218 protein-coding genes, 4 tRNA genes and 1 pseudogene (2 of these 223 cut by a window edge) are annotated in these 226642 nt (G+C 59.9%); 143 read left to right on the top strand and 80 right to left on the bottom strand.

Annotation, left to right across the window (positions count from 1 at the left end; genetic code table 11):
- Window positions 1-280: the 3' end of a ligase-associated DNA damage response endonuclease PdeM gene (pdeM, locus tag JNB85_RS05340; protein ID WP_223216432.1), read on the top strand. The gene continues 458 nt to the left of window position 1, outside the view; only the last 280 of its 738 coding nucleotides appear in the window; its start codon lies off the left edge, out of view; it ends in the stop codon at window positions 278-280.
- Between the two features lie 30 nt (window positions 281-310).
- Here the strand turns inward: pdeM and JNB85_RS05335 are convergent, their stop codons facing one another.
- Together JNB85_RS05335 and JNB85_RS05330 are read right to left on the bottom strand one after the other, a co-directional pair.
- The gene (locus JNB85_RS05335) at window positions 311-892 is read right to left on the bottom strand and encodes a transglycosylase SLT domain-containing protein (protein ID WP_220333340.1); all 582 of its coding nucleotides are present in this window, start codon (window positions 890-892) and stop codon (window positions 311-313) included.
- A gap of 57 nt (window positions 893-949) precedes the next feature.
- The gene (locus JNB85_RS05330) at window positions 950-1891 is read right to left on the bottom strand and encodes an alpha/beta hydrolase family protein (RefSeq protein ID WP_220333339.1); all 942 of its coding nucleotides are present in this window, start codon (window positions 1889-1891) and stop codon (window positions 950-952) included.
- 86 nt (window positions 1892-1977) lie between these two features.
- On the opposite strand from JNB85_RS05330, the gene JNB85_RS05325 reads away from it, so the two are divergent.
- Window positions 1978-2583 (top strand): TetR/AcrR family transcriptional regulator, encoded by a 606-nt coding sequence (locus JNB85_RS05325; RefSeq protein ID WP_220333338.1) that lies wholly within the window; start codon window positions 1978-1980, stop codon window positions 2581-2583.
- Here JNB85_RS05325 and JNB85_RS05320 read toward each other — a convergent pair.
- The 8 genes from JNB85_RS05320 to JNB85_RS05285 all read right to left on the bottom strand — a co-directional run bounded on the left by JNB85_RS05320 (window position 2559) and on the right by JNB85_RS05285 (window position 11704).
- Window positions 2559-3119 carry a dihydrofolate reductase family protein gene (locus JNB85_RS05320; RefSeq protein ID WP_220333337.1) on the bottom strand — a complete coding sequence of 187 codons (561 nt, stop codon included), beginning with the start codon at window positions 3117-3119 and terminating at the stop codon, window positions 2559-2561. The genes JNB85_RS05325 and JNB85_RS05320 overlap by 25 nt on opposite strands.
- A 228-nt stretch (window positions 3120-3347) precedes the next feature.
- The gene (locus JNB85_RS05315) at window positions 3348-4151 is read right to left on the bottom strand and encodes a TIGR02186 family protein (RefSeq protein ID WP_220333336.1); all 804 of its coding nucleotides are present in this window, start codon (window positions 4149-4151) and stop codon (window positions 3348-3350) included.
- Entirely contained in the window at window positions 4151-5074 is a 924-nt protein-coding gene (locus tag JNB85_RS05310; RefSeq protein WP_220333335.1) for a sulfite exporter TauE/SafE family protein, read from the bottom strand. Before JNB85_RS05310 ends, JNB85_RS05315 begins: the two co-directional genes overlap by 1 nt.
- A 223-nt stretch (window positions 5075-5297) precedes the next feature.
- Complete coding sequence (locus JNB85_RS05305) at window positions 5298-9035, bottom strand: peptidoglycan-binding protein (protein ID WP_220333334.1); 3738 nt, start codon at window positions 9033-9035, stop codon at window positions 5298-5300.
- A 285-nt stretch (window positions 9036-9320) separates the two neighbouring features.
- Window positions 9321-9686 carry a VOC family protein gene (locus JNB85_RS05300; protein ID WP_220333333.1) on the bottom strand — a complete coding sequence of 122 codons (366 nt, stop codon included), beginning with the start codon at window positions 9684-9686 and terminating at the stop codon, window positions 9321-9323.
- A gap of 89 nt (window positions 9687-9775) precedes the next feature.
- Window positions 9776-10477, bottom strand: coding sequence for an SDR family NAD(P)-dependent oxidoreductase (locus JNB85_RS05295; RefSeq protein WP_220333332.1), 702 nt, complete (start codon window positions 10475-10477; stop codon window positions 9776-9778).
- 76 nt (window positions 10478-10553) lie between these two features.
- On the bottom strand, window positions 10554-11237 hold the full coding sequence (locus JNB85_RS05290) for a DNA-3-methyladenine glycosylase I (RefSeq protein ID WP_220333331.1): 684 nt from the start codon (window positions 11235-11237) through the stop codon (window positions 10554-10556).
- A 77-nt stretch (window positions 11238-11314) separates the two neighbouring features.
- Entirely contained in the window at window positions 11315-11704 is a 390-nt protein-coding gene (locus tag JNB85_RS05285) for a hypothetical protein (protein WP_220333330.1), read from the bottom strand.
- 204 nt (window positions 11705-11908) lie between these two features.
- Here JNB85_RS05285 and JNB85_RS05280 point away from each other — a divergent pair, with 204 nt between their 5' ends.
- The 5 genes from JNB85_RS05280 (at window position 11909) to JNB85_RS05260 (ending at window position 19239) form a co-directional block, all read left to right on the top strand.
- A complete protein-coding gene (locus tag JNB85_RS05280; protein WP_220333329.1) occupies window positions 11909-13699 on the top strand; it encodes an acyl-CoA dehydrogenase C-terminal domain-containing protein in 1791 nt (596 codons plus the stop codon).
- 140 nt (window positions 13700-13839) lie between these two features.
- Window positions 13840-15048, top strand: a complete 1209-nt coding sequence (locus tag JNB85_RS05275; protein WP_220333328.1) for an acetyl-CoA C-acetyltransferase — start codon at window positions 13840-13842, stop codon at window positions 15046-15048.
- A gap of 12 nt (window positions 15049-15060) precedes the next feature.
- Window positions 15061-17274, top strand: coding sequence for a 3-hydroxyacyl-CoA dehydrogenase NAD-binding domain-containing protein (locus tag JNB85_RS05270; protein WP_220333327.1), 2214 nt, complete (start codon window positions 15061-15063; stop codon window positions 17272-17274).
- 220 nt (window positions 17275-17494) lie between these two features.
- The gene (locus tag JNB85_RS05265; RefSeq protein ID WP_220333326.1) at window positions 17495-18040 is read left to right on the top strand and encodes a PAS domain-containing protein; all 546 of its coding nucleotides are present in this window, start codon (window positions 17495-17497) and stop codon (window positions 18038-18040) included.
- A 176-nt stretch (window positions 18041-18216) separates the two neighbouring features.
- Complete coding sequence (locus JNB85_RS05260; protein WP_220333325.1) at window positions 18217-19239, top strand: LLM class flavin-dependent oxidoreductase; 1023 nt, start codon at window positions 18217-18219, stop codon at window positions 19237-19239.
- 18 nt (window positions 19240-19257) lie between these two features.
- Here JNB85_RS05260 and JNB85_RS05255 read toward each other — a convergent pair whose 3' ends face one another.
- Window positions 19258-20445, bottom strand: a complete 1188-nt coding sequence (locus JNB85_RS05255; RefSeq protein ID WP_220333324.1) for an MFS transporter — start codon at window positions 20443-20445, stop codon at window positions 19258-19260.
- A 298-nt stretch (window positions 20446-20743) separates the two neighbouring features.
- On the opposite strand from JNB85_RS05255, the gene JNB85_RS05250 reads away from it, so the two are divergent.
- Complete coding sequence (locus JNB85_RS05250; RefSeq protein ID WP_220333323.1) at window positions 20744-21307, top strand: TetR/AcrR family transcriptional regulator; 564 nt, start codon at window positions 20744-20746, stop codon at window positions 21305-21307.
- 3 nt (window positions 21308-21310) lie between these two features.
- Here the strand turns inward: JNB85_RS05250 and JNB85_RS05245 are convergent, their stop codons facing one another.
- Entirely contained in the window at window positions 21311-24811 is a 3501-nt protein-coding gene (locus JNB85_RS05245) for a PAS domain-containing hybrid sensor histidine kinase/response regulator (protein ID WP_220333322.1), read from the bottom strand.
- A 219-nt stretch (window positions 24812-25030) separates the two neighbouring features.
- Between JNB85_RS05245 and mscL the strand changes: the two genes are divergently transcribed.
- Together mscL and JNB85_RS05235 are read left to right on the top strand one after the other, a co-directional pair.
- The gene (gene mscL / locus JNB85_RS05240) at window positions 25031-25468 is read left to right on the top strand and encodes a large conductance mechanosensitive channel protein MscL (protein WP_183748906.1); all 438 of its coding nucleotides are present in this window, start codon (window positions 25031-25033) and stop codon (window positions 25466-25468) included.
- 119 nt (window positions 25469-25587) lie between these two features.
- Window positions 25588-26754, top strand: a complete 1167-nt coding sequence (locus JNB85_RS05235) for a pyridoxal phosphate-dependent aminotransferase (RefSeq protein ID WP_220333321.1) — start codon at window positions 25588-25590, stop codon at window positions 26752-26754.
- On the opposite strand, the gene JNB85_RS05230 is transcribed toward JNB85_RS05235, so the two are convergent.
- Both JNB85_RS05230 and JNB85_RS05225 read right to left on the bottom strand, forming a co-directional pair.
- A complete protein-coding gene (locus tag JNB85_RS05230; protein WP_220333320.1) occupies window positions 26751-27431 on the bottom strand; it encodes a Type 1 glutamine amidotransferase-like domain-containing protein in 681 nt (226 codons plus the stop codon). The two genes, JNB85_RS05235 and JNB85_RS05230, sit on opposite strands and share 4 nt — an antisense overlap.
- Window positions 27432-27591: 160 nt before the next feature.
- A complete protein-coding gene (locus JNB85_RS05225; RefSeq protein WP_220333319.1) occupies window positions 27592-27789 on the bottom strand; it encodes a hypothetical protein in 198 nt (65 codons plus the stop codon).
- A 108-nt stretch (window positions 27790-27897) separates the two neighbouring features.
- Here JNB85_RS05225 and galE point away from each other — a divergent pair, with 108 nt between their 5' ends.
- The 3 genes from galE to JNB85_RS05210 all read left to right on the top strand — a co-directional run bounded on the left by galE (window position 27898) and on the right by JNB85_RS05210 (window position 32125).
- Window positions 27898-28932: a UDP-glucose 4-epimerase GalE gene (gene galE / locus JNB85_RS05220; protein WP_220333318.1), complete on the top strand. Its 1035-nt coding sequence runs from the start codon at window positions 27898-27900 to the stop codon at window positions 28930-28932.
- Between the two features lie 108 nt (window positions 28933-29040).
- Window positions 29041-30996: a putative bifunctional diguanylate cyclase/phosphodiesterase gene (locus JNB85_RS05215; RefSeq protein ID WP_220333317.1), complete on the top strand. Its 1956-nt coding sequence runs from the start codon at window positions 29041-29043 to the stop codon at window positions 30994-30996.
- A 67-nt stretch (window positions 30997-31063) separates the two neighbouring features.
- Window positions 31064-32125 (top strand): enoyl-CoA hydratase/isomerase family protein, encoded by a 1062-nt coding sequence (locus JNB85_RS05210; RefSeq protein ID WP_220333316.1) that lies wholly within the window; start codon window positions 31064-31066, stop codon window positions 32123-32125.
- Here the strand turns inward: JNB85_RS05210 and JNB85_RS05205 are convergent.
- Both JNB85_RS05205 and JNB85_RS05200 read right to left on the bottom strand, forming a co-directional pair.
- The gene (locus JNB85_RS05205) at window positions 32122-34182 is read right to left on the bottom strand and encodes an ATP-dependent helicase (RefSeq protein WP_220333315.1); all 2061 of its coding nucleotides are present in this window, start codon (window positions 34180-34182) and stop codon (window positions 32122-32124) included. The two genes, JNB85_RS05210 and JNB85_RS05205, sit on opposite strands and share 4 nt — an antisense overlap.
- A 171-nt stretch (window positions 34183-34353) precedes the next feature.
- Window positions 34354-34569, bottom strand: a complete 216-nt coding sequence (locus tag JNB85_RS05200) for a hypothetical protein (protein WP_220333314.1) — start codon at window positions 34567-34569, stop codon at window positions 34354-34356.
- A 14-nt stretch (window positions 34570-34583) separates the two neighbouring features.
- Here JNB85_RS05200 and JNB85_RS05195 point away from each other — a divergent pair, with 14 nt between their 5' ends.
- Window positions 34584-34847 (top strand): hypothetical protein, encoded by a 264-nt coding sequence (locus JNB85_RS05195; RefSeq protein WP_220333313.1) that lies wholly within the window; start codon window positions 34584-34586, stop codon window positions 34845-34847.
- A gap of 227 nt (window positions 34848-35074) precedes the next feature.
- Here the strand turns inward: JNB85_RS05195 and JNB85_RS05190 are convergent, their stop codons facing one another.
- A complete protein-coding gene (locus JNB85_RS05190; RefSeq protein WP_220333312.1) occupies window positions 35075-35317 on the bottom strand; it encodes a DUF982 domain-containing protein in 243 nt (80 codons plus the stop codon).
- A 149-nt stretch (window positions 35318-35466) separates the two neighbouring features.
- Window positions 35467-35541: transfer RNA gene (locus tag JNB85_RS05185), tRNA-Thr, on the bottom strand.
- 154 nt (window positions 35542-35695) lie between these two features.
- On the opposite strand from JNB85_RS05185, the gene JNB85_RS05180 reads away from it, so the two are divergent.
- From JNB85_RS05180 to JNB85_RS05135, 10 genes are all read left to right on the top strand, one after another.
- Window positions 35696-35905 carry a hypothetical protein gene (locus JNB85_RS05180; RefSeq protein WP_220333311.1) on the top strand — a complete coding sequence of 70 codons (210 nt, stop codon included), beginning with the start codon at window positions 35696-35698 and terminating at the stop codon, window positions 35903-35905.
- Window positions 35906-36020: 115 nt separating this feature from the next.
- Entirely contained in the window at window positions 36021-37313 is a 1293-nt protein-coding gene (murA, locus tag JNB85_RS05175) for a UDP-N-acetylglucosamine 1-carboxyvinyltransferase (RefSeq protein ID WP_220333310.1), read from the top strand.
- A 114-nt stretch (window positions 37314-37427) separates the two neighbouring features.
- On the top strand, window positions 37428-37865 hold the full coding sequence (locus tag JNB85_RS05170) for a DUF2948 family protein (RefSeq protein ID WP_220333309.1): 438 nt from the start codon (window positions 37428-37430) through the stop codon (window positions 37863-37865).
- Window positions 37866-37900: 35 nt separating this feature from the next.
- Window positions 37901-39199 (top strand): histidinol dehydrogenase, encoded by a 1299-nt coding sequence (hisD, locus tag JNB85_RS05165; RefSeq protein ID WP_220333308.1) that lies wholly within the window; start codon window positions 37901-37903, stop codon window positions 39197-39199.
- 4 nt (window positions 39200-39203) lie between these two features.
- Window positions 39204-39677 (top strand): UPF0262 family protein, encoded by a 474-nt coding sequence (locus tag JNB85_RS05160; RefSeq protein ID WP_220333307.1) that lies wholly within the window; start codon window positions 39204-39206, stop codon window positions 39675-39677.
- Complete coding sequence (locus tag JNB85_RS05155) at window positions 39674-40159, top strand: arsenate-mycothiol transferase ArsC (protein ID WP_220333306.1); 486 nt, start codon at window positions 39674-39676, stop codon at window positions 40157-40159. The genes JNB85_RS05160 and JNB85_RS05155 overlap by 4 nt, the downstream gene beginning before the upstream one ends.
- Window positions 40160-40278: 119 nt before the next feature.
- Window positions 40279-40497, top strand: a complete 219-nt coding sequence (gene infA / locus JNB85_RS05150; protein ID WP_003545338.1) for a translation initiation factor IF-1 — start codon at window positions 40279-40281, stop codon at window positions 40495-40497.
- A gap of 58 nt (window positions 40498-40555) precedes the next feature.
- On the top strand, window positions 40556-41176 hold the full coding sequence (locus JNB85_RS05145) for a Maf-like protein (RefSeq protein WP_183748923.1): 621 nt from the start codon (window positions 40556-40558) through the stop codon (window positions 41174-41176).
- Window positions 41177-41196: 20 nt separating this feature from the next.
- Window positions 41197-41409, top strand: coding sequence for a DNA gyrase inhibitor YacG (gene yacG / locus JNB85_RS05140; protein ID WP_220333305.1), 213 nt, complete (start codon window positions 41197-41199; stop codon window positions 41407-41409).
- 176 nt (window positions 41410-41585) lie between these two features.
- Window positions 41586-41661: transfer RNA gene (locus JNB85_RS05135), tRNA-Phe, on the top strand.
- Between the two features lie 94 nt (window positions 41662-41755).
- On the opposite strand, the gene JNB85_RS05130 is transcribed toward JNB85_RS05135, so the two are convergent.
- Window positions 41756-41989 carry a hypothetical protein gene (locus JNB85_RS05130; RefSeq protein WP_220333304.1) on the bottom strand — a complete coding sequence of 78 codons (234 nt, stop codon included), beginning with the start codon at window positions 41987-41989 and terminating at the stop codon, window positions 41756-41758.
- Window positions 41990-42183: 194 nt separating this feature from the next.
- On the opposite strand from JNB85_RS05130, the gene ku (JNB85_RS05125) reads away from it, so the two are divergent.
- Entirely contained in the window at window positions 42184-42990 is an 807-nt protein-coding gene (ku, locus tag JNB85_RS05125) for a non-homologous end joining protein Ku (protein ID WP_220333303.1), read from the top strand.
- 43 nt (window positions 42991-43033) lie between these two features.
- Here ku (JNB85_RS05125) and ligD read toward each other — a convergent pair whose 3' ends face one another.
- From ligD to JNB85_RS05105, 4 genes are read right to left on the bottom strand one after another with little or no spacing between them, the layout of a single operon-like run.
- Window positions 43034-45553, bottom strand: a complete 2520-nt coding sequence (gene ligD, locus JNB85_RS05120; protein ID WP_220333302.1) for a DNA ligase D — start codon at window positions 45551-45553, stop codon at window positions 43034-43036.
- Window positions 45554-45555: 2 nt separating this feature from the next.
- The gene (gene ku, locus JNB85_RS05115) at window positions 45556-46398 is read right to left on the bottom strand and encodes a non-homologous end joining protein Ku (RefSeq protein WP_220333301.1); all 843 of its coding nucleotides are present in this window, start codon (window positions 46396-46398) and stop codon (window positions 45556-45558) included.
- Window positions 46399-46410: 12 nt separating this feature from the next.
- Window positions 46411-46644, bottom strand: coding sequence for a DUF2188 domain-containing protein (locus JNB85_RS05110; RefSeq protein ID WP_220333300.1), 234 nt, complete (start codon window positions 46642-46644; stop codon window positions 46411-46413).
- 32 nt (window positions 46645-46676) lie between these two features.
- A complete protein-coding gene (locus JNB85_RS05105; RefSeq protein ID WP_183749150.1) occupies window positions 46677-46940 on the bottom strand; it encodes a hypothetical protein in 264 nt (87 codons plus the stop codon).
- Window positions 46941-47095: 155 nt separating this feature from the next.
- Between JNB85_RS05105 and JNB85_RS05100 the strand changes: the two genes are divergently transcribed.
- The 4 genes from JNB85_RS05100 to JNB85_RS05085 all read left to right on the top strand — a co-directional run bounded on the left by JNB85_RS05100 (window position 47096) and on the right by JNB85_RS05085 (window position 51844).
- Window positions 47096-47524, top strand: coding sequence for an OsmC family protein (locus JNB85_RS05100; RefSeq protein WP_220333299.1), 429 nt, complete (start codon window positions 47096-47098; stop codon window positions 47522-47524).
- A 95-nt stretch (window positions 47525-47619) separates the two neighbouring features.
- Window positions 47620-49071: an FAD/NAD(P)-binding protein gene (locus tag JNB85_RS05095; RefSeq protein WP_220333298.1), complete on the top strand. Its 1452-nt coding sequence runs from the start codon at window positions 47620-47622 to the stop codon at window positions 49069-49071.
- Between the two features lie 117 nt (window positions 49072-49188).
- A complete protein-coding gene (locus JNB85_RS05090; RefSeq protein WP_220333730.1) occupies window positions 49189-50082 on the top strand; it encodes a DMT family transporter in 894 nt (297 codons plus the stop codon).
- A 64-nt stretch (window positions 50083-50146) separates the two neighbouring features.
- On the top strand, window positions 50147-51844 hold the full coding sequence (locus tag JNB85_RS05085) for a hypothetical protein (RefSeq protein ID WP_220333297.1): 1698 nt from the start codon (window positions 50147-50149) through the stop codon (window positions 51842-51844).
- A gap of 1 nt (window position 51845) precedes the next feature.
- On the opposite strand, the gene JNB85_RS05080 is transcribed toward JNB85_RS05085, so the two are convergent.
- The 4 genes from JNB85_RS05080 to JNB85_RS05065 are packed head-to-tail and all read right to left on the bottom strand — an operon-like array spanning window position 51846 to window position 57607.
- Window positions 51846-53483 carry a VOC family protein gene (locus tag JNB85_RS05080; RefSeq protein WP_420852257.1) on the bottom strand — a complete coding sequence of 546 codons (1638 nt, stop codon included), beginning with the start codon at window positions 53481-53483 and terminating at the stop codon, window positions 51846-51848.
- Between the two features lie 25 nt (window positions 53484-53508).
- Window positions 53509-55104: a response regulator gene (locus JNB85_RS05075; protein ID WP_220333295.1), complete on the bottom strand. Its 1596-nt coding sequence runs from the start codon at window positions 55102-55104 to the stop codon at window positions 53509-53511.
- A gap of 3 nt (window positions 55105-55107) precedes the next feature.
- Complete coding sequence (locus tag JNB85_RS05070; protein ID WP_220333729.1) at window positions 55108-55533, bottom strand: response regulator; 426 nt, start codon at window positions 55531-55533, stop codon at window positions 55108-55110.
- Entirely contained in the window at window positions 55520-57607 is a 2088-nt protein-coding gene (locus JNB85_RS05065; protein WP_220333728.1) for a sensor histidine kinase, read from the bottom strand. Before JNB85_RS05065 ends, JNB85_RS05070 begins: the two co-directional genes overlap by 14 nt.
- 255 nt (window positions 57608-57862) lie before the next feature.
- Between JNB85_RS05065 and JNB85_RS05060 the strand changes: the two genes are divergently transcribed.
- The 3 genes from JNB85_RS05060 (at window position 57863) to JNB85_RS05050 (ending at window position 59860) form a co-directional block, all read left to right on the top strand.
- Window positions 57863-58234 (top strand): response regulator, encoded by a 372-nt coding sequence (locus tag JNB85_RS05060; RefSeq protein WP_220333294.1) that lies wholly within the window; start codon window positions 57863-57865, stop codon window positions 58232-58234.
- A gap of 453 nt (window positions 58235-58687) precedes the next feature.
- Window positions 58688-59392, top strand: a complete 705-nt coding sequence (locus JNB85_RS05055) for a helix-turn-helix domain-containing protein (RefSeq protein WP_220333293.1) — start codon at window positions 58688-58690, stop codon at window positions 59390-59392.
- Between the two features lie 30 nt (window positions 59393-59422).
- On the top strand, window positions 59423-59860 hold the full coding sequence (locus JNB85_RS05050) for a response regulator (protein ID WP_220333292.1): 438 nt from the start codon (window positions 59423-59425) through the stop codon (window positions 59858-59860).
- Between the two features lie 109 nt (window positions 59861-59969).
- Here JNB85_RS05050 and JNB85_RS05045 read toward each other — a convergent pair whose 3' ends face one another.
- The 4 genes from JNB85_RS05045 to ybaL form a co-directional block, all read right to left on the bottom strand.
- Window positions 59970-60686, bottom strand: a complete 717-nt coding sequence (locus JNB85_RS05045; protein WP_220333291.1) for a sensor histidine kinase — start codon at window positions 60684-60686, stop codon at window positions 59970-59972.
- Window positions 60687-60782: 96 nt separating this feature from the next.
- On the bottom strand, window positions 60783-63332 hold the full coding sequence (gene secD, locus JNB85_RS05040; protein ID WP_220333290.1) for a protein translocase subunit SecD: 2550 nt from the start codon (window positions 63330-63332) through the stop codon (window positions 60783-60785).
- A gap of 93 nt (window positions 63333-63425) precedes the next feature.
- Window positions 63426-63845, bottom strand: coding sequence for a hypothetical protein (locus JNB85_RS05035; protein ID WP_220333727.1), 420 nt, complete (start codon window positions 63843-63845; stop codon window positions 63426-63428).
- 16 nt (window positions 63846-63861) lie between these two features.
- Complete coding sequence (gene ybaL / locus JNB85_RS05030; protein ID WP_220333289.1) at window positions 63862-65685, bottom strand: YbaL family putative K(+) efflux transporter; 1824 nt, start codon at window positions 65683-65685, stop codon at window positions 63862-63864.
- 34 nt (window positions 65686-65719) lie between these two features.
- Between ybaL and JNB85_RS05025 the strand changes: the two genes are divergently transcribed.
- On the top strand, window positions 65720-66025 hold the full coding sequence (locus JNB85_RS05025) for a helix-turn-helix domain-containing protein (RefSeq protein WP_220333288.1): 306 nt from the start codon (window positions 65720-65722) through the stop codon (window positions 66023-66025).
- A gap of 6 nt (window positions 66026-66031) precedes the next feature.
- Here JNB85_RS05025 and JNB85_RS05020 read toward each other — a convergent pair whose 3' ends face one another.
- Window positions 66032-67456, bottom strand: a complete 1425-nt coding sequence (locus JNB85_RS05020; protein ID WP_220333287.1) for an ArnT family glycosyltransferase — start codon at window positions 67454-67456, stop codon at window positions 66032-66034.
- Window positions 67457-68104: 648 nt separating this feature from the next.
- On the opposite strand from JNB85_RS05020, the gene JNB85_RS05015 reads away from it, so the two are divergent.
- The 13 genes from JNB85_RS05015 (at window position 68105) to visR (ending at window position 80425) form a co-directional block, all read left to right on the top strand.
- Complete coding sequence (locus tag JNB85_RS05015) at window positions 68105-69733, top strand: globin-coupled sensor protein (RefSeq protein WP_220333286.1); 1629 nt, start codon at window positions 68105-68107, stop codon at window positions 69731-69733.
- 63 nt (window positions 69734-69796) lie between these two features.
- Window positions 69797-70093 (top strand): STAS domain-containing protein, encoded by a 297-nt coding sequence (locus JNB85_RS05010; RefSeq protein WP_220333285.1) that lies wholly within the window; start codon window positions 69797-69799, stop codon window positions 70091-70093.
- Window positions 70090-70455, top strand: a complete 366-nt coding sequence (gene cheY1 / locus JNB85_RS05005; protein ID WP_003570362.1) for a chemotaxis response regulator CheY1 — start codon at window positions 70090-70092, stop codon at window positions 70453-70455. Before JNB85_RS05010 ends, cheY1 begins: the two co-directional genes overlap by 4 nt.
- 18 nt (window positions 70456-70473) lie before the next feature.
- Complete coding sequence (locus tag JNB85_RS05000; protein ID WP_220333284.1) at window positions 70474-72768, top strand: chemotaxis protein CheA; 2295 nt, start codon at window positions 70474-70476, stop codon at window positions 72766-72768.
- Window positions 72769-72774: 6 nt separating this feature from the next.
- Window positions 72775-73242, top strand: a complete 468-nt coding sequence (locus JNB85_RS04995; protein WP_183748945.1) for a chemotaxis protein CheW — start codon at window positions 72775-72777, stop codon at window positions 73240-73242.
- Window positions 73239-74150, top strand: coding sequence for a protein-glutamate O-methyltransferase CheR (cheR, locus tag JNB85_RS04990; RefSeq protein WP_220333283.1), 912 nt, complete (start codon window positions 73239-73241; stop codon window positions 74148-74150). The genes JNB85_RS04995 and cheR overlap by 4 nt, the downstream gene beginning before the upstream one ends.
- Window positions 74147-75193: a protein-glutamate O-methylesterase CheB gene (gene cheB / locus JNB85_RS04985; RefSeq protein ID WP_220333282.1), complete on the top strand. Its 1047-nt coding sequence runs from the start codon at window positions 74147-74149 to the stop codon at window positions 75191-75193. Before cheR ends, cheB begins: the two co-directional genes overlap by 4 nt.
- Window positions 75193-75582, top strand: coding sequence for a response regulator (locus JNB85_RS04980; RefSeq protein ID WP_183748948.1), 390 nt, complete (start codon window positions 75193-75195; stop codon window positions 75580-75582). The genes cheB and JNB85_RS04980 overlap by 1 nt, the downstream gene beginning before the upstream one ends.
- Window positions 75579-76133, top strand: a complete 555-nt coding sequence (cheD, locus tag JNB85_RS04975) for a chemoreceptor glutamine deamidase CheD (protein ID WP_220333281.1) — start codon at window positions 75579-75581, stop codon at window positions 76131-76133. The genes JNB85_RS04980 and cheD overlap by 4 nt, the downstream gene beginning before the upstream one ends.
- A gap of 16 nt (window positions 76134-76149) precedes the next feature.
- Entirely contained in the window at window positions 76150-76539 is a 390-nt protein-coding gene (gene cheT, locus JNB85_RS04970) for a chemotaxis protein CheT (protein WP_220333280.1), read from the top strand.
- Between the two features lie 114 nt (window positions 76540-76653).
- Window positions 76654-78348 (top strand): flagellar basal-body MS-ring/collar protein FliF, encoded by a 1695-nt coding sequence (gene fliF, locus JNB85_RS04965; protein ID WP_220333279.1) that lies wholly within the window; start codon window positions 76654-76656, stop codon window positions 78346-78348.
- 584 nt (window positions 78349-78932) lie between these two features.
- Window positions 78933-79670, top strand: coding sequence for a transcriptional regulator VisN (gene visN / locus JNB85_RS04960; RefSeq protein WP_220333278.1), 738 nt, complete (start codon window positions 78933-78935; stop codon window positions 79668-79670).
- 8 nt (window positions 79671-79678) lie between these two features.
- Entirely contained in the window at window positions 79679-80425 is a 747-nt protein-coding gene (gene visR / locus JNB85_RS04955) for a transcriptional regulator VisR (RefSeq protein ID WP_220333277.1), read from the top strand.
- Between the two features lie 89 nt (window positions 80426-80514).
- Here the strand turns inward: visR and JNB85_RS04950 are convergent, their stop codons facing one another.
- The 6 genes from JNB85_RS04950 to motA all read right to left on the bottom strand — a co-directional run bounded on the left by JNB85_RS04950 (window position 80515) and on the right by motA (window position 85751).
- Window positions 80515-80955 (bottom strand): hypothetical protein, encoded by a 441-nt coding sequence (locus tag JNB85_RS04950; RefSeq protein WP_183748953.1) that lies wholly within the window; start codon window positions 80953-80955, stop codon window positions 80515-80517.
- 5 nt (window positions 80956-80960) lie between these two features.
- A complete protein-coding gene (gene flhB, locus JNB85_RS04945) occupies window positions 80961-82040 on the bottom strand; it encodes a flagellar biosynthesis protein FlhB (RefSeq protein ID WP_220333276.1) in 1080 nt (359 codons plus the stop codon).
- 131 nt (window positions 82041-82171) lie between these two features.
- Window positions 82172-83209, bottom strand: coding sequence for a flagellar motor switch protein FliG (gene fliG / locus JNB85_RS04940; RefSeq protein WP_220333275.1), 1038 nt, complete (start codon window positions 83207-83209; stop codon window positions 82172-82174).
- Window positions 83210-83237: 28 nt separating this feature from the next.
- Complete coding sequence (gene fliN / locus JNB85_RS04935) at window positions 83238-83864, bottom strand: flagellar motor switch protein FliN (protein WP_220333274.1); 627 nt, start codon at window positions 83862-83864, stop codon at window positions 83238-83240.
- A gap of 66 nt (window positions 83865-83930) precedes the next feature.
- On the bottom strand, window positions 83931-84878 hold the full coding sequence (locus JNB85_RS04930) for a FliM/FliN family flagellar motor switch protein (RefSeq protein WP_220333273.1): 948 nt from the start codon (window positions 84876-84878) through the stop codon (window positions 83931-83933).
- Window positions 84879-85751, bottom strand: a complete 873-nt coding sequence (gene motA, locus JNB85_RS04925) for a flagellar motor stator protein MotA (protein ID WP_112566777.1) — start codon at window positions 85749-85751, stop codon at window positions 84879-84881. It abuts the gene before it with no gap.
- A gap of 248 nt (window positions 85752-85999) precedes the next feature.
- On the opposite strand from motA, the gene flgF reads away from it, so the two are divergent.
- The 13 genes from flgF to fliP all read left to right on the top strand — a co-directional run bounded on the left by flgF (window position 86000) and on the right by fliP (window position 94943).
- Window positions 86000-86734, top strand: coding sequence for a flagellar basal-body rod protein FlgF (gene flgF, locus JNB85_RS04920; RefSeq protein ID WP_183748959.1), 735 nt, complete (start codon window positions 86000-86002; stop codon window positions 86732-86734).
- Window positions 86735-86749: 15 nt separating this feature from the next.
- A complete protein-coding gene (gene fliI / locus JNB85_RS04915; RefSeq protein WP_220333272.1) occupies window positions 86750-88150 on the top strand; it encodes a flagellar protein export ATPase FliI in 1401 nt (466 codons plus the stop codon).
- Window positions 88151-88152: 2 nt separating this feature from the next.
- Window positions 88153-88695 carry a flagellar protein gene (locus tag JNB85_RS04910; RefSeq protein ID WP_220333271.1) on the top strand — a complete coding sequence of 181 codons (543 nt, stop codon included), beginning with the start codon at window positions 88153-88155 and terminating at the stop codon, window positions 88693-88695.
- A 169-nt stretch (window positions 88696-88864) separates the two neighbouring features.
- The gene (gene flgB / locus JNB85_RS04905; protein ID WP_220333270.1) at window positions 88865-89257 is read left to right on the top strand and encodes a flagellar basal body rod protein FlgB; all 393 of its coding nucleotides are present in this window, start codon (window positions 88865-88867) and stop codon (window positions 89255-89257) included.
- Between the two features lie 4 nt (window positions 89258-89261).
- Complete coding sequence (gene flgC, locus JNB85_RS04900) at window positions 89262-89681, top strand: flagellar basal body rod protein FlgC (protein ID WP_183748962.1); 420 nt, start codon at window positions 89262-89264, stop codon at window positions 89679-89681.
- Complete coding sequence (fliE, locus tag JNB85_RS04895) at window positions 89681-90022, top strand: flagellar hook-basal body complex protein FliE (protein WP_220333269.1); 342 nt, start codon at window positions 89681-89683, stop codon at window positions 90020-90022. Before flgC ends, fliE begins: the two co-directional genes overlap by 1 nt.
- Window positions 90023-90041: 19 nt before the next feature.
- Window positions 90042-90830, top strand: a complete 789-nt coding sequence (flgG, locus tag JNB85_RS04890) for a flagellar basal-body rod protein FlgG (protein ID WP_183748964.1) — start codon at window positions 90042-90044, stop codon at window positions 90828-90830.
- 16 nt (window positions 90831-90846) lie between these two features.
- Window positions 90847-91329 carry a flagellar basal body P-ring formation chaperone FlgA gene (gene flgA, locus JNB85_RS04885; protein ID WP_220333268.1) on the top strand — a complete coding sequence of 161 codons (483 nt, stop codon included), beginning with the start codon at window positions 90847-90849 and terminating at the stop codon, window positions 91327-91329.
- Window positions 91326-92447, top strand: a complete 1122-nt coding sequence (locus tag JNB85_RS04880; protein WP_220333267.1) for a flagellar basal body P-ring protein FlgI — start codon at window positions 91326-91328, stop codon at window positions 92445-92447. The genes flgA and JNB85_RS04880 overlap by 4 nt, the downstream gene beginning before the upstream one ends.
- The gene (locus tag JNB85_RS04875; protein ID WP_220333266.1) at window positions 92444-92983 is read left to right on the top strand and encodes a MotE family protein; all 540 of its coding nucleotides are present in this window, start codon (window positions 92444-92446) and stop codon (window positions 92981-92983) included. The genes JNB85_RS04880 and JNB85_RS04875 overlap by 4 nt, the downstream gene beginning before the upstream one ends.
- A complete protein-coding gene (gene flgH, locus JNB85_RS04870) occupies window positions 92980-93693 on the top strand; it encodes a flagellar basal body L-ring protein FlgH (RefSeq protein ID WP_183728573.1) in 714 nt (237 codons plus the stop codon). The genes JNB85_RS04875 and flgH overlap by 4 nt, the downstream gene beginning before the upstream one ends.
- Window positions 93694-93705: 12 nt before the next feature.
- On the top strand, window positions 93706-94209 hold the full coding sequence (locus tag JNB85_RS04865; protein ID WP_220333265.1) for a flagellar basal body-associated FliL family protein: 504 nt from the start codon (window positions 93706-93708) through the stop codon (window positions 94207-94209).
- Window positions 94206-94943, top strand: a complete 738-nt coding sequence (fliP, locus tag JNB85_RS04860) for a flagellar type III secretion system pore protein FliP (protein ID WP_183748970.1) — start codon at window positions 94206-94208, stop codon at window positions 94941-94943. Before JNB85_RS04865 ends, fliP begins: the two co-directional genes overlap by 4 nt.
- A gap of 102 nt (window positions 94944-95045) precedes the next feature.
- Here fliP and JNB85_RS04855 read toward each other — a convergent pair whose 3' ends face one another.
- On the bottom strand, window positions 95046-96965 hold the full coding sequence (locus JNB85_RS04855; RefSeq protein ID WP_220333264.1) for an O-linked N-acetylglucosamine transferase, SPINDLY family protein: 1920 nt from the start codon (window positions 96963-96965) through the stop codon (window positions 95046-95048).
- A gap of 395 nt (window positions 96966-97360) precedes the next feature.
- Here JNB85_RS04855 and JNB85_RS04850 point away from each other — a divergent pair, with 395 nt between their 5' ends.
- The 26 genes from JNB85_RS04850 (at window position 97361) to folD (ending at window position 122695) form a co-directional block, all read left to right on the top strand.
- Window positions 97361-98266 carry a flagellin N-terminal helical domain-containing protein gene (locus JNB85_RS04850; RefSeq protein ID WP_220333263.1) on the top strand — a complete coding sequence of 302 codons (906 nt, stop codon included), beginning with the start codon at window positions 97361-97363 and terminating at the stop codon, window positions 98264-98266.
- Between the two features lie 280 nt (window positions 98267-98546).
- Window positions 98547-99455, top strand: a complete 909-nt coding sequence (locus tag JNB85_RS04845; protein WP_220333262.1) for a flagellin N-terminal helical domain-containing protein — start codon at window positions 98547-98549, stop codon at window positions 99453-99455.
- A gap of 253 nt (window positions 99456-99708) precedes the next feature.
- Entirely contained in the window at window positions 99709-100617 is a 909-nt protein-coding gene (locus JNB85_RS04840; RefSeq protein ID WP_220333261.1) for a flagellin N-terminal helical domain-containing protein, read from the top strand.
- Window positions 100618-100907: 290 nt separating this feature from the next.
- Entirely contained in the window at window positions 100908-101861 is a 954-nt protein-coding gene (locus tag JNB85_RS04835; protein ID WP_220333260.1) for a flagellin N-terminal helical domain-containing protein, read from the top strand.
- Window positions 101862-102050: 189 nt separating this feature from the next.
- Window positions 102051-102689 (top strand): hypothetical protein, encoded by a 639-nt coding sequence (locus JNB85_RS04830; RefSeq protein WP_220333259.1) that lies wholly within the window; start codon window positions 102051-102053, stop codon window positions 102687-102689.
- Window positions 102686-103954, top strand: coding sequence for a MotB family protein (locus JNB85_RS04825; RefSeq protein ID WP_220333258.1), 1269 nt, complete (start codon window positions 102686-102688; stop codon window positions 103952-103954). Before JNB85_RS04830 ends, JNB85_RS04825 begins: the two co-directional genes overlap by 4 nt.
- A 4-nt stretch (window positions 103955-103958) precedes the next feature.
- A complete protein-coding gene (motC, locus tag JNB85_RS04820; protein WP_220333257.1) occupies window positions 103959-105257 on the top strand; it encodes a chemotaxis protein MotC in 1299 nt (432 codons plus the stop codon).
- A gap of 4 nt (window positions 105258-105261) precedes the next feature.
- On the top strand, window positions 105262-106704 hold the full coding sequence (gene fliK / locus JNB85_RS04815) for a flagellar hook-length control protein FliK (RefSeq protein ID WP_220333726.1): 1443 nt from the start codon (window positions 105262-105264) through the stop codon (window positions 106702-106704).
- Window positions 106622-107209 (top strand): lytic transglycosylase domain-containing protein, encoded by a 588-nt coding sequence (locus JNB85_RS04810; protein ID WP_420852254.1) that lies wholly within the window; start codon window positions 106622-106624, stop codon window positions 107207-107209. Before fliK ends, JNB85_RS04810 begins: the two co-directional genes overlap by 83 nt.
- 280 nt (window positions 107210-107489) lie before the next feature.
- Window positions 107490-108161 (top strand): transcriptional activator Rem, encoded by a 672-nt coding sequence (rem, locus tag JNB85_RS04805; RefSeq protein ID WP_220333255.1) that lies wholly within the window; start codon window positions 107490-107492, stop codon window positions 108159-108161.
- Between the two features lie 127 nt (window positions 108162-108288).
- Window positions 108289-109590, top strand: coding sequence for a flagellar hook protein FlgE (locus tag JNB85_RS04800; RefSeq protein WP_220333254.1), 1302 nt, complete (start codon window positions 108289-108291; stop codon window positions 109588-109590).
- A gap of 19 nt (window positions 109591-109609) precedes the next feature.
- A complete protein-coding gene (gene flgK / locus JNB85_RS04795; RefSeq protein WP_220333253.1) occupies window positions 109610-111061 on the top strand; it encodes a flagellar hook-associated protein FlgK in 1452 nt (483 codons plus the stop codon).
- Between the two features lie 3 nt (window positions 111062-111064).
- On the top strand, window positions 111065-112117 hold the full coding sequence (locus JNB85_RS04790; protein WP_220333252.1) for a flagellar hook-associated family protein: 1053 nt from the start codon (window positions 111065-111067) through the stop codon (window positions 112115-112117).
- 36 nt (window positions 112118-112153) lie between these two features.
- Window positions 112154-112501, top strand: a complete 348-nt coding sequence (gene flaF, locus JNB85_RS04785) for a flagellar biosynthesis regulator FlaF (RefSeq protein ID WP_183748984.1) — start codon at window positions 112154-112156, stop codon at window positions 112499-112501.
- On the top strand, window positions 112498-112947 hold the full coding sequence (gene flbT, locus JNB85_RS04780) for a flagellar biosynthesis repressor FlbT (protein ID WP_112541506.1): 450 nt from the start codon (window positions 112498-112500) through the stop codon (window positions 112945-112947). Before flaF ends, flbT begins: the two co-directional genes overlap by 4 nt.
- The gene (gene flgD / locus JNB85_RS04775; protein WP_220333251.1) at window positions 112938-113396 is read left to right on the top strand and encodes a flagellar hook assembly protein FlgD; all 459 of its coding nucleotides are present in this window, start codon (window positions 112938-112940) and stop codon (window positions 113394-113396) included. The genes flbT and flgD overlap by 10 nt, the downstream gene beginning before the upstream one ends.
- Window positions 113397-113508: 112 nt before the next feature.
- Window positions 113509-113775, top strand: a complete 267-nt coding sequence (fliQ, locus tag JNB85_RS04770; protein WP_007825014.1) for a flagellar biosynthesis protein FliQ — start codon at window positions 113509-113511, stop codon at window positions 113773-113775.
- A 91-nt stretch (window positions 113776-113866) separates the two neighbouring features.
- Window positions 113867-115954 carry a flagellar biosynthesis protein FlhA gene (flhA, locus tag JNB85_RS04765; RefSeq protein WP_220333250.1) on the top strand — a complete coding sequence of 696 codons (2088 nt, stop codon included), beginning with the start codon at window positions 113867-113869 and terminating at the stop codon, window positions 115952-115954.
- Window positions 115951-116703 carry a flagellar biosynthetic protein FliR gene (fliR, locus tag JNB85_RS04760; RefSeq protein WP_220333249.1) on the top strand — a complete coding sequence of 251 codons (753 nt, stop codon included), beginning with the start codon at window positions 115951-115953 and terminating at the stop codon, window positions 116701-116703. The genes flhA and fliR overlap by 4 nt, the downstream gene beginning before the upstream one ends.
- A gap of 5 nt (window positions 116704-116708) precedes the next feature.
- A complete protein-coding gene (locus tag JNB85_RS04755) occupies window positions 116709-117119 on the top strand; it encodes a hypothetical protein (RefSeq protein ID WP_220333248.1) in 411 nt (136 codons plus the stop codon).
- Window positions 117120-117153: 34 nt separating this feature from the next.
- On the top strand, window positions 117154-117720 hold the full coding sequence (locus JNB85_RS04750) for a rod-binding protein (RefSeq protein WP_220333247.1): 567 nt from the start codon (window positions 117154-117156) through the stop codon (window positions 117718-117720).
- An 11-nt stretch (window positions 117721-117731) separates the two neighbouring features.
- Window positions 117732-118097, top strand: coding sequence for a hypothetical protein (locus tag JNB85_RS04745; RefSeq protein ID WP_183748990.1), 366 nt, complete (start codon window positions 117732-117734; stop codon window positions 118095-118097).
- Window positions 118097-118639 carry a hypothetical protein gene (locus JNB85_RS04740; RefSeq protein ID WP_220333246.1) on the top strand — a complete coding sequence of 181 codons (543 nt, stop codon included), beginning with the start codon at window positions 118097-118099 and terminating at the stop codon, window positions 118637-118639. The genes JNB85_RS04745 and JNB85_RS04740 overlap by 1 nt, the downstream gene beginning before the upstream one ends.
- 291 nt (window positions 118640-118930) lie before the next feature.
- Complete coding sequence (locus tag JNB85_RS04735; RefSeq protein ID WP_220333245.1) at window positions 118931-119779, top strand: WecB/TagA/CpsF family glycosyltransferase; 849 nt, start codon at window positions 118931-118933, stop codon at window positions 119777-119779.
- Between the two features lie 121 nt (window positions 119780-119900).
- Entirely contained in the window at window positions 119901-121679 is a 1779-nt protein-coding gene (locus JNB85_RS04730) for a GumC domain-containing protein (protein ID WP_220333244.1), read from the top strand.
- Between the two features lie 116 nt (window positions 121680-121795).
- The gene (folD, locus tag JNB85_RS04725; protein ID WP_220333243.1) at window positions 121796-122695 is read left to right on the top strand and encodes a bifunctional methylenetetrahydrofolate dehydrogenase/methenyltetrahydrofolate cyclohydrolase FolD; all 900 of its coding nucleotides are present in this window, start codon (window positions 121796-121798) and stop codon (window positions 122693-122695) included.
- On the opposite strand, the gene JNB85_RS04720 is transcribed toward folD, so the two are convergent.
- Window positions 122696-123721 (bottom strand): LacI family DNA-binding transcriptional regulator, encoded by a 1026-nt coding sequence (locus JNB85_RS04720; RefSeq protein ID WP_220333242.1) that lies wholly within the window; start codon window positions 123719-123721, stop codon window positions 122696-122698. It abuts the gene before it with no gap.
- 294 nt (window positions 123722-124015) lie between these two features.
- On the opposite strand from JNB85_RS04720, the gene JNB85_RS04715 reads away from it, so the two are divergent.
- The 6 genes from JNB85_RS04715 to JNB85_RS04690 all read left to right on the top strand — a co-directional run bounded on the left by JNB85_RS04715 (window position 124016) and on the right by JNB85_RS04690 (window position 131057).
- Window positions 124016-125377 (top strand): ABC transporter substrate-binding protein, encoded by a 1362-nt coding sequence (locus JNB85_RS04715; RefSeq protein WP_220333241.1) that lies wholly within the window; start codon window positions 124016-124018, stop codon window positions 125375-125377.
- A gap of 172 nt (window positions 125378-125549) precedes the next feature.
- A complete protein-coding gene (locus tag JNB85_RS04710) occupies window positions 125550-126563 on the top strand; it encodes a carbohydrate ABC transporter permease (RefSeq protein ID WP_220333240.1) in 1014 nt (337 codons plus the stop codon).
- Window position 126564: 1 nt separating this feature from the next.
- Window positions 126565-127728 carry a carbohydrate ABC transporter permease gene (locus JNB85_RS04705; RefSeq protein ID WP_220333239.1) on the top strand — a complete coding sequence of 388 codons (1164 nt, stop codon included), beginning with the start codon at window positions 126565-126567 and terminating at the stop codon, window positions 127726-127728.
- Window positions 127729-127764: 36 nt separating this feature from the next.
- A complete protein-coding gene (bglA, locus tag JNB85_RS04700) occupies window positions 127765-129417 on the top strand; it encodes a beta-galactosidase BglA (protein WP_220333238.1) in 1653 nt (550 codons plus the stop codon).
- A 20-nt stretch (window positions 129418-129437) separates the two neighbouring features.
- Window positions 129438-130529, top strand: a complete 1092-nt coding sequence (locus JNB85_RS04695) for an ABC transporter ATP-binding protein (protein ID WP_220333237.1) — start codon at window positions 129438-129440, stop codon at window positions 130527-130529.
- 114 nt (window positions 130530-130643) lie between these two features.
- Window positions 130644-131057, top strand: coding sequence for a hypothetical protein (locus JNB85_RS04690; protein ID WP_183728680.1), 414 nt, complete (start codon window positions 130644-130646; stop codon window positions 131055-131057).
- 74 nt (window positions 131058-131131) lie between these two features.
- Here the strand turns inward: JNB85_RS04690 and edd are convergent, their stop codons facing one another.
- The 5 genes from edd to JNB85_RS04665 all read right to left on the bottom strand — a co-directional run bounded on the left by edd (window position 131132) and on the right by JNB85_RS04665 (window position 138092).
- Window positions 131132-132958 carry a phosphogluconate dehydratase gene (gene edd / locus JNB85_RS04685; RefSeq protein ID WP_220333236.1) on the bottom strand — a complete coding sequence of 609 codons (1827 nt, stop codon included), beginning with the start codon at window positions 132956-132958 and terminating at the stop codon, window positions 131132-131134.
- A 64-nt stretch (window positions 132959-133022) separates the two neighbouring features.
- Window positions 133023-133721, bottom strand: a complete 699-nt coding sequence (gene pgl, locus JNB85_RS04680; protein ID WP_220333235.1) for a 6-phosphogluconolactonase — start codon at window positions 133719-133721, stop codon at window positions 133023-133025.
- An 18-nt stretch (window positions 133722-133739) separates the two neighbouring features.
- Window positions 133740-135215, bottom strand: a complete 1476-nt coding sequence (gene zwf / locus JNB85_RS04675) for a glucose-6-phosphate dehydrogenase (RefSeq protein WP_220333234.1) — start codon at window positions 135213-135215, stop codon at window positions 133740-133742.
- 135 nt (window positions 135216-135350) lie between these two features.
- The gene (locus JNB85_RS04670; RefSeq protein ID WP_220333233.1) at window positions 135351-136646 is read right to left on the bottom strand and encodes an NAD(P)/FAD-dependent oxidoreductase; all 1296 of its coding nucleotides are present in this window, start codon (window positions 136644-136646) and stop codon (window positions 135351-135353) included.
- Between the two features lie 9 nt (window positions 136647-136655).
- Entirely contained in the window at window positions 136656-138092 is a 1437-nt protein-coding gene (locus JNB85_RS04665) for a glutamine synthetase family protein (protein ID WP_220333232.1), read from the bottom strand.
- 89 nt (window positions 138093-138181) lie between these two features.
- Between JNB85_RS04665 and JNB85_RS04660 the strand changes: the two are divergent.
- The 4 genes and pseudogenes from JNB85_RS04660 (at window position 138182) to JNB85_RS04645 (ending at window position 144645) form a co-directional block, all read left to right on the top strand.
- A pseudogene (locus tag JNB85_RS04660) lies at window positions 138182-139403 on the top strand (BaiN/RdsA family NAD(P)/FAD-dependent oxidoreductase).
- 165 nt (window positions 139404-139568) lie between these two features.
- Complete coding sequence (locus JNB85_RS04655) at window positions 139569-139712, top strand: hypothetical protein (protein ID WP_220333230.1); 144 nt, start codon at window positions 139569-139571, stop codon at window positions 139710-139712.
- 307 nt (window positions 139713-140019) lie between these two features.
- Window positions 140020-142548, top strand: a complete 2529-nt coding sequence (locus tag JNB85_RS04650) for a methyl-accepting chemotaxis protein (RefSeq protein WP_220333229.1) — start codon at window positions 140020-140022, stop codon at window positions 142546-142548.
- A gap of 252 nt (window positions 142549-142800) precedes the next feature.
- Window positions 142801-144645, top strand: a complete 1845-nt coding sequence (locus JNB85_RS04645) for a methyl-accepting chemotaxis protein (RefSeq protein ID WP_220333228.1) — start codon at window positions 142801-142803, stop codon at window positions 144643-144645.
- On the opposite strand, the gene JNB85_RS04640 is transcribed toward JNB85_RS04645, so the two are convergent.
- The gene (locus tag JNB85_RS04640) at window positions 144618-144935 is read right to left on the bottom strand and encodes a hypothetical protein (protein ID WP_223216431.1); all 318 of its coding nucleotides are present in this window, start codon (window positions 144933-144935) and stop codon (window positions 144618-144620) included. The two genes, JNB85_RS04645 and JNB85_RS04640, sit on opposite strands and share 28 nt — an antisense overlap.
- Window positions 144936-144949: 14 nt before the next feature.
- Between JNB85_RS04640 and JNB85_RS04635 the strand changes: the two genes are divergently transcribed.
- Window positions 144950-145819 carry a LysR family transcriptional regulator gene (locus tag JNB85_RS04635; protein ID WP_220333227.1) on the top strand — a complete coding sequence of 290 codons (870 nt, stop codon included), beginning with the start codon at window positions 144950-144952 and terminating at the stop codon, window positions 145817-145819.
- A gap of 11 nt (window positions 145820-145830) precedes the next feature.
- On the opposite strand, the gene JNB85_RS04630 is transcribed toward JNB85_RS04635, so the two are convergent.
- The 3 genes from JNB85_RS04630 to aceA all read right to left on the bottom strand — a co-directional run bounded on the left by JNB85_RS04630 (window position 145831) and on the right by aceA (window position 148574).
- Window positions 145831-146931, bottom strand: coding sequence for a helix-turn-helix transcriptional regulator (locus tag JNB85_RS04630; RefSeq protein WP_220333226.1), 1101 nt, complete (start codon window positions 146929-146931; stop codon window positions 145831-145833).
- A gap of 103 nt (window positions 146932-147034) precedes the next feature.
- Window positions 147035-147271, bottom strand: coding sequence for an SMc00767 family acetate metabolism repressor (locus tag JNB85_RS04625; RefSeq protein ID WP_183749012.1), 237 nt, complete (start codon window positions 147269-147271; stop codon window positions 147035-147037).
- 13 nt (window positions 147272-147284) lie between these two features.
- A complete protein-coding gene (aceA, locus tag JNB85_RS04620) occupies window positions 147285-148574 on the bottom strand; it encodes an isocitrate lyase (protein WP_220333225.1) in 1290 nt (429 codons plus the stop codon).
- A 179-nt stretch (window positions 148575-148753) separates the two neighbouring features.
- On the opposite strand from aceA, the gene JNB85_RS04615 reads away from it, so the two are divergent.
- The 5 genes from JNB85_RS04615 to JNB85_RS04595 all read left to right on the top strand — a co-directional run bounded on the left by JNB85_RS04615 (window position 148754) and on the right by JNB85_RS04595 (window position 154342).
- Window positions 148754-150148, top strand: coding sequence for a helix-turn-helix domain-containing protein (locus JNB85_RS04615; protein WP_220333224.1), 1395 nt, complete (start codon window positions 148754-148756; stop codon window positions 150146-150148).
- A 127-nt stretch (window positions 150149-150275) separates the two neighbouring features.
- Window positions 150276-151373 (top strand): polyamine ABC transporter substrate-binding protein, encoded by a 1098-nt coding sequence (locus JNB85_RS04610; protein WP_220333223.1) that lies wholly within the window; start codon window positions 150276-150278, stop codon window positions 151371-151373.
- 88 nt (window positions 151374-151461) lie between these two features.
- Complete coding sequence (locus JNB85_RS04605) at window positions 151462-152604, top strand: ABC transporter ATP-binding protein (protein WP_220333222.1); 1143 nt, start codon at window positions 151462-151464, stop codon at window positions 152602-152604.
- 4 nt (window positions 152605-152608) lie between these two features.
- The gene (locus JNB85_RS04600) at window positions 152609-153520 is read left to right on the top strand and encodes an ABC transporter permease subunit (protein WP_220333221.1); all 912 of its coding nucleotides are present in this window, start codon (window positions 152609-152611) and stop codon (window positions 153518-153520) included.
- A gap of 3 nt (window positions 153521-153523) precedes the next feature.
- Window positions 153524-154342 carry an ABC transporter permease gene (locus JNB85_RS04595; protein WP_220333220.1) on the top strand — a complete coding sequence of 273 codons (819 nt, stop codon included), beginning with the start codon at window positions 153524-153526 and terminating at the stop codon, window positions 154340-154342.
- A gap of 68 nt (window positions 154343-154410) precedes the next feature.
- Here the strand turns inward: JNB85_RS04595 and JNB85_RS04590 are convergent, their stop codons facing one another.
- On the bottom strand, window positions 154411-156309 hold the full coding sequence (locus JNB85_RS04590; protein WP_220333219.1) for an AsmA family protein: 1899 nt from the start codon (window positions 156307-156309) through the stop codon (window positions 154411-154413).
- A 162-nt stretch (window positions 156310-156471) separates the two neighbouring features.
- Between JNB85_RS04590 and JNB85_RS04585 the strand changes: the two genes are divergently transcribed.
- Window positions 156472-158424, top strand: coding sequence for an acetoacetate--CoA ligase (locus JNB85_RS04585; RefSeq protein ID WP_220333218.1), 1953 nt, complete (start codon window positions 156472-156474; stop codon window positions 158422-158424).
- A gap of 273 nt (window positions 158425-158697) precedes the next feature.
- On the opposite strand, the gene JNB85_RS04580 is transcribed toward JNB85_RS04585, so the two are convergent.
- Window positions 158698-162414, bottom strand: a complete 3717-nt coding sequence (locus JNB85_RS04580) for an ATP-binding protein (RefSeq protein ID WP_220333217.1) — start codon at window positions 162412-162414, stop codon at window positions 158698-158700.
- A 214-nt stretch (window positions 162415-162628) separates the two neighbouring features.
- Between JNB85_RS04580 and JNB85_RS04575 the strand changes: the two genes are divergently transcribed.
- From JNB85_RS04575 to JNB85_RS04555, 5 genes are all read left to right on the top strand, one after another.
- Complete coding sequence (locus JNB85_RS04575; RefSeq protein WP_183749022.1) at window positions 162629-163078, top strand: phasin; 450 nt, start codon at window positions 162629-162631, stop codon at window positions 163076-163078.
- A 127-nt stretch (window positions 163079-163205) separates the two neighbouring features.
- Window positions 163206-163282 (top strand) — tRNA-His (locus JNB85_RS04570).
- Window positions 163283-163506: 224 nt separating this feature from the next.
- Window positions 163507-163746 (top strand): helix-turn-helix domain-containing protein, encoded by a 240-nt coding sequence (locus JNB85_RS04565; protein ID WP_183749023.1) that lies wholly within the window; start codon window positions 163507-163509, stop codon window positions 163744-163746.
- 110 nt (window positions 163747-163856) lie between these two features.
- Complete coding sequence (locus tag JNB85_RS04560) at window positions 163857-164294, top strand: DUF4174 domain-containing protein (protein ID WP_220333216.1); 438 nt, start codon at window positions 163857-163859, stop codon at window positions 164292-164294.
- Between the two features lie 30 nt (window positions 164295-164324).
- The gene (locus JNB85_RS04555) at window positions 164325-164495 is read left to right on the top strand and encodes a hypothetical protein (RefSeq protein ID WP_183749024.1); all 171 of its coding nucleotides are present in this window, start codon (window positions 164325-164327) and stop codon (window positions 164493-164495) included.
- Here the strand turns inward: JNB85_RS04555 and JNB85_RS04550 are convergent.
- Window positions 164492-165373: a LysR family transcriptional regulator gene (locus JNB85_RS04550; RefSeq protein ID WP_220333215.1), complete on the bottom strand. Its 882-nt coding sequence runs from the start codon at window positions 165371-165373 to the stop codon at window positions 164492-164494. The two genes, JNB85_RS04555 and JNB85_RS04550, sit on opposite strands and share 4 nt — an antisense overlap.
- Entirely contained in the window at window positions 165370-165507 is a 138-nt protein-coding gene (locus tag JNB85_RS04545) for a hypothetical protein (protein ID WP_220333214.1), read from the bottom strand. Before JNB85_RS04545 ends, JNB85_RS04550 begins: the two co-directional genes overlap by 4 nt.
- A 172-nt stretch (window positions 165508-165679) precedes the next feature.
- Between JNB85_RS04545 and JNB85_RS04540 the strand changes: the two genes are divergently transcribed.
- The 8 genes from JNB85_RS04540 to JNB85_RS04505 all read left to right on the top strand — a co-directional run bounded on the left by JNB85_RS04540 (window position 165680) and on the right by JNB85_RS04505 (window position 174032).
- Entirely contained in the window at window positions 165680-167176 is a 1497-nt protein-coding gene (locus JNB85_RS04540) for a CoA-acylating methylmalonate-semialdehyde dehydrogenase (protein WP_220333213.1), read from the top strand.
- A gap of 170 nt (window positions 167177-167346) precedes the next feature.
- Complete coding sequence (gene rirA, locus JNB85_RS04535) at window positions 167347-167826, top strand: iron-responsive transcriptional regulator RirA (protein WP_220333212.1); 480 nt, start codon at window positions 167347-167349, stop codon at window positions 167824-167826.
- A gap of 345 nt (window positions 167827-168171) precedes the next feature.
- Entirely contained in the window at window positions 168172-169767 is a 1596-nt protein-coding gene (locus JNB85_RS04530) for an ABC transporter substrate-binding protein (protein WP_220333211.1), read from the top strand.
- A gap of 86 nt (window positions 169768-169853) precedes the next feature.
- Window positions 169854-170858: an ABC transporter permease subunit gene (locus JNB85_RS04525; RefSeq protein ID WP_183749030.1), complete on the top strand. Its 1005-nt coding sequence runs from the start codon at window positions 169854-169856 to the stop codon at window positions 170856-170858.
- Window positions 170859-170867: 9 nt separating this feature from the next.
- A complete protein-coding gene (locus JNB85_RS04520) occupies window positions 170868-171758 on the top strand; it encodes an ABC transporter permease subunit (RefSeq protein WP_183749031.1) in 891 nt (296 codons plus the stop codon).
- 1 nt (window position 171759) lies between these two features.
- A complete protein-coding gene (locus tag JNB85_RS04515; protein WP_183749032.1) occupies window positions 171760-172611 on the top strand; it encodes an ABC transporter ATP-binding protein in 852 nt (283 codons plus the stop codon).
- The gene (locus JNB85_RS04510) at window positions 172611-173453 is read left to right on the top strand and encodes a dipeptide ABC transporter ATP-binding protein (protein ID WP_220333210.1); all 843 of its coding nucleotides are present in this window, start codon (window positions 172611-172613) and stop codon (window positions 173451-173453) included. The genes JNB85_RS04515 and JNB85_RS04510 overlap by 1 nt, the downstream gene beginning before the upstream one ends.
- Window positions 173454-173495: 42 nt before the next feature.
- Window positions 173496-174032: a gluconokinase gene (locus JNB85_RS04505; protein ID WP_220333209.1), complete on the top strand. Its 537-nt coding sequence runs from the start codon at window positions 173496-173498 to the stop codon at window positions 174030-174032.
- Here JNB85_RS04505 and JNB85_RS04500 read toward each other — a convergent pair.
- The 3 genes from JNB85_RS04500 to JNB85_RS04490 form a co-directional block, all read right to left on the bottom strand.
- Window positions 174022-175269 (bottom strand): NAD(P)/FAD-dependent oxidoreductase, encoded by a 1248-nt coding sequence (locus tag JNB85_RS04500; protein WP_220333208.1) that lies wholly within the window; start codon window positions 175267-175269, stop codon window positions 174022-174024. The genes JNB85_RS04505 and JNB85_RS04500 overlap by 11 nt on opposite strands.
- Before the next feature lie 76 nt (window positions 175270-175345).
- Complete coding sequence (locus JNB85_RS04495) at window positions 175346-175849, bottom strand: isoprenylcysteine carboxyl methyltransferase family protein (RefSeq protein ID WP_220333207.1); 504 nt, start codon at window positions 175847-175849, stop codon at window positions 175346-175348.
- The gene (locus tag JNB85_RS04490) at window positions 175846-176898 is read right to left on the bottom strand and encodes a type III polyketide synthase (protein ID WP_220333206.1); all 1053 of its coding nucleotides are present in this window, start codon (window positions 176896-176898) and stop codon (window positions 175846-175848) included. Before JNB85_RS04490 ends, JNB85_RS04495 begins: the two co-directional genes overlap by 4 nt.
- A gap of 173 nt (window positions 176899-177071) precedes the next feature.
- Here JNB85_RS04490 and JNB85_RS04485 point away from each other — a divergent pair, with 173 nt between their 5' ends.
- The 3 genes from JNB85_RS04485 (at window position 177072) to JNB85_RS04475 (ending at window position 179109) form a co-directional block, all read left to right on the top strand.
- Entirely contained in the window at window positions 177072-177608 is a 537-nt protein-coding gene (locus JNB85_RS04485; RefSeq protein ID WP_220333205.1) for a tetratricopeptide repeat protein, read from the top strand.
- Window positions 177609-177712: 104 nt separating this feature from the next.
- Window positions 177713-178318, top strand: a complete 606-nt coding sequence (locus tag JNB85_RS04480) for an RNA polymerase sigma factor (protein WP_220333204.1) — start codon at window positions 177713-177715, stop codon at window positions 178316-178318.
- Window positions 178315-179109, top strand: a complete 795-nt coding sequence (locus tag JNB85_RS04475; RefSeq protein WP_220333203.1) for an anti-sigma factor family protein — start codon at window positions 178315-178317, stop codon at window positions 179107-179109. Before JNB85_RS04480 ends, JNB85_RS04475 begins: the two co-directional genes overlap by 4 nt.
- A gap of 280 nt (window positions 179110-179389) precedes the next feature.
- Here the strand turns inward: JNB85_RS04475 and JNB85_RS04470 are convergent, their stop codons facing one another.
- From JNB85_RS04470 to JNB85_RS04460, 3 genes are all read right to left on the bottom strand, one after another.
- Window positions 179390-179872, bottom strand: a complete 483-nt coding sequence (locus tag JNB85_RS04470; RefSeq protein WP_220333202.1) for a hypothetical protein — start codon at window positions 179870-179872, stop codon at window positions 179390-179392.
- A gap of 196 nt (window positions 179873-180068) precedes the next feature.
- The gene (locus tag JNB85_RS04465) at window positions 180069-180626 is read right to left on the bottom strand and encodes a hypothetical protein (protein WP_220333201.1); all 558 of its coding nucleotides are present in this window, start codon (window positions 180624-180626) and stop codon (window positions 180069-180071) included.
- An 862-nt stretch (window positions 180627-181488) separates the two neighbouring features.
- A tRNA-Gln gene (locus JNB85_RS04460) sits at window positions 181489-181562 on the bottom strand.
- A 245-nt stretch (window positions 181563-181807) separates the two neighbouring features.
- On the opposite strand from JNB85_RS04460, the gene JNB85_RS04455 reads away from it, so the two are divergent.
- The 3 genes from JNB85_RS04455 to JNB85_RS04445 are packed head-to-tail and all read left to right on the top strand — an operon-like array spanning window position 181808 to window position 184525.
- Window positions 181808-183364, top strand: a complete 1557-nt coding sequence (locus JNB85_RS04455; protein ID WP_220333200.1) for a Ppx/GppA phosphatase family protein — start codon at window positions 181808-181810, stop codon at window positions 183362-183364.
- 2 nt (window positions 183365-183366) lie between these two features.
- Window positions 183367-184071: an RlmE family RNA methyltransferase gene (locus JNB85_RS04450; RefSeq protein ID WP_220333199.1), complete on the top strand. Its 705-nt coding sequence runs from the start codon at window positions 183367-183369 to the stop codon at window positions 184069-184071.
- Between the two features lie 55 nt (window positions 184072-184126).
- Entirely contained in the window at window positions 184127-184525 is a 399-nt protein-coding gene (locus JNB85_RS04445) for a VOC family protein (protein ID WP_220333198.1), read from the top strand.
- Here the strand turns inward: JNB85_RS04445 and JNB85_RS04440 are convergent.
- Window positions 184518-185936: a DHA2 family efflux MFS transporter permease subunit gene (locus tag JNB85_RS04440; protein WP_220333197.1), complete on the bottom strand. Its 1419-nt coding sequence runs from the start codon at window positions 185934-185936 to the stop codon at window positions 184518-184520. The two genes, JNB85_RS04445 and JNB85_RS04440, sit on opposite strands and share 8 nt — an antisense overlap.
- A 457-nt stretch (window positions 185937-186393) precedes the next feature.
- On the opposite strand from JNB85_RS04440, the gene guaB reads away from it, so the two are divergent.
- Together guaB and JNB85_RS04430 are read left to right on the top strand one after the other, a co-directional pair.
- On the top strand, window positions 186394-187878 hold the full coding sequence (gene guaB, locus JNB85_RS04435; protein WP_220333196.1) for an IMP dehydrogenase: 1485 nt from the start codon (window positions 186394-186396) through the stop codon (window positions 187876-187878).
- 2 nt (window positions 187879-187880) lie between these two features.
- Window positions 187881-188429, top strand: a complete 549-nt coding sequence (locus JNB85_RS04430) for a hypothetical protein (protein ID WP_220333195.1) — start codon at window positions 187881-187883, stop codon at window positions 188427-188429.
- Window positions 188430-188433: 4 nt separating this feature from the next.
- Here the strand turns inward: JNB85_RS04430 and JNB85_RS04425 are convergent, their stop codons facing one another.
- Window positions 188434-189348 (bottom strand): LysR family transcriptional regulator, encoded by a 915-nt coding sequence (locus tag JNB85_RS04425; protein ID WP_220333194.1) that lies wholly within the window; start codon window positions 189346-189348, stop codon window positions 188434-188436.
- A 100-nt stretch (window positions 189349-189448) separates the two neighbouring features.
- Here JNB85_RS04425 and JNB85_RS04420 point away from each other — a divergent pair, with 100 nt between their 5' ends.
- The 4 genes from JNB85_RS04420 (at window position 189449) to JNB85_RS04405 (ending at window position 192642) form a co-directional block, all read left to right on the top strand.
- A complete protein-coding gene (locus JNB85_RS04420) occupies window positions 189449-190204 on the top strand; it encodes an SDR family oxidoreductase (RefSeq protein ID WP_220333193.1) in 756 nt (251 codons plus the stop codon).
- Window positions 190205-190305: 101 nt separating this feature from the next.
- On the top strand, window positions 190306-190722 hold the full coding sequence (locus tag JNB85_RS04415) for an MAPEG family protein (RefSeq protein WP_220333192.1): 417 nt from the start codon (window positions 190306-190308) through the stop codon (window positions 190720-190722).
- 103 nt (window positions 190723-190825) lie between these two features.
- Window positions 190826-191701 carry a dienelactone hydrolase family protein gene (locus JNB85_RS04410; RefSeq protein ID WP_220333191.1) on the top strand — a complete coding sequence of 292 codons (876 nt, stop codon included), beginning with the start codon at window positions 190826-190828 and terminating at the stop codon, window positions 191699-191701.
- A 299-nt stretch (window positions 191702-192000) separates the two neighbouring features.
- Complete coding sequence (locus tag JNB85_RS04405; RefSeq protein WP_223216430.1) at window positions 192001-192642, top strand: TetR/AcrR family transcriptional regulator; 642 nt, start codon at window positions 192001-192003, stop codon at window positions 192640-192642.
- 17 nt (window positions 192643-192659) lie between these two features.
- On the opposite strand, the gene JNB85_RS04400 is transcribed toward JNB85_RS04405, so the two are convergent.
- On the bottom strand, window positions 192660-193619 hold the full coding sequence (locus tag JNB85_RS04400) for a LysR substrate-binding domain-containing protein (protein ID WP_220333189.1): 960 nt from the start codon (window positions 193617-193619) through the stop codon (window positions 192660-192662).
- 204 nt (window positions 193620-193823) lie between these two features.
- On the opposite strand from JNB85_RS04400, the gene JNB85_RS04395 reads away from it, so the two are divergent.
- Entirely contained in the window at window positions 193824-194123 is a 300-nt protein-coding gene (locus JNB85_RS04395; protein ID WP_220333188.1) for a DUF1127 domain-containing protein, read from the top strand.
- 86 nt (window positions 194124-194209) lie between these two features.
- Here JNB85_RS04395 and JNB85_RS04390 read toward each other — a convergent pair whose 3' ends face one another.
- The 5 genes from JNB85_RS04390 to JNB85_RS04370 form a co-directional block, all read right to left on the bottom strand.
- Entirely contained in the window at window positions 194210-195100 is an 891-nt protein-coding gene (locus tag JNB85_RS04390) for a DUF937 domain-containing protein (protein WP_220333187.1), read from the bottom strand.
- A gap of 94 nt (window positions 195101-195194) precedes the next feature.
- Window positions 195195-196568 carry a glutamate--cysteine ligase gene (locus JNB85_RS04385; RefSeq protein WP_220333186.1) on the bottom strand — a complete coding sequence of 458 codons (1374 nt, stop codon included), beginning with the start codon at window positions 196566-196568 and terminating at the stop codon, window positions 195195-195197.
- A 142-nt stretch (window positions 196569-196710) separates the two neighbouring features.
- Window positions 196711-197448: a 16S rRNA (uracil(1498)-N(3))-methyltransferase gene (locus JNB85_RS04380; RefSeq protein WP_220333185.1), complete on the bottom strand. Its 738-nt coding sequence runs from the start codon at window positions 197446-197448 to the stop codon at window positions 196711-196713.
- A 14-nt stretch (window positions 197449-197462) separates the two neighbouring features.
- Entirely contained in the window at window positions 197463-198959 is a 1497-nt protein-coding gene (locus tag JNB85_RS04375) for an inorganic phosphate transporter (RefSeq protein WP_220333184.1), read from the bottom strand.
- 62 nt (window positions 198960-199021) lie between these two features.
- Entirely contained in the window at window positions 199022-199534 is a 513-nt protein-coding gene (locus JNB85_RS04370; RefSeq protein WP_183822973.1) for an NUDIX hydrolase, read from the bottom strand.
- Between the two features lie 268 nt (window positions 199535-199802).
- On the opposite strand from JNB85_RS04370, the gene JNB85_RS04365 reads away from it, so the two are divergent.
- Both JNB85_RS04365 and JNB85_RS04360 read left to right on the top strand, forming a co-directional pair.
- A complete protein-coding gene (locus tag JNB85_RS04365; RefSeq protein ID WP_220333183.1) occupies window positions 199803-200681 on the top strand; it encodes a LysR substrate-binding domain-containing protein in 879 nt (292 codons plus the stop codon).
- Between the two features lie 88 nt (window positions 200682-200769).
- Window positions 200770-201927 (top strand): adenosylhomocysteinase, encoded by a 1158-nt coding sequence (locus tag JNB85_RS04360; protein WP_220333182.1) that lies wholly within the window; start codon window positions 200770-200772, stop codon window positions 201925-201927.
- A gap of 171 nt (window positions 201928-202098) precedes the next feature.
- Here the strand turns inward: JNB85_RS04360 and JNB85_RS04355 are convergent, their stop codons facing one another.
- A complete protein-coding gene (locus JNB85_RS04355; RefSeq protein WP_220333181.1) occupies window positions 202099-203085 on the bottom strand; it encodes a zinc-dependent alcohol dehydrogenase family protein in 987 nt (328 codons plus the stop codon).
- A gap of 103 nt (window positions 203086-203188) precedes the next feature.
- On the opposite strand from JNB85_RS04355, the gene JNB85_RS04350 reads away from it, so the two are divergent.
- Window positions 203189-204040: a LysR family transcriptional regulator gene (locus JNB85_RS04350; RefSeq protein WP_220333724.1), complete on the top strand. Its 852-nt coding sequence runs from the start codon at window positions 203189-203191 to the stop codon at window positions 204038-204040.
- 9 nt (window positions 204041-204049) lie between these two features.
- Here JNB85_RS04350 and JNB85_RS04345 read toward each other — a convergent pair whose 3' ends face one another.
- Window positions 204050-204946 (bottom strand): LysR family transcriptional regulator, encoded by an 897-nt coding sequence (locus JNB85_RS04345; protein ID WP_220333180.1) that lies wholly within the window; start codon window positions 204944-204946, stop codon window positions 204050-204052.
- 139 nt (window positions 204947-205085) lie between these two features.
- Here JNB85_RS04345 and JNB85_RS04340 point away from each other — a divergent pair, with 139 nt between their 5' ends.
- The 4 genes from JNB85_RS04340 to JNB85_RS04325 all read left to right on the top strand — a co-directional run bounded on the left by JNB85_RS04340 (window position 205086) and on the right by JNB85_RS04325 (window position 209746).
- Window positions 205086-206525 (top strand): FAD-linked oxidase C-terminal domain-containing protein, encoded by a 1440-nt coding sequence (locus JNB85_RS04340; protein ID WP_220333179.1) that lies wholly within the window; start codon window positions 205086-205088, stop codon window positions 206523-206525.
- Window positions 206522-207721 carry an FAD-binding protein gene (locus JNB85_RS04335; RefSeq protein ID WP_220333178.1) on the top strand — a complete coding sequence of 400 codons (1200 nt, stop codon included), beginning with the start codon at window positions 206522-206524 and terminating at the stop codon, window positions 207719-207721. The genes JNB85_RS04340 and JNB85_RS04335 overlap by 4 nt, the downstream gene beginning before the upstream one ends.
- Window positions 207722-207944: 223 nt before the next feature.
- On the top strand, window positions 207945-209255 hold the full coding sequence (gene glcF, locus JNB85_RS04330; protein WP_220333177.1) for a glycolate oxidase subunit GlcF: 1311 nt from the start codon (window positions 207945-207947) through the stop codon (window positions 209253-209255).
- Window positions 209256-209305: 50 nt separating this feature from the next.
- Window positions 209306-209746, top strand: a complete 441-nt coding sequence (locus tag JNB85_RS04325) for a hypothetical protein (RefSeq protein WP_220333176.1) — start codon at window positions 209306-209308, stop codon at window positions 209744-209746.
- Window positions 209747-209824: 78 nt separating this feature from the next.
- On the opposite strand, the gene JNB85_RS04320 is transcribed toward JNB85_RS04325, so the two are convergent.
- From JNB85_RS04320 to JNB85_RS04310, 3 genes are all read right to left on the bottom strand, one after another.
- Complete coding sequence (locus tag JNB85_RS04320) at window positions 209825-210505, bottom strand: outer membrane protein (protein WP_220333175.1); 681 nt, start codon at window positions 210503-210505, stop codon at window positions 209825-209827.
- A 120-nt stretch (window positions 210506-210625) separates the two neighbouring features.
- Complete coding sequence (locus JNB85_RS04315; RefSeq protein ID WP_220333174.1) at window positions 210626-211297, bottom strand: L,D-transpeptidase; 672 nt, start codon at window positions 211295-211297, stop codon at window positions 210626-210628.
- 136 nt (window positions 211298-211433) lie between these two features.
- Window positions 211434-212186: a L,D-transpeptidase gene (locus JNB85_RS04310; protein ID WP_220333173.1), complete on the bottom strand. Its 753-nt coding sequence runs from the start codon at window positions 212184-212186 to the stop codon at window positions 211434-211436.
- Between the two features lie 209 nt (window positions 212187-212395).
- On the opposite strand from JNB85_RS04310, the gene JNB85_RS04305 reads away from it, so the two are divergent.
- Together JNB85_RS04305 and JNB85_RS04300 are read left to right on the top strand one after the other, a co-directional pair.
- Window positions 212396-213025 (top strand): DNA-3-methyladenine glycosylase I, encoded by a 630-nt coding sequence (locus JNB85_RS04305; protein WP_220333172.1) that lies wholly within the window; start codon window positions 212396-212398, stop codon window positions 213023-213025.
- The gene (locus tag JNB85_RS04300; RefSeq protein ID WP_220333171.1) at window positions 213022-213507 is read left to right on the top strand and encodes a hypothetical protein; all 486 of its coding nucleotides are present in this window, start codon (window positions 213022-213024) and stop codon (window positions 213505-213507) included. The genes JNB85_RS04305 and JNB85_RS04300 overlap by 4 nt, the downstream gene beginning before the upstream one ends.
- Window positions 213508-213570: 63 nt before the next feature.
- Here the strand turns inward: JNB85_RS04300 and JNB85_RS04295 are convergent, their stop codons facing one another.
- On the bottom strand, window positions 213571-214275 hold the full coding sequence (locus JNB85_RS04295) for an HAD family hydrolase (RefSeq protein WP_220333170.1): 705 nt from the start codon (window positions 214273-214275) through the stop codon (window positions 213571-213573).
- Window positions 214276-214515: 240 nt separating this feature from the next.
- On the opposite strand from JNB85_RS04295, the gene JNB85_RS04290 reads away from it, so the two are divergent.
- Entirely contained in the window at window positions 214516-215565 is a 1050-nt protein-coding gene (locus JNB85_RS04290) for an aldo/keto reductase (protein WP_220333169.1), read from the top strand.
- 60 nt (window positions 215566-215625) lie between these two features.
- Here the strand turns inward: JNB85_RS04290 and copM are convergent, their stop codons facing one another.
- From copM to JNB85_RS04275, 3 genes are all read right to left on the bottom strand, one after another.
- Window positions 215626-215985, bottom strand: coding sequence for a CopM family metallochaperone (gene copM / locus JNB85_RS04285; RefSeq protein WP_220333168.1), 360 nt, complete (start codon window positions 215983-215985; stop codon window positions 215626-215628).
- Between the two features lie 70 nt (window positions 215986-216055).
- Entirely contained in the window at window positions 216056-216439 is a 384-nt protein-coding gene (locus JNB85_RS04280; protein WP_220333167.1) for a hypothetical protein, read from the bottom strand.
- Window positions 216440-216480: 41 nt separating this feature from the next.
- Window positions 216481-217239, bottom strand: a complete 759-nt coding sequence (locus JNB85_RS04275) for a hypothetical protein (protein WP_220333166.1) — start codon at window positions 217237-217239, stop codon at window positions 216481-216483.
- A 134-nt stretch (window positions 217240-217373) separates the two neighbouring features.
- Between JNB85_RS04275 and hisS the strand changes: the two genes are divergently transcribed.
- The 3 genes from hisS to hisG all read left to right on the top strand — a co-directional run bounded on the left by hisS (window position 217374) and on the right by hisG (window position 220885).
- The gene (gene hisS, locus JNB85_RS04270) at window positions 217374-218897 is read left to right on the top strand and encodes a histidine--tRNA ligase (protein ID WP_220333165.1); all 1524 of its coding nucleotides are present in this window, start codon (window positions 217374-217376) and stop codon (window positions 218895-218897) included.
- A gap of 174 nt (window positions 218898-219071) precedes the next feature.
- Window positions 219072-220193, top strand: coding sequence for an ATP phosphoribosyltransferase regulatory subunit (locus JNB85_RS04265; protein ID WP_220333164.1), 1122 nt, complete (start codon window positions 219072-219074; stop codon window positions 220191-220193).
- A complete protein-coding gene (gene hisG, locus JNB85_RS04260) occupies window positions 220190-220885 on the top strand; it encodes an ATP phosphoribosyltransferase (RefSeq protein WP_220333163.1) in 696 nt (231 codons plus the stop codon). Before JNB85_RS04265 ends, hisG begins: the two co-directional genes overlap by 4 nt.
- Before the next feature lie 71 nt (window positions 220886-220956).
- Here the strand turns inward: hisG and JNB85_RS04255 are convergent, their stop codons facing one another.
- The gene (locus JNB85_RS04255) at window positions 220957-221385 is read right to left on the bottom strand and encodes a DoxX family protein (protein ID WP_220333162.1); all 429 of its coding nucleotides are present in this window, start codon (window positions 221383-221385) and stop codon (window positions 220957-220959) included.
- Between the two features lie 204 nt (window positions 221386-221589).
- On the opposite strand from JNB85_RS04255, the gene JNB85_RS04250 reads away from it, so the two are divergent.
- Window positions 221590-222300 carry a glutathione binding-like protein gene (locus tag JNB85_RS04250; protein ID WP_220333161.1) on the top strand — a complete coding sequence of 237 codons (711 nt, stop codon included), beginning with the start codon at window positions 221590-221592 and terminating at the stop codon, window positions 222298-222300.
- Window positions 222301-222397: 97 nt separating this feature from the next.
- Here the strand turns inward: JNB85_RS04250 and JNB85_RS04245 are convergent, their stop codons facing one another.
- The 3 genes from JNB85_RS04245 to groES form a co-directional block, all read right to left on the bottom strand.
- Window positions 222398-222844 (bottom strand): hypothetical protein, encoded by a 447-nt coding sequence (locus JNB85_RS04245; RefSeq protein ID WP_220333160.1) that lies wholly within the window; start codon window positions 222842-222844, stop codon window positions 222398-222400.
- A 766-nt stretch (window positions 222845-223610) separates the two neighbouring features.
- On the bottom strand, window positions 223611-225248 hold the full coding sequence (gene groL, locus JNB85_RS04240) for a chaperonin GroEL (protein WP_220333159.1): 1638 nt from the start codon (window positions 225246-225248) through the stop codon (window positions 223611-223613).
- A 56-nt stretch (window positions 225249-225304) separates the two neighbouring features.
- Window positions 225305-225601, bottom strand: coding sequence for a co-chaperone GroES (gene groES / locus JNB85_RS04235; RefSeq protein ID WP_112571009.1), 297 nt, complete (start codon window positions 225599-225601; stop codon window positions 225305-225307).
- A 305-nt stretch (window positions 225602-225906) separates the two neighbouring features.
- Between groES and JNB85_RS04230 the strand changes: the two genes are divergently transcribed.
- Window positions 225907-226642 carry the 5' portion of a TIGR01459 family HAD-type hydrolase gene (locus JNB85_RS04230; protein WP_220333158.1) on the top strand. Its footprint extends 113 nt past the window's final position, so the window shows 736 of its 849 coding nt (coding positions 1-736); the start codon lies at window positions 225907-225909; its stop codon lies beyond the right edge, outside the window.

The following is a 226642-nucleotide window of genomic DNA, read 5'->3' as shown; positions in this document are numbered from 1 at the left end:
GATCTTCCGCCACGAGCCGCGCGAAGGCCTGCAACAGGGCGAGATCGCCGGTCACCTGCATCCTGCCGCCACCGTCCGCCGCCGCGAAAAATCCGTCCGCCGTCCCTGCTTTGCGACAGATGGCGCCCGCCTGCTGATGCCGGCTTTCGGTGTCATGAGCGGCGGGCTGGATCTCGGCCACAAGGCGATGAAAGGCCTCTTCGACAATGCCTTATTGATCGCCCATCTGCTCGGCCGCGACCGGATCTATTCGGTCCGCTACGGCAATTTGCGCGGCTGACGCATTCTCCTTTCCCGCGAAAGGAAGGGTTCAATTGCAGCCCTGCAACTGCTGCTGATAAGACCCGGCCATCCGGGCGAACTTCTGCGCCGTCTGCTGCAATTGTCCGTTGTTGCGCCAGTCGCCGCGCCTGTAGCCGGTCGGGCCGGAATAATAGGCGAGGTAGAGATTATAGGCGTCGTTGAGCGGAATTCCGGTCGCTTGGGCGTTGCTGTAGTGGTACCAGCCGATGAAATCGATCGCGTCGGCAAAATTTGTCCGTCGTGCGGCCCAGTTGCCGGTCTCCGACTGGTAGTGGTCCCAGGTTCCGTTCAGTGCCTGCGAATAGCCATAGGCGGTCGAAGGCCGCGTCCAGGGAATGAAGCCGAAAAGTTTCGTGCGCGGCGGGCGCGCATAGGGCTGGAAGCCGGATTCGACATACATCGTCGCCATCAGGATCGGCACCGGCACGCCGTATTTCTTCTCCGTGCGCTCCGCAGCCCCTTGCCAGCTGGTGAAGAGCCCGTCTTTCTGGTCGAAGACGGCGCAGATATTTCTCGTCTGGCGGGGCGCTGTCGCGCAACCTGCAAGCAGGGCCAGCCCGACGACCGCGAGCACGATACGAGTACGCATGATACAAACCTCTCGTTTCCGAGAGATTACTAACTCGTAAACGTTAAAGAGCGGTTTTTATGCGAATACGAGATGTTCCGGCAGTTTTTTATGAGGCCAGGGATTGATGCCGTCCCGCAGCCAGAGCAGCGTATCGAGCCAGAAGCCGGCGGCATGGCGCGCGTTGAAAAGACCGAAATGCCCGATCTTCGAAAATCCGAGATCGTGTGGCGCCAGCAGCACCTCTTCCACTCTGGCGTTGCGATAGTGGGAAAGCCCGCGGCCTATGGCCTGCACCGTGCCAATCTCGTCATCGGTCACGGTGAGGCTGAGGATCGGCGCATGGAAATTTTCGAAGGAACTTGAGCCATGTTTTTTTGCCGCAGACCGAGAACTGTCCCATCCCCGCTGAAATGCCCAGTCGAGCGCGACGCCCTTCGGCAGATCTTCGAGCCAGCCGAGACGCCGTCCGGGAAAATGGCCGGTAAGCAAGGTTATCGCCGGCATCAGAAGATGCCACTTCACGAACAGCCGCCTGCGATGATCAGGTGCGTAGTCCCGCCAGTTCCCATATTGTGCCCCGACCGCCAACATTCGGATAACCCGGTCGCCATGCGCCGAAAGGCCCGGCAGAAAGCCGCCGATACTATGCCCAACGACAAAGAGCTCTCGGCCCGGCCTATGGGCCTCCATGAAACGCAACGCTGCATCGAAATCCCGCTCGCCCCAGTCCCGCCAGCGATAGCCGCAGCCACGCAACCGTTTCGGTCGCGAGAGACCGATGCCGCGATAGTCATAAGTCAGCACGTCGAAGCCATGGTCCGCGAGAAAGCGCGCATAATAGTGATAATAGCGCGCCGCAACGCCGGTTGCCGGATTGATGATGACGTTGCCATTGCTGCGTTGGCCGGCCGCACCCCAGATGTGGCCGTGCAGCGCGACACCATCGAAGCACTCGACCACGACAGCTTCCGTCTCCTCGATAAGGTCACTCTCCCCGCGTTTGCCTGCAGCCGGCATCTGTCATCTCCTTCGTCCCTGACCCTGCAGGATATTAGGCGCCGGGCTGTGTTGATGACACTCACTAGTCGGTATACATTGCAGTCATGGTCAGATCCGCATCAGACACGCGGGAGCGCATCGTCGCAGCCGCCGCGAAACTCTTCTACAGCGAGGGCATCCGCGCCGTGAGTGTCGATGCCGTAGCGGAGAAGGCAGACGTCACCAAACGCACCCTCTATTATCATTTCGACAGCAAGGACGATCTGATAGCCGCCTATCTGGAAACCCGGGATCAGCCCAATCTCGCCGTCTACAGGCGCTGGTTTGCAGAAACGGACGGCGATCTTGCGGCGAAGGTAAAAGGCATTTTCGACAATCTCGCCCGTTCTGCCCGACATCCGAAATGGAACGGCTGCGGTTATCTCAGAACCTCCGCTGAGCTTGCCAATATGCCCGGCCATCCCGCCATCAAGGTTGGCGCCGCGCATAAGAAGAATGTCGAGCAATGGCTCGCTGCTCTCTTCGAGGAACAGCATCTTATCGAGGCGCCGAAGCTCGCCCGCCAGGTCGTTCTGCTGCTCGACGGCTCCTTTGCCGCCGTGCTCCTGCATCGCGATCCCAACTATATGGAAACAGCAGGCGAAGCGGCCGCAGCCTTGCTGGCTGCAGCCTGTAAAGACAATGATCAGATAGCTCTGACGGGCTCGTAGCGCAGGATCACGGCGCCGCTCTTCGTCACAGACGAGTCGAGCAGTTTCAGGGGCTGCTGTGCATCCGCAGGCTTGAAATGCGGATTACCGCCGCCGAGAATGACGGGCACCAGGCAGATGCGGATTTCATCCACCAACCCCGCCTTCAGAAGGGCATCGGCAAGCTCGGCGCTGCCGAAGATGAAGATCGTCTTGCCGTCCTCTTCCTTCAGCCGCTTCAGTTCGGACACTGGATCATTGACGACGCGCGTATTGTTCCAGTCCGCCTTTTCCATGGTCCGCGAGACAGCGATCTTGGTGATGCCGTTCATATAGGCCTTGATCTTGTTTTCGCCCTCGGCGGTCGGCCAGTAGGCAGCCATGCCCTCATAGGTCTTGCGACCGAAGACCAGCAGATCGCCTTCCTCGCCGAACTGCTCGGCATATTTTTCGAGCTCCGGCCCCCAGGCCAGATTATGGAAATCGATATCCCACGGTTTCGATCCCTCGAAATAGCCATCCAGCGTCATCAGATTCCAGACAACAAGCTTTCTCATTTCATCCTCCATTCGCCCGTGTCGGCATTAAAACCAGTTGTGTTTAGAAACTGGTTGAGCCTAACTCGACTGGTGGTGAAATGCAAGCGGTTTTGAGCGAAGTATCGCGGAGCGTCATCGCTCACCCGTCGTTGGCATCGGAGTGAGCTCCTGCCGCCGGGGATGACCCTACGCTCGGCTATTCGAAGGAAAGTTCCAGAGGTCCTCGGCTACGAAAAATCGATCCGATCAGTCCTTGCGGAAGATCAGGCTGGCGCCCCATCCCGTCAGGACGGCCAGCAGCACCGCAAAGCAGCCGTAGAAAATCGGCTCCTCATGCGCCGCATCGGTGATCGTCTGCTCGATGCCCGTCTTGATGACCCGCAACGGCTGCGATTTCTGCGTCACGAACTTCCCGCTCTTGAACAGGTAGGCGCGCACCGTATGCACGCCGTTCGGAATATTGGCCGGCAGCCGCAGGCTTGCCTTGAAGAGATTGGAGGAGACGAAGCGCACGCCGCTCGGATCGCGCTCGTATAGACCCCCGACCTGCTGCAGACGGCGAAAGGCGGTGCGGAATTCGTTGAGACTGTTGAAGTTGCCGGTAAAATCGATCGGCCGCAGCGGAATATGGTCGATGCCGATACCCTCTCCGGTCAGGTCGAGCGGCGTCGTGATGTCGTCGATCGAGCGCGAACTCGACATAGAATAGGAATGCGGTACCTCGGCGAAGGTCATTGACGAGGTATTGATCCAGATGCCGAAGACCCGCTCCTTCTTGCGCACCGTGGCGTCTTCGCGCGGGCCTTCCAGAACCACGATGACGTCATACTGGCCGATGGCAAGCAGCAGGTCGTCGGTATTCGTCACCGCGCCGAAAATCGTCAGGTCCGCACCGCGGAAATCGGAGGTAATGGCGATTTCGCTGGTGGAGGTACCGATTTCCAGCCCCTCGCGCTCGGCCCGCGTCGTTCCCTGTCCGGGCAGCAGCACCTGTGCCGCCGCAGCGACAGGCATGAGAAGGGTAAGGAGGAGCAGCACGAGCCGAAGCATCAGTTCCCCATTCCCATGACCACCGAATAGATGTCTTCCGGCGTCACGACCAGAGCGACCGCGAGGCGCAGGCCGACGGCAAGAACGAGAAGGCCGAGCAGGGCGCGCAGCTGCTCGCCGCGCAGCCGCTGGCCGACGCGCACCCCGTATTGCGCACCGATGACGCCGGCGAGCATCAGGAAGAAGGCGAGCACGATATCGACGGAATAGTTGGTCGCCGCCTGCACGATCGTCGTATAGGCGGTGACGAAGATGATCTGGAAGAGCGAGGTCCCGACGACCACGTTGGTCGGGATGCGCAGCAGGTAGATCATCGCCGGTACCATAATGAAGCCGCCGCCGACACCCATGACGGAGGTGAGGATGCCGATCGCAAAGCCGAGTGCCACGATCGGGATGACCGAGAGATAGATCTTCGATTTCTTGAACCGAACCTTGAGCGGCAGCTTGTGAACCCAGTGCTGATGGCCGGGCCGGCGTGGGGCAGGCGCTTCGTTACGGGCTGCACGGCGCATGGCGTTGACGCTTTCCCAGAGCATCAGCCCGCCGACCGTACCGAGGAAGACGACGTAAAGCAGGGAGATGAAGAGGTCGAGCTGACCGATGGAGCGCAGCAGCGAGAAAATCCAGATGCCGACCGTCGCACCCGAAAGACCGCCGACAAGCAACACCGTGCCGAGCTTCACATCCAGCGTGCCTCGCCGGAAATGCGTGATCGCTCCCGATATCGAGGAAGCTACGACCTGGTTGGCCCCCGTTGCGACGGCAACGACCGGAGGAATGTTGTAGAAGATCAGGAGGGGCGTTATCAGAAAGCCGCCGCCAACGCCGAACATGCCGGACAGGAATCCGACGGCAGCTCCCATGCCGAGAATGATGAAGATGTTCACCGACAATTCTGCGATGGGCAGATAGATTGTCACAGCCGACCCCGATTATCGCCGCTCCCGCCGGAGCTGCTCTCTCACGTCCCCATTCGAATGGCGCATCCTACTGTGAAAACGTTGCCAGAGGCTTTCGAAGGAAAAAGCCATGGTGAGCAGGATGCGAGTCCCGATATGTCCCGCATAATCCGGCTTTTTTCAGGTTTTGTGACAGTCGGCGCGAAAGTGCGCAAGCCCTGCGGCAGGGTACCGCCGGGTTGTCTTAGATGGCCTTGGCACCTGGTTTGTTACGCTCCAGAAGCGCCTTCACCGTGTCGTCATTGACCTTCCCGGTCGGCTCTTGGCCGATCGACTTCTGAAAGTTCTTAATGGCGCTTACCGTCTTTGTACCCATTTCCCCATCCGGCGGACCGGCGTCGAAGCCGTTATTGTTGAGGATCGCCTGAATGTTGCGGATCGCCTTCTTCATGTCGATGCTTGCCGTCTTTGGGGCAGCGCCACTTGCCCATGCGTCCGGGATCTCGATGCCGTTCGCCTTGTTGTCGAGCGGCTGCGGTTTCCAGAGATCAGCCTTGGCGCGGGCGCGCTCGAGCTGATCCGGCTTCATGGCTTTCGCCACTTCGTCGCGCTTCTGGGCGGCGTCCTTGTCGCCAGCTTTGGCGGCGATCGCAAACCACTTGTAGGACTCTTCCAGATCCGCCGGCACGCCGTTGCCGCGAGCGCAGAGGATGGCGAGGTTGAACTGGCTATCCATGATGCCGAGATCCGCAGCCTTCTGGAACCAGGAGGCCGCCGTCGTGTAATCCTGCTGGCCGAGTGCGCCCGAGGCGTAGAGTACGGCGAGATTGTGCATGGCGCCGGCATTGCCCTGGCCTGCGGCTCGTTCGTAGAGCGTCTTGGCCTTCTGCACGTCGCGGTCGACGCCGTTACCCTTCTCATACATGCTGCCGAGGCGGTACTGCGCAGGCGCAAAGCCCCTGTCGGCGGAAAGCTGATACCAGTTTGCCGCCTGCTTCTGATCGGCGACGGGGCCGTTGCGGCCTTCGGTATAACGCGCGCCGATTTCGAAGAGCGCCAACGCATCGCCGTTGCGCGCGGCATCGGCAAGCGGCTGCGGCTGGATCGTATCGGGAACGACGATCGAGGCGGCCGTGGGAGCGGCAGGCACCGCTGCCGGCGCCAAGGGCGCGCTTGGAACGACGCCGGACGCATCCTGTGCCGGTGCCGGGCTGAAATCCCCGGCACCTTCGCCGTCGAGCGGCGTGGTGTCGGCTAGGTGATCGTGCATTGTTGCCTGCGGCTCTCCCGGAGCGGCTGTCTCGGGAGCGGACTCCGTTGGCAATGCGGGCGGCTGAGCGGCCGTTTCCGGTGCCATTGTTTCCGGCGCAACCGGGGCTGGCGCTGCCATACTTGATTGCGGCGTTTCGGTCTCTCCAGTCAGAGCCGAGACTTCAGCCGGCGGCGGAGCCTTCTGACCTGTCGTCAGCGTACGGGCGAGCGGGAAGGCCATGATGGCAAGCAGCACGGCGCCGACCGCCAGCAGGATCGGCCGGCGGAAGCGTGAAAATGCGCCACCCTGGCCGGATTTTTCCGGCTTTGCCGCGCGGTTCGCCGGTTTTGCGTTACTGTCGATCTCCATGGCTGCGGCCTGCGCGGCGCGGCGCGCGGCGGCTATATAGTCCGCACGATCGTTTTCGGTGGCCGGCTTGCCGCGCTGGGCGTTCTGGCTGGCGCGCACGCGCTCCAGGATCTTCTTGACGTCCGGTGCGCCCGACCCCGGTTCCAAGAGCTCGTTTGCCGCTTCAGTAGGCACCACGTCGACGGGATCGATCGACGGAGCGGGATTGATGACCGTGCGTTCGACAGCGGCCTTCGCTTCCGTCTTGCGCGAAGGCATCAGCTTCCGGCCAAGGCCGGCAAGAAGGCTGCTTTTGGCGGCAAGAGCGGGTTTTGCCGATTGGCTTGCTTCGATGGCGATAGCGCTGGTGCCGTCGGCCAATGCCGGTTCAGGCTTACGGCTCGGCACCTCTTCGGTCATATCGCCCGTGCGCAGCACCGGCGAAGCCCTCGGCGCCTGGATCACCGGAGCTTTAGCCGACTCCCGGCCTGCGTCGACCAGTGCATAGGGATCGACGTCGAAATCGACGTCTGCAGCTGGCATCCGGGTGGCGGCTGGGCGCACCCGCTCTTCCATCGTGTCCAGCCTGTCGGCAATGTGCAGCAGCGTCTCGTGCAGGGCCTGGAAGGTCTTGTGGGTGCGCTCCTCGCTGTCGCGGCTCAGATCTTCGAGGTTCCGCAGATCTTCGGCGAGCGCGATGAGGGCCGACATGTCGCTCTCTGCGGGCGTAGCGCCCTGCGCTCCGCCGTTGCGCGAATAGGCATCGACCACGGCCTCTGCCGCTTGCCGCGCTGCCTCGATAATATATTCGTCGTTGGTTGCGATATAATCCTCGATTGCGCCCATGCGGCGGTCGAGATCTGCTGATACTTCGCGCGGCGCGTTCAGGAGCTCGGAGAGATTTGCAATCTGCTCCTCGAGGTTCTTCAGCGCGCGCATGTCGGTCGGCGCCGCCGCCGTACTTTCCTCCAGCCGCGCGGCGATGTCGCTGAGCCGCCCTTCGAGACGCTGAAAGGCCCTGTCGTCGATAACAGGCGCTGGGGCGGGGCGAACTTCCATTTCGTCGATGCGGCGTGCGAGATGGTCGAGCCGTTCGGCGAGCGCGTCATTGACCGAACCGTTTTCCAGCGCATCGATCTTGCGGGAAATGTCCGAGAGCGCGCCGGTCAGGTCCTGCGGCGGCGCCGTCTTCTGCGTACGCTCGAGCAGAAGGGAAAGGTGTTCCAGGCGCTCGTCGAGCCGTGAGGTCGCTTCGGTCTTGGCGAGGTCTTCCACGCGCGCCGTCAGCGCTTCCAGCCGGCCCGCCATATCGTCGGCGGGGTTGAGGCGGCTCATGGCGGCGCGGCCCATCAGTTCGATCTGGTCGCCAAGTGCGGAGAGGCGGTTTTCCAGCCGCTGCATCAGTGCCGGGTCGGTGCCGGTGGCAGCGCGTCCGCCGGCGGCGATCGCGCGGCTGATCTCATCGAGCCGCGTATCCATGGCGGCGAACTGTTCGGACATGATCCGATCGTGCGGCTGGATCAGATTGCCGAACTGCTCGACAGCGGAGGCGATGGTGATGAGCTTGTCTTCCAGCGCCTGCACGGCCGGGCTTTCGCCCATGCCGCCGAGATGCCGCTTGATGTCGTCAAGCCTGTAGGCAAGCGAGACCAGCTCTTCCTGCAGCCCGGCCGTGTCGAGCTCCGCCAGGCGGCTTTCTACACTGTCCCAACGCTGTTCCATGTGGCGCATCGAATCCTCGCGCGCCAGGCCGTCCATCAGCGAGCGCAGCTCTTCGAATTCGTTGCGCAGGCCGGTTGCTTCCGGTCCGGCCGAGCGGCTGGTGAGCTGCGCAATGCTCTGCGACAGACGCCCCATATCGGCGCGGATGTCGTCGGCGAAATGTCGGTCCTGCGCGCTCGCCTTGATCTCCCGCAGCTCCGTGCGCAGCGCATTCATCTCGCGCGTGACGCCTTCGGAAATGTCGCGCTTCAGGTCCTGCCGCAGGTTCACGAGCGCCTGGGCGATTTCGGTCATCGTGTCGCCGGAGGCGCGCAGACCAGGTGCCGACGGCTGCGGCGCCGGAGCGCGCTGCGCTGGCGCGAGAGCAGGTTCACGTGAAAGAGCCGGTGCAGCTTCGCGCGTATAGGTGCGCTCGCGGTCCTCTCTAGTGGCCTCGAGTGCGCGCTGGCGTTGCCGGATTTCCGCCAGCGGATCGGCTGCGCGGGGTGCGTAGGAACTGGCATAGGGATCGCGTTCGGGCTTCGGATCGCGGGGCCGCTGTTCGCGCCCGCTGCCCATCAGGCCCTCGATCCGCGCTTCCAGCCCCTCGATAGTGCGGTTTAACGCATCGAGCGAGGTCCTGTCGGAATGCCGGGAAGAATGTGATCGCGATCCGTTCATGTTCTTGCTCGCTTCGATTGCCCGGTCTGGGCTCGATCATTGCCTTTTCCGAAGCATACCGGAGCACACATCGGAGAGCGCCATCCATAAGGAAATAGTCAATTAGACTTTCCTCAGGCTGGATAGTCTTTCGGCGACATTCCTGAAACGCGAGACAAAGAAAAGGAATGCAGATCGCCAATGCTCACCGCGCACCTTTTACGAAACGTGGTAAAGAACTCGTTAACCCGGATGAGAATTTTTTAACTTTTGCCTTTTTCGAGCCCGTTCCAGGCGCCGAAACCTTTAGAGCGGCCGCTTGTACTGTAGCTCGATCTTCACGCCCTCCGGCCCGTAAATGAACACCTGTCCGAGATCGGTATCCGGAATGTCGCGATATTCGTACCGATAGCCGCCGGCTTTGATGCGAGCGAGCGCCGGTTCGAACTCGAAGAGGCTGAAGGCCACATGATTGAAGATGCCGGGCGGAAAATCGTGAGCCCGCTCCGTCAGGCTCAGATGGATCACCGGCTTGTCGTCGAGATAAAGCCAGTGACCGCGCGAGGGAAAGGGCGGCCGATAGCCCTCCTTCACGCCAAGAATGTTCTCGAAAAAAGCGATCATGGCAGGTGCATCGCGTGTATCGATCGTCACGTGGTCCAGACGCAGCATCGTTCCCTCCCAGGCTGTCGAAGCTGGTCCGATCCTACCGGTTTCGGCACGTTCGGCAAAGCATGTATGCTCTATCGAAACCGGCTGAATCAGAAGTTTTCCGTCCAAGGCCGCAACTCCACCTCCTGCGACCAGGCGCTGCGGTGCTGCAGCAGCACGTCGATATAGGATTGCGCGATCGCATCGGGTGAAAGCGTACCGTCGGGCTTGTCTTCCCTATCCGGCCTCGTGGCGGAGCGCACGGCGCCGTCGATAATGAAATGCGCAACATGGATGCCGAACGGCCCAAGCTCGCGTGCCGCACTCTGCGCCAGACCGCGGAGCGCGAATTTACCCATGGCAAAGGGCGCCGATTGCGCAAAGCCCTTGATGCTGGCCGTAGCCCCCGTCAGCAGGATCGCACCGCGCCTATGCGGGATCATCCGCCTTGCCGCCTGTTGTGTGACGAGGAAACCACCAAAGGCGCTGGTGGCGATCGCCTGCTGCACCTCTGCGGGATCGAGTTCGGCAATCGGCCCGCGCACCCGGCCGCTGGCATTATAGATGACGATATCGGGCTCGCCGATTTCGGCATCGACGCGCTCGAAGAGGGCAGAAACCGCCGCGGCCTGTGAAGCGTCGGTAGCAAAAGCCTTCGCCCCGGTTTCATTGAGCAGAGGCCCGAGCTTGCCGATATTGCGCGCCGCAAGGCTCACTTTGACGCCGCGCTCTGCAAGCTTGCGGGCAAGTGAGCCGCTGATGCCGGAACCGGCACCGACAATAAGCGCGCTGCGATAGGGAAACTCGACCATGATCTTCTCCTTCGGATGAACCTTCCGGAGAAGTAGTCAGTCGCAGCCTGTCAAAAAACCGCCGGCCGGAAATATTTCACTCCCGGGGCGCGTCGATCGAAAGCCCGCAGATGCGCGAGAGGTAGGCGAGCGGCAGCCCCGTTTCCTGAGCCCAGCGGTTGAACGTCTGCTGGATCAGCTGCTGATCCTTCTTGCCGGTGCCGGATGGCGAAAGCGGCACGCCCGCATCCCTCAGGCAGGCCAGCACATCCCTCGTCATGATGAAGCAGTCGCGGCCGATGCCGCGCAGGAAATATTGTCCCGTGCCGCCGCTCAGTCGGCTGCCGCGTTTGGTGAGCACCTCAAGCAGGCCGATATGGTCCTCGGGCGGCCAATCGGCGAAGAAGGCGCCGGCGCTGCCGGCCTCATTCGCAAGCTCCCGCACGAAGGCGGCATTGGCGCGTACCGACATGATCTTCGCGCCGTTCCTGACGATGCGGTCGTCGCTGGTCAGATCATGCCAGTATTCGTCGGGAGCTATATTGAGGGCGGCAGGGTCGAAGCCGTCGAACGCTTCTTCGAAGCCCGGCCATTTGTTGTCGATGACTTTGTGTACGAAGCCACTGTAGAAGATCCGCCGCGTCATCTGCGAAAGAATGCGATCGTCCGGCAGAGCGCGCAGCGCCTCATGGTCAGGCATGGCCGGCAGCATCGCATTCAGCGCATCGGCTCCGCCTTTTCTTTGCTCGGCGCGCCGGCGGATGATGTCGAAATCGCTCAAAGCTTGGCTCCCGAATGGACGTTGCTGGTGCAAGCCTATTCCGGGAGCCGTTGTGTCTCAAGCCGCCTGGTCGATGCTCAAGCGGCCACCGGTTCGCGCACGTCGTCGAGCAGGAAATGCACGATCAAATAATCGATCTTGTAATGCCGTCCGCTGTCGCTGACTTTCTCCTCGCTGCCGCCATCGGCTGGATGCCAGGGGTGATAGTGCGGGTTGGTGGCGATCAGCGTTACCGCTTTGCCCGCATAGGGGCCTTCCGCCGGCCGGAAGCGCATTTCGGCGAGCGGCCAGATGCGTTCATAGGTTTCCATAGGGATGCGCACCCTCAGAGCTTTGCGCGGAGCCGGCGGCTCATCATGCGCAACCAGTCTCTCGCCGTTGACCGGCTCGACTGTTATGGGCTCGATGGTCACTTCCTCGGCCGTATCGAAAACGGAATTGAACTCCGCGGGCCACGCTCTCTTCATGAACAGCTCCTCCCAGGCTTTTCTAAAGTCGCATAAGAAGTGTAGCGCGCTTAGCCGGAGAAGCAACGGACTATTCCGATGCTCTTCGCACCGGTTCATAAAATCGCACACAGGCAGAATTTGACGTTTACGCAAACGTCAATATTTTGTAAGAGAGTCTCGAGGCCGGAGTGATCCGGTTGCCGAATTGGAGGAATTCGAACGATGCCAGTCTACAAGGCCCCGGTGAACGACACGCTCTTCGTGCTGAACGACGTGCTGGGTCTCGAGCGCTATAACAATCTCCCGGGTTTTGCCGATGCCACGCCTGATATGGTGGAAGCCATCCTGGGCGAGGCGGCGAAGGTGGCCGAGGAGGTCCTGTTCCCCCTCAATTATTCCGGGGATCAGGAAGGCTGCCTGCGCCGCGACGATGGCACGGTCGCCACGCCGAAGGGTTTCAGAGAGGCCTATCAGGCCTATCGCGACGGCGGCTGGATCGGCCTTGCCGTGCCGGAGGAGTTCGGCGGCCAGGGCTTGCCCTACACGCTGCACGCTGCCGTTGGCGAATATACCTCGGCGGCCAACATGTCGCTGATGATGTATCCGGGTCTGACGCAGGGCGCTATCGCTGCGATCCTCGTCCACGGCACCGACGAGCAGAAGAGCACCTACCTGCCGAAGATGGTGGACGGCAGCTGGTCCGGCACCATGAACCTCACCGAGCCGCATTGCGGCACCGATCTCGGCATGCTGCGCACCAAGGCAGTGCCGCAGGCTGATGGCAGCTACAAGATATCAGGTCAGAAGATATTCATCTCCGCCGGCGAGCATGACCTGGCCGACAACATCATCCACTTGGTGCTGGCCCGCATCGAAGGCGCGCCAGAGGGCACCAAGGGCATCTCGCTCTTCATCGTTCCGAAATTCCTCGTCAAGGACGGCGCGCCGGGCGCCCGCAACACGGTCTCCTGCGGTGCCATCGAACACAAGATGGGCATCCACGGCAACGCCACCTGCGTCATGAACTACGACGAGGCGACCGGCTATCTGATCGGCGCGGAAAACCGCGGCCTCAATGCCATGTTCGTGATGATGAACGAGGCCCGCCTGATGGTCGGCCTGCAGGGCATTGCCATTTCCGAGATCGCCTATCAGAACGCCGCCAATTACGCCCGTGACCGCATCCAGGGCCGCTCGCTGTCCGGTGTGAAGGCGCCAGACAAGAAGGCCGATCCGATCATCGTCCATCCCGATATCCGCCGCTCGCTGATGACCATCCGCGCCTTCAACGAGGCCGGCCGCGCCTTCCTGCTCTGGACCGCGCTGAAATCCGATATCGCCCACCGCGCCAGCGATAGCAACGAGCGCCAGACCGCCGACGATATTCTCGGCCTCGTCACCCCGATCCTGAAGGGCGTGATGACCGACAAGGGTTTCGATCATGCCGTCATGGCCCAGCAGGTCTTCGGCGGTCACGGCTATATCGAAGAGCACGGCATGAGCCAGTATGTGCGCGATGCCCGCATCGCCATGATCTACGAAGGCGCAAACGGCATCCAGGCGCTTGATCTCGTCGGCCGCAAATTGGCACTGAATGGTGGTCGCGCCGCCATGGCGCTCTTCAAGGAGATCGGTGATTTCTGCGAGGAAAACCGCAATGACGAGCAGCTCAGCTTCTTCACCAAGCACCTGAAGAAGGGCTTGAACGATGTTCAGGGCGCGACCATGTGGTTCATGCAGAATGCCATGGCAAAACCCGACAATGCCGGTGCCGGCTCCACCGATTACATGCACCTCTTCGGCCTCGTCGTTCTCGGCTATATGTGGGCGCGCATGGCGAAAGCCGCCAACGAGCGCCTTGCAGCGGGCGACGCACGCGAGGATTATCTGAAGAACAAGCTGATCACCGCGAAATTCTTCATGGAGCGCATCATGCCCGAAACAGCATTGCGCAAGGCCCGCATCGAGACCGGCGCCGACACGATGATGGAACTGGCCGCCGAAGCGTTTTGAGCGGTCTCCCCTTCTCCCCACCGGGGAGAAGGTGGCCCGAAGGGCCGGATGAGGGGGGCCGCAGACGCAGGTTTTTCCACTTCGGCCTTGCTAACGAGCAAAATTCACCGGCGCGTCTGCGCCGCCAGGGAGATGAGACAATGACCGAGGTTTTCATTTACGATCACGTCCGCACGCCCCGCGGCCGCGGCAAGAAGGACGGCGCGCTCCACGAAGTGCCCTCCGTGCGCCTTGCGGCAAAGACGTTGGAGGCGATCCGCGACCGCAACGGTCTCAACACCGAAACGGTCGACGACATCATCATGGGCTGCGTCGATCCGGTTATGGATGCCGGCGCCGTCATCCCCAAGGCCGCCGCTTTCGAAGCCGGTTATTCGACCAGGGCGCCCGGCATGCAGATCTCCCGCTTCTGCGCCTCCGGCCTCGACGCGGTGAACTTCGGCGCCGGCAAGATCGCGCAGGGCGCCGACGATATCGTCATCGCCGGTGGCGTCGAAAGCATGTCCCGCGTCGGCCTCGGCATGTCCGGTGGCGCCTGGTTCATGGACCCCTCCGTCAACTTCCCGGCCTATTTCATGCCGCAGGGCGTGTCGGCCGATCTCATCGCCACCAAATACGGCTTCTCCCGCGACGACGTCGATGCCTATGCCGTCGAAAGCCAGAAGCGCGCAGCGAATGCCTGGAACAATGGCTGGTTCAAGAATTCCGTCATCCCGATCAAGGATCAGAACGGCCTGACCATCCTTGCTCATGACGAACACATGCGCCCCGGCACGGACATGCAGGCGCTCGCCTCCCTCAATCCTTCCTTCCAGATGCCCGGCGAAATGGGCGGCTTCGAAGCCGTCGCCATTCAGGCCCATCCGGAAATCGAGCGCGTCAATTATGTCCACCACGCCGGTAATTCCTCCGGGATCGTCGACGGCGCCGCGGCCGTCCTCCTCGGCTCCACGGCCGGCGGGGAGAGCATGGGCCTGAAGCCCCGTGCCCGCATCAAGGCCTTCGCCAATATCGGCTCCGACCCGGCCCTGATGCTGACCGGCCCCGTTGATGTCACCGAAAAGCTCTTGAAGCGCACGGGCATGACGCTTGCCGATATCGACCTCTTCGAATTGAACGAAGCCTTCGCCGCCGTGGTGCTACGCTACATGCAGGCTTTCGACATCGCGCACGACCGGATCAACGTCAATGGCGGTGCGATCGCCATGGGTCATCCACTCGGCGCCACCGGCGCCATGATCCTCGGCACCGTGCTGGACGAGCTGGAACGCCGCGACCTCAACACCGCACTGGTCACCCTCTGCATCGGGGCCGGCATGGGCACGGCAACCGTCATCGAACGCGTCTAAGGGAGAGAGACGATGAGCTACACCAACTTCACCGTCGAGACCGATGCGGATGGTATTGCCCTGGTCACCTGGGACATGCCCGGCAAGTCGATGAACGTCTTCACCGAAGAGGTGATGAACGAACTCGACGCCATCATCGATGCGACCGTCACCGACAGCGCCGTCAAGGGCGTGGTCATCACCTCGGGCAAGCCCTCCTTTTCCGGGGGCGCTGATCTGTCGATGATCAAGTCCATGTTCACGCTCTATCAGCAGGAGAAAGCCGCAGATCCTGACGGTGCGGCACAGAAACTCTTCGATCTGGTCGGCCGCATGACCGGCCTGTTCCGCAAGCTCGAAACCTGCGGCAAGCCCTGGGTCTCCGCCATCAACGGCACGTGCATGGGCGGTGCGCTGGAAATGTCGCTCGCCTGCCACGGCCGCGTCGCTTCCAATGCCAAGAGCGTCAAGATTGCCCTGCCGGAAGTCAAGGTCGGGATCTTCCCAGGCGCCGGCGGCACGCAGCGCATCTCGCGCCTGACCGATGCCCAGTCCGCCCTGCAGATGATGACGACGGGCCAGTCGCTGAACGCTTCGCGGGCCAAGGCCATGAACCTCGTCCATCAGGTGGTCGAGCCGGATCAGCTGATCCCGGCGGCCAAGCAGATGATCAAGGACGGACTGAAGCCTGTCGCCCCCTGGGACGAAAAAGGCTTCAAGGTGCCGGGCGGCGGCATCTGGACACCCGCTGCTGCGCAGCTTTGGCCGGCAGCTCCCGCCATCCTGCGCCGCGAAACATCAGGTAACTATCCCGGCGCGCTCGCCATCCTGAAATGCGTCTATGAAGGCCTGCAGGTTCCCTTCGACACCGCGCTGAAGATCGAGCAGCGCTATTTCACGCAGGTGCTGCAGACGACCGAAGCCTTCTCGATGATCCGCTCGCTCTTCATCTCCATGCAGGAACTCGGAAAAGGCGCCCGCCGCCCTGCCGGTGTGCCAAAGACCGAGCTGAAAAAGATTGGCGTCGTCGGCGCGGGCTTCATGGGCGCCTCGATCGCCTATGTCACGGCGGCTACCGGTTTCGAGGTCGTGCTGATCGACCGCGATATCGAGGCTGCTACGAAAGGCAGGGGCGTCGGCGAAGGCCTCGTCAAGGATTCCATCGGTAAGGGCCGTCTTACACAGGAGGAAGGTGCCGCCCTTCTCGCCCGTATCACCCCATCTGCAGATTATGCTGATCTCAAGGATGCCGATCTCGTCATCGAAGCGGTCTTCGAGGATCGCGCCGTCAAGAAGGCGGTCATTGAGCAAGTCGAAGCCGTCATCCCGGAAACGACCATCTTCGCCTCCAACACTTCGACCCTGCCGATTACGGGGCTTGCGGAAAATTCAAAGCGCCCGGATCAGTTTATCGGCGTGCATTTCTTTTCGCCGGTCGAAAAGATGATGCTGACGGAGGTCATCCTCGGCAAGAATACCGGTGAACGTGCGCTCGCCGTGGCCCTGGACTACGTCGCTGCGATCAAGAAAACACCGATCGTCGTCAACGATACCAGAGGCTTCTTCGTCAACCGCTGCGTCTTCCGCTATATCCACGAAGCCTACGACATGCTGATCGAAGGCGTGCCGGCGGCGATGATAGAAAATGCCGCCAAGATGGCCGGCATGCCGGTCGGCCCGCTGTCGCTGAACGATGAGGTGGCGATCGACCTTTCCCAGAAGATCCTCAAGGCAACGGTTGCCGATCTCGGCCCCAAGGCTGTCGACGAACGCCACCTTGCGCTCATCAATAAGCTGGTGGACGAGCTCGACCGCCGTGGCCGCAAGAACGGCAAGGGTTTCTATGAATATCCGGCCAAGCCCGCCAAGAAATTCCTCTGGCCGGAGCTGAAGACCCTCTATCCGCAGAAACCGGCCGACGAAATCGACGTCAACACCCTGAAACAGCGCTTCCTGGTCACGATCGCTCTCGAAGCCGCCCGCACCATGGAAGAGGGTATTGTCACCGACCCGCGCGAAGCCGATGTCGGCTCCATCCTCGGCTTCGGCTTTGCGCCCTATACCGGCGGTGCGCTGAGCTATGTCGACGGCATGGGCGTGAAGGCTTTCGTGGACCTCGCCGAAAAGCTGGCTTCCAGCTACGGCGATCATTTCAAGCCGACGCCGCTGCTGAAAGACATGGCGGCCAAGGGCGAGACCTTCTACGGCCGTTTTGATCCCTATCCGGCTGCCGACAAGGCTGCGTAATCGGTGAGGCGGCGCGGTTTCCCAAAGGCCATAGCCGCCGACTTGGCACTCCCCACATTTCCGGCTCGGAGGCGGGCAGATTGTCCATCGGCTCGCCGCAATGATCGGCCAAGAGGGCTGCTCGAATACTCATATATCCTAATTTCTTGGGATGGCGGCTTCAACCTCAGGATGAGATAGTGGGTGCGAATACATCCACAGCTCACTGATGGAGGCAGGCTTGGATACCACCACGAAGGACGAGATCTTGGTTGACAAGAGTCTCAGTGTACCGGATGCCGGTATTTTCAGCTGGGTCCTGGGTACCGATACCATCTACGCGGATGCCGCCGTCGCTGCCCTCCTTGGTTTTGAAGCTCGGCAGTTGGAAAGTGGCCAGCCGATTACCAGTTTCCTGGACAGGATCGACCCGAAAGACAAAGCGAAGATTGCGCGAGCGATCCATGAAGCGATCGTGACGGGTGGCGCCTATCAGCAGGATTATCGTGTTATCAGGCCTGATGGCACGAGCGTGGAAGTTGCCGCTTTCGGGCGGTGCTTTCGTGATGCCAGCGGAACACCCTCTCATTATGCGGGGATTATCTGCCCGAGAATCGATCGGCGCTCAGCGCAGGAAAACATGTTCTGGCATTGCTTTCAGGCCTACGAAATTGCGCGTAACGCGAAGCAATGGGAGATGGCAAAGGTCCTCGAAAAGGCATTGCACCAATGCTGCCAGGACGCCACAGGTTCCGGGATTACCAGCCACTTCCCCAGCATTCACTAATCGGTTCCTTTGAAGGTCCGGTGCAAGTTTCTTCGTCGATCTTGTCAAACATCTCGCTCAGCATCTTTATGCGATCCAGCTGAACGGGGCTCACAAATCTCTCGCGCAGCGCCTATATGCCTATCCGGAATCATGCCAAGAAGCATGAAGGTATATCTCAGTTCAAGCGATGGATTATGAAGAAGATCGGCTTTCTCTCGTTCGGGCACTGGACGCCCTCGCCGCAATCTCAGACGCGCTCCGCCGGCGATACGCTGTTGCAGTCGATCGACCTCGCGGTCGCCGCCGAGGAGCTCGGCGCGGATGGCGCCTATTTCCGCGTCCATCACTTCGCCCGCCAGCTTGCCTCGCCTTTCCCGCTGCTTGCCGCAGTCGGAGCGAGGACCAGCCGCATCGAGATCGGCACGGCAGTTATCGACATGCGTTATGAGAACCCGCTCTACATGGCGGAAGATGCCGGCTCGGCCGATCTGATCTCCCAGGGGCGCCTGCAGCTCGGCATAAGCCGCGGCTCGCCGGAGCAGGTCGTCGATGGCTGGCGCTATTTCGGCTATAATCCGCCTGATGGACAGAGCGATGCCGATATGGGCCGCCGCCACGCGGAGGTCTTCCTCGAAGTGCTCAAGGGCGAAGGTTTTGCCGAGCCCAATCCGCGGCCGATGTTTCCCAATCCGCCCGGCCTTTTGCGTCTTGAGCCGCATTCCGAAGGCCTGCGCGAGCGCATCTGGTGGGGCGCAGGCTCCAACGCCACGGCCGTCTGGGCCGCCAAGCTCGGCATGAACCTGCAGAGCTCGACGCTGAAGGATGACGAGACGGGCGAAGCCTTCCATATCCAGCAGGCCAAACAGATTCGAGCCTACCGAGAGGCCTGGAAAGAAGCCGGCCATCAGCGCGAGCCGCGCGTTTCCGTGAGCCGCAGCATCTTTGCGCTGGTCAACGATCGCGACCGGTCCTATTTCGGCTATGGCAATGAAGGGCAGGACAAGATCGGTTTCATCGACGAGAACACCAAGGCGATCTTCGGCCGCTCCTATGCTGCCGAGCCTGATGCGCTCATCGAAGAGTTGAAGAAGGATGAGGCGATCGCAGAGGCCGATACGCTGCTGCTCACCGTCCCCAACCAGCTTGGCGTGGAATACAATGCCCACGTCATCGAATCGATCCTCAAATATGTCGCTCCGGCACTTGGCTGGCGGTGATTACATCGGGCGGCGGCGTCATGCCGTCGCCGTTTCTCTTGTCATGCGAAGCACTGTCAACCCCGCAAGGCTGACAAGCACGATGGCAGTTGCGTAGATATCCGTCGTCGCGCCGTAACCGATCGATTTGACGAGGAAACCGGCAAGGATCGCAGGTAGGCTGAAGGCGAGATAGCTCTGGATGTAGAAGGCCGAAAGCAGGCCGGCCCGCTCTTCCGGCTTGGCGAGCGGCATGATCGTGCCGATCGAGCCGAGGAAATTGGTGCCGAAACCGGCGCCGGTGAAAAGCGTGCCGACGAGCAACAGCGGCACATTGGCAAGATGTACGCCGGTAACGACCGTGGCGATGCCAAGCGTCTGCGAGGCAACGCCGAAGACGAGGTTGCCCCTCGGGCTGCGGCTCTGGCGCAGGAAAACGGCGATTGCCCCCGACAGCATCAGCACCGCTACGACCGCGCCACCCGTGAGCGGCGCGCGGCTTCCGGTGATAGAGGCGACCAACGAAGGCACGAGCGACAGGTAGAAGCCGCCGAGCGTCCAGTTGGCGATATTGATTGGCGTCACCAGCGACAGCGGCTTCTTTACTTGCTGCGGAATGAAAATCGTCGGCTTCAGCGATCCGAAGACGCCGGGTCGCTTGCCGCCTGTCTCCCGCGTCAGCCACAGCGCAACGGCCTGTACCGCAAAGGCTGCAAGCAGCAGGGCGTAGACGAGGTGCAGCGGTTCCGGTCCGTACTGGACGAGCGCGCTGGTGCTGATGGCGCCGATCGCCATGCCGGAGAACGGCGCAATGGAATTGACGATCTGCCCTTTGACCCGATCGACGTCGATAAGTGCCGCACCGAGGGAGGCGCCGGCGATACCGGTGGCGATCCCCTGCACGATGCGCGCTGCGATCAGCCATTCCGGCCCGCTGGCGATCGAAAATAGCGCCATAGCGATGATTTCGAGCAGCAATGCGCCGAAAATGACAGGCCGCCGTCCGAGATGATCGGAGATGGACCCTGCAATCAACAGGGCTGCAAGCAGCGCGAAGGCATAGACAGCGAAGATGATGGTGATGAGGATCGGAGAAACGGCAAAGGCTTCCTGATAGATACGATAGAGCGGCGTTGGCGCAGCCGATGCGCCAAAGAGGATAGCGAGCGTCAGAGCATGAAAGCCCATGGGTGACGAATTCTTGATGGATTCAGGAGCGGCGACCATCTATAGTCCCTTAAGGCTAAATCGTTGCGTTAGCTCTATCTAGGGCAAGGTGACCGCTAAAGGCAAATAATTTGCGTTAATAGGTTGATGAAAGTTTCTGAACTGTTGGAGGCGCATGTCGCGCAAACCGTGCAGCCGGCTTTGCGACCACGATATGCTAAAAGGACTTGAAGGGCTCAAGCCCTTTTGAATCTACGCATCAGGCTTTCCGAAAATCGATTCCGATTTTCGGGCCGGTGCTGTAGGCGAATTCTAAAGATCGCTCTGCGCTTCGGAGGCGGAGAAAATTGGGTTCGAAATGGCAGTGAAAGAGAATATCCGTCCGGGCGGGAGAAGTGCGCGTGTCCAGGCTTCGGTGCATGCCGCAGTTCGCGAACTCCTGGCAGAGATGAGCCGTGCAGAGATCACCGTTCCGCTGATCGCGATGCGTGCAGGTGTGACCCCGTCTACCATTTACCGCCGCTGGGGTGACCTGCAGCAATTGCTGGCCGATGTCGCTGTCGAACGCCTGCGTCCCGATATGGAGCCGATCGATACCGGCAGCGGCGCCGGTGATCTGGAAGTGTGGGCCGAGCAATATGCTGAGGAAATGTCTTCAGGCCCCGGTCGTGAATATGTCCGGGATGTGCTCGCAGCCCAGACCGGCGACAACGCCACCAAATGCTGTAATTTCACCCGGCAGCAGATCGAGGCGATTGCTGTCCGGGCGAAGGAGAGGGGCGAGTTTTTCCCCGATATCGACGCGGTCATGGACAGCGTCGTGGCACCCATTATGTACCGCATTCTCTTCGGCGATGTTCCGACATCTGCCCGCGTGCGGGAGCTTGTCGGACACGTTTTCGGGCAGCGCAAAGCCCCATGATCTTCACTCGGCGGCAGCCCGCTTCAGGCTGGAAATCTGAGTGATGTAGGCGCGCAGTGCTGCCGGTCGCACCGGCTTATGCTGCACGGCGATGACGTTCCTTTCTGCCGCCGCCCGCACTTCCGGCGTCCTGTCGGCTGTGATGAGCAGCGCCGGAATCTCGATGCCGAAATGCTGCCTGAGATGCAGGATTGCTTCGACGCCGGTTCCATCGGCAAGATGATAGTCGGCGATGATAAGATCCGGCGGCTGACGCATCGAAAGCGCCTGGACGGCAGAGAGCGAATCCGCCGCCTGCGTGTCGCAGCCCCATCCGTCGATAAGGAGCCGCATGCCTTCGAGAATCTTCGGTTCGTTGTCGATGCACAGGATGCGCAACCCCTTCAGCGGCTGGGCCGTGCGGTCGACGGGAACGACGGCTGCCGCGGCTTCCACGTTCTTCGAAATATCGAGCGGCATGAGGATGCGGAATTCCGTGCCCTTGCCATGCGTTGAATGAAGTTCGACCTTGTGGCTCAGCACGCGGGCGATGCGGTCGACGATGGACAGCCCGAGGCCGAGGCCTGAGGCAGTCTTGGCACCTTCATCCAGCCGCGCGAATTCCTTGAACACTGTCCGGAATTTCGAAGGCGGAATGCCGATGCCCGAATCCATCACCTGGATCATCACCTGATTGCCACGTCGCCTCGCTCCGACCAGCACCGTGCCGCTGACGGTATATTTGATGGCGTTGGAAACGAGGTTCTGCACCAGACGGCGCAGCAGGTTCGGATCGGAGCGCACCCGCAGCGATGTCGGCATCACTTTGAACTTCAGCTTCTTCTCGCGGGCGATCGGCGCAAAATCGGTCTCGATGCGCTCCAGCAGGTCGGACAACGGCACGGATGCCAGCCGCGGGCGCATGGCGCCGGTATCGAGCCGGGAAATGTCGAGCACGGCGCCGAGAATGGATTCGACCGATTCCAGCGCGGAATCGATATTGCGCACGATCGGGCTGTTTTCCGATTGCGCCATGCGCTCGACGAGCGCCGAAGAATAGAGCCGGGCAGCATTGAGCGGCTGCAGAATGTCGTGGCCCGCGGCGGCAAAGAAGCGGGTCTTGCCGATATTGGCCTCGTCTGCCGCGGCCCGCGCCTCGGCGAGTTCCTTGTTGACGCGGGTCAGTTCCGCCGTGCGCTCGACGACACGCTGTTCCAGTGTCTCGTTTGCCTGTTTAAGAGCCTGGTCGGCGGCCACACGCTGGGTGATGTCGGTGAAGGTCGCGACGATGCCCTTGTCCGGCATCGCGTTGGAACGGACTTCGATGATGCGCTCGCCGCCGCCTAGCACCAGCGGGAAGGGCTTGTCCAGCGTCAGGAAATGCCGCACCGCTTGGCCTTGGTCGCCCGGCGCGATATCGCCGCGCTGGCTGAGGATACTGACGATTTCCGATAGCGGAAAACCGACCTGGCCAGCGTTTTCCGGCAGGTCCAGCAATTGCCGGAAGCGGCGGTTCCAGATCGTCAGCCGATTGGAACTGTCGAAAACGGCGATGCCCTGATCCATCTGCGAGAGTGCCGTCTGCAGCATGTCCTGATTATATTGTAGTGCTTCGCTTGCCTGATCGAGCAGCCAGGCCGTGTCAGAGGAAGCATCTTCGATTTTCTGCAGGATCAGAGAGAGCACGAGCCGCGCCGAGGAGGAGCCGATGGCGCTGCCGAGAAGCTGCTCGGTGAAATGAATGAGGGCCATGTCGGCCGGCTGGTCGTCTTCCAGCTTGCGCCCGGAGGTCTGCTCATAGGTTGCAAGCGAGCGCTGCATGCGCTCCTCGCCGAGATAGCGCGCAATCGCCGTCTTGAGATCGCCGACACTGATGCGTGTCTTCCAGCCGCGCGTGGCAAATTGCGAGCGCGAATGCCGTTTCACGAAGATGCCGGCCTGGATGCGTTCCAGCGGCTTGGCGTTGCGCGTCAGCGATCCGACGATGAAGGCGGCTGTATTGACGAGCAGGCTCATTGCCGTCGCGTTGACGAGAGGATCGGCATCCGGCCCCGCGAAAAGCGTTGTGCCGGGAAAGATGAAGCCGAGGAAATTGCTTGCCACATAGGAATAATCCGGCCCGCCGAGCGAGGGCAGGAACAGCAGGTAAACCCAGATGATGACGCCGGACGCGAGGCCGAGGATGGCGCCCCGCGCATTTGCCCTCCGCCAGATCATACCGCCGAAGAGGGCGGGAGCGATCTGCGCGATGGCGGCAAACGAGAGCAGGCCGATCGAGGCGAGGCCTGTCGTGCTGTCCGTCGAGCGATAATAGGCATAACCAAGCAGCAGCACGGCGAAGATGGCGCTGCGGCGGATATTGAGCAGGCTCTTGGCGAAGTCGTCGCGCTGGCTCGCAAGGCCCGCGAGCTTCCGGCGCAGGAAGAACGGCATGACGATGTCGTTCGACACCATAATGGAAAGCGCCACGGAATCGACGATCACCATGGCGGTCGCCGCCGAAAAGCCGCCGACGAAAGTGATCAGCGAGACAACCGGCATTTGCCCTGCAAGTGGCAGGGTAAGGACATAAAGATCGGCATTGCCGTTGCCGCCGAAGATAAGCAGCCCGCCGATCGCGACCGGCAGCACGAAGAGATTGATGGCGATCAGATAGAGCGGGAAGAGAATGCCCGCGAGCCGAAGCTGCTTTGCCGTGCGGTTTTCGACGACGGTGACATGGAATTGGCGCGGCAGCATGATGATCGCGAAGGCCGAAAGCAACGTCAGCGTGATCCATCGGCTGAGCGGTGTCTGATAGTCGAGTGCGGCGGTGACCAGGGCGTTCTCCGAGCCCCTATGCCAGAGATCGCTTGGCCCGTCGAACAGGAACCAGATGACGCAGACGCCTGCCGTCAGGAAGGCAACGAGCTTCACCATCGATTCCATCGAGACCGCGAGGATGAGCCCGTCCTGATGCTCCGTCGCGTCGGTATGGCGGGTGCCGAACATGATGGCAAAGCAGGCAAGCACCAGCGTGACGATCAGCGGCAGATCGAGGAAGTAGAGGTTGCCGCTGCCGATGCCATAGTCCGAGGGATTGACCATCGCCGTGACGGTCGCTGAAATCGATTTCAGCTGCAGCGCGATATAGGGAATGGTGCCGATGAGGCAGATCAGCGCCACGATGGTCGCAACAGTGGAATTCTTGCCGTAGCGCGCGGCGACGAAATCGGCGACCGATGTCAGTTTCTCGGCCTTGGCAAGTTCGATGATTCGTTTCAAGAGCGGCATGCCGAGTGTGAAGACGAGGATCGGTCCGATATAGATGCCGGCAAACTCCAGCCCATTATGGGCCGCAAGGCCGACGCCGCCGAAATAGGTCCAGGACGTACAATAGATCGCCAGGCTGAGCGCGTAGACCACAGGCCGGCCGCCTTCCGGCACGCCGAATTTCCGGCTCCGGCGGTCGCCATAGCTTGCTACTGCGAAAAGCAGCAGAAGATAACCCAAGGCAAACGCAAATATGATCCAGCCTGGAAGCATCGACCCTCCGTCGGCGAACAATCCGCCGTCCTCCCGGAACAGTTCGAGATTAGGGCAATTCAGCAAGTTTGAAAATTCCCGCGGTCTTCGTCTTAAGTTCTACGCCGAAGGGGACAGTGTTCGAATATTTCCAATTGCCGATTGATTAATTGAGATGAAGGTGTAGCTAATGAAAACAACGGCATGTCTTTGAAAATGCATCAAGGGGAGACAGATTGGATGCTCAACGAGTTCAAAGCTTTCATCGCCCGCGGCAATGTCATGGACCTCGCAGTCGGTGTGATCATCGGCGGCGCCTTCGGCGGCATCGTCAAGTCGCTGGTCGACGATATCATCATGCCGATCGTCGGCGCGATCTTTGGCGGTTTCGACTTTTCGAATTACTTCCTGGCGCTGTCTCCCAAGGTCACTGAAACGAGCCTTGCCGCCGCCCGTGCCCAGGGCGCCGTTTTCGCCTACGGCAATTTCATCACGGTCCTTATCAATTTCCTGATCCTCGCCTGGATCATTTTCCTGATGGTCAAGGGTGTGAACACACTGCGCGCGCAGGTCGAGCGCAAGGAAAAGACCGCACCGGAAGAAGTTCCGCCGCCACCGGCAGACGTCGCGCTGCTGACTGAGATCCGTGATCTTCTCGCCAAGCGCCCGGCCGTATGATCAGACGAGCCCGTCCGCTCCGGCCGGGCTCAATCATCACGAAAATCGATATGCCATCACGCATTGTCATGGGATTTGCGCCTTCAAATCCGCTATGAAGGCGTGAACTGGAGATATGCATGTCGATCATAAGCAGCCTCAGCCCGCGCGCCATCGCAGCGCCAGAAAGCGGGATCGTCGAAGTCGTCAATTATGCCCGTGGCCGTGAAGGCCTTTTGCCCCTCTGGGTCGGAGAAGGTGATCTTCCCACTCCCGATTTCATCAATCAGGCCGCCATGCAGGCGCTCGCGGCCGGCGAGACCTTTTACACCTGGCAGCGCGGTATACCCGAGCTGCGTCAGGCGCTGTCGGATTATTATGCCAGGCATTTCGGCATCCGCCTTCCGGTAGAACATTTCTATGTGACCGGTTCAGGCATGCAGGCGATCCAGATCGCCGTCCAGGCGCTGACTTCGCCCGGTGACGAGTTCGTCTACCTCACCCCGGCTTGGCCGAACATTGCCGCAGCCCTCGAAATCGCAGGTGCTCGATCGGTTGGCGTAGAGCTCCAGTTCGAAGGCGGTACCTGGACTGTCGACCTCAACCGTATCGAAGCGGCTATCAGGTCGAAGACCCGCGGTCTCTTCATCAACACGCCGTCGAACCCGACCGGCTGGACCGCGACGAAGAAGGATTTGGCCGATATCCTGGCGCTGGCGCGCAAGCATGATCTCTGGATCATGGCGGACGAGATCTACGCGCGTTATTTCTACGCCGACGGCCGCGCGCCCTCCTTCCTCGACGTCATGGAGCCGGGCGACAAAGTGATGTTCGTCAACTCCTTCTCCAAAAACTGGTCGATGACCGGCTGGCGTGTCGGCTGGATTGTTGCTCCGCCCGAAACCGGGCAGGTGCTGGAAAACCTCATCCAGTATTCCACCTCGGGCGTGGCGCAGTTCATGCAGAAGGGCGCAGTCGCTGCCCTCAACGAGGGTGACACCTTCGTGCAGTCCAACATCGACAAGGCAACCCGCTCCCGCGATATCCTCTGCAATGCACTGATCGCCACCAATCGCGTCGAAACGCTGAAGCCCGATGGCGCGCTTTATGCATTCCTCAAGATCGACGGCGTTACCGACAGCCGCAAGGCGGCGATCGGCATCGTCGACAAGACCGGCGTCGGCCTTGCCCCTGGCACGGCCTTCGGACCCGGAGGCGAGCTTTTTCTGCGCGCCTGCTTCCTGCGCGATCCGGCGCAGGTGGAAGTTGCGGCCGAACGGCTCTGCGACTACATCCTCAAGATTTAAGCTGAGCGACGCATCGCTTCCGGCAGCACCGGGAGCAGCGTCACATTCCGGGCTTCGACAATGATGACTTCGCCGTCTCTGAGTGGCTGAAAGGGCACCTCGGACTTCTCCAGGAAACTGACGGCCCTTTCAGCCGCTTCGGCCTCGTTATGGTCAGAGCGATAATGCGGAACGATGGAGAAATCGACGAGGCTGAGGCCATCCCAGATGACAACATCATCGTAGCCTGATGCGAGTTGCCGTGGATCATCCATGATATCGATGCCCTGGAGCGAGGGCGCCGCAACGACCGCCCCGGCGTTGAAGCCGCCATAGACGAGCGCATCCTCGCGCAGCAATTCCCCGATGATGCGATCGAAGCCGCTCTGCCGCATGGCCCGTCGCAGCAGAAAGGCATTGCCGCCAACCACCCAGACGAGGTCGATCTTGGCGAGTGCCTCCTTCAGCGTGTGCGGTTGCCCGAAATAGTCCCGCAGATCCAACTCTTCCGCCTCTATTCCCCAATCGGCAAGCTCTGCCTTGGGATCATAGATATTGGCCTCATAGGCGCGGCGCGCTTCGGCCGGAATGAAGTCCAACGCATTCTGGATGACGGCGGCGCGCCGTCCGCCTTTGAGAAGTTTCCTCAGCCGGAAGGCGCTGGCGCCGAGCCGGTAAGATGACAGGTAAAGCCTCATCGCCGCTGCTCCTTGTCTTGAAGGGGCAGATCGCTAGGGAACATTGAGAGAAGATCTTGTGCCACGAGAAGTCCTTTGCATCAGCCGGACGTCGGGGCAGAAACAGAAAACCCCGCGCGTGTCCGGCGGGGTTGGGTCGGGTGCAGTGAACAGTTTCAGGTCACAAGCCGACGCCCCCACCGCAAAGGGTGGTCGTCATGCCCATCGTCATGGCCTGGAACGCGAAATTGTTCATCTCGCTAATTTGCCCCGCCGCGTTCTTGATGTCAACGAACGCAGGGAGCGCGAGGCGTTTTCGTCCCAAAACCGGCTGGTCGATAAAATTGTAGCAAAGCCCGAAATGGGCTTCTAACCACATGTCAAAACATACCGGCGGCAAAGGCTTTCCGATGCCGTTTGATAATAAAATCGGAAAGGAAAAAGCCGTTCTGATGCTCCCGAAAAATATAAAACAGGGAATGCAGACATGGCGCTTCTGGTGACAGGTGGGGCTGGATATATCGGCAGCCACATGGTTTGGACGCTGCTGGACGTCGGTGAAGATGTCGTCGTGCTCGACAACCTCTCCACCGGCTTTCGTTGGGCCGTTGCGCCGGCCGCGCGCTTCTATCTCGGCGATGTCGCCGACCCGGAGGTGCTGAAGAAGATCTTCATCGAAAACGATATCGAGGCAATCATCCATTTCGCCGGCTCTGCCGTCGTTCCTGTGTCGGTTACCGATCCGCTTTCCTATTACGACAATAACTCGGGCAAAACGCGCGTGCTGCTGAGCGCGGCGATCAAGGCCGGCATCCGTAACTTCGTCTTCTCCTCGACGGCAGCCGTTTACGGCCAGCAGAAGAGCTCCGCTCCGGTGAAGGAAACGGCGCCGCTCAATCCGGAAAATCCTTATGGTCAGTCGAAGCTGATGACTGAAATGATGCTGCGCGATGCCGCCGCCGCCTATGATTTCGATTATGTAGCGCTGCGCTACTTCAATGTCGCCGGCGCCGATCCGCATCTGCGCGCCGGCCAGTCGACCTCAGGCGCGACCCATCTCATCAAGGTCGCCTGTGAGGCCGCCCTCGGAAAGCGCGACAGCATCGCCGTTTACGGCTTCGATTACCCGACCCATGACGGCACCGGCGTGCGCGATTACATCCATGTGAGCGATTTGACGGCGGCGCATTTGAAGGCGCTCCAGCATCTGCGCCAGGGTAGGGGGCCACTGGTCGCCAATTGCGGCTATGGCAACGGCTATTCCGTACTCGATGTCTTGAACATGGTCACCCGCCTGAATGGCCACTCCTTCAAGATCAATATGGCGCCGCGCCGGCCGGGCGACGCGGCAAGTGTCGTCGCCGATGCGACGCTTGCCCGCCGCGTGCTGGACTGGACGCCGAAACACGATTCGCTGGAAACCATTGTCCGCAACTCGCTCGATTGGGAGCTTTTCCTGATGAACAGGAGCGTCGACGATCTGCATAGCATTCATCGCGCGCTGGCTGCGGCTTCCTTCTGAACTGCAACCGGGCATTTACCATCCTCGCGCAGATGCGAGGGCCTGACCTCACTTAATAAGGAATAATCAAGCTTTCTCTGGCTCGCTTCAGCCAAGGGAAAAGGGATCATGAAGAACTTCATAGCCTCGTTGCGGCTGCAAAAAGATAATCCGAAGTTTCTGGTGGCACAGTTCAAAGCTTTGTCGTCACAGATTCCAATTCTCTACGTTCTTCTTGTCATCAATGCGCTGGCCGTGGCCATCACGCATATCAAGTCTGCGCCTCTTTGGCTTTCGCTCTACATTCCCGTCGGTCTCAGCATCGTTTGCGTCTTCCGCCTCTGCTGGTGGGAAATATCAGGCAAGGAAAATGTCACGCCGGAGCGTGCGCTGCGGCTGATGAAGGTGGCGCTGGTCGGCGCCGTTATCCTCACGATCGGCTTCGGCGGTTGGGCCATTGCGCTCTATCAATATGGCGATGCCTCACAGCAGGGCCAGATCGCCTATTTCCTTGTCGTAACCGGTATTTCCTGCGTCTTCTGCCTGATGCATCTGCCGCTCGCGGCGGCGATCACCACGGTCATCACCTTCACGGCCATGATCGTGACCTTCCTGTTTTCCGGTAATCCGGTTTTCGTCGCAACGGCAGTCAGCGGCTTGTTTCTCGTGCTGCCGTTCCTGCGCGTCATCAACAGTTACTTCCAGAATTTCACCCATTTGGTGCGGCTTACCGAGGAACTGAAGCAGAAGCAGGCCGAAGCAGAGGAGCTGAACCTCGTCAATAGCCGCAATGCGCTGCAGGACCAGTTGACGGGCCTTGCCAATCGCCGCAGCTTCTTCCTGTCGCTCGAAAAGATGCTGTCGAAGGCCCCTGCCTCGCCGCCTGTCATCGGTATCATAGATCTCGATGGCTTCAAGCCGGTCAACGACGTCTTCGGCCATGCGGCCGGCGACCTCGTATTGAAGGAGACGGCGCGCCGCTTCGTCTCATTGGTGGGCGATGAGGGCACCGTCTCGCGCCTTGGAGGCGATGAATTCGGCATCATCTTCCCCTCTGACATGACGTTCAGGGCCGTCTCTGACCTCGGCCTGGCGCTGTGTGCGGCCGTACGTGAACCTTTCGACATCTCAGACGGGTCGGTGCGCGTTTCCGGCTCCTGCGGCATCGTCTATCCTGATGCGGGTGAGTACACCGCCGAAGATCTCTACGAGAAAGCGGATTTCGCGCTCTATCAGATGAAGAGCAAGCGCACCGGCGGTGTCGAGTTCTTCTCACCTGAGCATGAAAAGATCCTGACGCAGCGCTATCTCATTGAGCTGGAGCTGCAGGCCGACGATTTCGCCAAGGAGCTGAAGCTGGAATATCAGCCGATTGTCGAATTGCGCAGCGGCCGTGTCGTCGGTTTTGAGGCGCTCGCGCGCTGGGACAGCGCGCGCTTCGGCCGTATCAGCCCGGATGCCTTCATTCCCGCTGCCGAACGCACCGCCGTGATCGGTCGCATGACCCGCATCCTCTTCGGCCAGGCGCTCGACGCCCTGAAGATCCTTCCGACATATCTGCGTGTCTCCTTCAACCTGTCGGCCCGCGATATCTGCGATCACGAAACCTCGATGGCATTGCTCGCCATGATCAACCGGTCCGGTGTCGATCCCAAACGCATCGAATTCGAGATCACCGAGACGGCGCTGCTGTCAGACTTCGACACAGCCGATCAGGTGATCGGCACTCTACGCGCCGCCGGTATCTCGATCGCGCTTGACGATTTCGGCACGGGCTATTCGAGCTTGAGCCATATCCACCGGCTGTCTTTCGACAAGCTGAAGATCGACAAGGCCTTCGTGATGAATTTCGACCGTGATGCGCGCTGTATGAGCATCACCCGCTCCGTCGCCAATCTCTGCCAGAACCTCGGTATCGCCTCCGTGGCCGAGGGTGTCGAGAGCGAGGATGTGGCTGAGGCGCTGAAAGGCATCGGCGTAAGATTGGCGCAGGGCTATTATTTCTCGCGACCGCTGCCGCTGGAACTGGCGATCGATTACGCGGTGCAGCGCGATGTCGCCGTTTCGCAGTCCCTCTCCGCCTGACTGATCGGCCAGCCACTGGAACCCCGACCCGACCCGGTTTATTCATGGGGCAGGAGCGAGGTGGATCATGGACAACAGCAATCAGAGCGAAGTCATTGTCGAGCGACGGGGCACGTCAGGCCTCATCCGGCTGAACCGCCCAAAGGCGCTGAACAGCCTGACGACCCCCATGGTGCGTGCGATTAGCGCCGCGCTTGATGAGTTCGCCGTCGATCAAACCGTGGCGAGCGTCGTCGTAATGGGCGAGGGCGAGCGCGGCTTCTGCGCCGGCGGGGATATTCGCGCCATTCACCTGAGCGGGCGTGCCGGCGATGGCCTCGCGGAAACCTTCTGGCGCGAGGAATTTCGCCTCAATCACCAAATCGCTACCTATTCGAAGCCCTATGTGGCGCTGATGGACGGCATTACCATGGGCGGCGGCGTGGGGCTTTCCGCCTACGGCCGCCATCGCATCGTCACCGAGCGCACCCGCCTTGCCATGCCGGAAACCGGTATCGGCTATTTTCCCGATATCGGCGCCACATGGCTGTTGCCTCGTGCGCCCGGCGAAAGCGGCACATGGATGGCTCTGACCGGGCTCGATATCAATGCCTCCGATGCAATCTATACCGGCCTTGCCGATGTCTATATGCCTTCCTCGCGCCTCGAAGAGGCCGTCCAGCGCTTGACGACCCTGCCTGCGGGAAGCTCGTCGGCGGATGTCGACGCAGTGCTGCGCGATCTCTCGGAGCAGCCGGGCGAGGGCAGATTGCAGGCCAATGCCACAATGATCGACCGTGCTTTTCACTTCAACCGCGTCGAGGACATCGCATCCGCACTGAGTGCGGAGGAGGGCGAATTCGCTGCCGAAACCCGCCGTGTGATGCTCACACGTTCGCCGACCAGTCTCAAGCTTGCCTTGCGGCTGCTGAGAGCCGGCCGCCAGAGTCGCACGCTTGCCGAATGCTTGGCCCGTGAGCTCGGGGCCTGCATGCACATCCTGCACGGTCCGGATTTTTACGAGGGTGTGCGTGCAGCCGTCATCGACAAGGACCGTAATCCGAAATGGTCGCCGCCGACGATCGCCCTGGTCAACGATGAAATGATCGGCCGCTTCTTCGAACCGGCCAAGCCGCCGCTCGCGCTTTAGCGCCACATGCCGCGCATGCGCGCACCGACATCGATGCGCACCTGCCGCGCCTGTTGAGCTGCCGCGGTATCGGACTTCACCTGCGGCCAGCCGCAGACCTCGAAGAATTGCAGGAGTGTCGCCGGAATGAAGCGGCTGCGTGATGCATAGACATGCCGGTCGCCCTGTGAATTCTGTCCATAGGTGAAGAAGCGCTGCGGTATGACGAGATCGAGGCTGTCCTTGGCACGGGTCATCGCCACATAGAGCAGCCGCCGTTCCTCCTCGATTTCCGCCGTCGTGCCGACGGCGAGATCGGAAGGGATGCAGCCGTCGATGACGTTCAGCATGAAGACCTTGGTCCATTCCTGCCCCTTGGCCGAATGAATGGTCGAAAGGATGAGATAATCCTCATCGAGCAGCGGCACGCCCGCCTGATCCGAGGTCGCATCGGGCGGATCGAGCGTAAGTTCTGTCAGAAAGCGTTCGCGAGAGGCATAGCCGCCGGCGATCTGCTCAAGCTGGATGAGATCGGCAAGCCGGGCGCTGGCGTCCTCATGCAGCCGTTCCAGATGCGGCTCATACCATTGCCGCACCAGTTCGATCTCGGCAGGCCAGCCGGCTTTGCCGGTCTTCAGTTCCTGCATGGTGGACACGAAGGAGGTCCAGTCGTCGCCCGAGCGCGGCGGTGCAGGCATGGCGGCGAGTGCCATCACCGGGCTTGGATCCTCGGCCATGTGGTCCAGCACCTTCTGCGCGGTGGAAGGTCCGATACCCGGCAGGATCTGCATCAGCCGGAAGCCCGCTACACGGTCGCGCGGATTCTGAGCAAAGCGCAATGCCGCAAGCATGTCCTTCACATGCGCGCTGTCGAGAAATTTCAGCCCGCCGAACTTTACGAAAGGAATGTTGCGGCGCGTCAGCTCCACTTCCAGCGGGCCGCTGTGATGCGAAGCGCGGAAGAGCACGGCCTGGCTCTTAAGCTTCACGCCCTCTTCGCGATTGTCGAGAACCTTGTCGGCCACATAACGGGCCTGATCGTTCTCGTCGCGCACCGTCACCAGCCGCGGACGCTCCGGCGATTCCCGTTCTGTCCAGAGGTTCTTGGTGAAACGCTCGGAGGCAAGATCGATCACCGCGTTGGCAGCAGCAAGGATCGGCTGCGTCGAGCGGTAGTTCCTGTCGAGCGTGACGATATTGGCGGCCGGGCTGAAAGAAGCCGGAAAATCGAGAATATTGCGCACTGTCGCCGCGCGAAACGAATAGATCGACTGGGCATCGTCGCCGACGACCGTCAACCCCTGGCCGGTGGGCTTGAGCGCAAGCAGGATCGAGGACTGAAGCCTGTTGGTATCCTGATACTCGTCAACGAGCACATGGTCGAACCGGCTGCCGATATCCTCGGCGATGATAGGCTCGGCCACCATCTGCGCCCAGTAGAGCAGCAGGTCGTCGTAATCGAGCACGTTCTGGCTCTGCTTTGACTCGACATAACAGGCGAAAAGCTCACGAAGCTGCTTCTCCCAGGTGGCGCACCAGGGAAAGGCGTCACGCAGCACCAGCGGCAGTTCCGTTTCGGAATTCACTACGCGGGAATAGATCGCAAGGCAGGTGCCTTTCGTCGGGAACCGGCTCTCGGTCTTGGAGAAGCCGAGATCGTGGCGCACGAGGTTCATCAGGTCGGCGCTATCTTCCCGGTCGTGGATGGAAAAGGCCGGGTCTATGCCGATCTGTTCGGCATAGTCGCGCAAGAGCCGCGCGCCGATACCGTGGAAAGTGCCGCTCCAGGCGAGCGCATCGGCCATGATGCCGGAATTCTTGCCGAGAACCTCGCCACAGATGCGTTCGACACGCCGGCCCATTTCGGCCGCCGCCCGGCGCGAAAAGGTCATCAGCAGGATGCGACGCGGATCGGCACCCTTGAGGATAAGATGGGCGACGCGATGGGCAAGCGTATTCGTCTTGCCGGAACCGGCGCCGGCGATGACCAGCAGCGGCCCGGCCACATGGTTGCCGGCTGTGAGCGTGCCGTGCTCCACGGCCATGCGCTGCTGGGGGTTGAGTCTTTCGAGATACATCCAGCCGTCCGGTTGGGCTTCGCGGGAGAATCAGCGCGCCTGCGAATAAAATCAGATGTTCCTTGGATGTTCTCGATTGGCGCCGCTGTCAAGCAGGACGCGGGCCGCGATGCACTATTGCGGGAAGTCAGGCACGATCTCGCGCCGCACCAGCTTGAGGCTGCGGTCGGGCTAGAGAATATAGGTTTCGTAGACGCGCTGGCCCTGCTGATCGTAGAAGTCATTGTGGACGACGCTGCCGATCGGCGATTGCGTCAGCTTCGTGCGTGGCTGCCCGCCATAGGTGATGCTGCCGGGAATGGGCTCCAGCGCAGGCGCATCCGCGGCGGAACAGCCGGCCAGCAAGGAACCAACTCGCCGTCTCGCGTGTTGAAAAGCTGGCTTCAATGCAGGAGATAATAATGCAAACGCTTATCCGTCTGTGGGCCGCGGCTCTTCTTCTTGGGTGCGGCGCTTTTGCCGGCTCCGCCTATGCCTCGCTCGAAACCGACGTGAATTATTCGGCCTTGCCGAAAGACGAAATTGCGCTGAACGAATATACCAGCGCCACCATCTGCAAGCCTGCTGAACCGCGTTACCTGCCGTCCTTCATCCGTGCCGCAGATGGTACAATCATCGGTGTGGGATATATTCAGGTTAGAGATGAGAACACTTCGGATTGTTGACCGAATATTCGAAGTTTTTTGCGAGCGAGGCTCGTTCGCAATCCCTAGAGGGTACAATATTCTAACCATCATCATGATGGCTGGCGTCGCTCTATTGATGAATAGAGGAATAACGCAATCTCTTTCGGGACAAAGCTCCGAGCGAGCTGCACGATTAACTGAAAATTAAGAATTGCGCCATTTCGGGACGGCCCGGACTTTTATTGTCCTATATCACCGCCGAAAGCTTAATGCACTTTAAGCTTTGCTTCCTCAGCCGCCGCCATAAACTCCGCGCGCGCCTCTTCAACGGTCTTTCTTCCATCGAGCGCGGCGCGGCAGGCGCTGCGTGCCTTAAGATATTTCAATCCGCGCACGGCAGGCCAGTGCTCGGCGAGGCACGCCAATGCGTCGAACGGTCCGTTAACCGTGCGCGCTCCTGCCTCTTCGAAACCAACCTTGATTGGATCATTCCATCGTTCAGTTGCCATCGACGCTCCTCCAGCATGTCTCGATAGAAACATTGAATGAAGCCTTCGGGTTCCTTATGCGAAAACTTCATAATGCTAATATTTTAGCGAGATTTTTTCCGGCAGCAATGGCGCCGATTGGCGCGGGGGATAATGCTAAAGGAGAAAACTGGTGCTGCCGAGTGGGATTGAACCACCGACCTCACCCTTACCAAGGGTGTGCTCTACCACTGAGCTACGGCAGCAGGACCAGACGCGAGAAGCGGAAACGCTCAATTCGCGTGAACGGGGCGGCTATTGCCACAGCTTCGGCAGGAGTGCAAGCCGCAAATTCCAACTTCTCTGGGAATAACGTCCCGCCCACTTTTGGAACGGCGCGAATTCGGTTAGTTCTGGGGGATGAACGAAGAGAGCGAGAAGGCCCGGCAGAGCCGGAAAGCGGCCATGGAAGCCCAGGCGGCAGTGCGTCGCGAACGGGCTGCCGAAAAACTGAGAGAAAATCTTTCAAGACGCAAACAGCAGGTGCGCGCTCGCCGATCCGGCCAGGCAGACGAGACGAACGGGCTGCCCGCTGCACAAACGCCTGCCGCAAAAATGGACGAATCGTAATGTTCGGTCCGCTACGAATTGAAGCGGCCGGGGATTTGCTCTAAACACCCCCACTTCTTGCCTTGCCCCACAGGCAAAACTTTTGAGGAAAGGCGGGCCTCGCCCGTAAGTGCACATGGATCGTATCAGAATTGTCGGCGGTAATGAGCTCAATGGCGTCATTCCGATTTCCGGCGCCAAGAATGCTGCGCTGCCGCTGATGATCGCCTCGCTTTTGACGAGCGATACGCTGACGCTGGAAAACGTGCCGCACCTCGCCGATGTCGAATTGCTGATGCGCATCCTCGGCAATCACGGCGTCGATGTCGCCGTCAACGGCCGCCGTGAGCGGCAGGAAGATTCCTACGCCCGCACGATCCATTTCACCTGCCGCACCATCGTCGATACGACCGCTCCCTATGAGCTGGTCTCGAAGATGCGCGCCTCCTTCTGGGTCATCGGCCCGCTTCTGGCCCGCGAAGGCCATTGCCGCGTGTCGCTGCCGGGCGGCTGCGCCATCGGCACACGTCCGGTCGATCTTTTCATCGACGGCTTGACGGCACTTGGTGCGACGATGGAAATCGATGGCGGTTATATCAACGCCAAGGCACCGCAGGGTGGCCTCATCGGCACGCATTATACGTTCCCGAAAGTGTCGGTTGGCGCGACGCACGTGCTTTTGATGGCCGCAACGCTTGCCCGCGGCACGACCGTAATCGGCAATGCCGCACGCGAGCCCGAAGTCGTCGATCTCGCCAACTGCCTGAACGCCATGGGCGCCAAGGTTTCCGGCGCTGGTACTTCGACCATCACGATCGAAGGCGTCACCTCGCTCTCAGGCGCGCGCCACCGCGTCCTGCCTGACCGCATCGAGACCGGCACCTATGCCATGGCGGTCGCCATGGCCGGTGGCGATGTCGTGCTTGAAAATACCGATGTTGCCCTGCTCGAAACGGCGCTGGAAACGCTGCGCCGCGCCGGTGCGGACATCTCCTCGACCAACAACGGCATGCGCATCAAGCGTAACGGCGCCGGCATCCAGCCGGTCGATATCGTCACCGATCCATTCCCGGGCTTCCCGACCGACCTGCAAGCGCAGTTCATGGCGCTGATGACCCGCTCTACCGGCATCTCGCACGTCACGGAAACCATCTTCGAAAATCGCTTCATGCATGTGCAGGAACTTGCCCGCCTCGGCGCGAAGATCTCACTGTCGGGCCAGACGGCCAAGATCGAAGGTGTCCAGCGGCTGAAAGGGGCGCCGGTCATGGCGACCGATCTTCGTGCCTCCGTTTCCCTCGTCATTGCCGGCCTTGCCGCCGAAGGCGAAACCACGGTTTCCCGTGTTTATCACCTCGATCGCGGCTTTGAGCGGTTGGAAGAAAAGCTCACCCGCTGCGGCGCCATCGTCGAACGCGTCAGCGAGTAAGAAAAGCGCGATTATGCGCCCTTTATCCTGGTTGCGTATTTGGCCGTCGCGCCTTATTTCCGTTGTCTGGCAGATCGCCGCAGTTGCGGCAGAAAGACATGGGATAGAGGCTGGATGACCGACCTGAAGCTTGTTGCGCTCGATGCCGAGGACCTTGCGGTCATTTCCGCGCATGTACAGGACAGCGTCTTCAAGGTGGCCGATATCGAATGGTCGCCGCGCGACAAGCAATTTGCGCTCGCCGCCAACCGCTTCGTCTGGGAAGAGGCGGCCCGCAAGCGCAGGGGGTTCGAACGCCGCCGTGCTGCCCTCGTCTTCAAGCGCGTGCTGTCCGTCCGCTCGATCGGCATCGATCGTTCGCGACGCGACGACGTGCTGTCGCTGCTCGCCTTGCGTTTCGAGCAGACGGGCGACGGGCCGGAGGGCACGCTCGAGCTCTCGCTCTCAGGCACGGCCTCGATCGTCCTCGATGTCGAATGTATCGAGGTACAGCTTGCCGATATCGGCGGCGCCTGGGAAACCGGCTCCAGGCCGCGCCACCCCGGCCCCTGAGCGCAACAGTTTCGAGTAAAGAAGGAATTCCGGCCTTGGCAATCTGGCTCAATCAGACATCCGATGGTTTCGAGCAGCGCTTCGCGGCCTTTCTGACCACCAAGCGCGAGGTCTCCGAAGACGTCAACAATGTCGTGCGCGCCATCATCGATGAGGTGCGCGCGCGCGGCGATGTCGCTCTTGCGGAATATTCCAAGAAGTTCGACAGCATCGATTATGCCACCGTGCCGATGCGCGTCACCGAGCAAGAAATCGAGAGTGCCGTCGAGGTTGTCCCCTCGGAAGTCCTCGGCGCCTTGAAGGTCGCGGCTCTCCGCATCGAATCCCATCACCGCCGCCAGCTTCCGAAGGACGATATCTATGAGGATGCCATGGGCGTTGGCCTTGGCTCGCGCTGGACAGCGATTGAAGCCGTCGGCCTCTACGTGCCAGGCGGTACGGCGAGCTATCCGAGCTCGGTTCTGATGAATGCCGTCCCCGCAAAGGTCGCGGGCGTCGAGCGTATCGTCATCGCCGTGCCGGCTACCGGCGGCTCCGTCAATCCGGCCGTGCTGGCCGCGGCCAAACTTGCCGGCGTCAATGAAATCTACCGCGTCGGCGGCGCGCAGGCGATTGCTGCCCTTGCCTACGGCACCGAGACGATCGCACCAGTCGCCAAGATCACAGGCCCCGGCAATGCCTATGTCGCCGCCGCCAAGCGGCAGGTCTTCGGCACAGTCGGCATCGACATGATCGCCGGCCCCTCTGAAGTGCTCGTCATCGCCGACGAGGACAACAATCCCGACTGGGTCGCCGCCGATCTGCTCGCCCAGGCAGAGCATGACGAGAGTTCTCAGGCGATCCTGATCACCGACGACGAGGATTTCGGCAAGGCTGTAGAAGCAGCCGTCGAGCGGCAGCTGAAAACGCTGAACCGTGCCGAAACCGCCGCCGCCAGCTGGCGCGATTTTGGCGCAATCATCCTTGTCTCCGATCTCAAGGATGCCATTCCGCTTGCAAACCGTATCGCCGCCGAACATCTGGAACTCGCCGTCGCCGATCCCGATTTCTTCGTGGACAAGATCCGCAACGCCGGTGCGATCTTCATCGGCGCGCATACGCCCGAAGTAATCGGTGATTACGTCGGCGGTTCCAACCACGTGCTGCCGACAGCGCGTTCGGCACGCTTTTCCTCCGGCCTTTCGGTTCTCGATTTCGTCAAGCGCACATCGATCCTGCGGCTTGGCCCGCAACAGCTTCGCGATCTCGGTCCGGCGGCGATTGCGCTCGCCGTTTCGGAAGGCCTCGATGCCCATGCGCGATCGGTCGCGATCCGCCTGAACCTCGAAAGGTGAGGGAATGGTGAAGGACGACTTCCGGCTCTGCGACGTTGTCCTTGACGATACGATCGGCCGTTCGACGCCCGATGTCGAGCATGAGCGGGCGGTGGCGATCTTCGACCTGATCGAGGAAAATTCTTTCACACCCGTCGGCCATGCCGGCGGGCCTTACCGACTGAACATTTCGCTGGTCGATTCCAAGCTGGTCTTTTCCATAACCACCGAAAAAGGCGAGGATGTCGCAACGCATATCCTGTCGCTGACGCCCTTCCGGCGGATCGTGAAGGACTATTTCATGATCTGCGAGAGCTACTATGAAGCGATCCGTTCCGCCTCGCCGAGCCGCATCGAGGCGATCGATATGGGGCGACGCGGCATTCACAATGAAGGCTCGCAGACCCTGAAGGACCGTCTCTCGGGCAAGATCGATGTCGATTTCGACACCGCCCGGCGTCTCTTCACGCTGGTCTGCGTCCTCTATTGGCGCGGATGACGGCGATGGAGCCGCACGTCGAAACGCAGGACGGAAAGCGGCCGGGCGCCATCCTCTTCATGTGCGGGCTGAATGTCATCCGCTCCCCGATGGCGGAAGTGATAGCCCGTAGCATTCTGCCCGGTAATACCTATATAAGGTCCGCGGGCGTCCGCGCCGGTGAACGCGATCCTTTCGTCGATGTCGTGCTGGAGGAAATTGGCCTGTCGCTCGGTCGCCGACAGCCGCAGACGCTGGACGAGCTTGAGGACGATTATTTCGACCTCATCATCACGCTCTCGCCGCAGGCCCATCACGCAGCGCTCGAGTTGACACGGTCCAGCGCTGTTGATGTCGTCTACTGGCCGACCATGGATCCAACGGTGGCGACCGGAACGCGCGAGCAGATACTGGATAGCTATCGCGGCGTTCGCGATCACATGACCGACCTTATCGAAAGCCGGCTACTCAAGAGAAATGGCATCGCCGCGCAATCGGCGTGAAACAAAAGATAGAAAGCCCGATCTACGAGGTTCACAAATCCTCGTTGATTGTGTAGTTTCCGCGCAAATTTTGAGGCGCCCAGCGCCGCTTTGCCAACACACAGGAAGAAAACCCTTATATGCCGAAAGAAGAAGTCCTCGAATTCCCGGGTATCGTGACCGAACTTCTGCCGAACGCGACGTTCCGCGTGAAGCTCGAAAACGAGCATGAGATCATTGCCCACACCGCCGGCCGCATGCGCAAGAACCGCATCCGCGTTCTCGCCGGCGACAAGGTTCTGGTCGAAATGACGCCCTATGACCTGACGAAGGGCCGCATTACCTACCGCTTCAAGTAAGCTTGGTCTGCGAAGCTCTCCGGAGCTTCCGCTCCCGCCTGCCGATGGTCGAGGTTCCATGGCGCTGAAATACAAGCTCATTCTGGCCTCGGGCTCGCCCCGCCGCGTCGATCTGCTCAATCAGGCCGGTATCGAGCCTTCGCGCCTGATGCCGATGGATATCGACGAGACGCCGAAGAAATCGGAGCATCCGCGCTCGCTCGCCCGCCGCCTCTCGGGCGAAAAGGCGGAAGCGGCACTTGCCGCCATCAAAGGCGACATCACTTGGAAGGGCAGCTATATCCTGTCCGCCGATACGGTCGTCGCCGTTGGTCGCCGCATCCTCGGCAAAGCGGAATTCGCCGATGAGGCATCGAACTCCCTGCACCTGCTCTCCGGCCGCAACCATATGGTCTATACGGGCATCTGCCTGATCACGCCTGATCGGAAAGTGCGTCAGAAGATTGTCGAGACCAAGGTGCGCTTCAAGCGTCTGTCGAGTTTCGAGATCGAAAACTACATCGCCTCGGGCCAGTGGCGCGGCAAGGCCGGTGCCTATGGCGTCCAAGGGCTGGCAGGCACCTTCGTGCAGAAAATGGTCGGATCCTACACCAATGTCGTAGGACTGCCGCTTTACGAAACCATTCTGCTTTTGACCGGCGAGGGCTTCGATGTCCACAGCCGTTGGCCCGAAGGCTGACCTCCCGCAAGGAGCAAACCATGTCTGATGAAACGAAAACCGGCGGCAAGGTTGAGCCATTGCGTAAGACGCGCCCCTGCCCGGAATGCGGCAAGCCGTCGAACCGCGAACACTATCCCTTCTGCTCCAACCGCTGCCGCGAAGTCGACCTGTCGCGCTGGCTGACGGGTTCCTACGCCATTCCCGTGGCAGATGATGAGACGAAGGCGGATTATCCCGACGAGGAAAGCTAGGTTTTCCACCGCGAAGCCCTTATTTTTCCTCGCAAATCGCCAAAGCCCGAAAGACCGTCAAAAAACTATCATTTGATGCTTGCCATGGGCGAACAAGATGCTATAACCCCGCTCGCTTCCGGGGCGAACCAAGGCCCTGACATTCCGATCGGAACGTTTTCTACGAAGCATGGTTAGCCCAGGTAGCTCAGTTGGTAGAGCAGCGGATTGAAAATCCGCGTGTCACTGGTTCGATTCCGGTCCTGGGCACCATTCCTAATCCAGCATATCAAGCGCATTGGTGTCCTGAGCGAGCTGACGTCCTCGCCGGTCTGGTGACCGTCTCCCGCTTTCCGGTCTGCATCATTCAGACGGGAATGTCGTGCGATCTGTCAACTGGCGGAGATTCCGGTGGGTGAGGGAATGGCGGAGGTCCGAGGTCGAAGCTTGAGAACCAGCCTGGTGGCCCGTATTTGCTCTCGTCGTGCAGATCCGGTGGCGGAAATAGTCCGGTGAACTTTGCGTAGGATATGGTCACGCCAAAGAACAGCGTGAGGATAAGAGCGAGTTTTTTCGCGCGCGAAATATCTTCTTTCAGCATCTGATTGCCTAATAACAGCGACATCGAACCAGTTGGTACGAAATCATGTCAGTAAGTTGTCGAAACGGATATCCTCTCGCCTTTGGTGGCATCTAGCCATCACATCCCGTTGAAAATGCGCGTGTCGGGCTTGGATTCCGCTCCGCCGAGCCTCACCGAATGGAACCTCTCGCGACCATTTCCGTTTATGCCGAATGGCCCGGCAAGCATTCTGGAAAGGTTACCTCAAACTCTCGCTTGTCACTGCGTCCGTTTCCCTGACGCCGGCGACGACGGAGTCGAGTAAAGTGCGGTTTCATGTGCTGAACCGCGCGACGAAAAACCGTGTCGAAAGCCGCTATGTCGATAGTGTCACGCACAAGCCAGTTGCCGAGAAGGATCAGGTGAAAGGCTATCCGCGTGGCGAGGATGATTATGTTCTCCTGGAGGACGAGGAGATCGAAGAGGTGGGGCTGGAAAGCACCCGCACCATCGATATCGACAGCTTCGTGCCGCGTGGTTCGATCGACTGGATCTGGTACGACAAGCCGCATTTTCTGGCGCCGGAAGACAAGGTCGGCACGGAAGCATTCTGCGTAATCCGGGAAGCCATGCGGGCCAATGATGTGGTCGGCATCGCCCGGCTGGTGCTTTACCGGCGCGAGCGGGCCGTGCTGCTGGAACCGCTAGGAAAGGGCATAGTCCTCTGGACACTGCGCTATGGTGACGAGGTGCGCGAACCGGCCGCCGAGCTCGACATGAAGGCGAAGGTCGATAGTGATTTGCTGACCTTGATGAAGAAGCTTGTCAAGGAAGAGACGAAGGAATGGGACCCTTCAATGGTACAGGATCCGGTCCAGAAGCGGCTGAAGGCCTTGATCCGCGGCAAGGAAAAAAGCCTTAAGAAGGCTGCTCCGGCACGCAAGCCGGCGCCGGTCAAATCGACGGGCAATGTCATCAACATCATGGATGCGCTGAAGAAGAGCCTTGCGGCTGAAGGTGGTCGCGGGAAGTCGCGGTAGTTCTAAAGGCTTCTCCCTACAAAGGGGAGCATCTTTCGAAAGCCTATCTCTTCCGCTTCTGCAACGGCTTGGCTGCTGCAAAGAACCCATCCCATGGATCCCTGCTAAGTGCATCGAGGCGCGCCGGCGTATTATCGACGGTGAAATAAGCAGGGCCGATTTCGGTGGTCAGTTCACTCCATTCGAGCGGCATCGAGACGGCGGCACCCGGCCGGGCACGGGTGGAATAGGCGGCGACGGCAGTGTTGCCGCGGCCGTTCCGAAGATAGTCGATGAAGATCTTGCCGCTGCGCTTCGCCTTGGTTGCGGTTGCAAGATAGCGGTCGGGCTCATCTTTGGACATGCTGTCGGCCAGCCACTTCGCAAAGCCTTTCACATCCGCCCAGCCGGCTTTCGGCTCAAGCGGCGTCACCACATGCAGGCCTTTGCCTCCGGAGGTCTTGACGAATGCCGCAAGGCCCTCGCTTTCGATACGCTCCTTCAGTTCGTAAGCTGCCGCTATCACATTTTCCCATGGCACATCCTCGCCGGGGTCGAGGTCCATGGTAATCATGTCGGGCTTTTCCCAATTGTCGGTCGTCGTGCCCCAGGGATGGATTTCCAGCACCGCCGATTGCACCAGCGCTACGACGCCATCGAAATCGGTAACGCGCAACAGCTTCTCGCCGCCCTTGTCCTTGGGATCGGTGATCTGCTCGATATGCTCGTTCATGCCTTTCCAGGCATGCTTTTGGAAAAAGCGTTGATGGCCGGAAACCCCGTCGGGCAGGCGCAGCAGAGCAAGCGGCCGGTTGACGACATAAGGTGCCATGAAACGCCAGACCTGCGCATAATAATTGGCGAGGCCTTCCTTGGTGACGCCCTCGTCCGGCCAGTAGATGCGGTCGGGATGGGTCAGCGTTACGGCCGATTTCGGCAGGTTTTTCGCGGTCGTCTTTTCCATCTCGCGCACAACGTCCTTTGCCGGCTTGTCCTCTCGTAATCCGCGAAAGGCCGCGTGGCGCAGATTACCATCCGCCGACCATGCGCGGAACTCTACTTCGGCAACAAGCTGCGGCTTGACATAATGCAGGCCGCGCCGCTCCTCGGCGGTCAGCTTGTCGTCGAAGGAGCTCTGCTTCATCTCCATTGCCGACAACCGCTCGTAAAGCATCTGCGCCGTCGCGACAGTGTAACCAGTGCCGACTCGGCCGACATGCTTCAGCGCGCCGTCCTCGTAATAACCCATGGCGAGCGAGCCGATGGCATTCTTCGTGGCCGTCGACGGTACATAACCACCAATGACGAATTCCTGCCGCTGCGAGCATTTTGACTTGATCCATTCGCCGTTGCGACCGGAGACATATTTGCTGTCGCTCAGCTTGGAGACGACGCCTTCGAGGCTGAGCCGGCAGGCATGGTTCAACACGAGACCGCCGTTCTCGTTGAAGTGCGTGCTGTAGCGCAGTTTCTCACTATTTCCGGGGATTAGCTTCTCCAGCAGATGTTTGCGTTCGAGAAGACTTACGTTCAGCAGGCTATATCCATCGAGATGGATGAGGTCGAAAGCATAGAAGACGAAGCGGTCGTAGCGGCCTTCGCTGAGATCATGCTGCAGGGCGGAGAAATCTGATGCGCCGGTATCGCGCTCCACAACGAGTTCACCATCGATGACGGCCGTTTCAATAGGCAAGGAAGCGAAGGCATCAACGACGTCCCTGCCGAATTTCTCTGTCCAGTCCAGACCCCCGCGTGTCAGCATCGTCACGCGCCCGTCCTCAATCTTCACCTGCAGCCGGTAACCGTCGAACTTGATCTCATGGATCCAGCGTTCGCCGGCCGGTGGCTTGGGCTTCAGCTTGGCCAGCTCGGGGTCGATGAACTCGGGCATGGCTGCCTTTTTCGCGCCTTTCGGCCAATTCCGCTGCAGGGCAGGGGCCTTTGCTTTCCGAGCTGGCGCCTTGGTCTTCGCGGCAACGGCCTTGCCGCCCTGAGGTTTGGATTGCCAGGTTGCGTCAGGGTTTTCAGCGACCTCTTCCAGCTCGCGGCCGGTCTTGGCAGATTCCGGACGCTCTTTGAGGATATCCGGTGAGCCCTCATGCCGGGCCTCTTCGTCATCGCCTTTGATCAGCAGCCAGTTCTCGCGCTTCTCACCCGGCTTTCCGTGCATGCGCACCAGATGCCAACGCCCCTTCAGTTTTTCGCCGTCGAGTTCGAATTCCATATGCCCCTTGCGGTAGGCTTTATGCGGGTCGCCAAGCGGCATCCAGGTACCGCGGTCCCAGACGATCACGGTGCCGCCGCCGTACTGGCCCTTCGGAATGATACCTTCGAAATCGCCATAGGAGAGGGGATGGTCCTCGACATGGACGGCGAGGCGCTTATCTTCGGGATTGAGGCTTGGGCCTTTTGTGACGGCCCAGCTTTTCAACACGCCGTCCATCTCCAGCCGGAAGTCATAATGCAGCCGTGTAGCGTTATGCTTTTGAATGACAAAGCTGTTGCCCTTCACTCGGGCTGGCTTGCCGCGCGGCTCCGGCGTGATCTTGAAATCGCGTTTCGCCTGATACGTCTCGAGAGCCATGATCAGCTCGCCTTTCTGCGGCTTCTATCGGAGGTTTTGCGCGCGGCAGGCTTCTTCGCCGGTGCCTTTCCGCTCATTTTCGCACTTTGGCGCAGCGCCTCCATGAGGTCGACCACCTTGCTCTCCGGCTCCCGCTTGCGTTTCGGCGGCGCGCGGCCTTCGATCTTGGCTTTCACAAGTTCGACGAGTGCCGCCTCGTACCGGTCGTGATATCCGCTCGGGTCGAAGCTGCCCTGCTTGGTGGCAATAATATGCCCGGCGAGCTCCAGCATCTCCTTGTCGAATTTGATATCGGGAATGTCCTTGAAGACGGAGCTTGCAGAGCGCACCTCATAGTCGAAGTTCAGCATGGTCGCGATGATGTGGTCGTCGTGTGCGCGGATGAGCAATGTGCGGTTGCGTCGGAAAAGCACGGCTTCGGCAAGGGCTACGACCTTGCTGTCGAGCATGCCTCTGGCAATCAATGCGAGGGCCTCCGCATCGTGCTCGTCGACCGGCGCCAGATAGTAAGGGCGGTCGAAATAGAGCTTGTCGATCCCATCACAGGGAATGAAGCTCTGCACATTCAGCACCTTGTCGCTTTCCGGCGTGATCTCGGCAATTTCGTCGCCTTCGATGAGGATGTAGTCGCCGCTCTCCATCCTGTAGCCTTTGACCTGGTCGTCGCGCTCTACCGGCTTTCCGGTTTCGCTATCGACGAACCGCCGCTCGACACGATGGCCGTTCCTGCGGTTGATGATATTGAAAGAGACGCGGTCGGAAGAGGAAACGGCCGTATAAAGGCCAACGGCGCAAGCGAGGTCGCCGACCTTCAGATGGCCCTTCCAGCTTGCGCGTGCCGCCATCGCCTCCTCCGTTCAGAGCCTGCCGTTGCCCTTGTCGGTCTCGATCTGCTGGAATTTCCAGCCGCTTCCATCCGGGGCTGGATAGGCGAGCAACGCATCGCCGTTGCCGATCTTCTGGCGCGCGGCTGCGTTTCTTGCGCGATCCATCGCCTGTTCTGCCGTGGCGTAGGGTTCGGACAACGTGTCGCCGAGCTTGTAGGCCCAGCCACTGTCATGCGGAACGATCTGATAAGTGATGTCGGCCATGTGCTTTCCTCCTTGTCAGCCGTTCTGGTCATTCATTGCCGGGGCGAGCGGCTGCGCCGCTCGTCGAGCGCGATGATCTTTTCAAGCGATGCGATATCCTCGCTGGTCACGACAGGGACCGGATCGGCGGCGATCGCCTCCAGTACCTCTTTGGACACTGCACCGTTGCGGATTGCCCATTCCAGCGTCTCGCGTGTTTCCCGCTCGGCCTTGAGCTGGGCATAGAGCGCGACGATCAGCCGGTCGCGAACATCCATATTTTTGTGCTTGCGGTCGATGTGACGGACATTGGGCATGGGAAAATCGCGCCTCTTCATGAGGTTGCTTCGGGAAAAAACTTCTGAGGGGTAGAAAGGTTCCGTTCGGCGGCGCTCAGCGAAACCAGATCGTCACATTGCGGCGTTGAGCTGCAAACACTATTTGAAAGCTATATTCGATAGAGGATTTTAAAATGGCCGATCTCAAGCTTCGTCCCCGTCCCACCGGCGCAAACGCCGTTCTTGGCCGTACCGGTTTCCCGCATGTCACATCGGTCACCGGCGGCGAGATCGATATCGTCACCAGCCCGTCACTGCCGGGCTTCAACCCGCTCGATCTGCTTTATTCCTCGCTTTCGGCCTGTCTCGTGCTGAGTGCCCGCATGGCGGCCAGCCAGCTCGGTATCCTCGACAAGATCACCGAGATCACCGCCGATGTGACCGGCGAGAAGGCGGCGGAAGGGCTGTCGCGCGTCGCCACATTCAACATCATCTTCTCTATCAAAGGCGATATTGACGAGGAAACGCGGCGCAAGATTGCACATATGGCCGAAGACGAGATTTGCACGGTCAGCAACACCATCAGAGGCACTCCCGAGTTTGCAACCAAGATCTCCGGCTGATTAGGTACCTCCGGTTTCAGCATAAAAATTATAGACAATAAGACTGGAGCATTGCGTGGCCCTCGTGCTCCACCTATGCTCCGGCATCGATTGAAATGACGCCGGCTGAGATGCAGTTCCAGACAGAATCTTCGACCGAACAGAAATCGCAGCGGCCGCTTGTCGCCATCATCGGAGGCGGCGTTTCCGGGGCAGGTGTCGCCTATCATTTGCTGAAGCTCGCTGGCAACGATACACCGGATATCGTGGTCTTCGAGCCACGCCCGATGCTCGGCCGTGGTCTTGCCTATGACACGGTCGATCCCGCGCACCGTATCAATGTGCCGGCCGCCAAGATGAGCCTGCAGCCGGATGATGTGGAAGAGTTCCAGCGCTGGATCGAGGCGAATAATGCCGTGCGCGACGATCCCGAAGCTGTGCGCGAGAACGGCCAGCTTTTTCCGCGCCGGCGCGTGTTCGGCGATTATGTCGGCTCGCTTCTGCAGCCCTTCCTGAAGTCGGGCGCCATCACTCATCGCCGCGCCACGGTGACTGCCATCCGTCGCAAGCATGATGGCTGGGTGATCTTCGACGACAAGGGCGGGCTGACGGAGGCCGATATCGTCGCCGTCGCCACCAGCCATCCGCCACCAATGGCGCCGGGCAGGCTGGCGGCGACTCTTGGCAATCATCCGCGCTTCATTGGCGATACCACGAAACCGGGCTCCCTTGAGGTCGTGCGGCCGCAGGATAGGGTTTTGGTCATCGGCAACGGGCTGACCGCGGCAGACGTGATTGCGTCGCTTGCGCGAAATGGCCACGAAGGTCCGGTTGTGGCGATTTCCCGCCGCGGCCTGCGCTCTCGCGGCCATGCTGCGGCTCCGCAGGAGCCCTTCGGCGATTTCATCGCCGATCCCGCATCCTCGGCAGTCGCTCTGTTGCGTAAGATTCGGCTGACGATTCGCCAGGCGGCCGAGCAGGGCTTGAGCTGGCATGCCGTCATCGATCAGGTGCGCTCCCAGGGACACGATCTCTGGCGGACTTTACCGGTCGCCGAGCGGCGGCGCGTCGTCCGGTATCTCAGGCCCTATTGGGACGTTCATCGTTTCCGCATCGCTCCCCAGGTGGAGGCAGTGCTCGATGCGGCAATTGAAGCTGGTCGGCTGAAAGTGCTTGCGGGGTCCGTTGCCGATGCCAAGGTCGAGGGTGAAACGATCCGTGTTATGCTGCAGCCGCGGCGTGCCGGCGAAAAAATGGAACGGACGTTCGATGCCGTCGTCGTCACGACCGGTCCCGCACATGGCGGTATTTTGCAGACGCAGCCCTGCCTCGGTGAACTTGGGCGCGAGGGCTATCTCGTCCTTGATCCGACCGGTCTCGGACTTGCTTGCTCCGAGCGCTCCGAAGCAATCGGAGCGAATGGTCAAGTGATCCCTTCTTTGCTCATTTCCGGTCCGCTTGCACGTGGAACGTTCGGTGAATTGATGGGATTGCCGCAGATCACGGAACATACGGTCTTCGTTGCTCGCGAGATCGCCGAGAAACTGAAAGAGGCAGCCACGAGATAGTTCGCGGCTCTATTTTCCGTCGGTCTGTCGTTCTCTGACTGTTATCGAGGCCCCGCTTCTGATACTCGCAGCGTTGTCGCGGCTTGCAGGGTGAGCCGCACAGAAAGCCTCGAGATCATGTCGCAAGCCTCTTCTTCCGTTTCCGAAAGCTCTTCTTCCAGCCGTCTCCCGCTTGTCGCCCTCATTATCGGCGGCGCGGCGATCGGCGGATCGCCGATCTTCGTGCGGCTTTCCGAGGTCGGGCCGATGGCAACGGCCTTCTGGCGGGTGGCGCTGGCACTGATCCCGATCTTCATCTTCTCGCTTTTGCGCAAGGATACCGGCCCCAGGCCGAAGAGCCTGGCCGATTATGGGATGTTGATCCTGCCTGGCGCCGTGCTGGCCCTCGATCTGTCAGCCTGGCATCTGTCGATCACCATGACCTCGGTTGCCAACGCGACACTGCTCGCAAACCTTGCACCGGTCTTCGTCACTGCCATCGGCTTTCTGTTCTTCGGGGCCAAGGTCACCCGCGTCTTCCTGCTGGGCCTCGTCCTGGCATTGGCCGGCGTGGTTGTGCTGAAAGGCGGGCCTGCTGCTTTTGGAAATGGCGACCTGCGCGGTGATGGCATCGCCGTGATCGCCGCCGTCTTCTACGCCTGCTATATCCTGGCGATTGGCGGGCTGCGCAGCCGTTTCGATACGATCCGTATCATGCTGTGGAGCACGGCCTCTGCCGCAGTGGGCGTCTTCCCGCTCGCGTTTTTCTTCGAAGGCCAGATGCTGCCGGCAAGCCTTTACGGCTGGTCGGTGGTATCAGGCGTTGCCTTCGTCAGCCATGCGGGCGGGCAAGTGGCGATTGCCTATGCGCTTGCCTATCTGCCGGCCGCCTTCTCCTCGCTGACGCTGCTTCTCCAGCCGGTTGTGGCGGCCATTCTCGCCTGGGCGTTGCTCAACGAGTCGATCACGGCAATGCAGGCCTTAGGCGGCCTGATCGTTCTTGCCGGCATCATGATCGCAAGACGAGGGTGACCCGCTTAAAGGAAGCTTGACCATTGGCTGCTAGACCTGTCCAGGAGTTCGGACAGGATTGGCTATGGCAAACCTTGGTCAGATATTTTCAGCTGAAGTCCACGGCGCGGAAAAGCTGCAGGACGTGACTGTCCGGCAGGCGTCGACGGCACCTCTGCTCGTCTTCATGGCGCTTGTCGCCATCCTTGTCGGCCTGTTCAAATTTCCGCCGCTACTCGATTATGCAAACCACTATGCCCGCATGTGGTTGCTTGCAGGCGGCATAAACGAAGCACCATTTCCCGGGATCTACGCGATCGAGTGGAGCCGCACCTTTACCAATGTCGGCATCGATCTGCTTGCCCGTTTCATCGGTCCTGTCATCGGTGCCTCGCTGCTCGCCCGCGTCCTGCTGTTTCTGGCGATCGTGCTGCCGCCGCTGGGCGCAATCGCTCTGCATCGGCGCCTATTCGGCGGCAGCTACTATTGGCAGATCGGCATGCTGTATTTCGCCTGGTGCGCCACGCTGATCGGCGGTTTCATCAATTTCCAGATCGGCCTTGGCCTTGCATTGTTATTTGCAACGCTGGATCACCGACTGCAGTCCGGTTCTGCGGTCAGGCTCTTCCTGTGGCGGGTAGCGGTCTCGCTGCTGCTTACCGTCGTCCATATTTTTTCTGTGGGCTTCTTTCTGGCAGTCGTCTGCGGACTGGAATTTTCCTGGCGCTTCGATGTGCTGATATCGCGTCCGGCCATGCTGCGTCTTTCCCGCAGGCTCGCGGCGGCAATGATCGCCTGCCTGCTGCCACCGACGATGCTGGCGTTGACCGCTGCCGCTCTTCCCGGAAGCCAGGTCGAAGATATTCTGGCGGTCTGGAACGACAGTCCGGTGCTGCAGATTTTCAATCTGCTGTCGGCCACTTGGACCTATGTTGCATTCGTCGATGCGATGTTTCTCGTGTCGATCCTGTTTGTTTGCAGCAGGGCGATCGCCGCCAAAAACATACGCGTCCATGCAGGCCTTGTGGTCACGGGCGCATGCCTGCTTGCCTTATCCATCCTTTCGCCGCTTCATGCCTTTGGCACAGGATGGATAAGCTGGCGCTTTCCTATCATGGCTGCTCTCGTGGGCATGGTGACGATCTGCCCCTTCCAAAAGATCGACCGGCGGCAGGCCATGGTTCTGTTCCTTGTGCTGAACATTACCGTCTTTGGTCGAACCCTGTGGATCGGCTACAACTGGTGGCGAGGCCAGCCCGATGTTGCAAGCGTCGAGAAAGTGCTGGAAGCTGTTCCCTCGGGCGTCGCCATCCTGCCGTTGCAGCACGAGCCCGCCTTTGACGACATCAAGCCGGATCAGCGACACTACGCATTCAACCAGGATACGTTCAGGCATTTGCCCACGTTGGCCGTCCCCTTGGCGCACGCTTTTGTCCCTACACTCTTCAGTGCGCAGGGCAAGCAGCCTCTTGCCGTCCTTCCGTCCTGGTCAGATCGCTCGGTACCGGAAGGAAATCTTTTTTCAACCGGCGTTCTGTCCTGTCCAGGGCTGATGGCGGAGGCGACGAGCTTCACGCCCTATCTTGTCGATTGGCGCAGCAAGTTCGATTTCATCCTGGTCGTCAACGCCGATGTGGTCGATCAGAATGTCGGTGAGGTCATGCCGGCTGGCACCCGTCTTGTACAGGATGCCGGTTTTGCACGGCTCTATGCCATCGATCGCGATGCTCCGCCAACGCCGGGTGCGGTCCCGGCGTCATGCCCGGACAGCTTCCATTGGTAGGCTATTGGGTTTCTTGCAGTTTGCTTTCTTGCAGCAGCCATTTCTGAATGATCGGGACGTCGGCATCGCTCAGATCGTGACCGCCGGGGATGACGTCGGAATCGACGGTTGCCCCCGATGTCTTCAGCCGCTCTTCCAGCTCACCGGCATATTTGCCATACGCATCCATCTTGCCGCTGATGACGAGCAGGTCCGTGCCCTTCAGATCGGCATGCGGATAGGTGCTGAGGACCGGCATAGAGCGCAGCAACACCGCCTTATGAATGAGGTTTGGATGAAGGTAGAGAAGTGAATTCAGCAGGTTAGCGCCATTTGAGTAGCCGACATAGACGACCTTCCTTGGATCGAGACCGTAGGATTTGACCGCGCCTTCGATGAAGGCAGCGAAGGCTTCGGCCTCGTTCTTGATGTCGTCCTGGTCGAAGGAGAAAGGCGTGAGGCGCTTGTACCAGCGCGGAAAGCCTTCCTCGGTCGCGCGGCCGCGCACGCCGAGAAGGGTGGCGCGTGGAGCTACTTTGTTCAGCAGCGGCATCAGCGTCGTTTCGTTTCCCCCGGAGCCGTGCAACAGTACAAAGACGCTGCCGTCTGGATCCGGCGGTGTATAGAAACGATGGACGAAAGGCAGCTCGCGATAATTGACGCGTGGCTGGCCGGGCATGGAAAACTGCGGCAATACGACCTTCAGTCCGCTGAGATCGGTGATCGAATCCTTTGGCGGGATGAAAAGCTTGCTGCCAAGTGTGGCCTGCGGCTCGTCCACCAGCATGCCCGGCTGGTTGGTGGCAAGTTCTATGAGCGTGCCGCCGGGCTCGCGGGCATAGAGTGAGCGGAAGTACTTGCGATCGTGCAGATTGGTTGCCGAGGCATTTTCCTTTTCGAGCGCCCTGTGAACGGCAAGCACGGCATCGTCGTCATCTGCGCGGAAGGCGATATGGTCGACCGTGCCGGTACCTGGCGCACCGGACCAGAAGCCACGCGCATCGCGCACATCGATGACGTCTCCGGACTGCGAGACGAGGCGGTCGATCGTGCCGCGATTCGCCTGAAACCTGTAGCCGAAATGGCTTTCGATGAAATGGCGGCTTTCGGAGGGCTTTTCGGTGAGCATGGTCGCGCCACGCACGCGCTGCACGGCGTGTTCGATCGGCACATCGCTGCCCTCCCAGACGACCGGCGCTTTCAGATGCTTGGCGCCGGCAAGCTTGACGATGACATTGTCGGGGTCCTTCAGCCGCAGGACCGGTTCGCCGAATTCATCCGCGGGGCCTTCCGAGCGGAAGCCGAAGCGCATGGCACGCGTCAGCCAGTAACCGATACTGGTCGGATCGATCGCCAGAGACATTTCGCTGATTTGGCCGTAGCCAGCGCGGCCGGGTGCTCCGTCCTCCCAAACGAGGAAGGTGACGAGCGAGCCCGGATTGCCCTCGGCGTCGCCGTAGAAGAGATGAAGCTGCGTGGCATCCTCGAAACCGGCCGTCTGTTTGACGAGCCGCATGCCGAGGAATCCGGCATAGAAATCTACGTTCGCCTGCACCTTGCGGGTGATCAGCGTAATATGGTGTATGCCTGAAGCCATGGATGAAAGCCCGAATTGAAAAGGCGAGGCCAGGAGCGCGAGTATAAGGGTCGTTGCTAGCATCATACCGTTGCCAATGGCCTTTTCTCTAATTTTGTTCCGCAAAAAGCACAAGCGCGTCACCGTGCGGCACGAGCTCCAGCGTCTCGACTTCCTCCAATGCTTCTTCAAGTTGTTGCAGCGTTGCCGGCTTGATCATATAGGCGAGCGCGCCGAGGTCCTTTGCCCGTTGCATGTCGCTTTCGTCGCTCGATGTGCTGAGCACACAGACTGGAATCCGGTTCAGCCGCCGATCGGCCGAGAGCGCGCTCAGCACTTCGAAACCATCCATGATCGGCATGTTGATATCGAGCAGCATCAGGTCGATCTGCGGTTCGTCCGGGACGCCGACACGCTGCTCGAGAAGCCGCATCGCCTCCCGGCCGTTGGCCGCCACGTGCAGATTGAAATTCACCTTCTCGCGCCGCATCAACTTGATCTTCAGAAGCTGGATATCTGCCGGGCTGTCTTCCACCAGCAGCACTTCGGCAAGCCTGCCGCGGCTCTCGTTCGCATGATCGGATGCTTTTGCCGTCTGCGGCTGCCCGCGGATGACCGGCTGATCGCTTGATATCTTGGCGAGCGGTACCTCGAGCAGGAAGGTCGCACCCCTTCCGGTCTTCGCCTCGCACCAGATCGAGCCGCCGTGCAGCTGCGCGATGCGCCGGCATATGGCAAGCCCGAGTCCTGTGCCTTCGATGCCGCGGCCGACGAGGCGTTTGAAGGGTTGGAAGATCAGCTCACGATGATCAGGGTCGATGCCTGGCCCGTTGTCGCCGACCCTCAGACGGCATATCCCCTTGTCTGCTATGGCCGAAATGCGCACTTCGGGAACGGCATCCTCACAATAGCGGATCGCGTTGGAAACCAGGTTCTGTAGAAGCTGGATCAGCAGCGTCGCGTCGCCCATCACCTCCGGCAGCGGGCCGCGGGTGATGACCGCCTGCCGACTTTGGATCTGCTGATGCAGGTTGTGCTCCACCCGATCGAGCACAGCCGACAGCGGCACCGGCCTGAGCTCGAGCTCGCTCGAAACCTCCAGCCTCGTGAAGCCGGAGACCTTGACGATCAGGTCTTCCATGTGGTCGGCGGCGCTCAGTATATAATCGAGAAGCTCACGGTCCTCGGCCGGCAGTTCGGCCGAGCCGTGCAGGATGCGGCTGAAGGATTTGATCGTTCGCAGAGGCTCCTTCAGATCATGCGCCATGGCGCGGGTGAAGATTTCGAGCGATTGCCGCTTCTGCTCGAGCTTTGCTTCCAGTGCACCATGCATCATGGCGTTCTGGATGCAGCGATGCAGTGTTTCCGGCGATAGCGCATCCTTGGTGAGATAGTCGCGCGCGCCGCTTTTCATCACTTCAACGGCGACGGTCTCATTGCCCTGGCCGGTCAGCATCACCACATTGGCGGCCCCATTTTGGGCGAGGATTTCCGAAAGCACGCCAAGACCGTCTCGGCCGGGAAGCGAATAGTCGAGCAAGATGCAGTGAGGGTGCCTTTCGCTGTTGAGGGCGAGACCCTCGTCACCGCTCTCGGCCTCGATCACCGTATAGTTCGTGCCGGGGACCCGCGCCAGCATGCGTCTATAGACTTCCCGGTCGTCTATGTTGTCGTCGATGATGAGAACGCAACAGTTTTCCGCCAAATGTCAGTCCTCTAAAGGCAGGATTGCGATTTCGAACCAGTATTCCTTGAGCCGCTGAATAGCGGCGAACAATCCGTCGAGGTCGACCGGCTTCTGTACATAGGTGTTGGCGCCGAGCGCATAGCAGCCCTCGATGTCACGCTCGTCGTCCGATGTCGTGAGGATCACGACAGGGATCTTGCGCCAATGCACATTGGACTTGATCGCTTCGAGGGTCTTGCGCCCGTCGAGGCCGGGCATATTGAGGTCGAGCAGGATGAGGCCGGGCTTCGGCGTCATGGTGGCGAGCACGTCAAGCGCCTCCTGGCCGGAGGCGGCCCAGCGGATGGGGTTGCGCAGATTGGTTCGTTTGAACGCGCGCATCGTCGCTTCGAAATCGTCCTCGCTATCCTCTACGATGAGGATCGGTTGCATGTCACGCTGCTGCATTCTGGCCCTCACGCTTCTTTCCTAAGGTAAAATAAAACGTCGTGCCGATGCCGACTTGTGACTCCAGCCATATCTCACCATTGTGGCGCCCGATGATCTTGCGCACGAAGGTGAGCCCGGCGCCGGTGCCGTCTTCGGAATCCTGCGATTTTTCAAGCCGTTTGAAAATGCGGAAAATATCCTCGTAGAATTCTTCGGCTATGCCCTTGCCGTTGTCCTTCACGTAGAAGACGTTGCGGGCTGTCGTTCCATCCTTGCCGACATAGCGTTCCAGATAGCCGACGCTGACGAGAGGCAAGGGCTTGTCGTTATATTTGATGGCGTTAGTAACGAGATTGCGGAATACCTCGGTCAGGCGCGGCGCATCGCAGACGACCTCCGGCAGCACGCCGTCAATGACGATCTTCGCATGCCGCTCCTCCAGAAGGAGTTCCATGGTGGTGGCGACGTCGCGGATGATCGAACCGATGTCGGTTCTTTTGACCGCGAGCTGCTGTCGGCCTATGCGCGAGAAATAGAGAAGATCGTTGACGAGTTTTTCCATGCGTTGACTGAGCCTAACCAGCCGGTTGAGCCGGCGCACACCGTCTTCGTCCAGCTTGTCTTCATAATCTTCCAGGAGGAAACGGGAATGATTGTGCAGGCCACGCAACGGCTCCTTGAGATCGTGCGAGGCGATATAGGCAAATTCGTCGAGATCGTGGTTGGAGCGCTCGAGATCAGCTGTATAGGCTTCGAGTTGAGCCAGCGTCGTCTTCATCCGCTCCTCCTGACGCACGCGCTCGCTGATGTCGCGTACTATCCCGACGAAGGTCTTGCTGGAGCCGCCGACGACGGCGCTGACTGACAGGTCGATTGGGAAGACGACACCGTTCTTGCGCCGCCCGGAGACCATGCGTGTGGTGCCGATGATGCGTTCCTCGCCTGTGCGCCGGTAATTGCTGAGATAGGCGTCATGTTCGGAATGATAGGGTTCCGGCATCAGCATCTTGATGTTACTGCCGATCGCTTCCTGCGATGTGTAGCCGAACATGGTTTCGGCGGCCGGATTAAAGCTCATGATCCGCCCGGCCTCGTCGATGGCGATCACGGCGTCAGGCGTAGTGCGCACCAGTGCGCTGAAGCGGATGCGCTCGGCTTCCAGATGCTGGCTGTTGCGCATGAAATAGAAGACGAAAATGGCAATCAGCCAGAGCGTCGCTGCCGTGATTGTACGGTTGGCGGCTTCCCGCCAGTATTCGTTCTCAGCATGGTTGACGGCGAAAAAGCCAAGCAGGATCAAGAGAGTGCAGACGACCGCGAAGAAAATCGGCGCATTACGATTTCCGAACCAGAGTGCCGTCAGCACGAGCGGGACATAGAGAATACCGTTTGCCACGCCAAGCGGCGTATAGAGATCGACGATGAGGCTGGTAAAACAGATCGATGCCGGTATCCAGAGGGGGATCTGCGCCCTGTTGGTCGGCAACATCCACCAGGATCTGGCAAGAAGCCCGCACCCGAAAGCCACCAGACCGATGGCCGTAGGCAGGGCCATCGCGGCGTAGGGACCCCAGCGATATCCCTGTTCGGCATGGGTGATGTATCCGGCAAGCGCGATCATGCCGAGCGTGATGACGATATAGCTGGTGAGTTCCTGTACGAGCTGACCGCGCGATCTTTTCCCGTAGAGCGCAAAGAGAATGGAAAGATTGGTGATCAGGAAGATCAGCGCGGTGTTCGGGCCCATGCCGCCGCGGATCTGTTCCACAAAGGTTGGAGAGACGAAAAACTGCGTTAGGAACATATCGACATTATGTATCCTGCGGCCGAGTGTGATGATCTCAATCAGGCGCACGCCGGAAAGCAAGGCGGCCAGGCCGCAAGCAATGACGGGCACGATGCGGTTAGGCTTGCCTGTCTCCATCGACGTGGCTAGCCCCACACCCGACAGCACGAAGCAAATGGCGGTATTGAATGCCATGGACGGAAAGCCGGGCACGATTGAGATGATGATTTCGACCTCCAGCAGCCACCCGGTCAGCGCCGCCAGACCGAGCAAGACCGACAGGCAGCCGATGACGAGCGCGACCATGCGGTAGCGACCGCTTTCCGTCTCGTCTTGTCTTGATGTAACGGCATCCCGCACCTGCACCACCTCTTCGCCGTGTCCTGTGGTAAGCCATCTTTTCCGAATTCGCCGAATACTCAATAGGCAGATTGTTGGGCAAAACATGCTTTTCGACAGCAAACTCTCAAAGACCGATATCGGATTTTAGCAAAGTGGCGTTATTGTCTCAGTGAGGGACAATGCAGAACATCAGAAACAATATCCGGATTGTGGTGCCAAATGCCGATCTTGTTTTACGTCGATGACAGCAAGGATGATCTCTTCTATCTCGACTATATTCGAAGGAAACAGCAGGTGGACGTCGATCTATTCTGCTTTTCCAACCCACAGGCTGCGTTCGAGGCGCTTGAGGAGCGTCTGGAACGAGGCGACAGCGTGCCGGATGTACTGATCGCTGATCTCTATATGCCCCTCGACAGCGGCAGCAGTCTGATCGCGCGGCTACGGAGGGATGAGCGTTTTTTCGCCATGCGGCTCGGCATCTGCAGTGGTTCGGATGCGGTGGAAGACCGAGAACGGGCACTTGCAGCCGGTGCCGATTTCTATCTGGAGAAGCCATTGGATTTTACGGGTTTCATCGGCAATCGGTGATTGCGGGAAATGCGACGGAGCTGCACACGCCATACGCCGGAAGCGCGTAGCGCAATTGACAAGCCGGGTAGCACATTTCAAAATGCAACCGAAGAGAGGAAAACCCAAAGGCGCTGAGAGAGCCGCCCGATCCGTGTTCGCCGCCACGAACGTCAGCCAACCCCTTAGCTGAATGGCCCGACCGGCTCTCCCGCGCTTACTTCCGGCACTGTCTTTCCGCATCCATGGATGTTGACTGCGGAGAGATTGGGATACCTAGGTAAGAGCTACTATTCGAGTAAACTGCCCTATGCATCACCTGTAGTCGAGATGTCTCCGCTTGCGATATCGAAAGTCCCCGTTTCGGTATCGGTCATCAACTGTCTCGCAATTTTTGTAGCTGTTCGCGTTTAAGACGTATATCCCAAGATTTCAGGATCGGCGGAAAGAGAGTTGGGGAGGAGGAAGAGTGGAATGACCAGTGCTGCCGCAGTCCCCTTTCATGCCGGTCCGGAACTCAGCCGGGCCATCAATCGCACAGATTTTTTTCGCCTGCTGAAAGCGGCCGCACAGCACTACACTTTCGACAATTTCACTCTGGCGCGCATCTCGGAAGCTGCAGCTCCTTTTGGCGAACGCGATGTCGTCATCACCAATGTCGCCGAACGGCGCATGAGCCTCTTCGTCAAGACTCTCAAGGAAGCTTTGGGAACTGCCAAGGCGCGAACGGCGCAGTTCTTGACGACGCCGGTGCATGGAAAAAGTGCGGCGATAGAAGGCTATCCGTCAGACCTCGTCTTCAATGAATTCAGCGGCAACACATTCCTTTTCATCCCATTGTTTACGCCGGAAGGACGTCGCTACTGCCTGGTGCTCAGCGGCCAGCGTCAGGAGCCGGATCAGGGCGAGTTGGCCGATATTCTGCTCGATGCCATGCGCATATTCGACAAGCTGTATGAGGAAATTCTGACTCAGGAAATGTCCGGTCGACTCACACAGCGCGAAACCGAAATCGTCAAGTGGACGAGCGAAGGCAAGACCTCCGCGGAGATCGCCATTATCCTCGGCCTCTCCGAACACACGGTCAATTCCCATATCACGGCTGCAGTTCGCAAACTCGATGCCGTCAACCGCGTTCATATGGTGGCGATCGCCTTGCGAAACGGCCTGGTTTCGTGAGCCGATTTCACGTCGGGGAAAGATGAAACGATGAGTGTTGAAGCAACGCGCAGGAATGCGGTGAAGGTATTGTTCGTCGACGACGAGTTCATCGAGTTCCGTTCGCTCAAAAAAAAGATTGCCGATCTTTCCGAACCGCGCGTCGATGTCGAATATTCTCAATCGATCGATGACGCGCTGGACAAGATAAAGGCTGCTCGCTTCGATCTCGTCCTTCTCGACAACCGCTTGTTGCCGAATGCGGATTTTCGCGAGACCGTGCCTGAACTCAGGGGCATCGGCTATACCGGACCGATCGGCGTGGTGTCGACCGATATCTCAGGCAACTATTTCCAGGAATTTCCCGATTACGGCGTCGATTTCCGCATCGGCAAAGATGAGATCGACGTCCAGACGCTACAACACATCATCCGAGAATACGTGACCTACGATGTCCCGGATTTCTGGAAGGACGATTACAGCATCTGACCGGGAAGGTTCTTAAGCATGTCGCGCAAAGTGTGCGGCGCTTGCGGCAAAGACATGCGGAAAACAAAGACCTAAAGCGCGCCGCATGACTCCGGTTTGACGCGACATACTAGGCCGGCAGGCGGATCGCAAAGCGGCTGCCGCTCTCATCGGAATGGTCAAGCCTGATATCGCCGCCGAGCGTGCCGAGCAGGTCCCGTGTGGTCGTCAGGCCAAGCCCCGGTCCTGGCGCCGTGCCTGCTTTCGGCAGCTTCCAGAAGGCATCGAAGATCTTCTCCCGATAGACAGGTTCGATGCCGCAGCCGTTGTCGGCAATGACGATGCGCCAGTCCGCACCTTCCCGTGCGGCCGTCACGGTGACATGGGGCGCGACGGCGCCATGATATGTCAGCGCATTGGAGAAGAGGTGCCTCAGAACGATGGTCAGAAGCGTGGCATCGCTGCGGATGAGTGGCAGATTGTTTGCATCAAGTGTTGCGCCGCTCACGGGAAATTCCTCCCGCGACTGCTTCCAGGCCTCTTGCGCAACGTCGGTGAGGCCCACGTCGCTGATGGTGATCTGCGGCGTCGGTCCCGCAAGGCTCATCAATGCCTTGGTCAGCCGCTGTGCCGTCTGGGCCTTCTCCATGATCATTCTTAGGCTCTGCAGCTGCTCGCTATCGAGCGTCGGCTCCAGATCGTCGAGCAGCATTTCCGCATACATGGCGATATGGCGGAGCGGTGATTGCAGGTCGTGCGAGGCGGTCGCGAGGAAGCGTTTGATGCGCTCCTCCTGATCGCCAGTGGAACCAGTTTCCGGCTTTTTCGCCGTCGGGTTGGAAGACATGTGGCGGTGCTCCCGATCTCTTTGAACCGAACATAGAAAGAGGGCGCCGGCTGTGCAACCGGCGCCCTCTCCCAGTTCAGCTTAAATGTCGGCGGTTTAGCCTGCCGTTTTGCGCGGCTGGCCTGCATCCGGCGGAATGATCTCTACGGCTGCATCGTTCGAAACCGCGACTGCCTTGGCATGGCGGCGGCGCCAGTCGCCGAGGAAGAGCAGGATCGGTGCTGCGATAAAGACCGAGGATGCAGCTGCAACGAGAATGCCGAAGGCCATTGGAATAGCGAAGCTTTCGACCGCGCTGCCACCCCAGATCGCCATCGGCAGCAACGAGAGGAAGGCCGTCGCGTTGGTATAGAGGCTTCGGGCCAGCGTCTCGTTGATCGACTTGTCGATGATTTCACGCAGCGGCATCGACTTGTAGAGGCGCATGTTCTCACGCATGCGGTCGTAGACGACGACCTTGTCGTTCACCGAGTAGCCGACGAGCGTCAGGATCGCCGCGATGGCCGTCAGGTTGAAGTCGAGCCCCGTCAGCGCGAAGAAGCCGATAGCTTTGGTCACGTCGAGTATGAGAGTGACGATAGCGCCGACAGCGAACGGCCATTCGAAGCGGTACCAGATGTAGAACAGCATCGCGAGGCTCGCGATCACGACGGACAGGATACCTGCCCAGGCCAGCTCGCCGCTGACCTTCGGACCGATGACATCGGTGCCGGTGACGGTCGCGGACGGATCGATCTTGACGATCTCGGCCTTGAGCTTGGTGACGGCTGCGGTCTGCGCCTCTTCGCCGCCTTCCTGCCGCTGCGCGCGCACCAGCATGGTGTTGTTGTCGCCGAAGGACTGCAGCGCCACTTCGCCGAGGCCAAGGCCGTTCAGACCTTCGCGGAAGCGGCCGAGATCGGCGGCGTCCTGCGTCTTCACCGACATCTGGATACCGCCACGGAAGTCGACGCCGTAGTTGAGGCCCGGATAGATGAAGAGGGCGATCGAAGCGATCGACAGCAGCGCGGAGACGGTTACGCCGAAGAAGCGCGCCTTCATGAACTGGATATGCTTGTCGTAAGGGCTGAAGGGGATCAGCGGCTTGATGTTGATGGTCTTCATCTTCCGGCGACGGGCGATTTCGATCATCGTAACGCGGACGAAGGCGACCGAGGTGAACATCGAGATGATGAGGCCAAGTGCCATGGTCACGGCAAAGCCGCGAACCGGGCCGGAGCCGAACCAGAACAGGATGGCGGCGGCGATCAGCGCCGTCATGTTGCCGTCGATAATGGTCGAGTAGGCGCGGCGGAAGCCGGTATCGATCGCTGCGAAAGCGCTCTTGCCCTTGCGGGTTTCTTCACGGATGCGCTCGTTGATCAGGACGTTCGCGTCGACCGCAAGGCCGATGCCGAGCACGACGCCGGCGATGCCGGGAAGCGTCAGGGTCGCGCCGACAAGTGTCAGCGCCGAGAAGGTCAGGATCGTGTGTATAAGGAGCGCGATATTCGCGAGAATGCCCCAGGTACCGTAGAGCACGAAGATAAAGGCGGCGACAAGCACGAAGCCGACGACGCCGGCATAGAGACCCATCCTGATCGCATCCGCGCCGAGATCGGCGCCGACGGTACGTTCTTCGATGACGGTCAGCTTGGCGGGCAGGGCGCCGGCGCGCAGCATGGCCGCCAGCGTGTTGGCGCTATCAGTCGAGAAGTTCCCGGAGATCTGGCCCGAACCACCCGTGATCGGCTCGCGGATGACGGGCGCGCTCAGCACCTTGTCGTCAAGCACGATCGCGAAGGGATTGCCGACATTCTGGCGGGTAATATCGGCAAAGCGGGTTGCGCCGGCGCTGTCGAAGCGGAATGTGACGACCGGCTGCTGGCTCTGGTCGAAGCTGACGCGGGCATCCGAGAGACGGTCGCCGGAAATTTCGACGCGGTCGAGAACTGGATAGCTGTTGCCTTCGTCGTCCTTCATGATCGTCACACCCGGACCGGCTTGGCCGTTCGGGGCGAGCATATGGAAGGACATCTTGGCGGTCGAGCCCAGAAGTTCGCGAAGGCGGGATGGATCCTGCGCGCCCGGAAGCTGCACGAGGATGCGGTTGGCGCCGATGCGCTGAATCGTCGGCTCGGCAACGCCGACCTGGTCGACGCGCTGGCGTATGACTTCAAGGCTCTGCGCGACCGCATTGTCGACATTTGTTGCAATACCGGCCGGCGAGAAGCCGATGGTGATATTGCCGCCTTCAGCGGTGACCGAAAGGTCCGATTGGCCGGCGCTGATGCCGCTGGCGATGGTATTGCCGAGCGTGCGAAGCTGGGTGACGGCAGCGTCGCTCTGCTGAGGATCGGCGAGCGAGACAACGATGTTGTTATTGTTGCGAACGACTGACTTCGGCTGGATGTTTTTTTCGCGCAGTACACGGCGCGCATCCTGCAGTAACGAATTCAGGCGCTCCTTGGTGAGATCGGCTTCATCGACTTCGAGCACGAGGTGCGAACCGCCGCGAAGGTCGAGACCAAGAGAAACCTGATTGTGCGGCAGCCAGGAGGGGACGCGCTGCAGCACGCTTTGCGGCAGCGCGTTCGGCAGGGCGATCAACAGGCCGAGCACGATGATCACCGTATAGGTGAACACCAGCCATGGTGAATTACGCATGTTTTAAATCCTTGGATAATGCTTGAGCCGGCGCAACGCGCTGCGGCATGTCTACATGTCTATTGGGATCAGAAGCACCCGAAGCGACGGGATTCAGGCTGCCAGCGGCGGCGCGCGGGGCTGGTGAGCCCGGCCAGCGACAAGGCGCAGCGGGGCCTCGAATTCAGGAGCCGGCGCGGCTTGGCGCCAGTCGGCGAATTGCAGCGCCGGCGCGGCATTGAGAGCCGCCGGCCCGGCGTCATGGAGCTGTTGTTTCGGTGAAACCTTTCGGTCGCTGATCAAAAGCCCACGGATGGCGTCGCGTGCAGTGACCTGCGTCTGCTGTGAATCTCGACTGGAAGACGAGAGGCTGTTCGGCGCAGATGAAGGGCCGATGACGACATTGCCGCCGAAGAGCAGACCGAGATAGGCGAAAATCGCAACGACGACGGAAGCGGCAATATGGTTTGCCAGACGGCGCTGACCCAGCTCCGTCTCTCCTGTCTCGGCGATTTCACTCCCAAATCGGCTCAAAAGGCGCGCCAATCTCTCATTCTTTTTCCGGTGGAGGCTCCACCGGCGGCTGGATTGTACCAGCCGAAGGTCCGTCTTCATAGGGCGCACTGTCATGATGCACTTGGGCCAGCCGGTCAACCATGCCAAGCGCAATTTCCCGTTCGCCCATGATGACTGCATCAGCGCCATGTTGCCGCAGTTCCTCCACCTCGGCATCGGAATGAGCGCGCGCGACGATCAGGATCGAAGGATTGACCGCACGGCCCTGCTCGGCGATGCGGCAGGCTTCGAAGGCGTTCGGGATTGCGATGACGAGACTGCGCGCGCCGGCAAGATTGGCGAGATCGAGTGTTTCAAGGGCAACCGCATTGCCTGAGAGTACTTCGATACCCTGGCTCCGCAGTTCGATAATTCGTTTGTCGGAATCCTCGATGACGAGGAAAGCGGTGGCTGATGACTTCAGGTTCTGGCCGACAATGCTGCCGACACGACCATAACCGACGAGGATCGCATGGCCGCTGAGTGCCGTCGGACGGACTTGATCGCTGTCGGATTGCTCTTCCTCCCGTGCAGGTCCGGCATCGGCCGCCGGAGCAGCAGCTTCGACTGCCGGCTCTTCATGCTTGGGGCGTTCCAACAATGGCCGCATACGGTCGCAGACGAAGAAGAGCAGCGGATTGATGATGATCGAGATGATCGCGCCGGCAAGGATAAGGTCGCGCCCTTCCGCCGGCAGCAGGCCGAGATCGACGCCGAGCGCTGCGAGAATGAAGGAAAATTCACCGATCTGCCCGAGGCTCGCCGAGATCGTCAGCGCCGTGCTGACCGGCTTCCTGAAAAGCAGTACAATCAGGAAGGCTGCGATCGACTTGCCGATCACGATGATGAAGACCGTTGCAAGCACCGGCAGCGGTCGCTCGATCAGGATGTTCGGATCGAAGAGCATTCCGACAGAGACGAAGAAGAGCACCGCGAAGGCGTCACGCAGCGGCAGGCTTTCCTGCGCAGCACGGTGGCTGAGCTCGCTTTCGGCGAGAACCATGCCGGCAAAGAAGGCGCCGAGCGCCAGCGACACGCCGAAAAGCTTGGACGCTCCGAAGGCGACGCCGAGCGCGATTGCCAGCACGCCGAGACGGAAGAGTTCGCGCGAACCGGTATGAGCTATGCGGTGCATGGTCCAAGGGATAAGCTTACGGCCGAAGACCAGCATCAGGGCGACGAACAGCGCCACTTTGACCAACGTCATGGCTATGATGCCGCCGACACCGAGATCGAGGCCGAAAAGCCGGTTGAGGCCCGCCGAGAGAGGTTCTACCGGGCCATGACCATCGCCGGTGATGCTGGCGGCTGCCGGGATGAGAACCAGCGCCAGCACCATGGCAAGGTCTTCGACGATCAGCCAGCCGACGGCGATCCGTCCACGCTCGGTCTCGATCAGACGCCGCTCCTGCAGGGCTTTCAGCAGCACCACCGTTGAGGCGACCGAAAGTGCCAGGCCGAACACGAGGCTGCCGCCCGTCGGCCATCCCATGAAAGCGCCAAGACCCCAGCCGAGCAGCGTGGCAAAGCCGATCTGCACGACCGCACCTGGCACCGCGATGCCGCGCACGGAAAGCAGGTCCTTAAGGGAAAAATGCAGGCCGACGCCGAACATCAGCAGGATGACGCCGATTTCCGCAAGTTCCGGCGCAAGGCTTTGATCGGCAACGAAACCCGGCGTATGGGGGCCGACGAGAACGCCCGCGACAAGATATCCCACAAGAGGAGGAAGGCGCAGGCGATTGGCGAGCGCGCCTAGAATAAATGCCAACACGAGGCCGCCGACGATCGTCGAAATCAAAGGCGTATCGTGGGGCATCCCTCTCTCCCGCTCTGGAAATCCTGTTCAAAACATGACATATATGATTAATATTGACCAATATGGGTGGATTGGAATTATGGGTCAAGGCGCAAAGGAAACAATTCTGACGCCCGCTTTGTGCCGCGCGGCTCGTGGTCTGCTTGATTGGACGCAGACGGACCTCTCCGAGAAGGCCGCCGTCTCCCGCAGCACGATACGCGACTACGAAGGCCATCACCACGAAATCCATCGTGCGACGGAGGCGCAGTTGCGCCGTGCCTTCGAGGAGGGTGGCGTAAAATTTGTCGAAATAGAAGGCTGCGGAACCGGCCTCTGCCTGCCCGGCCCCGTGAACTGAGCTTCCTTAGGGCTGCATCAGGCAGGCCGCGCCGACCTTGTAGACATAGATCGTATCGCCTTTGTAGTTGCCCTTTTCCGGCTGCCAGCTTTTCAGCATTTCCGGCGTTTCGCTTGAGCAGTTCAGCGGTTTGGAAGTCAGGAATAGAACCCGCCCGCTGGTATCGGCCGGGAGGGCGAATTCCTGTTCGTAATAGCTGTCCGGCAGATCGACCGGCGGACGGGCATAGATCTTGTAAGGCGTAGCCCGCAGCGTGTGGAAGAGATCGGCGACCATGTCCCGGTTGTCGGTGACGATGATGCTGGCGCCGGCCTGCGCGGCAAGATCGGCAGCTTGCCGGCTGACGTCGGCCCGGCCGAGATAGCGTTCCATGACTTCCTTGCCGTTGGGCAACACCAGTTGATGCGAGAAGATCGTTGCAAAAGGGAAGAGCACGCAGGCAATACCATTGATGGTGAGCGATGTTCTGAGACCCTTCGGCCACAGGCGATAAAGCACCCAGACCGCCAGCACGATGCCTGCCACATAGGCCGTAACGCCCCAATTGGCATAGGCTTTGGCCACTGTCGCCTGCAAGGTAATGAGCAGCACGACCGGGATCGACAGCCAGACGAGTATCCTCTCGCGCGGCTCGCTGCGGCCGCGGATCATGTTCCAGACGGCCCAGAGCATGGCGAAGAAGACGATCGGGCCGACGACGCCAAACTGCGCCGAGAAGAATTCCAGCCCGCCGCGGATGTTGATGCCGAGATCGCTCCAGTGGGCGATATCTTGCGTATGGCGCACTGTCGTATTGTTGTTCTGAAGGTTCCACCAGAGGTTCGGGACGGCGACGACTGCCGATGTAACGACCGCGATGATGAAATCGCGCACCGAAATCCGTGCCGCCGGAATGAGCAGCATGGCAATCGCTCCGCCGGGCACAAGAAACAGCACGGCATATTTCGTAAGAAACGCCAGCCCGACACCCACACCCATGAGAAGCGCAAGCCCCATGGAGCGACGCTGCGTCAGCTCGAAATAGGCAATGAGCGCAATGGCTATGAAGAAGAGCAGGATGACATCGGTGGAGAAGAACACCGAAGAAAGAGCAACCGCCGGCAGCGTGATATAGGTCGCGCCGACCCAGCCTTCGATCTCAGGCCCGACGAAGCGCTTCGCCATTTTCATTAGCACCAGCGCGGTCGCCATGTGGAAGAGGGGGCCGGGAAGCCGCAGCCAGTAGATGTCGCTGGAGCCGGCAAGCTCGGTGAAGATCCGGAGCACCCAGGCGATCATCGGCGGCTTGGAATAATAGCCGAAATCGAGATTTTGCGACCAGAACCAGTATTGCGCCTCATCGACAAACAGGTCCGTCGTATCGAAATGCAGCGTGACGATGCGGAAGATCGTAAACGCCAGAATGATGATGAGGCCGGTCCGAGCTGACATAATCCCTTACTTCCGCTGATACAGGAGCGTGTCGATACACCAACGGTGCTGGGCTGCCAACGGGAAAGGTAAAGGGAGATTTAAGGCGCAGTGGCCTGTTAGAAGACGCGAAGTGTGCGGTTGTCGCGCTGTGTCGCGATCAGATCGAGGAGGGCAACGGCTGCGGCGATCGAGAGGGCGATCAGGCAGGAACCCATTCCGAGAACTATCATTTCTCTTTCCTTGTTGACGTCATGTCAGGCTCTTCAAATCGGCTCTATAACATAGAGCTTGCGTGTGCCTTGTAGCAGCGATGCAACTCCGCGCCAGTATTTACTAGATCAAGTCTGACTAATTGTTTCAAAAGCTACCGGCGCGAAGGGCTTATTAACCTTCAAGCAAGGAATTAACCATAAACATTGGGTTACACGTCGGAATGGGAAGATGCACTCGTTCCCACCAGGCATGACGCCGTACCGCCGTACCGGGTCGATCCGGTATCCATCTCTTCAGGCAGCTCCGAAACAGAATTGCTGATCAGGAGGCTTCAGCCCATCGGTCGTGACCGATGGCGAAGACGGTCTCCGCGCATAGCGTTCTTCGGAGGTGTCAAAAGTTTTTGGCCGGGTTCGCCCGGAAAGTGGTTGGGGACAGGCGTTGAGGCAGGACATGCCATCAGATCAGGCTCGTGGAGCACAGGCAGGCAGCCTGCGTGACCGCCTGCGCTTTGCCGGCCTCGACACCGACCAGTGCGAGATGGTCCGCCGCAACCGGCCCGCCCTCGAAGCCCATCTGAAGGCCGGCCTGCGCGATCTCTTTCATCGTTTCCAGTCCTTCCCGGATGCCGCACGCAATTTCGAAAGCGAGCGTCAGATCGAGCGCCTTCACGACCTGCAATCCTCGCACTGGGATGTGTTGACGGATGCGCGTTTCGACAGCCTCTATGCAGAGCGCGTTAAGGTTCTCTCCGATACAGAAAGCAAGATCGGCCTCGACCCTCGCTGGCACGTGGCCGGTCACGGCGTCATGCTGGAACACGTGATTTCCGGTCTGGCCGATGAACTGGCTGGCCGCCCTGTACTGCCGTCGGCCAAGCGGCGTGCTCGCGAAATCACCGACCTGATGACCTCAATCATCCGCATCGTCATGGTCGATGTCGAAATCGCCGTCTCGCTCCGCTTCAATGCACTGCGCTCCGCGCAGCAGCGCGCACTTGCCGACCAGCGTGCCGAAGGTGAAGCGGAAGTCGCTCGTATATTCGGCGATGTCATCGAAAGCCTCTCGGCCCGCGACTTGACGCAGCGCGCGCCCGTCGATGGTGCTCACACGGAGATTGCCGCCGCGCTGAACGCTGCACTCGACGATCTCCAGACGGAATTTGCCGCGATCGCCGAACGCAATGCGAAGACGGAAGCGGCAACGCAGTCGCTCGCCGGCACATCCCGCAGCTTCGCCGGCAATGCTTCCGATCAGGCCGGGCGCCTGCAGCTTTCCGCTGCCGCCCTTGCCGGCATCGCCGAGCGGGTCCGCGAAGGGGCAGCCTGCAGCCGCACCGCCGAACGCGCCGCCGCCGCGACACGTGCTGCCGTCGAGGAAAGCGGCGAGGTCGTCGGCCGCGCAATCAGCGCCATGGCTGATATCGAACAGTCGGCCGAGAAGATCGGCCAGATTATCGGTTCGATCGACGAGATTGCCTTCCAGACGAACCTGCTCGCTCTGAACGCCGGCATCGAAGCTGCCCGCGCAGGTGAATCTGGGCGTGGCTTTGCCGTCGTTGCGCAGGAGGTGCGGGCGCTCGCTCAGCGCTCCGCAGAGGCTGCCCGTGAAATCAAGACGCTGGTGACCACCACCAAGACGCAGGTGGACGCCGGCGTGCAGATGGTCGGCCGCACACAGGATTCGATAGCCAGCATCGTCCGCCAGGTGACCGACATCAACGCCGCAATCGCCGGCATCGCTGGCGAGACGAGTGAACACGCCGCCGTTCTCGAAGCCGTGACCGAAGACGTTAAGGGCCTCGGCTGCGAAGTCGCCGACAATGCCGGGCTTGCGGGGCGTTCGTCCGAAGGCGCCGATCATCTTCACACGGTCATTCTGGAACTCGGTCAGACGATCCGCGAATTCCGCATCGCGCGGGAAAATGCCTATGCAACCCGGCCTCCTCAGATGCGTGTTTCCGCCTCCCGGACGGTTGCGATCGGAGCGCACCACGAAGTGGCCGAAGACGATGACGAAAATGACGATTTCAGCATGCTTCAGCCTCTCGCGAGCGCCGGAGGTGGGCGGAATGTTTACTAACCTATCGGATTATGACGTCGGCTCGCTTTCGCGGGTCCGGGACAAGGGGACAAGGAAAAGCTGATGGCAGCAAAGAAGAGTGCTAAGACGTTGGCGTTGCCAGCGGTTCTTGATCTCAATGAGGCTTCCGCATTGCGCGACAAGCTTCTCTCCATGCGAGGAAACCCTCTTGCGATCGATGCTTCGGCAGTCGAACGCGTCGGCGCTCTTTGCGCCCAGGTTCTGATGGCCGCCGAGAAGACCTGGGACCAGGACAAGCAGTCGATCACCTTCTCGCAGGTGTCCGACGCATTTCAAAAAACCATGCAGCTGGTTGGCGTCGATATCGACCATCTGCTTGCCAAGGAGATCCGGCAATGAAGAAGAAAGTACTGACGGTGGACGATTCCCGCACCATCCGAAACATGCTTCTCGTAACGCTGAACAATGCAGGTTTCGAGACGATCCAGGCTGAAGACGGTGTCGAAGGCCTCGAAGTTCTCGAGGAGTCCAATCCTGACGTCATCGTCACTGACATCAACATGCCGCGCCTCGACGGTTTCGGCTTCATCGAAGGTGTCCGCCGCAACGAGAAGTATCGTGCGATCCCGATCCTGGTGCTGACGACCGAAAGCGACGCGGAAAAGAAGAACCGCGCCCGCCAGGCCGGTGCCACCGGCTGGATCGTCAAGCCCTTCGACCCCGCCAAGCTGATCGATGCCATCGAGCGTGTAACCGCTTAAAGCCCAGGATTTGCTCCTATGGATATGAACGAAATCAAAGAGATCTTTTTCCAGGAGTGCGAAGAACAGCTCGCCGAACTGGAATCCGGTCTCCTGAAAATGAATGATGGCGATCGCGACCCGGAAACCGTCAACGCGGTCTTCCGCGCCGTGCATTCGATCAAAGGCGGTGCTGGCGCCTTTGGCCTTGACGACCTCGTCGCCTTCGCCCACGTCTTTGAGACCACACTTGATTGCGTTCGTTCCAACAAGCTTGAGCCTACCCAGGATGTCTTGAAGGTCATGCTGAAGTCGGCCGACGTGCTTGCCGACCTGACTAACGCTGCCCGTGACGGCGGCAGCGTCGATGAAAGCAGAAGCCGCGGCCTCGTCAAGGAGCTGGAGGCGCTTGCCCACGGCGAGCTGCCGTCTCCCTCGGCAGTCTCCGATGCGCCCGCACCGAAGCCGGCCCCGAAGGCCGCCCCTGCTCCGGTCGCTGCGGCTCCGGCCCCCGTGCCGACCGACGATAGCGGTTTCCAGCCGATTCCCTTCTCCTTCGACGATTTCGGTGGCGAAGAGAGGCCGGTCGATCTGCCGGCCTACGAAGTCATCTTCAAACCGCGCTTCGAACTCTATTCGAAGGGTAACGACGCTACCCTTCTGCTGCGCGATCTCTCCCGCCTCGGCGAGATGAGCATCTATTGCAATGCGGATGCTCTGCCGGGCCTCGAAGAGCTCGATCCGGAAGGCGCCTATTTCTTCTGGAACATCACGATCAAGACGGACAAGGGCGAAGACGCCATCCGCACGGTCTTCGAATTCGCCGAATGGGATTGCGATCTGACCGTGAAGTCGGCCGAAGACAGTCAGCCGGGTGAGACCAACGAAGAACTGCCGATGATCCCGGTTCCGTTCGATCTCTCGATTCTGGATGATGGCGATGCTTCCGAAGCGCCGGCCGCTGCCGAGATCAAGGCGAACGACGCGGCTTCCGCCGTTGCGGCCGCTGAAACGGCGACCAACGTCACGCAGATGGCTGCCGCCGCTGCGCGTGTCGAAAAGAAGGAATCGGCCGCCGCTGCTGCCGCTGCAGCGGCAAGTGCCGCAGCCCAGAACAATGCCGCTGCCGGCCAGACGATCCGCGTCGATCTCGATCGCGTCGACCGCCTGATCAACCTCGTCGGCGAGCTGGTCATCAATCAGGCCATGCTCTCTCAAAGCGTCATCGAAAATGACACGACCGGCACGTCCTCGATCAATATGGGTCTCGAAGAGCTGCAGCAGCTCACCCGTGAGATCCAGGACTCGGTCATGGCAATCCGCGCTCAGCCCGTGAAGCCGGTCTTCCAGCGCATGTCGCGTATCGTCCGTGAAATCGCCGACATGACCGGCAAGTCGATCCGCCTGATCACCGAAGGTGAAAACACCGAAGTGGATAAGACGGTGATCGATAAGCTGGCCGAGCCGCTGACTCACATGATCCGCAACGCCGTCGATCACGGGATCGAAACGCCTGAAAAGCGTGCCGCCGCCGGTAAGAACACCGAAGGTACGGTCCGCCTCACGGCAAAGCACCGTTCTGGTCGCATCCTGATCGAGCTTGCCGACGACGGCGCCGGCATCAACCGCGAAAAGGTCCGCCAAAAAGCGATCGCCAACGAGCTGATATCTCCTGACGCCAACCTGTCGGATGAGGAAATCGACAACCTGATCTTCCTGCCGGGCTTCTCTACGGCCGACAAGATCTCTGATATCTCCGGCCGTGGTGTCGGCATGGACGTCGTCAAGCGCTCGATCCAGGCGCTCGGCGGCCGTATCAACATCACCTCGAGGCCGGGTCAAGGCTCGGTCTTCACGATGAGCCTGCCGCTGACGCTCGCCGTTCTCGACGGCATGGTGGTCACGGTCGCCGGCCAGACGCTGGTTGTGCCGCTGACGGCCATCGTCGAAACCCTGCAGCCGGAAGCCGCCGCGATCCATTCCTTCGGCGCCAACCACCGACTGATCTCGATCCGCAATTCCTTCTGCCCGCTGGTCGATGTCGGCCGCATCTTGAACTTCCGCGCCACCCAGGCCAATCCGGTCGAGGGTGTCGCCCTTCTCGTCGAATCCGAAGGCGGCGGTCAGCGCGCGCTCATGGTCGACGCGATCCAGGGCCAGCGCCAGGTCGTCATTAAGAGCCTCGAGGCGAACTACACTCACGTCCCGGGCATCGCCGCTGCAACCATTCTCGGTGACGGCCGCGTGGCGCTCATTCTGGACGTGGACGCGGTCGTCGGCGCCTCGCGCGGTCAGTCCCTCAAGGCGGAAATGTCTCTGGCGGCAGTAGGGTAAGGAACAATGTCGTACACGGCAAAAAATCTGACCCTGGGCGGAAACGAGCTTATCGCGTTTCGCATCGGCGATCAGGAATTCTGCGTGAACATCATGGCAGTCCGCGAGATCCGGGGCTGGACCCCGGCGACCGCGATGCCGCACTCGCCATCCTATATGATTGGCGTCATCAACCTGCGTGGTGCAGTGCTGCCGATCATCGATCTGTCGGCGCGACTTGGCATGAAGCCGGTCGATCCTACCGCCCGTCACGTCATCATCGTCGCCCAGGTCCGCCGCAAGGTGGTTGGCCTGCTGGTCGACGCTGTTTCCGACATTCTGACGGTCACCGACGATGACATCCAGCCGACACCCGAGATATCTTCGGACCTTCAGCGTCAGTTCGCCCGCGGCATTCTCTCCATCGAAAAGCGGATGATCTGCCTGATCGAACTCGAAGCCCTGTTTCCCGACACTGAAAGCGAAGCCGCATGAATGCAGTTGGCGTAAAAGATCAGAGGCAGTCTGGTTTCGACGAGGTCCTGGCCAGCGGAGAATACCCGCTGACACGCCGCGATCTCTCGGAGATCGCGGCCATGATCTATGCTGATGCGGGAATCTATCTCAATGAGACGAAGGCCTCGCTGGTCTACTCTCGTTTGTCGAAGCATATCCGCAATCTCGGCCTTTCAGGTTTCCGAGAATATTGCGAGCTTGTCGCTTCGCCGGCAGGTGCTGCTGCCCGGCGTGAGATGCTGTCGCACCTGACGACAAACTTCACGCGGTTTTTCCGAGAAAACCATCATTTCGAACATTTGCGTGACCACGTACTGCCCGACCTCCTGAACCGGGCGCGCGCAGGTGGCCGTGTCCGTATCTGGTCGGCTGCGTCCTCGGATGGGCAGGAGCCCTACTCGATCGCGCTGACCGTTCTGTCGCTGATGCCGAACGTGGCCGACTACGACTTCAAGATTCTAGCAACCGACATCGACCCGAAGATCCTCGCCGTCGCCCGGATCGGCGCCTATGACGAAAGCGCGCTGGAAACCGTCTCGCCTGCCATGCGAAAGCAATGGTTCACAGAAGTCGAGATTCAGGGCCGCCGCAAGTTCCAGATCGATGACCGTGTGAAGCGTCTCATTACCTATAACGAACTGAATTTGATGGCCCAATGGCCGTTCAAGGGCAAGTTCGACGTCATCTTCTGTCGTAACGTCGTGATCTATTTCGATGAGCCGACACAGATGAAGATCTGGCAGCGGTTTGCCGGGTTGCTACCGGAAGGCGGCCATCTTTATATCGGTCACTCGGAGCGTGTCTCGGGCGAAGCCAAGCACGTCTTCGACAATATCGGCATCACCACCTATCGCTACACGACCAAGGGTATCGGGAGGAAGGCATGAGCGCGCCGGCAAGAGTTCTCGTCGTTGACGACTCGCCGACCATGCGCGGCCTGATCTCGGCCGTCTTGAGTGCCGATCCCGAAGTCAACGTCATAGGTCAGGCGGGCGATGCCCTGGAGGCGCGCGAAGCGATCAAGCGGCTGAACCCTGACGTGGTTACGCTGGACATCGAGATGCCGAACATGAACGGCCTCGACTTCCTCGAAAAGATCATGCGCCTGCGGCCCATGCCCGTCATCATGGTCTCGACCATGACGCATCGCGGCGCGGAGGCGACGCTTGCAGCCCTCGAAATCGGTGCCTTCGATTGTGTCGGCAAGCCGCAGCCGGGCGAGATACGCCCCTTCGGCGACCTCGTCGAGAAGGTAAAGGCCGCCGCTCGCACACAGCGCAACTTCGCCAAGCCGGCGGCGCCGGCTGCCGTCACGCCGCCCGCAGTCGCCGATTTCCGTGTCGGACGCAAGATCGTGGCGATCGGTTCTTCGACCGGTGGCGTGGAAGCGCTGATCGCCGTGCTGCAGAAGTTCCCGGCGAATTGCCCGCCGACCGTCATCACCCAGCATATGCCGCCGACCTTCACCAAGAGCTTTTCCGAACGGTTGAACCGCCTCTGTGCGCCGGTCGTTGAAGAAGCGACAGACGGCGCCCGTCTCGAGATCGGTAAGGTCTATCTGGCACCCGGCGGCGAGCGTCATCTGCAGGTCTCCAATGCATCGGCGCCCTGCTGCCGGCTGGTCGAGCGAGGGCCGGTCAATGGCCATCGTCCATCGGTCGATGTGCTCTTCGATTCTGTTGCCGAGCTCGCCGGACGCAATGCCGTCGGCGTGATCCTCACCGGCATGGGTCGTGATGGGGCCGCCGGATTGTTAAAAATGCGACATGCGGGGGCCAGAACGCTCGGCCAGAACGAAAAAACCTGCGTCGTTTACGGAATGCCAAGAGTTGCCTACGAACTTGGCGCAGTTGAACAGCAGCTTCCGCTTGCTGCCATCGGCGAAGAAATATTGAAAATGACAGCCGCCCGAAAGGAAGGGACCGAATAATGTCGATCGCGGAGAAAATCAAAGTTCTGATCGTTGACGATCAGGTTACGAGCCGTCTGCTGCTCAGCGATGCGCTGACGCAGCTGGGCTTCAAGCAGATCACCGCTGCCGGTGACGGCGAGCAGGGCATGAAGATCATGTCGGAGCAGCCCCACCACCTTGTGATCTCCGACTTCAACATGCCGAAGATGGATGGTATCGGCTTCCTCCAGGCCGTACGCAGCAATCCGAATACCAAGAAGGCGGCCTTCATCATCCTCACCGCACAGGGCGACCGCGCGCTGGTGACCAAGGCAGCACAGCTCGGCGCAAACAACGTTCTGGCGAAGCCCTTCACCATCGAAAAGATGAAAGCGGCTATCGAGGCCGTGTTTGGAGCCCTGAAATGATCACTGAGGGTGCGGCCCGCCGCGTGCACATCATTCAGGGTGAATACAAGGTCCTGAGCGACCCGGATGCGGTGCTCACGACCATCCTTGGCTCGTGCGTGGCAGCCTGCCTCAGAGATCCCGTCGCTGGTGTCGGCGGCATGAACCACTTCCTGCTGCCGGGGACAGGCAACACCCCGATGACCGGCGGCGATGCCACGCGATACGGCGTGCATCTCATGGAACTGCTGATCAACGGCCTCCTGAAAAAGGGCGCGCGGCGCGACCGGCTGGAGGCCAAGATCTTCGGAGGAGCAAAGACGATCTCGACATTCTCGAATGTCGGCGAGCAGAACGCGGCCTTCGCCGTGCAGTTTCTGCGGGATGAAGGCATTCCGGTCGTCAGCTCCAGCACCGGCGGTGATCATGGACGCAAGATCGAATATTGGCCGGTGTCCGGCCGTGCCCGGCAATACCCCCTGACCGGCGCCGAAACGCAGAGAACCGTCGCTCTCGAGCAGCGTCCCGCCGCTCCGCAGAAGCCCGCCGAGACCAGTATCGAATTCTTTTAGTGGCGAGGATTTTCATATGACTTTTACACCCATCATCGAGCCGCCGACGCCGGTCGAGGCGCTGAGCGACATATTGATGCGCATTGTCTCCGAGCTTCACGACGTTGCCTACCTGATGGAACGGATCGAACCCCAGTTGATCGAACTGGGCGGCCCGCAAATCCTGAATTCCCCTGACAGCATGAAGGTGATGCAGGGCATCGATCTCGCCGTGCAGAAATCGCGCGGGCTGGCCGAATTCATCGACACCATCACCGGTGAAATTCCGCAGAGCTGGTCGATCGATGTCGCCACCGCACTGAGCCTCGTCAAACTTGCCGAAATGCAGAAAGCACTCGCCGGCGGAACCCGTCATGGCCACTCCCAGCCGCTCAGCAAGGCCGCCGGAGACTTCGATTTCTTCTGATACCGCAATTCATTCCAGCATGCGCTGAACGAAACTCTCGCACAAGTTTCGGCGTCTATTCGTCAAATGAGGCAATAAGCCTGCTTTGTCTTTGGCGGATCGTGCGAGAACAGAATGAATCTGTTAAATCAATTAGTTCAGATCTTTAAGAACTTTGGTTCCCTTGGGCGGACGCGTTTGATGATCCTTGGTGGGGTCGGCGCCGCTTCCATCGCAATCATCCTGGCGGCCGCAATTTTCGTCAACAAACCGGCTCAGGAAACGCTTTATGTCGGCTTGGAGACGACCGATCTCAACCAGATCAGCATGGCGCTTGCCGAAAGCAATGTCGATTTTCAGGTCGGAGCGGACGGTTCCAGCATCACCGTCCCTGCCGGCATGACAGGCAAAGCCCGCCTGCTGCTTGCCGAGCGCGGCCTGCCCAACAGCGCCAATGCCGGCTACGAGCTGTTCGACAACGTCGGTTCGCTCGGCCTCACCTCCTTCATGCAGGAAGTGACCCGCGTCCGCGCCCTCGAAGGTGAAATCGCCCGCACCATTCAATCGATCTCAGGCATCACCGCCGCACGTGTCCACATCGTCATGCCTGAGGTCGGCAATTTCCGCAAGGCCGAACAGAAGCCGACGGCATCCGTCATGATTCGCGCCAGTGCCGCGACGGGGCGAAATGCCGCCACTTCGATCCGCCACCTCGTCGCCTCGGCCGTGCCGGGGCTTGATGTCGCCGACGTGACGATCCTGGATTCCGCCGGCCAGCTTCTCGCCTCCGGCGATGATGCCGCAAACGGTACGCTGACCCGCTCGCTCAATATCGTCCAGAACGTCCAGCAGGAAGTCGAATCGAACATCGACAAGGCGCTCGCCCCCTTCCTCGGCATGGACAACTTCCGCTCCAGCGTAACGGCCAATCTCAATACCGACGCCCAGCAGATCCAGGAAACCACCTACGACCCGGAATCCAAGGTCGAGCGCTCGGTCCGCTCCACGAAGGAAGCCCAGCAGTCGCAGCAGAACCAGGCCGACAACGCCACGACGGTCGAGCAGAACATTCCGCAGGCGGCACCCGATGCCGGCGGCGCCAACGGTCCGCAATCGCAGGACAAGTCCGACAAACGCGAAGAACAGACCAACTACGAAATCAACAGCAAGACGACGGCCACGACGCGCAACAGCTACCGGGTCGAAAAACTTTCGGTGGCCGTCGTCGTCAACAAGGGCCGCATCGCCAAGATGGTGGGCGAACCAGCAGATCAGGCCAAGATCGACGCCTATCTCGCAGAGATGAAAAACATCGTCGCCTCTGCTGCCGGCCTCGATACCAACCGCGGCGACGTCGTCACCGTCACCGCAATGGACTTCCTTGAGAACCAGCTTCTCGACGATGCCAACAACGGCGTTCATGTCATGGACATGCTGAGCCGCAATCTTGCCGGCATCATCAACTCACTGGCCTTCGTCGCGGTCGCCTTCGTGGTGGTCTGGCTGGGCGTGCGTCCTCTCGTCCGCACTGTCAGCGGCTCGGGTTCATCCGCCGCAGTCTTCGGCGATGCCACTCCGGAATCGGCTGGCCTGGAACTACCCGACTTCGCACCGGCTGGCGCTGCCGCAGGCGGCGCGCTCATGGATGGCTTCGGCTCCGACTTCGGCTTCGACAGCACCGAGGATCTGCTCAGTCTCGGCGACGACGACGGCAACTTCAACCGCCGCGTCAAGGAAGGCCCGGAACGCAAGCTCGCCCGCATGGTGGAGATCAATGAGGAGCGCGCCGCGAAGATCCTCAGGAAATGGGCCATCGACGAAGCAGCATGATGAAAAGGCCGGGAAACCGGCCTTTTTCTTTCTCATCTGTGGATACATGGCTCAGTAAACAATACCAGCAATCGAATAACCGGCTCGTAAGGAGCCGGTTATTCGATTGCTGGAAATGCGGATACAGAGATATCAGGCCGCGGGACGACGGCGTTCGATGGGGTTCAAGTCTCGTACTAAGGCGGGCGGATAATAATGGCTCCTGTATAATAATAAGCGTTGCTTTCTTGCGCGTTTAAAACTCGCTTCGCTGGGCACGCTGCACTTGCTTGGCCAGAACTGTGATAATTGCGTCATTCAGGCCGATAATTCCGCTCGGCATCACTCGCGCATAGGGCGAGGATCGTTGCGGCCAATGCCAGAATCATCCTAGCTGTATATCGTCGCGAGAGTGGAGCGGTGATCGAATCACCGCATGGGAGGCCGCCAAAGTAAATCCCCAGAAGTCGGAGATGGTGATTTACGGTAGTTGGCTTACCCTTGAGTGATTCGAAATGGGATTCGTGTCGGCATGTATTTGTATCCCTTTCACAGAATAACTTCTTTGCGAGAACCGACAGTTTCTCAGCCGCAGGTCACCGCCAATGGATATGGACATATTTCAGGCGAATAAGCAGATGGCGAATTTCGTCGGCGCCAATGTGCCGGATCTTTTGCCGCGCGACGAACTGATCGATCGCCTTCGCGTCATCGCCGAAGCCGGCAAATTGCAGGCTGGTTTGCGGGCGCTGACCGAGTACGTCGGCGCCATGCACTATCTGATGGCGCGCTGCGACCTCATCCAGGAAAGTGGTCTGGACTTTATCGTTTCGTCCGATTGGCCCTTCGATCTGGTGAAGGAGGTTGCCAATGACCTAGTCGCCGGTTATGCGCGCTCGACCGAATTCGAGAAGTGCATGCAGGTGCTCCAGCCGGGCTTCGCGCTCCTGCCCGAGAGCGCCGATGTCCCGCACGGAGCGAGCCGGCAATATTGCTCGCTGACTTTGAATGTCGGCCGCTCTCGTCTGGTCCTGATGTTCCTGTTCAGAGAAGGCTTCGTTCTTTCGCCTGAGCGTCTCCGAGACGTGGGCCTCCTTGCAGGCTATTTCGCAAGCTTCCTTCGGTGCGGGGGCACGAAGGTCGATCGCGATTTCGAACTGACTGACCGGGAGCTGGAATGTCTCTTCTGGATTGCGGAAGGCAAGACAAGCGACGAGATCGCAATGATCCTCGGCATCTCCAGAAATACCATTAATAACTACATTACCAGCGTGATGCGGAAAACTGCAACGAAGACGCGTTCCGAGGCGATAGCCTTCGCCGTTCGCAACAATCTCGTTTGAGGGGAATTATGGGGCATCAACCAGGCAGGGTGATAGGCGGCACGGACCAGATGCGCATGGTGCGTGTGAACAGGATTTCCAGCCGGTCTGACCTTTTTCCACGCCTTATTGCCATGCAGAAGCTAGCTGATGCACAGGGCTTCGCCGTCTTTCGCGTCAGCGGCTCCGGCGTGCCGGCAAAGCAGCGACTGATCTGCGAACTGGAGAACTGGACTCCCGCAAATGCCGGCTTCGGCAAGGCCTTCATCGATGCCTACGGCGAGGCTTTGCTCGACCACATCGATCGCTCGCTGCTGCCGTTGTTCTGGGCCGGCAGCCATGACCGTACAGCTCCCGGTCCTGCCGACTTCTCACCTTTCATGGTGAGGCTGAAGGACGGCATGGTGCCTTTCTCCGGTCTTGCCTTTCCCGTGCGCCTCGGCGCTATCGGCAACGGCTTCGTGGTCCTCACCGGCGACGATCTGGATCCCCTGAGCGATACGATTATCGAGCTGCACGGCCGGTGCTGCAATGTCATGATCGACCTGCTGTCGCTCGATGAGCGGCGGGCGGCGGCGACCGAAGCACTGAGTGAACGTGAGATCGCCTGTCTTCAGCTTGCCGGCGACGGCCGGATCAGTGAAGAAATAGCCGACAAGCTCGGCCTGTCCGTCCACACGGTGAACGCCTATCTTGGCTCGGCGACCATCAAGCTCGATTCCGTCAACCGTATCCAGGCGATCGCAAAAGCGATCCGCCTCGGCTACATCAGCTGAGACAGCAAGGCCCGGCGCCTGCGGGCCGGGCCATACACCCGAGTGGATGATGCTTTAAGCATGTCGCGCAAAGTGTGGATCGGTGCGCTCTAGCCGGCGAGCGCCTGTGGCTTTGCCACGATATAGCGCGCGTCGTGCAGGCTCCTTTGCAGAAAAGCCGTGTTTGCGTCCGGATCGCTGGAGGCGTTCTGGAAGGAAATATGGTTGATCTCGATGCCTGCATGGTCTTCGGCCAGCGTCAGCTGGGCATAGACGGTCACGCCGCGCGGCTTGATTTCGAGGTCGAGCACAACTTCGGGCTTGCCGCCCCATTCCAGCGTGTAATTTCCCCCCAAACCGAAATTGACGGTGCCGGGATGAAAAAACAGTTCCGCTGCGGAAGCGACGAGGTCGGCGAGATTGCCGTAATACTCGAAACGCAGCAGAGAAATGAGATCGGATGCGTCCAGAAGCCTGAGCTCGGTTGCGACCGGGCTGATCGCTTCTGCAAGGATTTTCTCACGCTGGGCAGAGTAGGGGCATTTTTTCATTCGACTTATCTTACCCGTTTGTTCTTGGCCTCCGCGGCGTAAACCCGATGAATGAGTTCCGCGACGGCCTTATAGAAGACTGACGGTATGACACTATCCACCGAGACTTGCGCAAACATGGAGCGTGCGAGAGGTGGATCCTCGAACACCGGGATGTTGTTTTCTTCAGCGATCTCTCTGATTTTCAACGCAATAAGGTCCTGGCCCTTGGCAAGGACGACAGGCGCATCGTTTTCCTCGCGTACGTAACGCAGCGCCACGGCATAGTGGGTCGGGTTGGCGATCACGAGCGTGGCGCGCTGGACACCGGAGATCATACGCCGGCGGGCGCGGTCACGCATGACGGAGCGCTGCCTGCTCTTGACGAATGGGTCGCCCTGCGACTGCTTATTTTCCTCTTTCACCTCGTGCTTCGTCATCTTCAGTTCGGTGAACCAATGATGACGCGTCCAAAAGACGTCGGCGATCGCAACGATCGCGGTGGCGATCAGCATGACGATGATGATCTTGCGCATCGCCGCCATCATGCGAACCATGATCGTCTGCGGGTCGGAGAACATCGCATCGATGGAGCCGAAATATTCGCTTCTGAGGACGAAGAAAAGAATCACTCCGACGACGACGACCTTGAACAGCGATTTACCGAATTCCACGAGTCCCTGAAGGCTGAAGAGCCGCGACCATCCCTTGATCGGTGAAATACGCGAGGCCTGCGGACGGATGCGTTCGAGAACCGGTGTCGGCAGGTTTTGAAAGACGGACGAGGCAATACCGAACACCATGAACATGATGAAGGCAGGGGCCAGAAGCGCAGCCACGGCCCAGCCAAGCTTCGCAAAGAGCGAGATGACGTCAGGCCCTGTCTCGATATTCCACTGATCTGGCTGCTCGAAGATGTCACGCAGGGTTTCGGCCATGTGCGACGTTGCGCTCGGAAGGAAGAAGACGAGATAGATGAAGGTCGCCAGAATCGTCGTGAAGATTGCGATTTCACGCGAGTGGGGGGTATTGCCTTTTTCGGCAGCATCCGACCGCTTCTTCGCGGTAGGGGCTTCTGTTTTGCTGTCCTTGTCTTCATCGGCCAAGTGTGCGGCCCTCCGTCAAAGAAAAGGGCCGCGACTGCAGCGCGGCCCATTTGCCAGAAGGGTAGTCTTGTGCGTGCTGCCGATCAACCGCCGCCTTGTGAGCGAGGGGTTTTGTCAACAACTGCGATAGCTCAAGCGGCAGCCGGGTCGCCTTCCTTTTCCTTGAGCTCGATCTGGCCGGCATTGGCCAGGCGAATCGCTTCCTGCGCAACGGCGCGCCGCGCAATCGCGATCTCGCGCGGATTGACCCCGGCCATACCGCTCTGAAGATCCGATTCGATCATGCGGCGTTGGCGCGGACTGATGGAGGAAAGCACCGCTTCGCGGATTTCGGCCGATGCGCCACGTAGCGCGACGGTGAGAACGTCGGACGAAATATCGTTGAGCAGCATGACGCGGCTGCGCTGCGGCATGAACATGAGATCTTCGAAGAGGAAGATCTTCGGACGAACCTTGTTGACCGCTTCGCGGCTGATCGATTCGAGCGAGGTGAGCAGCGTGTCTACCTGCGGCTTGTCCATTTCGTTCATCAGGTCGGCGACCTTGGCGGAGCCCGACGCATTGCGTTCCGCGTCGACCTCGGCAAGCAGCGTCATCACCTGGTTTTCGATGATCTGCGCGGCCTTGGGGCTGACGCCCTTCATGTTGACCGTGCGGTTCATGATGTCGGCGCGGCGGTTGTCGGGAAGCTGCAGCAGTACCTTCGCGCCGAAGGACGAAGGCATCATGGACAGGATATAAGCAACCGTCTGAGGATGTTCGCGCAGCAGGAACTGAGCGACGAAGGCCGGTTCCGCCTCGGCGAGACGATCCCAGATTGACGTCTCGTAGGCCTGGAAGGCGGTGCGGCGGCCGAGCAGGCTGTCGACTTCGTCAGGCGTCAGTCCTTCCTCGAGGATGGCTTCGATCGCCTTGGCGTTGTCCATCAGACCGGCGCCTTCGGTGAAGAGATCTTCGAATTCGCCGACGAGCTGGAGAAGCTCGTCCGGCGGGATGGCGCGAAGCGCCTGGGCAGATGCGATAATGGTCTGCAATTCGGCCTGCGTAAAATATTTCAGCAGCCGGCCGGCGACCCCCTTCCCCATAGCGAGGAGAACTGCCGCCGCCTTTTCAGCCTGGGTCAACGGTTTCCCGGCAAGTGCGCCGCCGAAATCGTCAAAGTCCATCATGGTCTAACCTCTCCGTCCCGCACAGGGATCAGGCTTTTTTCGTGCTCAAAACTTCTGTCAGTTTTACACCGAATCGCGTGTCGTCGTTATCAAGAACCGTAATCTCGCCGCGTGCAATCTTGCGGCCGTTCACCATTATTTCGACCGGCTCGCCGATTTTCTTGTCGAGCGCGATTGTGGCACCCTCGGTGAGGTTCATCAGGCCGGAAACCTGCATGCGGCTCGTTCCGAGGACGATCTGGACATCGATAGGTATGTCCATGATCAGGTCGAAGTTCGAGTTCAGTGCGCTGCCGAGCGGTGCGGGAGCAGACTGGAAGGAGTTGCCGCCGAAGCTTGGTGCGTCGCTAAGGCCGGGAGCGCCTGCGCCACCCATGCTCGCAGCATTTCCACCGAAATCGCCGCCTCCGAAATCGCTGCCTGCGAAATCGGCGTCGCCGAAGGCCGTTTCGCCGGCATCGCCACCGAACGGCGAAAGGTCCGTTCCTGCCGCGAAAGCGTCATTCTGCAGGTCATCACCGAACTGGGGAAAATCGCCGTCCGAATCTTTCTTCAGCACGCCGCGCAGATCGTCGATAGCCTGATCCAGATCGGCTTCATTGCCCGGCATGTCCAGGGAGAGGTCACTGTTCTGCTGTGTCTTCTTCGTAGCCATGAAATCACTATTCCAGTTGAAACTTGCCTCAAACTGCCTTTCCGGCGCTGAAAGCGAGGGAACCGATTAATTCATTAAATGTCGGATCAGCTCGTCATCCGAGTTCATGGTGTCTTTCACGCGCACCATGTAGTTCTCGCCTGAACGCCCGAACTCGCACACATACAATTCTCGGCTGTTGGCGCTGACTTCGACGCGTACATCGCCGCTGTCGCGGAAAGGAATGACGTCGCCGGCCATCAGTTTGGAAATCGTCCTGAGCGTCAGATCCTGCAGACGGATCTTGGCTTCGAGGGTCACCTGCGACCGGCGAACCTGGTCGCCGATCTGCTCCGTCCACTCCGGCGACTTGCTTAGCTGCTTCTTCGGCTTCGGAGCTGAGACCTTGGTCTTGAGCAGCGCCGCCTGGGGGACGATCAGGCTGAATTCGGAAACGATCCCGGCAAGTGTGATCGACATGTTGATGGCTGCCGCGAATTCATCCGGGCGATCTTCCGGCGGACGGATGCGTGCCTCAAGAGCGAAGGGAGCCGACAAGCTCGGCTCGAATCCGCCCGGCGCGTTGACGGCCGAACGCAGCACCTTCGAAATCTTGTCGAACACCATGCAGGCGAGGTCGAGTTCGATAACGGAGAGAAGCCGGTCGGCCGGCTCCTCGATCGTCTCGGCGGCAGCGCCAAGCAGATGTTCCATCAGGGTGATGATGAAACCGTTGCCACAGCCGATGGTGATGTTCTGAGACCAATTGCGCAGCGTCGCATCGACCAGCGTCATGTTGGTGCTGAGATCGTCGATCAGATGATTCTTGTAGCCGATCTCGCAGCCGAGATAGCCGACGGTCACGTCGAGGCCGGTTTCGCTTTTCAGCACGTCGGGAAGGAATTCGCTGTAGATATCGCCGAAGGAACTGCAGAGCTTGGCAACCCTGCCCCTGTCGCCGAGACCGCCGGTCAGTTTGGCAAGGAGGACGGGATCCATTGTCTGGTTGTCATGCGAAGCATTGCTCATAGTCATTTAAGCTGCCTTGTTTTCGCCGCCTGGGTTCATCATTTCCTGTTCCACTGCGTCGATCGACGGGCGCTCATATGCCGAGATCGTCTTGCGTCCATATTCGAGGGCGACCTGCGGCACCGAGCCGTTCATGTAGGCAAGCAGGGTCTGCTTGACGACGACGTAGAGGCGGTGCTGCTTGGAGCGGACGACCTTGATCTGGGAGACCAGGGGGGAGCAGACGCAGTAGGAAAGCAGAATGCCGAGGAATGTGCCGACGAGTGCCGAACCGATGAGGTGGCCGAGCACTTCCGGCGAGTCGTTGATATGCGCCATGGCCTTGATGACGCCGAGGACCGCCGCGACGATGCCGATGGCGGGGAACGAATCGCCCATGATCTGGATCGCGTGGTAGGGCTTCATCTTGTCATGAAGGATGGTGTTGATTTCTTCGTCCATCAGCGCCTCGATCTCGTGGGAGCGGGCATTGCCGATGATGATCAGGCGCACGTAGTCGCAGATGAAGGCCGTCAGTTCCTTGTTCTTCAGAACCGTCGGAGCCTGCTGGAAGATCGTCGATTCGGCCGGATTGTCGATATGCGCTTCGATTTCGTTGCGCGATTTCGTACGCAGGTCGCGCATCAGCGAATAGAGCACGCCGAGCGTATCGAGGTAGTTGCGCTCCTTGGGAACGGAGTGCTTGAAGGCCTCGCCGAGCGCCTTGCCGGAATCCTTCACCACCTTCATTGGGTTCGCCATGATGAAGCTGCCGATGCCTGCGCCGCCGATGATCAGGAATTCGAAGGGCTGAAAAAGAGCATCGACTTCGCCGCCCATCGCCATAAAGCTACCGACGATACAGCCGCAGACAACTACAAATCCGATAATAATATTCATCGTCAGCCCAATCCGAACGTTGCTTTTCTTTGCGACGGATAGGGTTTGTGCCTTGCGTGAGGCTGATGAAAGCGGCTTCTGCGCACTCATTTGCGCTGCCAGCTTCGCGCAAGCATTTGCCTTCATATTGAACGTGACGAGTGGGCCTATGCGCCCATGTCTGAGATGCCGCTCAGCGGAACCCCGTGGCCAAACGAAAAGGTGTCACGTGTTTCGTCCCATTTATCGCCAATGTGGAGCTTACCGACATGCAATCCGGTCTTTACGTTTCCCTGTCGTCGCAAATGGCCCTCGAAAAGCGCCTGACGACGATCGCCGACAACATGGCCAACGTGAATACGACCGGTTTTCGCGGCACTGAGGTAAAGTTCGATGAAATGATGGCGAACAACCAGAACAAGACGAACACCAAGGTTGCCTTCGTCTCTCAGGGCAATGACTACCTGAACGGCACCAATGGCGAATTGCAGCACACCGGCAACATGCTCGATTTTGCCGTCAAGGGCGATGCCTGGTTCTCTCTCGATACGCCCGCCGGCCGCGTTCTGACGAGGGACGGCCGCTTCACGATGCGCGATACCGGCGAGCTGGTTTCCATCCGAGGCTATCCGGTTCTCGATGCAGGCGGTGCGCCGATCGTACTCAACACCGCCGGCGGCGAGCCTAAGGTCGGCACCGACGGCATCATTTATCAGAATGACCGCCAAGTCGGTTCACTCGGCCTCTTCGAAGCTGATATCAGCAAGGGCTACCTGCGCTACGAAAACAGCGGCATCATGACGACCGAGCCGCCGCGCGCGGTCGTCGACCGCTTCAACGTCGGTGTCGAGCAGGGCTATCTCGAAAATTCCAACGTCAATGCAATGCACGAGATGACGCAGCTCATCGAGGTGAATCGTGCCTTCGAAAGCGTATCGTCGCTGATGCGTGACAGCGAAGACTCGTTCAAGGAGGCGGTTCAGACGCTGGGCGGCAGCCGCTAAGACAAGGTGCAAAGCATGAACGTCACCCTGTTGACCGAGGACGCGCTCTCGCCGAAGCTCACACATCTCGGCGATCTCGCAAAACGCTACGCCTCGCCGGAATTCTCTGTGACCCATGGCGGTCGCGTGCACACCATCGCCGCCGGCCACTATACCGTCCGCGGCCTTTCCCGGCATGTCCGGCTTGGCGAGTTTGTGGCGCATAAATCGGCGACAGGTATCCATCTTGGCGAAGTGGTCAGGGTGGAGCCGGATCTGGTTTACGTCTGCCCGATCGAACCGGGCGAGCCGATCGGCATCCATGACATCGTCATCCGCAAAGGTGCATTCCGCATCTCTCCGTCGGATAGCTGGTGCGGTCGCACCATCAATTCCCTCTGCGAGCCGATCGACGGTCTCGGTCCGATCGCCGAAGGCCTGGATCGCCGCTCGATCTCGAACACCGCGCCGCCTTCGATGATGCGCCAGCGCGTCGAGAGCGGGTTCAAAACCGGCGTGCGTGCGATCGACATTTTCTCGCCGCTCTGCCTTGGCCAGCGTCTCGGCATTTTTGCCGGCTCGGGTGTCGGCAAGTCGACGCTGCTGTCGATGCTGGCGCGCGCCGACGCCTTCGACAAGGTGGTGATCGCTCTGGTCGGCGAACGCGGTCGCGAAGTCCGCGAATTCATCGAGGATACGCTCGGCAGCGACATGAAGAAGGCGATTGCCGTCGTCGCCACCAGTGACGAAAGCCCGATGCTGCGCAAAATGGCGCCGCTGACGGCCGTGACGATCGCCGAGCACTTTCGCGACAAGGGCGAAAACGTTCTCTTCATCGTCGACAGTGTTACGCGTTTTGCCCACGCAATCCGCGAAGTGGCGACCGCTTCGGGGGAGCCGCCGATTGCCCGCGGCTATCCGGCGTCCGTCTTCACCGAGCTGCCGCGTCTTCTGGAGCGCGCCGGCCCCGGTCCGGAAGGCGCGGGCACCATCACCGCGATCATCTCCATCCTCGTCGATGGCGACAATCATAACGATCCGATCGCCGACTCCACGCGTGGTATTCTGGATGGCCACATCGTCCTGCAGCGAAGCCTGGCGGAAGAGGGGCGCTACCCGCCGATTGATCCGCTCGCATCCATCTCGCGCCTTGCCCGCAAAGCCTGGACTCCGGACCAGGAGAAACTGGTTTCGCGCCTCAAGGTGTTGATTCACCGCTTTGAGGAAACGCGCGACCTGCGCCTTATCGGCGGCTACCGTCCGGGCGCTGATCCCGATCTCGACATGGCCGTCAAGCAGGTGCCGATCATCTACGACGTCCTGAAACAGTCTCCGGGAGACCGAGAATCGCTTGATGCCTTCGCGGATCTTGCCGGAGCTCTCAAGGCCGCCGCCGGCGTACCCACTCCGAGTGCGCCCATTCAAAGGAGGGCCTGATCATGGCCGATTTCGAAGACGAACGGATCGTCGCCCTGAAAGAGCGCAACAAAGGGGTGCTGCTCGATCGCGCGTTGACCTTCTTGGGTCTGGCACTCGCCGGCGCCTCCGCCTTCTTCCCCTGGTACGTCTTCTTCAACGCGGACAAGTTCGGCATCAGCGTTGCCGATAGCAATGCCTCTCGTGAATTGCCGAACTGGCCGGCGCGCAACGTCTTCAGCGTTTCACCACTCGCCATGGTCAACAAGAACGATGAAGGCAAGAAAGTCCCGCCGATCGACAATATGACGACGGCAACGGTTTCCGAACTCGGCAAGGAGCGCAACGGCGACGCTTCGATGGAGGATCAGCCTTTCCCGGGCAAGGGCTCTTTCCGCCTGCTACATGTGGCCAACGGCCGTGCGCTCATCGAAGATCCTTCGGGCATGTATGTCGTGCGCGTCGGATCGATCCTGCCTGACGAAAGCCGCCTTGCCACATTGGAACAGCGCGACGGCAAATGGGTGATCGTTACCTCCAAAGGCGAAATCTACCAGAACAACTAGTTCAGACAAAAAGACGAATCGCTGCGAGGCTCAGTCGGAGAACGGCCGGGCGGCGGTTGGTCAGTGTCTGCAAGTAACCCCGAAGAATGGCTTGTGAGGCCTGCATTTACCGTAAGTCCCACGCAAGATTACCGCCCTAGGGTTCGGCTAGTAAAAACGGAGAGTTCTCATGCAACCGATTCAACTTTTCGACTTGGCGTCAAAGCAGGCGGAATGGCTGACGATTCGTCAGGAGGTTGTTGCCGGCAACATCGCGAATGCAAACACGCCGAAGTTCCGTGCGAAGGACGTGACGCCTTTTCAGGCAGTGCTCGACCAGTCGGACGTCACCATGGCGCGCACCAATCCAATGCATTTGAGCGGCAATGATTTCAGCACGAGCGGCGACATCGATGTGAAAGAGGCAGCACTCGATCAGGAAATCGGCGTGCAGGAATCCGGCAACACCGTCGGTGTGGCTGAAGAGCTCTCCAAATCGGGCGAGATCAAGCGCCAGTACGACCTGAACACCTCGCTGGTCAGTTCCTTTCATCGAATGATGTTGATGACGGTAAGGAAGTAGTCGCATGGATCCGCTTTCAGCAGCAATGAAAATCGCAGGTTCCGGGCTCGAATCGCAGTCGACACGCCTGCGCATCGTCTCGGAAAACATCGCCAACGCCCGCTCGACCGGCGACACGCCCGGTGCCGAACCCTATCGCCGCAAAACCATCACCTTCGGTCAGCAGCTGGATCGTGCCAGCGGTGTCGAGACGGTCAACGTCAAGAAGATCGGCGTCGATGAAGGCGATTTCACCAAAGAATACGATCCGAGCAATCCGGCTGCGGACGAGAAGGGCATCGTCAAGATGCCGAACGTCAACATCCTGATCGAGATGGCCGACATGCGCGAAGCCAATCGCTCGTATGACGCCAATCTGCAGACGATCAAGCAGACCCGCGACCTTATTTCCTCGACGATCGATCTCCTGAAGAGCGGACAATAATGATCAGCAGCGTACAGAATGTCAGCAATCTCTCGATGACCCGTGCCCTTGGCGCCATCGATACCGAAAATTCCGCCTCTTCTTCGACCGCGACGTCTTCAGCCGCGGCCGGCGTATCCAACGGCCTGAGCTTCGCCTCCGTCATGGGCAATATGGCGAGCGAAGCAGTCAGCAGCCTGAAGGGCGCGGAAAACATGTCCTTTGCCGGCATCAAGGGCACGGCTTCCACGCGCGAAGTCGTCGATTCCATGCTGCAGGCGGAGCAGACGCTCCAGACTGCAATCGCCATTCGCGACAAGGTCGTCTCGGCCTTCCTCGAAGTCACCAAGATGCAGATGTAACTGATTTGAGGACGAACACATGAGAGCGCTCGCCATTGCAGCAACGGGCATGGATGCCCAGCAGACCAATCTGGAAGTCATCGCGAACAATATCGCGAATATCAATACGACCGGTTTCAAGCGCGCCCGCGCCGAGTTCACCGACCTTCTCTACCAGACTGAACGCGCCAAGGGTGTCGCCAACCGCGCCAACCAGGCTGTCGTTCCAGAAGGCGCCAACATCGGTCTCGGCGTCCAGACCTCGGCCGTGCGCAATCTGCATCTGCAAGGCGAACTGACCCAGACCGGCAACGACCTCGACGTCGCTATCGTCGGCAAGGGCTTCTTTCAGATCCAGTCGACCGATGGCACGACGCTCTATAGCCGCGCCGGCGCGCTCAACAAGAATGACCAGGGCCAGCTCGTCACCATCGACGGTTATGAAGTCATCCCGGGGATCACCATCCCGCAGGGGTCGACCGAACTGACGATCAGCCGCTCCGGCGAAGTCACCGCCAAGCTGCCTGGCCAGACCGATCCGACGACGCTCGGCCAGATCACGCTCGCCGACTTCGTCAATGAGGCAGGCCTGCAGCCGATCGGCGACAACCTCTTCCAGGAAACGCCGGCATCGGGCGATGCAGTCGTCGGCAATCCCGGCGAAGACAACATGGGTTACCTCAAGCAGGGTTACCTGGAATCCTCGAACGTCGATCCGGTCAAGGAAATCACCGAGCTGATCTCGGCCCAGCGTGCTTATGAAATGAATTCCAAGGTGATCACGACAGCTGATGAAATGGCATCCATCGTCAGCAAGAACCTGAAGTAAGAGGGAAGGGCCGAACATGATGTTTCGCCGGGCAGGACACATCCAAGGATGGGTGGCTGCGGCCACGATCGCAATCGCCGGCATGGTCATGCCGGCAGCAGCGGATGCCGGCATGGGCTATGCCGTCGTCCCGACGACGATCATCTATCCCGGCGACACGATCTCGAGCGCTCAGCTTCAGGAAGTCGAGGTCACCAATCCCAACCTCGCCGGAGACTATGCAAAATCGATCTCCCAGGTCGAGGGGCTGGTTTCCAAGCGCACGCTCCTTCCGGGCCGGACGATTTCGGTCTCCGCCCTGCGTGAGCCTTACACGGTCACGCGCGGATCCAACATCCGCCTGGTCTTCCAGCTTGGCCAGATGACCATTTCCGCTGCCGGCTCGCCTCTCGAAGATGGTGCGACCGGCCAGATGATCCGTGCACGCAATATGGATTCCGGCGTCATCGTCAGCGGCACCGTGCTCGCCGACGGTACGGTCCATGTGAGGGCAAAATGAAGTTCTTCTTTCGTATCCTGAGCCTGGTTGCGGTTCTGGCGATGAGCCTGACCGATGTCGCGCCTGCATGGGCGCTGACGTCCCGCATCAAAGACATTGCCTCGCTTCAGGCCGGCCGCGACAACCAGCTCATCGGCTACGGCCTTATCGTCGGCCTGCAGGGAACGGGTGACGGTTTCCGTGCTTCGCCTTTCACCGAGCAGTCCATGCGCGCGATGCTGCAGAACCTCGGCATCTCGACGCAGGGTAGCCAGTCGAACGCCAAGAATACGGCAGCCGTCATGGTCACCGCCACCCTGCCGCCCTTCGCAAGCCCCGGCAGCCGAATCGACGTGACAGTCAGCTCGCTCGGTGACGCGACCTCGCTGCGCGGCGGCACGCTGGTCATGACTTCGCTATCGGGCGCTGATGGCCAGATTTACGCCGTCGCCCAGGGCGCCGCCGTCGTCACTGGCTTTCAGGCTCAAGGACAGGCCGCGACCGTGACGGAGGGTGTGACAACGGCTGGCCGTGTGCCGGGTGGCGCCATCATCGAGCGCGAGTTGCCGTCCCGCTTCAAGGATTCGGTCAACCTCGTCCTGCAACTCCGCAACCCGGATTTCTCCACCGCGATCCGCATTGCTGATATCGTCAACGGCTACGCCAAGGCGCGCTTCGGCGGTCCGGTGGCGGAAGCCAAGGATTCGCAGGAAGTCATCATCGAGAAGCCGCGCGAGGCCGATCTTACACGTCTGATGGCGGATATCGAAAACCTCGTTGTCGAGACCGACACTCCGGCCAAGGTCGTCATCAACGAACGCACCGGCACGATTGTCATCGGCTCGGACGTTCGCGTCTCGCCCGTCGCCGTCAGCTACGGCACATTGACCGTGCAGGTAACCGAAACGCCGCAGATCATCCAGCCTGAGCCGTTCTCGCGCGGTGAGACAGCGGTCCAGCCGCAGACGGATATCCAGGCGCAGAAAACAGGTGGACGCGTTGCGATCATCGACGGTCCTGACCTGCGCACTCTCGTTGCGGGTCTCAATAATATCGGCGTCAAACCGGATGGCATCATCGCCATTCTCCAGGGCATCAAATCTGCAGGCGCCCTGCAAGCGGAGCTTGTGCTGCAATGATCAAGATCACGAACGAGAACCCGATCATCGAACTGTTGCGCCGGCTGGCATTGCCGGCTGCAGGCATCGTGCTGCTGTCCATTCCCGGCGCCTTCGCGCAGGAAATGGCGCCGGCAGGCGACATCACTTCGACGGACGAGGTCAAGCAGTTCTGCACGAATATCGCCGATCCGGCGCGCGATCAGCGCTATCTCCTGCAAAAACAGGAGCTTGAGAAACTGCGCGCCGATATCGACAGCCGCGTTGCCGAGATGGACAAGCGGAAGGCCGAATACCAGGACTGGCTAAAGCGACGTGATGATTTTCTCAAGCAGGCCGAGGCCGGCCTGACGGATATCTACAAGAAGATGAAGCCGGACGCGGCGGCCCTGCAGCTTCAGGACGTCAGGCCCGAACTGGCCGCGGCCGTCATCATGCGGCTCGGGCCGCGCCAGTCCAGCCTGATCCTGAACGAGATGGATTCCACCAAGGCTGCCAGCATCGCCAGCATCATCGCAAGTGCGTCTGATCCCAATACCTCGAAGGATCCTTCATGAATAAGCGTTTACCGGCTGTGATCGCCGCCGTCGCTCTCCTTGCCGGCTGCCAGTCCACGGCAGTCAACGAGATCGGCCGCGCGCCTGCCATGAGTCCGATCGGCAGCGGTCTCGCCTACGGCCAGACGCCGCAGATGGGGCTCTATCCGAAGCAGCCGCGCGCGGTGGCCCAGGGCTATTCGTTGTGGAGCGATTCGCAGGCCGCGCTCTTCAAGGACGCGCGTGCGCTCAATGTCGGCGACATTCTGACCGTCGATATCCAGATCAACGACAAGGGTTCCTTCGACAACGAGACTAACCGCAGCCGCAAGAATTCGAGTGGCATGGCCTGGGATGTCAACGCCCAGATCTTCGGTTGGACGCCACAGTCCAAGACGGATCTGACCTACGGTTCCGACACGAGCACTGATGGCAAGGGCAAGATCGAGCGCACCGACAAGCTTAATCTTCTGGTCGCCGCGGTCGTGACAGGCATTCTCGAAAACGGCAACCTGGTCATCAGCGGCTCACAGGAAGTTCGCCTGAACCAGGAACTGCGTATCCTCAACGTCGCCGGCATCGTGCGTCCGCAGGATGTCAATTCCGACAACCAGATCTCCTACGACAAGATCGCCGAAGCCCGCATTTCCTATGGTGGCCGCGGCCGCCTGATGGAAGTGCAGCAGCCGCCGCGCGGCCAGCAGGCCATCGATCTCTTCTCGCCGCTTTGAGGCTGAACCAAGATGGCAGACAACGAAACAGGCGAAGGCAAAAAGAAGTCTGGCGGCATGGTGATGACGATCATCGGTCTCGCCGTGCTGACGCTCGTCGGTGCCGGCGGCGGCTGGACGGTGGGCAACATGGTGTCCCCGGCTATCCGCAGCGCCGCGGAGGCCGAACAGGCGAAAGAGGCCGAGGCCAAGAAGAAGGCCGAGGGCGGCCTTCCGAAAATCGCGAACGAAGCCAACAATATCGTGCTGCTCGACCCGGTGACCTCGAACCTCGCTTATCCCTCGGAAAACTGGATCCGACTCGAGGTGGCGCTGATGTTTAACGGGCCTCCGGATGTCAAGGTCGCGGAGGATATTCATCAGGATATCCTCGCTTATGTCAGGACTATTTCCCTTCAGCAGATCGAAGGACCGCGCGGCTTTCAATATCTCAAGGATGACATCCAGGAACGTGTTGACCTTCGCTCTCAAGGGCGCGTATCGAAGGTCATGTTCAGGACCTTTGTCATCGAATGATTCGACTCATAGTCTTCCTTGCCGCCATGATGGCGGTGCCGGAACTGGCGGTGGCTCAGCAGCTGCCGACTGACCTGTTGAACATCCCGGTCGACGGCTCCGTCGCCGCCTGGATCATCAGGACATTCGGCCTTTTGACCGTGCTTTCGGTCGCACCGGGCATCCTCATCATGGTGACGAGCTTCCCGCGCTTCATCATTGCCTTTTCGATCTTGCGTTCCGGCATGGGTCTCTCTTCGACCCCCTCGAACATGATCCTTCTCTCGCTCTCGCTGTTCATGACCTTCTATGTCATGTCGCCAACCTTCGACCGGGCCTGGCAGGATGGCGTTCAGCCGCTGCTTGCCAACCAGATCGACGAGGCGACTGCGGTCCAGCGGATTGCCGAGCCGTTCCGCACGTTCATGTCGGCCAATACACGCGACAAGGATCTGGCCCTTTTTGCCGACTTGGCCCGCGAGCGTGGCCAGAACATCCAGACGACCGAGCCTATCGACTACCGCATCTTGCTTCCGGCCTTCATGATTTCGGAAATCCGGCGCGGCTTCGAAATCGGCTTCCTCATCGTTCTGCCATTCCTCGTCATCGACCTGATCGTTGCCACGATCACCATGGCCATGGGTATGATGATGCTGCCGCCGACCTCGATCTCGCTGCCGTTCAAGATCCTCTTCTTCGTGCTGATCGACGGCTGGAACCTTCTGGTCGGCAGCCTCGTGCGCTCCTTCAGCTGACGGCGAAGAGGCGGTGCCGTCGCATATTTCCTTCTGTCGCAAACATGAAACCCGCCGGATCGCTCCGGCGGGTTTCATGTTGCTGAACGCGCCTGATCAGCCTTAGCCATTCGAACCGAAGGGTTCAGTGCGCGGCGGCAGCGCCGGAACGTCGATGTGATCGGGGCCGAGGCCCTGCTTGGCGCGCGCAATCATCAGCTCGTAGCCATGTTCGAGGTGATGGCAGAAGCGCTCGGCGTCGAAGAGCGGCGCGATGTAACGCTTCTCCTGCAGATGTTTCTTGTAGCCGGCAACCCGTTCGGGGTTGAGCGCGAGCTCGACGGCCAGATCTTCGTAAGCCTGGAGATCTTTGGCGACGAGCTCCGGCAGATCGATTGCCCTGAGCAGGCTTTCGCTGACGCGCGAAGCGAAGTTGGTACCCTTCATCGTCAACACCGGCAGTCCGCCCCAGAGCTGTTCCGAGGTGGTGGTGTGACCGTTGACGGGGAAGGTATCGATACCGAGGTCGGCCGCCTGCTGACGGCTGATATGCTGTTCATAAGGCGCACGCGGGCAGAAGATGATGCGCTTCGGCGAGATACCACCAGCCTGGAAGCGCTCGAGCAGATTTTCCTTGTTGCGGGCCGTGTTTGCCATCAGCCAGAGCACGCTATCGGGTGCACGCTTTAGGATCCGGGACCAGCTGTCGACTACCTGAGAGGTGATCTTACGGTTGCCGTTGAAGGATGCGAATATGAAGGCATTTTCTGGCAGGCCGAGCTGCTCGCGCGTGACAGGCTGCGGCTGCGGACGGTTGGCCGGGTCGTTCGGCTGATAGCTTTCCGGCATGCGCAGAAATTTTTCGTGGTAAAACGGCTTGGCCACGTCAGGCAATACCGAGTGGTCGCCGATCACATAGTCCAGGTCGACATTGAGCGTGCTGCCGGGAAAACCCAGCCAGGCGACGTGGATTGGTGCCAGCGGCAGATTGAAGGACAAGGCGCGGCTTCCCGACGTATGACCCTTGAGGTCGACCATGATGTCGATATTTTCGGCGCGGACGGCCTTCAGGATCGCTTCGTCGGGCAAACCGTAGACATCGACGATCTTGCCCCAACGGCTGCGGTCGGTCTTGTTCTTCTCGAGATATTCGGGCTGCGTGTGGTCGAAGAGCGTAATCTCGAAACGGTTGCGATCATGAAGCTCGAGGACGCGCTGCAGAAGCTTCATCGTGGCATGGGCGTCCCAGAAGTCCGAGGACATGTAACCGATACGGATCTTGTCAGACCATGTATGCGGCAGCCCCCGCCGGTGGGCCACGCGCGCCGGGTCGAGCGGCTTCGTGCCGATGGTGGCGTAACGATTATAATTCTCGTTGCCGCACCAGTGTAGGTGATAGAAAGGATTATCCTTCCTCAGGATATCGATGTCGTTCTTGGCGAGTGCGGCGTCGATAGGCGCCTGATGTTTGTTCGCCTCGTCGAATTCGTTGAATTCACGCACGCAGACGAGATAGAGGAAGCGGAAGGCGAGATTGCCCGGATAGCGCCGGAAGAGGTTGCGGGCGAGCGTCTGGTTGGTCTCGTCCATGAGGTCGTCGTTGAGCAGCAGTGCGGCCAAGCGTGCATGCTCCGGGTTCTGGCTCTCGGACAGGACCTTCTTGAAGGGGCGCAACAGATCGCGCCTCTGCCGGCGCAGATAGATCGACGCGATAATGAATGCGAGTTCCGGATCTTCCTGCGCCTTGTTGAGATTGCGCATGGCGATCAGCAGCGCTTCGTCCTCGTTGCCGGCCTCAAGGTGAATTTTTGCGGCGGTCTTCAGGAATTCGTATGCGCCTTGCCCGGCGCAATCGGCCGCCAGCCCATAGGCCTTCGCTGCATCGGTCTTGAAGCCCAGCTGCAAAAGGTTCTTGGCCAGGAGAGCGTAGGTCTTGGCGTCCTTCTGGGTATCGATGAGCTGGTTGAGCGTCGCCAGGGACTGTGTATAGCGGCCGGCCTGATAGTCCCGGGATGCCGCGGAGAACGAAACTTTGCTGTTCAAAACCTAACTCCGTGAGGAAATGTTCCGGCATGAAATGGTGGTTGGCGGGAGCGCAATCAGGCCACCCGCGGAATGCAGGTTGCCCAACGATACTATCCCGGCTTCTGCCACACTGGCATTCGAAGCTTGCTTGAAACAGGTGCCGCCGGATGCTGCTTCGATCAAGCCGCATCGAAGGCGGATTCAAGCAACATTAACCATGGAATTGAAGCGCTTGGCAGAGAGCCCCGCTTTTAAGAAGTTGGCAAGTATTGGCTGCGAGATTGCCCGGGACATGACGGGTTTGGGCCAGGAAATACAAGGCACCGAGTGGCATGAAGCTGGTCCGTCATCGCCGGTATTTATAGTCCGGTATGTCCTCCTTTTTTGTATCTAGTTTTCTAGGGGACACAGTTATGACGAGCATTAACACGAACAATTCCGCAATGGCAGCTCTCCAGACGCTGCGTAACGTCAACCAGGGCCTCAACACCACGCAGAACCACGTTTCCACGGGTTACCGCGTTGGCAAGGCTGCCGACAACGCCGCTTACTGGTCGATCGCAACGACCATGCGTTCGGACAACAAGGCTCTCGGCGCTGTTTCCGACGCCCTCGGCCTCGGCGCTGCCAAGGTTGACACCGCCTACACCGCCATGGATAGCGCCATCGACGTCGTCGGCGAAATCAAGGCGAAGATCGTTGCCGCGACCGAAAACGGCGTCGACAAGAAGAAGGTTCAGGAAGAAATCGACCAGCTGCAGGACCAGCTGGTAAGCATCGCCCAGTCGGCTTCCTTCTCCGGTGAAAACTGGGTTGCTGGCGCCAACGGCACGAAGAGCGTCGTTTCCTCCTTCGTTCGCGACGGTTCGAACGGCGTTTCCGTCAAGATGACCGACTACGTCTTGTCGAACACTTCGACCGGCAACGTTCTGTTCGGCATGAGCGGCGGTGCGATCGAAACCTCCACGGGCATCCTGGGGTCCAGCGTCGGTTCTGTCGGCTCGGTCTACTCGCTCGACATCACCAACCTCTCCCTGACTGACCTCGGTCTCGCTTTGACCAACGTCGAAAATGCCCTCAAGGCCATGACCTCTGCCGGTGCAAAGCTCGGTTCGATCTCCACCCGCATCACGATGCAGGACGATTTCGTCAACGCCTTGAGCAAGTCCCTCGACTCCGGTATCGGCCGTCTCGTCGACGCCAACATGGAAGAAGAGTCCTCCAAGCTCTCTGCCCTGCAGACGCAGCAGCAGCTTGCGATCCAGTCGCTCTCGATCGCCAACTCCTCTTCGCAGAACATTCTGTCGCTCTTCCGCTAAGAGCGGGTCAGCCACATCGCGAAAAACGTCGAGGCCGGGTAACTCCCGGCCTCGAATATTTTAATATAAGGTTAACGGAAACGCTTCTAAGTATCAGATATTTTTACGCAATTTCGTTTTTGAATTTAGTCTTCCTTAACCATCTTGCTGTTTTCTAGGCCCATCGAAACGGCGAGTTAACCTTAACGAGAATGGTTAACAGGCATGATGCTGATCGCTGTGGGCCGGCCAGAATCCGGAATGTCCCTTCCTAACATCTGCCAAAAGGGGCAAGCAAACTATGACGAGCATCAACACCAATAACGCTGCAATGGCCGCTCTCCAGACGCTGCGTGGCATCAACCAGGGCCTCAACACCACGCAGAACCACGTTTCCTCCGGTTATCGCATCGGCAAGGCTTCCGACAACGCCGCTTACTGGTCGATCGCAACGACCATGCGTTCGGACAACAAGGCCCTTTCGGCTGTTTCCGACGCTCTCGGCCTCGGCGCTGCCAAGGTTGACACCGCCTACACCGCCATGGATAGCGCCATCGACTTGGTCGGCGAAATCAAGGCGAAGATCGTTGCCGCGACCGAAAACGGCGTCGACAAGAAGAAGGTTCAGGAAGAAATCGACCAGCTGCAGGACCAGCTGGTAAGCATCGCCCAGTCGGCTTCCTTCTCCGGTGAAAACTGGGTTGCTGGCGCCAACGGCACGAAGAGCGTCGTTTCCTCCTTCGTTCGCGACGGTTCGAACGGCGTTTCCGTCAAGATGACCGACTACGTCTTGTCGAACACTTCGACCGGCAACGTTCTGTTCGGCATGAGCGGCGGTGCGATCGAAACCTCCACGGGCATCCTGGGGTCCAGCGTCGGTTCTGTCGGCTCGGTCTACTCGCTCGACATCACCAACCTCTCCCTGACTGACCTCGGTCTCGCTTTGACCAACGTCGAAAATGCCCTCAAGGCCATGACCTCTGCCGGTGCAAAGCTCGGCTCGATCACCACCCGCATCAACATGCAGGACGACTTCGTCAGCGCCCTCAGCGACTCCATCGACTCCGGTGTCGGCCGTCTCGTCGACGCCAACATGGAAGAAGAGTCCTCCAAGCTCTCTGCCCTGCAGACGCAGCAGCAGCTTGCGATCCAGTCGCTCTCGATCGCCAACTCCTCTTCGCAGAACATCCTGTCGCTCTTCCGCGGCTGATAGGATCGCGAAATATATCCCGCCGGCTGACCGGCGGGTCCTATGGAAATCGAGCCGCGCTTCGCTGGAGCGCGGCTTTTTTAATTCCCGTTAACGGTTGATTAACCATATTACTGTTTTCTGCGTCTCAACGAGACGGCGAGTTAACCAAATTTAAGAACAGGTTAACAGGCATGAAGGCTGATCGTCGTTTCCGGGCGCTATTCCCGAATGTCCCTTTTATTAATGTCTGCCAACAAGGGGCAATCATTTCATGACAAGCATTTTGACGAACGTCGCAGCTATGGCCGCTCTCCAGACGCTTCGCGGCATCAGCAGTAATCTTCAGGATACTCAAAACCGCGTATCTTCCGGCTATCGCGTTGAAAAAGCTGCAGACAACGCAGCTTATTGGTCCATCGCAACGACCATGCGTTCGGACAACAAGGCCCTTTCGGCAGTCTCCGATGCTCTCGGCCTCGGCGCAGCAAAGGTCGACACGGCCTACACTGCGATGGACAATGCCATCGATGTCGTCAGCGAAATCAAGTCCAAGATCGTTGCGGCCACCGAAAAGGGTGTAGACAAGACCAAGATCCAGGAAGAAATCAGCCAGCTGCAGGCCCAGCTCATGAGCATCTCCCAGTCGGCGTCTTTCTCCGGTGAAAACTGGGTTGCAGGCAACACGACCAAGAGCGTCGTTTCCACCTTCGTCCGCGACGGCAACGGCAACGTCTCGGTCAAGACGACCGATTATGTTCTGAACGCGGCTTCCAATGGGAACGTCCTGTTCGGCATGACCACGACCGGCACCATCGATTCGAGCACCGGTATCATCGGCAGCTCCAACGGCACGATCGGTTCGATCTATACCATGAACATCACTTCTTTTGGTCAGACGGAAATCGCTATGGCACTCACGGCTATCGAATCGGGCTTGGAGGCCATGACGAAGGCAGCTTCTCAGCTCGGTTCCATCTCCAACCGTATTGAACTGCAGGAAAACTTCGTCGCGGCCCTCGGCGACTCGATCGACTCCGGTGTCGGTCGTCTTGTGGATGCCGACATGGAGGAGGAATCGAGCAGGCTCACGGCATTACAGACGCAGCAGCAGCTGGCGATCCAGTCGCTCTCGATCGCAAACTCCAGCGCTCAGAACGTCCTCACCCTCTTCCGCAGCTAAGCCGGCGGTTGAAGCTGGACCAAACCTTGTGCCGCCAATTTGCGGCAGCCTGGAAACCGCGCCGCTTCGGCGCGGTTTCTATTTTATTCCAAAGGCTTGCGCAGACCCCGGCGGAGCTTTTTCGTTTCCCGTTTCCGCCCTTGCGAAACTGGTTGATATCGGGTTAACGTTGCCGGGAGTTGATTTGTTTTGCGACACACCGGCACGGGAAACCCGCCGGGGGGCATGAAGCCAGTTCAGTCGCTGCCGGCAAAACGGCCTGATCCCTTCACCTTTCCGAGACCATGTCGATGACCGTAAAGATTACCAACGCGGCCGCGGTGAGTGCGCTTGCAGTGCTGCGCAGCATCAATAAAGAATCAAACGACGTACAACAGCAGGTTTCCACGGCGAAGCGGGTTGCGACTGCCGCCGACGATGCGACCTATTGGTCGATCGCCAGCGTCATGCGTGCCGACAGTACCAATCTAGGCACCATTGGCGATGCCCTTGGCCTTGGTGCCGCAAAGGTTGATTCGACCTATACGACGATGAATTCGGCCATCGATCTTCTCGGCGACATCAGAGCCAAGCTGGTTGCTGCGCGTGAGCCCGGCGTCGACAAGGACAAGGTCAACGCAGAAATCACCGAATATAAGAACCAACTCCAGACGATGGTCGAAGGAACGTCTTTTGCTGGCGAAAACTGGCTGTTGAACGGCGAGCCCGTGGCACCTCCGCAGTGGAAGATCATCGGCAGCTTCGTACGTGCTCCGACAGGCGAGTATCAGGCGCAGACTATCGAGTTTCCGTCGTCTCAAACCATCCTGATCGACAGAAATAACGCTGGCGGCGGCCTGTTCACCAAGGATGTCAACGGCAATCCTGACGGCACGCCGGTCCGCAATTATTATCTGCTGAATGCAAACTCCGGGACGCCGGCGGCCGGCACGGAAATCTCCATCGGTAAGTCGACCACCGACTCGCAGATCATGGATATGGTGACGGCCACGGACGCCATACTCAAGCAGCTTACGAATTCGGCAGCAGGGATCGGCATCATGAAGGCTCGCATCGACGATCAGATCGACTATACCGCAGATCTGTCCGACAGTGTCAAAAAGAGCGTCGGCGCCCTCGTCGACACCGATATGGACGAGGCATCGATCCGCCAGAAGGCTATCGAAACCCAGAAGCAGATGGCCGTAGAAGCGATCTCCATCCTCAATACGGCCGCCAGCAAAATTCTCATCCTGCTCGAATAGTGATCGGTGGGGCGGCGCCATTCATCCTCGCGCAAGTTTGAGTTTCTAGTTTCCGGCATGAAGGCAGCTTCCTATGCCGGCGACAGGCTCAGAGCCTCTCCCGGACCGGAACGCGCATGCCGGTAAGGACGACGGTCATTTTTCAAGAGGGGGCATGCCGCGTGCTTCCCGAATACTGGACGGATTTTCATGAGCATTATGCTTTCCCGGTATTTGAAGGATTTCGGTGCGCCGAGTCCCTCGGAACCGATCATCGATGTGGATGATTTTGCCGTCGAAACCGCCTCTGCTTTCGCCGAGTTGCCGAAAGAGCCCGAGATCGACGTCGAGGCAGAGCGACGCGAGGCCCATTCCGAAGGCTTCGCCGCCGCGACCGCTGAGCTGACCGAAAAATACGAACGTGAAGCCCAGGCCGTGGCCGAAGCGCACGTCCGGGAGATCGAGGAACTGAGACTCCGCTACGAGATCGAGGCGGCCGCTGTGATCGCTTCGCGGATTCGCGACATGGCAGAAGAGATTGCCACGCTCGTCAGCGAAGTGACCGCGACGGCCATCGCGCCGATCATGACCGAAACCCTTGCCAAGAAAGCGGCCGAAAACCTCGCCGCCCTGCTGCGGGAGGCGATCCTTGACGGCGCCGCAGCGCCAATCATCGTGCGTGGTCCGGCCAAACTTTTCGATATCCTCAAGGACGAACTTGGAGATCATGCTGCGTTGGTTCGCCATCATGAGGCCGATGACGTCGATCTTGCTGCCGAGATTGGCGAAACGGTACTCGTGACCCGCATTTCCGCCTGGGCGGCCAGCTTGAAGAAAGTTTCCGAATGAGCGACGGAGAAAACCACCACCACGGCAAGAACGAGATTATCATCGTCAAGAAGCATGGCGGTGGAGATCACGATGGCGCCCATGGCGGTGCATGGAAAATTGCCTATGCCGACTTTATGACGGCGATGATGGCATTCTTCCTTGTGATGTGGCTGGTCAACGCTGCCAACGAGGAAACCAAGGCCTCGATCGCCACCTATTTCAACCCGATCAAGCTCTCCGATGAGAAGCCTACCGAAAAGGGCTTGAAAAAGCCGGTCGACCAGGCCGAGGGCGAGCAGAAGCAGGAAAAGTCGAAGAACAAGGAAGAGAACCCCAACCAGGGCAAGTCTGCCGCCGATGGCGAAGACCAGACCTCGACCTCCGGCGACAAGACCAATTATTCTGAAGCCGATTTCTTCGAAAATCCTTATTCGGTTCTCGCCGAGATCGCCCAGGAAGTCGGCCAGCAGGCAAATGTCAGCGCCAAGGGGGACGGAGGTGCCGCAGATTCAGGCCCGGCGACCGGCGCCGATGGGGGCGAAGCCTATCGCGATCCGTTCGATCCGGATTTCTGGACCAAGCAGGTCGAAGTCACCACCGCCGGAAAGCCGCAGCAGCCTTCGCCGCTCAATTCGAAGGCCGAGCCGAATGAGCTCGCCAAGGCCGAAAACGTCCAGCCTCCTACTCTGTTGAGCAAGGACCCCAACAGTGCTGCCGTCGCTGCTTCGGCAGAGAAGCAGGCCGATAGGAAGCAGGACAAGCAGGCAGACAAGACCAAGGATGCCGACAAAACCGAAGAGGCCAGGCAGGCCGAAGAGAAGCAGCGGGCCGATGAGCTGCAGCAGGAGATTGCACAGCAGATCGCCGGTGTCGCGGGCAAGCTCGCCGAGGGCCTGACGGTGACAGCGTCCGAGGGTGGCCTGCTGGTGAGCATTTCCGACCAGAACGACGACTCCATGTTCAATGTTGGTTCTGCAGTGCCGCGTCAGGAAATGGTCCTTGCCATGCAGAAGATCGGCGCGATCCTGAAACAGAGGGGCGGGGCCGTCGCCATCCGCGGCCATACAGACGGACGGCAGTTCAAGGGCGATCTCAACGAGAACTGGCGACTGTCGATGGACCGTGCCCAAAGCGCCTATTACATGCTCGTTCGCGGCGGCCTCGATGAGAAGCGCATTTCCCAGGTTTCCGGCTTTGCCGACCGTCGCCTGAGGCTGCCCGAGGACCCCTATAACGCGTCGAACCGCCGGATCGAGATCCTCGTGCAGGCAGATCAAGGATAGTCCTATGATGCGCAGGCAGCATCGCTATTTCAGATATGCGGTCTTCGGCGTGGCGATGATGTCGCCCGCCGTCGGTCGTGCAGCGGATGCGGACGATCTCGCGCCGTACAAGATGCTGCGCTCCCTGCAGTTCGTTCAAGATTCGGTTGTAACAGGCGATCATTCCGCCGGCGAGATGCAGCGTTTCATGCTTAGCAAGATCGACCAGCGCCTGCGCAACGTCGATCCGTCGGTTTACGATGACGACCGCAATGTCGATGCCGCACTGATCTACGTGATGAGCGGCGGCAACCCCCAAACGCTCGAATATCTCGTCAATCATGACGTCAATGGTTACTTCGATAATCGCGTCACCGACGTGCTGCGGAAATATCTTGGTGGCAAAGGCTTGCTCGTCTCGAGGACACTGGAAGAAACCGCTAAGGAATATGACGGCAAGAAAATCGGCCCCTATCTGGCGCTGATCGGGGGCAATGTGTTGATCGCCACGAGGCCAATGGATGCCCTTACGCTATATGACAAGGCGCGGCTCAATGCACCCGGCACGATTGTGGAGGAGGCGGCGCTACGCCGCTCGGTCGCCATCTGCGTCGAAGCCGGCCAGGTTGACAAGGGGCTCGCCTATTCGCAACGCTATGTCCGCCGCTTCCTGCATTCGCCTTATGCCAGCCAGTTTGCCGATCTTTTCGTGAAGCTTATTGTCAGCCACGATCACGATGTCAGTCCGCAGACGGTCGTCGATATCCTTTCCTTCATGGACGCGCCGCGCCAGCGTGAGGTCTATCTGCGCGTGGCACGCGCTGCCGCGATCGCCGGAAAGCCGCATCTCGCCCGTATGGCTGCCCAGCGCGTTCAATTGCTGGGCGAGGGGACGGATAACCCTTTCGGACCGCTTGCCGATTTCTATAAGGGCATGGCGAACGTCCCCACCGACGATATCGACCAAGCTGCCAAATATATCGCCAATATCTCCGGAGCGTCTCTCTCGCCACAGGACCAGGCGCTGCAAGCCGCCGCAAGATCCGTTGCCGAGCAGATATTGCGGGCTCCGGATCCGGCAAGCCTGACACAAGGCTCATCCCCTAATTATCCTAATCAAGAAATTACTTCCGAACAGGCTGCAGCCGCTACGGCTGCGCAACCGCGAGGAGCGCCGGACGCTGCCCCGGAACCTGTTGTCGAAGGCACGGCTTCTGCTGGCACGGGAGGCCAGGATGTCGATCCTTCATTCACCTCTTTCGTGACGACCAATCGATCCAAGCTCGACGAAATCGACGGTCTCCTGGCCCAAGAAGGCAAATAAGATGATGATGGATATCAGCGTCTCGGGCGGAGCGCCCGGCACGGATGCGTCTGCGTCCGTAAGGTCTGGTCGGGGAGCCGGTAAAGGCGAGGCTGCGGATCAGAACGGCGGCTTCTCGGATGTGCTCTCCAAAGCCAGCAATAGCGATCAGGATGCGGATACCGTCGATACGTCCGACCATCAGGACGTCAACGACAGCGCGGAGACCGTGGGGCGCAATCTGCGTGGCCGCAATCCGAAGCCGCTGATCGACCTGAACGACGCCTCGCTCAAGGGACAGGTGGACATACAGGCTGAAACTATTGCAAGCGTCGGGATACTTGTGAAGTCCGAAAAGGAACAGGGCAAGAACGCAGGTGTGCTCGGGTTGGGCAAGCCAGACGCCAAGGATCAGGCAGCCGAGGCCGCTACGCAAGCAGTGGTTAAATCTGCCAAACATACCAAAACCCATGAGCTTGATAGCGGCATCGATACAGGCGCAGATAGCGCAGCCGGCGAAGGCGATATCACCGATGTGCTCGGCCTTTTGAAGAAGGAACCCGGTGATGCTATGGCTATCCTCCAGGCATCCGCACATCAGGCAGCGGCGAAGACCGATGACGCACCGGCTGGAAAGAAGGACGCGCAAACCGGGGGCGTGCATGGCGCAAAGGCCGATGCGCACGTGTCGGATGCATTGGCAGCCGTCGCGCCGCATGGCAATGACGCGCGTGCGCCGGGAACGGAGAATGCCGACGGCGTCGAAGGCAGGACGTTCAGGCTCAGCCGCGCTGATGGCCGCGGTCAGTCGATGGACATGCATATCGGCACCGAGCAACCCGGCGAGAAGCCGACAAGGTCCGGCGTAGAAAATGTTTCCGTTCTGGATTCCCGCCGTTATCTCGGCCTGGTGCAGAATCCAAATTCCGCGACCGTGACAGCGGCCCTTTCAGGCGACAGTGAATGGACGCGCGCCATGCAGCCGAGTTCTTCTCTGTCGAACGCTGCCGAATGGACGAGCACCGGCAAGGTGGTGAACACCCTCAAAATTCAGATGAATCCGATCGATCTGGGCCTCGTCACGGCCACGATGCGTCTGTCCGGCGATACGCTGAACGTCGATCTCAAGGTCGAAACCGGCGCGGCCTATCGCCAGCTCAAGGAAGATCACGGCAAGATTCTCGAGGCGCTGCGCAGTCAGGGCTACGCGATTGATAACGTGACCGTCAGCATGGCCCCCGTGGATCGGTCCGATGCCGGCAACCAGGCAAACAGCCAGGGACAGACTTCTCAGCAGCAGCAACAGTCGCTCGCCCAGCAAGGCCAGGGCGGCGAGGCGCGCGAGCGCCAGAACCAGACAGCGCGACAGACGGATGGAGGCTTCAATGGTGCGGGCGGGAACGGTGTTGAGAACGCTTCTGCTTCTGTCGACGCTGGCGGCAGCCGCTCTGGCAGCGTTTACCTCTAGCGCAATCGCCTCTACCGGCGCCTGCGAGCGCGAGATCCAGTCTGCTGCGGCCAAATACGGGATTCCGGAGGGAATTCTCTATTCGGTCGGGTTGACGGAAACCGGGCGCAAGGGATCGCTCTATCCTTACGCGATGAACGTAGAGGGGAAGGCTCTGTTTCCAACCTCCGAGCAGGCCGCATTACGGCAATTCGACGCCTCCAGCAGAGACGGCGCGAAGCTCATCGACATCGGGTGTATGCAGATCAACCACTATTTCCATGGGGAGAATTTCAGCTCCGTGGAAGAAATGTTCGACCCCCACCGCAACGTGGAGTATGCCGCCAAGTTCCTGCGCAACCTGCACGACCGTCATGAAACATGGACAATGGCGGTAGCTCGATACCACGCGGGTCCAAATAATAATCCGGCGCAAAAGCAATATGTCTGCCGCGTCATCGCAAATCTGGTCGCCACCGGCTACGGTAAGTGGACTCCCAATGCGAGTAATTTCTGCGCGAATTAATTCAATTAATAATTGAATCGCCGAATTATGACCAAACTGTGTCAGAGTGTGGCGGGAATTCGGCACCAGATCTGCTTGCAAGCCATAATTAAGAGAGCGTTAACTTTTCCACGAGATTTTTGTGTGCATAACAGGTGTGACCTACTATATGTAGATCAAATCGGCACCCAATTCTTAATCAATTATTAATTTCCGCCATTAACTTTCACGAATAGCCGCTGATTCGCGCGATTCGTATCCATAGATCATCGATGTGCCACACTGATTCGGAGGCGGACGAATGATCGTAGTGGTTGATGAGCGTGAGCTCGTGAAGGATGGTTACACTTCTCTCTTTGGCCGTGAGGGCATTCCCTCAACCGGTTTTGATCCCAATGAATTCGGCGAATGGGTACAGACCGCAGCTGATTCTGATATCGCTGCGGTCGAGGCATTTCTGATCGGCCAAGGACAGCGCAGCATGGAATTGCCGCGCGCGATCAGGGATCGCTCGATGGCGCCGGTGATCGCGGTCAGCGACCAGCCGTCGCTCGAAAACACGCTTGCCCTTTTCGACTGCGGCGTCGATGACGTTGTGCGCAAGCCGGTGCATCCGCGCGAGATTTTAGCGCGTGCCGCGGCAATCCGCCGTCGCTTGAAGGCGATCGCAAACTACACCGACATCGGCGGCATCCGTGTCTTCTCCGATGGGCGCGATCCGGAAATCAACGGCGAGACCTTCGCTTTGCCGCGCCGCGAGCGCCGCATCCTCGAATACCTGATCGCCAATCGCGGCCGCCGCGTCACCAAGACCCAGATCTTCAATGCGATCTACGGCATTTTCGATGAGGAAGTCGAAGAAAACGTCGTCGAAAGCCACATTTCCAAGCTGCGCAAGAAGCTGCGCAAGAAGCTCGGTGTCGATCCGGTCGATTCCAAGCGATTCCTTGGCTATTGCATTGATTGGAATTGATTTTTTGACGCGGGCCAGGCCGCTTGGGGAGGCCGAAATATTTCGATCGGCGCCCCGGCATGACAGACAGCTTCACGCAAGGCCCGCCAAATACTCTTGCATTTAACAGGTAAAACGAGGTTTTCAGATGAGCATTTTTGGCAGCATGAAGACGGCGGTATCGGGGATGAACGCGCAGGCGAATCGCCTCAGCACCGTCTCCGATAACATCGCCAACGTTAACACCAGTGGTTACAAGGCAGTTTCGACCGCGTTTTCGTCGCTGGTCCTGCCATCGGGCTCCGGTAACTACAACTCGGGCGGCGTGACGACGACGGTTCGCCAGGCTGTTTCCGACCAGGGCGACATTTCCTACACGACCTCCGGTTACGACCTCGCCATTTCCGGCGACGGCTTCTTCATCGTCCAGGGCGCCGATGGCGTGCCGGTTCTGACCCGCGCCGGCGACTTCACCAAAGACGACAGCGGCAACCTCGTCAACTCGGCCGGCTTCACGCTCATGGGGTATCCATGGGGCTCTTCGGCTCCTGCGGTTGTCGTCAACGGTTTTGACGGCCTCGTTCCGATCAACGTTCTCGGCGATCAGAAGCTGGAAGCTGTTCCGACCGCAAACGGGACCTGGACCGGCAACCTGAAGCCCGGCGCAAAGATTGTAGCGGCTGCTGCCAACCTGCCGAGCGCAAACGCCGCGTCGGCGACCACTGATACGCAGAAGTACTCGATGGTCACCTACGACAAGCTCGGCAGTAAGGTGATGTATGACATCTACTACACCAAGGTTCCCGACCCGGCGTCGCCGCCGGCAGCGGCCGGCACGACCCAGTGGGAAATGGCGGTCTACCGCAATGCCGACAAGGCGACGACAGGCACGAGCTCGTTCCCCTATTCCTCTGCTGCCGTGAATGTCACCACTATCCAGTTCAACGACAAAGGCGTTATGACGGTCCCGGCGGCCCCGTCCACGACCAACATCGTCGATCCGAAGACCGGCCTCACCATTAAGATGACGCTCGACCTCTCCCAGGTCGGCGACAATTTCTCGGGCACCGGTAACGTTGACGGCCAGGGCGCGAATTCGCCGGTCGATATCACCATTGACTCAGATGGTATCGTCTACTCCAAGTATGACGACGGCAGCACCAAGCCGGTTTTCCAGATCCCGCTCGCCAATGTGCCGAGCCCGGACCTGCTGACGCTGATGTCCGGCAACGTTTACTCCGCCAACGGCAAGTCCGGCGTGACCGTCACCGGTTTCCCGCAGACCAGCGGCTTCGGCAAGATCCAGTCGGGCGCACTCGAAGGTTCGAACGTCGATCTGGCGGGCGAATTGACCGAAATGATCGAATCCCAGCGCAGCTACACCGCCAATTCCAAGGTGTTTCAGACGGGTTCCGATCTCATGGACGTTCTCGTCAACCTCAAGCGTTAATCAGGGTAACGGGTAAGCCATGTCGCTCACTTCAGCACTTAACACCGCGCAGAGCATATTCAACAATACGGGCACGCAGAGCAGCATCGTATCGAATAATATCTCGAACGCCGGCAACAAGGACTATGTGCGCCGGCAGGCGATGCTCACCACCTCGCTGGGCGGCGCCCAGGTGGTCAAGATCAGCCGCGCGCAGGAAGATGCGCTGCTGAAACAATATCTCAAGGCGTCCTCTCAGGACAGCGCCCAGCAGACCCTGCTGGGCGGCCTTGAAGATCTGAAGTCGATCATGGGCGGCAACGAGAATGAAACGTCGCCTGAAACCGCGCTGCGTGCCTTTCGTGACAAGCTAGGCACCTTCCGCGCGACACCTGGGGACCTGATTGCTGCCCAAGGGGCGATTACCGCGGCGCAGGACGTCGTAACTTCGCTGAACAATGCCTCCAAGGCGGTGCAGCAGCAGCGTGCCGATGCCGACAAGCAGATCAAGAATCAGGTCGACTCGCTGAATAGCCTGCTGAAGCAGTTCGAAACGGCAAACAATGCCGTCAAGAAAGCGACATCAAGCAACGAGGATCCGTCGAGCGCTCTCGATGAGCGCGAAAAGGTTCTCAAGCAGATTAATCAGATTGTTGGCGTGTCCACAACGACACGCGCCAACAACGACATGGTGCTCTACACAGCCGACGGCACGACCCTGTTCGAGACGATCCCGCGGACCGTGAGTTTCGAGCCGACGCAGTCCTATGCGGCGAGCACTGTCGGCAATAAGGTCTATATCGACGGCGTCGCCGTCAACATGGGTTCGGGTGCGTCGACAAACGCACAGGGCAGCCTGGCCTCGCTTCTGCAGATTCGTGACGACATTGCACCGACCTTCCAGAGCCAGCTCGACGAAGTCGCCCGCGGTCTTGTCAATCTCTACCAGGAAGACGGTAATCCCGGCCTCTTCGTCTGGACACAGGCGAATGGCACTGCAGGCGGGGTTCCGCCAGCCGGCGTCGTCATCGACGGCATTGCGGGAACGATTGCGATCAATGATCGCGTCATCACCTCCAAGGGCGGCGATCCGACGCGGCTGCGTGACGGTAACATCAATGCGTCCAGCACGCCTGCGAACCCGGGGGGGTCGAGCGGCTATACCGCGGAACTCGATCGCCTCTATACGGCGATGGATTCCGGCATTCCATTTGATCCGTCGACTGGCCTCGACTCGAATGTCAGCATCCTGACCTTTGCCACAAACTCGATCGGCTGGCTCGAGCAGCGGCGAAGCGATGCGACCACGGCAGCGGAAAACACCCAGGCTGCCGCGGCGAGAACCGATGAAGCTTATTCCAACGAAACCGGCGTCAACCTCGATGAGGAACTGACGCTGCTTCTCGACATCGAACAGTCCTACAAGGCGGCGACCAAGATATTGAACGCCGTTGACGAGATGTTGAAAGCATTGCTGGATATTGCGAGTTAAGCCATGAAGAGCTCATTTATTTCAAGTTCGGCCATCCAAAATGCCATGCGGTTGACGATCCGTCAGGCGCAGAACCAGATGTCGAAGGCAACGACGGAAGCGACCACCGGCACCTACGCCGATATCGGTGTATCGCTTGGCGGTTACGCGGCCAAAAGCATCGACTTCACGCGCGAAGTGGACCGTATCAAGTCGATCAAGCTGAGCAATGCTCTCGTCGACGCCCGCATGGAATCGGCTCAAACCGGGCTCGATAAAATGAAGAAGGCGGGCGACGGCTTCCTGTCCAAGCTGACCGCGCTTCAGAGCAGCCACGATCCGGGCAGCATCACGGTCGCCATCCAGTCGGCCAAGAGTGCGCTTTCCACGATGATGGATACATCGAACTCGATGGTGAATGGCGAATATCTTTTTGCCGGTATCAACACCGACATTCAGCCGCTCACCGACAAAACCGCTGCGACTTCGGCGGCGATCGTTACAGCTCTGAACGCCTATGCGGCAGGCTTGCCGACACCCAAGCCGGTCAACCAGCTCACCGGCGACGAGATGAAGACCTTCATCGAGACCGAGGTAGAGCCGATGTTCAGCGAAGCGGCCTGGACGGATCCGACCACCGGTTGGTCCAAGGCGTCCAGTCAGAACATGACGAGCCGTATCAGCAATTCGGAAGTCGTCGAGTCCTCGACCAGCGCCAATTCCGAGGGGATGCGTTACTTTGCTCTGGCGACGGTAGTGACCTCTGCGCTGATGGGCCAGAGCCTCAGCACCGACGCGATGAGTGCGGTCTCCTCCAAGGCGATCACCTATACGACCCGCGCGACCACTGGTATCGTTACCCAGGCGAGCCAGCTCGGTCTGTCGCAGGAACGTGTCGAGAAAGCGAATGACGCCCTCGATGCTCAGTCGAACATCATGCAGACCAAGCTCGTCGATATCCAGGGCGTCGATCCCTATGAGGCCTCGACCCTTGTCAAGACTTTGGAAACCCAGCTTGAAACCGCCTACACGATCGTCTCGAAGATCCAGCAGTTGAGTCTCGTGAACTACCTTTGATGAGCAAAGGCGCGCAATATAAAGAAGGATGCATGAATGTATCAGTTCTCTTATGCCGAGGTCATGCAAGACTCGGTTGCCGACGCGAAAGAGCGGGAATGGCAGGTTCTTGAACGTTCGATAGAACTGCTTTCGGTGGCGCGCGACAAAGAAAAGTACAGCCGGGAGTCTATTGAAGCTCTCTTCTATACGCGAAGAGTGTGGATCAGCTTCATCGAGGATTTGAAGCATCCCGACAACCAGTTGGAGATCGAGCTCAGAGCGAACCTTATCTCGATTGCGATCTGGATATTGAAGGAATGCGACCGAATTAGAAAACGTCAGTCGAATAATTACCAGGGCATCATCGACGTTACCACCATCATCAGGGATGGACTTAAATGAAAAGTACACTTCGCATTTCTCTGAAGGCCGGAGAAAGAATCTTCATCAACGGCGCTGTCCTGCGTGTCGACCGCAAGGTCGCACTGGAATTCCTGAATGATGTGACGTTCCTTCTCGAAAACCACGTGCTGCAACCGGAAGGCGCGACCACGCCGCTCCGCCAGCTCTATTTCATTGCCCAGATGATCCTCATCAACCCCGAGGGCAAGGAACATTCGACGGCGATGTTCCGGAAGTCGATCACGATGCTGCTCACATGCTTCAAGAACGAGGAAATCCTTGCCGAACTGAAGCGTATCGATGCACTCGTCTCGACCGGTCGCGCCTTCGACGCGCTGAAGGCGATCCGCGGTCTCTACGCGATCGAAGACGGCATTCTCAACAATCACGAATTGCCTCCGACTATGGTCGAGCAGATTCGCAGGGAGATCGCACCATGGCGGTAGACGCACCCCAGAGCGTGGGTGGAGGCAGCAACACGTATGGCTCGTCCAATACCGCGCAGCAGAAGGCCACGCTGAACTACGACAACTTCCTTCAGTTGCTTGTCGCGCAGATGAAGAACCAGGATCCGACCGATCCGATGGATGCCAGCGAGCAGATGTCGCAGCTTGCGAGCTTCTCGCAGGTCGAGCAGACGATCCAGACGAACTCGAAGCTCGACACGCTACTGACGAGCTCCAGCCTGACCCAGGCAAGCGGCTATATCGGCAAGTACATGGAAAGCGCCGATGGCAAGACCAAGGGCACGGTCGAATCCGTCAAGGTTTATTCCGACGGCCTCATTGCAACGCTGGACAATGGCGGTAAAATTCTCATCCAGGCCGGTATATCTATTTCTGATTCGGCGCCGACTAACACTTCGGGCGACGATAGCGGTTCGGAAAATACCTGAATGCGCATAAAACGAATGGGATCTGATTTCAGTTCGTTTTGAGGATGCCAAAGATACCAGTCCGGTCAAAGCCGGGCTGGCTGCTTTCGAGGCGATATGAGGTTGCCTGACGATGAATGAAGCTGATGCACTTGACCTGTTCCAGGCTGCGATCTGGACCGTTCTCGTTGCTGCGGGTCCTGCGGTCATTGCGGCAATGGTCGTCGGCCTCGTGATCGCGCTGATCCAAGCGCTGACACAGGTGCAGGAGGCGACGCTCACCTTCGTTCCGAAGATCGTCGCCGTTCTCGTGACGGTTGGTATTTCTGCCCCTTTCGTGGGCTCCCAGATCTCCATTTTTACCAATCTGGTCTTCTCGCGAATCCAGTCCGGCTTCTGAGCCAACTTCGCGCAAGCTTCGCCATTTAACTGTCGGTCCGAACTGGGCGGATTCTGATGTCCGCCTCCTCTCATGAAGAGACGGAATCGCTATGGCGCAACCACCTGCACTACCTCTTCCGAAAGTCGCTCCGAGCCTGCGTGATGTCGGCTTTGCCATGGGCATCATCGGCATCATCTGCATCCTTTTCCTGCCGATCCCGCCGTTCCTGATCGATATGGGACTGGCCTTCTCGATCGCCTTCTCGGTGCTGATCCTCATGGTCGCCCTGTGGATCCAGAAACCGCTCGATTTCTCGTCCTTCCCGACCATTCTTCTGATCGCGACGATGACGCGACTGGCGCTGAACATTGCGACGACGCGAGTCATCCTTTCGCACGGCAACGAGGGGCACGATGCTGCAGGCGGCGTCATTGCCGGCTTCGCAAGCCTGGTCATGTCCGGCGACTTCGTCATCGGTCTGATCGTCTTCCTGATCCTCATCACCATCAACTTCATCGTCATCACCAAGGGTGCCACGCGTATCGCGGAAGTCGGCGCGCGTTTCACCCTGGATGCCATCCCCGGCAAGCAGATGTCGATCGATGCCGATCTCTCTGCCGGTATCATCGACGAGAAGGAAGCCCAGCGCCGCCGTAGGGAACTGGAAGAAGAAAGCTCCTTCTTCGGTGCCATGGACGGTGCGTCGAAGTTCGTTCGCGGTGACGCGGTTGCGGGTCTTCTCATTACTGGTATCAACGTCTTCGGCGGCATCATCATCGGTTACTTCCGTCACGGGATGCCGATTGGCGAAGCGGCCGATGTCTTCGTCAAGCTGTCGGTCGGTGACGGCCTCGTCTCGCAGATGCCGGCCCTCATCGTTTCGCTCGCCGCAGGCCTGCTCGTCTCACGCGGCGGCACCACCGGCTCTACCGACCAGGCGGTCGTCAATCAGCTGAGCGGCTATCCCCGTGCGCTCTCCGTCTCCGCCGTGCTGATGCTCGTCCTGGCCCTGATGCCGGGCCTGCCGTTTGTCCCCTTCGTGATCCTCGGCAGTCTTCTCGCCTTCGGTGCCTGGTTCATCCCGCGTCAGGTCGAAGCGGAAAATAAGATCCGCCGCGAAGCTGAAGAAAAGAAGGTCGTCCAGAACAAGGAGCTCGAAAAGGACTCGGTCAAGTCAGTTCTCCGCACGTCAGAAATCGAGCTTGCTCTCGGCAAGATGGTCTCGACCCGCCTTCTGGGTGCCCATCAGGAGCTCGCCTTCCGCGTCGGCAAGATGCGCAAGAAGTTTGCGACCCAGTACGGCTTTGTCGTGCCGGAAATCAAGGTGACGGATGATATCGGCATTCCCGAAAAGTCCTACCAGATCCGCATCCACGGCACGACTGTCGCCTCCAACCTGCTGCGTGTCGGCGAAGTTCTCGTCGTCACCGGCGCCGGCCGCAAACCGAGCATTCCGGGCGACGAAATCCGCGAGCCCGCTTTCGGCATGCCGGCGGTTTCGATCCTCGAAAACTTTGCCGACGATCTGAAGCGTGAAGGCTTCCAGCCGATCGACAATGTCTCGGTCGTGCTGACGCATATGAGCGAGGTTATCAGAAACAATCTGCCGCAGCTTCTTTCTTATAAGGACGTGAAGATCCTGATCGATCGCCTCGACCCTGAATACAAGAAGCTCGCCGATGAAATCTGCTCGTCCCACATGTCCTATTCGGGTCTGCAGGCGGTGCTGAAACTGCTTCTTGCCGAGCGCGTCTCGATCCGCAACCTGCACCTCATCCTGGAAGCCGTCGCCGAACTTGCCCCGCATGTCAGGAAGACCGAACAGATCGTCGAACACGTCCGCATCCGCATGGCCCAGCAGCTTTGCGGCGACCTTGCCGACAACGGCGTGCTGCGCGTCCTGCGACTCGGCAGCAAATGGGACCTTGCCTTCCACCAGGCTCTCAAGCGCGATGCGAAGGGCGAAGTCGTCGAATTCGACATCGACCCGCGCACGCTGGAAGAGTTCAGCGAGCAGGCGACGAAGGTTATCCGTGAATTCATGGATAGAGGCCTGCCCTTCGCCCTTGTCACGTCACCCGAAACGCGCTCCTATGTCCGTATGATCATCGAGCGACTCTTCGCAACGCTTCCCGTCCTCTCGCATGTGGAACTGGCCAAGGGCATCGAAATCAAGATTTTGGGCTCGATTTCATGATTTCAGACCCGCAAGGGACAGTTCTGGCGCTGTTTCTGGTTTTCTGCCGGATCGGCGGCTGCGTGCTGACCCTTCCGGGTTTTTCTTCCGCCCGTGTGCCGGAGCAATTGCGCGTCTTCATTGCAGGCGCGCTTTCGCTTGCCGTACTGCCGGTGCTCTGGGACACGGTCTATCCGTCCGTTCACACCAGTTCCGGCACTTATATCGGCCTGATTTTCAGCGAATCGCTGATCGGTGTGATGTATGGCATGCTCGCTCGCCTCTATACGCTCGGCCTGCAGTTCGCGGCCTCTATCGTCTCCATGATGGTTGGTTACACGCAGCCGAGCACGACGGATGTCGTCGAAGACTCGGCCGAAATCAGCCTGACGGCCTTCATCATGATGACCGGCCTGATGGTTCTCTTCATCATGGATTTCCATCACATCGTCTTCCGCGCGCTGATCGATTCGTACACGACCATGCCTTTTGGCGGCCTGATGCAGATGCGCTCCACGCTCATCACTTTCACCGATACGCTGGAACAGACCACCTACATTATGCTGCGGCTTTCGAGCCCCTATCTGATTTATGGACTGATCTTCAATGTCTCGATCGGCTTCATCAACAAGCTCGCGCCGCAGATTCCGGTCTACTTCATCTCCACGCCTTATCTGCTGATGGGCGGCCTCTTCCTGCTCTATTTCTCGATCGCGGCAATGATCAGCCAGTTCGGCCAATCCTTCGCAGCACTATATGTGGGAAGGTGAGGGCGATGATCGAGAAGAAGCGCTCCGACAAGCTCAAGCGTCTGGTCGCGGTACAGCGGCATCTTGAAAAGATGGCGGAGTACGATCTCTCAGAGACCAGCCGCCAGCGCGCCGAAGTCAATGCAGCTATGGACGTCGCCATTCTTGCGCTGGGTTCGCTGGACCCTATCCATCGTGCTTTTTCGCAGAGTTATGCCGATCGATTCGGCAGGCTGAGCATCAAGGACCAGCAGTTGACCGGCATGCAGCAAGTGCATGAAATGCGTCTGACGCGCGAGCGCGCAAAAGGTGACCGGCTCGAAGAAAACAGGCTCGATGCCCTCCAGGCCGAGCGTCGCGAGGCAGATGACAATGCCGTCTACGACGTAATCGATCAGCAGTTCGCAACGCCAGCCTCCAGCAAGCTTCAAAAATAATAATCGCCACGATTTTACATTAGAGGATTGTAACGTGGCTATTTCACCCCCCAGCGATCTGGTGATGGATGTCGTCAAGGCGGCCGACCCTATGGAGGTCCAGGCTGCCCAGGAAAAGCTGAAGGCCAACCGCGCGGCCTTTGCTGCGACAAGCCTGGCCGACAGCGGCAACGGTTTTTCTTCCGCAGTCGACATTCTCGACCACGTCAAGCAGAAAAGCGGCCTGAACAATATCCAGAACCGCACCAGGACCGAGGAAGTACCGGAAACCTACCGGAAGTTCGAGGCCATGGTTCTGCAGAACTTCGTAAAATCCATGCTGCCGAGCGAGGCCGAGAATGTCTTCGGCAAGGGTGCAACGGGCGACATTTGGAAGGGTATGATGGCCGAGCAACTCGGTAACGTCATGGCCAAGGGCGACGGCATCGGCATTGCCAAGCAGATGTATGCCGAGCAGCTCCATCGCCAGGAGGGCAAGATCGTCAATGCTTCCACCGATGAAGACGATCGCAAGACCGCGATGAGCATGATCGATGAATTTCAGCGCAAGACTTTCGGGACTCCGACTGCCGACAATAAGTCCGCAACAAGCGACGCATGATCGAGGATAAAATGGAAATAGTTTCGAACGAATACAGGATCAAATCCGTTCTCGGGCGCCTCGAAATGATAATCGACAATGAGAACAACCGGATCGGCAGCGATCCGCAGTTCGATCTCAAGGTCTCCAATGCGCATAAGAGCCGATGCCTGTACGAGCTCTCGATGCTCTTTCGCGACACCGATCCGGCCGAACTTGCCGCTTCGCATCTGGACCAGCTTCACGGTCTGAAGAAGAAGCTGGTGCTGAACGCCCGCCGCGTCGAAGCGCATCTGGAGGCAGTTCGCGCCGTTGCCGATCTTCTGAAGAATGCCGTGCAGGATGCCGATGCTGACGGCACCTATTCCCAGGAACAGTTTGTCGCGCGGGATAACTGATGATCAAGCTTGTCCTCACAGGCGTCTGGGTCTGCGCCGTCACGCTGGCATCGGTCTATTTCTCGGTGAACATGGCGACTGCGCCGGCGCCGGCTGTTGCGGATACCAAGCAAAGCGCGCTCGAACTTGTGAAGGGCGAGACGATCACTGTGCCTGTCATCGGCAATGGTGCGGTCAACGGTTATTTCCTCGGCCGCATCTCCTTCATGATGCACAAGGATATGATCGCCGGTCTCAATCTCCCGATCACGGAGATGACGACCGATGAACTCTTCAGCCTGCTCGTCGGCAACAAGATGATCGACGTTTCCAACATCAAGACCTTCGATCCCGGGGCTTTCCGCGAGGAGATCAAGAAGGGTATGAACGAGCGTCTCGGCGGTGAATATGTAGCCGAAGTCATGCTGGAACAGCTCGATTATCTCTCGAAGGAAGACGTGAAGGAAAATTCGGGCGGCAAGCCGCAGAAGATCGGCGCGACGGTCAAGATCGTCGAGACCGCACCTGCATCCGAAACGCCGACGCCAGCCGCCGGTCACTGACCACCACGACCGACCATTTAGAAACGGTGCCGAAAGGCGCCGTTTCTGCGTTCTCGCCTTGGTTAATGAACCACTTATGCGCGCAGGAAAATTCAAGGATTTTTCCTAAGGGTTGTTTGAAACCGAGTTGATATAACGCCGGCACAAGCTTGGGAGGATGGCCGCCACGGGGCTGGGGGAGATCGCTTCAGGCAGGACGCTGCTGGTCCTCACACGACCTCCGCTGCGGAAACGTAGGGCTATATTTTCCGGGATGTCGGGCGCATGACGCACCCTCGGCAGGAGGTTGGAATGAATCTGATTGCAAACTTCGCGGTGCTTGCATCGCGGCGGACGATTTTCGATCTGCCGGTCTGCGATCTCGGCTGGGACGACGCGCTGGTTTTCATCAACGAACTGGCTTCCATTCCCGTCGGGCAGACCGTGGTTTGCTTCGTCAACGCCCACAATATGCTGACGGCCCTGCGAGACGATGAGTATTATCAGATTATGTCGCACAACCTCGTGCTGCCCGACGGTATCGGTCTCAATATCGCATCTCAGGTCACGCATGGTTCGCCGTTTCCCGCCAATCTGAACGGCACCGATTTCGTGCCGGCCTTCCTGACCTTCATGGAAACGCCGCGTCGTATCGGCCTTATCGGTGGCGCGCGCGCGGTCGTTGAGAAGGCGGCCGAGAACTTTTCCAAGCATGCGCCCTGGCACGAATTCTTCGTGATTTCCGACGGCTTTTTCGACAAGGCCGATGCCGAACCTGTTATCGCCGAGGTGGAGCGCCAGAAGCTCGATATCCTGATCGTCGGCATGGGCACGCCGCTGCAGGAAAAATGGGTCCACCAGAATATCCGCGCCGATCACGCGCGTCTCGTTCTGACGGTCGGTGCACTTTTCGATTTCGTTTCGGGCACTGTGCCACGCGCGCCGAAGACCGTGCGCATGATGCGTCTGGAATGGGCCTACCGCCTGGTACAGGAGCCGGCGCGCCTCTGGCGCCGCTATATTCTCGGTATTCCGGTCTTCCTCTTCCGGGTCTTCCAGTATCGCTTCAGCCGGCGCGCACGCATTCTCAGTCAGCCGGTTGAACGGGCGCACGTCGCGGACGAACAGAAGAGAATCGAGCAGATGAAGAAAGCCGGCTGATTACAGATTTCTGCAGGTTCAGGTTAACCATTTCTTTGCCATGTATATTTAGAGTAGCTTAATCTTCCGCGTCAGCGCGGTTGAGCGAACTCGGCCATCATGCGCATGAGATGTGACGCCAATGCACGATTCCAGGGCGAAAAGCAGTTTCCATAATCGCGCAACCAGATCTTCGCGCGGCCAGCGGCAAAGTCATGCCGAAAAGAACACCCATCTGCCGGAGATCCTTCCTTCCGAAGCCGAACTGCTGCGCGCCATAGGCCGGTTGCTCGACGAACAGCGTGCGAAGGCGCGGCAGACTGAACCGCTGGTGGACCGGATCGAGACGATCCTAGGCTCGCGCCTTCAGGCTGCAAACGATATCGCTTCCGCTTCCGCACCTGAACCCTCTCGTCCCGCGCTGGAGCCAAGGACGCAATTCGTCCAAGTTCACCGCGTCGCCCCCGTTGAAAAAGCACCCATTTTGCCGGTTTCAGGCGAAATACGGCGTCCGAACTGGAGCAGAAGCGCTCTCGTCGTGGCTGCTCTCTCGTTTGGCGGCGCTGCCACCCCTATCCTGATGCCATCCTCACCCGCGCTTTACACCGCGGAAACGACGCTTGCCGTGGATACAGGCGCAGACAACCGGGCTGCACTCGTTGGGGATACTGTCAAAAGGCTCTTATCGGTACCTGTCATCACCTCTGCCGTTGCGGCACTGAAGCTGGACCGCGATCCGGAATTTGCCGGTAACAGCGCCAATGCGCTTGGTATCGCCTTCGATCTTCTCTCCGGCAGCGGGGCTGCCGCCGATCCGGCATCGCGCGCAGAGGCCGCACTGAAATCTGCCTTGGCGATTATTCCCGACGGTCGCGCTGGCACGATCCGTCTGATGGTAACGACAGGCGATGGCAACAAATCGACACGCATCGCCATGCGACTGTCCGATGCGGTGACCGGCGGCAGCGCCGCGGGCAAGGCGGCCGAGACGGCCACTGCCCTGAAGAAGGAAAATGATCAGGCTCAGGCAGAGCTCATAGCCTTCGGCCAGAAGAACGGCGAGGGCAATGTCAAGGTCGCGACGCAGCTGCAGCGCCAGATCGCCGGGCTCGATAGCGATCTGAAGAATGCCGACGACAATATCCTGACCGCCAAGGAACAGGCCGACAAGCTGAAGGCGGCCAAGCTCGCCGATGTGCTGGAAGGCTCGCTCGCCCCGGATATGATCTCGCCCACCCTACAGGATCTGCGCGACAGATACGCGCTCGCCAAGACCGCACTCGCGCAGCTTTCGGCAGATCTAGGACCGCGCCATCCGCGCCTGCTCCAGCAGCAGTCCGAGGTCGACGGTCTGAAGGACAGCATCGGCAAGGAGCTGATGCGCCTCGCTCAGAATGCAAATGCAGCAGCCAAGGCTGCCGTCGATGCGCGCAGGCAGCTCAGTGACCGCCGCAACGCGCTGATTGCCCAGAGTCGCGACACTGGCGTCGATCTCGCCAAGCTGACCGAATTGCGGGAAAAGGCATCTGCCGCCCGCTCGCGCCTGGAAGAGGAAGTTTCCACGACAGGTGCTATCGGCGATGGCAGGGTTTCGGTTCGCAAGCCTGCTCTCGTGCTGCCTGTTTCCGGCGACAGCAATTTCGGGTTCAACGCCTTGATTGGCGGCCTTACCGGTTTGGCGGCAGGCCTCGGCCTCGCCTTCGTGCCGCGTTTCTTCCGGCGGCAGCCCGAACGGACGCCGGTCGCAGTTCCCGTTCAGGCTCCAATTCTCGCCCCTGTGGCCGAACTTGTGCAGGTCCCGGCGTTGACGCAGGTAGCAGAGCCGGCACTCGTCCCGCAGGCGGCGGGCGAGGTCGATGCACTGCGCTCGCAGATCGCCAGCCGGCGCGATCGCTTTCACGCCCACCAGGTCTCGCGGTAAGCGCACGCCCGCAGATTGCCCTTGCATTTGCCGTTTTTAAACGGGATAGGGCGTTATCGGGAGATCATTCCCGCAGCGGGCGAATAGACTGGCGCGAAATTGGGCGGAGAAGACGCGTGACGACAGTAATCGATGGCAAGCAGGTTGCCGCATCCGTAATCGAAACCGTGAAATCGGCTAATGCTGCGCTGGAAGCCGCCAAGGGCGTCCGGACCGGCCTTGCGGTCATCATCGTCGGCGACGATCCGGCGAGCCACACCTATGTCAGCTCCAAGAGCCGCATGGCCAAGGAATGCGGCTTCAAGTCCGTCCAGCACACGCTGCCGGTCGAGACGACGCAGGAGGAGCTTGCAGCGCTCGTCGCCTCGCTCAACGCCGATCCCTCGATCCATGGTATTCTCGTGCAGCTGCCGCTGCCCAAACATCTCGACAGCGAGCCGATCATCCAATCGATCCTGCCGGAGAAGGATGTCGATGGCCTGAGCGTCGTCAATGCCGGCAAGCTTGCGACCGGCGACCTGAAGACCGGCCTCGTTTCCTGCACGCCGGCCGGCGCCATGGTGTTCGTCCGCCGCACCCATGGCGAGGATCTCTCCGGCCTCAACGCTGTCGTCATCGGCCGCTCCAATCTGTTCGGCAAGCCGATGGCGCAGCTTCTGCTGAATGCCAATGCAACGGTCACCATTGCCCATTCGCGCACCAAGGATCTCGCCGGCATCTGCCGCAATGCCGATATTCTGGTGGCCGCCGTCGGCCGTCCGGAAATGGTCAGGGCCGATTGGGTGAAGGCCGGCGCCACCGTCATCGATGTCGGCATCAACCGCATCGCCGCCCCCGAGCGCGGCGAGGGCAAGACCCGCCTCGTCGGCGATGTCGCCTTTGCCGAGGTTTCTCCGGTTGCTGCCGTCATCACCCCGGTTCCCGGCGGCGTCGGCCCGATGACCATTGCCATGCTGATGGCCAATACCGTGATTGCCGCCCATCGTTCGGCAGGACTGACGCCGCCGGTGTTCTGATCAACTCTGCGGGACGGGGCCTGTCGAGGCCCTGACGATCAGCTCGGTCTTCCAGAGTTCCTGCTCGGGGAAGGGCCCCACCTGCTTGACCGTGCCGATGAGCCGCTGCGCGATGCGCACGCCGGCGGCCCGCAGTGACGAACGCGTCGTCGTCAGCGGCACGGAGAAATTTTCCGGCTTCAGGAGCGGTAGCACGTCGTCATGGGCGATCAGCGAAATATCCTCGCCGAGTTTCAACCCGACCTGATTGACGGCTCGGATTGCGCCAAGAGCCAGAACCGTGCTGGAGCATAAAATCGCGGTTGGCCGATCTGGAAGCTGCAGGAAACGCTCCATGGCGATCAGCCCTTCCTCGTCGGTCATGACCGTATGGCTCGTGCAGTCGTCCGCCAGCTCCAACCCGCGTTCGCCGAGCGCCGCAATGAGGCCGTTCCTGCGGCGAATGGCGAAATCGAGATGCGCCGGCCCGTTCATCAGCGCAAAGCGCGTATGGCCAAGCTGCAGGAGAAGTCTCGCGGCGTCGTAGAAAGCCGCCTCGTTGTCGATGTCGAGATAGGGATAGTCCGGCTCCGAACCGAAGGAGCGCCCGTGTACAACGAAGGGCATGGAAAGCGATTTCAGCATGGCGAGCCGCGGGTCATGGCCGCGCATATAAGCCACGAAGAGCGCATCCACATTGCCGCTGATTGCCAGGCGCCGCAGTGCTGCGACCTCATCGTCGGGGTCCGCCGGCATGATGACGAAGTGAAAGTCGTGGCGCACCGCTTCCTCGCCGAGACCGGCCAGGAATTCTCCGAAATGCACGTCCGACTGATGACCGGGCGCTGTCGGCATCACGAGGCCAATCGAACCGGCCTTGCCGGTGGCAAGTCGCTGGGCGGCCTTGTTCGGCCGGTATCCGGTTTCCTTGACTGCCCGGAGCACGCGCTCCCGGGTCGCCTCGTTGACTTCGGGATAGCCGTTCAGCGCGCGGCTCACAGTTGTCTGCGAAAGCCCCAGCAATTCCGATAGCTGTTTGAGATTCACCTGCTATGCTTCCTCCCGGCCTGCCCTGTGGCCGTCAATAGTGGCCGCCGCCTCCCAATGGCTTCCAAAGCGCTTTCAAATATGTAGCATCTGCTGCGCTTGACTCAAGAAAAATCGCTCCATATTCGACACTGAGCCTTGCAGCAACGCGAGATAGCAGCTGTATTCCCGCTGTATTCGCAAAATGGCTTGACTTCATTCTGCCGAAAGTGAATGAGTTGCGTTGTCAAAGCGCTTTGAGATTTCCTTTGAATGAAATTCTGCGCTATCGGATTGTGATGGGAGGTTGATCACATGAAAAAGTCATTCTTGATGGGCGTTGCACTTGCGGCGCTTTTGGGCGGCGCCGCGTCGGCCGCAGATCTGAAATTCCCGCCGGGCCAGGACGCCAAGTTCAACTGGAAGAGCTATGACGACTTCAAGTCTGCCCATGCCGATTTGAAGGGGCAGCCGCTGACGATCTTCGGCCCCTGGCGCGGTGAAGACGAAGCCTTCTTCCAGAGCATTCTCGCTTACTTCGTCGAGGCGACAGGCATCGATGCCAAGTATTCCTCCTCTGAAAACTATGAGCAGCAGATCGTCATCGATACGCAGGCAGGCTCCCCGCCGAATATCGCGATCCTGCCGCAGCCGGGCCTTCTCGCCGATCTCGCCGGCAAGGGCTATCTGACGCCGCTCGGCGACGATACGTCCAAGTGGGTCAAGGACAATTACGGCGCTGGCGATAGCTGGGTCGGCTACGGTACCTACAAGGGCAAGGACGGCAAGGAAGCCTTCTATGCTTTCCCTTATAAGGCCGACGTGAAGTCGCTCGTCTGGTATGTGCCGGAAAACTTCCAGGAAGCGGGCTACAAGGTCCCCACATCAATGGAAGAGCTGCACGCCCTGACCGACCAGATTGTCAAGGACGGCGGCGTTCCGTGGTGCATCGGTCTGGGTTCGGGTGGCGCGACCGGCTGGCCGGCAACCGACTGGGTCGAGGATATCATGCTTCGCATGCAGAAGCCTGATGTCTACGACAAGTGGACCACCAACGAAGTGAAGTTCACCGATCCGGCCGTCGTCGCTGCTATCGACGAATTCGGCAAGTTCGCAAAGAACGAAAAGTATGTCGACGGTGGCGTTGCAGCCGTTGCTTCGACCGACTTCCGCGACAGCCCGAAGGGCCTCTTCGCCGTTCCACCGAAGTGCTACCTGCACCACCAGGCTTCGTTCATCCCGTCCTTTTTCCCTGAAGGCACGAAGCTCGGCACCGATGCCGACTTCTTCTACATGCCGACCTATGCGGCACATGCCGATCTCGGCAAGCCGGTTCTGGGTGCAGGCACGCTCGTTACCATCGCCAAGGATTCTCCGACGGCTCGCGCCTTCATCGACTTCCTGAAGACGCCAGTTGCTCATGAGCTCTGGATGGCTCAGTCGAGCTTCCTGACCCCCTACAAGGGCGTCAACGTCGATGCTTATGCCAATGACCAGATGAAGAAGGAAGGCGAGATCCTGACCTCGGCTACCACCTTCCGCTTCGACGGTTCTGATCTGATGCCCGGCAAGATCGGCGCTGGCGCCTTCTGGACCGGCATGGTCGATTTCGTCGGCGGCAAGTCCGCTCAGGACGCCGCAGCCGAAATCCAGAGCGCCTGGGACGGCATCAAGTAATCTCCTGACAATTCATGCCGCCGGGTGACCGGCGGCATCACCGGAATGAGCGGCCGGGTTTCCAGAGGGGGAGCCCGGTCAAGCCGGATGTTGTGATCAAACACATCAGCTCTATTGAAGATATCCGGCGTTAACCCTTCAGAATAAGACAGGGAAGCAGGGGAGGGACGAAATGCTGTCGCAGATAGTGTCCGCTTTGGGCGTCGTGGTCGTCGCCGTTTTCGCATGCTCGGCCTATTTCTTTTTCTCGAACAAGATCCTCGATCTCGCCTTGCCGGTGCGGGACGGTGATATCCGTCAGGCCTCGCGCAATCTGAACCGGCGCGCAATGATCCGCCCCTGGCTGTTCCTCTTCCCGGCGCTCTTCCTGTTGATCGTCTATCTCGTCTATCCTGTCGTCGCGACCTTCATCCTGTCCTTCTACGACAGGTCGGGCAACGAGTTCGTCGGCACGACGAACTACCTGTGGGCCTTGAACGACCGCGAATTCCGCCAGTCGATCTTCAACAACATTCTATGGCTTGCCGTCGTGCCGGCCGCCTGCACCTTCTTCGGCCTTGTCATCGCCGTCATGACCGACCGCATCTGGTGGGGCAATATCGCCAAGAGCATCGTCTTCATGCCGATGGCGATCTCCTTCGTCGGCGCTTCCGTGATCTGGAAATTCATCTACGAATACCGCGGCGGCAACGATGTGCAGATCGGCCTTCTGAACGCCATCGTGCAGACTTTCGGCGGCACGCCGCAGGTTTGGATCTCCGTTCCCTTCTGGAACAACTTCTTCCTGATGGTGATCCTGATCTGGATCCAGACCGGTTTTGCCATGGTTATCCTTTCGGCCGCATTGCGCGGCATCCCGGAAGAGACGATCGAGGCTGCTGTCATCGACGGCGCCAATGGCTGGCAGATCTTCTGGCGCATCATGGTGCCGCAGATATGGGGCACGATCGCCGTCGTCTGGACGACGATCACCATCCTTGTTCTCAAGGTTTTCGATATCGTGCTCACCATGACCAACGGCCAATGGCAGACCATGGTGCTGGCGAACCTGATGTTCAACTGGTTGTTCCGCGGCGGCGGCGATTCCGGCCGAAGTGCTGTCATCGCCATCATCATCATGCTCGCCGTCACGCCGATCATGGTGTGGAACGTGCGCCGCGCCAACGCTGAATTGAAGGGGCGCTGAGATGACGACCGCTGCACGCTACTTCAAGATCGGCCCCGCCCGTCTTTTCGTCCACTTCTGCGTTCTCGTCATCGTCATTGTCTGGCTGGTGCCGACCCTCGGCATCTTCGTCAGCGCGCTCCGCGACAGGGACCAGATCACCGTTTCCGGCTGGTGGACTGCCTTCGTCGGATCCACGCAGACGGTGGCCGCACGCCTCGGCACGCCCGACCAGCAGAAGCAGGAGGGTGATATCTACGTCATCACGGGCAATGTGCTGGCCGATCAGCCGGGCCGCTCAGTGAAAGCCTTCGGCGTGCGTGTGCAGCAGCCCTCGGCCTTCGACGCCGGTCAGACTGCCGATCTCGGCGACGGCGAAAGCCTGCTCGTCAACAGCGACGGCAGCTACCGCTACATGAAGAACGCCGCCTTCGGGGCCGATGAACGTCCGCGGCGCATCTATGTCGCGGCATCGGCTCCGCCGGAATTCACGCTGGCAAACTACAAGACCGTCCTGACGAGCGAGGGCATCGGCCAGTCCTTCATCAATTCGCTGACGGTGACCATTCCGGCGACCATCATCCCGATCCTGATCGCTGCCTTCGCCGCCTATGCGCTGAGCTGGATGGAGTTTCCGGGCCGCGCGCTGCTGATTGCACTGGTCGTCGGCCTCATCGTCGTACCGCTGCAGATGTCGCTCATCCCGCTGCTCCGTCTTTACAACGAGATCGGCACCGCGATCGGCCAGCCGTCGAAGACCTATCCCGGCATCTGGCTGGCGCATACCGCCTTCGGCATGCCGCTCGCCATCTATCTCCTGCGGGCCTATATCGCCGGCCTGCCCAAGGAGATCATCGAATCCGCGCGCGTCGATGGCGCGAGCGACTTCGAGATCTTCACTCGCATCGTTTTGCCTCTGTCCTTCCCCGCGCTCGCCTCCTTCGCGATCTTCCAGTTCCTGTGGGTGTGGAACGACCTGCTCGTCGCCATGGTCTTCCTCGGCACCGACAAGGACCACCTCGTGCTGACGGGAGCGCTGAATGCGCTGCTCGGTTCGCGCGGCGGCAACTGGGAAATCCTGACGGCGTCAGCCTTCGTCACCATCATCATACCGCTGCTCGTCTTCTTTTCGCTGCAGCGCTATCTGGTGCGCGGCCTGCTGGCGGGGTCGGTCAAAGGAGGCTGATTCCATCCCAAGACGTAATTTCAAACAGGATATTCCATGAGTATGGCTTCCCAATCCCTTCTGACCGCCGACAAGGACTGGTGGCGCGGCGCGGTGATCTATCAGATCTATCCGCGCTCCTACCAGGATTCGAATGGCGACGGCATCGGCGACCTCAAGGGAATTACCGCCCGCTTGCCGCATATCGCAAGCCTTGGTGCCGACGCCATCTGGATTTCGCCCTTCTTCACCTCGCCCATGCGCGATTTCGGTTACGACGTTTCCGACTACGAAAACGTCGATGCCATCTTCGGTACGCTAATCGATTTCGACACGCTGATAGCGGAAGCCCACCGTCTCGGCATCAAGGTGATGATCGATCTGGTCATCTCGCATTCTTCCGACCAGCACCCGTGGTTTGTCGAAAGCCGCACGAGCAAGACCAATGCCAAGGCAGACTGGTATGTCTGGGCCGATGCCAAGCCTGACGGTACGCCGCCGAACAACTGGCTCTCGATCTTCGGCGGTTCCGCGTGGGCGTGGGATCCGACGCGCATGCAATATTACATGCACAACTTCCTGACCTCGCAGCCGGATATGAACCTGCACAATCCGGAAGTTCAGGACCGCCTGCTTGATGTCGTCCGTTTCTGGCTGAAGCGCGGTGTCGACGGCTTCCGCCTCGACACGATCAACTTCTATTTCCACGACAAGCTGTTGCGCGACAATCCGGCGCTTGCTCCGGAACGCCGCAACGCGTCGACTGCACCTGCCGTGAACCCCTATAACTTCCAGGAGCACCTTTACGACAAGAACCGCCCGGAAAATCTCGAATTCCTGAAGCGTTTCCGTGCGGTGCTGGAAGAGTTTCCTGCCATTGCCGCCGTCGGCGAAGTGGGCGACAGCCAGCGTGGCCTCGAAATCGTCGGCGAATACACCTCCGGCAATGACAAGATGCACATGTGTTACGCCTTCGAATTCCTGGCGCCCGATCCGCTGACGCCTGAGCGTGTCGAGGAAGTTATGAAGGATTTTGGCGCCGCGGCTCCCGATGGCTGGGCCTGCTGGGCTTTCTCGAACCATGACGTCATGCGCCATGTCAGCCGCTGGGGTTCGCTGGTCGCCGACCACGACGCCTTTGCCAAGCTCTATGCCTCGCTGCTGATGACCCTGCGCGGTTCGGTCTGCCTCTATCAGGGTGAGGAGCTGGCGCTGACCGAAGCCGATCTTGCCTATCAGGACCTGCAGGATCCCTACGGTATCCAGTTCTGGCCGGAGTTCAAGGGACGCGATGGTTGCCGCACGCCGATGGTCTGGGACAGCCAGGTTGCCCAGGGCGGCTTCTCGACGGTAAAACCCTGGCTGCCGGTGCCGGTCGAGCACATCCTGCGTGCCGTCAGCGTGCAGCAGGGCGACGAGAATTCCGTACTGGAGCACTACCGCCGCTTCATCGCCTTCCGTAAGCAGCATCCGGCTTTCGCCAAGGGCGAGATTGAGTTCGAGGATCCGCAGGGCGATGCGCTGATCTTCACGCGCGAATACGGCAATGAGACGCTGCTCTGCATCTTCAACATGGGGCCGGCAGAAACCAATGTCACCCTGCCGGCAGGCGAGTGGCAGGCTTTGACGGGGCATGGCTTTAACAGCAACAACTACGGCGACAGGATCGATATTCCGGCCTGGGGGGCGTATTTCGCCCGTCTCGCTTAAGGATCAGGAGGGGAGAGGAAATGACTGGACTGACGCTTAAGGATATCCGCAAATCCTATGGCTCCGTGGACGTGCTCCACGGCATCGACCTGGAGATCAACCAGGGCGAATTCATCGTTTTCGTCGGCCCCTCCGGCTGCGGCAAGTCTACGCTTCTGCGAATGATAGCCGGCCTGGAAAACATCACCGGCGGGGAGATGTATATCGACGGCATGCTCGTCAATGACGTGCCGCCGTCGAAGCGCGGCATCGCCATGGTATTCCAGTCCTATGCGCTCTACCCGCATATGACCGTTTTCGACAACATGGCATTCGGGATGAAGATCGCCGGTGAAAGCAAGCAGGAGATCGATCGCCGCGTGCGGGCAGCAGCAGACAGCCTGCAATTGACAAAATATCTCGATCGCCTGCCGAAGGCGCTCTCGGGCGGCCAGCGTCAGCGCGTGGCGATCGGCCGCGCCATCTGCCGTAACCCGAAGGTCTTTCTCTTCGACGAGCCGCTCTCCAACCTCGATGCAGCACTGCGCGTTGCAACCCGCATCGAGATCGCCCGTCTGAACGAGCAGATGGCCGATACGACGATGATCTACGTCACGCATGACCAGGTCGAGGCGATGACGCTGGCGGACCGCATCGTCGTTCTCTCTGCCGGCAATATCGAGCAGGTCGGTGCGCCGCTGGAACTTTACGAGCGCCCTGCAAACCTGTTCGTTGCCAAGTTCATCGGTTCTCCAGCTATGAACGTTATCCCCGCGACAATCACAGAGGCCGGTGAGAACACGACTGTGACACTGACCGGGGGCAAGTCGGTGACGCTCAATATCGCCACTGCAGCTTCGGAGAAGGGCAAACAGGCAAGCTTCGGCGTTCGCCCCGAAGATCTGCGCATTGCCGATCCCAGCGAAGATTACCTGTTCGAGGGCGAAGTCTCGATCGTCGAGGCGCTCGGCGAAGTGACGCTTCTCTATATTGAAGGTTTGGTCCAGGGTGAGCCGATCATCGTCAAACTGCCCGGAATCTACGACGTGAAGCGCGGCCAGAAGATGCATTTTGTTGCCGATCGGCAGAAACTGCACCTCTTCGATGCCGCCGGTCATACCTACAGAAAATGACCATCCATTTTTGGTGGAATCCTTCTTCTTGAGGCTGCGGAGGGGGAGGATTCTCACTTTCTGTTAAACATGCAGTGCTAGCCTTTTCTCACCAAGACTGAGGGGACTAAGGCCATGGCCGCATCGAATCCAACACCTCCAAAATCGCACTTCCTGGCGAAGGAAGAATCTTTCATGTACGACCGCGAATCGCGGTTCAAGATGGAAGACACGATGAACGCCGCGCGCATCGAATATACGGAAAAGGGCGTCATGCATGCCGCCTCGCGCCGCTGCGATATCGTCCGTATCTCGATGAGCAGCGCGATCCTCGCGATCCTCACGCAGTATACGCTGCCGAAGCAGTTCTACCTGGATATTCCGGATGCCCGCATCACCAAGGTGGGCTGCCTGCTGATGAAGACCTTCCCCAACAACACGATCGAAGTCCGCTTCCTGCGCCTGCTGACGCAGAAGGAGCTGAACAAGATCTTCGTCTATAGCACGCACCCGGCTCACAAGGATTACGTCCTCGATATCCGCGCGTAACAGTCTCGCGTTTCACCGGATACGAAAAAACCGCGGTCTCAGCCGCGGTTTTTCTTTCTATCGATGGTGGAATGTCAGTGGGCGTGGAAAAGCACGCTGGCGCCCTGATCGGACGGGCCGACCGCATGACGGAACGGCGCGAAGAGCTCCCGCCCCATGCCGAATTCATTATCCGAGAGATCGATCGTCACGGGCTCGCGCTCGGCCATGTCGGCAGCATCGACCAGCACTTCGAGCGTGCCCCTGATCGCATCGAGACGGATGATATCGCCGTCCTTGATGCGGGCGATAGGGCCGCCGTCAACGGCTTCGGGCGTGACATGGATTGCCGCCGGAACCTTGCCGGAAGCCCCGGACATGCGCCCGTCGGTCAAGAGCGCCACGCGGAAACCACGGTCCTGCAGCACGCCGAGTGGTGGGGTCAGCTTGTGCAGTTCCGGCATGCCGTTGGCCTTCGGTCCCTGGAACCGCACGACAGCGACGAAATCCCGGTTGAGCTTGCCTTCCTTGAAGGCGTTCTGCAGCTCCTGCTGGCTATGGAACACGATGGCCGGCGCCTCGATGATATGGCGCTCCGCCTTGACGGCGGAGATCTTGATGACCGCTTTGCCGAGATTGCCGCGCAGCATCTTCAGCCCGCCATTCGCCTGGAAGGGCGTCTCGATGCTGGCGAGCACCTTGGGATCGTGGCTCTTTTCCGGCGACGGCTTGCGTACGACCGTACCGTTTTCGCCAAGCTGCGCATCGACCGTATAGGCTTCCAGACCCTGGCCGAAGACCGTGCGAACATCGTCATGCACCAGGCCCTGCTTCAACAGTTCCTTGATGAGGAAGCCCATGCCGCCGGCTGCCTGGAAATGGTTCACGTCGGCAAGCCCGTTCGGATAGACACGGGCAAGCAGCGGCACCAGTTCCGACAGCTCGGCAATATCCTGCCAAGTCAGCTGGATGCCTCCGGCGCGTGCCATGGCGACGAGGTGCATCGTGTGGTTCGTCGAGCCGCCCGTCGCATGAAGGCCGACGACGCCGTTCACGATCGAGCGCTCGTCGATCATCTCGCCGGCCGGCGTGAACTCGTTGCCGAGCGCGGTGATGGCCAGCGCCCGCTTCGCAGCCTCGCGCGTCAGCGCTTCGCGCAGCGGTGTGCCGGGATTGATGAAGGAGGAGCCTGGCATATGGAAGCCCATGATCTCCATCAGCATCTGGTTGGAGTTTGCCGTGCCGTAGAACGTGCAGGTGCCAGGGCCGTGATAGGATTTGGATTCGGCTTCCAGCAGTTCCGCGCGCCCGACCTTGCCCTCGGCAAAGAGCTGGCGCACGCGCGACTTCTCGTCATTCGGCAGGCCCGAGGTCATCGGTCCGGCCGGGATGAAGATCGCCGGCAGGTGGCCGAAAGAAAGGGCGGCGATGACGAGGCCGGGAACGATCTTGTCGCAGACGCCGAGGAAGAGCGCCGCATCGAACATGTTGTGGGACAGGCCGACCCCGGCTGCCATGGCGATCAGGTCGCGCGAGAAGAGCGAAAGCTCCATGCCCGGCTGACCCTGGGTGACGCCGTCGCACATGGCCGGCACGCCGCCGGCAACCTGGGCAATACCACCCGCCTGCGCTGCCGCCTCGCGAATGATCGCCGGGTAGGTCTCGAACGGCTGATGGGCCGAGAGCATGTCATTATAGGCGGTGATGATGCCGAGATTAGGCACGCGGTCGCCCGCAAGCGCATCCTTCTCGGCGGGGGAACAGATGGCGAAGCCGTGGGCTAGGTTGGCGCAGCCAAGAACCGAGCGGTTGACGCCTTGAGAGGCGGCAGCGCGCAGGCGCTCCAGGTAGCGCTCGCGGGTCGGCTTCGAGCGTTCGACAATGCGATTCGTGATCGCAGCAATGCGTGCGTGAGCGGACATGGAAAATCCCTGCCTTGTTCTTGTTCGTCTCTGTTCGCCGGCTCCGGCGGCCTCACGGGCCGTATCAGGGAGCCCAGTAGATCTCGACCGGGGAAGTGGCCCGGCGCAGAATGGCGCGGATCGGCATCTCTGCCTCGTCACCGTTCCCTTCTGCCTTGGCGAGAACGTCTTTTTTGCCTTCGCCCTCAATGTGGAGAATAAGCAGTTTGGCATCCTGAAGAGCGGAGAAGGTGAAGGTCAGGCGCGGCTCGCCGGCCCCTTCCGCATCCATGGTGATGATGCCGCGCGGGGTTTGAGCGTCGAGCGCGACGCTCAAATTGTTGCCGCCCGGGAAGAACGAGGCTGTGTGGCCATCGCCGCCCATGCCGAGGATGACGACATCGAAGGGGATGCCGATCTCCGCGCTCTTTGCCGTTGCAAGTTTCGCAGCCTCCTCGACGGAAGCCGCCGGCTGGTAAAGCGGCACGAAACGCGCCGCCTTCGCCTTGTTCTGAAGAAGATTGCCATCGACCAGCAGGTGGTTCGAGCGCGGATTGTCGGCGGGAACGAAACGTTCGTCGACGAGTGTGATCGTCACCTTGGTCCAGTCGATATCGCGCGTCGAAAGCGCCTGGAAGAAGGCTTTCGGCGTAGAGCCGCCCGAAACGGCGATGCTCGCCTCTCCGCGGGCTGCGATAGCTGCCGAAAGTGCGCCTGAAACCTTGTCTGCAAGGTTGGCGGCAAGTTCGGCGGCGTTAGCGAAGGAATGCAGTGTCGATGCCATATCTTCGAACCCTCGGACTTAGATGTCGTCGTGCCAGGTGCGGCCGTCGCGTTCGATCAGCGCGATGGCCTGGCTCGGACCCCAGGTGCCGGCCGTGTAGCCCTGTACCTGCTGGCCGGTGGATTCCCAACCCTTGAGGATCGGATCGACCCACTGCCATGCGGCTTCGACTTCGTCGCGGCGCATGAACAGCGTCTGGTTGGAGCGGATGACGTCCATCAGCAGACGTTCGTAGGCGTCCGGATTGCGGACATTGAAGGCCTGCGCGAAGCTCATGTCCAGGGAGACGTTGCGCAGGCGCATGCCGCCAGGACCCGGATCCTTGATCATCAGCGACTGTTTGACGCCCTCATCCGGCTGCAGGCGGATGATCAGCTGGTTTTGGCTGATGCGACCGGCCGCCTGATCGAAGATTGCATGCGGGATCGGCTTGAAGGTGATGACGATTTCCGACATGCGACCGGCCAGGCGCTTGCCGGTGCGGATGTAGAAGGGAACGCCCGCCCAGCGCCAGTTGTTGATCTCGGCCTTGATGGCGACGAAGGTCTCCGTATTGGAAACGCCGCCTTCGAGCTCTTCCAGGTAGCCCTTGACCGGGCCGCTGCCGGAGGCGCCGGCGCGGTACTGGCCGCGAACAGTGGCCTGCTCGACATTGGAGGCGTTGATGGGCTTCAGGGCCCGCAGAACTTTAAGCTTTTCGTCGCGGACGGCTTCCGAATCCATGGAGGAGGGCACTTCCATCGCGGTCAGGCAGAGGAGCTGCAGGATGTGGTTCTGCACCATATCGCGTAGCGCGCCGGCCGTGTCGTAATAACCGGCGCGGCCTTCAAGGCCGACGGATTCGGCAACGGTGATCTGCACGTGGTCGATATAGTTGGCGTTCCACAACGGCTCATAGAGCGCGTTGGCAAAGCGCAGCGCCATCAGGTTCTGCACCGTTTCCTTGCCGAGATAGTGATCGATGCGGAAGATCTGCTCTTCCTTGAAGACACGGCCGATATTGTCGTTGAGCTGCAGGGCCGAAGCAAGGTCGCGGCCGATCGGCTTTTCGACGACGATACGGGTCGACTTGGTGATCAGCTTGTGCTCATGGATCTTCTGCGAGATGTCGCCGAAGATAGCGGGAGCGACGGCGAGATAGAAGGCGCGAACGCGGTCCTTGCCTTCGTCGAGCAGCTTCTTCATCTGATCCCAGCCGGAGTCCGTGCGGGCGTCGACGGAAACATAGAACAGACGCGAGCAGAATTTTTCGACTTCCGCTTCGTCATATTCGCCCTTTTTCAGGTGCTCCTTCAGGGCATCCTTGGCGAATTTGCGGTATTCCTCATGTGACAGCGGGCTGCGCGATGCGCCTATGATGCGGGTCGGTTCCGAGAACTGGCCCTCGATCTGGCGGTGATACAACGCGGGCAGAAGTTTGCGCTCGGCAAGGTCGCCGCTGCCGCCAAAGACGACGTAATCAAAAGGCTCAACGGGAATGATCTGGCTGCTCATGAGCTTGTCTCTCAATCAGGCTTGGTTGGTGGCCGTTTTAATCTAATCGATTTAAAAAAGCCAGTGTGCGGTGCAATGAATCTGTCGGACATCGGTTTTAGAGCGAATTGCCCGCAGAGGAAATCCGCAATCGAACTAAAACTTGTCGCGGAGAGCAAACCACGACAAGGCAAGGAAAAGCAGCGGCGCCCGCATGCGCGCGCCGCCCGGAAAGGCAGGAATTTCGAGCGCCCTGAAGAGATCGAGGTCGGCCGATTTTCCCAGCACCATTTCTGCGTAAAGCTTGCCACAGTAATTTGACAGCATGACGCCGTGGCCGGAATAACCGCCGATCGACGTGACGCCGGGCATCACCTCGCGCACGAAGGGTTGGCGCGGCATGGTGATGCCGACTGATCCGCCCCAGGCATGAGTGATCTCGATATCTTTCAATGCCGGATAGATTTCGGCGATCTGCCGGCGGATATGCTGCGAGATGTCACGCGGATTGTCGGCCGTATAGGCCTCGCGTCCGCCGAAGAGCAGCCGTCCGTCCTTCATTTTGCGGAAATAGCGCACGACGAAACGCGAATCCGCCACCGCCTCGCCGCCCGGTATTACATCAGGGAACCGGTCGAGCGGTACTGTCGCGCCAATGAAGGAGCGGATCGGCATCACATGGCTTGCCGTGATCGGCTCCAGATTGCCGATATGTCCATTACAGGCAATCAGCGCCCGGTTGGTGGTGATTGTGCCGCGTTCGGTCTCGATCAGCACCCTGCCGCTGCGCTCTTCGATCGACTTCGCCTTGGTCATTTCGAAAATATCGGCCCCGGCATTAGCCGCCACCTTGCCAAGGCCAATCAGCAGCTTCAGCGGATGGACATGGCCGGTGCCGGTATCGCGAACGCCACAATAGAAACGCCTGGAGCCGAGCCGCTCCTGCGTTTCCTCGCGGTCCATGAAGCGCATGTGCGGATAGTCGTAGCGGAAAGCTGCGATCTCGGCATTCTCGTAATAGTACCGCTTATAGCTTTCCTTGTGCGCAACGTTGAGCTGGCCGGGCACATAATCCATATCGATCTGGTGCTCGGTCGCAAAATCCATGAGGTGCCGCTTGGCATCTTCGGCAAGATCGAAGAGCGCCTTGGAGCGCTCATAGCCGATCTTCTCTTCCATCTCTTCCGGCCACCAGCGCTGGCCGGTGCCGAGCTGGCCGCCATTGCGCCCCGAGGCGCCGTCGCCGAGCCTGCTGCCCTCGACTAGGGTCACCGAAACGCCAGCCCTGGCAAGATTATAGGCGGCCTGAAGGCCCGTATAGCCGCCGCCGATGATGGCGACGTCGCATTGCCTGGAGCCGTCGAGCGCCGGATAATCCGGCCGCTCTCCGACTGTTGCCTGATACCAGGAAACTCCCGGCGCGATGGGGCTTTGCCATGTCTCTTTCGTCATGGCACGCCCTCACACGTTCAGAAGGAGGAATTCCCGCTCCCAGGGACTGATCACCTGCATGAAGGTCTCGAACTCGCCCCGCTTCACGCCGGCATAGAGTCCGATGAACTCCTTGCCGAAGACTTCCTCGAAGGCCGGTTCGTCTTCGAGCAGTGCCACGGCTTCCAGAAGCCCACGCGGCAAGTCGATCGAGCCCTCATTGGCCGAATCCTCGGTCGGAGCCGTGGGCTCGATTTCCTTCACGATCCCGAGCAGACCGGATGCAAGCGAGGCGGCGAGCGCAAGATAGGGATTGGCATCCGAGCTCGGCAGGCGGTTTTCCACGCGCCGGGCCTGCGGATCGGAGACCGGCACGCGGAAGGCCGTCGTGCGGTTGTCGTAACCCCAGGCATTGTTGACCGGGCAGGACATGTCCGGCTGCAGACGTCGATAGGAGTTCACATAGGGTGCCAGCATCGCAAGCGCACTCGGCACGTATTTCTGCATGCCGCCGATGAAGTGGAAGAATTCCTTCGAGGCAGAACCGTCATTGTTGGAGAAGACGTTCTTGCCGGTATTGATGTCCACCACGGACTGGTGGATATGCATTGCCGAACCCGGCTGGCCCTGCATCGGCTTTGCCATGAAGGTAGCGTAGATATCGTGCTTCAGCGCCGCCTCGCGGATCGTGCGCTTGAAGAGAAACACCTGGTCGGCAAGTTCGATCGGATTGCCGTGACGGAGGTTGATTTCGAGCTGCGCCGGCCCTTCCTCGTGGATCAGCGTATCGATCTCAAGGCCCTGCTTTTCCGAGAAGTGGTAGATGTCGTCTATCAGTTCGTCGAACTCGTTGATGCCGGCGATCGAATAACCTTGGCCGCCGAGAATCGAACGACCCGAACGTCCCTTGGGCGGGTGCAGCGGATAGTCCGGATCGTCATTCGTGGCCACCAGGTAGAATTCGATTTCCGGCGCCACGATCGGCTTCCAGCCGCGCTCGGCATAGAGGTTGAGAATGCGCTTCAATACATTGCGCGGCGTGTAGGGAACTTCCTGTCCGTCGGAATTGACGATGTCGCAGATGACCTGCGCGGTCGGGTCGGTTTCCCAGGGAACCACGGACAGGGTGGAAAGGTCGGGCACCAGTTTCAAGTCGCTGTCGCGCGGCTCGTAGCGGAAGCTTTCGGTCTCCTCGGGATATTCGCCTGATATCGTGTGGCGGTAGATCGCCGAAGGCAGTGCGAGCGATGTGTTGGAGGTGAACTTGGAGGACGGCATCATCTTGCCCCGCGGCACGCCGGCAAGGTCCGGCGTGATGCATTCGATGTCTTCGATACCGCGTGCCCTCAGCCACTGCGCCGCTTCCTTCCAGTTCGCAACACCGCGCAGAGATCCGGGATCAGGAGGGGATTTCTTCGAGGCGGGTACGTTTCTGGCAGGCTTCAGCGTCGTCTTTTTTGGGGACATGGCACACCGGTCTGTGTTGATCGTAACGCCATCATAACCAGAGTTTGCCAATTGGCGAGGGGGTGGAAGGCGTTGACATCGGCGCTTTGATGGAAAAAGAAGACGCGATTTCAGCAGGGAAAACGGATTTTGCAGCGCAAGAGCGATGTGATCGTCATCGGGGCGGGTGCCGCGGGCATGATGTGCGCTATCCGCGCCGGTCAGCGCGGCCGCTCGGTCACCGTGCTCGACCATGCCCGCGCTCCAGGGGAGAAGATCCGCATTTCCGGCGGCGGCCGCTGCAATTTCACCAACGTCAATGCCGGCCCGAAAAACTTCCTCTCTGCAAATCCGCATTTCTGCAAATCGGCGCTTGCCCGTTTCACGCCGGCGGATTTCGTTGCCATGGTCGACCGTCATGGGATCGCCTGGCATGAAAAGACGCTCGGCCAGCTTTTCTGCGATAACAGCGCCAAGGAGATCATCTTCATGCTTCTCGACGAGATGCGCGCGGCGGGTGCCGCCTGGCATCTCGGCATCGAAATCTCAAGCGTGGAGAAGACCGAAAGCGGCTTCCGCGTCTCCACATCGGAAGGCCTCTTCGAAGCTTCCTCGCTCGTCATCGCAACCGGCGGAAGATCCATTCCCAAGATGGGCGCGACGGGCTTCGCCTATCGCATTGCCGAGCAGTTCGGCCTTGCTCTCACCGAAACGCGTCCCGGCCTCGTGCCCGTGACGCTCGACCCGATCCTGCTTGAAAGCATCGCGCCCCTGTCAGGCATTTCCGCGCCGGCCGAGATCAGCCACGGAAAGACCTCCTTTCGCGAAGCCCTACTCTTCACCCACCGCGGTCTCAGCGGCCCCGCCATCCTGCAGATTTCCTCCTACTGGCGGGAAGGTGATGCTATCACCATCGATATCGAGCCGGACGTCGATATCGCCGCGCATCTGAAGAAGGCGAAACAAGCAAATGGGCGCCAGTCCGCACAGACGGCGCTTGGTGAAATCCTGCCGAAGCGCTTAGCGCAATATATCGTCGAACGCGAGGGTGTCAGCGGCAACATGGCCGACCTCTCCGACAAGCTGCTGACCAAACTTGCCGATTCCGTACAGAACTGGTCCGTCAGGCCGTCTGGTTCGGAGGGGTATCGTACGGCGGAAGTCACGCTCGGCGGCATCGACACGGTGGGTCTCGATTCCCGCAGCATGCAGGCCAAGTCCGTTTCTGGTCTCTATTTCATCGGCGAATGCGTAGATGTGACCGGCTGGCTCGGCGGCTATAATTTTCAGTGGGCCTGGGCGTCCGGTTTTGCCGCCGGTGAGACATTGTAAACGCGAATATTCGTAGACGTGAAACCTTTTCCTCGATTCAAGACTTCTTAAGATTGGCTGCGCCATCCTGTCCCAATGGCAGGCTGGCAAATCATTCCTAAATGAAGCTTTACCGGCAAGCTGTTTTATTGGATTGTTGTGCTTAGATAGAAGTGAGGTTTCGCAATGGACAGAAACACTCGACGCTCCCGCGCCATCGCAATCGCCCAGGCAAAGCCTGATACGAAACTCGTAGCTCTGCGCTATCTGATGCTTGCCGCAGGCGCGACCGCCGCCAGCATTGCTGTTCTTTTCTCCCACTTCGTCTGATCTTTCTGCAGCTCGAAATGGAAGTCTTCTGGTCTGCCGATTGATATATCGCGGTTCAATAGCGCGCGATTTGCAACTATTGTGCGACCATAGCTGATGCGCTCTTACTGTTTATCCGAAAATTAACATCTAATCTGACACATTGGAGAGGATTATTTGGGTGTTTCCGGCCTTTGCCGGAAATGAGCCGGCAATGACTGCCGCCCTTTCAGGGTTTCCCAACTGTTAGTAGATCAGCTCGATATGCACCGGCTGGCGCCGAAAGGTTGCCGGCAGGAGGAGTGGTGTATGAAAGGCACAGCGCGCCATGTTCATTGACAAGATTCTGTCTCGTTTCAAAATTCAGACCAAGGTTCTGATTTTTGTTCTGCCATTCGTCATCACCATTTCCGCGGTCGGTCTTACTGGTCTTTATGCATCCGGTCTTCTGCAGGGCCGAATGGAGATTTCCAACAGTGTTCTCCAGTCGCTGAGCGGGTTCAAGGACCTTTACGCCTCGATGGGCGACTTCCTGCAGACCACCAACGAGCAGGCGCGCGACAAGCTCCATGCAGATATCAAGACCCAGGGCCAGACGCTGAATGCCACCATGGCGCAGATCGGCGACAATGCCGGTCATGAGAATTTGCAGGCAGCCATCGAAGGGACCAAGGGCATTTCGGATACTGTCGGCAAGCTCTGGACGCTGCACGAGCAGGAAGTGGCCCTTCGTAAGCAGATCGACGATGCCCAAAAGGTGATGATCACCAATCGCTTCAACGTCAGCTATGACGCCAAGCAATTGGAAGAGAACATCCGCACCGATGAAGGCAATGCAACGGCGACATTGCGCGCAGCCGACCGTCTCCTGAAGGGCGGCGACACGCTGGCAACCACCATGAACGATTTCAACAAGGCGCAGACGTCTGCTGACAAGCTGAAGGTCGTGACCGATGCGCTGCCTGCGATCGTCAAGGCGCAGCGCATGATCGAAATCTCCGTTCCGCAGAACCAGAAGAGCATGACCCAGTCGATGGCGCAGACCATCAGCGACCTGAAAGCCCAGGCGACGGCTCCGGACGCCGGCACGGACGACAGCGTTGCCAATCTGGGTCGTCTGGTTTCCCGCTTCCGCCAGATGTCGACTTACACGCAGCTCACCGCCACGCAAATGATGCGTGAGGCCACGACGACCTTCGTGGAGCTTGACAGCCGCATCGCTCAGACGAATTCCGTGCTGGAAGACACCCGGCGCCTTGAAAGCTCCATTTATTCGCTGCAGCTCGTGCTTGCCGAGTTCAATGCCAAGCCGAACAAGGAAAATCGCGTTCGCCTGAACCAGGAGATCGCCACGCTCAACACCATGTTGAACACCCTTCAGGCAAGCGCCAAGGGTATGAATTTCGCCGGTGACATCGTCGACGCGATTACGCCCGCTCTCGCTTCGATGGATAAGGGTGCGCAAAGCCTCGTTGATGTGATCAATCAACGCACGGCCGATTATGCCGCAGCGCGACAGCAGCTCGACGGCGTCTGGGGCCAGCTGACCAGCTTTGCGGAAGAGCAGAAGCAGACTGCTGGCGCGGAACGCGACCAGGCCAACAGCATCTCCGTTGGTACGACAGCGCTCGGCATCCTGGTGTCCATCGTCGGCGGCATCGCACTGGTGCTGACGCTGCAGCGGCCGATCGCCCAGATCACCGCCGCCATGCGCCGTATCGCCGAAGGTGCGCTCGACACCAACATCTCCGGTGAGAAGCGTTCCGACGAAATCGGCGATATGGCCCGCGCCCTCGGCATTTTCAAGGAAAATGCCATCTCCAAGATCCGTATCGAGGAGCAGAGCGACGAAGAGCGGCAGGCCGCCGAGCATGAGCGCCAGCGCAACGATGCCGAAAAGCGCGAGATGGATCGCCAGATCGAATTCGCGGTCAACGCGCTTGCCGCCGGCCTCGAGCGCATGTCGCAGGGCGATATCTCGACGACGATCGAAACGCCCTTCATCGGCCGTCTCGAACAGCTCCGCCAGGATTTCAACGGTTCGATGCTGCGCCTGCAGGCGACGATGAGCCAGATCCGCGATAACGTCCAGATGATCCAAGGCAACGGCAACCAGATGGCCCAGTCCGCCGAGGATCTCTCCAAGCGCACCGAGCAGCAGGCCGCGTCGCTGGAGGAAACCGCTGCCGCTGTCGATCAGATCACCGTGACCGTCCGCTCGTCTGCCGAGCGTGCCAAGGATGCCGACCAGATCGTCCGCCAAGCCAAGCGCAGCGCCGACGACTCCGCCGTCGTCGTCAACAATGCGATCGATGCCATGGGCCGTATCGAGGATGCATCGCGTCAGATCGAGCAGATTATCGGTGTCATCGACGAGATCGCCTTCCAGACCAACCTGCTCGCTCTGAACGCCGGCATCGAAGCCGCCCGCGCCGGTGAGGCTGGCAAGGGCTTTGCCGTTGTCGCCATGGAAGTCCGCGAGCTTGCCCAGCGCTCTGCCGCTGCCGCGCAGGAGATCAAGGGCCTCATCAACAAGTCGACGAACGAGGTCAATTCCGGTTCGCAGTTCGTACAGGAAACCGGAACGGTTCTCGCCAAGATCAGCGCCCAGATCGTCACGATCAGCCAGCACGTCGAAATGATCGCCCGCGCAAGCCACGACCAGTCGAGCGCGCTGCAGGGGGTCAACTCCACCGTCAACCAGATGGACCAGATGACACAGCAGAACGCCGCGATGGTGGAAGAGACCACTGCCGCAAGCCGCGAGCTCGCAAACGAGGCGGACGCGTTGCTGCATCTCGTGCAGCAGTTCAAGATCGACGGCGGCACCGACGTGCATATGTACCGCGCCGCCTGATTCCGATATTCAACCCGCAATACAAATGGCCCCATTTTCGGGGCCATTTTTGTTTTTGCTAAAATCTCTCTGAGGTTGTTTGAAATTGAATGGATTGAAATTTTCTGCCTCGGTGGCGGCTGCGATACTCGTCAAGTCATACTAAACTTGAAAAAACGCAAGTAAAGCGCCTCGCTCGGCCCGGTGTTAAGGAAAAATTTTCCCTAACGCATTCTTATGAACCTGATACCGTTGTGTTGCCAGAGGTTCCAGATGCTGCGTTTCTTTTCGACATCCATTGTGCGTCAGATCGTTGCGATGACGCTGCTTCTGCTTGCGGTCAGCACCGCAGCGATTGTCGGCGTGACCTATTACAATCTCGGCAGCTATGTCATGGATAGCGCTGTATCCGACGCGAAGGATGCAAGCCGCTCGATGGCGGTTCTCTATGGCGCAAGCGATGCTGATGTCCGTATCGATGTAAAGGACAACGTTCTGTCCGGCGTCACCGAAGACAAGATCCCCGCCTTCGGCGACTATTCGCTGGTTGATCGCACGGCGCAGTCGATCGCCGGCGTCGCCACCATCTTCGAAAAGCAGGGAGGCGATTACGTCCGCGTCTCCACCAATGTGAAGAAGGAAAATGGCGACCGTGCCGTCGGCACCAAACTTGCCGCGGATCATCCCGCTCAGCCTGTGCTCGCACAGGGTAATTCCTATTACGGTCCGGCGGACCTGTTCAGCCGCAAGTTCATGACGGGCTATTTCCCGGTCAAGAATCCGTCTGGCGCCACGATCGGCATCCTCTTCATCGGCATACCGATGGAAGTCTATTACCAGCGGATGAACGAACTGCAGACGCTGGTTCTCAGCGCTGGCGCTGTGGTGATGCTGCTCGTCGGCGTACTCGCTTTCTATGCGATCCGCCGTTCCGTCAGGCCGATGCAGGCGCTGACATCAAGCGTGCGTGCCATTTCGTCGGGTGATCTCGTCAGCGCCGTCCCCTGCGTCGAAAAGAAGAACGAATTCGGCGACATCGGCCGTGCGCTCGCTCTCTTCCGCGACAGCGCGGTCGCCCGGCAGGAACTTGAGACGCAGGCCGTCGAACAGCGCGCCCTGAACGAAGCCGAGCGCAGCCGCAACGATGCAGAGAAGCGCACGCTCGACAGCCAGATCGATTTTGCCGTCAATCAGCTTGCCGCCGGTCTGGGACGCCTGTCCCAGGGCGATATTTCGCAGACCATCGAAACACCCTTCGTCGGCCGGCTCGAACAGCTCCGCATGGATTTCAACAGGTCGCTCCTGCGCCTTCAGGATACGCTGACGCGCATTCGGGCAAGTGCAGCTTCCATCCAGCGCAACAGCGGTTCGGTTTCCGCCTCGGCTGACGAACTTTCCAAGCGCACGGAATCCCAGGCCGCAAGCCTTGAAGAAACGGCTGCCGCCGTCGAACAGATCACCGTTACCGTCCGCTCGTCGGCCGAACGCGCCCATGAGGCAAACAATGTCGTTGCCGCGACTAAACGGACGGCGGACGGTTCCGGTACTGTCGTCGGTGATGCCGTCGCCGCCATGGGCCGCATTGAAGACGCCTCGCAACGCATCGAACAGATCATCGTGGTCATCGACGACATCGCCTTCCAGACAAACCTTCTGGCGCTGAACGCCGGTGTCGAGGCGGCGCGCGCCGGTGAGGCGGGCAAGGGCTTTGCCGTCGTGGCGCAGGAAGTGCGCGAGCTTGCCCAGCGCTCGGCCAATGCCGCCAAGGAAATCAAGGCGCTGATCGACCAGTCGACCCGCGAGGTGAATGCCGGTTCTGAACTGGTGCAGAAGACCGGCAGCGTGCTCGCCTCGATCAGCCACGAGATCATCACAATCAGCGGCCATGTCGAGACCATCGCCACGGCGAGCCGCGACCAGTCTGCCGCCCTTCAGGACGTCAACAGTTCCGTCAATGCGATGGACCAAATGACGCAGAAGAATGCCTCCATGGTTGCCGAAACCACGCAGGCAAGCCGCCAGCTGGCGGAAGAGGCCGACATGCTGATGGCGCTCATCGAGCAGTTCCGCCTTGCCGAAGGCGCTGCCGCTCATGGCCGCGTGAGACAGGCGGCCTGATATTTGGATTCATTTCTGCCGGGCTGCACTTTTGTGTGCCCGGCGCCTCGATCTCTCGGCTCGGTCAGCCAGACGGCAAATCGCACCAAGGGGCTGCTTGCGACCGTATTGTAAAACGCGTCTTCGTCTTTAATCCGGTCGCGTCTTGTTTGCTGCAGCAATCTTGCCCGCTGCATCCGGCCAGCAATATCTGCGATCAGAAAACACTCCATCATCGTGATGTCCTTTCGTTTATGGACATCGATTGATCTACACATCAAAATTCGCTTCTTAAACAGGCGAAATCCCATTATGTTTTTCACTCATGAAAAGCGGCAATTGGGATTCCTATCAACTTTTCCTGCAGGTTGCCCGCAGCGGCGGCCTGACGGGCGCAAGTGCCGCCACTGCTCTGAGCCCGGCGACGATCGGCCGGCGCATGCTCGATCTCGAGCAGGAACTCGGCCGCGCACTCTTTCACCGCAGCCAGACAGGCTACCGCCTGACCGCTGATGGACAGACCCTCGTTGATCATCTGCAGGAGATGGAAGCCGCCGCCCGCAAGGTCGAAGCATGGCGGCAATCGTCCGAGGGTGGGGCCACCGTCAGGATCGCTGCCGGCACATGGATCTCTTGGCTGCTGACGGAGAATTTTTCGGCGATCCGCATGCCGGGAGACACGTTCGGCATCTCTCTGGCGATTGGCGAGGCGCGAGCGAACCTGAATTACCGGGAAAGCGATATCGGCATCCGCGCCTTCGAGCCGGAGGAAAGCAATCTCGCCGCCCGTCTGCTCGGCGAAGTCGCCTATGCCGTCTACATCAGACGCAATACCAACCGGGACGATATGAGATGGATCGCCGTCGGCGCGGAGGACACCATCTCCGCCTATCTGCGCTGGCCCTATCAGAATGCCGCATCCGCGATCGTCGCGACCGTCAATCGTCCGCGTTCCCTGCTGGATCTGGTGCGTGCGGGTGCGGGAAAGGCAGTACTGCCCTGCTTCGTCGGCGATCTCGATCCCGAACTGGACCGTTGCGGCGGCGAGTTGCCGGAACTGCGGCACCGCCAATGGATCGTCATGAATGCCGAGGATCGTCACCGCCCGGAAATCCGCACAGTCGCCGACCGAATGACGAAGCTCTTGAAAAGCTACACCGATCTCTTCGCCGGCAAGCGCGCCAGCCGCGGCTAGCCGGAACTGCGTTACGGCATCAGCCGCCGCACGAGCGCCACCTGGCTGTTCACCCCGAGCTTCGAATAAATGTTCTTGAGATGCGAACGCGCCGTCTCGTAGCTGACATCGTTCGTGCGTGCGACCTCGCGCAACGACAGGCCCGCCGCGATGCCGGCAGCGATCCGCATTTCCGCCGCCGTCAGCTGGTCGATGCGCGGCAGGGCGTCGTTGAGATCGGGCCGTAGTGGAACGCTCGTCCGCTCGATGATCATCGCCACCGTCGGTCCTTCGAGAAATTGAGTGATGAAATCCGATTGCATCTTCACCAGCGTGCATTTGAAGCCGGTGTTCTTCATCCTGATTAGCGTGCTCGCCGGAGAAGCTGCCTGCAAGCGGTTGCGCAGCAGCACCGACAGACGGGAGGCGAGCTCCCTGTCATCGATGACGATCCGCCCGGTCGAGGTGACGCCGATCGTCTCGCCCTCGGCGACTATCCGCTCCGCTGCATTGTTGAGCGAGCGGATCGTCTGATCTTCGCCGATATAGACGATGCCGACGCCGATCGCATCGAAGAGCGCCAATCCGTTTTCATTGTTATGAGGATTGCTGTGCTCGCGGCGAATGAAGTCAAAGGCGCGCCGCAGATGCGGCGCCAGGTCGGTGAGCAGTTCGGCATTGCCGCGATTTAAATCCGGATCGGAAGACGAGGTCAGCATCGAAAGGTTGAAGGAGCGCCCGCGCTCGCGCATGATCGTCACGCCGACGCTGCTTTCGCAGCCGATCCATCTGATGTAATCGCTGTAGAATTCCGTCTTGAGGAGCTGCTCGCGCGGCAGCATCTGATCGGCGATCACGCCAAGGCCGATCGGCCGAGTGGCGGCGCGCGGCATCCACGGATTGATGGCCGCGTAATGGCGGTTATAGGCCTCGCTTTCCTTTTCCGCGAAACCGGAGGAAAGCGAAAGGCCGCCGGTGCGCGCGACGACATCGTGGAAAAACAGCGTCGACTTGGCGTCAGGCATCGTCGCCGTCAGCGCGTCGAGAAAGGCTTGCCACGACGTCTCGCCGAACAGCGCGCCATAAATCAGATCGGTCAGAATGTTGAGTTTTGCGTGCGGCGAACCGGGCATATGCATTCCGTTCGAAGATATGCTCGACTATGACGCGACTCCGCCAGGCTGACAATTGCGTCAAATAGCGTAGGTCCGGTGGTCTTTACCACCGGACCTATGCCTAATTTCTGTTTGCGACGATGACGGGGATCAACAGATCGCCCCAGTTGCCGTCGCCGCCATGATGCCGGGCGGAGCGCACCAGCTCCACCGAAACACCGGCCTCGACCGCCTTCATCACCGACTGGTTCAGCCTGTGCAGATCATTGGCGAGCATGCGGATCACCGTCTGCTGGTTATCCGTCATGCTGCTTGCCTGTTCTTCCGTCCGTTCGCGGACGCGTGCGATGGATGCCATGTTTTGTCCTCCTCTACTCGGCAGCCGGTTTGAACTGGGCGTGTTCGGTTGATTCTCCCATGGCCGTCGTCGAAGCACGCCCGCCCGATATCGCCAGCGACACGGCATCGAAATAGCCGGTGCCGACTTCGCGCTGATGTTTGGTGGCGGTATAGCCGCGTGCTTCCGCAGCAAATTCCGCCTGTTGAAGCTCGCAATAGGCTTCCATCTGCCGCTCTCGATAACCGCTGGCGAGCTCGTACATGCCGTAGTTCAGCTGATGGAACCCGGCGAGCGTGATGAACTGGAACTTGTAGCCCATGGCGCCGAGTTCGCGCTGGAACTTGGCGATCGTCGCATCGTCGAGATTTTTCTTCCAGTTGAAGGACGGCGAGCAATTATAGGCGAGCAGCTTGCCGGGATGCACTTTGTGGACACCTTCGGCAAAGCGGCGTGCTTGTTCCAGGTCAGGCTTCGACGTCTCGCACCAGATGAGGTCGCAATGGCTCGCATAGGCGACGGCACGCGCAATGCAGGGTTCCAGCCCGTTGCGCACCTGGTAGAAACCCTCGACCGTGCGTCCGGCATCGTAATCGACGAAGGGCTGGTCGCGCTCGTCGATGTCAGAGGTCAGAAGTTTGGCCGCTTCGGCATCGGTACGGGCAATAACGAGCGTCGGCACGCCCATGACATCGGCCGCAAGCCGCGCCGCGTCGAGATTGCGGATATGAGCGGCGGTCGGGATCAGCACTTTGCCGCCAAGATGGCCGCATTTCTTTTCCGAAGCCAGCTGATCTTCGAAATGAACGCCGGCTGCCCCCGCCTCGATATAGGCTTTCATGATCTCGAAAGCGTTGAGCGGTCCACCGAAACCGGCTTCGGCGTCAGCGACGATGGGCGCAAACCAAGTCTCGACTGAAAGCCCCTGACCTTCCGCCGTCTCGATCTGATCGGCGCGCTGGAGTGTCCGGTTGATGCGTTTTGCGAGCTCCGGCCCGGCATTGGCGGGATAGAGCGATTGATCCGGATACATTGCCGATGCCGTGTTCGCGTCGGCGGCGACCTGCCAGCCGGAAAGATAGATCGCCTGCAGCCCGGCGCGTACCATCTGCATGGCCTGGTTGCCGGAGAGCGCGCCGAGCGCGTTGACGAAGTTCTCCTCATGCAGAAGCCGCCAGAGACGGGCAGCCCCCATTTCAGCCAACGTGTAGCGAAGCGCGACGGAGCCGCGCAGACGCTCTACATCGGCGACGGAATAGGGCCGTTCGATACCGTCGAAACGGCCACCGGGGGCATTGCGGATGAGTTTGTAAAAATCTGTCATGTAAATCTCCTCTAGGACTTCGACGCCTGAGCGCTGATGACAGGATTTACAAAAACGCGGAAATTATCCAGAAAAACCTTTGAATCAAGGTGAGGAAAGAGGTTAGGATGAGGAGGATTTACAGACTTGTTTTGTAATTTTGTAAAAACTTGTAAAGATCGACATGTAAAGGATGTGACATGGCGGAACGGAAGATCTTTGCGGGGCCGAAAGTCAGGCGTATCCGCAATGCGCTGGCATTGACGCAGACTGCTATGGCCGAGGCGCTGGAGATATCGCCCTCCTATCTGAATCTCATCGAACGCAATCAGCGCCCGTTGACGGTGCAACTGCTGCTCAAGCTCTCTTCCGTCTACCGCATCGATCTTGAGGAACTACAGGGCGAAACTGCCGGCGGCCTTGGTCAGCTGAAGGAAGTGTTCGCCGATCCGTTGCTGTCGGGTGAGTTGCCGGGTGATCAGGAGCTTGTCGAAGTGGCCGATGCCGCGCCGAACGCGGCCGGCGGGGTGATCAAGCTCTACCGCGCCTATCGCGAGCAGGCCGCCCGGCTTTCCGACCTGACCGCCTTGATGGCGGGGGACGACCGTGTGCCGGTCGCTTCCGGCCGCCTGCCCCTGGATGAGGTGAGGGAGGTGCTGGAGCGCCGCCCCGCTTATTTCGCCGACATCGAGGCGGCGGCCGAAAGTTTCGCCAATGGGCTTGTTGCCGGCGGTGACCTGAAGGACTGGCTGAAGAACGAGCGCGGCATCGCCACCCGCATCCTGCCTGTCCACGTCATGCCGGATCTGCGTCGCCGCTTCGACCGTCACTCGATGCGGCTTTTTTTGTCCGAGCGCCTTTCGCGGGCCGATCAGGCGCAGGAGATAGCCACCGAAGTCGCAAGGCTCGCTCTGCGGTCCCAGATCGAAGCCGCGCTCGACGAGTTGCCCTTGTCTTCCGATGAGGCGCGGCGCATCGCCCGCTTCGAACTTACGCGCAGCGCGGCGCTCGCCTTGCTGATGCCTTACGGGGCCTTTCTTCTTGCCGCACAGAATACCCGATACGACATCGATCTCATCCGTGCCCGTTTCGCTGTCTCCTTCGGCCACGCTGCGGCGCGCCTCGTCATGCTGCAGCGTCCCGGTGCTGCGGGCATTCCGTTCTTTCTCATGGAAATTGATGCCGCAGGGCATGTAATCCGCAAGGCAGGTGCTCAAGGCTTTCCTCAGGCACGCTTCGGCGGCAACTGTCCGAAGCTCAATGTCCATGCAGCCTTTCAGGAGCCCGAAAGGATATTGGCCGAGACGGTCGTCATGCCCGATGGTTGGACTTTCCTGACGATCGCACGCACGCTGGAAGGGCCTGTTGTCGGATTCGGCGAACGGTTGCGGCGCACGGCTCTGCTGATCGGCTGCGATGCCGCCCTGCGCGACAGTCTGGTCTACGGTCGAAGCGATGCTTTACAGGTCGCCGTCGGCCCCGCCTGCCGCCTTTGCGAGAGGCGAGGATGCCTTTCGCGGGCCGAGCCGCCGCTCACCCGTCCACTCGCACTGGACGAGACTTCTGCCGGCCTTGGAAGCTTCGATTTTCAGTGAGTGTGAAATCGTTGACACTGCAGGATTTTGCGCTTGTAGGCTCAGAAATTCCTTTCTAGTCTGCGTTCAAACCAGAGGGAAGAAGAGGTGTCCGGTGGCGCGACGCCTTTAAGAAACAGGAGATATTATGAGGTCAAGAATCGCCAGCCTGACGGCAGTTGCCGTTGTCGCTCTCCTTGCTGCCGCGCCGGTCTTCGCGCAGGAGCGCGTGGTCAACGTCTACAACTGGTCCGATTATATCGACAACTCGATCCTTGAGGACTTCACCAAGGAAACCGGCATCAAGGTTGTCTACGACACGTTCGATTCCAACGAGACCGTGGAAACCAAGCTGCTCGCTGGAGGCACGGGTTACGACGTCGTCGTTCCGACAGCCGACTTCCTGCAGCGCCAGATCCAGGCCGGCGTCTTCCAGAAGCTCGACAAGTCCAAGCTCCCGAACCTTTCTAACATGTGGGATGTGATCCAGCAGCGCACCGCCGAATACGACCCGGGCAACGAATATGCTGTCGATTACATGTGGGGTACCGATGGCATCGGCTACAACGTCAAGAAGGTCGCCGAGATCCTCGGCTCCGATGCCAAGCCCGGCCTTGAAGTGATCTTCGATCCGAAGGTTGCGGCAAAATTCAAGGATTGCGGTATCTATGTGCTCGATACGCCGAAGGACGTGATAACCACGGCGCTGCGATATCTCGGCCTCGACCCGAACTCCACCAAGGCCGAGGATTTCAAGAAGGTCGAAGAGTTGCTGACGGCCGCTCGCCCCTACATTCGCAAGTTCCACTCGTCCGAATACATCAATGCCCTTGCCAATGGCGATATATGCATCGCCTTCGGCTATTCCGGCGACATGCTGCAGGCCCGCGACCGCGCGGCCGAAGCCAAGAATGGCGTGGAGGTCAACTACTCGATTCCTGTGCAGGGTGCACAGATGTGGTTCGACATGATGGCGATCCCCGCCGATGCCAAGCATGTGGCCGAAGCGCATGAATTCCTGAACTACATGATGAAGCCGGAAGTCATCGCCAAGGCGAGCGACTTCACCTTCTATGCCAACGGCAACAAGGCCTCGCAGCAGTTCGTCAGCAAAGAGGTGCTGGAAGACCCGGCCGTCTATCCGACGGATGAGGTAATGAAGGGTCTTTTCACGGTGCGGCCGTGGGATCCGAAGACCCAGCGCACGGCGACGCGAATCTGGACGAAGGTCGTCACTGGCCAGTAAGACGATACCAGGCCCGGACGGAAACGTCCGGGCCTTTCAATTACCGGCCTGGGGAGGCCGGCTGAAACCGTGTATTTCGGGGAATAATATGAAGTCTCTCGGCAATATCCGCCGCGCGTTCGCGCCATGGACCGATCCGTCTGCAAAACCCTTCATTGCTTTTAGGAATGTCACCAAACGCTTCGGCGATTTTACTGCCGTCAATGACCTGTCGCTGAATATCTATCACCGCGAGTTCTTTGCGCTGCTTGGCGCGTCCGGCTGCGGCAAGTCCACACTCTTGCGCATGCTGGCCGGATTCGAGCAGCCGACGTCGGGTGAGATCGTGCTCGATGGCGCCGATCTCGCCGGCACGCCGCCCTACAAGCGGCCGGTCAACATGATGTTCCAGTCTTATGCCCTTTTCCCGCATATGACGGTCGAGAAGAACATTGCCTTCGGCTTGAGGCAGGATGGAATGCCGAAGGACGAGATTGCTGAGCGCGTATCGCAGATGCTCAAGCTCGTGAAGCTCGAGCAGTTCGCCTCCCGCAAGCCCAACCAGCTCTCTGGCGGTCAGCGTCAGCGCGTGGCGCTCGCCCGTTCGCTCGCCAAGCGCCCGAAGGTGCTGCTGCTCGACGAGCCGCTCGGCGCGCTCGACAAGAAACTGCGTGAGGAAACCCAGTTCGAACTGATGGATCTGCAGCAGAACCTCGGCCTCACCTTCGTCGTCGTCACCCACGACCAGGAAGAGGCGATGACGATGGCCGATCGTATCGCCGTCATGAGCCATGGCAAGGTGGTACAGGTGGCAACGCCTGCCGAGATCTATGAGGCACCGAATTCACGCTTCGTGGCCGATTTCATCGGCGACGTGAACATCTTCGACGGCAAGGCGACAAGCACAGGAAGCGGCGCACTTGAGATATCAGTCGAAAGCGGCTTCTCGATCCGCATCGCCACCACTGAGGCGCCTGCTGTCGGCGACACGGTCGGCTTTGCCATTCGCCCGGAAAAGATCCGCGTCACGCGTGCAGCACCCGCCAATGCCTCGTTCAATGCCGCCAAGGGCGAGATCTGGGATATCGGTTATCTCGGCGACATGACCGTCTTCCATATCAGGCTGCCGAGCGGAAAATTCGTCAGAGCCTCCTCCCTCAACGCACAGCGTTCCGTCGACGACCCCTTCACCTATGATCAGGAAGTCTGGGTGTCCTTCGATGAGGATGCCGGCGTGCTGTTGAAGGATTGAGCCTATGGGAACGTTTGCCTCACGCTTCTACAACCGCCTCGTGATCATCATTCCCTATGCCTGGCTGCTGCTCTTCTTTCTGGCGCCGTTCTTCATCGTCTTTCGGATTTCGCTGTCGACGACGGCAATCGCCATTCCGCCTTATGAGCCGGTGTTTTCACTTGCCGATGGCTGGAGCGGTTTCTGGAGCAAGGTGGCGACCTTCTCTTTCGACAATTACGGCTATCTGACGGACGATCCGCTTTACTTCAACGCCTATCTGTCGAGCGTCATCATCGCTGGGATTTCCACATTCCTGATGCTGTTGATCGCCTATCCGATCGCCTATGGCATGGCGCAGGCGCCGCGTACCATTCGCCCGACGCTGCTGATGCTCGTCATCCTGCCGTTCTGGACGAGCTTCCTGATCCGCGTCTATTCCTGGATCGCAATCCTGAAGCCGGAGGGATTGCTCAACCAACTCCTCCTGTCGCTGCACATCATCGACAGCCCGCTGATCATCCTCAACACTAATACGGCCGTCTATATCGGTATCGTTTATTCCTATCTGCCCTTCATGGTGCTGCCGCTCTATTCCGCTCTCGAAAAGATGGATGGCACGCTGATCGAGGCGGCGCAGGACCTCGGCTGCACGCCGATCCGGGCATTCTGGCGCGTCACTTTCCCACTATCGATCCCCGGTGTGATTGCCGGCTGCATGCTGGTCTTCATTCCGGCTGTCGGTGAGTTCGTCATCCCCGATCTTCTCGGCGGCTCGCAGACGCTGATGATCGGTAAGACACTCTGGAGCGAATTCAATTCCAACCGCGACTGGCCGGTCTCTTCGGCCGTAGCAACGATCCTGTTGCTGATCCTGGTGATCCCGATAGTCTTCTTCCAGAACGCGCAGGCCAAAGCCGAAGAGCGGGGGAGATAAGTCATGCTGAGGTGGACCCGCTTCAATATCATCTCCGTGGTGCTCGGCTTTGCCTTCCTCTACTTGCCGATCGTGCTTCTTGTCGTCTTCTCGTTCAATGAGTCGAAGCTCGTCACCGTCTGGGGCGGCTTCTCCGCCAAATGGTATGTCTCGCTGCTTTCGAACCAGGCTTTGCTCGATGCCGCATGGGTGACGATCCGCGTCGGTCTGCTTTCGGCCACGTTCGCGACCATCCTCGGCACGATGGCGGCGCTGACGCTGGTGCGCTACACGCGCTTCCGGGGCCGCATGCTTTTCTCGGGAATGGTCTATGCGCCGCTTGTCATGCCCGAAGTCATCACCGGCCTGTCGCTGTTGTTACTCTTTGTGGCAATCGGCCTTGACCGCGGCTTCTGGACCATCACTCTGGCGCACACGACGCTGACCATGTGCTTCGTTGCCGTCGTCGTGCAGTCACGGCTTCTGAGCTTCGACCAGTCGATCGAGGAGGCCGCTCAAGATCTCGGCGCCCCGCCGGTCAGAACCTTCTTCGAGGTGACGCTGCCGATCATCTCGCCTGCCGTATTTTCCGGCTGGGTCCTCGCCTTCACCCTGTCGCTAGACGATCTCGTGATTGCGAGCTTCACATCAGGACCGGGCGCAACCACGCTGCCGATGAAGATCTACAGCCAGGTGCGTCTTGGCGTCACGCCTGAAATCAACGCGGTCTGCACCATCCTGATTGCCATCGTGACGGTTGGCGTCATCTGCGCATCTGTCGTCACCAAGCGTCGCGAAGTGCAGCGCGAGCGCGATGAGAGGGCCGCGGCGGCGAGCGCTTAAGAGTAATTCCGGCGAAGTGTGTAGCGGATTTGCGTCCGGAAATGCACTGGAATTGACCAGGAAAGGCGCTAAGGCTGGGTTTTCGCGGGTGCGTTGAACAGCGGCACCGGCGAAATGACAGGGTTCGGCCACGAGCCGCCGATGAAGAAGGGCAGGCGCGGCAGATCGACCGCTTTTGCCGGATCGATCGCTTCCAGTACACCGGAGAGCGCAAGCCCGTTCGACTGATAAGTGATGACGCCTGATAGTGTCAGCGTCTGATCGGAGCCGGCAAATCGCGCGTCGTGGATTTCCGCGGTGCCATTGGCAAAGTCGGCCCGAAGATCGAGCTTGCTGAAAGCGAAGGATCCGTTTCCGGTGGAGCTTAACGCGAAGAACGGCTTCTGCGCTGCCTGGGTGCGAAGTGCATAGACGTCGATACCGGGAATGGAGCCCGATGCCGTCCAGAACCGGAGCTTGCCGGTTACATCGGCAAGTCCCGTCGTCCAGATCGCCTTCGGCGTCTCCAGCGAAAGGTCGAGGGAGCCGATCGCATGCGGCAGCGGCCCCTTGAGCTGCAATTTCTCGGCCAGCGCATTGAAGTCCGCATTGCGGATCGAAAGCTGCAATTTGCCACCGCCATCGAAATCGCGGCGGGTCGCCTCCAGATGGGCAGTCATCTCGCCGCCCTCGAACTGGCTTTCGCCGATATCGAATTTCGCCTCCTCGCCGGCGACAATCACGCTGGCGCCGACGTCCGCAAGCAAAAAGATCCCCATCTGCGCCTGTCGCGCGGAAAGCCGGACGTCCAGATCGAGAAGTTGCAGCGGTCCGAGAGGGCTTGGTAGCAGCATGTCGCCCAGACCGCCGGCGGCAAGTCGGAGAGCGAAAGCGTCGAGGAACGGCTTGAGGTTCATCTGGTCGAAAGCAAGCGTCCCGCCGATCTTCGGCCGCTTGCCGGGTGCGACGGTGAAATCCATCACGCCGGTGGCGCTCGCATCGTTCAGCGTCATGCTGACATTGTTGAAGCGGAAGCCGTTTGACACCGACGACACATCCGAGGTCATCGAGGCGCTCTTCAGCGACTCGATTCCCGGTATCGATCTGCCGGACCATTTCAAGAGGGCCGGCACGTCCGGAAAGCTGGCGTTGATATTGCCTGAGACCGAGGACAGGCTCACCATGCTGCCGACGCCTTGAAAACGCGCGGTCAGCAGATTGGAAGCGATCGAGGCCTTCATCTCGGCATTCCTGCCGGCGAAGACGAGCAGCGGTGCGGCCGAGGAAAAATCGATCTTCAGGTCCTGGCCGTTGAATCGGGCGATGAGGACGGCCGAAATTGCCTTCGACAGCTTCGGCCAGGCGATATCTGCTGCGACACTGTCGAAGTGGTAGACATTGCCTGTCTGCGTATCCGTCAGGGTCAGCGTGCCGTCCTCGACGGTCACGGCGCCGATATCGGCATCAAGCTTCGGAGCGAGAATCTCGGTGCCGTTGTTGTCCTGCACACCTGCGATGGCTCGCGCCAGAAGGCCGGCATAGCTCCAGTCGATAAGGCCGTTCTCGTCACGCGTCAGCGAGAGGTTGGGCCTTAGCAGGTGAAATTCGTGGAAGCGGGTATGGCCGCGCAGCGCATCGATCAGGCTGAAATCGGCTGAAAGGCTCTCGATGCGGCCGAGCAGTTTGTCGCCGCTTCCGCGCGGCTGGCGGATGGTGACTTCGTTGAGCGTAATGCGTGGCGTCGGCCAGAATTCGAGGACTGGATTGCCCTTGATCTCCGCGTGATAGCCCGTCCATTTCGACAGGGCATCCTCGATGCCCGAGCGCACGAAGCCGGTGGAAATAAGATAGGGAGCGGCGATCCTGAGCGCGAGGAAGAAGGCAAGCCCGATTAACAACATGATGGTGGAGACACGGGCAAATGCCGGCAGCCAGCGCGAGACGGGGCCGATTCTTTTTCGCCATCTGCCTTGTCTTGACGTACTCATGAGCTCCGCCGGAATTTCAGCCGGTTACCCGTTATTTTCTGATTTTGCCGGATATATGAAATACCGGGCATATGCAAATCCCACGCGTGGCGGATCGCGTCGCTGCACACTTTATAATGCAATGCAGCATGCTATAAGTTCCGGATTGGGGAGGAGGATTGAATGCAGGAAAATCAGCCGCTTTGGACGCCCACGGAAGATGGGATCGAAAATAGCCCGATCCATGCTTTTATGCAGCGCTGCAACGGAGACTTCGGTCTTGCCTTGAAAGGCTTTGAGGATCTGCATGCCTGGTCGATCGCCGATCGGGAGAGTTTCTGGTCGGCCTTGTGGAATTTCTGTGGCGTGAAGGGAGAGCGCGGGGCGGATATTCTCTTGAACGGCGACCGCATGCTGGAAGCGCGCTTCTTTCCTGAGGCGCGCCTGAACTTTGCCGAAAACCTGCTGAGCGGAGGCGGGCCGGGCGATGCTGTTATTTTCCGCGGTGAGGACAAGGTCGAAGACCGCTGGTCGTGGGATCGCCTGCGCGCGCTCGTATCGCAGCTCCAGCAGGGTTTTCGCGCGCTCGGCATCGGCGAGGGCGACCGTGTTGCGGCCATGATGCCCAATATGCCGGAAACGATAGCTGCCATGCTGGCGGCAACCTCGATCGGCGCCATCTGGTCGTCCTGTTCGCCCGATTTTGGCGAGCAGGGTGTGCTGGATCGTTTCGGTCAGATCGCGCCGAAGCTGTTCATCGCCTGCGATGCCTATTGGTATAACGGCAAGCTGCAGGACGTGAAGTCGAAGGTGGCTAATGTTGCAAAGAGCCTCGGTGTGCCGACCATTGTCGTTCACTATGCCGGCGATGCAGAAGAGGTCGCGCGCGAAACCGTCGGTGGCAAGACGCTTGCCGAATTCATCGCTCCCTACGAGCCGAAGCAGATCGACTTCGTCCAGCTACCCTTCGCCCATCCGGTCTACATCCTGTTTTCCTCGGGCACGACAGGCGTGCCGAAATGCATCGTGCACTCGGCCGGCGGCACGCTTCTCCAGCATCTGAAGGAGCATCGCCTCCACTGTGGCCTGCAGCCCGGTGACAAGCTTTTCTACTTCACCACCTGCGGCTGGATGATGTGGAACTGGCTGGCGAGCGGCCTTGCTTCCGGTGCCACGCTCTGCCTTTTCGACGGATCGCCTTTCGCGCCTGATGGCAATGTGCTTTTCGATTATGCGGCCGAGGAGAAATTCGCGATCTTCGGGACCTCGGCCAAATATATCGACGCGGTGCGCAAGAGCGGACTGACGCCGCGCACGAGCCATGACCTTTCGAGCTTGCGGCTGATCACCTCCACCGGCTCGCCGTTGTCGCCTGAAGGTTTCGCCTTCGTCTATGAAGGTATCAAGGAAGACGTTCAGCTTGCCTCGATATCAGGGGGCACGGATATCGTCTCTTGCTTCGTGCTCGGCAATCCGCTGCAGCCCGTCTGGCGTGGTGAGATCCAGGGAGCAGGTCTCGGCCTTGCCGTCGATGTCTGGAATGACGAAGGCAAGCCGGTCCGGCAGGAAAAGGGCGAGCTGGTCTGCACCAAAGCCTTCCCGTCCATGCCGGTCATGTTCTGGAACGATCCTGACGGCGCGAAGTATCGGGCGGCTTATTTCGAGCGCTTCGACAATGTCTGGTGCCACGGCGATTTCGCCGAATGGACCGAACATGGCGGCCTTATCATTCACGGCCGTTCGGATGCGACGCTCAATCCTGGCGGCGTGCGCATCGGTACGGCGGAAATCTACAATCAGGTCGAACAGATGGAGGAGGTCGTCGAGGCGCTCTGCATCGGTCAGGACTGGGATGACGACGTGCGCGTCGTGCTCTTCGTCCGGCTGGCGGCTGGCGTGGTGCTGACTGAGGACCTGGTAAAGGCGATTAAGACTCGCATCCGTGTCGGCGCCTCTCCGCGTCATGTACCGGCCAAAATCATTGCAGTCGCGGATATCCCCCGTACCAAGTCCGGCAAGATCGTCGAACTTGCCGTGCGCGAGGTCGTGCATGGCCGGCCCGTTAAGAATCAGGAGGCGCTTGCCAACCCCGAGGCGCTCAAGCTTTTTGCCGGGCTGGAAGAGCTAAAGCTTTGAAAGCGGCCGCTAAACTATAAGCTTTTGCCGTTGATCAATTCCGCGTTTTGGAAACCTTTCGTTAAGAAAGGTTTGTCAAAGGTGAAGCCAACTTGGAGACCATACATGAAGAGATGGTCTGGAACTGCGGTTCCCGAAACATGACGTTGATCGTCTAAGCTCTTGTTTTACCAGCACCAACTCTCGAAGGCAGCCATTGGCTGCCTTTTCTTTGGCGAATAATTCCAGCAAAGTTAGAGCGGTTTTGCGTCCGGAACGCGCGAAAATAAGTGCTTAGCCTGCCAGCACACGCTGCGACGGGAAGGTGATTTCCACCAGCGTGCCTTCGTTCGGCGCAGAATTGATCGAGAAAATTGCTCTGTTGGCATCGACCATTGCTTTAGTCAGCGGCAGGCCGAGACCGGTGCCATCGCCGCGATGGCGTGACTGCGTGGATGATACCTGGCGGAATGGCTTCATCGCCTGGTCGAGTTCGCTGCGTGTCATGCCGATGCCGGTATCCCGCACCCGCATCGCCACGCTTCCGTTCGCCTCATAGGAGGTGGAAACGACGATCTGCCCGCCCGACGGTGTGAAGCGGATAGCGTTCGACAGGATGTTCAGCGCGATCTGCTTGATCGAACGCAGGTCGGCCACAACATCGGGCACCGACTGCGAAAGGGCAGTGCGGATGATGACCCGCTGGCTGTTTGCCTGCGGCTGCACCAGGGCCACCGCTTCCGAGATTGCTTCGTTGAGGCCGACGGAGGCGAAGTCGAGATCCATCTCGCCCGCCTCGATCTTGGAAATATCGAGCAGGTCGTTGACGATGTCGAGAACATGCCGGCCGGAACGGCCGATGTCGTTTGCGTATTCGATATAGCGTGGATGGCCGATCGGCCCGAAGCGTTCGCTCGCCATCATGTCGGAAAAGCCGATGATGGCGTTGAGCGGCGTGCGGATCTCATGGCTGACGCGCGCAAGGAAATCCGTCTTGTGAGCATTGGCGGTTTCGGCCGCACCCTTGGCATTGCGCAACTCCTCTTCCGTGCGCTTCCACTGGGTGATGTCACGGATGACGGCGCAATAGCCGTTGGATGAGGTAAGGCGACCCATGGTCATGAACAGCGGTACGAAACCGCCGGCGGCCTCGCGGCCGATCACCTCGCGTCCGTCGTTCAGCACGCTTGCAACACCGTGGCCGGAAAGCCCGTGCAGATAGTCGAGCACCGCCCTCTGGCTCTCATGGGCAAACAGCATCGCGAAGGGTTTGCCGCGCGTTTCCTGTTCGTCATAGTTGAAGAGGGCGCTTGCCGAGCGGTTCATCGAGCGGATATCGCCTTCCGTGCCGATGACGACGACGCCGTCGGTTGCCGTCTCCAGGATCGAGCGCAGTTCCTCCACTTCGACCTGCAGCTTGGCAACCTTCTCCACCATGCGGTCGGAGCGCTGATCGAGGCGGATAACCTCGCCTTTGCTTTCTTCCCGGTTTTCGACCGGCATCAGCGCCAGCATCAGGGCGTTGGAATCTTCCCAGCGAACCGATTGCAGACGGGCCGTGACCGGCACCAGCCTGTCATCGGCTTTGACGAGCATCATCGTGCCTGCACCGTTTTCGAGGTCGTGGCGCTGCAGCAATGCATCGATGCCGCCAACTTCGGAGAGGGCTTCGACGGAATCGTAGCCTGTCAGCCGCAGGAATTCCGGATTGCCATGGATCAGCTGATCGCCGGCATGGATCAACACGGCAACAGGCAGCAGATCGACGGTCGCAGCCGAAAGTCCGTCCGTCATCTTCACGCGCGGCGGAATGAAGCTGGTCAGAACCTCGATCTGGCTGACGGTCTCCTGTAGACCTTCGGTCACGTCGTCTTCGGCTTCGTCCGCGGGAATCTCCTCGGCCTCGGCAGCAGCCTCTTCCGGCAGCGGTTCTGCTGCGGCTTCGTAGATTGCTTCCTGAGGCGCGGTCTGCTCGACGGCGGAAGTTTCAGCAACGACATCTTCGACTGTCGCTGCCTGTTCGACATCAGGTTCCGGCTGAGGGGCTGCGACCGGCTCTTCGCTGCGCGCGCCGAAGGCTTCGAGGCGCTTGGCGATCTCGCGGAAATTCGCCTGCTCGGCAGCCGTCAGGCCGTTGCTGGCACTGTGCAATTGCACGACCTTGTCGGTGAAACGGCGGCTCGGCGTTTCGGAAAGGCGCAGCACCGGTGGCTCCTCCCGCTGTTCGGCAGCATCAGGCTCAGCGGCGGATTGTTCCTCGGCGACAGGTTCTGCTGCTGCCGTCTCTTCCGGGTTGGTTGCCTCTGTCGCGGCTTCCACTTCAGATCCAGTGTCCTCTTCGACATTAGGCTCTGGATTCATTGCATCTTCGGCCTGCGGCGCAGCTTCGGCAATTTCTTCAGACTGCTCTTTCGGCAGTTCAGCCGCTTCCGGCGCGGTTTCATCGACCGGGCCACGATAGGCGGCATCATGACCAATGCCGTCGGGCCCGAGCGTCAGCCCGAGCGCCAATGGATCTTCCTGGGCGTCCGACAGGCGCACGACGCCGAAGCCGCGGAAGCCATCGAAGTCGCGGTTGCGCGTATAGGTCGGCAGGGCGGCGAGATCGACAGGCACGACCAGGCTCGTGCCTTCGATCGGCCAGTAAATCGTCTTGCCTGACCAGGTGTCGCGTCGCGCTAAGGCTTCGGAGAGCTTTGATTCCGGATCGAGGTTGAAGAGGGCGGCAACGTCCGAGAAAGCGCTGCCGACGATATTGCTCGCATGCGGGCCGACGGACTCGGCAAATTCATGCGAAACTTCGCTGAAGCGGCCTTCCGCATCGATCTTCCAAACGAATCGGGTGGCGCGGCTGTTCGGCTTAAAGACGAAGCTGCTCTTCGCCGCCGCTGCGAGCTCCTCGGGTACAACGGGTGCTGCTGCGAAGTTTTCGGCGACGGAAGTGGCAGGCTCAGCCTGCTCGACCACCGGAGCCTCCGCGCTTGTCTCTAAGATTCCTTCCGCCGAGGTCAAAGCTTCGTTCGGCTGATCCGCCGGGTGCTCACCGGAGTCTGCTGCGGCTGTTTCGGGCTCGGAAATGCTTTCATGTGCCGACGGTTCGAACTGGGCCTCGACTTCGACCGGCTCGTTCATTTGGACCGGTTCCTCGGGCTCCCCCGTAATGTCCTCCAGCGTCTCCTCGACCTCTTCGATACCGGAGACGGCGTCGATCACTTCGGCCTCGGTAAAGCTGGCCATAGGCGCGATGACACCGGCGATTTCATCCGCTGCGGCGTCTTCTGACGTAATTTCCTGCGGCGCAGGCTCTTCGGCCTTGGCGGAGGGCTCGATCGGATCGAGATGACCGATCGACGTTTCGACGGCGAAGAGAAGGTACAGTGCGGGCTCGTCGTTGAGTTTACCGACGGCAGCCGGCAAGTGGCCACGGCCGGTCGCAACCGGGCGCTTCACCAGCCGGTCAGGATGAGCGCCGGCAAGCGCGATGAGCGTTCTTGCCGCCTGCTGTGTGATGCCGAGCAAGGCGAAACCTGGCGAAGCGGCAATGACTTCGCCCTCGGCCCCGATCACAGCCATATGCGTATCCGGGTCATCGAGGCCCTGTAGCATCTGCGCAGCGCTTGCGCCTGCCGTCAGCGGCCGCGTTGAAACCGGAACGGAAAACAGGATCGCTTTCTCACCCGATGCGAGGCGGATGAGCTCCGATGATGCCGGGGCCTGAACGCGCTGGAAGCCCTTGGCGATACGAATGACAAAGGTTTTCTGGTCGCCGATTTCACCAAGCTGACGGGCAGTCGCCTCGAGTTGGCGGAAGGTGATGTCGGCGCGGCTGACGCCCTGATCGAGCAGATCATAGACAGCAGTATGGCCAAAAAGCTCAGCACCCGCGCCGTTTGCCCACAGCAAGCGGGAAAGGTCGCCGGAGAACAAAACCATGGCTTCGCCACGCGAAAATCGTTCACGAACCCGCTCATGAACGGCAATATCGATGAACGGATACTGGACTGCGGGCATGATCGAACCTGTCGCTTTCGGCCTCTTAGAATTAACTGCTTATTAATAACTGCAGGTCTGCGACCGGTCCAGAAGAGCGGGGAGCTTTCGGCCGGGAAGGTTAACGTATTGTGCGCCGCACAATGATGTTGCAATGCACAATTAAATGCTGTATATAAGATTTATCCAATTTATCACGGGCACGAGCTTTGCCCATCTTAAAGGACGCTATCCGATGGCTACCATAAAGACCGACGACGTTTTTTCAATTGCCTCTTTTGACCCGAGCAAGCTGGCCGAGTCCTTCCGCGACTTCGCCGAAAAGGGGGCTCAGCAGTCGAAGGAAGCCTATGCCAAGCTGAAGTCTGCAGGCGAAGAAGCCAGCAAGACGCTGGAAGCAACGGTGCAGACCGCGCAGGCCGGCAGCGTTGAAATCGGCCTCAAGGCAGTCGACGCGCTCCGCATCAATGCTGAAAGCTCGCTGTCGCACATGGAAGCGCTGCTCGGCGTCAAGTCCGTTGCCGAATTCTTCGAGCTGCAGACCTCTTTCCTGCGCAAGCAGGCTGAGATCACCATCGAGCAGGCGAAGTCGCTGCAGGAAACCACCAAGCAGGTTGCCGAAAAGGTTGCAAAGCCCTCCAAGGAAGCCGCTGAAAAGGTCATGGCATCCTTCAAGGCTGCTTGATCGACCATCCATATGCAATAAAGGCTGGACCGTGTGTTCGGCCTTTTTGTATATTGAGGGCAAATCGGGGCTTGAATTAAAGTTCAAGTCCTCGTATGTGACCCCCGTCGCGTCGAGCGCGGCATGTGCGGTTGTAGCTCAGTTGGTTAGAGCGCAGGTTTGTGGCACCTGAGGTCGGAGGTTCGAGACCCCCCAACCGTACCATTCTCTCCCATAAGTTGGTCTTCCTGTTCGGAAATGCACGGCATCGGCGCTTTTTGTCGTCAAAATGATGCCTCCTCGCATTTTGCTATTGCCGTTAACATTGGTTTACCTATTTATGTGCGGTGCGATGCAGCAATTGCCCAATCTTTCCGCTGCATTGCGAAATGCTGGCGGCTTGCCGCCTGGGGGTAGGGACAGTCCACCGAGGCATTAAGGAGAATTTGATGTCCATTTCTGTTCAGAATATAGAGGAATCGACCGCTGTTTCCCCGATTGACGTGGCAGCTGCGGTTCGGGACGCACGCAGTGCGGTTGGCTACAGCATCGAAGATCTCGCAGTTACCTGCGGTCTGGCCAATGGGGAAATCCTCGAAATCGAAAACGGCGAAAGTGCCGATCCGGCAAAGCTGAAGCGCATCGCAGCAGCCCTGCAGGTTCCGATTTCTGCTTTTCTGCATATTTGACTGTGCGACAGGGCCGATCAGCATTTTCTGATCGGCCGTCGTGCCCTTTATCAGACATGGTTGGAACTCTTGCGCCTCCCGCACCGTTCACCGGTGACGGGAGTATGTGTATGTCCAAGACCCTTCTTTACGGCGCAACGAAGATCGACGAGACGAACGCCGCCTATGCGGCGGTTGCTACCATCGAACAGTTCCAATGGAAGAACCGTGTCTTCATTGTGTTTGCCGATGCGGATAATTCCCGCGCTGCCCGTCAGGAAAATCAGTTGCTTGCCGATCGGGTCGCCCTTGATGAGCGGGATATGATTGTTCTCAAGCTTGTTGGATCGAGCATCAAACCGTTGTTTGGAAGCGGCGACGGGCTGAACGGTGAAGCGCTTCGAGAAGAGCTGGAAGCGCCTGAGACAGGAGAATTTGCCGCCTTTCTGGTCGGTAAGGATGGAGCGATCAAGCTGAAGGCCAGCGAGCCGATCAGCTCCGGCGAACTTTTCGCCATTATCGACAGCATGCCCGTGCGCGCTGGCGAAACCGTCAGGCCCGAAAAATAATCCGATATCGTCATCGTAAAGGAGCCGGCCATGTCCGTCCCCAACGAACCTATTCCCGACCAGCCGCCGATGCCTTCGCCGGGCTGGAAGCCGGAACCGCCGATCAAGGAGCCGGAGCCCGATCGCCTGCCCGATGAAACGCCGCTTCCCAATCCCGATGAGAATGAGGAACCGGCGAAACATCTCCGAACTGGGTATTAGAGGAAGATCTGCCTCTCCTCGTCGACGAGTTCCTGCAGGAAATCGATGACGCTGCGCACGCGCACCAGATCACGCGCGCTTTCGTGATAAGTCGTCCAGTAGGCACGGCGAATGGACACCTGCGGCAGGATGCGAACCAGTTCCCGGTATTGCCGGGCGATATAGTCATGCAGGATGCCGATGCCGGCACCGGAACGTACGGCTTCCGTCTGGCCGATCGCCGTCGAGATCTCAAATCCCGCATCCCAGCTGCGCATCACCTCTCCGGAGAAGTTCAGGGAAGCAGTAAAGATCAGGTCTTCGACGTAGCCGATGCGCGGATGGGCCTTCAAGGCGTCGACATGTTCGGGCTTTCCATGCTGCGCCAGATAGTCCCGCGAGGCGTAGAGGCCGAGCGTATAGTCGGTCAGTTTGGAGGAAACGAGCCGTCCCTGTTCCGGCCGTTCCAGCGTGATGGCGATATCCGCTTCACGCTGCGACAGCGAGAAGGAGCGCGGCACCGGCACGAGCTGGATCTTCAGTGCCGGATGACGCTCGATCAGCCTGCCCATGCGCGGCGCAAGAAAGGAAACGCCGAATCCGTCGGGCGCGCCGACCCGCACCGTTCCGGCAATTGCCGTATCGGTGTGTCCGAGATTGGCCTGCGCGGCAAGCATCTCCGTTTCCATCCGCTCAGCGGAGGCAAGAAAGATTGCGCCTTCGGCGGACAGCTCGCAGCCATTCGTCCGGCGTATGAAAAGCCGCGTTTTCAGCGCCTCCTCCAGCGAGGTCAGTCTGCGCGAGAGCGTGGCGTGATTGAGCCCCAGCCGTTTCGATGCGGCAAGGATCTGTCCGGCGCGGGCGACGGCAAGGAAAATGCGCACGTCATCCCAGTTCATGGCCAGGAATGCATCGCGATGGGATCGACGTCTATGAGCGTCAGCGCTGTCACCATGCCTGGCGCGCGATAGGCTTCGATCGAGCCTGGCTCGATCTCCAGTTCCGCTATTCTGGCGATAGGTTTCCCGCTCATCCGTTTGACCCTCCCTTTGACTTGTCCGTGTACCGTGCCAAGTTTGGAGAAGGAGCACCGTTCACAGCAGTAGAACTATAATATGCGCACAGTGGTTGCTTATTACAGCGCATTGATTTGTGCAAATTGAAGTGCGATTGATGCGCCCATCAAAAGATCAGGAGGAACACCCATGCGTGAGATTGGTCATTTCATCGGCGGCAAGAACGTCGCCGGCACCAGCGGCCGCACCAGCGATGTCTTCAACCCGGCGACCGGTGAAGTGCAGGCAAAGGTCGCGCTTGCAAGCGTCGAGGAACTGCGCGCCGCCGTCGAAAATGCCAAGACTGCGCAGCCGAAATGGGCTGCCACCAACCCGCAGCGCCGCGCTCGCGTCTTCTTCAAGTTCGTCGAACTCCTGAACCAGCATATGGATGAGCTCGCAACGCTGCTTTCCAGCGAGCATGGCAAGACGGTTGAGGATTCCAAGGGCGATATCATCCGCGGCCTCGAAGTCTGCGAATTCGTCTGCGGCATTCCGCATCTTGCCAAGGGTGAATTTACGGAAGGCGCCGGCCCGGCGATCGACATGTATTCGATCCGCCAACCCGTCGGCATCGGCGCCGGCATCACGCCTTTCAACTTCCCGGGCATGATCCCGATGTGGATGTTTGCCCCGGCAATCGCCTGCGGCAACGCCTTCATCCTGAAGCCCTCCGAGCGTGATCCGTCCCTTCCGATCCGCCTGGCCGAACTGATGATCGAAGCCGGTCTTCCCGCTGGCATCCTGAATGTAGTCAACGGCGACAAGACGGCCGTCGATGCGATCCTCACCGATCCCGATATCGGCGCCGTCTCCTTCGTCGGCTCCACGCCGATCGCCCGCTACGTCTATGGAACGGCTGCGATGAACGGTAAACGCGCCCAGTGCTTCGGCGGCGCCAAGAACCACATGATCATCATGCCTGACGCCGATATGGACCAGGCTGTCAACGCGCTGATGGGCGCAGGTTACGGTTCTGCTGGCGAGCGCTGCATGGCCATCTCCGTTGCCGTCCCCGTCGGCGAGGAAACCGCCAATCGTCTCGTCGAGAAACTCACGCCCAAGATCGAATCCCTGCGCATCGGCCCCTATACCGATGAAAAGGCCGACATGGGACCGCTGGTCACCAGGGATGCCTACAATCGCGTCAACGGCCTTATCGACCGCGGCGTAGAAGAAGGTGCAAAGCTTGTCGTCGACGGCCGTGGCTTCAAGCTGCAGGGTTATGAAAACGGCTATTTCGTCGGCGGTACGCTGTTCGACAACGTCACACCGGACATGGACATCTACAAGACGGAAATCTTCGGACCGGTTCTCTCCGTCGTTCGTGCCAAGAACTACGAAGAAGCCCTCGACCTGCCGATGAAGCATGAATACGGCAACGGCGTCGCGATCTACACCCGTGACGGCGACGCCGCCCGCGACTTCGCCTCCCGCATCAATATCGGCATGATCGGCATCAATGTTCCGATCCCGGTTCCGCTCGCTTATCACTCCTTCGGCGGCTGGAAGGCCTCGAGCTTCGGCGACCTGAATCAGCATGGCACGGATTCGATCAAGTTCTGGACCAGGACCAAGACCGTTACCGCCCGCTGGCCGTCAGGCATCAAGAGCGGTGCCGAATTCGTCATGCCGACGATGAAGTGATCAAACTTATCTTTCGTCATCTGGAAACAGGCCCGAGAAGGGCCTGTTTTCGTTTGGAAACGCTGCGGCGAGCAGTCGCGGGAAACGTGAATGTGAATTTCATATTTTGGAATTGTTCAAAACTGCGAAAGCCACTATATACGCTCTGTAAAGAGATTCAGGAGATCGGCATGCGGTTGACGAAGCAGACCAACTATGCGGTTCGCATGTTGATGTATTGTGCAGCCAATGAAGGACATTTGAGCCGGATTCCGGAGATTGCCAGGGCATACGGTGTTTCCGAGCTCTTTCTCTTCAAGATTCTGCAGCCTCTGAACAAGGCGGGCCTTGTCGAGACGGTGCGCGGCCGCAATGGCGGTGTCCGCCTTGGCAAGCCGGCGACCGATATCAGTCTCTTCGACGTAGTTAAGGTCACCGAAGACAGCTTCGCCATGGCGGAATGCTTTGAAGACGGCGCGATCGAATGCCCGCTGGTCGACAGTTGCGGCCTCAACTCGGCGCTGCGCAAGGCGCTGAATGCCTTCTTCGACGTGCTGACCGAATATTCGATCGACGATCTGGTCAAGGCGCGGCCGCAGATCAACTTCCTCCTCGGCCTCACCGGCGAACAGCACTATCGCAAGCCCGTCATTCCGGCACCGGCTGCCTGACACTTGGATTTCTGATATCGTCATGAACCACGGCCGTTTTCGACAGCCATGGTTTTCATTTGCACCCATGGATTGTTGATATTATCAGAGCCGTCGAAATCGTTCTCAACGCCTTCCGCGACGCTAAATTGTACCAAAAGCGACAAAAACGCGGTTGAACGTGCTTCAATCTTGCAAATTTTGGCCTATTTTTGACCGAAAATTTCTAAAATTGCTTATCTGGAAAAATTTTCTGCGGACGCCGTTGCTTTCAGCAAATAAATATCGTTCCATCGGCCCGCCGATCGGGCTAATGAGCGCCTGATCTCTAAAGATCAAAAAAGAACAAACCTGGGAAACGATATCATGAAAAAATTCTCTGTCCTGCTCGCAGCGACAGCCCTGGCTTCGGTCATGGCCACCGCCGCGTATTCCAAGACGCTTGTCTATTGCGCCGAAGGATCGCCGGAAGGCTTCGATCCGAGCCTCTACACGGCAGGCACGACCTTCGACGCCTCTTCGCGTACGGTCTACAGCCGCCTCGTTGAATTCAAGCACGGCGGAACAGAGATCGAGCCGGGCGTTGCCGACAGCTGGACGGTTTCTCCCGACGGCAAGGAATATACGTTCAAGCTGCATCCCGGCGTGAAGTTCCAGACGACCGATTTCTTCACTCCGTCGCGCGATCTGACCGCTGACGACGTCGTCTTCTCCTTCGAGCGCCAGATCAAGTCCGACAACCCGTGGAACAAATATGTCGAAGGCGGTTCTTACGAATACGCTGCCGGCATGGGCTTCCCCGAACTCATCAAGTCGGTCGAAAAGGTTGACGATCTGACGGTCAAGTTCACGCTGAACAATCCGGAAGCGCCGTTCTTGGCCGACCTCGCCATGGACTTCGCCTCCATCGTTTCCAAGGAATATGCCGACAAGCTCGCCGCTGACGGCAAGATGGCCCAGCTGAACCAGCAGCCGCTCGGTACCGGCCCGTTCACCTTCGTTGCCTATCAGACGGATGCCGTCATCCGCTACAAGGCCAACGAGACCTACTTCAAGGGCAAGGAAAAGATCGACGATCTCGTCTTCGCGATCACGCCTGATGCAGCTGTCCGCGCCCAGAAGCTGAAGGCCGGCGAGTGCCACCTCGTTCCGTATCCGAACGCTGCCGACGTTGCCGAACTCAAGAAGGATCCGAACCTCACGGTCATGGAACAGGCTGGCCTGAACGTCGGCTTCCTCGCTTACAACACCCAGCAGGCTCCGTTCGACAAGCCGGAAGTCCGCCGCGCGCTGAACATGGCGATCAACAAGAAGGCGATCATCGACGCCGTCTTCCAGGGCGCTGCCCAGGTTGCCAAGAACCCGATCCCGCCGACCATGTGGTCCTATAACGACAAGATCGAAGACGACAAGTACGATCCGGAAGGCGCCAAGAAGGCTCTCGCAGCCGCTGGCGTCAAGGACCTCTCCATGAAGGTCTGGGCAATGCCGGTTTCGCGCCCGTACATGCTGAACGCTCGCCGTGCTGCCGAACTCATTCAGGCAGACTTTGCCAAGGTCGGCGTCAAGGTCGAGATCGTCACTCATGAATGGGCGGAATACCTGAAGCTCTCCTCCGATGTGAAGCGCGATGGCGCCGTCATCCTCGGCTGGACCGGCGACAACGGTGACCCTGACAACTTCATGGACACGCTGCTCGGCTGCGACGCTGTCGGCGGCAACAACCGCGCTCAGTGGTGCAACAAGGACTACGACGCGCTGATGACGAAGGCCAAGGAAACGGCTGACGTTGCTGCCCGCACGAAGTTCTACGAAGAAGCACAGGAAATCTTCAAGAAGGAAGCTCCCTGGGCTCCGCTCGACCACTCGCTGGTCTTCGTTCCGGTCAGCAAGAAGGTGTCTGGCTTCCATATGGATCCGCTCGGCATCCACCGCTTCGACGGCGTTGATATCGCCGAATAAGAAAAATGATAAACTGCCCGGCTGAAACCGGGCTCGACCGGCGGTCAGGTTCCACCTGACCGCCGGAAACTATTGGACAACCTGCTATGTTGCGATTTTTCATCGGGCGCCTCGCAGTCCTGATACCGACCTTCCTCGGCGTTTCGCTCATTGCCTTCTCGTTCATCCGCCTGCTTCCCGGCGATCCCGTCATGCTGTTGTCGGGCGAACGAACCATGGCACCCGAACGTCACGCCCAGATCATGCACGATCTCGGTTTCGACCGGCCCATGTATGTGCAGTATTTCGATTATCTCGGAAAAGTGCTGCACGGCGATCTCGGTACCTCGATCGTCACCAAACGTGCGGTCCTCGGCGAATTCTTCACGCTCTTCCCGGCAACGCTTGAGCTTTCGCTCTGCGCCATCCTGGTGGCAATCCTTCTCGGCGTGCCGGCCGGCGTCTTCGCTGCCGTCAAGCGCGGAACCTGGTTCGATCAGAGCGTGATGGGCGTCGCCCTGATCGGCTATTCGATGCCGATCTTCTGGTGGGGCCTGCTGCTCATCATCTTCTTCTCCGGCTATCTCGGCTGGACGCCCGTCTCCGGCCGCATCTCGCTGATGTATTTCTTCAAACCTGTCACCGGCTTCATGCTGATCGACAGTTTGCTCTCCGGCCAGAAGGGCGCGTTCGCCTCGGCCGTCAGCTATCTCATTCTGCCGACCGTGGTGCTTGCCACCATTCCGCTTGCGGTTATTGCCCGCCAGACCCGCTCGGCGATGCTCGAAGTGCTGGGCGAGGATTATGTGCGCACCGCCCGTTCCAAGGGCCTGGCACCGTTGCGCGTCGTCGGCGTTCATGCGCTCAGAAACGCCATGATCCCGGTCGTCACCACCATCGGCCTGCAGGTCGGCGTGCTGCTCGCAGGCGCCATTCTCACCGAAACGATCTTCTCCTGGCCGGGTATCGGCAAGTGGATGGTCGATGCTGTCTTCAAACGCGACTATGCAGTCGTCCAGGGCGGTCTTCTGTTGATCGCCGGCATCATCATGCTGGTGAACCTGATCGTCGACCTGGCCTACGGCTTCATCAATCCGCGTATCAGACACTAGGAGCGGTCCATGAGCACGGTTACTGCAAAATCCGACCAGCCCTCCGCCCTCACGGAATTCTGGTACTACTTCTCGCGAAACAAGGGCGCCGTCATCGGCCTCTTCGTCTTTGCCATCATTCTTCTCATGGCGATCTTTGCGCCGCTCGTCTCGCCGCACGCGCCGACCGAGCAGAACCGCGAGCTTCTGCTTTCCGTCCCCTTCTGGATGGATGGCGGCAGCTTCTCCTATCCGCTCGGAACGGATGCTGTCGGCCGCGATATTCTCTCGCGTCTGATCTTCGGTGCCCGTTTCTCGCTGTTCATCGGTGTCGTGGTCGTCACGCTGTCGGTGGTTGCGGGCGTCTTGATCGGCCTCGTCGCCGGTTATTTCCGTGGCCGTGTCGATATCGTCATCATGCGCCTCATGGATATCATCCTGGCTTTCCCGTCGCTGCTTCTGGCCCTCGTCCTCGTCGCAGTGCTCGGTCCCGGCCTGCTCAACGCCATGATCGCCATCTCGATCGTCAACCAGCCGCATTTCGTGCGCCTGACGCGTGCCGCCGTCATGAGCGAGCGTGAAAAGGAATATGTGGTGGCGTCCCGCGTCGCCGGTGCCGGCACCTTCCGGCTGATGTTCAAGACGATCCTGCCGAATTGCCTGGGACCGCTGATCGTACAGGCAACGCTCGCCTTCTCTGCCGCGATCCTGGATGCAGCCGCCCTCGGCTTCCTCGGCCAGGGCGCACAGCCGCCGACACCCGAATGGGGCACGATGCTTGCCGAAGCCCGCGAATTCATATCGCGCGCCTGGTGGGTCGTTACATTTCCGGGTCTTGCCATCCTGATCACGGTTCTTGCCATCAATCTGATGGGCGACGGCCTGCGTGATGCGCTCGACCCCAAGATGAAGAGGTCCTGAGATGGCGCTTCTCGAAATTGAAAATCTCGTCGTCGAATTCCAGACCTCGACCGGCCCTTTCCGCGCCGTCGACGGCGTTTCGCTGAAGGTCGATGCCGGTGAAGTCCTGGCGATCGTCGGGGAATCCGGCTCCGGCAAGTCGGTCTCGATGCTGGCCGCCATGGGCCTTCTGCCCTGGACGGCAAAGGTGACGGCCGACAAGATGGTCTTTGACGGCCAGAACCTGCTCGGCATGTCCGGCGCCAAGCGGCGCGAGATCATCGGCAAGGATATGTCGATGATCTTCCAGGAGCCGATCGCCAGCCTCAATCCCTGCTTCACCGTCGGCTTCCAGATCGAAGAGGTGCTGAGAATTCACCTCGGTCTGGACAAGGCGGCGCGGCGCAAGCGCGCAATCGAGTTGTTCCAGGCGGTCGGCATTCCCGATCCCGCCGAGCGGCTTGGCCATTTCCCGCACCAGATGTCGGGCGGTCAGTGCCAGCGCGTCATGATCGCCATCGCGATTGCCTGCAACCCGAAGCTCCTGATCGCCGACGAGCCGACCACCGCTCTCGACGTGACCATCCAGAAGCAGATCCTCGACCTGCTGATGCGCCTGCAGACGGAACATCGCATGGGCCTGATCATGATCACCCACAATATGGGCGTGGTCGCAGAAACGGCCGACCGGGTGATCGTCCAGTACAAGGGCCGCAAGATGGAAGAGGCCGACGTGCTCTCGCTCTTCGAAGCGCCGAAGAGCGATTACACGCGGGCACTGCTCGCCGCCCTTCCTGATAATGCGACCGGCGACCGTCTGCCGACCATCGGCGAACTTTTCAATCCGAATAAGACTGTGGAGGGAGCGGCCTGATGACGCCAGTTCTCGAAGGAAAGAACATCGTCCGCGACTATTACCTGCCGGGTGGCCTCTTCAAGAAGGCGAGGACGGTTCATGCCGTCAAGGGCGTGAGCTTCAGCGTGGAGCAGGGGAAGACGCTTGCGATCGTCGGCGAAAGCGGCTGCGGCAAGTCGACGCTTGCCCGCATCGTGACGATGATCGATCCCGCCACGTCGGGCGAACTCTTCATCGACGGCAAGAAGGTCGATATCTTCAAGGGCGATCTGACGCCGGAAATCCGCCGAAAGGTCCAGATCGTCTTCCAGAATCCCTACGGATCGCTCAATCCGCGCAAGAAGATCGGCGATATCCTGATGGAACCGCTGATCATCAACACCAACACGCCGGCTTCCGAGCGGCGCGACCTGGCAATGGCGATGCTGAGAAAGGTCGGCCTGCAGGACGTTCATTTCAACCGCTTTCCGCACATGTTCTCGGGCGGCCAGCGCCAGCGTGTCGCCATTGCCCGCGCGCTGATGCTGAACCCACGGCTTCTGGTTCTCGACGAACCGGTCTCCGCACTCGACCTGTCTGTACAGGCCCAGGTGCTCAACCTTCTCGCGGACCTGCAGGACGAGTTGAACCTGACCTATGTCTTCATCAGCCACGACCTCTCGGTTGTTCGCTATATGGCAGACGAGGTTATGGTGATGTATTTCGGCGAGGCGGTCGAATACGGCACGCGGGAGCAGGTTTTCAACGATCCGCAGCATAACTATACCAAGACCCTGTTTGCAGCGACCCCGCGGGCGGATGTCGATACGATCAAGGCACGTCTTGCACGCAAGGCCGCCGCCGTCTCTGCAGCCGGGTAAGGCCGCAGATATCTCACGCTAAAACGATGAGCGAGATGAGCGATGACCGAGAATAACGGAAGCCTCCATGCAATCATCGTCATGGGAGTGAGCGGTTCCGGCAAATCTTCGATCGGCGAAAAGATAGCGGCGGGCCTCGGCCTGCCGTTCGTCGAGGGCGATGCCCTTCATCCCGCTTCCAACGTCGAGAAAATGTCGAAGGGCATTCCGCTGACCGACGAGGACCGGATGCCCTGGCTCGACCGCATCGGCGAGACGATGAAGGCATCGCTTGCCAAAGGCGAAGGCATCATCGTCTCCTGCTCGGCGCTGAAGCGGATCTACCGCGACCGCTTGCGGGCGGCAGCGGGCGGCAACCTCTATTTCGTCTATCTCGAAGGCTCGAAAGAGCTGCTGACGGACCGCATGGCGCACCGCAAGGGCCATTTCATGCCGACCTCGCTCTTGGAAAGCCAGCTGCAGACGCTGGAAGTGCCGACCGGCGAGCCCGGTGTCGTCACCGTCGATATCAAGGACACAATCAACGATATCGCGGCGAAAGCCCTGAAGGCTCTCGCCGCCCTCGGCATTACGGGTTGAACCGATTGGGCGAATAGGCCGAGATATTGATGAACGGCGTCTCTCCGGTCATCAGTTCCGCCAGCACGCGTCCCGTCACCGGCCCGAGCGTCAGCCCGTGATGGGCATGGCCGAAGGCAAACCACAGGCCCTGATGGCGCGGCGCCTTGCCGATGATCGGCATCATGTCAGGCGTGCAGGGCCGGGCACCCATCCACGGTTCCGGATCCAGTCTCTCGCCCAGCGGGAATATCGTGCGCGCCACGGCTTCGGCCCGGTCGAGTTGCACCGGCGTCTTCGGCGCCTCCAGCGTTGCGAATTCCGCGCCCGTCGTCAGGCGCACGCCCTTGTTCATCGGCGCCAGGAAATAGCCGCGCTCGGAATCGAGAGTCCAGTTGTTGAGCACAGCATTGCCCTGCACGCCATAATGCATGTGGTAGCCGCGCTTGACGCCGAGCGGGAAGGAATAGCCGAACCGGCGGGTGGCGACCGCCGCCCAGGGGCCGAGCGCCAGCACGGCATCATCGGCCTCGAGGGACCCCTCCGACGTCATGATCTTCCAGCCCGAGCCGGCCTGCCCGAGCGATGCCGCATCCCCGCTCACGAACCGGCCGCCAAGGCTTTCGAAGTAACTGCGATAGGCGCGTGTCAGCGCATGCGGATCGAGAACCGACCAGGGATCGATCCAGCGCAAACCGCCGACGAAATTCCCTGTAATGCTCGGCTCAAGACGGGCGATATCGGCAGATGTCAGGCTCTCGTAGCTGACACCGAACTGATCCTTCCAGGCGGCAGCTTCCACGAAGGCCTCGTCGCGTTTGGCCTCGGTGCGAAAGATCTTCATCCAGCCATCCCTGCGGATCAGCGCTTCGGCATGCGAGGCCTCGATCAAGTCCTTGTGCTCGGTGATCGAATTCTCGATCAGCGGCGCATAGGCCTTGGTGATCATCTCATGCCGCTTCGGATTGGAATTCCACCAGTAGCGGGCGAGGAAGGCGAGCTGGCTCGGCAATGCCTTCAGGTGATAATGCGCATCGATCCGGTTGTTCAGCGCATAGCGCAGCAACAGGCCGAGCTGCTGGGGAAAACCGTAGGGCATGACGCCTTCGCGCTGGATCAGGCCGGCATTGCCGAAGGAGGTTTCGTTACCCGGCTCCTTGCGGTCGATGAGGGTCACCTGCCGACCGCGGCGTTGAAGATGGATGGCTGTCGAAACCCCGACGATACCGGCGCCGAGCACGATTGCGTTTTTCGTCATTTTCCCCTGCATTCCGCTGTATTTTGAGGCCTAAAATGCCCATCTCAATGCTGCAGCGCAAACGAAAAATCACATTTCATTTCAAAATCATTGCGCTTTTCAGTGCCGCATTTTCAGCCCGGATGCGGACCGTCAGGACGGCGGCATTGAGGAGCGAAAAGACCAGCGCGTAGAGCGGCATGCCGAATGCAAGGGGCAGGGCTGCGATCTCGCCGATGACGATCATATAGTTCGGATGTTTGAAGAAGCGGTAGGGACCGCCTTCTATGAGCGGCGCACCGGGCAGGATAATGATGCGCGTCGTCCAGCGCTCCCCAAGCGTCACCAGCACCCATAGCCGCAGCACCTGCAGAGCCATGAAAAACCCGGACCAGAAAAGCTGGATCGGCTGCCCCGTCGCCAGCACCCAAAGCCCCACGAGCCAGCCGGTGTGGAGCGCCACGATGTAGGGGTAATGACTGGCCGCGATTTCGCGTGCGCCTTTCGCAAAGAGCGCCATCGTGTTGCGGCGCGCGATGACCAGTTCGGAGAGCCGCTGGGCGGTCACGAAGGTGAGCAGAACGATGGAAGGCCACATCATGCGACCCTCCGCAATGTCACGCAGCTCGCCGTAAATCCCGGCCCCATGGCGATCATCGCCGCCCGGTCTGGCAGGCCTCTGCTGATGGCGCGCTCCAGAACGAAGAGCACTGTCGGCGAGGACATATTGCCGTATTCGGCAAGCACCGATCGTTCGATGTCGAGGGTATCGGGCGCCATGCAAAGCGCACTCTCCATCGCCGCCACCACCTTCATGCCGCCGGGGTGGCAGATGAAACGGTCGATATCGCTGCGCTTGAGGCCGGCGCGCGCCAGAATCCCGTCGATTGCCGGGCCAAGCTCCTTTTCCGCGAAGGGCGGCAGCGATTGCGCCAGCAGGATACCGAAGCCGGTGTCGTCGATCTTCCAGCCCATGATATCGAGCGTATCCGGAAACAGGTGATCGCCGGCAGATTCCACCTCCGCCAGACCGCCTTCGCCTGATCGCAGCACGCAGGCAGCAGCCCCGTCGCCAAAGAGGGCGGTGGCGATAATGTTCGGTTTGGTCAATTCATCGAGCCGGAAGGCCAATGTGCAAAGCTCGAGGGTAACGAAGAGCACCACCGCGCCCGGCCGGCTGCGCGCCAGCTGCGAGGCGATGCCGAAGCCGGAAACGCCGGCAGCGCAGCCAAGTCCGAAGACGGGGACGCGCTCGATATCCGCACGAAACCCTAGCAGGCCCGCAAGCCGCGCATCGAGGCTCGGCGTGGTGATGCCCGTCGAGGAAACCGTTACGACGCAGTCGATCTGATCCGCCGTCAGCCTGGCCTGATCGAGCGCGCGCCTTGCCGCCTGGACGAACAGGGAAGCCGCGACCTCCTCATAGGCCTCCATCCGGTCCTGCCAGCCATGCATCTCTTCAAACCAGGAAAGGGGACGGGCGGCATGACGCTTTTCGATGCCGGCATTCTCGAAGACGGGTGCGAGGTGGCGGAATTCCTTGAAGCGATGGGCAAACAGGCGCGCGGAAGCCTCGGCAGCCTGGCTCTGAGGGATGACATGTTCAGGCACGGCGGTGACGAGACTTAAGAGTCTGACGGATTGAGTCACAATATTCTCCTTGTCATTCCCGGCGGAACACGCGGAAAACACGCTGGCTGCAGAGTTTATTCGACGCGGCGCCTTTCACGAAGCCGTGACCAGAAAAATTGAAAAGGCGACCGAATAAAGCTTGATGCAGCGGTGTTCATTCCTCGCAACGTCATTTTTCGAGGAGTTATCCCATGACGATTAAGACTGTCCGCATTGCTTCCCTCCTGCTCGGCGGCTGCATTGCCGCGTCTGTCTTCTCCGGCCCCGTCTTCGCGATCGGCGACGACAGCAGCACCATGCCGACCTGCAAGAAGGGCGAGATCTACGACAAGAAGGCAAAGAAATGCGTCAAGCAGCAGAGCGCCAACGTAACGGACGAGAACCGCACCGATTACGCCTACTCGCTCGCCAAGGCCGGCCGTTATGACGAAGCGCTCGCCATGCTCGACACCGTCAAGGATCAGAACAATGCCGAATGGCTGAATTATCGCGGTTACGCCACCCGCAAACTCGGCCGCACGGATGAAGGTATTTCCTACTATCTGCAGTCGGTGAAGCTCGATCCGCAATATGCCAAGGTCCGCGAATATCTCGGCGAAGCCTATGTCATCAAGGGTCAGCTCGACCTTGCCAAGGAGCAGTTGACGACCATCAAGGCAATCTGCGGCACGGGCTGCGAGGAATATCAGGACCTCAACGCCGCCATTCTTGATCCGTCGAAGATCTAAAGCAATTTCAGCAAAAGTGTGCAGCGGTTTTGCGTCCCGAATTGCGTAAAGCAAAGTTGCACCAAGGCAGGAGAGAGGCAAGGTTGATTGAAGGCTATTTCCGGATGTCGGTCGCACACACCACATTTCCTGCCTATAGTCGCGCCAGAACGGAATCGCCCACCCAGCCGGCGGTTCCCAAACAATCAGTATGCGCGGAGGCGGCCATCGCGAGCGAAGTGGATATCAGGAGCGGCCTGACGGAGCATCTTTCCCGTCTGTGGCGCTATGGCCTCGTTCTTTCGCATCAGCGCGATGTGGCCGATGATCTCGTGCAGGCGACCTGTGTTCGCGCGCTGGAGCGGGCAGATCAGTTTGTCGCCGGGACACGGCTCGATCGCTGGCTGTTTTCGATCCTGCATTCGATCTGGCTGAACGAGATCCGCGCCCGCCGCGTCCGCCAGGGGCAGGGCTTCGTCGATGCCGGCGAGACGCTCACCTTCGACGGCGCCCGCGATACCGAAACGCATGTCATGGCAAACCAGGTTTTGAAACAGGTGAACGCGCTGCCGGAGGCGCAGCGATCGGCGGTTTTCCTCGCCTATGTCGAAGGACTTTCCTATCGCGAGGTCGCTGCCATACTGGATGTTCCGATCGGCACCGTGATGAGCCGGCTGGCAGCTGCCCGCGCGAAGCTCTCCGAGGCTGTATCGGCAGGGGGATTCGAATGAGCACGAAGCATAAAATGCCCTCCGACGAGGAACTGACCGCCTTCATCGATGGTGAACTTGGGCCCGAAGAGGCTGCCCGCATCGAAGCGCTTGTTGAGGCCGACGAGGTTGTCGCCGAACGGCTGGAATTCCTGGCGCGTGCGAGCCTGCCTTACAGGCAAGCCTTTGCGCCGCTGCTCGATGTCGCTCCGCAGGCAAAGCTCGAATCCATGCTCTCAGCCATTCCCGCAGCAGAGCCCGCGAGGCCGGCTGCCTTCGTCAGCCGTCGAGGTTTTCTCGGCGCGCTTGCCGCTTCGGTTGTTGCCGGCATCGCCGTCGACCGCGCCGTGATCGGTGTCGGAGCAAGTTTTTCGGGCAGGGATGAAAACAGCGAATGGCGCGCCGTCGTTGCCGAATATATCTCGCTCTATACGCCGGAGACGCTCGCCGGTCCCGTTCCGGCGAGAGACGTGCAGGCAGCGCAGCTCGCCAGTCTGGACGGTAACCTCGGCCTGCAACTTACGCCGGAGCAGGTCGCCCTGCCGGATGTCGATTTCAAACGCGCTCAGATCCTGCAATATGATGGCAAGCCGCTCGCCCAGATCGCTTATCTCGATCCCAAGACCGGCCCCATGGCGCTCTGCATCGTCGCCTCCGATGCCGGCCTCAGGGCTCCTGACATCGAGGGCCGCAAGGGCATGAATGTCGTCTACTGGTCAAGCGCCAGCCATGCCTTCATGCTGATCGGCCACGCCCCTGTCGACCGCATGACGGAGATCGCCGACGCCATCAGGGGCAAGATTTCCGTCTAGAGCAATTCCAGCAAAAGTGTGCAGCGGTTTTGCGCCCGGAATTGCGTGAACAAAGAGCTAGGACATTTTCGTGATTCGAAGAAAAACGGAAATGCCCTAGGCGTGACGGAGGCTACGAGCCTCAATCTGCGCTCGCAAGCCGAAGATCTGCCTGTGACGCGTTGGGAACCTTTGGTTGGGCGTTCACCTCGATGACGCCAGATGGTTTCGGCTTGACGACCGGCCGCGGCGTCTTGGCCGGAACCGGCGCACTCGCTGCCTTGCCGGGAGCGCAATTGCCTTACGTGTTGCTCTCGACATGCGGCTTGCCGTTGCCGGTGCTGAAGTAGCGGACGCTGCGGGTGCAGACGCCGTTGCCGGAGATGGTCGAGACCATGGAATATCCCCGCACTCCGGCCGGCAGCTCGCCGAGACCGATCGTCGTCAGATTGCCCGGTGATGCCAGCATCATGCTGCCGGCCTGCTGCAGCACGGCGGCAGCCTCGCGATCGATGGCGGCGGATATGCGGTCGAGATCGGCAAAGGGTGCCGAAGGCCAGAAGGGATCGAAGAGACCAGGCTCCGGTTGACCGTCGATGCGGACCTGCGGCGGCCGCTCGCCGGCATAGCGAATTTGTTCAATGGAACCATCCGGCAGGCGCACCACGAGCACGTGGGTATTGGCGGATTTGTGGGCGATCGTCTCGGCCGCAGCCGGGCCGGCAAGTTCTGCGGCGGCGATGACAGCGGCGCCCATCAGGAATGCGATACGAAGGTTTTGCACAATGACCTCCTGAACTGGAAGAACACTATCCAACTGCCCGCGTAGGCAAGCGCGGCGGGCAGGACGGACGATCACTGTGACGCTGGCCAAATTTGTGGCGCTTCGCTGCGACGTGGCGCCGCAGATAGGTGGTTTGAAAGCATGTCGCCCAAAAGCGTTCAGCAGTTACGTTCGCAATCGCGCGGAGCCAAAGGCCCTAGAACGGCTGGGTCTTGTCGGACACCGGGCTGATCTGGTTGGCGGGAACGAGGCGGTTCAGGCAGTTGACGTAGGTCGTATACATCTGCTGGAGCCGCGACAGCGGCACCACCCATGATCCTTCATTTCCGGCAAAATCCAGTTCCATATCGGGCGTGCCGATAAAGGAATTCTTGAGGATCTTCTTGATCTGCGCGACGCCGGTCTTGTCGCTGGCTGTCAGGATACGAAGCGTCTTGCTGTCGAAGAATTCGGCCGATACGGCCTTGGTGCCGGAATAGCCGACGAGCGTCACCTTGGTCGTCGTGCCCTTGGGGATATCCCAGCCATCCTTCGAGACGAGCCACATGACGCTGCGGAGGCTTTGGCGGAATTCAGCCGTCTTGCCGAGCTCATCGTTCCAGACAAGCCGGCAATAGGACGGCTTCTCACCGACGAACCCGACCGACCACTGCCGCGCTTCGCCCATCCATTCCGTCTCGCCCGACGCCGCTTCGCTCTGCGCTGTCGCCGGAATGAGAAGTGCTGTCAGCAATAATGCAGAAAAGATCTTCATGGCTCGAACCGTCTCCAGGGGCAGCGCGATTCTAGCGATGGAAGGTTGAAGTTTTGCTACCGGGGAGGACTCTGAATGCGGGCTGGGAACGGCTCGAAATCGTCCATCTCACTGCGCGGCTCTCTGGATCGGCGAGGATGATTGCAGCGAGCGCAGGAAATCTCCGGAATCGACGGTTCTGACCGCGCCGGCGACCTCTCTGAAATACGGCAGCGTTTCCCACAAGCTTCGGTCCCCGACCATGTGAAAACGTCGCTGAGCCCTTTTGCCGACCGGCAGAATTGCTTACGGCGCTTACGATTGCATACATAAACTTCGTAAGCGAATTCAGAAATGGTTTCAAAGATTTAGCGCTTCGCTTACGGACTTACGAAGATAATGGTGAAACTCAGATGGAGAGACAGCCGGTATTCCAGCGGCTGTTGGCTCTCCAATGAGAGTTGGAGATAGGCGGTAATTTCGTAAGTTCGTGAGCGCGGCAGCTAAGTTAATGATTATGTTATATAATCTCTCTTACGAAATTTGCCCGCGAATGGCCGCGCTTACGAATTCGGGTATCACACCGATCACGCCCAGCGGTTCGTGGTGATCTCGACGCCGATATCAGGACGAACGGGGCTTTACGAGCACGATTGATTCAGGGCCGCTCTAATCGCTGTCGATGGGCGGGCGATTGCCGAAACGACCGCCCGATCGTCGATTGCGACGCTCTTGGCTGTTGAAAATCCACAAATGAGATGAAGCCGAGTGAGCATTCGATCCTTCTCCACAGCTTGTGGATAGAATTCGGGTATCAGTTCGCCAAGATACGAAAACGGTATCTGGCAGAGTGAATATCAGGAACTAGAGACCTTTGAGAAAGTGGCTGGGGAACCTGGATTCGAACCAAGATCGACGGAGTCAGAGTCCGCTGTTCTACCATTGAACTATTCCCCAGCAGCTGCGAACCCAAGTTGGCTCGGCTGGTGTGCGGCGCTTATAAACAAAAGCTGGCGGATTGCAAATACCCGTTCTGAAAAAATTCGACCTTCCAATCCGCGTGAAAATTGAGCGCCTAAAATCCAGAATCAAAAAGAATTTGGTGATTTCGCCGGTCGCTGATATCTTCGCGCCAACGCAAAAATCGAATGAGCGCCTGCTGCATACCTTTCAGGACTTGCGCGGCGCGATGGAAAACGAACGTGGAAGACCCCGAAGGCGGCGCAAGGCCGCAATTTGACGGGGCGTCGGCGGCAGGGCGCAAGGACGGCAAGAAGTCCAGGCGCCGCAAGGGCAAGCGTGGCGGGCAATCCCGCAACGCCGCTCAGCCCGCTTCGCATGATCTTTCCGGCCATGCCGGCGAGACAGCGCGCCCGAAGGAAGACACGGAAAGCCCCGCCCGTAAGCGGAAACGCCGCCGTCGTGGCGGGCGTGGCGCATCTCAACCCGATATCGCCGCTCAGCCCCAAGCCTTTGTTCAGATCGTCACGCACAGTCATGGTGGAACACGGCCGGATGGCGATTCGCCCTCCAGCCGCCGCAACCGCCGCAAGCATCGCAGCAAGCGTGGTCTGCAGGGCAGGCCGCTCGCCCCTGTGCAGGCGCCGCCGTCTGCGAAACCCGAGCATCGCGCTGACGCTCCTGCGCGGCCTTCGCCGCGCGAGGTCCACGACGCCGAAGCTGCAAATCGCAGGAGCCGGCAGCCAGGTCCTGAAGTGGAGCGGGCAGGGGGCGAACATCCTTGGCCGGATGAGCTCTACGCGGCGCTTGATCTCGGCACCAACAATTGCCGCCTGCTGATCGCTCAGCCCACGCGCCCCGGCCAGTTCCGCGTCGTCGATGCGTTTTCCCGTATCGTGCGCCTCGGCGAAGGGCTCGCCGCCAGCGGCAGGCTGTCCGACGAAGCGATGGAGCGGGCTGTCGATGCGCTCAGGATTTGCGCCTCCAAGCTTCGGAGCCGCGAGATCCGCCGCATGCGGCTGATTGCGACCGAGGCCTGCCGCCAGGCGGCAAATGGCGAGGAATTTCTGAAACGCGTCGTGGCAGAAACCGGGCTGGACCTCGAAATCATCGATCGCGAAACCGAAGCGCGACTTGCCGTGTCCGGCTGCTCGTCGCTGGTCGGCCGCGAGACGCGTTCCGTCGTGCTCTTCGATATCGGCGGCGGCTCCTCGGAGATCGCCGTCATCCGCATCGGCGATAACCGCTTCGCCCGCCTTGCCAATCACATCACTCACTGGACCTCGCTGCCGGTCGGTGTCGTCACGCTCTCGGAGCGCCACGGCGGCCGCGATGTGACGCCGGAGGTTTTCGAGGGCATGGTAAGCGAGGTCGCTGGCATGCTCTCGAACTTCGATTGCCCGGAGATCGAGATTGGCGAGGACGGCGATTTCCATCTGATCGGCACCTCCGGCACGGTGACGACGCTTGCCGGCGTGCATCTCGACCTGCCGCGCTACGACCGCCGCAAGGTCGATGGCATATGGCTGTCGGATGACGAAGTTTCCGCCATGCAGGCGAAGCTTCTCTCCTGGAATTTCGAAAGCCGGGCCGCCAACCCCTGCATCGGGCCGGATCGCGCCGATCTGGTGCTTGCAGGCTGCGCCATTCTGGAGGCGATCCGCCGCCGCTGGCCGAGCCCGCGCATGCGTGTTGCCGATCGCGGCTTGAGGGAAGGCCTCCTCACCGACATGATGGCCGATGACGGCGTCTGGCGGCGCAATCGCAACCGTCGCGGCCAGCGGGGAAACAAGGGGTAGGCATGACCAAGGCACCGATCGGCCGCAAGCTCGGCCAGCGCGTCAAGAAAAAGAAGCTGAAGGCCTCCTCCCGCCAGTGGCTGCAGCGCCATATCAACGATCCCTATGTGCAGCGCGCCCAGTTGGAGGGCTATCGCGCGCGTGCAGCCTTCAAGCTGCTGGAGATCGATGAGAAGTACCATATCCTGAAGGGCGCAAAGCGAATCATCGATCTCGGTGCTGCCCCCGGCAGCTGGTCGCAGATCGCCGCGAAGGTGACAGGATCGACGGACGAGGATGTCCGCGTCGCCGCGATCGACTTTCTGGAAATGGCCCAGCTTCCCGGCGTCAAGATACTCCAACTGGACTTCCTTGATCCGACAGCGCCGGAGAAGCTGATGGAGGCCGTTGGCGGCACGCCCGATCTGGTGATTTCGGATATGGCCGCCCCCACGACTGGCCACCACCGCACCGACCACCTGCGCACCATGCACCTTTGTGAGGTCGCAGCGCACTTTGCCGTCGAAGTGCTGGGGGAGGGCGGGCATTTCCTGGCCAAGACGTTCCAGGGCGGCACGGAGCGGGATCTGCTCGCCATGCTGAAACAGCATTTCCGCCAGGTCGTGCACGTCAAACCTGCTTCATCTCGTGCCGAATCGGTCGAGATGTTCCTTCTGGCGAAGGGTTTCAAAGGCCGCAAGGCCGAGGCAGAGCCCGAAGACGCTTGATCTTTGCGTCAGTCCTGCGGATGATGATTTCCCAGGACTGGATACCATCGATACCATGCTTCTTTACATTACATTCGGCACCAACGATCTCTATCGCGCCCGGCATTTCTATGACGCCGTTCTGCCGGTGCTCGGCTACCGGCGCCAACGCCATTCCGAAGAGGAGATCGGCTATGCCGCCGATGGCGACACGCGCTGCCGCTTCTGGGTGGTAACTCCCTTCAACCGTCGCCGTGCGACGAGCGGCAACGGCTCCATGGTGGCTTTCGAGGCGGAGACGCGCTCGGCGGTGGATGCTTTCCATGCGGCAGCAATTGCGGCCGGTGCAATCGACGAAGGCAAGCCGGGGCTGCGCTCCTATCACGCGCATTTCTACGCAGCCTATGTCCGGGATCTCGACGGCAACAAGCTGTGCGCCGTCTGTGAGAAAGCCGAAGAACCGCCCTTTATTTGACAGCCTGTTCCGCGTTGATCGTCGGCGGCACGCGCTTGGCGCGGTGGCCTGAAACGGAAGCCCCAGCGTCCTTGGCCATGCGGGCAAAGGGGATGGTCGCGATGACGGTCAGGCCGGCGATGACGAAGAAGGCAATGTGGAAATCGATGATCTGCAGTTCGGCGCCGCGGAAATAGATCGAGGTTTCCAGGATCGAGGCGGCGAGGGCAACACCGAGCGCAAGGCTGATCTGCTGCATCACCGAGGCCATGGATGTCGCCTGGCTTGCCTGTGCATCATTGATATCGGCAAAGGCCAGCGCATTGACGCCGGTGAACATGAAGGAGCGGGAGAAGCCGCCAAGCAGCAGCACGCCGATGATGACGAGATGGGATGTCTCCGGCGTGAAGAGGCCGGTGACGGCTGTCACGACCGTCGTCACCGCACCGGCGCACAGAAGCGTGGTGCGGAAGCCGATCGCCTTGTAGACGCGGCGCGCGATGAACTTCGTGGTGATGGCGCCAATCGCGCCGGCAAATGTGATAAGGCCCGATTGGAAGGGTGTCAGTCCAAATCCGAGCTGCAGCATCAATGGCGTCAGGAAGGGCATGGCGCCGACGCAGATGCGAAACAGCGTGCCGCCGGTCGTCGAGGCGCGGAAGGTCGAGTTCTTGAACAGGTTGAGGTCCAGGATCGGCGTCGGATAGCGCCGGGCATGGCGCACATAGAGCACGCCACAAATGATGCCGATTGCCGTGGCCGAGATGCCGATGATCGGCGGCAGGGCTGGGAGGCTGACGACCGACAGGCCGAAGACGACGCCTGCGGCTGCAAGGCTGGTCAGGATAAAGCCGTTGAAGTCGAGCTTCGGCGGAGCCGTCGCCTCTATGTCCGGCAGGAAGATCGTCGCAAGCCATACGCCGATGACGCCGACAGGCACGTTGATCAGGAAGATCCAGTGCCAGCTGAAATAGGTGGTGATGAAGCCGCCGAGCGGCGGGCCTGCAAGCGGGCCGACAAGGGCCGGGATCGTCAAAAGCGCCATCGCCGAGACAAGCTCGCTCTTCTGCGTGGTGCGCACCAGCACGAGGCGCCCCACAGGCGTCATCATCGCGCCGCCCATGCCCTGCAGGAAGCGCGCGAAGACAAACTCGACGAGGCTGGAGGAGAAGGCGCAGAAGATGGAGCCGACGACGAAAACGCAGATTGCCAGCCGGAAGATCTTCTTGGCGCCGAACCTATCCGCCATCCAGCCGCTGATCGGAATGAACACCGCAAGCGCCACCATGTAGGACGTGAGCGCCAGTTTCAGGGTGATCGGCCCGACATGCAGATCGGCCGCGATCGCCGGCAGGGCCGTCGATATCACGGTCGAATCCATCTGTTCCATGAAGAGGGCAACGGCAAGGATCAGCGGGACGATGCGGTTCATAGGCGAATGCCTTGATGGATGCGGATGGGGCTTGGGAGGCCCGTGCTGTGTAGTCCCAGTTATCGGCTGTGCCAATCGGTGCCGGTGATCCGTTTGGATCACGACTGCGTGACACTCCTTGTTCGATATCTTCGTTTCTCGAGATTGAAATATGCTTACCGGACCAGGACGACATCTGAGCCAGACGCATGGCTCCCATGTGAAAGGCATCTGCTCGAAAATCGAAGTCGATTTTCCAAAGCCTGATGCATAAATTCAAGGTGTTAGAGCGTCCTCTGCGCGTCCGAATGGATGTACGGCGTTTTAGGCTTCGCCATTTTCGTGGCTTTTTTGCTATTTCCTTCCTGTCATAGACGTGTTACCAGCCCTCGCCAACTTCCATAAACTCATGCACACCGCCGGTGCGGACGATTCGTACCGGGTGGGACGCATTTTTCTTTCTTGAAGGAATTTGGCCATGGCTCGCATCATTGAAACGCCAACCGGACTGGACGCACTCACCTTCGATGACGTGCTGCTGCAACCCGGTCATTCCGAAGTCCTTCCCGGCCAGACGAGTGTGGCAACGCGCCTCGCACCGGACTTCGAGCTGAATATCCCGATCATCTCGGCCGCGATGGACACCGTCACCGAAGGCCGTCTGGCGATCGCCATGGCCCAGGCCGGCGGCCTCGGCGTCATTCACAAGAACCTGACGCCGGCTGAACAGGCAGAGCAGGTTCGCCAGGTCAAGAAGTTCGAAAGCGGCATGGTCGTCAATCCCGTGACAATCGGGCCCGACGCGACGCTTGCCGATGCGCTGGCGCTGATGAAGCTGCACGGCATTTCCGGCATTCCGGTCGTCGAAAAGTCCGGCCTTCTCGTCGGCATCCTCACCAATCGCGACGTCCGCTTCGCATCCGATCCGACCCAGAAGATCTTCGAACTGATGACCCGCGAAAATCTCGTGACGGTCAAGGAAAGCGTCGATCAGCAGGAAGCCAAGCGTCTGCTGCACACGCATCGCATCGAGAAACTGCTGGTGGTCGATGGCGAGGGCCGCTGCGTCGGTCTGATCACCGTCAAGGACATCGAAAAGGCGCAGCTGAACCCGAACGCCTCCAAGGATGCACAGGGCCGCCTGCGGGCTGCTGCTGCCGTTGGCGTTGGTGACGATGGTTTCGAGCGCGCCGAACGGCTGATCGATGCAGGTGTCGACCTGCTCGTCGTCGATACCGCGCATGGTCATTCGGCGCGTGTTCTGGAAGCCGTGGGCCGCGTCAAGAAGCTCTCCAATTCCGTTCGCATCATGGCCGGCAACGTCGCGACCTATGACGGCACCAAGGCGCTGATCGATGCCGGTGCCGACGTCGTCAAGGTCGGTATCGGCCCGGGTTCGATCTGCACGACGCGCATCGTCGCCGGCGTCGGCGTTCCCCAGCTTGCCGCCATCATGTCGGCTGTCGAGGCCGCAAAGGATCAGGGTATTCCCGTGATCGCCGATGGCGGCATCAAGTTCTCGGGCGATGTTGCCAAGGCGATTGCTTCGGGCGCTTCGGCCGTCATGGTCGGTTCCCTGCTGGCAGGCACCGATGAAAGCCCGGGCGAAGTCTATCTCTATCAGGGCCGCTCCTTCAAAGCCTATCGCGGCATGGGCTCCGTCGGCGCCATGGCGCGCGGCTCGGCAGACCGCTACTTCCAGGCGGAAGTGCGCGACACGCTGAAGCTTGTGCCTGAAGGCATCGAGGGCCAGGTGCCCTACAAGGGTCCGGTGTCCGGCGTCCTGCATCAGCTCGCAGGCGGCCTCAAAGCTGCCATGGGTTACGTCGGCGGCAAGGACATCAAGGAGTTCCAGGAGCGCGCCACCTTCGTGCGCATCTCCAGCGCCGGCCTGCGCGAAAGCCATCCGCATGACGTGACCATCACCCGCGAAAGCCCGAACTATCCGGGCGCCGGCGCCTGACAATGAAAACGGGCAGCGCAATTCCGCTCTGGATCATCGCGCTGCTCGCAGCCCTCTGCCTCGTCGTCCTCGGCTGGACCACCTTCGGTTTCACCATGCCTTTCGAGCATGAGACCGGCCAGGCGGTGCTCGACACCTATTTCTCCGGGTACGACGTATCTGCCGTCTTTCACATGCAGGCGCTGCTCGATCGAAACGAGACGGCAAGCCGCATTCTCCGGGCCATGTATTTTGGCCCGGAACTCGTCTTTCCGGCTCTGCTGGCAGCCCTTCTATTCCTGATTTTCCTGCGGCTCGGCCCGACTGAGACATGGCGCGGCCGGCGGGCACCCCGCCTGCTCGGCCGGATCATCTATATCCTGCCCTTCATATATGGCCTTGCCGACTACGGCGAAAACATATCGAGCCTGGTTGCCTTCAGCGACAGCGGCGCGGCAGGTCTTGCCGCACAGATCCTGCCATGGATGACGAAGCTGAAATTCGCAAGCCTTGCCGTCTGTGCCATTCTGATCCTGAGAGGCGCGATTCTCCATTGGTCGCGCGAAAACTGAGCTTTTATTGCGGCCAGCGCCATGTCGGATGTGAGAGCCTTGTGGCGAGAAACTCCGCAAGCACTTCCACTTTTGCCGGACGCGCCCGTGCTGATGGCGTGACGAAATAGACGGCCCCTTTCGGCAGGCTCCAATCGGTGAGGATCGCTTTCAGCCGTCCGTCGACCAGATACTCATAGGCCATGAATTCCGGCAATTCGACAATGCCGAGACCGCGTAACGCCATCGGGATCAGCGCCTCCGAATTGGTTGCCCTCAGCGGCCCCGTCGGCACGACGATCTCCTCTTCTCCTGCCTTGTTGCCGAAGCGCCAGATATCCTGCCGCGGCCGATAGGCGTAGCCGAGGCAATGATGGGCGGCAAGCTCGCGCGGATGCTGCGGGCAACCATATTTCTCGAGATAGGAGGGGGCTGCAAGAATGAAGGGCGCCACCGGCGCCAGCCGCTTTGCCACCAGCGAGGAATCCGGCAGCACGGCGATGCGCAGCGCTGCATCGAAGCCTTCGCCGACGAGATCGACCACCGCATCGCTCATATGCATGTCGATCGAGACATCGGGATAGGTTTCGAAGAAATCGGGCAGGATCGGCGCCAGCCACTGCCGCCCGAAGACCATCGGCACGGCAAGGCGGATCAGCCCGCGCGGCTGACTGGAAAGTTCGCGTGCCGCATTCTCCGCCGCTTCCGCCTCCGCATAGATGCGCTGGGCGCGGTCGACGAGCCGCAGGCCGAAATCGGTCAGCGCCAGTTGCCGGGACGTGCGGTTGAAGAGCCGCGCGCCGAGCCGGTCTTCCAGCCTGCTTATCGCCCGCGACACTGTGGGCACGGAAACGCCGAGCGTCTTGGCGGCACGAGCGAAGGAACGCTCCTCCGCCACCTTGGCGAACATGGCAAGGCCTTCGAAATCGGGGAGACTCATCGTTTCATTCCTGCAATGATGTCTTTCATTTCTTTCTATTCAGAAACAGAATTGCCGTCCACATCTTCAGTTCAGTCGAACACAACAGGAGACGACGACAATGTCACAGAGACTGAATGGAAAGATTGCAGTGATCACCGGTGCCACATCGGGCATCGGCCTTGCCACCGCAAAGCGCTTCGCAGCCGAAGGTGCGCGCCTTTTCATCACCGGCCGCCGCAAGGAAGTTCTTGATGCGGCTGTCGCCGAGATCGGCGGCAACGTCACCGGCATCCAGGCGGACTCGGCAAAGCTTGCTGATCTCGATCGCCTCTATGATCAGGTGAAGGCAGGGGCTGGCCGTATCGACGTGCTCTTCGTCAATGCCGGCGGCGGCTCGTTTGCCCCGCTTGGTGCCATCACCGAAGAACAGTATGACGAAACCTTTGGGCGCAATGTGAAGGGCGTGCTCTTTACGGTGCAGAAGGCGCTGCCGCTGCTTGGCAAGGGCTCGTCGGTCATCCTGACCGGCTCCACGGCGGGAGTGTCCGGCACGCCAGCCTTTAGCGTCTACGCTGCCTCGAAAGCTGCGATCCGTAACTTCTCCCGCAACTGGATTCTCGACCTGAAGGATCGCGGCATCCGCATCAATACGCTGAGCCCCGGACCGACCGAGACGACAGGGCTCGTTGAACTCGCAGGCCAGGACAAGGCGCAGCAGCAGGGTCTGCTGGACTATATGGCATCGCAGGTCCCGATGGGACGCGTCGGCCGGCCGGAGGAAATCGCCGCAACGGCGCTCTTCCTCGCGACAGAAGATTCGAGCTTCATCACCGGCGCGGAGATCTTCGTCGACGGCGGCATCGCCCAGGTCTGACCCTGAAGACGGCCCGTTTCAAAGCGGACCGTCTTGGCTCTGGCATCCGTCCCGCCTTTCCGCTACTGCTCCCGCAATCGCCGAAATAAGAGGAATGATTGATGACCGGCTTTGAGATGTTCTGGCCCCTGCTTGCCCACGTCCTGCTGGTCTATCTCCTCTACGGACTCCTCAGCCTGCGCCGCGGCAAGGATGTCCGCGAAGGCCGGATGAAAAGGGCCGGTTACCGCGAAAATCGCGACGAGCCTGTCGAAAGCCTTTACGTAAAGAACAGCATCGCCAACCAGTTCGAGCTGCCGGTGCTCTTCTATGCCTGCTGCATTCTTCTTTACATTACCGAGGCGGATAATCTGGTTGCCGTCGTGCTTGCCTGGCTTTTCGTGGCCCTGCGATATGCCCATGCCTATGTGCATGTCACCACCAACGATCTGCGCCTGCGCAGCCCGATCTTCGCCGCCGGCTTTGTTGTCCTCGGCGCCATGTGGGCCTGGCTCGCCGGCTGGATGCTGTTCTCCTGATCCGGAGCCGGCAGTAACACAGTTTTGTTCCTGCGTTATCGGGCACTGACCTATGTTCTCTCCTGCCGATTGGGCGCGGGGTAGAAAACAGAGGAGGTCCGTCATGGAAAAGCCCGTCATCACGCAGGCAATGATCAATGCCTATGATGAGTATACGCATCTGACGCTGGATCGCCGCAGCTTCATGGACAAGCTCACGAAGCTTGCCGGCTCGGCAACCGCGGCCGCGGCAATCGCGCCGCTGCTCGCCGCCGACAAGGCAGCCGCCGAGGTCGTCGCCGAAAATGACGATCGCCTGACCAGCCAGGATATTACCTATCCTGGCAGCGGCGGTGACATGAAGGGTTATCTGGTGCAGCCGAAGAATGCATCCGGCAAGCTCGGGGCAGTCATCGTCATCCATGAGAACCGCGGCCTCAACCCGCATATTCGCGATGTCGCCCGCCGCATCGCGCTGGAGGGCTTCGTGGCGCTCGCGCCGGATTTCCTCTCGCCGCAGGGTGGCACACCTGAGAACGAGGATCAGGCGCGCGACATGTTCAGCAAGCTCGATGCGGCCACAGTTGCTGCAAACGGCGAGGCAACAGTCATCTATCTCTCCAAGCTCGATGCGACGAACGGCAATGTCGGCGCGATCGGCTTTTGCTGGGGCGGTGGTGCGGTCAACAACCTCGCGGTCAAGTCGCCAGAGCTGAAGGCAGCGGTGGCCTATTATGGTCCACAGCCGCCGGCCTCCGACGTTCCCAACATCAAGGCGGCGCTGCTGCTCCACTATGCCGGCCTCGACGACCGTATCAATGCCGGCATCGGCGCTTACAGGAAGGCGCTCGAGGAGAATGGCAAAAAGTTTGAGATCTACGTCTATGAGGGGGTCAACCACGCCTTCAATAACGATACGTCGGCTGCCCGCTATGACAAGGCAGCGGCCGATCTCGCCTGGGGCCGCACAGTCGAGTTTCTGAAGCGGAACCTCGCCTGACCCAAGCTTCGGCCCCAAGCTTCGGCCCTAAGCTTCGGCCCCAAGCTTCGGCATTGTGCCGAAAGACGATACAGGCTCGATGGCACATGCTCAGCTGGTGTTGCTGAATGAAGTGTTGAGAGCTCCGTTCACGCGGACCAAAACGGGGCGCAATGCCCCGTTTTCCCCAGCCTCTTGCCATTGCCTAAAATCCGACCATTTCCATTTACGACGGATGAATACCTGCATGTCATATCGGCCCGAAGCGCCGGGATGACATGCCGTTTCCGCCGCTCGATAACGATACAAATGGGAACCACATGGGCGCGGACATTTCGGATCGCATTGCTCTTCGCAGGAAGCCGAAACAGGAGCGAAGCATCCAGCGGCTGGACCTCATCCTCAACGCCGCAGCCACTATTATCGCCGAAAAGGGCGTCAGCGCCATGCGGATGACCGAGCTTGCCGTCGCCGCAAATGTTCCGATCGGTTCGGTCTATCAATATTTTCCCGAAAAGGCAGCGATCGTCAAAGCCCTGTTCGACCGTCATGCGCAGGCGATCCAGCAGAAGATGGCCGAAATGTTCGCGGATGTTCGGTCCTTGGATGAAGCTCTCGACCTGATCTCCGCGGTGATCGACTGGTATTATGCCGAATACAGAAACGATGCCGCCTATCTTGGGGTCTGGATGGGAACGGAGACGGATCAGGATCTCCTGCGCCTGAATATCGAGCATAGCGGTCAGGTCGCCGAGATCTTTCAAGCCGCTGTCCGCCGCCTGGCACCGGAATCCTGCGATGATCAAATGAAAGCGCGCACTTACCTTTTCAGCCACCTGATCGGGGCGGCGATCCGCCTTGCGGTGCTGAGCGAAGATAGCTTCGGGGAGCGCATTCTGGACGAATGGAAGCGCGCTATCCGCGCCTCTCTTTTTGCGCCGACCTCTGCTTCAGCGGCCTGATATCGCCAGCCTCAATATCACCAGCTTGGCATCATGCTGGCAGCAGCCTTCAGCCGCGGGTAATGCCGGGAGGAGCCCGTCTTCACATCCTGTTCCAGGCCGTCTTCGATGACGGTCGGGGTGATGTTGTCGAGACAGGCGGTGATGTGCGCGGTGATCGCGTTCATCAACGACAGCGAAACGCCGGGCCGCTTCATGATGCCGATCTGCACCGGCGGCAGCGGCGGAAAGCCGTCTGCCTGGCTCAAGACCTTCATGCCTGTCCGCAGTGCTGATTCCGGCATAACCGAAACTGCCATGCCAGCGAGCACCGCGGAAGCGACGACGGTGCAGGACCAGCTTGTGAACAGGACCTGATATTCGCGGCCGACGGCATCGAGTGCCGAGCAGGCGAGCTGGCGCCACTGGCAATCGCGCCGGCCGACGGCAAGCGGCACCGGCGCATCGTCGCGGATCGGATGGTTGGCGGAACTCACCCAGCAGAGCGGCTCCGTGCGCACCACGTCTGAAATGCGCTCGCGCGGATTGTGGGTGACAAGCGCGATATCCAGTTCGCCCTTGTGCATGCGCTCGGCAAGATCCACCGATGGCTCGCAGACGATATAGAGCTCGACATTCGGATGCGTCTTGGCAAAGCGGCCGATGATCTCGGGCATATAGCGGTCGGCATAATCGTCGGGCGTGCCGATACGCAGCGTGCCTTCCAGCCTGTTGTCGTCGAAGGCGGCGATCGCCTCATTGTTCAGACGGATGATGCGGCGCGCGTAATTGAGCAGCTTTTCGCCTTCGACCGTCAGCCGGTTGCCGCGGCCGTCCTTGATGAAGAGCTGCTTGCCGATACGTTCCTCCAGGCGCCGCATCTGCATGGAGACGGCTGATTGTGTCTTGTAGACCTTGTCGGCGGCCTTGGTGAAGCTGCCGGAATCTACGATTGCGATGAAGGTCTGCAATTGGTCGATATCAAGAGGCGCCGACATGATCCTACCCATCCATAAATATCTCTGATGTTAATCATTAGAAACATTCGTTGGACTGATCAATAGGTCTTTGGCATCTTCGGGATGCAAATCAAGCAAAATGAAGGACAGACGCCCTGCCTGTCCGACCCATGACAGCCGTCCCTTCCTGCACGACCTCGCAGGCGGGGTAGGCTGTTCTGCGCCCGAAGAAAGGAGAGTTCGATGCGCACTCATGAACAGACACTAGAACTCGACTGCGGCAAGCTCGCCCCGACGTTCACCCAGCGTCTTATGGCTGGCCTTGCGCCGCTGGCAGCCGTTCTTCGCATTGTGCGCAATCGCTCGCAGGTGAACGGGCTGCATGAGCTCGATGACAATCAGTTGCGGGATATCGGCCTGACGCGGGCCGATATCACCTCAGCATTTCTGGCTTCGACTTTCTTTGAAGATCCATCGGAGCATCTGACGCAGGCGGCCAAGCGCCGCAGGCATATTGCGGTCATGCGCCCCTACAGGGACTGAACGCACGCGTTTCCCCGCAGGGTGATAGCCAATAGCCCTGCTGCTTAACCCGGTGATCGGCTTTCCCAAGCCATCTCCGGGTTTTTTTATTTCTTGCCTTTTGTGGAGGGACCGGCGGGAGCATCGTTTTCAGTGGATGGCGCAGGTTTGGGCCGATAGGCTTCGAAGATCGCCTCAAGGCTCTTCTGATAGCTTTTCTGCACTTCGAGACCGCTGTCGAACATGGCGTTCAGCATCTCGCTATAGCTGTCGTTTTCGGCTTTCGGTTCTTCCTTCGGCTGTTCCGGCGGCTTTGCTGCCGGCTGCTGGTACCCTGCCATCATTTCCTGGAATGCCTTGGCGAAGGGATTGTCGAAGAAAGGATTGGCGGGCTGCTGTTGAGGCTCCGGCTTCGGCACGCTGAACATCAGCTGCATCGCCTGGGTGAACGGATTGTCGAAAATGCTGGGTTCGGGTGCCGCCTTCGGCTTCGGCGCAAAGCCGGTGCTCTCAAGCCATTTCTGGATCGTCTCGCCCATCGCGGTATTGACGAAGGGATTGACCGGCGAGGCCATCTGGCCGGTCGATTGCTTGAAGAGCCCGCCCATCAGCGTACCTGCCATGACCGGCAGCATCTGCTTGTAGATTTCCTGGCCGATGCCGGTCATTTGCGCCGCCTGCGCGGCAATGGCGCGCGAGACTTCCTTCGATCCAAAAAGCTGGGAAAGGACGTTATTGCCGTCGGAAATGCCTTCGGGAGTGAAGGCCTTGCTCATGTCTTCGAAATATTTGGCATAGTTGCCCGATGCCACCGCCTGCATGAGGCCGACGAAATCGTAAGGGTTGCTGGTGCTGCGCTTCAGGCCGGCGGAAAAGGCCGGCGTCAGCGCCGCCATCGCCTTGGTCGCCTGTTCCTGCGCGAGGTTGAACTGCTTGGCGATGGCATCCATCGCCGCCCCGTTCTGCGCCTGCATCATCATGTCGAAAAGTGGCAGCATGAAAGTCCCTTTCCCGGATAGCTGCGCATGTTCGTGCTACTATAGCTCGAAATGCAAATGCGCAAACGGCTTTTTGGAAAGGGTGAACTGCCTCTTAGTATTGATATTCCTGGAAGACCGGCTCTACCGAGCCGTTCCAGCGGCCGTGATAGAGCGCCAACAGGTCCTCGGCGAGTGTCGCCTTCTTGGCCAGAACCTCGTCGAGAGGCGCAAGGAAAATGCTCTCGTCGACGCCGTCGCCATTCAGCCTGTTGCGTGCCTTGAGGCCTGCGCGGGAAATATTGACGACCTCGCGCGCCGTCTCGATCAGCGCGTGGCCGCGGAAGGTGGCCTTGAGGCCTTCCTCCGGCACAGCGTTGCGTAGCGCATTCACTTCGGCAAAGCCCCAGTCCTTCGTCAGTTCGTCGGCGGCCTCAAGAGCGGCGTCATCATAGAGCAGTCCGACCCAGAAGGCCGGCAAGGCACAGATGCGCCGCCACGGTCCACCGTCCGCGCCGCGCATTTCCAGGAACCGCTTCAGGCGCACATCGGGGAACAGCGTCGAAAGATGGTTCGTCCAGTCGCCCATCGTCGGCTCGTATGCGGCGATCTCGCCCTTCAACGCGCCGTTCATGAACTGGCGGAAGGTGACGTGGGTTGCCCTGTGATAGTGTCCGTCGCGCATGACGAAATACATAGGTACGTCGAGCGCCCATTCGGCATAATCCTTGAAGCCGAAATCGTCGCGGAAGGTGAAGTCGAGCAGGCCGCTGCGCCGGTTGTCCACGTCGCGCCAGACATCGCCGCGCCAGGAAAGTGCACCGTTCGGCTTACCTTCGGTGAAGGGAGAGGAGGCGAAGAGCGCGGTTGCCAGCGACTGCAGCTTCATCGACACGCGCATCTTGCGGCGCATATCGTCTTCCGAGGAGAAGTCGAGGTTCACCTGGATCGTGCACGTGCGGTACATCATGTCGAGACCGCGCGTACCGACCTCGGGCATGTAACTGGTCATGATCTCGTAGCGCGACTTAGGCATATGCGGGGTTTCCGCATAGGTCCATTTCGGGCTGCCGCCGATGCCGAGGAAACCGATGCCCAGAGGCTCTGCGATCTCGCGCACCTGTGCCAGATGCTGGTTGGATTCCTTGCAGGTCTGGTGAATGTTTTCGAGCGGTGCGCCCGAGAGTTCGAACTGGCCGCCGGGCTCGATCGAGATGGCGCCCATGCCGTTCTGCTCGGCAAGGCCGATGATATTATCGCCGTCCGTAATCGGTTCCCAGCCGTTCTTGGCCTGCAGGCCCTTCAGCAGCGCCGAAATGCTGGCTTCGCCGAAATAGGGAACCGGACTATTGTCTTTGCGGAAGAAGACGAACTTCTCATGTTCGGTGCCAATGCGGAATCGGTCCCTCGGCTTGTTGCCGGCGGCGAGATAATCGGTCAGCTCCTGAACCGAAGAAATCGGCGTCTGGTCGGTAGTATCGCGAGCCATGAAAGTACCTGTATTCGAAGGCGCCGGGGCCGGGGCAGTTGGAAGGGTGATTAGTGCTCAAGCCAGCCAAGTTGCAAGTGAAATTGTTTCAACAGGTCATCAAAAAAATAGCGGCACTTTCCGCTCGACCGCCCTTCGATGGTCAATTCCAGTCGCCGATGGCAGCCTGTATCACCGCCATTGCTGCTACGGCCGCAGTGTCGGCACGCAGGATGCGCGGCCCGAGCGGAATGGCGGTCACGAAATCGAGGCTGCGTAACCGCGTCCGTTCTTCCTCCGAAAAGCCGCCTTCAGGGCCGACGAGAAGCGCGAGCTTCCTTTCGGTCACTCCGGAAAGCAATGGCAGCGGGTTCTGCCCGGCATCGCCCTCGTCGCAATAGATGATGCGTCGGTCGGCAGGCCAGCGGTCGAGCAAATCACCAAGCCGTACGGGCTCGGCCACATCGGGAATGCCGAGGATGCCGCATTGTTCGGCGGCCTCGATGACATTGGCGCGTATCTTGTCCAGATTGGTGATCTTGCCCTGCACATGCTGGGTCATGACAGGCTGCAACAGGCCGGCGCCCATTTCCACCGCCTTCTGCACCAGATAATCCATGCGGCCGATCTTTAGCGGCGCAAAGAGATAGTGAAGATCGGCAGGAGGAGGCTGCGGTCGGGTCTCTTCGCTCGCCGTGAGCAGGATGCGTTTGCGGGTCGGGAAGGTAAGGCTCGCCTTCCATTCGCCGTCGCGACCGTTGAAGAGGAGGATTTCCGCACCCTCTTCCATCCGCAGCACGTTGGCGAGATAGTTGAACTGGTCGGAACTGGCCTCGACGGCGGCACCTTTTGACAAGGGAGCATCGATGAAAAGCCGCTGCATGCGGAAATTGGCGCGCATCTTAAGACCCCGATTCACATGAAGAGCGCGAACATAGCCCAATAAATCATCGCCGCAAGCGCGGCAGAGATCGGCACGGTGATGATCCACGCCCCGACGATCGTCATGAAATGCGACCGACGAACCAGGTAGCGGCGCCGGGCTTCATGAACGTTCGGCTCCGGCTCGTCGATCTCGAAGGTTTCGGTCTTGCGGCGTATGAATTCGATACGGCGCCTCGAATTGCGCGTGTACCACTCGCGAAAAAAGCCGACGCCGAACACCGAGCCGACGGCGATATGCGTGGTGCTGACCGGCAAGCCGAGCCAGGAAGCGACGATGACCGTGAAGGCCGTCGATAACGCTACGCAATAGGCGCGCGTCGGATTGAGCTTGGTGATCTCCTCACCGACGAGCCGGATGAGCCGCGGCCCGAAAAGCAGGAGGCCGACCGAGATTCCAAAGGCGCCGATCAGCATCACCCAGAGCGGCGGGTGGCCGACCATGCCGTTATCGGCAATACCGGCCGAGTGAACGATCGCCGATAGCGGACCCACCGCATTGGAAACGTCGTTTGCGCCATGTGCGAAGGAAAGCAGGGCGGCCGAGCCGATCAGCGGAAAGTGGAAAAGGGTGCGAAGCGAGCTGTTGCGGTTTTCGAGGTTCTCCGCCTGCCGCAGGATGATCGGCCGCGCAGTCAGCCAGCTGACGAGACCGATGCCGATGCCGATCAGGAGGATCGTCAGCGGCGAGTACCGTCCCTGCGGCGCGAGCTGCAGCACCATATAGGCCATGAAACCGCCGGCCATTACGGCGATCATGATGGGGACCCATTGTCGGGCGGCGGCGATCTTGTCTTCCCGATAGACGATGAGGGTCTTGACCAGATAGAGGAGCCCCGCGGCGATCAGCCCGCCAATCAATGGCGACGTTATCCAGCTCGCGGTGATCTCCAGCATCACCCGCCAGTTGACCGGCTCGAGCCCGACCGCTCCGATGCCGGCACCGATTACAGCGCCGACCATCGCGTGCGTCGTCGAAACCGGCGCATTCATCCAGGTCGCGAGATTGATCCAGAGAGCGGCAGCCGTGAGCGCCGCCATCATGATCCAGCCAAGCATGGCCTGCGGCACCACCACGGTATCGACGATACTGGAGGAAATCGTCTTGACGACGTCGCCGCCGGCAATCGTCGCGCCCAGCACCTCGAAGATGGCGGCGATGATCAGCGCCTGCTTCATACTGATGGCGCGCGCGCCGACGGCCGCACCCACATTGTTGGTCACGTCGTTGGCACCGACATTCATCGCCATATAGGCGGCAAGGGCCGCGGCGGCAATCACCAGGACCGCCCCCGGCCTGTCGAAAACGTAGACGCCGGCAAAAAGCATCGCAAGGCCGAGAAAGATCAGGCCAAGCCCCGGCGCGACCAGCCGTCGCGAAACATATTTGGCCGCGTCCTCGACATGGGTGAGCTTGTCGAGGTCCTTATCAAGCGTGCGTTTCGTAAGGACGGCGTTGCGTTGCGGCATTCTGTTTCCTGGGTAGATCCTGCTTTTGCGCCGCCTTTTCTAGCAGCACAAGATGGCAAGACTCATTCCGCCGGAATTTGTTTCGGAATGCCGTTGGAAAGGCGTTCGGCCATACGCTGTTTGAAAGCGAGGAAGAGATTGCGCAGTTCGGATTCCTGGACGCGCTTGACCGCTTCGTCGCAGGAAACCCACTCGACGGTTCGCTCGCCCTTTTCTTTGAAATTCTTCGCCACGCCAGTCACTTCGAGGGCATAGACCTGAACCTTGCAAGTCACTTTCATGCCGTCCCGCAAAACCTTGGGGTAGGTATAGTCGCCGAGCGTTTCAGTCTCTACCGTGCCGCGTACGCCAGCCTCTTCCAAGGCTTCCTGCGCCGCAACTTCATAGGCGCATTTGCGGTTCATCGGCCAGCCCTTGGGGATCACCCAACGCCCGGTATCGCGGCTGGTCATCAGCAGAACTTCGAGCTCGCCCGTCTTCTTTTTGACCCGATAGCAGAGCGCAGCATATTGCTGTCGCGGCGGACGCCGAAACATGAGTTGCACATCAGAAGCCAGGCGGGCAAGAAGGGTCAATTGTCGGGTCACCTTTACGATCGTTGAGCTGAGTCGTTATTATATTAGTATGATATGAAAAGCTTGCGCGATCCATACGTCCAGAACGAACCGGAACACGATTTGATTCATTGTACATAGGAAAATCGAAGCTGGGCAGGTTCTGAAATTCCGTCATTTCATGTCCTGAAGGCGTCGTCTTGCACAGCTGTACAATATGGGCCGGTGCGGCATCTTAATCAATGCCGCGATCATTTGTTCCACCAGCATTTTTCAAGGTATCGTGATCATGCGGCTTCCACCCCTCAACGCCATCCGCGCCTTTGAAGCCGTCTGTCGTCACGGCAGCATTCTGAAGGCGGCCGAAGAGCTGGGTGTGGTGCGCGGCGCTGTGCGCCAGCAGATATCGACACTCGAAGATCACCTGGGTAGGAAGCTCTTCGTGCGTGATGGCCGCGGGCCGGTGCCGACCGAGAGGGCGAGCGCCCTTGCCGAGGCCGCGAGCGCTGCCTTGACCATATTGAAACGTGCCGCCGCTGAGTTTGAAGACGCACACAGAGCGCGCATCCGCCTTGGCGTGCCCTCGGCCTTTGCTGTCTGGTGGCTGATGCCGCGAGCGGCCGACATGCAGACAAGTCTTGGCGATATCGAAATCGATATCGTGCCGATGACGGTCGTCGAGCCCTTGTCGCAACATCCGGATTTCGATGCCGTGATCATGGGCGGCGAAATCAGATCTTCTGCCGGCATCACCGAGACACGCTTCATGGAGGACGAATTCGGCCCGGTTGCAACGCCGCCAGTGGCGGCCAGACTTGCAGGCGATGCCGCGGCCTTGGCGGAAGCAAACATCCTTATCAGCCGAAGCGCTCCGACACTCTGGGCGGAATGGTTTGCCGAAAGCGGCACGCCGTCGGTCGCCTTTTCCCGGCACCGCGAGTTCGAGGATCTCCTTCTGGCGATGGGTGCGGCCCGTGCCGGCCTCGGCGTTGCAGTGGCGCCGAAAGCCTCGATCGAGGACGATCTCGCCCGCGGCATTCTGGTCGCACCTTACGGCTTCATCCGCCGGCCGGCCGGCTACAGCCTCTGCTGCAGGACATCAGACGCGAAACGGCCAGCCTTCGTAGCACTCCGCAACTGGCTGCTGCGCTCAGGCGGCGTGTCCTAAGGGCAGTTTTTCTGCCCTTTCATCAGAAATATCTCCATGCCCGCCCTGTCTCTGCCTCGCTAGAACAGAGAAAACGAAAGGGCATGAGATGGAAAAACCTGCGACACGCATAGATTGGACCGCCAACAGCTGCCGCCTGCTGAAGGCAACGGCTGCGGAATTCGAAAAGACACGCCCCTTTGCCGGTCTTTCGATCGGCACCGGCATCCATCTGGAACCGAAGACGGTCGCTCTGCTGATGACCCTGCGGGCCGGCGGCGCGCGCCTGATCTGCACCGGCAATCTGAACAGTACGCAGCCGGTAACCGTGGAATTCCTGCGCGCGCAAGGCATCACCGTCTTCGCCACCCAGACGACCGATCCCGCCGCCCATGCCAGGAGCCTTGAAGCCGTCCTTGCCGAAAAGCCCGATCTCCTGCTGGACAATGGTGGTGATCTCTTCGCGATCGCCGCCGACAGGCTCTATGCCAATCTGCTCGGCGGCACGGAAGAGACGACCTCCGGCCGGACCCGCCTGCTGCCGATGCGCGAGACGCTCGCCATGCCGATCCTCGTCATCAATGACAGTCCGATCAAGCAATTCGCCGAAAACAAGCACGCCGTCGGCCAGAGCCTGTTCGAAAGCTATATGCGCTTCACCAACCGTTCCACCAATGGCAAACGCGTGACCGTCTTCGGTTACGGTGCCTGCGGCAAGGGCACGGCTGCATGCTTTCGCAATGCCTTCTCGACGGTGAGCGTTGTCGATATCGACCCCGTCACCAGCCTCGAGGCGCATCTCGACGGTTTCGCCACGCCGCTCCGCGAACAGGCCATCCGCTCGGCGGACGTGATCGCCACCGTCACCGGTTTTCCCGGCATCGTCACAGCAGCCGATCTGCCGCTGATCAAGGATGGCGCAGTCCTGATGAACGGGGGGCATTTCCCGCATGAGATCGATGTGGCCGCCTTCCGCAGCCACTCCGATGTCGTTGATATCGATCGCTACGAGGCCGATTTCATCGACACCTTCCACCTGAAGGACGGCCGCTCATTCCACGTTCTCGGCGGCGGCCACATGGCCAACCTGGCCGGCCCGCGTCCGCTCGGCAATTCCGTGGAATCCATGGATATCGGCTTTACCCTGCAGGCCCGCTGCCTGGAGCGGGTCGCAAAGCGTGGCGTCGGTGCCGAATCCTGCATCGTGCCGGTTCCGGCGGATATCGATGCGATGGTTGCAAGTGCCTACCTCGATCTGGCGCGCTAGAGCAATTCCAGCAAAAGTGCATTGCGGTTTTGCGTCCGGAATTGCGTCAAAAACAGGCTAGCAATTCCAGCAAAAGTGCATTGCGGTTTTGCGTCCGGAATTGCGTCAAAAACAGGCTAGCAATTCCAGCGAAAGTGCAGCGCGGTTTTCGTCCGGAATTGCGGAAGGTCGTCAGATGTCGACGACCACCTTGCCTTCAGCCTGCCGGCTTTCGAGCAGCCGGTAGGCTTCGCCCACGTCTCCGAGCGAAAATTGCCGCCGGTCGAGATTCGGCATCAGCGAGCCGGCTTCGACACGTGATGCGATCTGCTTCAGGATCTCACCATGATGGGCGCGATCTTCGCCCGTCAGCAGCGGCGCCAGCGTGAACACGCCGGAATAGGTCGCGCCCTTGAACGACAACGGTGCCAGCGAATGCGTGCCCCAGCCCAGGCTGGTGACGACATGGCCGAACTTGGCGACAGCCTGGAAGGCGGCGTCGAGCCCCTTGCCGCCGATCGTGTCATAGACGATGTCGAAGCCTTTTCCGTCGGTATACCGGGCAATATAATCTTCCGTCGTCTCCTTGGCATAGTCGATCGGCGTTGCCCCGATGCTGCGGATATATTCGGCCTTCGAACCGCCATCGACCGCAAAGACTTGGGCACCGGCAACAGCCGCCATCTGCACGGCGATATGGCCGACGCCGCCGCCACCGCCGATGACCAGCACCTTTTGTCCGGCTTTCACCCGGGTACGTTCCGCCAGGCCTTCCCAGGCGGTAATTGCAATCAGCGGCAAGGCCGCTGCTTCGCGCATGGAGAGATTGCGCGGCTTGAGGGCCACGAGATCGGCATCGACGGCTGCAAATTCGGCAAGTGAACCCTGCAGGCCGCCGACACCACCGGTCATGCCATAGACTTCGTCACCGGTGCGAAAGCCTTCGACGCCGGGGCCGACTGCTTCCACGATGCCTGCCATATCGATGCCGAGGATGGCGGGCAGGGGGTGACGGGCATGAGCGGCTTCGCCGGCGCGAATCTTCAGATCCAGCGGATTGAGTGCGGCCGCCTTGATGCGGACGAGGATCTGGCCGGCTTGGGTCAATGGCCTTGCGATATCGGCAATCTTGAATTCTGAATTCTGCGCTTCGATAAGCGCGGCTTTCATCGTGCTCATGGAACTCTCCTGGGTTTGTTGGACGCAGAATGCCTCATTGAATTATGAATGAAAATGAAAGATAAAGAATTAAGACCATGCAATTTTGTTTGAGACTACGCTGTTGGAATGGAGCGATCTGAAACTCTTCCTCGCAATCGCGCGCCTCGGAACACTCGGCGCCGCCGCCCGCAGTCTCGGGCTGACGCAGCCGACGATGGGCCGACGCCTCCGAGCGCTTGAGACCTCGCTTGGTCAGACGCTCTTCCAGCGCACAGCCGACGGCTTTGTCCTGACCGATGAAGGCACGACTGTCTTCGCCCATGCCGAACGCATGGAAGAGGAGGCACTCGGGCTGGAGCGCGAGCTCCTCGGCCAGAGCAGACAGCTCGACGGCTTGCTGCGGCTCTCTTCGTCAGACTGGTTCGGTGCTCATGTTCTTTCGCCGGTGCTTGCCGAGTTCTCTGCTGCCTATCCCAAGGTCGTCGTCGAACTGCTGACCGACAGCCGGCTTCTCAGCCTCTCACGCCGGGAAGCCGATATCGTCTTCCGGATTGCGCCTTTCACCGAGACCGAGGTCGTATCCCGCAAGCTGCTGCATATCGACTATGGCCTTTATATCCGTCGCGGTCTGCCGCATCCTGTAGCGGGCGATGGTAAAGGCGCCCGGCTCGTCACCATGGACGAAGCCTTCGGCGGCATGCCCGATGTCAGCTGGTTGCAGCGGCTGTTGCCAAAAGCGGATATCGCCATGCGCAGCAATAACCGCGATGTGCAGGCGACACTCTGTGCCAGAGGCGCCGGCCTTGCCGTCCTGCCGCGCCCGCTCGGCGATGCCATTCCAGCAATCGAGCCCGTCGATCTCGGCGAGACGCCGCCCGGTCGCGATACCTGGGTTGGTTATCACCGCGATATGAAGCGGCTGGCGCGGCTGAGGGCGCTTCTCGATCTCGTCGTCGAGCGGCTGGCACGATAATCGCCCGCTTCAGCGCTCCCAATAGGGGACCGGACCGTAAAGCTCGGCAAGATAATCGATGAACAGCCGAACCTTGGCCGGCAGGAACTGCCGGCTCGGATAGACTGCGGAGAGGGTCACATTGTGCGAGCCTTCGTAGGCCGGCAGCACCTGCACCAGCTTGCCGTTCTTCAGCTCTTCACCGATGTCCCAGGTGGAGCGCAGCGCAATGCCGAGGCCGGCAATGACCGTCTCGCGGATAACCTCGCTGGAATTGGTAATCAGCATCCCCTCGGGCCGCAGGCTGAAGGCGCCGTCCGGCCCATCCAGTCGCCAGACATCGTTGTTGTGGGCCGGCAGACAGCGATGCTGCTTCAGTTCTTCAATGTGTCTGGGCATGCCATGGGCTGCGACATAATCAGGCGAGGCGCAGAGCACGCGGCGCACAGGCGCCAGCCGGCGCGCGACAAGGCTGGAATCGGTCAGCTCTGCGATCCGGATTGCAAGATCGAAACCGCCGCCGACGATATCGCTGAACTCGTCGGTCAGCACCAGATTGATCGCCAGCTCCGGATGCGCCTCCATGAAAGCCTTCAGATAGGGGGCGATGTGCATGCGGCCGAAAGAGGTGGGAGCGGAGATTTTCAACGTGCCATGCATTTGCGCCGAACGCCCGGAAATGTAGAACTCTGCCTCCTCCAGCCCTGCCAGAATACCGAGTACGCGATCGTAGAAACCCTGGCCGGCTTCAGTCAGCGAAATCTGTCGCGTCGTACGCTGCAAGAGCCGCGTGCCAAGCCGGTCTTCCAGCCGCTTTATGCGCTTGGAAACGACAGCAGGGGAAAAGCCGAGCGCGCGGCCGGCGAGCGACATGCTTCCGGTCGAAACGACCTTGGCAAAAATTTCCAAGTCACCCAGATTGGTCATAAGCTTTTTTTGTAACTTTTTCCCTTTTGGCATAAGTGCTTATCATTTGCGCCGGTTTCGGGAAAGTGCTAAGCCCGAAGAACCGGTGACAGGGAGGAAGTGCCATCGGTCTCCGTCATTTTGGCCGAGGGAGAACGCCATGTCCGACGCTATTTCGTTTCTCGCTCCACGCCCTGACGTTCTTGTGCGCCGCAAGGAAATTGTTGCCGATCTTGTCGATCTCCTGCCGCCGGAATGCTTGATTCACGAAGCGCGCGAGCTCGTGCCCTTCGAGACGGATGCCTTCGTTTCCTACCGCCGGCTGCCGCTCGCCGTCGCCCTGCCGCGCTCGACTGCGGAAGTGGCTGCTGTCATGAAATACTGTCATCGCTACGGCATTCCGGTCGTTCCTCGCGGTGCCGGCACTTCGCTTTCGGGCGGGGCGATCCCGCAGGAAGACGCCGTCGTGCTCGGCCTGTCGAAGATGAACCGTATTCTCGACATCGACTTTGCCAATCGCTGCGCGGTCGTCCAGGCCGGTGTGACCAATCTCAATATTTCCGAAGCCGTCTCTGCGGACGGTTTCTTCTATGCGCCCGACCCGAGCTCGCAGCTTGCCTGCACCATCGGCGGCAATATCGGCATGAATTCCGGTGGTGCGCATTGTCTGAAATATGGTGTCACGACCAACAACCTGCTCGGCGTCAAGATGGTGCTGACCGATGGCACGGCGATCGAGCTCGGCGGCAAGGCTCTGGATGCGGCGGGCTACGATCTGCTCGGACTCGTCTGCGGTCATGAGGGCCAGCTCGGCATCGTCACGGAAGCGACGGTGCGTCTCATAGCCAAACCGGAGGGTGCCCGGCCGGTGCTTTTCGGTTTCGAAAGCTCCGAAGAGGCCGGCCGCTGTGTGGCCGATGTCATCGCAGCCGGCATTATTCCCGTCGCCATCGAATTCATGGACAAGCCGGCGATCGAGATTTGCGAAGCCTTCGCTCATGCCGGCTACCCGCTCGATGTCGGCGCGCTCTTGATCGTCGAGGTCGAGGGATCGGAGGCGGAAATGGACGACATGCTGAAAAGCATCGTCGGGATCGCCCGCACCCATGGCGTCAAGACGGTGCGCGAATGCCAGTCGGCAACCGAGGCGGCGCTGATCTGGAAAGGGCGCAAGTCCGCCTTCGGCGCCACCGGCCGTATTGCCGATTACATCTGCATGGATGGTACTGTTCCGCTGAGCCAGCTTTCGTATGTGCTGCAGCGGACGTCCGAGATCGTCGCCGGTTACGGGCTGCGCGTCGCCAATGTCTTCCACGCCGGCGACGGCAACATGCATCCGCTGATCCTCTTCAATGCCAACGACCCCGAGGATGCCGCCAAGGCCGAAGCGGCCGGCAACGATATCCTCAAGCTCTGCGTCGATGCCGGCGGCTGCCTGACCGGCGAGCATGGCGTCGGCATCGAGAAACGCGATCTGATGCGTCATCAATATTCCGAGGCCGATCTTGCCCAGCAGATGGCGGCCCGCGCCGCCTTCGATCCGCAATGGCTGCTGAACCCTTCCAAGGTCTTCCCGCTCCAGGGGCGTCCTGACGCATGATCGATCTGGTGCCGGCAAGCGAAGAAGAAGCCGCGGGGATCGTCCGCGCACATGCGCAAGAGGGTCGTGCGCTCGCCATCAGCGGCGGCGATACGCGCTCGGGTTTCGGCAATGCGGTCAATGCGGAGGATCGCCTGCGCTCGACTGGCCTGTCCGGTATCGTCGCCTACAATCCCGGTGAGATGGTAATGACGGCGAAAGCGGGCACGCCGCTTGCAGGCGTCGCGGCCGCTCTTGCCGAAAACGGCCAGATGCTCGCCTTCGAGCCCATGGATCATCGAGCACTGATGGGCACATCAGGCGAGCCTACGATCGGCGGGGTCTTCGCCGCCAATGTCTCGGGGCCGCGCCGCTTCGTGGCGGGTGCTGCGCGCGATAGCCTGCTCGGCATTCGTTTCGTCAATGGCAAAGGCGAGATCATCAAGGCAGGCGGCCGAGTGATGAAAAATGTCACAGGCCTCGATCTGGTGAAGCTGCTGTCTGGCTCGCACGGCACGCTCGGCTTCCTGACCGAAGTGACCTTCCGCGTGCCGCCGCGTGCCAAGACTGAGGAGACAATCGTTGTCTCCGGTCTCAATGATGCCGAGGCCGCAAATGCTATGGCGGCGGCCATGGCTTTGCCGGTGGAGGTTTCGGGTGCTGCCCACCTGCCTTTGACGGTGACCTGGAAATTTCTCGGCGGCGAGTTGCCGGAGGGAGAGGCGACGGTGCTGCGCATCGAAGGCCTGCCCAGCTCAGTGGATTCGCGGGCGGCAAAGCTTCTGTCGGCGATGGCGCCCTTCGGCCAGGTCGTCAGGCTCGACCGGGCAGCAAGCCGCCAGCTGTGGCAGGAGATCCGTGACGTGGCGCCCTATGCCGATGGAACTGCACGGCCTGTCTGGCGGGTTTCGGTGGCACCTGGTATCGGCCATCAGCTGGTTGCGGCCTTGAGGCTGGAAGCCGGCGTCGATGCTTTTTATGACTGGCAGGGCGGTCTCGTCTGGATGCGTATGGAAGCCGACCCGGAGGCCGATCTCGTCCGCCGCTTCGTCAAGGCGCTCGGCGGTGGTCATGCGACGCTGATCCGCGCGTCGGCTGAAGCGAGGGCCGGGATACCGGCGTTCCATCCCGAGGAGGAAGCAGTGGCCTTGCTGTCGCGGCGGGTAAAGCAGAGTTTTGATCCGGCGGGAATCTTCAATCCCGGCAAGATGGGATGATGGAGATGCCTACTCGGGAATATGGACGCTTGATGAATCGCACAATGGCGCCTCTTGCTCCCCCTTCGCCCCAGCGGGGAGAAGGTGCCCGCAGGGCGGATGAGGGGGCCTCACCCGCAGAGAGAGCGGAAGGGCAGCGGACGGCGTGCCGTGCGGCCCTTCACCGGACCCTTCGGGCCACCTTCTCCCCGCTGCGGCGAAGGGGATAGCGGAGATCGCGTGAATGCAGACCAACTTCACCCTTGCCCAGCTTGCCGATCCGCATGTGGCAGAATCCGAGCAGATCCTGCGCAAATGCGTGCATTGCGGCTTCTGCACCGCCACCTGTCCGACTTATGTGACCCTCGGCAACGAACTCGACAGCCCGCGCGGGCGCATCTATCTCATCAAGGACATGCTGGAAAACGGCCGCGCGGCGGATACGCAGGTCGTCACCCATATCGACCGCTGTCTCTCCTGCCTTGCCTGCACGACCACCTGTCCCTCCGGCGTCGACTACATGCATCTGGTCGACCATGCCCGGGTTCACATCGAGAAGACCTATAAGCGGCCGTTCATGAACCGGCTAACCCGCGCCGTCCTGGCGGCGGTGCTGCCCTATCCCGGCCGTTTTCGCGCAGCACTTGCGCTTGCCCGCATCGGCCGTCCCTTTACCGGCCTGATGCGCGGGGCAGCACTGAAGCCGTTCGCGGCCATGCTGGCGCTCGCGCCGCGCAGTATTCCGGCGCCGTCGTCTTTTGCCCGCCCTGGCCGGCATGAGCCGCAGGGCGAGCGCCGCGGACGTGTCGCGATCCTCACCGGCTGCGCGCAGCCGGTCCTTGATCCCGCCATCAACGCGGCGACCATCCGGCTGCTGACGCGCCTTGGCGTTGAGGTCGTCGTCCCCGAGGGAGAGGCCTGCTGCGGCGCTCTCGTCCATCATATGGGGCGCGAAGAGCAGGCTCTCGCCTCGGCCCGCGCCAATGTCGATGTCTGGACCCGCGAGATCGAGGCTGGCGGCCTCGATGCGATCGTCATCACCGCCTCCGGCTGCGGCACGACGATCAAGGATTACGGTCACATGCTGCGCCTCGATCCCGCCTATGCCGGCAAGGCGGCGCGTGTGTCGGCGCTTGCCAAGGACATCACCGAATATCTGGCCGGTCTCGATCTGCCAGCACATATGCCGAAGGGCATAACCGTCGCTTATCACTCTGCCTGTTCCATGCAGCATGGCCAGAAGATCACCACGGCGCCGAAGCACCTGCTCAAGGCGGCAGGTTTTACCGTCCGCGATCCGGCCGAGGGCCATCTTTGCTGCGGTTCGGCCGGCACCTACAACATCATGCAGCCGGACATTTCCGCAGCCCTCAAGGCCCGCAAGGTCAAGAACATCGAGGCGACGAAGGCCGATATCATCGCCACCGGCAATATCGGCTGTATTACCCAGATCGGGTCTGGTACGGCCACGCCGATCCTGCATACCGTCGAACTTCTGGATTGGGCCTACGGCGGTGCTGTGCCTGAAAAATTAAGGGATTTGCCGCTAGCCTGAGAACGCCGATTCATTGATGGATCGCAGGGCCGATCTCAGGAGCTTTGACCATGTGGCGTGGATTGATGGTGCTTGCCGTATTGCTCGGCGCAGCTGGTGCGGCGCGCGCCGACGTCAGATATTTCTGTTCTGCGGACGACAAGGACGTGCGGTTCACGCTCGAAAGCGCTTTTCAAGACGGCGGCGGCCACCAGCTGATCCATTTCCGTGGCGCACTGATGCTCAAGGACGCCAGTAAATCCAAGAGCTTCGGCAAGCGCATTCTCGAATCGAAGGATCTGACGAACCGCTGGTCGCGCAATGGAGATCTGCGTCTGGAAGTCTTCACGATCGAAGGTGATGATGCCGAACACGAGTCCCTGGATCTTGCGGTGATCGCCGGCAAGCATGATGAGGCTGCGGCGAATTTCGGCGGCACTTATGCCTTGCGCATCGAAGGCAGCACAAGCTTCTTCGTCGTCGAAGGCAAAGTGAGCTGCGGCACCAAATAGGGCCCGCAGTTCTATCTGTTTGTTTGACGCAATTCCGGACGCAAAACCGCTGCACACTTTTGCTGGAATTGCTCCGGATCACCAGTGGTAGGAAATACCGACGTTGACGGCGTTGGTCACGATGTTCGTCTTCAGGCGATCGCCGCTGTCGATCGGAACGTCGACGCGCGAATAGGTGCCCTTGTATTCCACGAAGGTCGACCAGTTGTCGGTGACGCGGAAGTCGACGCCCGCCTGCGCCTGGAAAGTTACGCCACCGAATTCGTAGTCGAAAGTCGTGCCCTGGGGACGGGTGACTTCGACATGCGGAATATTCACGCCGACACCGGCGCCGAGATAGGGGGTCCAGCGGCGGACCGGGTCCTTGAATCGGTAGAGGCCGTTGACCGTTAGGAGGTTCAGGCCGTCGGTGAATTCGAAATGCGTCCATCCCGGGGAACGCGCCATGGTGTCGTCGTCGGCATAGACCTTGTCATGGGTGTAGTCGAGGGACACGCCCCAGTTCGGCAGGTTGAAGTCGCCCAGCCACCAGGTGACTCGGCCGCCGTAATAGGGCGGACTGCCGAAGGATTTGCCTTCCCAGCCGGCACTGAAGGACGTGCCGTCGGAAACATCGACGTGGCTATGCGGCGCCGTCTGGTAGCCGCCGTAAATAGAAAACTCCAGATCTTCAGCCGAAGCCGTGCCAGCCACCGATGCAAGTGCGGAAAACGCAACGCTCGCCAGAAGCACGGTGGAAAGACGCGATGCATATGCCATTGAATATCCCCGAAGTACCGAAAGGCTATCACTTCCATTCTTTGGCAGAATTCTGTGTCACAATCTTAAAAAAGAAAAAGGCGCATCTGCTGCGCCTTCATTTTTCATATGTAGTGTTGCTTAACCGCCAAACATAGTGCGCAGGATATCAATGCCCTTGTCCTGGAAGGCGACATTGCCTTGCTTATTGCCGGGGCCGACGACGACGACCTTGGTGCCGACAGAGACTCGATTGTAAAGATGCGACACGTCGTCATTCATCATCCGGATGCAACCGGAGGACATGTTGAGGCCGATCGTCCAGGGCTGGTTTGTGCCGTGAATGCGGAAGATCGTGTCGCGGCCGCCCTTGTAGAGATACATGGCGCGTGCACCGAGCGGATTGTCCGGGCCGCCCGGCTGAACGGCGGGAAGGTTGTGACCCTCGCGGGCCTCACGAGCGCGCATTTCTGCCGGCGGCGTCCAGCTCGGCCATTCTGCCATACGTCCGACCGTCACGACACCCGACCAGCCGAAACCGTCGCGGCCGACACCGATGCCATAACGCGTGGCGCGGTTATTGCCTTCGACGAGGTAGAGAAACTTGTTGTTGGTGTCGACGATAATGGTGCCGGGCTTTTCGCTGGTGGCAAGACGGACGACACGCTTGCGGAACTGTGGCTTGATCTCGCGGGTCTGCTTGACGCCGCGCACTGCGTCCGTTGCCGTCATCACCGGTTCCGCGCTAACGGCCACAACCGTACAGGACAGCGCAACGGCAGCCGCCGCTGCGAGCCTAAAAATCTGCTTCATTTTCGATACCCTCTCCTTCAGGACCGCGTAGAGGCTATTCAAATCGGTTTGAATTTCAAGTCGGAGAGGTGAGGGAGACGGTTTTTGTTGTCCAGCGGACGGCTGTTCTCGCCGTCCGCTGGCCGTTATTCAGCTTTTACATCACGATCACGCGGGTGCCGATATTGACGCGATCGTAAAGGTCGACCACGTCCTCGTTGCGCATGCGGATACAGCCGGAGGAGACGGCGCTGCCGATCGTCCAGGGCGCATTCGTGCCATGAATGCGATAAAGCGTGGAACCGAGATACATGGCGCGGGCTCCGAGCGGATTTTCCGGGCCGCCATCCATGCGGGCGGGAAGATAATGGCCCTTGGCGGCTTCGCGGCTCACCATTTCCGAGGGCGGCGTCCAATCCGGCCACTCCGATTTGCGGGTGATCTTGTGGGCGCCCGCCCATTCGAAGCCGGGTTTTCCGACGCCTACGCCATAGCGGCGCGCCTTGCCGCCATCCGTCACGAGATAGAGGAAGCGATTATTGGTATCGATGACAATAGTGCCGGGCTTTTCCTTGGTATCGTAATCGACGAGCTGCGGCAGGAACTGCGGCTCGACCTGCCCGCGGATGACCGGAACGCCCGGGCGGATGGCCGAAACCGTCTGCGGTGCCGGCTGCGGCGCGCGCTGGATGTACGTCCGGCGCTGCTGGAAAAGGCCGCGCTGCTGGTAGACGACCGGCCGCTGGTAGACGACGGGACGAACCCGGCCGCCGCCGAGCTGGTTGATCCAGGGGGCGGTGAGATCGGGGCTCAGCACTACGGGTGGACGAGTAGCGTAGCGGTCGTCTGCAATGGCGGCCGTGGAAAGAATACCGAGCATGGCTGCGGCAAGAACAAGGGGTTTCATCATCGGACGAACTCTCTACAAATGACCGAAAATGGGCTGGCGGAATTATCCGCCTCCGGTCATGCTGCCACCGCGTCCGCCAGCGAATGGTAAATGTGGATTCATTAAAAGACGAACGGCCGGATAAACTTTTCGTCAGGGTTACCGTTCGGTTTGGAAAGAAGGTTTGCAAATGGTAAAGCCGGATTCGCAGGGGAAAACGAGATAAAAACATGAGCGAGAGCGGCATCATCATCGGCGAGGACGGCAAGAGCCGCTGTCACTGGCATGCGAATCTGCCCGACTATCTGCGCTACCACGATGAGGAGTGGGGCAGGCCTGTCACCGATGATATCAGGCTCTTCGAAAAGATCTGTCTCGAGGGTTTTCAGTCCGGTCTTTCCTGGCTGACGATCCTGCGCAAGCGCGAGAACTTCCGCGCTGCCTTCGCCGGGTTCGATTTCGAGAAGGTGGCGCGCTTCGGCGACGAGGATATCGCCCGATGCCTTGCCGATGCCGGTATTATCCGACATCGCGGCAAGATCGTCTCGACGATCAACAATGCCCGGCGCGCGATCGATCTGCGAAGCGAATTCGGCTCTCTAGCGCGCTATTTCTGGAGCTATGAGCCTCGCCCCGAGGATCGGCCTGCAATCGTCGACCGGGAGCATATCGTCGCCAACCCGACGACCGCTACGTCAGTCAGGGTTTCTAAGGACTTGAAAAAGCGCGGCTGGACCTTTGTTGGACCGACCACAGTTTATGCCTTCATGCAGGCTATGGGTCTCGTCAACGATCATCTCGAAGGCTGCTTCTGCCGCGCGGAAGTGGAGGCGATGCGCGCAGCATTGGTGCGTCCATGAAATCGGCTCTCACGGTTGCCGCAGCTCTTTTGCTCTCCGTCTCCGCTGCCCTTGCGCAGACGCCGCAGCTCGATCCCGGCGAGAAGCTCGAAAAGCTGCAATTTCCGGCCGTCACCATGCAACTGAAAGGCTGGACCAAATTCGGCAACAGCCATGTCTATACGCTGCCGGTGCGACCCGGCCAGCACGTGAAGATCAGTTTCGAAACGAAGAGCAAATTCGCTTTTCTCGCGATCTTCGACCTGTCGAAGCCCGATGATGAGGCTTTTTTCGGCACCGACGAGGACGGCACGAGCTACGAGACGACGGTCAAGGAAAACGCCACTTGGCTGCTGCGTCCCTATTATTCCAAGGTCTCTCCCCGTCGCGGGCTGGGTGCTCCCTATAGTATTCTTATAGAACCGCTTGCCGCAGCACCCCAGCCGGCGCAACCGGCACCTGCCCAGCAGGAGCAGCCGTCGCTCTTTCCGAAGCGGAAATAAGCCAGCAATTCCGGCAAAGGTGTGCAGCCGTTTTGCGTTCGGAATTGCGCGAGAACAACGAGCTTAATGTAACCCGTCGATCAGCCCGCCAAGTTCGCCGAGATGGACGATCTTGCGGAAGCGCGGCGCATCCTTCGGCTCCTCGACGCGCTCTAAGACCCAGGTCAGTTCATGCGGCACAAAGACGCCGTAGCTGCCGGCGGCAATGGCCGGCACGATATCGGACTTCAGCGAATTGCCGACCATCATCGCCCGCTCCGGACCATCCCCAACCTTGGAGAAGATGCGCCGGTAGGTGACCGCCGTCTTGTCCGAAACGATCTCGACGGCATCGAAGAAGTCGCCAAGTCCGGATTGGGCGAGCTTGCGCTCCTGATCGAAAAGGTCGCCCTTGGTGATCAGCACCAGCAGATACTTCCCGGCAAGCGTCTCAAGCGTCTCGCGCACATGCGGCAGGGTCTCGACAGGATGGGACAAAAGATCGCGTCCAGTATCGAGGATTTTGGCAATCACGCTCGACGGCACCTTTCCTTCGGTGATCTCGATCGCCGTCTCGATCATCGACAGCGTGAAGCCTTTGATGCCGAAACCGTAATGGGCAAGGTTGCGTTTCTCTGCCTCGAGAAGGCGTTCGGAAATCTTTGCTCCATCGGCGAAATCGGCAAGAAGCTTGGTAAAATGCTCTTCCGTCAGCCGATAATAATGTTCGTTCTGCCAGAGCGTGTCGTCGGCATCGAAGCCGATCGTCGTCAATGGTCGGGCCGTCATATGCGCACCTCTTAAAATGTGGCGGGCAATCTATTCCTGGCCTGTGTCGAGACAAGGGCGCTTCCACTGCTCTGCACGGAACCGGGTTCCGTTGAAAAACGCGGCTCGCGACCTACATGAAATTTGCCTCACCTTGCAGCCAGCTCCGGCTGTGCCTGTTACGCGCAGGCCAATAATCAAAAAATAGAGTTCAGCAGTCCGCAAGCCCCTATTGCGGCAGACACAAGGGAATTTCTCGACATGCGTTACAATCAACTCGGAAATACCGGACTTTTCGTCTCTGAAATCTGCCTTGGCACCATGACTTTCGGTGAAGCCAAGGAAGGTACCCCCTGGGGCGCCATCGCCGATGTCGACCAGAAGGCGGCCGATGAGATCGTCCAGCGCTCGCTGGATGCAGGCGTCAATTTCATCGATACCGCTGATGTCTATTCCTTCGGTGAATCCGAGCGGCTGCTCGGCCAGGCACTGAAGAACATCGGTGTTCCGCGCAAGGATGTCGTCATCGCCACCAAGGTCTATGGCGTCATGGGCGACAGGCCGAACGATCGCGGCGCCTCGCGCGGCCATATCATGGATTCGGTCGAAGCGAGCCTGAAGCGCCTGCAGACGGATCATATCGATCTCTACCAGATCCATGCCACCGATCCGGTTACCCCGATCGACGAGACGCTGCGCGCCCTCGACGATCTCGTTTCCCGCGGCCTGGTGCGTTACGTCGGCGTTTCCAACTGGCAGGCTTGGCGCATTGCCAAGGCGCTCGGCATTTCCGAGCGCAAGGATTATGCGCGTTTCGAGACCGTCCAGGCCTATTATTCGATTGCGGGCCGCGACCTCGAACGCGATATCGTGCCATTGCTGCAGGAAGAAAAGCTCGGCCTCATGGTCTGGTCGCCGCTCGCCGGCGGCCTGCTCTCCGGAAAATATGGTCCGGGCGCACCGGGCAATGGCGAGGGACGCCGCGCCAATTTCGATTTCCCGCCTGTCGACAAGGACCGGGCCTGGGCCTGTGTCGCCGTCATGCGCGAAATCGCCGAAAAGCATGGCGTGAGCGTCGCCACTGTCGCGCTTGCCTATATCCTTGCCAAGCCTTTCGTAACGACCGTGATCATCGGCGCCAAGCGTGTCGACCAGCTCGACCAGAACATCGCCGCCGTCAAGCTGAAGCTCGATGCCGAGGAGATCAAGAGACTCGATGAGGTCAGCGCTCTTGCTCCGGAATATCCGGGCTGGATGCTTGCCCGTCAGGCTGCCGGCCGCCGCCCGGTCGATTTCGAGCCCAAGGCCTAATTAAAACAGGCCGGAACAAAAGGGCCGCCGCTTCCGACGGCGGCCTTCGCATTCCACGGCTTACTTCGGGTGCTTCTTCAGCCAGGCATTCATTTCGGCGATTTCCGCCTCCTGTGCCTTGATGACGCCTTCGGCTAGCTTGCGGATCTCGGGATCCTTTCCATATTGCAGCTCGATCTTCGCCATATCGATTGCGCCCTGATGGTGCGGGATCATGCTGCGGACAAAATCCACGTCGGTATCGCCGCTCAGTTCGATCATCATGTCCTTGTGCATCCTGTCGTTGGCCTCTGTGAAGGCCTGGCTGGACGGACCATGGCCGCCCATGTGCTTGGACATGTCCATCGTCGACATATCCTCGGCAAAGGCCGGTGCAGCGAGGGTGACGAGTACGGAAAGGGGGATAATTTTCAGAGACACGAGTATTCCTTCCTCTGTCTGACAATAGGTTCCGATGGCAGCGAACCGCTGCCGTTCTGCAAAATGTTGGTCAGACGAAGCGGGGAGGCGGCGCCTGCGGTGCGGGCCTGTTGTCCCTCAATGCCCTGTCGGGCGCCGGAGCCGGATATGCAAAAACCGCCTTGCCGCCACCGGCAATGAAATCGGCCGGCGGTACCACCATGCAGGCGGCGCAGAGTGGCATATGGGCGGCACCCGTGGCGCAAGGATCTTTGGCGGAATTGTTTTTGGTGGCCGTGCCGTGCCTCGACATCATGCTGCCCATATCCATGCCATCGGTGTGGATATGCGCCGCGCCGGCTTCGGCCTGAACTGCCATATCCATCGACGCGCAGGTAGGGCAACCTGCCCATGCGGACATGGTGCTGTAAACGAGCCAGCCGAAGAACATCGTCATGAGGGCGAAAGCACGCATGGGGAAAAACATAGGCAGGTGCAGGCGAAAAGCCAAGGACCTCAACAGGCCGCAATGACCTTGTGCAGTATCTGGTAGTCGCGGCTTTCCTCACCGAATGGCGCGACGGGCCAGTCCCAGCCAGCTTTCACGTCAGGTGGCTTAACACCGTGCAGCAGGTCGGCTTCCTCATGCACCTTGCCGGTGCGATCAATGACGGCGTAGGAGATATCGGTCACCAGACAGGTCCGGCAGGGCAGGTCTGTCAGCCCCTGAATATGGGCCGCGATGAGACGCTCCACAGTATCTGCGGGCATGTTCGAGGAGGCTTCCGCCTCATACCGCCGTTTGACGCCCCGGCCGATCTGTGAGAGCAGGTTGGCGGATACGGCGAAATCGAGATAGGGCACGCTGCGCAGGAAGCCGAGCGGCTCCGGCTCTCGCCCCGCCGCCAGGTCGTCATAGCCCGAGAGATCACGTTCGATCAGCCGCACATTCCGATAGCGTTTGCCCTTCAGCCGCAGGCGTACCGATGCCAGATGGACGAGGTCGACGAGCACCACCGTATCGAAGCTCCTCGCCAGCTGCTCGATCGGCACGTCCCGGAGCAATCCGGAGCCTAGCACGACAGCCGTTCGCCGTTGCGAGAGGCCTGATATCGCAGCGCGAATGGCCTCCTTGCTGTTGGCCTCATGGGTTGCCCAATGCCGGCTGCAGCGGCCGGCGCGCGACCAGAGATTGACTGAAGAGCCCACGAAGCGGCGGTGCGCGCTGCCGGTAAGCGCTGCTGTGGCGAGATACTGAAGCGCTTCCGCGATCATGGCGATATCCTGACGACTGGTCTTTCCGCATCGATCCATCGATTCCGGGCGCAAGATCAAGGCCCTTGCCCTTGCCGCTCCCCGCCCAATCCGCTAGGAAACCGCCACTGTCACATATGTGGAAATCCCCCGAAATGAACGACAAGCAGAAGAAACCGCAAAAGCTCAAGGCCCGCCTTCCGCGCGGCTTCGTCGACCGCTCCGCAGCCGATCTCCGCGCCGTCAACGAAATGACTGCGAAGATCCGCGAGGTCTACGAGCATTATGGTTTCGATCCGGTGGAAACGCCGCTGCTCGAATATACCGATGCGCTCGGCAAGTTCCTGCCGGACAGCGACCGCCCCAACGAGGGCGTCTTTTCGCTGCAGGATGATGACGAGCAGTGGATGTCGCTGCGTTACGACCTGACGGCGCCGCTCGCCCGCCATGTCGCCGAAAATTTCAACGAAATCCAGCTTCCCTACCGCACCTATCGCGCCGGCTACGTCTTCCGCAACGAGAAGCCGGGTCCGGGCCGCTTCCGCCAGTTCATGCAATTCGATGCCGACACCGTCGGTGCACCGGGCGTTCAGGCCGATGCCGAAATGTGTATGATGATGGCCGATACGCTGGAAGCGCTCGGTATCAAGCGCGGCGACTATGTCATCCGCGTCAACAACCGCAAGGTTCTGGACGGCGTGCTTGAGGCGATCGGCCTTGGCGGCGACGACAAGGCTGGCCAGCGCCTCAACGTATTGCGCGCCATCGACAAGCTCGACAAGTTCGGTCCCGAAGGTGTGGCCCTGCTGCTCGGCCCCGGCCGCAAGGATGAGTCAGGCGATTTCACCAAGGGCGCCGGCCTCGACCAGAGCCAGATTGAGAAGGTTCTCTTCTTCGTCGGCATCAAGGATTATGCTGAAAGTGCTGCCCAGCTCGCCGAACTGGTCGCCGGCACGGAGAAGGGCGTCGAAGGCGTCGAGGAGCTGAATTTCATCGGCGCGCTCGTCACCAGCGCCGGCTACCAGTCCGATCGCATCAAGATCGATCCTTCTGTCGTGCGCGGCCTCGAATATTATACTGGCCCGGTCTATGAGGCCGAGCTGCTCTTCGACGTCACCAACGAAAAGGGCGAGAAGGTCGTCTTCGGTTCCGTCGGCGGCGGTGGCCGTTATGATGGTCTCGTTTCCCGTTTCATGGGCCAGCCGGTTCCGGCAACCGGCTTTTCCATCGGCGTCTCGCGCCTGATGACCGCGCTGAAGAATCTCGGCAAGCTCGGCCAGCAGGACATTATCGAGCCGGTGCTGGTCACCGTCATGGAAGGCGATGTCGGGGCCATGGGCCGCTACCAGCGTTTCACGCAGGAGCTTCGCGCAGCCGGCATCCGCGCTGAAATGTTTCAGGGCAATTGGAAGAAGTTCGGCAATCAGCTCAAATATGCCGACCGCCGCGGCTGCCCGATCGCCATCATCCAGGGTGGCGATGAGCGCGCTGAGGGCGTCGTCCAGATCAAGGATCTGATCGAAGGCAAGCGCCTCTCGGGCGAGATCGAGGACAACACGACCTGGCGCGAAGCGCGCGTGGCGCAGGAGACCGTTGCGGAAGCCGATCTCGTCGCCAAAGTGAGGGAAATCCTCGCTGCCCAGGCGGAGGACCGGAAGAGGGCTGCGAATGCGCAGTAGACCCCTCCCCAACCCCTCCCCACAAGGGGGAGGGGCTCACTGCGGCACTGGCCTGCCAAGGGCGACGTTTGCCTCCGCTTCAACGAATCTGATGTCGTGGGGCGAGCGCTCCAAGTTAGCCCCTCCCACCTGTGGGGAGGGGTTGGGGAGGGGACTTTACCCAGGAGCACAACGATGCCTCTGATCAACCTCCCGAACTTCTCCGGCGAATTGCTCGACGAATTCGCCGCCCGCAAGGCCGAGCGGATAGACACACCGGTCATCCAGCCTGCCGAACCCTTTCTGGATATCGCCGGCGAGGATCTTCGCAGGCGCATCTTCATGACGGAGAGCGAAACCGGCGCCAGCCTCTGCCTGCGCCCGGAATTCACCATTCCCGTCTGCCTGCGTCATATCGAGAGCGCGACGGGCACGCCGAAGCGTTACTCCTATCTCGGCGAAGTCTTTCGCCAGCGCCGTGACGGCAGCAACGAATTCTATCAGGCCGGCATCGAAGACTTGGGCGATATCGATCTCGCCAGCGCCGATGCCCGCGCGATCGGCGATGCGGTCGGCATACTTTCATGCCTGCTGCCCGGCCGACATCTCTCTGTCACGATCGGCGATCAGGCCGTGTTCGAGGCCGTCGTGCAGGCGCTCGGCCTGCCGCTCGGCTGGCAGAAGCGGCTGATCCACGCCTTCGGAAACATGGTCCAGCTGGAGAGCCTGCTCGCAAGCCTCGTCAGCCCGCAATTCGTGACCGGCCTAGACGACAAGGTCGCTGGCCTCGTCGGCCAGGACGACGAGACGGCGCTGATTGCCTATATCGACGAGACGATGCAGGCGACCGGCTATTCCACCAATGCCAGTCGCTCGCCGCAGGAAATTGCCCGGCGGCTCAAGGAAAAGCTCGTCCTCTCCGAGACCCGGCTGGATGACGCCGCTTTCCACGTGCTGGAGCAGTTCCTCTCGCTCAACATGCCGCTCGTCAATGCTTCCGCGGCTCTTTCGCATTTCGCCGACGCGGCCGGACTGAAGCTTGGCAATGCGCTGGCGCGTTTCGACGGCCGCGTGGCGGCGCTCTCCAATGCCGGTGTCGATCTTTCCCTCATCGAATACCGCGCTGCCTTCGGTCGCCCACTCGATTATTATACCGGCCTCGTCTTCGAGGTGATGGTTGAAGGCTCCTCTGCGGTTCTGGCCGGTGGCGGCCGTTTTGACAAACTGATGACCTTCCTCGGCGCCAAGGACCGCATTCCCGCCGTCGGCTTCTCGCTCTGGCTTGACCGTATCGAAACCGAAAGGGCAGCCGCATGACGATCACCATTGCGCTTCCTTCCAAGGGCCGCATGAAGGACGATTGCTCAGCAATCTTCGAGCGCGCCGGCCTGAAAATCCATGCCGTCGGCAACGAGCGCTCCTATCGCGGCCGCGTCGAAGGTTGGGACGATGTGGAGATCGCCTTCCTCTCGGCCTCGGAAATTTCCCGCGAACTCGGTAATGGCTCGATCGATTTCGGCGTCACCGGCGAAGACCTCGTGCGCGAAGGCCTGGCGGAAGCCGACAAGCGGGTCGAATTCTGCGCCCGGCTCGGCTTCGGCCACGCCGATGTCGTCGTCGCCGTGCCGGAAATCTGGCTGGATGTCGATACCATGGCCGATCTGGTGGATGTCGCCGCCGATTTCCGCGCCCGTCATGGCCGCCGGCTGGCGATCGCCACGAAATATTGGCGCCTGACGCAGCAGTTCTTTTCCAGTCAGCACGGCATTCAACTGTACCGCATCGTCGAAAGCCTCGGCGCCACGGAGGGAGCGCCCGCTTCTGGTTCGGCCGATATTATCGTCGATATTACCTCGACAGGCTCCACCCTGCGCGCCAACCACCTCAAGGTGCTCTCCGATGGCGTCATCCTGCATTCGGAAGCCTGCTTGGTGCGCGCCCGCAAGGACGCCCATGCTGATATGCCCGCCGTGGCGGCGATTATCGAGGCTGTCCGCTCGGTTCTCTGAATCGTATTACTGGACATGCAAAACCCGCCGTCGGAAGACGGCGGGTTTTGCATGTTTGGGAGGAGATGAAATTAGCGGGCAGCGACGGCCTGCAGACCGCGGCGTGCGTCGATCGAATAGGCGCCGGCACCGACGGTGGCGAGCAGGATGTACGCGCCGGCCAGCGTGATGTTCTTCATGACCATGATCTGGTTGAGGATATTCACGAGTTCCGCACCACTTGCGTAGGGCAGATGGAAGACGACGGCCGTGAAGACACAGAAGCCGGCAAGCAGCCAGCCGACGATGCGGACTTGGAAGCCCGTGAGAACCGCAAGGCCGGCCAGCAGTTCGAAGAGGCCAGCGACATAGGCCAACAGCGTCGCGGCCGGCAGGCCGGCACCGGCGATCATGCCTGCAGTACCGGCAGCGTCGGTTATCTTGCCGAAGCCGGCGAGGATGAACATGAAGGACAGGAGGATGCGGGCGAGAAGGATGAGGGCGTTGTTCGTATTCGACATGGACGTTGCTCCGTTGAACGACTTTGGAGGTCTTGATGCCCGTGCACCGTGTTAAACCTCGAATGCCTCCTATTTCGCCTTTTTCTGGCGTTAGGGAAAGATAAACGCCAGCGGACAGTTTGTTCACTAATGTGAAACGATGAGATGGCTTGCCTTGCCGGGCAGGCGTCTTCTATGGTCGCCGCCTCACCCAAGGAGAACCTGATGGCCGACCTTTCCGCATTTCCGATCACCAGCCGCTGGCCGGCAAAAAATCCAGATGTAATCCAGCTTTATTCTCTGCAGACACCGAATGGCGTGAAGATATCGGTGGCGCTGGAGGAGCTCGCTCTGCCCTACGAATCCCATTATGTCTCTTTCGCGACCACAGATCAGAAGACGCCGGAATTCGTCTCGCTGAATCCGAACGGGAGAATCCCGGCAATTATCGATCCCAACGGTCCGGACGGGAAACCGATCGGTCTTTTTGAGTCGGGCGCCATTCTGCTCTATCTGGCGGAAAAGACCGGCAAGCTGATCCCGGCTGATGCCGCCGGCCGCTACGAAACCATCCAGTGGGTCTTTTTCCAGATGGCCGGCATCGGCCCGATGTTCGGCCAGTTCGGCCATTTCCACAAATTCGCCGCTGACAAGGTCGCCAACAACTCCTATCCGGTGGAGCGCTATCGCGACGAATCCAAGCGCCTGCTCGGCGTGCTGGAAAGCCGCCTGCAGGGCCGCCAGTGGATCATGGGCGATCAATATACCATCGCCGATATCACCACCTTCCCATGGGTTCGCGGCGCCGACATCTTTTATGGCGGCCGCGAGATCCTGGATTACGCGAAATTCCCTGCCGTCATGGATTGGTTGCAGCGCTGCATCGCCCGTCCGGCGAGCGAGAAAGGCCTCAATATTCCGGTGAAGCCGGCCTGAGCGCGGCTTTGGGTTCGGAACTGCACCAGAACACAAAATCTTGAAACGGAAAAGGCCGGTCGCAGGACCGGCCTTTTCCCATGCCCCTGCGGGCCAGTTACTGGCGGCTGGCGATCTGGTTGGCACCTTCGAGCTTGAAGCGCGGGAAGATGAAAACGCCGACCATGCTGCCGCTGTACTTTTCTTCCAGCCCGTTGGATTCACCCATGCAGAAGAGTGGCTGGCGGAGGCCGTTCGGCATGACGATGGTGGTTGAAAAACAGAAGGATGAAGAGAGCGTCGCGGCCTGTTCGAAGAGCTGCAGAACATGGTTGCGGTCCTTGGCGTCGTAGCAGCGCACCAGGCTCAAAAGGCCGCATTCCTGCGCCGAGAGGCCGTGTAGCATCGCGCTCCATTCTCCGAGCCTGATGACGCCAGTCGAGAAATCTCCGATCCAGCTTTCGGAGACGGAAAACTGTGCCAACATGTCGTGATTGTGATTGTTGTAATCCAGCGAGCCGGGCATCAAAGGCGCGGCAGCATTGGTTTTGGCGATCTTAAACAAGGTGTTCCCCAGTTCGGGTGCGGCTCCCGTGCCGCGCTCGGCAAACACAAAGAAACAGGATCATGTAGCACTAGGCATCATGCCTGTGCTTGCACCCGCAGAAACAGTTGCTCGGCCGCGCCTTTGATGGTCGCCGCTCGAATACCTCCCGCAGGTTTTACTCTCGTATCTTCGCGAAGACCTTCGAATGCCCGAATGTTCACGCATTGGCCTTTGACACGTCCGGTCTCGTCTGTGGCAAGAATTCTTCCGGTGCGAACGTCAATTGCAGCGCGGATTTATAGGAGCTTTTGCGCAAACGGCAACGGCTTTTTCCGGGGCGTTAGGTGGACGTTATGACGGGATTTTGAAGGACTTTGCACGTTATCCGCTAGTCCTGCAGCAAAAAAGTATCATTTTTGCATTGTGAAAACGGTTCCACGCACACCATAGCATGCAATCTCGTAGATCAGACAACTTGGATGGCGGATTTCCGGCGATAGGAACATATTGCAGTCCGCAAGCTTCGCGAAAGCTTCGAGCCAAAAATGTCGCCGCCAGCTGTTGGGGATTAGACGTTTAAGCGACGCTGTATTTTCGAATCGATGAATAAAAGAAAAGGGCGGCCCGAAGACCGCCCTTCCTGTTCCGAGACTGGAACGGATATTAGTGATGGCTTACGCCTATCACATCATGTCCATACCGCCTGTTCAGCGCGCTTGACGCGCTGAACCATCTTAGATGATGGGCGGTTTTACGGACGATGCTGTGAAAGGTCGTTGGCCTATCACATCATGTCCATACCGCCCATGCCGCCCATGCCGCCCGGCATTGCCGGAGCGTCCTTCTTCGGCAGCTCGGCGATCATGGCTTCCGTGGTGATCAGCAGCGAAGCAACCGAGGCTGCGTTCTGCAGAGCCGTACGGACAACCTTGACCGGGTCGACGATGCCGAGCTGGATCAGGTCGCCATATTCGCCGGTCTGGGCGTTGTAACCGTAGTTGTCTTCGTTCTTGTCGAGGATCTTGCCGACAACGATGGAAGCTTCGTCACCAGCGTTTTCAGCGATCTGGCGAACCAGAGCCTGGAGAGCGCGGCGAACGATGTTGATGCCGGCTTCCTGGTCGTCGTTTTCGCCCTTGGCCTTGATCTTCGTGGAAGAACGCAGCAGAGCGACACCGCCGCCCGGTACGATACCTTCCTGAACAGCAGCGCGCGTCGCGTTGAGGGCGTCGTCGATGCGGTCCTTCTTTTCCTTCACTTCGACTTCCGTCGAACCACCGACGCGGATGACGGCAACGCCGCCAGCGAGCTTGGCAAGACGTTCCTGCAGCTTCTCGCGGTCATAGTCGGAGGTGGTTTCTTCGATCTGGGCCTTGATCTGACCAATGCGGCCTTCGATGTCGGACTTGGCGCCTGCGCCGTCTACGATCGTGGTGTTTTCCTTGGAGATCGAGACCTTCTTGGTGCGGCCGAGCATGTCGAGGGTGACGTTTTCGAGCTTGATGCCGAGGTCCTCGGAGATGACCGTGCCGCCCGTCAGGATGGCGATGTCTTCGAGCATTGCCTTGCGGCGGTCGCCGAAGCCCGGAGCCTTGACGGCAGCAATCTTCAAACCACCGCGCAGCTTGTTGACGACGAGGGTCGCAAGAGCTTCGCCTTCGACGTCTTCAGCGATGATGAGGAGCGGCTTGCCTGTCTGAACGACAGCTTCGAGAACCGGGAGCATGGACTGCAGGTTCGAGAGCTTCTTTTCGTGCAGGAGGATGAAGGCGTCCTCGAGGTCAGCAACCATCTTTTCCGGGTTGGTGACGAAGTACGGGCTCAGGTAGCCGCGGTCGAACTGCATGCCTTCGACGACTTCGAGTTCGGTTTCAGCGGTCTTGGCTTCTTCGACGGTGATAACGCCTTCGTTGCCGACCTTCTGCATTGCTTCAGCAATGTCGAGACCGATCTGCTTTTCGCCGTTTGCGGAGATCGTGCCGACCTGGGCAACTTCTTCCGAAGTGTTGATCTTCTTGGCCTTAGCCTGGAGATCCTTGACGACTTCAGCAACAGCGAGGTCGATACCGCGCTTGAGGTCCATCGGGTTCATGCCGGCAGCAACTGCCTTGGCGCCTTCGCGAACGATAGCCTGGGCGAGAACCGTTGCAGTCGTGGTGCCGTCGCCGGCGACGTCGTTGGTCTTCGAAGCAACTTCGCGGACCATCTGGGCGCCCATGTTTTCGAACTTGTCTTCGAGTTCGATTTCCTTGGCGACCGAAACACCGTCCTTGGTGATGCGCGGAGCGCCGAAGGACTTGTCGATAACGACGTTGCGGCCCTTCGGACCGAGCGTGACCTTCACTGCGTCAGCGAGGATATCGACGCCGCGCAGCATCTTTTCGCGCGCGCCGCGGCCGAACTTTACTTCTTTAGCTGCCATTTTGAGAACTCCTGAAAAGGGGTGTCAACGATATCAGATGAAAGACGTCAGGCTTATCAGCCGATGATGCCCATGATGTCGGCTTCCTTCATGATGAGAAGGTCTTCGCCGTTGATCTTGACTTCGGTGCCCGACCACTTGCCGAACAGAACGCGGTCGCCAGCCTTGACGTCGAGCGGAACGACCTTGCCGGACTCGTCACGAGCGCCGGTGCCGACAGCGACGATTTCGCCTTCCTGCGGCTTTTCCTTAGCGGTATCCGGGATGATGATGCCGCCCTTGGTCTTCTCTTCGGATTCAACGCGGCGAACGACGACGCGATCGTGAAGCGGGCGGAAATTGGTGCTTGCCATTGTCTAATCCCTCGATCAAATGACATTCGCGGACCGGGGTGGCCCACAAGGATGATGTTAGCACTCAACTGCTGTGAGTGCTAGCGCCGTGCATTTAGGGATGGCTCCAGGAGGAGTCAAGAAGAGCCTTCACGGATTTTTGTGCCGGAATTGTGGAGACAGGCGGGATTTGTCCGTGGTTGCCGGGCTTTGCTCACGTCCAGCTTTTGACCTCCGGCATTCTTCGCCTGACTCAGAAAATACCTTGCCATTGAAGTCCGCCTTTGCAATGTCACCGGTGACTGAAAGCGAAGCAGGAAAGCGGAATGGCAAAGCGGATTGCAAACTTCTCCGAGATCACCGATCGATATGATGTGCTGCTCTGCGATGTCTGGGGCGTCGTGCATAACGGCGTCGATCCCTTTCCGAAAGCCGGCGAGGCGCTGCAGGCCGCCCGTGCCGCCGGCTTGACCGTCGTTCTCATCACCAATTCGCCGCGCGTGTCCTGGCAGGTCGTTGAGCAGTTGCGCCAGATCGGCGTGCCCGACGGCGCCTATGACCGCATCGTCACCTCCGGCGATGTCACCCGGGCGCTGATTGCACAAGGTCCGCGCGAGGTTTTCCTGCTCGGCCCCGAGCGCGACAGTCCGATCCTTGAAGGCCTCGATGTCGAGCGCGCCGCCGCCGGCGAGGCGACCTCCGTCGTCTGTACCGGCTTCTTCGACGACGAGACGCAGACGCCGGAGGACTACACGGACATGCTGCTGGAGTTCAAATCCCGCAACGTGCCGATGATCTGCGCCAATCCCGATCTCGTCGTCGAGCGCGGCCACCGCATCATCCCATGCGCCGGCGCCATGGCCGCCTATTATGAGCAGCTCGGCGGCTCCACGCGCATCGCCGGCAAGCCGCACCGGCCGATCTATGAGGCGACACTTGCGTCGGCCCGTGAGGTTCGGGGCGACTTCCCGATCGACCGCGTGCTGGCGATTGGGGACGGCATGCCGACGGATGTCCGCGGCGCCTTGAATTATGGCCTCGACCTTCTCTACATCAGCGGTG

The sequence above is a fragment of the Rhizobium mesosinicum genome, assembly GCF_019511345.1.
In the GTDB taxonomy this organism is placed as follows: domain Bacteria; phylum Pseudomonadota; class Alphaproteobacteria; order Rhizobiales; family Rhizobiaceae; genus Rhizobium; species Rhizobium mesosinicum.
The sequence above is the reverse complement of the archived record's forward strand: the minus strand, read 5'-3'. Positions and strand labels throughout refer to the sequence as shown.

Bases quoted from the DNA above. Each gene is read 5' to 3' on its own strand.
- JNB85_RS05335 (WP_220333340.1), bottom strand. From the start codon at position 892: ATGCGTACTCGTATCGTGCTCGCGGTCGTCGGGCTGGCCCTGCTTGCA.
- JNB85_RS05330 (WP_220333339.1), bottom strand. From the start codon at position 1,891: ATGCCGGCTGCAGGCAAACGCGGGGAGAGTGACCTTATCGAGGAGACG.
- JNB85_RS05325 (WP_220333338.1), top strand. From the start codon at position 1,978: ATGGTCAGATCCGCATCAGACACGCGGGAGCGCATCGTCGCAGCCGCC.
- JNB85_RS05320 (WP_220333337.1), bottom strand. From the start codon at position 3,119: ATGAGAAAGCTTGTTGTCTGGAATCTGATGACGCTGGATGGCTATTTC.
- JNB85_RS05315 (WP_220333336.1), bottom strand. From the start codon at position 4,151: ATGCTTCGGCTCGTGCTGCTCCTCCTTACCCTTCTCATGCCTGTCGCT.
- JNB85_RS05305 (WP_220333334.1), bottom strand. From the start codon at position 9,035: ATGAACGGATCGCGATCACATTCTTCCCGGCATTCCGACAGGACCTCG.
- JNB85_RS05300 (WP_220333333.1), bottom strand. From the start codon at position 9,686: ATGCTGCGTCTGGACCACGTGACGATCGATACACGCGATGCACCTGCC.
- JNB85_RS05295 (WP_220333332.1), bottom strand. From the start codon at position 10,477: ATGGTCGAGTTTCCCTATCGCAGCGCGCTTATTGTCGGTGCCGGTTCC.
- JNB85_RS05285 (WP_220333330.1), bottom strand. From the start codon at position 11,704: ATGAAGAGAGCGTGGCCCGCGGAGTTCAATTCCGTTTTCGATACGGCC.
- JNB85_RS05280 (WP_220333329.1), top strand. From the start codon at position 11,909: ATGCCAGTCTACAAGGCCCCGGTGAACGACACGCTCTTCGTGCTGAAC.
- JNB85_RS05275 (WP_220333328.1), top strand. From the start codon at position 13,840: ATGACCGAGGTTTTCATTTACGATCACGTCCGCACGCCCCGCGGCCGC.
- JNB85_RS05270 (WP_220333327.1), top strand. From the start codon at position 15,061: ATGAGCTACACCAACTTCACCGTCGAGACCGATGCGGATGGTATTGCC.
- JNB85_RS05260 (WP_220333325.1), top strand. From the start codon at position 18,217: ATGAAGAAGATCGGCTTTCTCTCGTTCGGGCACTGGACGCCCTCGCCG.
- JNB85_RS05255 (WP_220333324.1), bottom strand. From the start codon at position 20,445: ATGGTCGCCGCTCCTGAATCCATCAAGAATTCGTCACCCATGGGCTTT.
- JNB85_RS05250 (WP_220333323.1), top strand. From the start codon at position 20,744: ATGGCAGTGAAAGAGAATATCCGTCCGGGCGGGAGAAGTGCGCGTGTC.
- JNB85_RS05245 (WP_220333322.1), bottom strand. From the start codon at position 24,811: ATGCTTCCAGGCTGGATCATATTTGCGTTTGCCTTGGGTTATCTTCTG.
- mscL (WP_183748906.1), top strand. From the start codon at position 25,031: ATGCTCAACGAGTTCAAAGCTTTCATCGCCCGCGGCAATGTCATGGAC.
- JNB85_RS05235 (WP_220333321.1), top strand. From the start codon at position 25,588: ATGTCGATCATAAGCAGCCTCAGCCCGCGCGCCATCGCAGCGCCAGAA.
- JNB85_RS05230 (WP_220333320.1), bottom strand. From the start codon at position 27,431: ATGAGGCTTTACCTGTCATCTTACCGGCTCGGCGCCAGCGCCTTCCGG.
- JNB85_RS05225 (WP_220333319.1), bottom strand. From the start codon at position 27,789: ATGTGGTTAGAAGCCCATTTCGGGCTTTGCTACAATTTTATCGACCAG.
- galE (WP_220333318.1), top strand. From the start codon at position 27,898: ATGGCGCTTCTGGTGACAGGTGGGGCTGGATATATCGGCAGCCACATG.
- JNB85_RS05215 (WP_220333317.1), top strand. From the start codon at position 29,041: ATGAAGAACTTCATAGCCTCGTTGCGGCTGCAAAAAGATAATCCGAAG.
- JNB85_RS05210 (WP_220333316.1), top strand. From the start codon at position 31,064: ATGGACAACAGCAATCAGAGCGAAGTCATTGTCGAGCGACGGGGCACG.
- JNB85_RS05205 (WP_220333315.1), bottom strand. From the start codon at position 34,182: ATGTATCTCGAAAGACTCAACCCCCAGCAGCGCATGGCCGTGGAGCAC.
- JNB85_RS05195 (WP_220333313.1), top strand. From the start codon at position 34,584: ATGCAAACGCTTATCCGTCTGTGGGCCGCGGCTCTTCTTCTTGGGTGC.
- JNB85_RS05190 (WP_220333312.1), bottom strand. From the start codon at position 35,317: ATGGCAACTGAACGATGGAATGATCCAATCAAGGTTGGTTTCGAAGAG.
- JNB85_RS05180 (WP_220333311.1), top strand. From the start codon at position 35,696: ATGAACGAAGAGAGCGAGAAGGCCCGGCAGAGCCGGAAAGCGGCCATG.
- murA (WP_220333310.1), top strand. From the start codon at position 36,021: ATGGATCGTATCAGAATTGTCGGCGGTAATGAGCTCAATGGCGTCATT.
- JNB85_RS05170 (WP_220333309.1), top strand. From the start codon at position 37,428: ATGACCGACCTGAAGCTTGTTGCGCTCGATGCCGAGGACCTTGCGGTC.
- JNB85_RS05160 (WP_220333307.1), top strand. From the start codon at position 39,204: ATGGTGAAGGACGACTTCCGGCTCTGCGACGTTGTCCTTGACGATACG.
- JNB85_RS05155 (WP_220333306.1), top strand. From the start codon at position 39,674: ATGACGGCGATGGAGCCGCACGTCGAAACGCAGGACGGAAAGCGGCCG.
- infA (WP_003545338.1), top strand. From the start codon at position 40,279: ATGCCGAAAGAAGAAGTCCTCGAATTCCCGGGTATCGTGACCGAACTT.
- JNB85_RS05145 (WP_183748923.1), top strand. From the start codon at position 40,556: ATGGCGCTGAAATACAAGCTCATTCTGGCCTCGGGCTCGCCCCGCCGC.
- yacG (WP_220333305.1), top strand. From the start codon at position 41,197: ATGTCTGATGAAACGAAAACCGGCGGCAAGGTTGAGCCATTGCGTAAG.
- JNB85_RS05130 (WP_220333304.1), bottom strand. From the start codon at position 41,989: ATGCTGAAAGAAGATATTTCGCGCGCGAAAAAACTCGCTCTTATCCTC.
- ku (WP_220333303.1), top strand. From the start codon at position 42,184: ATGGCCCGGCAAGCATTCTGGAAAGGTTACCTCAAACTCTCGCTTGTC.
- ligD (WP_220333302.1), bottom strand. From the start codon at position 45,553: ATGGCTCTCGAGACGTATCAGGCGAAACGCGATTTCAAGATCACGCCG.
- ku (WP_220333301.1), bottom strand. From the start codon at position 46,398: ATGGCGGCACGCGCAAGCTGGAAGGGCCATCTGAAGGTCGGCGACCTC.
- JNB85_RS05110 (WP_220333300.1), bottom strand. From the start codon at position 46,644: ATGGCCGACATCACTTATCAGATCGTTCCGCATGACAGTGGCTGGGCC.
- JNB85_RS05105 (WP_183749150.1), bottom strand. From the start codon at position 46,940: ATGCCCAATGTCCGTCACATCGACCGCAAGCACAAAAATATGGATGTT.
- JNB85_RS05100 (WP_220333299.1), top strand. From the start codon at position 47,096: ATGGCCGATCTCAAGCTTCGTCCCCGTCCCACCGGCGCAAACGCCGTT.
- JNB85_RS05095 (WP_220333298.1), top strand. From the start codon at position 47,620: ATGACGCCGGCTGAGATGCAGTTCCAGACAGAATCTTCGACCGAACAG.
- JNB85_RS05090 (WP_220333730.1), top strand. From the start codon at position 49,189: ATGTCGCAAGCCTCTTCTTCCGTTTCCGAAAGCTCTTCTTCCAGCCGT.
- JNB85_RS05085 (WP_220333297.1), top strand. From the start codon at position 50,147: ATGGCAAACCTTGGTCAGATATTTTCAGCTGAAGTCCACGGCGCGGAA.
- JNB85_RS05080 (WP_420852257.1), bottom strand. From the start codon at position 53,483: ATGCTAGCAACGACCCTTATACTCGCGCTCCTGGCCTCGCCTTTTCAA.
- JNB85_RS05070 (WP_220333729.1), bottom strand. From the start codon at position 55,533: ATGCAGCAGCGTGACATGCAACCGATCCTCATCGTAGAGGATAGCGAG.
- JNB85_RS05065 (WP_220333728.1), bottom strand. From the start codon at position 57,607: ATGGTCGCGCTCGTCATCGGCTGCCTGTCGGTCTTGCTCGGTCTGGCG.
- JNB85_RS05060 (WP_220333294.1), top strand. From the start codon at position 57,863: ATGCCGATCTTGTTTTACGTCGATGACAGCAAGGATGATCTCTTCTAT.
- JNB85_RS05055 (WP_220333293.1), top strand. From the start codon at position 58,688: ATGACCAGTGCTGCCGCAGTCCCCTTTCATGCCGGTCCGGAACTCAGC.
- JNB85_RS05050 (WP_220333292.1), top strand. From the start codon at position 59,423: ATGAGTGTTGAAGCAACGCGCAGGAATGCGGTGAAGGTATTGTTCGTC.
- JNB85_RS05045 (WP_220333291.1), bottom strand. From the start codon at position 60,686: ATGTCTTCCAACCCGACGGCGAAAAAGCCGGAAACTGGTTCCACTGGC.
- secD (WP_220333290.1), bottom strand. From the start codon at position 63,332: ATGCGTAATTCACCATGGCTGGTGTTCACCTATACGGTGATCATCGTG.
- ybaL (WP_220333289.1), bottom strand. From the start codon at position 65,685: ATGCCCCACGATACGCCTTTGATTTCGACGATCGTCGGCGGCCTCGTG.
- JNB85_RS05025 (WP_220333288.1), top strand. From the start codon at position 65,720: ATGACATATATGATTAATATTGACCAATATGGGTGGATTGGAATTATG.
- JNB85_RS05020 (WP_220333287.1), bottom strand. From the start codon at position 67,456: ATGTCAGCTCGGACCGGCCTCATCATCATTCTGGCGTTTACGATCTTC.
- JNB85_RS05015 (WP_220333286.1), top strand. From the start codon at position 68,105: ATGCCATCAGATCAGGCTCGTGGAGCACAGGCAGGCAGCCTGCGTGAC.
- JNB85_RS05010 (WP_220333285.1), top strand. From the start codon at position 69,797: ATGGCAGCAAAGAAGAGTGCTAAGACGTTGGCGTTGCCAGCGGTTCTT.
- cheY1 (WP_003570362.1), top strand. From the start codon at position 70,090: ATGAAGAAGAAAGTACTGACGGTGGACGATTCCCGCACCATCCGAAAC.
- JNB85_RS05000 (WP_220333284.1), top strand. From the start codon at position 70,474: ATGGATATGAACGAAATCAAAGAGATCTTTTTCCAGGAGTGCGAAGAA.
- JNB85_RS04995 (WP_183748945.1), top strand. From the start codon at position 72,775: ATGTCGTACACGGCAAAAAATCTGACCCTGGGCGGAAACGAGCTTATC.
- cheR (WP_220333283.1), top strand. From the start codon at position 73,239: ATGAATGCAGTTGGCGTAAAAGATCAGAGGCAGTCTGGTTTCGACGAG.
- cheB (WP_220333282.1), top strand. From the start codon at position 74,147: ATGAGCGCGCCGGCAAGAGTTCTCGTCGTTGACGACTCGCCGACCATG.
- JNB85_RS04980 (WP_183748948.1), top strand. From the start codon at position 75,193: ATGTCGATCGCGGAGAAAATCAAAGTTCTGATCGTTGACGATCAGGTT.
- cheD (WP_220333281.1), top strand. From the start codon at position 75,579: ATGATCACTGAGGGTGCGGCCCGCCGCGTGCACATCATTCAGGGTGAA.
- cheT (WP_220333280.1), top strand. From the start codon at position 76,150: ATGACTTTTACACCCATCATCGAGCCGCCGACGCCGGTCGAGGCGCTG.
- fliF (WP_220333279.1), top strand. From the start codon at position 76,654: ATGAATCTGTTAAATCAATTAGTTCAGATCTTTAAGAACTTTGGTTCC.
- visN (WP_220333278.1), top strand. From the start codon at position 78,933: ATGGATATGGACATATTTCAGGCGAATAAGCAGATGGCGAATTTCGTC.
- visR (WP_220333277.1), top strand. From the start codon at position 79,679: ATGGGGCATCAACCAGGCAGGGTGATAGGCGGCACGGACCAGATGCGC.
- JNB85_RS04950 (WP_183748953.1), bottom strand. From the start codon at position 80,955: ATGAAAAAATGCCCCTACTCTGCCCAGCGTGAGAAAATCCTTGCAGAA.
- fliG (WP_220333275.1), bottom strand. From the start codon at position 83,209: ATGATGGACTTTGACGATTTCGGCGGCGCACTTGCCGGGAAACCGTTG.
- fliN (WP_220333274.1), bottom strand. From the start codon at position 83,864: ATGGCTACGAAGAAGACACAGCAGAACAGTGACCTCTCCCTGGACATG.
- JNB85_RS04930 (WP_220333273.1), bottom strand. From the start codon at position 84,878: ATGACTATGAGCAATGCTTCGCATGACAACCAGACAATGGATCCCGTC.
- motA (WP_112566777.1), bottom strand. From the start codon at position 85,751: ATGAATATTATTATCGGATTTGTAGTTGTCTGCGGCTGTATCGTCGGT.
- flgF (WP_183748959.1), top strand. From the start codon at position 86,000: ATGCAATCCGGTCTTTACGTTTCCCTGTCGTCGCAAATGGCCCTCGAA.
- fliI (WP_220333272.1), top strand. From the start codon at position 86,750: ATGAACGTCACCCTGTTGACCGAGGACGCGCTCTCGCCGAAGCTCACA.
- JNB85_RS04910 (WP_220333271.1), top strand. From the start codon at position 88,153: ATGGCCGATTTCGAAGACGAACGGATCGTCGCCCTGAAAGAGCGCAAC.
- flgB (WP_220333270.1), top strand. From the start codon at position 88,865: ATGCAACCGATTCAACTTTTCGACTTGGCGTCAAAGCAGGCGGAATGG.
- flgC (WP_183748962.1), top strand. From the start codon at position 89,262: ATGGATCCGCTTTCAGCAGCAATGAAAATCGCAGGTTCCGGGCTCGAA.
- fliE (WP_220333269.1), top strand. From the start codon at position 89,681: ATGATCAGCAGCGTACAGAATGTCAGCAATCTCTCGATGACCCGTGCC.
- flgG (WP_183748964.1), top strand. From the start codon at position 90,042: ATGAGAGCGCTCGCCATTGCAGCAACGGGCATGGATGCCCAGCAGACC.
- flgA (WP_220333268.1), top strand. From the start codon at position 90,847: ATGATGTTTCGCCGGGCAGGACACATCCAAGGATGGGTGGCTGCGGCC.
- JNB85_RS04880 (WP_220333267.1), top strand. From the start codon at position 91,326: ATGAAGTTCTTCTTTCGTATCCTGAGCCTGGTTGCGGTTCTGGCGATG.
- JNB85_RS04875 (WP_220333266.1), top strand. From the start codon at position 92,444: ATGATCAAGATCACGAACGAGAACCCGATCATCGAACTGTTGCGCCGG.
- flgH (WP_183728573.1), top strand. From the start codon at position 92,980: ATGAATAAGCGTTTACCGGCTGTGATCGCCGCCGTCGCTCTCCTTGCC.
- JNB85_RS04865 (WP_220333265.1), top strand. From the start codon at position 93,706: ATGGCAGACAACGAAACAGGCGAAGGCAAAAAGAAGTCTGGCGGCATG.
- fliP (WP_183748970.1), top strand. From the start codon at position 94,206: ATGATTCGACTCATAGTCTTCCTTGCCGCCATGATGGCGGTGCCGGAA.
- JNB85_RS04850 (WP_220333263.1), top strand. From the start codon at position 97,361: ATGACGAGCATTAACACGAACAATTCCGCAATGGCAGCTCTCCAGACG.
- JNB85_RS04845 (WP_220333262.1), top strand. From the start codon at position 98,547: ATGACGAGCATCAACACCAATAACGCTGCAATGGCCGCTCTCCAGACG.
- JNB85_RS04840 (WP_220333261.1), top strand. From the start codon at position 99,709: ATGACAAGCATTTTGACGAACGTCGCAGCTATGGCCGCTCTCCAGACG.
- JNB85_RS04835 (WP_220333260.1), top strand. From the start codon at position 100,908: ATGACCGTAAAGATTACCAACGCGGCCGCGGTGAGTGCGCTTGCAGTG.
- JNB85_RS04830 (WP_220333259.1), top strand. From the start codon at position 102,051: ATGAGCATTATGCTTTCCCGGTATTTGAAGGATTTCGGTGCGCCGAGT.
- JNB85_RS04825 (WP_220333258.1), top strand. From the start codon at position 102,686: ATGAGCGACGGAGAAAACCACCACCACGGCAAGAACGAGATTATCATC.
- motC (WP_220333257.1), top strand. From the start codon at position 103,959: ATGATGCGCAGGCAGCATCGCTATTTCAGATATGCGGTCTTCGGCGTG.
- fliK (WP_220333726.1), top strand. From the start codon at position 105,262: ATGATGGATATCAGCGTCTCGGGCGGAGCGCCCGGCACGGATGCGTCT.
- JNB85_RS04810 (WP_420852254.1), top strand. From the start codon at position 106,622: ATGGTGCGGGCGGGAACGGTGTTGAGAACGCTTCTGCTTCTGTCGACG.
- rem (WP_220333255.1), top strand. From the start codon at position 107,490: ATGATCGTAGTGGTTGATGAGCGTGAGCTCGTGAAGGATGGTTACACT.
- JNB85_RS04800 (WP_220333254.1), top strand. From the start codon at position 108,289: ATGAGCATTTTTGGCAGCATGAAGACGGCGGTATCGGGGATGAACGCG.
- flgK (WP_220333253.1), top strand. From the start codon at position 109,610: ATGTCGCTCACTTCAGCACTTAACACCGCGCAGAGCATATTCAACAAT.
- JNB85_RS04790 (WP_220333252.1), top strand. From the start codon at position 111,065: ATGAAGAGCTCATTTATTTCAAGTTCGGCCATCCAAAATGCCATGCGG.
- flaF (WP_183748984.1), top strand. From the start codon at position 112,154: ATGTATCAGTTCTCTTATGCCGAGGTCATGCAAGACTCGGTTGCCGAC.
- flbT (WP_112541506.1), top strand. From the start codon at position 112,498: ATGAAAAGTACACTTCGCATTTCTCTGAAGGCCGGAGAAAGAATCTTC.
- flgD (WP_220333251.1), top strand. From the start codon at position 112,938: ATGGCGGTAGACGCACCCCAGAGCGTGGGTGGAGGCAGCAACACGTAT.
- fliQ (WP_007825014.1), top strand. From the start codon at position 113,509: ATGAATGAAGCTGATGCACTTGACCTGTTCCAGGCTGCGATCTGGACC.
- flhA (WP_220333250.1), top strand. From the start codon at position 113,867: ATGGCGCAACCACCTGCACTACCTCTTCCGAAAGTCGCTCCGAGCCTG.
- fliR (WP_220333249.1), top strand. From the start codon at position 115,951: ATGATTTCAGACCCGCAAGGGACAGTTCTGGCGCTGTTTCTGGTTTTC.
- JNB85_RS04755 (WP_220333248.1), top strand. From the start codon at position 116,709: ATGATCGAGAAGAAGCGCTCCGACAAGCTCAAGCGTCTGGTCGCGGTA.
- JNB85_RS04745 (WP_183748990.1), top strand. From the start codon at position 117,732: ATGGAAATAGTTTCGAACGAATACAGGATCAAATCCGTTCTCGGGCGC.
- JNB85_RS04740 (WP_220333246.1), top strand. From the start codon at position 118,097: ATGATCAAGCTTGTCCTCACAGGCGTCTGGGTCTGCGCCGTCACGCTG.
- JNB85_RS04735 (WP_220333245.1), top strand. From the start codon at position 118,931: ATGAATCTGATTGCAAACTTCGCGGTGCTTGCATCGCGGCGGACGATT.
- JNB85_RS04730 (WP_220333244.1), top strand. From the start codon at position 119,901: ATGCACGATTCCAGGGCGAAAAGCAGTTTCCATAATCGCGCAACCAGA.
- JNB85_RS04715 (WP_220333241.1), top strand. From the start codon at position 124,016: ATGAAAAAGTCATTCTTGATGGGCGTTGCACTTGCGGCGCTTTTGGGC.
- JNB85_RS04710 (WP_220333240.1), top strand. From the start codon at position 125,550: ATGCTGTCGCAGATAGTGTCCGCTTTGGGCGTCGTGGTCGTCGCCGTT.
- JNB85_RS04705 (WP_220333239.1), top strand. From the start codon at position 126,565: ATGACGACCGCTGCACGCTACTTCAAGATCGGCCCCGCCCGTCTTTTC.
- bglA (WP_220333238.1), top strand. From the start codon at position 127,765: ATGAGTATGGCTTCCCAATCCCTTCTGACCGCCGACAAGGACTGGTGG.
- JNB85_RS04695 (WP_220333237.1), top strand. From the start codon at position 129,438: ATGACTGGACTGACGCTTAAGGATATCCGCAAATCCTATGGCTCCGTG.
- JNB85_RS04690 (WP_183728680.1), top strand. From the start codon at position 130,644: ATGGCCGCATCGAATCCAACACCTCCAAAATCGCACTTCCTGGCGAAG.
- edd (WP_220333236.1), bottom strand. From the start codon at position 132,958: ATGTCCGCTCACGCACGCATTGCTGCGATCACGAATCGCATTGTCGAA.
- pgl (WP_220333235.1), bottom strand. From the start codon at position 133,721: ATGGCATCGACACTGCATTCCTTCGCTAACGCCGCCGAACTTGCCGCC.
- zwf (WP_220333234.1), bottom strand. From the start codon at position 135,215: ATGAGCAGCCAGATCATTCCCGTTGAGCCTTTTGATTACGTCGTCTTT.
- JNB85_RS04670 (WP_220333233.1), bottom strand. From the start codon at position 136,646: ATGACGAAAGAGACATGGCAAAGCCCCATCGCGCCGGGAGTTTCCTGG.
- JNB85_RS04665 (WP_220333232.1), bottom strand. From the start codon at position 138,092: ATGTCCCCAAAAAAGACGACGCTGAAGCCTGCCAGAAACGTACCCGCC.
- JNB85_RS04655 (WP_220333230.1), top strand. From the start codon at position 139,569: ATGGACAGAAACACTCGACGCTCCCGCGCCATCGCAATCGCCCAGGCA.
- JNB85_RS04650 (WP_220333229.1), top strand. From the start codon at position 140,020: ATGTTCATTGACAAGATTCTGTCTCGTTTCAAAATTCAGACCAAGGTT.
- JNB85_RS04645 (WP_220333228.1), top strand. From the start codon at position 142,801: ATGCTGCGTTTCTTTTCGACATCCATTGTGCGTCAGATCGTTGCGATG.
- JNB85_RS04640 (WP_223216431.1), bottom strand. From the start codon at position 144,935: ATGGGATTTCGCCTGTTTAAGAAGCGAATTTTGATGTGTAGATCAATC.
- JNB85_RS04635 (WP_220333227.1), top strand. From the start codon at position 144,950: ATGAAAAGCGGCAATTGGGATTCCTATCAACTTTTCCTGCAGGTTGCC.
- JNB85_RS04630 (WP_220333226.1), bottom strand. From the start codon at position 146,931: ATGCCCGGTTCGCCGCACGCAAAACTCAACATTCTGACCGATCTGATT.
- JNB85_RS04625 (WP_183749012.1), bottom strand. From the start codon at position 147,271: ATGGCATCCATCGCACGCGTCCGCGAACGGACGGAAGAACAGGCAAGC.
- aceA (WP_220333225.1), bottom strand. From the start codon at position 148,574: ATGACAGATTTTTACAAACTCATCCGCAATGCCCCCGGTGGCCGTTTC.
- JNB85_RS04615 (WP_220333224.1), top strand. From the start codon at position 148,754: ATGGCGGAACGGAAGATCTTTGCGGGGCCGAAAGTCAGGCGTATCCGC.
- JNB85_RS04610 (WP_220333223.1), top strand. From the start codon at position 150,276: ATGAGGTCAAGAATCGCCAGCCTGACGGCAGTTGCCGTTGTCGCTCTC.
- JNB85_RS04605 (WP_220333222.1), top strand. From the start codon at position 151,462: ATGAAGTCTCTCGGCAATATCCGCCGCGCGTTCGCGCCATGGACCGAT.
- JNB85_RS04600 (WP_220333221.1), top strand. From the start codon at position 152,609: ATGGGAACGTTTGCCTCACGCTTCTACAACCGCCTCGTGATCATCATT.
- JNB85_RS04595 (WP_220333220.1), top strand. From the start codon at position 153,524: ATGCTGAGGTGGACCCGCTTCAATATCATCTCCGTGGTGCTCGGCTTT.
- JNB85_RS04590 (WP_220333219.1), bottom strand. From the start codon at position 156,309: ATGAGTACGTCAAGACAAGGCAGATGGCGAAAAAGAATCGGCCCCGTC.
- JNB85_RS04585 (WP_220333218.1), top strand. From the start codon at position 156,472: ATGCAGGAAAATCAGCCGCTTTGGACGCCCACGGAAGATGGGATCGAA.
- JNB85_RS04580 (WP_220333217.1), bottom strand. From the start codon at position 162,414: ATGCCCGCAGTCCAGTATCCGTTCATCGATATTGCCGTTCATGAGCGG.
- JNB85_RS04575 (WP_183749022.1), top strand. From the start codon at position 162,629: ATGGCTACCATAAAGACCGACGACGTTTTTTCAATTGCCTCTTTTGAC.
- JNB85_RS04565 (WP_183749023.1), top strand. From the start codon at position 163,507: ATGTCCATTTCTGTTCAGAATATAGAGGAATCGACCGCTGTTTCCCCG.
- JNB85_RS04560 (WP_220333216.1), top strand. From the start codon at position 163,857: ATGTCCAAGACCCTTCTTTACGGCGCAACGAAGATCGACGAGACGAAC.
- JNB85_RS04555 (WP_183749024.1), top strand. From the start codon at position 164,325: ATGTCCGTCCCCAACGAACCTATTCCCGACCAGCCGCCGATGCCTTCG.
- JNB85_RS04550 (WP_220333215.1), bottom strand. From the start codon at position 165,373: ATGAACTGGGATGACGTGCGCATTTTCCTTGCCGTCGCCCGCGCCGGA.
- JNB85_RS04545 (WP_220333214.1), bottom strand. From the start codon at position 165,507: ATGAGCGGGAAACCTATCGCCAGAATAGCGGAACTGGAGATCGAGCCA.
- JNB85_RS04540 (WP_220333213.1), top strand. From the start codon at position 165,680: ATGCGTGAGATTGGTCATTTCATCGGCGGCAAGAACGTCGCCGGCACC.
- rirA (WP_220333212.1), top strand. From the start codon at position 167,347: ATGCGGTTGACGAAGCAGACCAACTATGCGGTTCGCATGTTGATGTAT.
- JNB85_RS04530 (WP_220333211.1), top strand. From the start codon at position 168,172: ATGAAAAAATTCTCTGTCCTGCTCGCAGCGACAGCCCTGGCTTCGGTC.
- JNB85_RS04525 (WP_183749030.1), top strand. From the start codon at position 169,854: ATGTTGCGATTTTTCATCGGGCGCCTCGCAGTCCTGATACCGACCTTC.
- JNB85_RS04520 (WP_183749031.1), top strand. From the start codon at position 170,868: ATGAGCACGGTTACTGCAAAATCCGACCAGCCCTCCGCCCTCACGGAA.
- JNB85_RS04515 (WP_183749032.1), top strand. From the start codon at position 171,760: ATGGCGCTTCTCGAAATTGAAAATCTCGTCGTCGAATTCCAGACCTCG.
- JNB85_RS04510 (WP_220333210.1), top strand. From the start codon at position 172,611: ATGACGCCAGTTCTCGAAGGAAAGAACATCGTCCGCGACTATTACCTG.
- JNB85_RS04505 (WP_220333209.1), top strand. From the start codon at position 173,496: ATGACCGAGAATAACGGAAGCCTCCATGCAATCATCGTCATGGGAGTG.
- JNB85_RS04500 (WP_220333208.1), bottom strand. From the start codon at position 175,269: ATGACGAAAAACGCAATCGTGCTCGGCGCCGGTATCGTCGGGGTTTCG.
- JNB85_RS04495 (WP_220333207.1), bottom strand. From the start codon at position 175,849: ATGATGTGGCCTTCCATCGTTCTGCTCACCTTCGTGACCGCCCAGCGG.
- JNB85_RS04485 (WP_220333205.1), top strand. From the start codon at position 177,072: ATGACGATTAAGACTGTCCGCATTGCTTCCCTCCTGCTCGGCGGCTGC.
- JNB85_RS04480 (WP_220333204.1), top strand. From the start codon at position 177,713: ATGTCGGTCGCACACACCACATTTCCTGCCTATAGTCGCGCCAGAACG.
- JNB85_RS04475 (WP_220333203.1), top strand. From the start codon at position 178,315: ATGAGCACGAAGCATAAAATGCCCTCCGACGAGGAACTGACCGCCTTC.
- JNB85_RS04465 (WP_220333201.1), bottom strand. From the start codon at position 180,626: ATGAAGATCTTTTCTGCATTATTGCTGACAGCACTTCTCATTCCGGCG.
- JNB85_RS04450 (WP_220333199.1), top strand. From the start codon at position 183,367: ATGACCAAGGCACCGATCGGCCGCAAGCTCGGCCAGCGCGTCAAGAAA.
- JNB85_RS04445 (WP_220333198.1), top strand. From the start codon at position 184,127: ATGCTTCTTTACATTACATTCGGCACCAACGATCTCTATCGCGCCCGG.
- JNB85_RS04440 (WP_220333197.1), bottom strand. From the start codon at position 185,936: ATGAACCGCATCGTCCCGCTGATCCTTGCCGTTGCCCTCTTCATGGAA.
- guaB (WP_220333196.1), top strand. From the start codon at position 186,394: ATGGCTCGCATCATTGAAACGCCAACCGGACTGGACGCACTCACCTTC.
- JNB85_RS04430 (WP_220333195.1), top strand. From the start codon at position 187,881: ATGAAAACGGGCAGCGCAATTCCGCTCTGGATCATCGCGCTGCTCGCA.
- JNB85_RS04425 (WP_220333194.1), bottom strand. From the start codon at position 189,348: ATGAGTCTCCCCGATTTCGAAGGCCTTGCCATGTTCGCCAAGGTGGCG.
- JNB85_RS04420 (WP_220333193.1), top strand. From the start codon at position 189,449: ATGTCACAGAGACTGAATGGAAAGATTGCAGTGATCACCGGTGCCACA.
- JNB85_RS04415 (WP_220333192.1), top strand. From the start codon at position 190,306: ATGACCGGCTTTGAGATGTTCTGGCCCCTGCTTGCCCACGTCCTGCTG.
- JNB85_RS04410 (WP_220333191.1), top strand. From the start codon at position 190,826: ATGGAAAAGCCCGTCATCACGCAGGCAATGATCAATGCCTATGATGAG.
- JNB85_RS04405 (WP_223216430.1), top strand. From the start codon at position 192,001: ATGGGCGCGGACATTTCGGATCGCATTGCTCTTCGCAGGAAGCCGAAA.
- JNB85_RS04400 (WP_220333189.1), bottom strand. From the start codon at position 193,619: ATGTCGGCGCCTCTTGATATCGACCAATTGCAGACCTTCATCGCAATC.
- JNB85_RS04395 (WP_220333188.1), top strand. From the start codon at position 193,824: ATGCGCACTCATGAACAGACACTAGAACTCGACTGCGGCAAGCTCGCC.
- JNB85_RS04390 (WP_220333187.1), bottom strand. From the start codon at position 195,100: ATGCTGCCACTTTTCGACATGATGATGCAGGCGCAGAACGGGGCGGCG.
- JNB85_RS04385 (WP_220333186.1), bottom strand. From the start codon at position 196,568: ATGGCTCGCGATACTACCGACCAGACGCCGATTTCTTCGGTTCAGGAG.
- JNB85_RS04380 (WP_220333185.1), bottom strand. From the start codon at position 197,448: ATGCGCGCCAATTTCCGCATGCAGCGGCTTTTCATCGATGCTCCCTTG.
- JNB85_RS04375 (WP_220333184.1), bottom strand. From the start codon at position 198,959: ATGCCGCAACGCAACGCCGTCCTTACGAAACGCACGCTTGATAAGGAC.
- JNB85_RS04365 (WP_220333183.1), top strand. From the start codon at position 199,803: ATGCGGCTTCCACCCCTCAACGCCATCCGCGCCTTTGAAGCCGTCTGT.
- JNB85_RS04360 (WP_220333182.1), top strand. From the start codon at position 200,770: ATGGAAAAACCTGCGACACGCATAGATTGGACCGCCAACAGCTGCCGC.
- JNB85_RS04355 (WP_220333181.1), bottom strand. From the start codon at position 203,085: ATGAGCACGATGAAAGCCGCGCTTATCGAAGCGCAGAATTCAGAATTC.
- JNB85_RS04345 (WP_220333180.1), bottom strand. From the start codon at position 204,946: ATGACCAATCTGGGTGACTTGGAAATTTTTGCCAAGGTCGTTTCGACC.
- JNB85_RS04340 (WP_220333179.1), top strand. From the start codon at position 205,086: ATGTCCGACGCTATTTCGTTTCTCGCTCCACGCCCTGACGTTCTTGTG.
- JNB85_RS04335 (WP_220333178.1), top strand. From the start codon at position 206,522: ATGATCGATCTGGTGCCGGCAAGCGAAGAAGAAGCCGCGGGGATCGTC.
- glcF (WP_220333177.1), top strand. From the start codon at position 207,945: ATGCAGACCAACTTCACCCTTGCCCAGCTTGCCGATCCGCATGTGGCA.
- JNB85_RS04325 (WP_220333176.1), top strand. From the start codon at position 209,306: ATGTGGCGTGGATTGATGGTGCTTGCCGTATTGCTCGGCGCAGCTGGT.
- JNB85_RS04320 (WP_220333175.1), bottom strand. From the start codon at position 210,505: ATGGCATATGCATCGCGTCTTTCCACCGTGCTTCTGGCGAGCGTTGCG.
- JNB85_RS04315 (WP_220333174.1), bottom strand. From the start codon at position 211,297: ATGAAGCAGATTTTTAGGCTCGCAGCGGCGGCTGCCGTTGCGCTGTCC.
- JNB85_RS04310 (WP_220333173.1), bottom strand. From the start codon at position 212,186: ATGATGAAACCCCTTGTTCTTGCCGCAGCCATGCTCGGTATTCTTTCC.
- JNB85_RS04305 (WP_220333172.1), top strand. From the start codon at position 212,396: ATGAGCGAGAGCGGCATCATCATCGGCGAGGACGGCAAGAGCCGCTGT.
- JNB85_RS04300 (WP_220333171.1), top strand. From the start codon at position 213,022: ATGAAATCGGCTCTCACGGTTGCCGCAGCTCTTTTGCTCTCCGTCTCC.
- JNB85_RS04295 (WP_220333170.1), bottom strand. From the start codon at position 214,275: ATGACGGCCCGACCATTGACGACGATCGGCTTCGATGCCGACGACACG.
- JNB85_RS04290 (WP_220333169.1), top strand. From the start codon at position 214,516: ATGCGTTACAATCAACTCGGAAATACCGGACTTTTCGTCTCTGAAATC.
- JNB85_RS04280 (WP_220333167.1), bottom strand. From the start codon at position 216,439: ATGCGTGCTTTCGCCCTCATGACGATGTTCTTCGGCTGGCTCGTTTAC.
- JNB85_RS04275 (WP_220333166.1), bottom strand. From the start codon at position 217,239: ATGATCGCGGAAGCGCTTCAGTATCTCGCCACAGCAGCGCTTACCGGC.
- hisS (WP_220333165.1), top strand. From the start codon at position 217,374: ATGAACGACAAGCAGAAGAAACCGCAAAAGCTCAAGGCCCGCCTTCCG.
- JNB85_RS04265 (WP_220333164.1), top strand. From the start codon at position 219,072: ATGCCTCTGATCAACCTCCCGAACTTCTCCGGCGAATTGCTCGACGAA.
- hisG (WP_220333163.1), top strand. From the start codon at position 220,190: ATGACGATCACCATTGCGCTTCCTTCCAAGGGCCGCATGAAGGACGAT.
- JNB85_RS04255 (WP_220333162.1), bottom strand. From the start codon at position 221,385: ATGTCGAATACGAACAACGCCCTCATCCTTCTCGCCCGCATCCTCCTG.
- JNB85_RS04250 (WP_220333161.1), top strand. From the start codon at position 221,590: ATGGCCGACCTTTCCGCATTTCCGATCACCAGCCGCTGGCCGGCAAAA.
- groL (WP_220333159.1), bottom strand. From the start codon at position 225,248: ATGGCAGCTAAAGAAGTAAAGTTCGGCCGCGGCGCGCGCGAAAAGATG.
- groES (WP_112571009.1), bottom strand. From the start codon at position 225,601: ATGGCAAGCACCAATTTCCGCCCGCTTCACGATCGCGTCGTCGTTCGC.